This is a genomic window from Streptomyces sp. NPDC104307 (assembly GCF_055584045.1).
This window is the reverse complement of record NZ_JBVJMU010000001.1, coordinates 927,800-1,158,485: the sequence shown is the minus strand read 5'-3', so window position 1 is coordinate 1,158,485 and position 230,686 is coordinate 927,800. Positions and strand designations below refer to the sequence as shown.

The following is a 230,686-nucleotide window of genomic DNA, read 5'->3' as shown; positions in this document are numbered from 1 at the left end:
ACAGCAACCAGCTCTGGACGCAGAACCCGGCCAAGCAGCTCCGCGTGTTTCCCGGCAAGTGCCTGGACGTCGACGGCGCGTCGACCGAGGACGGGACGGTGGTCCAGATCTGGGACTGCAACAACACCGGCGCCCAGCAGTGGACCGTGAAGGACGACGGCTCTGTGGTCAACCCGGCCTCCGCCAAGTGCCTGGAGGCTCGTGACCACGGGACCGCGTCCGGTACGGCACTCGTGATCCGTGGCTGCGACGGCGGAGCCCAGCAGAAGTGGGCACGCGGCGCCGCGACCGGAGCGCTGAAGGGCCAGGAGTCCGGGCGCTGCCTGGACGTACCCAACAACGAGACGGGCAACGGAACCCGGCCGGCACTGTGGGACTGCAACGGCGGCGCCAACCAGACCTGGGCCTCCACGGTTTCCAACCAGCTCAGGGTCTATCCCACCGAGTGCCTGGACGTCCGCGACGGGGCGAGCGCCGACGGAAGCGCCGTCGTCATCACGGACTGCACCAACGCGACGAGTCAGAGGTGGCGTGTCATGTCCAGCGGTTCGATCGTCAACGTGGCGTCCGGCACGTGCCTGGACGCGTACGACCGCGGCACGACGAACGGCACTCAGGTGATCATCTGGCCGTGCAGCGGAGCCGCCAACCAGAAGTGGAACCGCGGCTGACCTGTCCTATTGCCCCAGGAACAGGAACAGGAGTCCGTATCAACGGAGCGTCCAACGCCGCCACAACGGGGAGGGGGACCTGACGGTCAACGGCGAACTGATCGAGAAGGCCTCGGATGCCTTGATCGACATCAGGGAACACACCTCCGACATCACATTCGCCACCTCCTGACGAGCTCGTGCCAGGAAGCGGTGGGAGCGCACCACCGCCCACGAACTTGTCATCGCCCAGCCCACACTCTCGCGGGACAATCCTCAGGAGCCGTACATGTCCAACGAACGGCATGGTTTCAGACGACGCTTCGCGGCTTCGGTCGCATCCTTCACGCTGACCGTCGGCGGCCTGGCCGGCGCGGCCGCGGTGACCTCGGGAGTCACCGTCGGCGTGCAGGCCGCCACCGTGGCGGCCGCGCCGCAGGCCGCCGCGGTCGAGAACGGCCTCGCCCGGACCCCGCAGATGGGGTTCAACAACTGGAACACCACCGGCTGCGGATCGCAGTTCAACGAGGCGATGGTCAAGGGCATCGCTGACCTCTTCGTCTCCAAGGGCCTCAAGGCCGCCGGTTACACCTACGTCAACCTCGACGACTGCTGGGCGCTGCCCTCGCGGAACGCCGCCGGCAACCTGGTCGCCGACCCGGCGCGCTTCCCGAACGGCATCAAGGCCGTCGCGGACTACGTCCACTCCAAGGGCCTGAAGTTCGGCCTCTACTCCAGCGCGGGCACCAAGACCTGTGCGGACAACGGTTTCCCCGGCGGCCTCGGGCACGAGAAGCAGGACGCCGACCAGTGGGCCTCCTGGGGCGTGGACTACCTGAAGTACGACAACTGCAACAACACCGGCGCCGACGCCAAGACCCGGTACAAGACGATGGGTGACGCGCTGAAGGCCACCGGCCGTCCGATCCTCTACAGCATCTGCGAGTGGGGCTCCAACTCACCCTGGAACTGGGCACCGGACATCGGCAACTCCTGGCGCACCACCGGAGACATCAACGACACCTGGTCCAAGATGATCGAGATAGCCCACAAGAACCAGCCACGGGCGCAGTACGCCAAGCCCGGTGCCTGGAACGACCCGGACATGCTGGAGGTCGGCAACGGGGGCATGACCGACACGGAATACCGCACCCACTTCAGCCTCTGGTCACAGATGGCCGCGCCCCTGCTCATCGGGAGCGACATCCGCACCGCGAGCCCGGAGACGTTCACCATCCTGGAGAACACCGACGTCATCGCCGTCGACCAGGACCCGCTGGGCAAGCAGGGCTCCGTCGTCTCCTCCTCCGCCGGACACGTCGTGATGTCCAAGCAACTGGCCAACGGGGACCGGTCGGTCACGCTCACCAACGAGAACGGCTCCGCCGCCACGGTCAGCACCACGGCCGCCGCGGCCGGGCTGCCGGCAGCGTCCTCGTACAGACTCGCGAACCTGTGGACCAAGGCGGTGTCGTCCACGAGCGGCACGATCAGCGCGTCGGTGCCCGCGCACGGCACGGTCATGTACCGGGTCTCGGCCGGCACCGGCAGCAGCACCGGAACGACGCACCCCCTGATCAGCGCCTCGTCCAAGCGCTGCCTGGACGCGGAGGGCGCTGAGACGGCGCCGGGCACCAAGATCGAGATCTGGGACTGCAACGGGCGCCCCAACCAGGCCGTGACGCTCACCGCCGCCGGTGAGCTGCGGCTCTACAACGGCTCGCAGTGCCTTGACGCCTACGAGAAGGGGACCACCAGGGGCACGCCGGTGCAGCTGTGGACGTGCAACGGCGGAGCCAACCAGCAGTGGAAACTCAACGCGAACGGAACCATCACCGGCACGCAGTCGGGCCTGTGCCTCGATGTCACGGGTGGCGACAAGCCTGCGGGGAACGTCAACGGCGCCGCGCTGGAACTGTGGTCCTGCAACGGCGGGGCGAACCAGCAGTGGAGCCTGGGCTGATCTCCTCCGACCCGGCCTGAAACGGCCCCGGCCCGCGCGCGTTCAACGCGCGCGGGCCGGGGCACTGCCGTGTGGTCCGCCGGGACCATGCTTGAAGCCGCCCTCCGCAGCGGAGGGCGGCGAACAGTGTGGCCGGGCTCGTGATCACTTCAGCAGCGGCACCCGGACGGCAGGAACGCCATGGGCCGGCCTGCGTGGTTCAGTTCAGCTGAGCTTCCAGATCTGGTTGGTCCCGCCCGTGGCGGCCCACTGCTGGAGCGCCGCGCCGGGTGCGGTGGACTCCTTGGCCACGTCGGCCACCCAGCCGCTGCCGAGATTGACCAGCACGTAGGAGGTGTTGGTGGACGAGGTGTAGGAGCCCGCGGCCTGCAGGGCCCACTGCTGGTTGGTTCCGTCGTCACAGGTCCACACATCGAGGCGGGCGCCCTGTGCCGTGGACTTGCCGGGGACCTCCAGGCACTTGCCGCTGTCGGCACCGACCAGGGTGTAGACGTTTCCGCGCACTCTGTGCAGCGCCCATTGCTGGTTGGTGCCCCCCGTGGCGGGCCATTGGACGACCGCTGCTCCGTCGGCCGTGGCGGCGCCGCTCACGTCCATCAGGTGTCCGCTTGCGGCACTGGTGAGGCGGCGGGTCCCGGCGGGCGGACTGGACGTGCCCGTCCAGGTGCCGGCCCCGAGGTCGAGCGTCCAGGAGTTCTGCCAGCTGACGGTCACCGTGGTCCCGCTGATGGTCAGGGGCAACCACACGAGCGGGGAGGAGCCGAGATCGTCGGTGTTCCAGCGGTCGCCCGCGTAGATGAAGGTGGTGGCCGAAGTACCTTGCACCGGGATGATGTTGGCGGTCTGGGAGTCGTACGTCCTGGTGCCCGGGGGTGCGAAGGTGCGGAACGCGGTCCAGGGGCCGGAAAGCGAAGTGGCGGTCGCGTAGACGTTGTCGTTGGTCCTCCAGCCCGTCAGGTTGGAGGCGAGCAGGTAGTAGCGGCCGCCCGTCCTGACCATCGCGGGGGACTCGTAGTCGGGGAAGGTCCGGACCGTCTTCGTGACGGTGAGGTAGTCGCTGGAGAGCTTTTCGATGCGCAGGCCGTGCTCGGGGTCCCTGCGCATGAGGTACCCGGATCCGTCGGTGTCCTGGAAGACGCCGATGTCCTTGCTCTGGGCACCCAGCGGTCGGGAGCTTCCCCGGTAGTCGTAGGTGCCGCACGGGGTCTTTCCGGTGGCCACACCGACCTTCGCCTCGCCGTAGGACGGGCTGTCTATGTGCAGGTACATCACGTACGTGGCCGTGGAGGCGTTGTAGAGGACCTTGGGGCGCTCCACGACACGGCCGGGTCCGAGGTCGCCGCTGGACTGTCGGCTCAGTGCGGCCCCCTGGTAGGACCAGTGCGAAAGATCGGTGGACCGGTAGCAGTCGATGGACTGGAAGCTCGTGTCCGCCGAACTCTCGCCGGTCTTGTTCTCGCCGAAGGCATACCAGGCGGAGCCGGCCTTGACGATGCCGAGGCCGTGCATCTGGAGGGCGCGGCCGGAGGTGTCGGTCCAGGACTTTCCAGGTGTGAACGTACTGGCCGGGTCAGCGTGTGCGGATGGCACCGCCACGAGCACGAAAGCCAGGGCGGCGAGGAGCGAGAGGACGCCCGAGGACAGGCGCCGAACGGATATCAGGGTGCGTGCGAGCATGCCGTACCTCTGGGAATCGGGGTGTGATGTCACGTGAGGGGATGACGATGGTTCAAGCGGTGCGCTCCGGGGCCGGCCCGTCAGGGCAAGGCCCGTCCGCGTCCCGCGCGGTAGCCGTCAGGACCGCCGGCCCTGACGGCTACCGCGCGGGCGACTGCGCACCCTCCGGTACGCAGTCGTTACAGCACGGTCAGACTGTCGACGTTGGCGCCCTGGGACCCGTTGAGGACCGCGCGGACGGTGATGCCATCGCCCTTCGGGAGGTCCGCGGTGACGGAGGCCGTCGCCCAGTTGTCCCAGCCGCCGGTGGGCGGCATGGCCAAGGTGCCGGCCCTCTTGCCGTTGACATCGATGGACAGGGGGCGGTCATTGCCGCTCCCATTGGCGTAGCGGACGAGGAGCCGCTTCGTGCCGGCCGCTGCCGCGGTGACCGTCCACGCGATGGTGGAGCCGTCCGCGGACGTTCCGGTGAAGTCGGCGTAGCCGGTCCCGGTGTAGCCGGGGTGGCTGGTGTCGATGGAGAAGCTGCTGTCGAGGCGGGCGTTCTCGGCCTGGTAGACCGTGCCGCCGCCGACAGCGGGGTAGGAGCCACCGCTGGGCTCAACGGTGGCGGCGTTGCCGCCGTCCTGGACGACAGGTATGTCCGCCGTGACGATGCTGAGGATCTTCGCCTTCGCGTCCCATACGCTTCCCGCGCCCTTGTCGCTGAGGACAGCCGCGGCCTCGCTGGAGAAGGCGGGCAGTGTGGCACCGCCGTTGACCCGCATCCCGACGGGCGCCTCCAGGCCGTGAACGCGGATGACGTAGCGCCGCTTGTCCGGCGCCCCCTCGTACGTCCCCTTCGGGTGAGCGACGACGAGGCGCTTGGAGGCGTTGGCGTAGGTGAGGCGAGTGACGCTCGTCTTCTTGCCGGTCCGGTACGCCTCGGTCACCCCGTCGTCCTCGACGACCTCGAAGGCGCCGTCGGCGCCCGCGTAGACATCCATCTCAAGCTGCCGCTTGGTGAGGTAGGCGGTGCTCTGCGCGTAGGGGTACTTGGGCAGAATGGCACCCGCCTTGACGAACAGCGGTGTCTCTCCGGTGCGGGTGGTGTAGGGGAGGTCCGCGCTGTCGGATCCGGTGTGCTTGATGTCCGCCCAGAAGTTGTACCAGGTGGTTCCGGCCGGCAGCCAGATCTGCTGGATGCTTCCACCGTCGGAGGTGACAGGGGCGACGAGGAGCGAGGGACCCCACATGTACTGCAGGTCGTGGGTGTAGGCCTGCGGCCGGTCCTGGTAGTCGATCACCATGGCCCTGGCCATGGGCATGCCGGTGGCGTTGGCCTGATGGGCGAGTGTGTAGATGTACGGCATCAGGCTGTACCGCAGCTGACCGTACTTCGCGAAGTCCGCCCGCGCCTGGGTGCTCTGATCCAGCGGCCAGCGTGACGCCAGCTTGCCGCGGTCCTTGGTCGAGGCAGTGCCGTGCGGGCGCCAGATCGGGGAAAGGCTGGACCAGCCGGCGGGCCAGTTTCGGTAGAACGCGTCAGAGATCAGGCTGCCGTTGCCGAAGCCTCCGCCGTCGATGTTCGCGAAGGGGAAGCCGCCGAGACCGGCTGTCTGCATGCCCCGGATCTGGTTCCGCATCTCGTCGTAGGTCGAGCTGATGTCACCCGTCCAGTAGTGCCCGTAGCGCTGCTGGCCCGCGGTGGCACCACGACTCCAGGTCCAGGGGCGTTTGGCGGCCCCGACGTGGCCGGTCCTGTCGGGGTCCCAGCCCTCCTTGCCGACCGCCTTGTGCACGTCCAGGAAGTAGGCGTTGCGCCCTTCCGCCCAGCGGCGGCCATCGGCCGTCTTCGCCGTGTACGGGATCGCTCCGAGGTCGTCGACCTCATCGATCCACAAGGCGTCCCCCGGATACTTGAGCGCCGGGTTGAGCGCCTTGTCCCAGAAGACCTTCCACACCCAGGCGCGGGTGTCGGGGTTGCTCCAGTCGGGGACGGCGTTGTTCTCCTTCACGTCCTTGAGGTCAGCCGTCGCGAAGCTGTATCCGGGCGGTGGGCCGCCCTTCCATCCCGCCATCTCATTGGTGTTGTTCCGGTTGTAGTCCAGGGTCACGGTGACGCCGTTCTCGGCGGCCCACTTCTGGTAGCCGGCGGGGTCCGGCCAGCGGTCGTGGCTGAACTCGAACCACGAACCGGACCAGGAGCCCGAGCCCTCACGCCAGCGGTTGTCGTTGACCTGGTGGTCGAAGGGGAAGCCGGCGGCGCGGTGCTGGGTGATCTTCTCCCGCCACCAGTTCTGGTCGCTCACGTCGGCGAAGTTCTTGTCGGAGAGCTGAAGCCCGAACACGGATCGCTGAGGCAGCCGCGGGCGGCCGGTGAGCTGCGTGTAGCGGTCGAGGAGCTGGGCGAACCGCGGGCCGTTGATGAGGAAGTAGTCCAGTTGGGGGCTCACACTGCCGGCGTCGTGCCCGTCGGCGAAGAACCCGTAACCGCTCGACCCGCCGAAGTGGAAGGTCGTGTCGAACGTGGTGTTGAAGAAGACGCCGTATCCGTGGTCGGACAGGTAGAACGGCACGATGGCCGGTGCCTGGTTGTCGGGGTTCTTGGCCGACGCGTCCGCGTAGTTGTGGGAGACCGTGTCACCCGTGCGGTCGAGCCGGGGTGTGCGGCCGAGCATGCCGTGTCCGGCCTTGAGGAAGCGCTCACCGGAGGACGGCGGGACGAACGCCTCGGTGGCGATGGTGCTGTTCGCCCCGCTCCAGGAAATGCCGCGCGTGGCATCCTCCTTGACCAGCAGGGCTCCGGTGGCCAGCGAGTAGAACTCCAGCCGCAACGGCTTCTTGTGCAGGACGATGCGCAGTCCGTCGGCTGCGCCGGTGCGGAGTTCGAGGGTGTCGTTGGTGACGGTGAGCTTCAGGCTGCCGCCCAGAGAGCTGTGGCTCTCCGGCTGCACCATCTCGTAGCGGGTGTCGGAGAAGAACTCCTCCTTGGCGCGGGCGGCGCTCACCCTGACCATCTGGTCCCCGTAGGCCGTGAGCCGGAGCCGCTGTCCGGTCGCACTGGTGACGGTGACACGACGGCTGCCCTCGGTGGTGTGTCCGGCATAGTCGGAGAGCTGCTCTCCTTCGCCGGCTGCCGCGAGGGCCCGGTGGGGCAGGGAGGTGACGGCGCCTGCGGCGAGCGCGCCGGCAGCCGTTGCGAGCAGGGTCCGGCGCTTGATCTGGTCACGCTTCATCGCGTCTCCAATACGTGTATCGGCCATCGGCTTTGCGGCTTTGCGGCTTTGCGTACGCAGGGCCCGCGAGCGGGGCGTAGGTCCTCCGGGCCGGTGATGCGGTCGCGGGAAGCGGTTCTGGCGCGTGGGCCGTTGCCGAGGTACGCAGCCGTGCCGGTGAGGGGAGGAGCCCAGGCCGACGCGGTTCGAGGGCCCGCGTCGCGAAGTCGTTCGATCGCTGGTGAGGGTCGGAGGGTGTCGATGCCGGCGCCGGTGGTCGGTCAGCTCGCGGCGTGCGGCAACTGCTGTTGCGGAGAAGGTGTTTCACGGCGCGCCTTCACGAGGGTGGGGATGCGCTCCCGGGCATTGCGCACCTTCACGCAATGCAGGGGGCGGGCCGCCCGCATGATCTGTTCATGTACTTGAACATCGAACTGCAATGTGAATGGCTACAGGTGGTGACGGTAGGTCCAGAGTCATCCGAGGGTCAACCCCGCTGCATGCGAAAGGGTCCTCGATGACGCGGGGTGGAGATGGGCGCCTCCGTGTCCCGATGTGCCGTATATCCCCTTCGTGGCCGACCCTCATTGGCCCTCTGGCCTGCGAGTTGTCGGCAGGGGCTGGGTGTGTCGAACTGTTTCTTTATCTTGAGTCTTGACTCAAAAAACAACATCGCAGCACACTGATGGTGGTCCCTTCGATGTTGAGCCTTCCTGCTGCCTGCGATCGGGTGGCGTCACCGGCCCATCGGTGACGGACGATCGAGGTCATTGCACTCGCTCGGAGGAGTTCGCGGACCCCGTCCCGGTCAGGGCTCGCTCCTCCAGGTCCTGGTACCGGGCCCGGGTCATCGATCCGGACGCCGCTACTCGGCTCGCGGCCCACCCCATGAGGAAGCCCACCGGTACGGACACGAGGCCGGTTGCCTCCAACGGGAACCAAGCGAAGTCGGCCCCGGGCAGGATGGAGGTGGGCGAACGCGAGACGGCCGGACGTCGTGCGCCAGAGAGGCCGCGGACGAGAGGGTCAGCGCGGCCACCACGGTGAGGCTGGTCAGGAAGAACATGGAAACGGTGAGGGCAAGGGTCATGCCGCCTGCGGAGCCGTCGGCGGCCAGTTGTATGGCCAGAAGCGGAAGTGTCGCAAGACCCTTGGGATCGGCTGCGCGGATGGCATCGGCCCCGACGACCGCCGTCGCACCGAAGCCCAGGAGGACGGCCAGCCCACAGAAGAGGGCGACTGGTCCGATCGCGAATTCACCGTACGGCGCGCGGACTCACCCCGATCGGTGGCGTTGAGGCGCATCAGCGTGTGGGGCCGCGGGGCCGGGGCTGTTGAGCGCTGCCGCGTCGAGCGGCCGGTTCACGTTCCAGCCGAATGCGTTGGTTGATGACGTCCCCGAGGGGCAGGGTGCTGCCTCCGTCAGGCGCATGAGCGGTCATGTTGTCGTCGGGTCAACCCACGTACGGCCGGGGTCGACGTCGGCCCCATCATTGGGAGCGGCGGCAATAGTGTCAACACTTTTCGCCATGGCTGGCGCTAGTTTTCGGTTCTGGCTGCGCTCCGTCCTGAGCGGACGAGTGCGGCGTGCTGCCTGTCGGGGACGGTTCATGGTAAATCCGGCAAGCGTTGGGGCGGGAAGGGTGCTGCGGCCTCGTCGAGCAGGAGTGCGTCAACATCAGCGGAAGAAAATGTTGACACTCCATGAAGGCCCTCTTACGGTGTGCATCACCGCCGCTACTTCCGCCATCCCCTACGGCCCGGCGATGGCGACACGGGGCGGCATCGAGTCACTCCCCGGCTCATGGCCGCTGCCGCGAACCTCTCGGTGCCGGCCTGGTCCACTTCGGCCGACCGCCTTGGGTGCTGGGGAGTGCGGCGGCACACGTCGACGTCCCGGTCGGCAGCGGGACTTTGCGGACACGACCTAAGGCGACAGCTGTCGCATCGGTGCGAGGAGCGCGGTCTGCGCTGGGCTCGGTCGGACAAGTCACGTGCATTTGCCGGTAGTTCCACCGAGCTGGATGCCCGCAGGGCCTGGCGCCCGTGGGGGAGCTGCCGCAAGGGAATCAAGGAGGATTCCGCATGACCACCATGGACAAACCCGCAAGGCCCATCAGGACAGGCGAAGGCCCTTCCGGCGCCGCCAGTGAGTCGACCGGGTGGCGGACGGCCATTGCGTCCACGCTCGGCCTCACCGTTGGCCCCAGCGTTCTCACCGTCATGTCGTTCGGGGCGTTCATCGCCCCGCTCCACCGGGAGTTCGGCTGGGGCGTTTCCGACATCGGCCTGGCTGCTTCTCTCCTCGGCGTCACCGTCATGATCATCTCGCCTCTGCAGGGCTATCTGGTCGACCGGTTCGGCGGCCGCCGCCTGATCCTGTGGAGCTCACCGGTCTTTGGTCTCTCGCTGATGTCGATGTACTTCCTGCCCGACGACCTGTCCGTGTTCTACCTGGCCTGGGCCCTCATTCCTGTCTGCGGACTGGGTCTGTGGCCGGTGTCCTATCTCCGGCTCACAGCGGGGTGGTTCGAGCGCAAGCTCGGGTTCGCGCTGGGAATCGCCAACTCCGGCATCGGGGTCGGCACGGTTCTCGTCCCTGTTCTCACAGCGTGGCTGATCGGGGCGTTCGGCTGGCGGGCCGCCTTCGTCGGACTGGGGGGCGTCGCGCTCCTCGCCTTCCCGGTCGCGTTCTTCTTCATCACAGAACCGAGCCCACGCAGGACCGATGTCCAGACAGGCGGTGACACCCTGAAGATCTCCGCGAGAAGGAGGCCGTTCTGGCTCATCCTGGGCGCTTTCCTCCTGCTCGGGCTGGTCGGCTCCTCCATAACGGTCTATCAGATCCCCCTGCTGCTCGACGCCGGCGTCCCGGAAGGCATCGCCAACCTGGTGCCGGTCGCGCTCGGGCTTGCGCTCATCGTGGCCAGAGTCGCCACCGGCTGGCTCCTGGACCGCTTCAGTGCATCCGTGGTCATGTCCTTCAACCTTGCCGGCGGCCTGGTCTCGGTGCTGTTGTTCGCGGCGGGCCCCAACGTAGTGACCGGACTCATCGCTGCGGCCCTGGCCGGTCTGTTGATCGGCTCGGAGTTCGATGTCCTCAGCTACCTCGTTCCCCGGCATTTCGGACGAATGGCCTACGGCAAGATCTACGGGATCGCGTTCTCGGCCTTCCAGGTCGGTGGGGCGATCGCATCGTCCGCTGTGAGCGCGAGCCGGGACAGCTATGGCTCCTACACCCCGGCCATGTTCACGCTGGCCGTCGTGTGCGTGATCTGCGCCGGCTTCTTCATGTGCCTCGGCCCGTACAGGTACGACACGGTCCACAGGTGAGCCGGGTCGGAGGGCGGAAGGCCGGTAGAACCCGTGCCTCGGTGCGGGAGGACCGTCGCTGAGCTCGGGCTGTTCCGTAGCCGGTGGTGAGGCGGTTTCCCGTCGGGCGTGTCGGCGGGCCCCTGCCGGTCCGTGTGCTGGATCAGGTCGGGCCGCTTCCGCCGGAGGGTGGGGTACGTGAGAAATTGTGAGATGTGGGAGCGTGGGACATGTGAGTGACACGGAGACGCAGACGGTGAAGTACCAGGTTGACGGGCCAGAAGACGCGCCGGTCCTGGTGATCGGCCCCTCCCTCGGTACCACCTGGCACATGTGGGACCGGCAGATGGCCGAGCTCACCCAGCACTGGAGAGTCTTCCGCTTCGACCTCCCGGGCCACGGCGGCGCGCCCGCCCACCCCGCGGCCTCCGTCGGTGAGCTCGCCGGCCGGCTGCTCGCCACCCTCGACGGCCTCGGCGTCCAGCGCTTCGGATACGCGGGCTGCTCCATCGCCGGCGCGATCGGGGCCGAGCTCGCGCTGCGCCACCCGCACCGGGTCGCATCGCTGGCCCTGGTGGCCGCCTCCGCGCGGTTCGGCAGCGCCGACGAGTTCCGGCAGCGCGGGGTGATCGTCCGCACCAACGGGCTGGAGCCGATGGCCCGCGCGGCCCCGGAGCGGTGGTTCACCTCGGGGTTCGCCGCCGCGCAGCCGGCCATCGTCGAGTGGGCCGTCCAGATGGTCCGGACCACCGACCCCGGGTGCTACATAGCCGCCTGCGAGGCCCTCGCCGCCTTCGACATCCGCGGGGAGCTGGGCCGGATCGGTGTCCCCACGCTCGTCCTGGTCGGGGCCGAGGACCAGGTCACCGGGCCCGGCGACGCCCGCACCCTGGTCGCGGGGATACCCGACGCCCGGCTGGCCCTGGTCCCCGGCGCCTCGCACCTGGCCCCGGTCGAGCAGCCCGGAGCCGTCACCGATCTCCTGCTCACCCACTTCTCCACCGCCTGGCAGGACACCCAGGCGGCGATCCCCGCGCCCTCCTTCGCCCCCCGGCTCTCCGCCCCCGTACTGCCCGTCGCGGAGATCACCGCGGCCACCGCGCGGCCCGCGGACCCCTCGCAGGGGCGCACCGATCCGTACCCGCAGGGCATGCGGATCCGCCGCGAGGTGCTCGGTGACGCCCATGTGGACGGGGTCACGGCCGCCTCCGACGGCTTCACGGACGACTTCCAGGAGCTCGTCACCCGATACGCCTGGGGCGAGGTGTGGGGCCGGGAGGGGCTGGACCGGCGTACGCGCAGCACCGTCACGCTCACCGCGCTGGTCGCCTCCGGGCACCTGGAGAGCCTGGCCGCACACGTCAGCGCGGCCCTGCGCAACGGCCTCACCCCGGTCGAGATCCGGGAGGTCCTGCTGCAGACGGCCGTCTACTGCGGCATTCCGGCCGCGAGTGCCGCCTTCACGATCGCGCAGTCGGTGATTCAGGCAGAGACGACACCGCCCGCGTAGCAGGATGGGGCACATGAACGCTGTGAATCCCGAGCCGTTCGCGCTCACGCTGACCAAGAAGTCCCACTCCTGCATCCGCCTGGAGAAGGCCGGGCGCACGCTCGTCATCGACCCGGGCGGCTTCTCCGAGCAGGACGCCGCGATCGGCGCGGAGGCGGTCCTGGTCACGCACGAGCACCCCGACCACTTCAACGAGGAGCGGCTGCGGGCCGGTCTGGAGGCCAACCCGGCCGCCGAGATCTGGACCCTGCGCAGCGTGGCCGGGCAGCTGAGCGCGGCGTTCCCCGGGCGCGTCCACACCGTCGGGCACGGTGACACCTTCACCGCCGCCGGTTTCGACGTCCAGGTGCACGGCGAACTCCACGCGGTGATCCACCCGGACATCCCGCGGATCACCAACATCGGCTTCCTGGTCGACGGCTCGCTCTTCCACCCCGGTGACGCGCTCACGGTGCCCGACCGGCCGGTCGACACGCTGATGCTTCCCGTGATGGCACCGTGGAACAAGATCTCCGAGGTCATCGACTACGTCCGCGAGGTGAAGCCGCGCCGCGCCATCGACATCCACGACGCGCTGCTCACCGACCTCGCCCGCCCGATCTACGACTCCCAGATCGGCGGCCTCGGCGGTACTGACCACGGCCGGCTGGCACCGGGGGACTCGACGGAGGTGTGAGGGGCGGCGCCCCGGCGGCGGCCACGCGTATCGATGTCAGTGGGAGCCGCTAGGTTTGCGTACATGCGCATCGCCACCTGGAACGTCAATTCGATCACCGCCCGCCTGCCCCGGCTGCTCGCCTGGCTGGAGAGCACCGGCACGGACGTGCTGTGCGTCCAGGAGACCAAGTGCACCGCGGAGCAGTTCCCCGCGGAGGCGCTCCGCGAGCTCGGCTACGAATCCGCGGTCAACGCCACTGGCCGGTGGAACGGGGTGGCGATCGTCTCCCGGGCCGGACTGTCCGACGTCGTGACGGGGCTGCCCGACGGCCCCGCGTACGACGGCGTGCAAGAGCCCCGCGCGATCAGCGCGACCTGCGGACCGCTGCGCCTCTGGTCGGTGTACGTCCCCAACGGCCGCGAGGTCGAGCACGAGCACTACGCGTACAAGCTGCGCTGGTTCGAGGCACTGCGGACGGCGGTCGCCGCGGACGCCGCCGGAGCGCTGCCGTTCGCGGTGATCGGTGACTTCAACGTCGCCCCGGCCGACGAGGACGTCTGGGACCCGGCCCTCTTCGAAGGCGCCACCCACGTCACGCCCGCCGAGCGGGCCGCCCTCGCGGCGCTGCGCGAGGAGGGCCTCTCCGATGTCGTGCCGCGTCCCCTGAAGTACGACCGCCCCTACACCTTCTGGGACTACCGCGAGCTGCGCTTCCCGAAGAACAAGGGCATGCGGATCGACCTCGTCTACGGCAACGCCCCGTTCACCGCCGCTGTCAAGGACAGCTACGTGGACCGCGAGGAGCGCAAGGGCAAGGGGGCGTCCGACCACGCGCCGGTGGTTGTCGACCTCGACCTCTGAGCGGTGTGCGGGCTCAGCCGTCCGTCATGGGCGCCTGAGCCCGCACAGTCCCCATCGCGCGCCGATCAGCCGGGGCCCGGCGCCCCGCCCGGTACGGCTGCCGCCTCCGGCACCGGGCGGCAGGCCCATGCGGCTCCGGCGGTACCGAGCGCCAGGGCCATCAGCAGCGCGCTCACCCAGAGCGGCGCCCGGAAGCCGTACCCCGCACCGATCGCGAGCCCGCCGATCCAGGGGCCGAGCGCGCCGCCCACATTGAACGCCGCGGTGGCGAAGGACCCGGCCAGCGTCGGCGCACCGGGCGCCAGCCGGAACACGTGCGAGATCAGCGCGGTGCCGGTGCCGAACGCCAGCATCCCCTGGACGAGAACGAGGACCACCACCGTCGCGGGGCTGCCCGCCGTACACGCGAACAGGGCCCAGCCGAGGGCCAGCGCCACCAGGCCGGCCGCGGTCAGCGCGACGGGCCGGGAGTCGATGACCCGGCCGCAGACGGTGACCCCGATGAACGAGCCGGCCCCGAACAGGGCGAGCAGGACCGGCACCCACGCGGAGCCGAACCCGGTGACCCGCGTGACGATCGGTTCGAGGTACGAGAACGCGCAGAAGGTCGCGCCCTGGACGAGCGCGCTCGTCAGCAGCGTCAGCCGCAGCCCGCGCCCGGACAGGCTGCGCAATTCGGTGCGGGCGCTCGGCAGGGCGGACGGGGGCCGGCCCGCCGGAATCGCCGCCGCGATCACGGCGATCGCCGGCAGCGAGACGAGGGCGACGGCCCAGAACGCCGCCCGCCACCCCCACTGCCCGCCCAGCCACGCCCCGGCCGGCACCCCCGCTACACAGGCGACGGTGACGCCCCCGACCACCACGGAGGTGGCGCGGGCGCGGGCCTTGGGCCCGGCCAGGGCGACCGCGGTCACCAGGGCGACCGCCCAGAATCCGGCGTTCGCCAGCGCGCCGACGACCCGCGTCGCGAGCAGCAGACCGTAGCTGGAGGTGACCGCGCCGATGACATGGACGGCCGCGAAGACGCCGAGGAAGAACAACAGGGCGCGGCGGCGCGGCCAGTTACGCCCCAGCAGCGCCATCAGCGGCGCCCCGATCACGAGTCCGACGGCAAAGGCCGAGGTCAGGAGGGCTGCGGCGGGGATGGAGACGTGAAGCTCGGCGGAGATGCCCGAAAGCAGGCCGGACAGCATGAACTCGGAAGTGCCCTGCGCGAAGACGGCGAGCCCGAGCGCGTATACGGAAAATGGCATGAAGGAACCCCATGGACGGCTGATGGACAGAACCGGTCGGGGATGCGGGCCGCACCCGCTCGAATCGACGAGCGGCGACACGGCGGAACGGTCACTGCGATCGTGCCCATGACCCGGCACGCCGGCGGAGCCGTGAAACCGGGGGATCAGCGCCCCGGTGCGTAGGGCCTGTCGTCAGGCCGGGAAGCAACCCGCAACCGCATGGGTCCGGAATGGCAGCCGTATGCGGCCGGCGAAGACCCTCAGGTCCTGCCGGTCCGGAAGCCACCGTGGACCGGTGGCCGGCGTCTGTCGGACTCGGGGCTGCACATGAGGCGAACGTACCAGTGCGCGGCGGGCCGTCACCACCGCTTTCACCGGGCCGGACGCGGGACCGCCGAACGTGTCTGTGCGTGGCCGGGTGAAATCGCGGGGTACGTCAGGTGTTCAGCGCTCGAACGGCGGGCCGCGCGTCCTGTGGTGCGGACCCGGGCCGGGATGCGACCCTGAGCGGTATGAACATCCCTTTCTTGGACAACTGGCGTAAGCGTCACGACGGTACGCCGGAGACGGGGCTCGCCGCCGCTGTCGACGCCGATCCGGAAGGCGTGGCCCAGCTGCTCGCCGAATGTGACCTGCTCCGCGTCCGGGCGGGGGAGCGCGGGCTCGAACTCGACGACAGCCCGGTCTCGTTGGCGGCGCTGGATCAGCTTCCGCCGCGCTGGCGCGACGACCCGGAGGAGCTGCCCTGGCTGGGCAACGACGCGGGGCTCTACCTGGGCACGGTACTGGTGCGCAACGTTCCCGGCGCGCACTGGCACATCTGGCCGAGTGGTCAGCCCGTGGTGCGGCTCGCGTCCGGGCGTGAGATCGATGTGGTCGAGGCCGGTCTGGGCTGGGCGATGTCCGGCAGTCCTGAGCTGTCTCAGATCTACTCGGAGTCGGCCGAGGGCTGAGGGTCCCGGCGTCCGGACCGGGACGCTTCCCGAGACGTTCCGCGGCCCGGCTAGATAAAACGCCTTATGCCCCATTTACGCGTGTCGGGTGTGAAGTCCCTTGCCGGGATGGATAGTTTGCGCTGACCTCGACCAAGCGACAAGTGGGTAGGGCAGCGTATGGCCGTCGATCCGTTGATCGAGCTGCGTGACGTCAATAAGTTCTACGGAAAGTTGCACGTACTGCAGGACATCAATCTCACCGTCGGCCGCGGAGAGGTGGTGGTGGTCATCGGCCCCTCTGGCTCCGGCAAGTCAACGCTCTGCCGGACGATCAACCGGCTCGAAACGATCGAGTCGGGCCACATCACGCTCGACGGCAGACCCCTTCCAGAGGAAGGCAGGGGACTCGCCGAGCTGAGGGCCGAAGTCGGCATGGTCTTCCAGTCGTTCAACCTGTTCGCGCACAAGACCGTACTGGCGAACGTCTCGCTCGCCCAGCTCAAGGTCCGCAAGCGGAAGAAGGACGAGGCCGATCAGCGCTCCCGGGAACTCCTGGACCGGGTGGGGCTCGCCTCGCAGGCCGACAAGTTCCCGGCCCAGCTCTCCGGCGGCCAGCAGCAGCGGGTGGCCATCGCCCGCGCCCTCGCCATGGACCCCAAGGCGCTCCTCTTCGACGAGCCCACCTCGGCGCTCGACCCGGAGATGATCAACGAGGTGCTGGAAGTGATGCAGCAGCTCGCCCGGGAGGGCATGACGATGGTCGTCGTCACGCACGAGATGGGCTTCGCCCGGTCCGCCGCCAACCGGGTCGTCTTCATGTCCGACGGCCGCATCGTCGAGGACCGCGTCCCGGAGGACTTCTTCAACGCACCGGAGAGCGACCGCGCCAAGGACTTCCTGTCCAAGATCCTCAAGCACTGACGGGAGGCCCTGTGTTGCGTACGAGAAAACTACTGGCCGTCTGTGCCGTCCTGCTGCCGGCCCTCCTCGCCGCCGGCTGCGGCAAGGACGGCAGCCCGCCGGTGAAAGGGCCGAAGGCCGGGGCGCTGCCCGTGTACCGGGTCGACACCGGCTTCCGGCTGCCGGACTCCAGGACCTGGACGCAGGCGAAGAAGCGCGGCTACCTCCGGGTGGGCGCCAAGGAGGACCAGCCCTACCTGGGCGAGAAGGACCCCGCCACCGGCGTCTACTCCGGCTTCGACATCGAGATCGCCCGGATGATGTCGGCCTCGCTCGGCTTCGACCCGAAGACGATCCGGTTCAAGACGATCGCCTCCGCCAACCGCGAGACGGCACTGCAGAACGGGCAGATCGACTACTACGTCGGCACCTACACGATCAACGACATGCGCAAGAAGCTCGTCGGATTCGCCGGCCCCTACTACATGGCAGGACAGGGGCTGCTGGTCCGCACGGACGAGAACGACATCCACGGCCCGCAGGACCTGGCGGGCAAGACGGTCTGCTCCGCGGCGGGCTCGACCCCGTACCAGCGGATCGCCGCCGACTACCCGAAGGCCGACCTGGTCTCGTACGACACGTACTCCATCTGCGTCGACAACCTGCTGACCTACCAGGTCGACGTCGTCACCACCGACGACGCGATCCTGCTCGGCTTCGCCGCCAAGGCGCCCGACGAGATGAAGGTCGTCGGAAAGCCCTTCTCCGAGGAGCCGTACGGCATCGGCGTGCCGCGCAACGACAACGCCCTGCGGGCCGCGCTGAACGACGCGCTGGAGACCAACGAGAAGAACGGCAACTGGAAGAAGGCCTACGAGGCCACGCTCGGTCTCTCCGGGGCGCCCGCACCGAAGCCGCCGCCCATCGACCGCTACCCGGCGACCTGAGAGGACGACCAGAACCATGGACGTACTCACCGAGAACTTCTCGCTCTACGGCAAGGGCTTCCTCGGCACCCTCGAACTCACCGTCTACGCCTCGATCCTCGCGATGGTCCTCGGCTTCGTGATGGCCTCCTGCCGGGTGGCACCCGTCGGCTCGCTCCGGGTGATCGGAACGGTCTGGGTCGCCGTGCTCCGCAACACGCCGCTCACCCTGCTCTTCTTCGCCGTACTGCTCGGCCTGCCACGCTTCGGCCTGGTACTGCCGTTCAAGGTCTTCGCGGTCATCGCACTCGGCTGCTACACCTCCGCCTTCATCTGCGAGGTGCTGCGCTCCGGCATCAACACCGTGCCCACCGGCCAGGGCGAGGCCGCGCGCAGCCTCGGCATGACGTTCGGGCAGACCCTCGGCAACGTGGTGCTCCCGCAGGCGTTCCGCTCGGTCATTCCGCCGGTCGGCTCGACGCTCATCGCACTGGCCAAGAACTCCGCGATCGCCGGGGCGTTCAGCGTCACCGAACTGCTCGGCACCTACAAGACCCTCAACGAGCTGGGGTACAGCATCATCTGGACCTTCGTCTGGATCGCCGTCGGCTACCTGATCATCACGCTGTCCATCAGCGCGGTCTTCAACGTGATGGAGAAGCGCTGGGGAGTCGCCCGATGACCAGTCACTCCGCGCCCTCCGCTACCGTGCTCTACGACATCCCCGGACCGCTGACCCGCAGACGGCACCTCGTCTACGGAGTCGTCTCGACGGTCCTGATCCTCGCCCTCGTCGGCTGGGTCATCTACCTGCTCTTCGACACCGACCAGTTCACCAGCGCCAAATGGACACCCTTCGAGTACAAGGGCATCCAGGAACTGCTGCTGCACGGCCTCGGCAACACCCTCAAGGCGTTCGCGTACGCCGCGGTGCTCTCCCTGGCCCTCGGGGCCGTCCTGGCCGTCGGGCGGCTCTCCGACCACCGGCCGGTGCGCTGGGTGGCCACCGTCCTCGTCGAGTTCTTCCGTGCCATGCCCGTACTGGTGATGATCTTCTTCATCTTCGTCGCGCTGAAGGTACAGCCGCTGCCCGCGCTGGTCGCCGGGCTGACCCTGTACAACGGCTCGGTACTCGCCGAGGTGTTCCGCTCCGGCATCAACTCGGTGGAACGCGGCCAGCACGAGGCGGCGTTCGCGCTGGGCATGCGCAAGACGCAGGTCACGACCTTCGTGCTGGCCCCGCAGGCGGTGCGCGCGATGCTGCCCACCATCATCAGCCAGCTGGTGGTCGCGCTGAAGGACACCTCGCTCGGCTATCTGATCACTTACGAGGAATTCCTGCATGCCGGGAAGCTCATCGCCTCCAACCTCGACTACGATCTTCCCTTCATCCCCGTGGTGATGGTGATCTCGCCGATCTACATCGGGATGTGCATGCTGCTCTCCTGGTTCGCGACCTGGGTGGCGAAGCGGCAGCGGCGCAATCCGAGGACGGAGGCGGTGGATGTCGCACCCGCCCAACCAGGAACGCTCCAGCCGGGAGCGCGGTAGCCGGGAACTGCCGTGAGGCGGTGCCCGGGAGCGGTGCCCGCCCGGTAGCAGCCGGTGATCACTTCTCGTGCAACGGCACGGACCGCATGACGGTCCGGACCGGCGAGGGGAAGGTCAGCTGTGAGCCGGCCGGGCTGTGCTCGGTGCGCAACGGGCCGACGGTGTCGGCCATCGGGGCGCGTCGGTGACCGGCCGGGTCGCCGTGGGAGCCGGAGAACCACTCCGGGCCCACGGGGAACGGCCGGCCCGGCGTCCGCCGCGACCCTCCCGGCGGCCTGCGGCACCTCGGCGCGCACCGCCGCGAGGACGCCCGCCCGCGTCCGGTATCGTCCCCCCTTCGATCCCGACGACCACCCCCTCGCCCCGCCGCGCCGCGGGCCGGCACCGGCGAGCAGGTCGTGGAGACCCTCGGAGAGTGGGAGACATCGGTGCGCGGAGCAGACGGCAACACCACCCCGTCCCGGACGGACCGGGCCCGCCCGGCGCGCCGGTGACGGCCGCGGACGCGACCACCGGGGCCGCCACCCAGGAGCACGAGCAGCCGGGATCCCGCTCGGTGCTGCGCAGCGGCGCCCTCATGGCCGCCGGCTCCGTCGTCTCGCGGGCCACCGGATTCATACGCTCGGCGGTCGTCGTCGCCGCGCTCGGCACCGGACTGCGGGCCGACGGCTACACGGTCGCCAACACCCTGCCCAACATCCTGTACATGCTGCTGATCGGCGGCGCCCTGAACGCCGTCTTCGTCCCCGAACTCGTCCGCGTCGCCAGGGAACACACCGACGGCGGGGCCGCCTACACCGACCGGCTCCTCACCCTCTGCACCGCCGGACTCCTCGCCCTCACCGCACTCGCCGTCGTCGGCGCCCCGCTGATCATCTCCCTGTACGCGCCCACCTACGACGGCGACCAGGCCGAACTCACCATTGCCCTGGCCCGGTACTGCCTGCCCCAGATCCTCTTCTACGGGCTCTTCACCCTCCTGGGACAGGTGCTCAACGCCCGCAACAGGTTCGGGGCGATGATGTGGACCCCGGTCCTCAACAACGTCGTGATCATCGCCGTGTTCGGGCTCTACCTCTGGACCGCGGCCGACTCGGACGGCAGCCTCACCTCCGCGCAGGCCCAACTGCTCGGCTGGGGGACCACGGCCGGGATCGCCGTACAGACCCTGGCCCTCGTACCCGCCCTGCGCGCCGCGAAGTTCCGCTGGCGGCCGAGGTTCGACTGGCGCGGCAGCGGTCTCACCCGGCCGCTGCGCGCGGCCGGCTGGCTCGTCATGCTGGTGCTGACCAACCAGGCCGCCTACTGGGTGGTGACCCGGCTCTCCACCGCTACCGGCCAGCACGCCGTCGACCAGGGCGTGGCCGGCGGCGCGGGGTACACCGCGTACAGCTACGCCTTCCAGCTGTGGGTGGTGCCGCAGGGCATCGTGACCGTCAGCCTCGTCACGGCGCTGATGCCGAGGATGAGCCGGGCGGCGGCCGAGGGCGATCTGGCCGGGGTGCGGCGGGACGTCTCGTACGCGCTGCGGACCTCGGCCGCCGTGGTGATTCCGGCCGCCGCCGCGCTGCTCGCGCTCGCGCCGTGGGTGATGGGGGCGGTGTTCGGCTACGGGCAGACGGGCCCGGCCGACATCACCGTGATGGCGGGCATGATGGCGGCCTTCGCACCGGGGCTCATCGCCTACTCCGGGCAGTACGTGCTCTCCCGCGGCTTCTACGCGATGAGCGACACCCGCACCCCGTTCCTCCTGAACCTGGTTATCGCGGCGCTCAACGCCGGCCTCGCGGTCGCCGCCTACCTGCTGCTCCCCGCGCGCTGGGCGGTCACCGGGATGGCCGGGGCGTACTCCGTCGCGCTGTTCGCCGGTTTCGCCGTCACGGCGTACGTACTGCACCGCAGGGTCTCCGGGAGCGGCGCGGAGCGGCCCTCGCTGTCGCGCTCGCCCGGAGTGCGGGCGCATGCGCGGCTGGTGGCCGCCTGCGTGCCGGGGGGGCTGCTGGCGTACGCGGCGGCCCGCGCCGTGGACACGGCAGGGTCGGGGCTCGGGGACTTCGGCGCGGCGGGCACCGGGATGGCGGTCCTCCTCCTGGTGGTGGCGCTGCTGGCGCGTCCGCTGCGGCTGACCGAGGTCAGCACCGCGCTGGCAGCCGTCCGGGGACGGCTGCGCCGGGGCTGAGCCCCGCCACCGGGCCCGTCCGCGCGGGCGCGGCCAGGTGCAGGGCCGGGACTACGGGCTACTCCAGGCGGTTGAAGCGGTGACCGGCCCACAGCAGAGCTCCCGCACCGCAGACGAGGAGCAGGACGGCTTCGAGCAGGAGAGAGGGTTGCCGGCCGGCCCAGTCGATTCCGCCGACGGCCGCCCGGCCCGGTGCCCGCAGGGCGATGCAGCGGCGCAGCAGGTCCACTCCGTAGGCCAGCGGGTTGGCGGCGGCCAGGGTGTGGGCCCAGGAGGGCAGGGACTGGAGTGGGAAGAATCCGCCGGAGAGGAACAGGAGCGGCGTCATCACCACGCCGAGCAGCGTGTGGAACGTCTCGGCCCTGCGGAGGCTCACCGCCAGGGCCAGGGCGAACGAGGTGATGGCGAACGAGATCAGGATCATCCCGCTGAGCAGCAGCACCAACAGGAGCGGGTCGTAGGGCAGGCCGACCAGACCGGCCAGCCCGAGCAGTACGGCGCCCTGGACCGTGGCGACCAGCGTCCCGCCGGCACAGTTGCCCAGGAGCAGCGTCGAGCGGCGGACCGGGGCCATCAGGAGTTCGCGGAGGTAGCCGCTCTGGCGGTCCATGATCAGACGGATGCCGACCATGATGGCCGGTGTCTGCACCGTCATCATCAGCATGCCGGGGAAGAGGTAGGTCTGGTAGCCGACGCCCAGGGACGTGGTGGGGATGAGGGTGTTCAGCCCGCCTCCGAGGACCAGGAGGTACAGCACCGGGTGGAGCAGCATCAGCGCGACGTGGGCGCGCTGGCCGGTCAGGCGGAGCAGATCGCGGTAGACCAGGCCGTGGACCGCGCGGAGTTCGTGCCGAGGGCGGCTCACCCGTTCGCTGCCCGGGGCGCTCGTGGAGGGGCGCAGTGGGAGCGTGGTCATTGGCCGCCGCCGGACTCTGCCGCCGCTTCGGACGGGCCGGCGGCGGATGACTGGCCGGGGCGCGTGGTGTGGATGCTGCGGCCGGTGTGGTGGAAGAAGACGTCGTCGAGCGTGGGCGGGGTCGCCGACGCGGCGTGTACGGCGATGCCGTGGCCTGCCAACTCCGCGCACAGGCGGGGAATCCAGGAGCTGCCCTTGGGGACCCGGAGGCAGACGCCGTTCGCGTCCACCGTGACGGAGTGTCCCGGCGGCGCGCTCCGGCGGACGATCCGGTGTGCCGTGGCGTCCTCGCTGGTGCGCAGCACGACCCGGTCGTCCCCGATCGCGACCTTCAGAGCGAGCGGAGAGCCCTGCGCCACCAGCTCGCCGTGGTCGATGATGGCGATGCGGTCGCAGTTCTCCGCCTCTTCGAGGTAGTGCGTGGTGACGAAGAGCGTGCTGCCGTGCTGTTCGCGCAGGGCGAGCAGATGCTCCCAGATCCGCGCACGGGCGTGCGGGTCGAGGCCGGTGGTCGGCTCGTCCAGGAACAGCACGGCGGGTGCGTGCAGCAGCTGACGGGCGATCTCCAGTCGGCGCCGCATACCGCCGGACAAGGTGCTCACGGGGGAGCGGAGCCGGTCGGTCAGCCCGGCCGTCGCGAGTACCTCCGCGGCGCGGCGGCGCGCTACGTCCCGTCTCAGTCCGTAGAGGCGTGCGTGGATGCGCAGGTTCTGCTCGGCCGTCAGGTCGGGGTCCAGAGCGCTGTGCTGGAACAGCATGCCGACCTGGCGCCGCAGTTGGTGGGCCTGGGTGCGCACATCGGCTCCGGCGACGGTGGCGTCACCGGCGGTGGGACGGGTCAGGGCGCACAGCATGGCGATCGTGGTGGACTTCCCGGCGCCGTTGGGGCCGAGAAAGGCGAAGGTCTCCCCTTCCTCCACGTCCAGGTCCAGTTCGCGCACGGCGTGGGTGGTGGTGCCGTCCGGGCCGGGGTAGCTCTTGGCCAGACCCCGCGTCCTGATCGCGTACACGGGCCCGGGACCCGGTACGGGAACGGGGCGGGTGACTTCCGGACCGGTGCGGGTGGTTGTCATCAGGGCTGCTCGGGAGAGATCGTCATCACCGGCGTGAAGCTGCATGTGGTCCGGTCCTCCTCTTGGGATTTTCGTCTCGACCCCCGCGAACCCGGCATGATCCAGACGCTGATCCGGCCGGCGGCTGTCCCGGGACAGCCGCCGGCCGGGTGGTGCTACCACGCCTAGGCGCAGCTGATGCCGATACACACCGTGTTCAGCACGGTCAGCAGACCGACGCACTCACACGTCCCGGAGAACGACGCTCCGTCGACGCCGACCGGGTCCGTCTCGGGAAGGGCGTGGAGGTGCGCCAGCAGTTCGAGGTCCTGGATGTCCATGGGATTCTCCTTCTTCTCTGAGGGGTGGGCGGCAGGGTTCCTGCCGCTCAGTCCGGCAACTGGACCATCCAGTGCCGGAGGTCTGTGTGGTGGATCCGCAGGAGGAAGGCCAGGGTCCCGGCGGACCCGTCGCTCCAGCTGGTCGAGACGTCCCCGTACTCGTTGGGGAAGACCATGTGCCCCTGGCGGCGGGCTCCCTCCGCGGCGATGAGGCGGGCCAGCTCCTCGGCCTGCGCGCGGTAGTCGGGGTCGCCCGTGGCGAGGGCCATGTCGAGCAGGAAGTCACCGTTGCCCGCCAGCCCGTGGCACTGGCTGAGAGGCGCGCGGGAGGCGCGTTCCATCACGGACCGCGCGCCGCGCCGGGCGAGGTCACCGAACCTCTGGTCCCCGGTGACCTGCCACAGGCGGACGAGGAAGGTACCGATGCCCGCCGCTCCGTGGCACCAGTACGGTGCCGTGGGCACGTCCTCGGCCTGGGCGGGCCACTGGGCCGCCCGGCCGACAAGGACGGCGTTGGCCGCCAGCTGCTCGCCGACCTCCACGGCCAGGTCCAGGTGCTCGGGGCGCCGCGAGACGAGTGCGGCGGAGAGCAGGAAGCAGCCGATGCCGGCCGAGCCGTGGGCGAAGCCCAGATATCGCTTGCCGCCCTCTCCGGAGAGGGCCTCCGCAGGGATCGCCCAGCTCACCCCGGACGGCTCGCGCCGTGCCGCGCGGACCAGCCGGTCGGCCGCGTCGACGGCCAGTTCGGCGAAGCGCGGGTCCCCGCTGCGGTGCCAGAAGTGGAGGGCGGCCATGCCGCTGCCCGCGGTGCCGTGGGTGATGTCGTGGTGGAGTGTCGATTCCTGCGGAGCCAGCGCCAGTGCCAGCGCGTGGTCTACGAGTGCCCGGTCGTCAATGGCACGCCCCGCGTCGTACAGCGCCCAGGCGGTGCCGCGGCCGCCGAAGTGCAGGCCGGGGCGGGTGGAGCGGGTGTCGGTGCGGTCCGCGATCCAGTGGCCCGCGGTGGCGAGCAGCGCGGGGACGCGGGGGTCCTTGACGTGTTCGCAGTACCGGGTCAGGACGGCCAGGACACCGGCCGCGCCCTGCTGAACGGTGCAGGGGTCGGTCTCTCCGGCCTTGGTGGAGACCGGCCAGAGCCGCCGGTCGTCCACCGGGGTCATCGAGTCCACCAGGTGGTCCACGATCCCGGTCACCGTGTCCTGCGGGGAGCCCGTCCAGGTGGTGGGCGCGGTACGGATCGTGCGGGCCGCCGCGTGGGGCCCGGGGAGGGCCGGGGCGCCGGCCTGCTGGAGCGCCTCACGTGCCAGGGCGGGATCCCAGCGTTCGGCGGGCACGTCCCGCATCAGGCCGAGAACCATGTCCACCAGCACGTCGGGCAGTTGGAGGGATTCGGCGCAGGCGGTCAGCCATCCGGCGAGTCGTTCCTGGTCGGACCTGGCGGCAGGCTCCTCGGGCAGCAGGTTCGGGACCTTCCCGGCCAGGACGAAGCAGATGGTGGCGCCGAGGCTGTAGTAGTCGGCCGTCGTGGCGACGGGCGCGTCGGCCAGACGTTCGGGGGCGCTGAAGCCGGGGGTCCCGACCCGGGTGGGCAGCGCGGAGCCGTCCGCGACGACGGCGAGTTCGAGGTCGATCAGGCGCAACTCGCCGTCGGGCCGGACCATGACGTTGCCCGGGGTGAAGTCCCGCAGGACGCAGCCGTGGGCGTGCGCCGCTTCGACCAGGTCCACCAGCCGTGCCACCTGGGCCAGGGCGTCGACGCGGTAGCGCTCGCTCCCGGCATCACGGAAGTGCTCGGCGACCCAGACCCGCAGGGGGACGCCCGGGACTTCGCTCTGGGCCAGGAACAGATGGCGGCCGTGCTCGAAGAGCGCCAGGGACTCCGGTGCCAGCCCGGTGCCGGAGAGCTTCTCCAGCGCGCGGGCCTCGGCGCGCAGCCAGTCGCGGACGTCGCGGCCGGAGGCGTCGGCCTCCACGTGCGGCCGGGTCTCCTTGATCACCACGGGGGATCCGGTGGTGACATCGGTTCCCCGGTAGACGCCGCCCTTGTTGGTCTGCCGGATCGCCTCACGTACCGCGAAACGGCCGCCGAGCAGCACCGGTTCGCCCGCCGCTTCCGCCGTGCGCGGCGGTTCGGGCACCGAGGCGGGGAACGGGCAGGCCGCCCAGGAGGGCGGAGCGTAATGGCCGGTGCGCTCGTCCTCCACGGGGTTCCCGTCGGGGTCCTCGATGCACCAGACCAGCAGCCCCGCCTCCGACAGCCGCTGCCGGCCGGCGAAGGCGCCGTACCGGTAGTGCACCAGGCTGTCCGCGGCGTACGGCCGGTCCGACAGGATGCGCGGCCCGGTCAGCCCGGCCGTGACCCGGTGCAACTCCTGGGCGAGCCGGGTCGCGTCACCGTCGGAGCGCGGGTAGACGGTGATGAACTTTCCCGAGCTTCCGCGCGGCGTGGAACGGGAGTTGAGCGCACTCACCTGGTCGAGCGACCGGGCGAACTTGAACGCCGACTCGTCGCGCAACAGCACGTCCAGGGACTTCGCGAGGACGGCGGGCGCGGAGGCCACCGTCGCCGACACGTGGAGCTTCCAGCCCTGGGCGCGTCGGCTCCCCGACCACGGCACGACACGGCACCACATCTCGTCCGTATCGGCCGTCCAGCGTGCCATCGTGTCCGTCGCGTGCAGCGCTTCGCGGAGAAGGCTTGTCAGCCCGACCTCAGTTGCGTGGCTCGTCATCACTCTCCCTCTCGACGGTGGGAACCGCTGACTGGAATGTGCCCACGTCACATGAGCTGCAACTCGCTGGCCTGCGGATTCACTTGACCGAGCGAGCGCGCGGTGTGCGTTTCGACGGGAGGGCGCCGCTCGGCGCGGAACAGCGCACTGACTCCAGCGCCGAGTGCGACACGAGTGCGCGGTACGGCACCAGCGGGGAGGCCGCCCGCGCCACCCGCGCCGGCACGCGGTCGCCGGGCGGACCGAGGGCGGCCATGGTGTGGCGATGGCGGGGTGATGAGGCCGACGACAGGACCTAGCACGCCCGGCGCCTGCCGCGTACGCCGTCAGTCACGGGCGGGCATGTCGGCGGGCATTCGGCCTCAAGTTCGAGGCGGTCCTGACGGGGCGGCCGGGGCGGCGCTACCCTGCGCGGACGATCCTGCACTGGAGGTGCGCATGCGACGTTCCGTCGCGCGGAATGTGTCGTTGTTAGGTGTTCTGGCCGCGGTGGTGTCGGTCGGGGCGGCCGCCCCGACCTCATCCGCGCCACCGGTCGCGCCGACGGCCAAGTCCCCCGTCGCGGTCGGGTACGGGGGAGCGGTCTCCAGCGTCGACGCCGACGCGACCGCCGCCGGTATCGAGGTGCTCCGCAAGGGCGGCAACGCGGTGGACGCGGCGGTGGCGACCGCGGCGGCGCTCGGGGTGACCGAGCCCTACTCGGCGGGTCTTGGCGGTGGCGGCTACTTCGTCCGCTACGACGCCAGGACCCGGACCGTGCAGACCATCGACGGCCGGGAGACCGCACCGCGCAGCGCGGACTCCTCGCTGTTCCTGGAGAACGGGAAGCCGCTCGCCTTCGACGACGCCGTCACCAGTGGACTCGGCGTCGGCACGCCCGGCACCCCGGCCACCTGGGAGACCGCACTCGACACCTGGGGCAGCAAGTCGCTCCGGCAGGTGCTGAAGCCGGCCGAGCGCCTCGCCCGGGACGGCTTCGTCGTGGACAGCACGTTCCGGTCCCAGACGGAGGGCAATCAGGCCAGGTTCGCGGACTTCCCGGCAACCCGGAAGCTCTTCCTGCCGGGTGGTCGACTGCCGGTCGTCGGATCGGTGTTCAAGAACCCCGACCTGGCCCGCACCTATGACGAGGTCGGCCGCAAGGGGCTCGACGAGATCTACCGGGGCAAGCTGGCCGACGACGTCGTGCGGACGGTACGCAATCCGCCCGTCGACCCCAGCTCGTCCCGGGTGGTGCGGCCGGGCGATCTGACCACCAAGGACCTGCGCTCCTACCGGGCGCTGCGCCAGGCCCCGACGAAGACCGGCTACCGGGGGCTCGACGTGTACGGCATGGCGCCGTCCTCCTCCGGTGGTACGACGGTGGGCGAGGCGCTGAACATCCTTGAGCCGACCGACCTCTCGAAGGCCAGCGAGACGCAGTACCTGCACCGCTACATCGAGGCGAGCCGGATCGCGTTCGCCGACCGGGGCCGCTGGGTCGGCGACCCGAAGTTCGAGGACGTCCCGACGAAGGAGCTGCTCAGCCAGCGGTTCGCCGACTCGCGGGAGTGCCTGATCAAGGACGACGCGGTGCTGACCAGCCCGCTCGCGCCGGGTGACCCCCGCCATCCGGCCGACTGCGCCACGGGCGGTAAGGCCGCGCCGACGACGTACGAGGGGGAGAACACCACTCACCTGACGACCGCCGACAAGTGGGGCAACGTCGTCGCGTACACCCTGACGATCGAGCAGACCGGCGGCAGCGGCATGACGGTGCCGGGGCGCGGGTTCCTGCTCAACAACGAGCTGACGGACTTCTCGTTCGCGCCCGCAGACCTGGCCGTCCACGACCCGAACCTGCCGGGTCCGGGCAAGCGGCCCCGGTCGTCGATCTCCCCGACCATCGTGCTCAAGCACGGACAGCCCGTACTGGCCCTGGGCTCGCCGGGCGGCGCCACGATCATCACGACCGTGCTGCAGTCGCTGATCGGCAAGGTCGACCGGGGGCTTCCGCTGGTGGACGCCATCGCGGCGCCCCGCGCCAGTCAGCGCAACGCCGCGAAGACGGAGCTCGAACCGGGGCTGTGGAACAGTCCGGTGCGGGCGCGGCTCGAAGCGCTCGGGCACGTCTTCACGCCGAATCCGGAGATCGGGGCGGCGACGGGTGTGCAGCGGCTGCCGGACGGGCGGTGGCTCGCGGCTGCGGAGACGGAGCGCCGGGGCGGCGGTTCCGCGATGGTGGTGAGGCCCGCCGGGCGGCGATGACGGGCCGTCAATAACCATACGCAGGGGGCCGGCCGACCGCGGGAGAGCCGCGGCGGCCGGCCTCGGGGGTCTTGACGCGAACATGACCGGAGGAGCATCTTGGCATCTCGGTAAGGAAACTTTCCTAACAGAAGGGCACCCCCACCATGCGTATGCAAGCGCTTGCCCTCGCCGCAGCCTCCGGCGCCGCACTCCTCGCGGCCGGATCGCTGACACCGGCCGCCTCCGGCGGCTCCCTCACCCCCTCCGCCGCACCCGCGGCAGCGCGACAGGCGCACCCGGGCACGGTGCGCCTGTCGCCCGTCGCCCAAACCGCCCGGCTGTCCCACGACGGCCCTTCCGGCTCCACCGCGGACGGCTCCACCGCGGACGGCGCCTCTCCGGCCGGGGAGAAGCCGTCCGCCGGTATCAAGGAGGGCTCCGTCAGCGCGGCCGATCTGCTGGCCAAGGTCTCGTCCTGTTCGCAGATCTCGAACGGCAAGTACCGCACGGACGAGGAGACTTCGGCCACGGTGCCGGTCTGCGGCGCGAACGGCGCGGTGTTCTGGAAGGCCGATATGGACATCGACTGCGACGGGCAGGTGACCACGGCCTGTAATGAGGACACCGACCCCTGGTTCCAGGACGACACCGCGTTCCACACCTCCGGTGACAAGCCGCTGAGCGCAGAGAAGCTGCCGTACGTCGTCGTGCCGAGCAGCAGTTCCATCTGGAACTACAGCAGTGCCGGGATCAAGGGCGGTGGCGTCGTCGCCGTCATCTACGACGGCAAGGTGGAGTACGCCGTCGTCGGTGACACCGGCCCCGACAAGATCATCGGTGAGGCTTCTTACGCCACGGCGAAGGCCCTCGGAATCGACCCCGATCCGGAGACCGGCGGCGCCGAGTCCGGTGTCACGTACATCCTGTTCAAGAACTCGAAGGCGTCACCGATCGAGAGCCATGACGCCGCCGTGAGTGCCGGGGACGCGCTCGCGAAGGAGTTCCTGCAGAACAACTAGAGCACCGTCCGGCGGCCCTCCCTCGGTGGCCGTCACGGCGCGGTCAGGATCCTGGGGCCGTCGTCCGTGATCGCCACCGTGTGCTCGGCGTGGGCGGCCCTGCTGCCGTCGGACGTGTGCAGCGTCCAGCCGTCCGGGTCGGTGCGGAAGGTGTCCAGGCCGCCGCCGAGCAGCATCGGTTCGATGGCCAGCACCATGCCGTGCCGCAACGGCATCCCGCGGCCCGGTCGTCCCTCGTTGGGGACGCCCGGGTCCTCGTGTATGGACCGGCCCACGCCGTGACCGCCGAACCCCTCCAGGATGCCGTAGCCGGCCGTGCGGCAGACCTGGCCGATCGCGTGCGAGATGTCCCCGATCCGGTTGCCGACGACGGCCGCCGCGATGCCCGTGTTCAGAGCCGCGAACGCCGTCTCGATCAGCCGGGTGTCCGCGGGCCGGGCGCGGCCGACGGTGAAGCTGATCGCCGAGTCCCCGACCCAGCCGTCGAGCGTCGCGCCCGCGTCGACGCTCAGCAGGTCGCCGTCGCGCAGCCGCAGGTCCGTCGGGATTCCGTGCACGACCGCGTCGTTGACGGATGTGCAGATCACGCCGGGGAACGGGACCGGGGCGAAGTCCGGCCGGTAGTTCAGGAAGGGGGATCCGGCGCCCGCCCCGCGCAGGACGTCGCGGGCCACCTCGTCGAGTTCACGCAGCGAGACGCCGGGTGCCGCCGCGTCCCGGGCGGCTGCGAGCACCTGCGCCACGACCCGGCCGGCCTCACGCATGGCTTCGATGGACGTGTCTGTCTTGAGTTGCACCATGCCAATTACTATACCGGTTCGGGCGGTATTAGAATGACGGCATGGTACGAACACCCCTGACCCCGGAAGAGCACCTGCGCGGCGAGCGGCTCGGCCGTCTGATCCGCGAGGCGCGCGGCCGCCGCAGCATGGTCGACATCGCCCGCAGCGCCGGAATCTCGGCCGAGACGCTCCGGAAGATCGAGACCGGCCGCGCCCCCACCCCCGCCTTCTTCACCGTCGCGGCGCTGGCCGGTGTGCTCGGCCTCTCGATGGACGAACTGCTCCTGCGCTGCGCGCCGGAACCGGCCGCCGTTCCGCTGGCAAGCTAGGCCGTGTCAAATAGCGCCGCAAGCCAGGCGGTATGTGTCAGACACGGCCTAGTGCCGCAGGGGTGTTGGGGATTGGCTGCCGTGCGGCGGACCGGGGCGCGGGGTGCGTAAGGTTGCGCCATGAGTCTCCAGGATTTCGCGCGCAGTGAGTACGTCAGCCTCACCACGTACCGGAAGGACGGGACGCCCGTCGCCACCCCGGTCTGGGCGGCCGCGGCCGGGGGCGAACTGCTCATCTGGACCAAGGCCGATTCATGGAAGGTCAAGCGGCTGCGCAAAGACCCCCGCGTCCTCGTCACCGTCTGTGACGTCCGCGGCCGGATCGCGGAGGGTGCCCCGAGCGCGGAGGGGACCGGCCGGCTGGTCGACGCCAAGGACATGAGCGCAGTGCGCAAGGCCATCGGCCGCAAGTACACCTGGAAGTACTGGCTGCTCGACTACCCGGCGCTGGTCTTCCGGCTCGGCAAGCGGCCGCACACCGGGATCGCCATCACCTTCTGAAAGCCGTACGCGTACGGCGCACGCGGCTGAGGCCGCGCAGCGCCCGCACCGGTACCGAAAAGCGCGCGTAGCCGTCCCGTAACACGCCTGCGGTCGAATGCCTGCGGACTGGAAGGTTCCAGCCGACGGCGGTCGAAGGTGGAAATGACAGTGCATCAACATGCGGTGTCCCTGGGCGAGTTCGCGCACTACCTGCGGTACCTGACACGGTTGCTCGATCCCGCCCGGGGCTGGTACGGCGTCTTCAGCGAACGCGATCCGGAAGGGATGCGGGCCTGTCTGGAGGGCGCGGAGATCCCGCCCTGGGATGTGGTGGATTCGCTCCTGGTGGATCTCGCGACGGTACGCGGCGACGTGTTCGCCGGACGGGAGTCGGTCCGGGCCGCCGAGCTCCACGCCACCTCGGCCGCCGCCCACGACCGGCGCCCCGGCGGGCGGCAGCAGCTCGTGGAGCGACTGGAGCTGATGCTGCGGGAGCAGGCACATGCCGCCCAACGGCTGCGTACGGTCCACGAGGGCGGGGCGGCGGGCGCCCTGGACGCCCAGGCGGCCGCCTGGGCCCGCGACGACCACGAACGCGCCTCGGCCCGCTGCGCGGAGCTGCGCCGGCGCCTGGTCGCGGTACGGGACGCCGCCCCCGAGACCTTGCCGCTGCCGTCCGCCCTGGCCCCCGCTGCGCCCGCGCCCGCCGCGGCCCCCGAGCCGCCCGCCCCGGCTCCGGATCCCGCGTCCGGCCCTGCTGCCGTCCGCGCCCCGGCTCCGGATGCCGCTGCCGCCCCCGCCGCGCCCGTGCGCAGAAGGCTCCGCGGGGCCCGGTTCGCCGGTCTGGACGCGGACGAGGAGAACCCCGCGTCCGTGGTGCCCGTCCTGCCCGTGCCGCCGGTCGCGGCCGCCGTGCCGCGCGGCGCCCGGTTCGGCGGGGCGCCCGGCGTGGAGACGGGCCCCGCAGCGGCCCCCGTGGACCCCGAGGCGGTGAAGGCCGCCCGGAACACCGTCGCGGCGCTGCTCCGGCTGCGGACGGAGGGCCGCAGCGGGGAGGCGCACGGGGTGCTCTGCGAGGCGGCGGGCCGGCCCGCAGAGCGGTTGCCGGTGCTCGCGGCCGAGCTCCAGCGGGCGGGGCTCGACGCGGACTGGGCCACTCTGCTGTGGGAGGTCTCCTCGCTGCCTCCGGCCGCACTCGCGGCAGCGGCCGCCGCGCTGTCCGAGGCGGGGCGGCCGGAGGACTGCGACCGGCTGCTGCGCCAGGGCGTGGCGCGTCCCGCCGCCGAGATCGCCGACGCCGTGACCGCCCTCGACCGGGCCGGCCGGGGCCCCCAGGCGCAGGCGCTGCTCGGCGCCTTCGTCCGGGTCCGGACACCGCAGGACGCGGCCAGGGTCGCAGAGAGTGATCCGCGCCGCCTCGTACCGCAGCTGCTGGCGGCGGCCCGGGGGGTGTCACAGGCGCGGGAGCGGGACGTGGTCCACGCGCTGAGGGTCGCGGGCATCGGTTAGGGGCCGTGCGGCTCCTAGGGCCTCTCGTTTGGATCAGGCCGGGCTCGCGGGGTCTGGTGCGCGCATCTGCGGCGTTGTCGTCAATCACCAACGCTCCTTCCCCAAGCTCTCAACTTCGTTCGAGCAGGGGAGACCCCATTTGCCTCAATCCTCCGCCTTGCAGCTGCACGCACCAGACCCCGCTCCCTCATCCGGCCTGATCCAAACGAGAGGCCCTAGGCCACCCGGCCGATCCCCGCGCGCTCCCCGGGCTGGACCGCACGGGTGCGAAACATGATCGACTCCGCTGGTTCACGGCGATGGTCTTGCCCCGCTGTGTGACGGGGCTTACGTTCTCCTCCTACGCACGTGTCTACGGGCGTAGAAACTGCCAAGAGGCTCTCTGACGCCGCGTCGAAGGAGCAGCTCATGTCCCACGTCGTACGCGCCGCACTCGTCCAGGCGACCTGGACCGGCGACACCGAATCCATGATCGCCAAGCATGAGGAACATGCCCGCGAGGCAGCCCGCCAGGGGGCGAAGATCATCGGGTTCCAGGAGGTGTTCAACGCCCCCTACTTCTGCCAGGTGCAGGAACCCGAGCACTACCGCTGGGCCGAGGCCGTGCCCGAGGGGCCGACCGTGCGGCGGATGCGGGAACTGGCCCGGGAGACCGGCATGGTGATCGTGGTCCCGGTCTTCGAGGTCGAGCAGTCCGGTTTCTACTACAACACCGCCGCCGTGATCGACGCCGACGGCTCGTATCTCGGCAAGTACCGCAAGCACCACATCCCGCAGGTCAAGGGGTTCTGGGAGAAGTACTACTTCAAGCCCGGCAACGTCGGCTGGCCGGTCTTCGACACGGCGGTCGGCAAGGTCGGCGTCTACATCTGCTACGACCGGCACTTCCCCGAGGGGTGGCGCCAACTCGGGCTCAACGGAGCCCAGTTGGTGTACAACCCGTCCGCGACCTCACGGGGACTGTCCGGCTATCTCTGGCAGCTGGAACAGCCCGCGTCCGCCGTCGCCAACGAGTACTTCGTCGCCGCGATCAACCGCGTCGGCCAGGAGGAGTACGGCGACAACGACTTCTACGGCACCAGCTACTTCGTCGACCCCCGGGGCCAGTTCGTCGGCGATGTGGCCAGCGACAAGGAAGAGGAACTGCTCGTCCGTGACCTCGACTTCGGCCTGATCGACGAGGTCCGCCAGCAGTGGGCGTTCTACCGGGACCGCCGCCCCGACGCGTACGAGGGACTGGTCGAGCCGTGAGCAGCCTGCACCACCGCCATCTCGCCGTCAGCCCGGACTGGCTGGCCCTCTACTACCGGCATCCGCTGGAGATCACCCACGGCGAGGGCCGCCACGTCTGGGACGCGGACGGCAACCGGTACCTCGACTTCTTCGGCGGCATCCTCACCACCATGACCGCCCACGCGCTGCCCGAGGTCACCAAGGCGGTCACCGAGCAGGCCGGGCGGATCATCCACTCCTCCACGCTCTACCTGAACCGGCCGATGGTCGAGCTCGCCGAGCGCGTGGTCAGCCTCTCCGGCATCCCGGACGCCCGGGTCTTCTTCACCACCTCGGGCACCGAGGCCAATGACACGGCGCTGCTGCTCGCCACCGCGTACCGCAGGTCCAACCAGATCCTCGCGATGCGCAACAGCTACCACGGCCGGTCCTTCTCAGCCGTCTCCATCACCGGCAACCACGCCTGGTCGCCCACGGCCCTGTCCCCGCTCCAGACGCTGTACGTGCACGGGGGTGTCCGCAGCCGCGGACCCTACGCGCACCTGAGCGACGAGGAGTTCATCGCGGCCTGTGTGGCGGACCTGGAGGACCTGCTCGGCCACACCAGGGACGCCGCCGCACTGATCGCGGAGCCCATCCAGGGCGTGGGCGGCTTCACCTCACCGCCCGACGGCCTGTACGCGGCGTTCCGCGAAGTCCTCGACCGGCACGGCATTCTGTGGATCTCCGACGAGGTACAGACCGGCTGGGGGCGGACCGGGGAGCACTTCTGGGGCTGGCAGGCCCACGCGGAGAACGGTCCGCCGGACATCGTCACGTTCGCCAAGGGCATCGGCAACGGCATGTCGATCGGAGGCGTCATCGCCCGCGCCGACGTCATGAACTGCCTGGACGCCAACTCGATCTCGACGTTCGGCGGTTCGCCGGTCACCATGGCGGCCGGTCTCGCCAACCTCTCGTACCTCCTCGAACACGACCTCCAGGGCAACGCCCGCCGGGTCGGCGGACTGCTCACCGAGCGGCTGCGGGCCATCGCGGCCGGTTCCGAGTCGGTACGGGAGGTACGCGGGCGGGGGTTGATGATCGGCATCGAGCTGGTGAAGCCCGGCACGGATGAGGCGAACCCGGAAGCGGCCTCTGCCGTTCTGGAGGCGGCCCGCGAGGGCGGGCTGCTCATCGGCAAGGGCGGCGGCCACAACACCAGTGTGCTGCGTATCGCCCCGCCCCTCTCGCTCTCCATCCCGGAGGCGGAGGAGGGTGCGGCGATCCTCGCCGACGCGCTGCGGGCAGCGGAGTGACCTGGTGAGGGGGCGCCGGCGGTCCGGCGCCTTGCGGGGCCCCTCTTCGGACCGCCGGCTACCGCCCGACGCGGTCGAACTCCACGGAGCCTCCGTAGTTCTCGTCGTCGGTGCCCCATACGGCCTGACTGCCCGGCCCGAAGGCGATGGCCTCGATCTTCCGGTTGTCCCGCTTGGTGAAGAGGGCGAACGGGACGAGGTCGTTCTTGGGCTTCAGACGCAGCACCGCGTCATGGGCCACGTTCACGGTGAGCCGGCCGGCTTCGTAGACGGCGGAGGCGAACGGCCCGTCGTCCACCTGGGGATCAGAGACCGAAGAGACCATGACGGTGCCGTCGGAGAGGACCTTCAGGTCGCTGGCGTGCCGGACCTCGTCCTCGTTCGGGAACGGTACGGCGAACTCCTGCCGGGCCGTGACGGTGCCGAATTCCGGACCGTGCGCGCCGACGCGCACCGAGGCGGCTCTCACTACGGCCGGGCGGGGGCCGCTGCCCCGCGTCGCCCATACGGCGAAGGTCCGGCCCGACCGGTCGCGGTACAGCGCGAAGCCCTCGTAGCTGTCCCCGTCGTGCTGGCCCGGCAGCGCGACGGGGCCGCCCAGGACCACGGCCCGGCCGTCCGCCACGACGATGTGGTACGCCTCGCCCCTGCCGGCCACGGCGATGTAGTGACCGGGGCGGCCGGGCACCGCGTCGAGCGCCTCCAGGCCGGCGGGGAGCACGCCGAACCAGGGGAGTTCGCGGACGGCCGGTGCGTGGCCGGGCCGCAGACGCAGCGTCGCCACCCGGCTCTCGCGGTCCCCCTGGTTGTCCCGTACGACAACCGCGTCGGCCAGGCCCTGGGCCACCGGCGCGCCCTCGACGAGCGCCATGCCGCTCACTCCGCCCAGGGTGCCGGAGCCGACCCGCTGCCAGCCGTCGGACGGGCCGGGAGCCGTGGCGGCCGGGGGAGCGGCGGCAAGGAAGGCGCACAGAGCGGTGGCGGAGGCGATGACGGCGTGTCTGATCATGGAGCGAAGCTAGGCGACCGTCTCCCGGATCCGGGACGAACTGCCGCCCGCCGCCCGGTGGGTTCCCCCGCACGGACTCGCTGCACTCGCCCGTCCGGTGCCGGGCGCGGGGTGCCGCGCTGGGCCGGTGGAGTGCCGGACGGATGAAACGGAAACGTCTTCAGCGGTTGACCGCAGCGGTATTGCCACAGTGGGCAACCCACTTCTACGTTCTTCACCACGCACGGGTCTACGTGCGTAGACCCGTTCCGCCACAGTGAGGAGGGGTACATGAGCCGCACCGTCATCCACGGCGGCCTCGTCGTCACCGCATCCGACGAGATCCACGCCGATGTACTCGTCGAGGGCGGCCGCGTCGCCGCCCTCGCCGCGCACGGCACCGACGCCGCAGCGAGCTGGACCGCAGAGCGGACCATCGACGCCACCGGAAAATACGTCATCCCGGGCGGTGTCGACGCGCACACCCACATGGAGATGCCGTTCGGCGGCACCTACGCCGCGGACACCTTCGAGACCGGGACCCGGGCGGCGGCCTGGGGCGGCACCACCACCATCGTCGACTTCGCCATCCAGTCCGTGGGGCGCTCCCTGCGCGAGGGGCTCGACGCCTGGTACGCGAAGGCGGACGGCAACTGCGCCATCGACTACGCGTTCCACATGATCCTCGCGGACGTGAACGCCTCCTCGCTCAAGGAGATGGACCTGCTGGTGGCGGAGGGCGTCACCTCCTTCAAGCTGTTCATGGCCTACCCCGGCGTCTTCTACAGCGACGACGGCCAGATCCTGCGCGCCATGCAGCGGGCCGAGTCCAACGGCGGCCTGATCATGATGCACGCGGAGAACGGCATCGCCATCGATGTCCTGGTCGAGCAGGCGCTGGCCGAGGGCCGCACCGATCCGCGCTACCACGGAGACGTACGCAAGGTGGCGCTGGAGGCGGAGGCGACCCACCGCGCCATCCAGCTCGCCCGCGTAGCCGGGGCCCCGCTGTACATCGTGCACGTCTCCGCCGACGAGGCCGTAGCCGAGGTCGCGGCCGCCCGGCACAAGGGACTGCCCGCCTTCGGCGAGACCTGCCCGCAGTACCTCTTCCTCTCCACCGACAACCTCGCGGAGCCGGACTTCGAGGGCGCCAAGTACGTCTGCTCCACACCGCTGCGGCCCAGGGAGCACCAGGAGGCGCTCTGGCGGGGCCTGCGGAACAACGAGCTCCAGGTCGTCTCCACCGACCACTGCCCCTTCTGCTTCTCCGGGCAGAAGGAGATGGGCCGCGGCGACTTCTCGAAGATCCCCAACGGCATGCCGGGCGTCGAGAACCGGATGGACCTCCTGCACCAGGCGGTCGTCGACGGCCACATCTCGCGCCGCCGCTGGATCGAGATCGCCTGCGCCTCACCGGCCCGGATGTTCGGCCTCTACCCCAAGAAGGGCACCATCGCGCCCGGGGCCGACGCCGACATCGTCATCTACGACCCGGCCGCGGAGCAGACCATCTCCGCCGAGACCCACCACATGAACGTCGACTACTCGGCGTACGAGGGCAAGCGGCTCACCGGCCAGGTGGAGACCGTGCTCTCGCGCGGTGAGGTCGTCATCGACCGCCGCACCTTCACCGGCCGCGCCGGTCACGGCATGTACACCCCGCGCGCCACCTGTCAGTACCTCAACTAGGAGCATCCGGCATGGACTTCGGACTCGTCCTGCAGACCGACCCGCCCGCCTCTGCCGTCGTCGGCCTGATGCGCCGCGCCGAGCGCAACGGCTTCCGCTACGGCTGGACGTTCGACTCCGCGGTGCTCTGGCAGGAGCCCTTCGTCATCTACAGCCGCATCCTCGAACACACCGACCGGCTCGTGGTCGGGCCCATGGTCACCAACCCCTCCACCCGGACCTGGGAGGTCACCGCCTCCACGTTCGCCACCCTCAACGACATGTACGGCAACCGGACGGTCTGCGGCATCGGCCGCGGCGACTCCGCGATGCGGGTGGCGGGCCGCAGCCCCAACACGCTGGCCAGGCTGGGCGAGGCGATGGACGCCATCCGCGACCTCGCGGAGGGACGCGAGGCCGTGGTCGACGGGCAGCCGATCCAGATCCCCTGGATCAAGGACGGCCGGCTGCCCGTCTGGATGGCCGCCTACGGGCCCAAGGCGCTCGCACTGGCCGGGCAGAAGGCCGACGGCTTCATCCTCCAGCTCGCGGACCCCTTCCTCACCGAATGGATGATCAAGGCGGTCCGGGACGCGGCCGCGGAGGCGGGCCGTGACCCCGATTCCGTCACCATCTGCGTCGCCGCACCCGCCTACGTGGGCGACGATCTCGACCACGCCCGCGAGCAGTGCCGCTGGTTCGGCGGGATGGTCGGCAACCACGTGGCCGACCTGGTCAGCCGGTACGGCGAACACTCCGGTCTCGTCCCGGAGGCGCTGACCGCGTACATCGCGGAACGCGCGGGCTACGACTACAGCCACCACGGCCGCGCCGGAAACCCCGACACGACCTTCGTACCGGACGAGATCGTCGACCGGTTCTGCCTGCTGGGACCGCCGGCCGCGCACATCGAGAAGCTCCGGGCCCTGCGTGACCTGGGCGTCGACCAGTTCGCCCTCTACAACATGCACGATGCCCGCGAGGCCACCATCGACGCCTACGGCGCCGAGATCATCCCCGCCCTGTCCGGCTGACCGCTTCAACGGCTCCGGCCGGGCGAGCCGGTTTGGAACCTGTGCGGCGGGTACGCGCCGTGGACCCCACGAAAGGACCACGCCGTGCCCGTACAGCGGAAGAACATCTTCATACTCGGCCTGGACGAGGCGAATCTGCCGACCCTGGAATCCGTCCCCGAATCCGAGACGTACCGGTTCCATCCTCTGCTGAGCATCAGTGAGCTGCAGGAGGGCGAGGTCTCGGTGGCCGATCTGATGAGCCGTGCCCGCGAGATCCTGGACGCGCACGAGGGCAGCATCGACGCGATCGTCGGCTACTGGGACTTCCCCGTGAGCACGCTCGTGCCGATGCTCGGCAGCGAGTACGGCACGCGCACCACGAGCCTTGAGTCCGTCGTCAAGTGTGAGCACAAGTACTGGAGCCGGCTGGAACAGCAGAAGGTGATCGACGAGTACCCGAAGTTCGGAATGGTGGATCTGGACAGCGCGGATCCTCAGCCGCCCGAAGGCGTGGGCTTCCCCATGTGGCTCAAGCCCGCCCTCGCGTACTCGTCGGAACTGGCTTACGGAGTCTCGGACATGGCGGAGTTCCGTACCGCCGTGAACAAGATCCGTGAGGGCATCGACCGGGTCGGAAGGCCGTTCAACGAGGTGCTGGAACTCCTGGAACTTCCGCCGGAGATGGCGGGAGTGGGCGGCCAGGTCTGTCTGGCCGAGGAAGCGATGACCGGCATCCAGGTGGCGGTCGAGGGATATGTGAACGACGGGGAGGTGACCGTCTACGGGGTACTCGACTCGATCAACTACTCCGGCTCCTCCTGCTTCCTGCGTCACCAGTACCCGAGCGCTCTGCCGCCGTCGGTGATCCGGAAACTGCACGAGGTGAGCGAGCGGACGATGCGTCAGATAGGCATGGACTCCGCCACTTTCAGCATCGAGTACTTCTATGACCCCAAGACCGGTGACATCAGCCTGCTGGAGATCAATCCCCGGCACTCCCAGTCGCACGCGGAGTTGTTCGACTACGTCGACGGCGCCCCCAACCATCACCGGATGATCAGCCTCGCACTCGGGAAAGACCCCGCCCTTCCCGGCGGGCAGGGCCCGTACGGCGTGGCCGCCAAGTGGTACTACAGGTGGTTCGGGGAGGGGACGGTGCACCAGGTGCCCACCCCTGACGAGCTCGCGGCGATCGAGCGGGAGATACCCGGGGTCCGGATCGATGTCGTGCCCGCGGAGGGGCAGAAGCTCTCCTCCGTGTCCCAGCAGGACAGCTACAGCTACGAGATCGCCCACATCTTCACCGGGGCGGACGACGAGGAGGGCCTGCGGCGCAAGTTCGACCAGTGCGTCGCCGCTCTGGGCCTCGCGTTCGACGACACCGCCCCGGGCGGCCGTGACCAGAAGACGTCGTGAAGAGGCCCCGGAGAGGAAAGGAGCACACCATCGGTATGCGATACGTCGACCGGCTTCCCCATGAGGTCGGGCGAGAGGACCACGTCACCATCAGGATGTCGGACGGGATCCGGCTGTCAGCGAGGATCTGGCGCCCGGCCGGCTCCGACCGGGAGCCGGCACCGGCGATCCTGGAGGCCATTCCGTACCGGAAGAACGATCTGACCTCCACGCGCGACGCGATCCACCACCCCTACATCGCCGGGCACGGCTACGCCTGCGTACGCGTTGACCTGCGCGGCACGGGCGAGTCAGAGGGTGTCCTGCTGGACGAGTACCTGGAACGAGAGCAGCGCGACATCGAAGAAGTGCTCGCCTGGCTCGCCGAGCGGCCCTGGTGCGACGGAACCACGGGAATGATGGGTATCTCCTGGGGCGCGTTCGCCGCGCTCCAGGTCGCCGCCCGGCAGCCGCCGAGTCTGGGCGCCATCGTCATCGCGTCCTTCACGGACGACAGGTACGCGGACGACATGCACTACGTCGGCGGCGCCATGCTGTCCGACAACCTGGCCGAGGCCGGGACGATGTTCGCCTACGCCACCTGTCCTCCCGATCCGGCCGTGGTCGGCGAGCGCTGGCGGGACATGTGGCACGAACGGCTGGCGTCCGCCCACCCCTGGGTTCTCGAATGGCTGCGCCACCAGCACCGCGACGAGTACTGGCGCCACGCCTCGCTCAACGAGAACTATCAGCACCTGCGTTGCCCCGTGCTGGCCTCCAGCGGCTGGGCGGACGGGTACTCCAATGCCGTCACCCGGCTGCTGAGCCGTGTCCAGGTGCCCCGCAAGGGCCTGATCGGGCCCTGGTCGCACAAGATGCCGCACCTCGGTGAGCCGGGACCGGCCATCGGCTATCTGCAGGAGGTGGTCCGATGGTGGGACCACTGGCTCAAGGGCGTCGACAACGGCGTGATGGACGGACCCATGATCCGCGCCTGGATGCAGGAGAGCGTGCCGCCGTCCACCTCCTACGAGGAGCGGCCGGGCCGCTGGGTGGGGGAGCCGAGCTGGCCCTCTCCGCACATCCAGGAGGTGTCGCATCCCCTGCGCGACCGCACCATCGTGCGCGCCGACGAGGAACCCGCGTCATCGGAGGAAGGCGAATCAGCGGGCCGGGTCCACACGGTGCAGTCGCCGCTCTCGGTCGGGCAGTTCGCGGGGAAGTGGGCCTCGTACAACGCTCCACCGGATCTGCCCTACGACCAGCGCGAGGAGGACGGCGGCTCACTCGTCTTCGACACCGAGCCGCTGACCGAGCGGGTGGAGATCCTCGGCGCGCCCGCCGTGGAACTCCTGGTGTCCTCGCCCAAGGAGACGGCACAGATCACCGTCCGGCTCTCCGACGTGGCGGCCGACGGCCGGGCGACCAGGGTGACCTACGGGGTGCTCAACCTCGCGCACCGGGCGGGCGACAGCCCGGAACCGCTGGAACCGGGCCGGGCGTACCGCGTGCGCATTCCCCTCAACGGGGTCGCCCAGGTCTTCCCGGCCGGTCATCGCATCCGGCTCTCGCTCTCCACCTCGTACTGGCCGCTGGTCTGGCCGGCGCCCGAACCCGCCCTCCTGAGCGTCCACGAGAACGGCAGCTCCCTCACCCTGCCGATCCGGCCCACCAGCGCCCCGGACGATGAGACCCCGCAGCCCTTCGGCGAGCCCGAGGGCTGCGCACCCGCGGACGTGACGCAGCTGACCGAGCCCGAACAGGCCTGGACCGTGTCGAGGAATCTGGTCGACTACCACTCCTCGCTCGACATCATCAAGGACCGCGGACTTCAGCGGTACGAGGAGAACGGGATCGAGGTCGGGCTGCGGGCCGTCGAGCGGTACACCTCCGTCGCGGACGACTTCGGTTCGGTGAGCGGCGAGTCCGCCTGGACGATGCGGTTCAGGCGGCCCGCCTGGGACATCCGGGTGGAGACGCGCACTGTCCTGACGTCGGACGAGAACGCGTTTCACGTCGATGCCACACTGGACGGCTACGAGGGAGGCCGCAGGGTCTTCTCCCGCACCTGGAACGAGAGTGTTCCGAGGGAGAACGTCTGAGCCCGCGACACGGATGAACGGGGCGACGGCCAGTCACCCGGTCCGGCTCCGTGGCGCGTTGTCGCCCAGCCGGTCGAGGTGGGCGATCACCGGAGGCGCCGAGGCGCCATGGAGCAGGACCGACACCAGAATGGTGAAGACCACCACCGACCACATCTCGTTCTCGTACGCGCCGAAGCCGCCCCTGCCGCAGGCGTAGGCGAGATAGAAGAGGGATCCGATGCCGCGGATCCCGAAGAACGCGGTGACCAGACGCTCCTTCCGGCCGCCCCGCCCGCCGAATTGTGCGAACCACCCCGACACCGGTCGTATCAGCAGATGGAGGAGCAGGCCCACGACGGCGCCCCGCCAGGTGAGGTGGCTCAGCGCGCCCGTGGCCACGAAGGCGCCCACTCCGAAGAGCAGGACGGCCATCAGCAGCCTTTCGATCTGGTCGGTGAACTCGTGCAGGACCTTGTGATAGCCGTGGCCGTGCTCGAACCTGCGCAGGGTGCAGGCAGTCACGAACACGGCGAGAAAGCCGTAACCGTGCAGGGACTCGGTGATGCCGTAGGAGGCGAACGTCGCTCCCAGCGCCACGAAGCCCCCGCCGTTCTCGGAGAGCCGGAAGGATCGCGTGTCGGAGCGGAAGACCATCCGCCCGAGCAGCAGGCCGGCGCCCACGCCGACCGCCAGGCCCACGCCGATCCTGAGGAGTACGTCGCTCAGGACCCAGTGCGGGATCCAGCCCGTGGACCCGCCCTCGCCTGCTGCCGCCAGCGCGACGGCGGCCAGAACGAAGGGGAAGGCGAGCCCGTCATTGAGACCGGCCTCGCTCGTCAGCGCGAAGCGCACCTCGTCCTCGTCGTACTCGGCGTCCGTCGGTTCGCCGACCCTCACCTCGGAGGCGAGTACCGGGTCAGTCGGTGCCAGCACGGCCGCCAGCAGAAGTGCGACGGACAGCGGCCAGTCGAGCAGCCACCAGGCGGCGAGGGCGGTGGCACCGATCGTCAGGGGCATGGCCAGTCCGAGCAGCCGCCAGGTGGTGGACCACTGCCGCCACCCGAAGGGGCGGTTGATGGCCAGTCCCGCGCCCATCAGAGAAGTGATGACGCACAGCTCGGTGAGATGCTCCACCCAGATCCGGTCCGTGACGGGGTCCACCGAGGGAAGAGGCAGCGGAAGCAAGTACGTGGCCGTACCCGCTGCGAGGAACACCATCGGAACGGAGACCGGCAGGCGGAAGAGCAGTCTGGGCAGCACCGCGGCGAGCAGGACGCCGATGCCGAGACACGCGTAGACCGCACCGGTGGTGGTTATCACGTCCGGCCGCTCCTTTCGGTTGTCGCGGAACCTCCCTACGCCCGCCGCGTGCGCACGTCGGACTCAATAGTCTCCCGAACAGGCGTGCGTGGAACCGATGGAATTCATTCCGTCGGAACGGCAGTCTCGCGGATATGGGGGTGATGCTCGCGGACATGGGAGTGATAAAAGAAAAGGCGCCCTGATCCCCTTGTCCCGGCCGCAGGGCGGGGATTGAAGCGGAGGGAAAAGGAACGCCATCGACATCGGCGTGTGGAGTACGGGATTTCCGCTCCCGCACAAGCAGGGGCCGGCCAGAAACTGCTGGCCGGCCCCGGCTTGTGGGTGGTGCCGCGATGTCAGGAGCGGCGGTGGCTCGTGTAGTAGCCGCCGACCTGCTCGTGGTATCCGGCGTCACCGACGTGCTTTTCCTTGTCGAACTCGGGGGAGTCCTTGATCTGGTCCTTCGTCAGGTCGACGAAGATCTTGCGCTCGGCCTGGTCGACGGTACGTACCGTACCGGCCGGCAGCAAGACGTGCTTGCCGAAGATCCAGACACCCGTGTCAACCACGAGGTACGAGGAGTTGACGTCGTCCGAGTGCTTGTCGACCTTGCCGATGCTTCCGTCGGTGGCCTCGACCTTGTATCCGATGAGGTCAGTGCCCGCCGTGTGGCCCGCAGTCGGCTGGTAGCCCCAGATGCTGTCACTCATGCATTGCTCCCTCATTGAGATTCTTCCCGCTCCACCGACGAAACAGTGGAGTCGGTCGGCGTCTCCGCGATATGTGCGGTGACGCGCTCTCAGAACTTCGGGTGCCCTGCATCCTGGAGCCCACACTTCTTGGATTTGAAAAGTCGAATCTCCGCGAGGTCCGCGGCGCACGGAATGCCCCGCAGTGTATGGCGGTACTTACGGCTTCACGCCGTCCCCGTTGAGCGGCCCAGCAGGGCGTTGATGTCGAAGGTGTCGTCCGGCGCCGGGGTGGAGGTGGGCACCGGCTTGTCGAAGTCGGAGAAGTTCACGGTCGCGTCCGCCCCGTCGCCCTGGAGGGTGAGCCGCAGCGGGTACGGCTTTCCGGTGGCCGTCACGTACAGGACCAGCGTCTCGTCGTCCCGGATCCTGGTCAGCGGTACGACCGTTGTCGTGCCGAGCGTGGTCTTCGCACCCTTGTTGAGCGTGCCCGCCTCGTTGTCCGCGTTGTCGCTGACCAGCTTCTGGAAGGTGTCCAGATCGCAGGTCTTCGTCAGCGGGAGCAGCCGGGAGTCGGTGGCGGAGGCCCTCATGTAGCGGCCGTTCAGGATCGCGGCGAAGGCCTGGCCGCCGTCCGGGACCTGGTTCTTCCAGAAGTCCGCGTCGGGCTTGACCCAGACGTCGTTGCCGCGCTTGACGATCTGTACCGAGCCCTGGCTGTTGCCGAGGTCCACCGAGCCGTCGCAGTTGCCGCTCCGGTCCAGGGTGAGGTCCAGGGACGCCGGCGTACTGCCCCCGCCGAGGTCCCCTCGGGTGCTCAGGTGCATGGAGTGCGCGTCGAGCAGGGCGTCGCGGGCGCGGTCCGCGATCTGCTGGGCGGTGAGGGTGTCGATGTCGTCCGCGTGTGCCACGCCGCCGCCGACGAGGCCGCCACCGGTGACGGAGAGCACGATCGCCGCGGTCCATGCGGCCGGACGTGTGCCGAGGTGTGGACCGGTCACGTCGCCTCCTCGAAGGGTCATGGCGGGGGTGCGCGGGCTCGGGCCCGCAGGTCCGGGTCTTCTGAGCGTACGCCGGGGCAGGGACGGCCGCCCGACGGAGGAACCGGCACCCGGACGCGTACCCGGCGTGACGTCCCGAGGCGATTCCGGTTATGCGGGTGAGGCGCGTCCGCGAGGGCGGCCCGTCCGTCACGACCGAGAGGGAACCATGAGGAAGACCATGCGGAATCTGCCCCTGACCATGCTGCGGAGCACCGCCGTCGCGGGCCTGACCGCGGCGCTCGCGGCCTCCACCGGACTGGCCGCGACGGCGGCGGCCCCGGCGGCGACGCCCCCGGGGCTGTCCTGCGAGACGGGCAAGCACGCCATCGACGACTACACCGGATACGCGCTGTGCCGGAACAACGGCGGCGCGACGCAGACCTTCTGGGTGCACCTGGTCTGCGGCTGGTCCCCGGACGTGGACGGCGAACACGTCACGCTCAACCCGGGCCAGTCCGGTCAGTCGACCGCGCACTGCGCCGGGCTCGGCACCGGAATCGGTGAGATCACGGTGCAGCCGTAGTCGGCGGAGGCCGTGGGGGTGTGGGGTCGGCGCGGGCCGGCTCCACGCCCCGGTCCGGCCGCCGCACCGCGGCTCCCGCAAGCCGTACCCGACACTCCCCGCCGAGCAGTTGAGCGCACCGCCACGACTCGTTACCCTCCAATAGCGACCGGGCGGACAGGTGCGCGCACCTGATGGCACGAGGGAGGCGGGCAGCACATGTCCTCAGCGGAGCCCATCGAGACGGACGCGGCGGTCCCGGCCGGGCTGTCGAGCAGCGCACGGGCCCTGGCGGACGGGCGGACCACCGCCACGCGGCTGGTCTCCGAAGCCCTCGCCCGGATCGAGGCGAGCCAGGGCACCCTCAACGCCTTCCGGCACCTGCGGGCAGCGGCCGCACTCGCCGAGGCGGCCGAGGCCGACCGCCGGCTGGCGGCCGGGGAACGGCTGCCGCTCCTCGGAGTGCCCGTCGCCGTCAAGGACGACACCGATGTCGCCGGGATGCCCACCTACTTCGGCTGCGCCGGGGAACTGCCCGCCGCCACCGCCGACAGCGAGGCCGTACGCCGGCTGCGCGCCGCCGGGGCCGTGATCGTCGGGAAGACCAACTCCTGCGAACTGGGCCAGTGGCCGTTCACCGAGGGACCGGCCTTCGGCGCCACCCGCAACCCCTGGAACACCGACCACACCCCCGGCGGCTCCTCCGGCGGATCCGCGGCCGCCGTCGCCGCCGGTCTCGTGCCCGCCGCGCTCGGCTCCGACGGCGCCGGGTCCGTCCGCATCCCGGCCGCCTGGACCCACCTCGTCGGCATCAAACCGCAGCGCGGCCGGATCTCCGTCCACCCGCACAGCGACGCCTTCCAGGGCCTCACCGTCAACGGGCCGCTCGCCAGGACCGTCGCGGACGCCGCGCTTCTGCTGGACGCCGTCGCGGGGGCGCACCCCGACGACCCGCACCGCCCGCCGCCCGTCGAGGCCCGCGCCGCCGCCCGCCGCGAACCGGGCCGGCTGCGCATCGCCGTCGCCTGGCGGCCGCCGCTCACCCTGACCAGGACCGCGCCCCACCCGGAGGTACGGCGCGCCGTCGCCGCCCTCGCGGAGGCCCTGGCCGCGCTCGGCCACCACGTCGAGGAGGCCCGCCCCCGCTACGGGCTGATCGGCCTCGGCTTCGTGCCCCGCGCCACCGCGGGGATCGCGGAACTCGCCGCACGGCACCCCGACCCCGCGCTCCTGGACGCGCGCACCCGCAGCGCCCTGCGCACCGGCACCCGGCTCGGTGGCCGGGTGGTACGGGCGGCCAGGGAGCGCGAACTGCGCCAGCACCGGCGGATCGGCGCGCTGTTCCACCCCGCGCGCGGGCGGGCCGGATCGGGATTCGACGTGCTGCTCACCCCGACCACCGCCCTCCCGCCGCCCCGCATCGGCAGCTTCGACGGACTGAGCGCCTGGCGCACCGACGTCGCGATCACGGAGGCCTGCCCGTACGCCTGGCCCTGGAACGTGCTGGGCTGGCCGGGGATCAACGTCCCCGCAGGCTTCACCTCCGACGGTCTCCCGGTCGGCGCCCAGCTGCTCGGCCCCTCCCGCAGCGAGGAGCGGCTGATCTCGCTGGCCGCCCAGCTGGAGGCCGACCGCCGCTGGTACGAACACCGCCCGCCGGCCCTGCCCCGGCTGCCCTGACCGGCCTCGGCCGTACCCCGGCTGTCCTGACCGGTGCCTCCGCCGCTCGGCGCGAACCGGGGCGCGGGCCGTCCCCGGCCTGACCGGAACGACAGTCCCTACGGCACCCGGGCGGTCCACTCGGCCGTGCCGAACTTGGTGCGGACGAGCTCCTCGGCCCGTTCCTGCTCGTCCCGGCTCACCTTGCCGGTGGTGAGCCCGTGGCGGGTGCGGAACGACTCGATCATGTTGTTGATGACGACGCCGCGGGGAAGACCGGTCTGCCGACGTAGGGGGTCGACGCGCTTCTTGGCGCTTTTGGTGCCCTTGTCGGACATCTTCTCGCGGCCGATCCGCAGGACGTCGAGCATCTTGTCGGCGTCGATGTCGTAGGACATCGTCACGTGGTGCAGCACCGCGCCCGGTCCGCCGTCGTGGCCCACGACGCGCTTCTGCGCCGCCCCGGCGATCTTCCCGACCTCGGTCGCGATGTCGTTCAGCGGCTGGTACCAGGCCTTGATGCCCATGTCGCCGAGGGCTTCCAGCACCCAGTCGTCGAGGTAGGCGTAGCTGTCGGCGAAGGAGAGCCCGGAGACGAGGGCGTCGGGGACGGAGAGGGAGTAGGTGATGGTGTTGCCCGGCTCCACGAACATCGCCCCGCCGCCCGAGACCCGGCGTACGACGCTCACCCCGTGCCGGGCGGCGGCCTCGGCGTCGACCTCGTTGCGCAGCGACTGGAAGCTGCCGATGATCACGGCGGGCGAGTCCCACTCCCAGACCCGGAGCGTCGGCGGACGCCGCCCGGCCGCGACCTCCGCGGTGATGACCTCGTCGAGGGCCATGTGCAGGGCGGGGGACTGCGGCTGCTCGTGGATGAGCTGCCAGTCGTAGTCGCTCCACTCGGTGGCGTGGGCCAGTGCCCGGCGTACGGCGACGGCGATGCCCTCGGAGGTGAGGCCGAACATCACGGTCGAGGCGGGGAGCGCCGCGTCGATCCGGGCGGTGAGGTCCGCGGTGCCGGTGTTGGCCGGGGCCCCCTCCAGCGCCGTGTCGATGGCGAGGATCGCCTCGTCCGGTTCCAGGAAGAAGTCCCCGGCGACGCGTACGTCGCGCAGGGCGCCGCCCTCGACGTCCAGGTCCACCACGACGAGCTTGCCGCCGGGGACCTTGTACTCACCGTGCACGGCTTCCGTCCCTTCCCGTGCGCGGCAGGGGATAGACGCGCACATACCTCTCATCGCACTCTAAGGCCTGCTCGTGACGAGTGGCTGCGGAGCCTCGGAGCGACGGTTCGGTCCGCAGTATCAGCTCCGGCACAGCCTGATAGCCTGCGATCTTCGCCGGTCACCCGGACGGAGTCCCCCGGCGGGTCGCCATGTCACACCATCAGCAGCTGATGACAGCCCTCGATGCACTGGATCGTGCCTTCGCCTTCGAAGAGCCGTTTCCCGTCGGAGGCTGCACGTACTGCTACGGCGAGGAGGGGCTCGCCGAACTCTCCAAGCCTCTGCACCTCATACCTGACGACATGGTGTCCGCGGCCGCCGGAGAAGTGCCCAGCCACTGGGACGACTTTCCACGCCTCTACCGCCGTCTCGTCCCGCGCATCATCCGCCCTCTTGTCGCCGGTCGGTTCCACGTCTCCGAGGAGCTGATCGCCACCCGCCTGGTCGAGGCGGGCTGGAGCACCTGGGACGCGCCCCTGGCCGACGCTCTTCGCGACGTCTGGACCGCATGGTGGCGGGCCACATTGCACACCCACCCCAGCCCGGTGTCGATCAGGGACACCCTCGGCCTGATCACCGTCGCCACCGGCAGCCTACGCCCCTGGCTGGACACCTGGACCGTCACCCGGACCCCGGCCGCCGACACGCACTTGGCGGACCTGATGGACGACGTGCTGTGCGAGTACGAGATCACCGACCTGAGCCTGGGGTTCTACAGCGAGTACCACGCCACCGCGGAGCTGGTGGAATGGCTCCTCACCGATGTGCGCGACCGTGTCACCGACTCCCGTCTCGACGACCCGGACTTCATTCACCACCTCCAGCAGCTGATCAGCGCTCCAACTGACGTCCCGACCGACGTGATTCACAACGACGACTTCTGAGCTCTTGGGGTTGGTGTCGGCCGGTCGGTGAGTGTGAGTCCGGTGACGGCGAGGTTCCGGCTCGTCCCGGATCCTTGGCCGGGTGTCTCCGCAGGCGGGTCGCGGTATCACCGCGAGGGTCCCTAGAGCAGGGCGCCGCCGGACACTTCGAGGCGCTGGGCGGTGACCCATCGCAGGTCCTCGGAGGCGAGCGCGGCGATGGCGTCGCCGATCTCCTGCGGTTCGCCGACGCGGCCGAGCGCGGTCTGCGCGCTCAGGCCCTCGCGCATCCGGGCGTCGTCGCGCATGGCGCCGCCGTTGAAGTCGGTGGCGGTCGGCCCGGGCGCGATGGCGTTGACGCGGATCTTGCGCGCCCCCAACTCCACGGCCAACGTCCGGCTGAGGACCTCGACCGCCGCCTTGGAGGCCGAGTAGACCGAGGTGCCCGCACTGGTGTGGCGGCTGAGGGAGGAGGAGACGTTGATGATCCGCCCTCCGTCGGCCAGCACGGGCGCAAGTGCCTGGATGAGGAAGAACGTACCGCGCACGTTGGTGTCCATCACCGCGTCGAAGTCGTCGACCGTGACCGCTTCCAGCGGTCCGAACACCCCGATCCCGGCATTGTTGACCAGGACGTCCAGCCGGGTTGCCCCCCAGCGTTCCAGCTGCGCGGCCAGTCGGGAGACGAAGGCGGGAAAGGAGGCCACGTCGCTGATGTCCAGCCGCAGCGCGGCAGCCGTGGCGCCGGTTTCCTGAACGCTCCTGACCGTCTCCTCGGCCTCCCGCACGTCGCCGCGGTAGGTCACGATGACGCGCAGCCCGTGCCGGGCCAGCGCCTGGGCCGTGGCCCGGCCCAGCCCGCGATTGCCGCCGGTAACCAATGCGATCCTGCCTGACTCCATGAGTGCTTCTCCATGCGGGAACGAAGGACGCCGGAGGGGAGTGCTCCCGCCGACCGGAGGCGAGTCGTACGACTCGCCTCCCTTTCCACGTAAACACCCGCACGGTGGCGAGTCAAGTGACTCGCCTCGTGATGGGTCATACTGGGCCCATGACCGCAGGACTCTCCGCGCACCATCAACGACTCGCTCAGCGCAAGCGCGAGGCGATCACCGCAGCGGCCACGAAGCTGTTCCTGGAGCGGGGCTACGACGGGACCTCGCTGGCGAAGATCGCGCAGGAAGCGGCCGTCTCGAAGTCCACGCTGTTCAAGCAGTTCCCCACCAAGGCGGCGCTCTTCGAGGCCATCGTCACCGAGTACTGGAAGGGCGGGCCGGACCCGGCGGCGCCCGCGACGCAGCCCGGGGACCTGCGCGCCGGCCTGGGCACGATCGGCCGCCAGTACGCCGAACTGATCGGCCGGCCCGCGATGGCGGCCCTCTTCCGCATCGTCATCGCCGAACTGCCGCGCTTCCCGGAACTGGGGCGGGCTCAGTTCGAGCTGGGCAAGCTGCCCTACTTCATCTCCGTCCAGCACTACCTGGAGGCCCAGCACGCCGCGGGCACCGCAGTGGTACCCGACGCGGAGAGCGCCACCAACCAGTTCCTCGGCATGATCGCCAACTACGTCCTGTGGCCACGGATGCTGCTCGCCGACTGGAGCCCCGCACCTGCCGACGTCGACCACACGGTCGACGAGGCGGTCACGACGATGCTCGCCCGCTACGGCCACGGCGCCAACGACTCGTAGCGCTCCTGAGGGCTCCTGGCCCCCGCCGCGGGACACCGTGGCGCGGGCCAGGAGCGTGGGTCAGTCATGGCTCAGCTGGAGCACGGGGTCTCGGCGCACGCCATGCGATCCGGCGTCTGTCCGAGGGGCTCAGCTGGTGAAGTACTCGGGTCGGTCGAGGTCCTCCAGCAGTCCCGGTCCCACGGGCGTCCAGCCGAGCAGTTCCCGGGTCGCGGTGCTTGACGCCGGTCCGTCTCCTTCCGCGTAGGCCGTGTACAGGCCGAAGTGGCGGCGGGCCCTGAGCGGCGACATGCTGACCGTCGGCACCCCGAGGCGGCGGCCGATGACTTCGGCGATCGACCGGTAGGGCACGCCTTCTTCCGTGACGGCGTGGTAGCGGCCGGCCCGGACGCCGCGCTCGACGGCGAGCCGGAACACGCGAGCGGCATCCGTGTGGTGGACGGCCGGCAGCCGGTTCTCACCCTGGCCGACATAGCCCGATGTGCCGTGTTTGCGGGCGAGTTCGATGAAGCGCGGGAGCGTGAACCGGTCACCGTCGCCGTGCACGCACGGCATCCGCACGATCGACGCGTTCACGCCCGACTCCGCCAGGCCCATGACCGTGCGCTCGACATTGCGTCCGACGGGGCCGGCGTGGGGGGAAGCGGGGTCATTCTCGGTGAAGACCGGTCCGGACGCGATGACCGGGGCGAATCCGCCGGCCGCGACCAGGGGGCGGTCCGTGCCGGCGAATGCCTCTGCGACGGCCTGTAGGGCGCTGCGCTCGATTCGGCTGTTCCGGGGGAACCTGGCGATGCTCTTGTTGTCGAACGCGGTATGGATCACCGCGTCACTGCGGGCGGCTCCGTCGCGCACGCGCTCGGTCTCTTCCAGGCTGCCCGGGTGTGCCGTCGCACCTGCCGCCCGAAGTGTCGCGGCGGAAGCCTCCGAGCGGGCCAGGGCCAGGACTTCATGGCCCGAGTCGATCAGTTCGCGCACGACCGCCGAGCCGATGAAGCCGGTGCCGCCGGTGACGAAGACGCGCATCAGGCTGCCCCGCCAACGGGTCGACGCGGCCCCATGTAGTCCTTGAGCCGGGTCACGAGGCCGTCGCGCCGCTCGATGATCCACAGGTAGCGGATGTCGAAGGGATCGCCGGTGGCGGCATCAAAATGATGTCCCTCGGCCTCGATCACCACTTCCTCGCCCAGTTCGCGCACGGTGATGTCGTCCAGGGCGCCGAACTGCACGCTGCCGTCCATCGCGGCCATGTAGGCGCGGATCCGGGACTTCCCTTCGAGCCGGCGGACGTCACCGGCTGCGGCGAACGGGAACTCGTGCACAGCGTCATCGGCGTACATCTCCATCCAGGCGTCGACATCGCCGTCGGCGAGGCCGATCGCGGCCTCGGCCAGCCAGACGGGGAATTCCGCTTCGTCGTCCACGACGCACTCCTCTAGAATTACGGACCATGAGTCCCCAAAAGCCTACCACCGTTACGGACTCCCAGTCCGAAAAGGTTCGGCGGGGGCGTCCCGCAGTCCCCCGTGATCGCATCCTGGGCGCCGCCGACGAGCTCCTGACCGCTTCCGCGACCCCCGGCGCGGTCACGATGGACGACATCGCGGCGGCGGCGGGGGTCGGCAAGGGCACGCTCTTCCGGGCTTTCGGAAGCCGGGACGGATTGCTGGACGCCCTGTTCGCGGCGCGCCTGGAACCATGGCGCGAGGAGCTCCACCGGGCCGGATCCCCGGTGGGACCCGATGTACCGGCGGCAGACCGGGTCGTGTCGATCCTGGAGCAGCTGCTGAACTTCAAGCTGGAGAACCCTGGCCTGCTCGCGGCGCGCGAGATGAACGGCACGAGCCTGCTGGCGGCCCCGCACTACGTGTGGGTTCACGGCGTGTTGCGCGACCTGCTGGAGCAGGCGGGCGTCCGCGCGCAGACGGCCCAGTACACGGCTCACCTGCTCCTCGGAGGACTGAACGTCGAACTCATCGCCACGCTCAAGGCCTCCGGATGCTCCGAGGCCGACATCAGGCACGCGATCGTGAGCACCGCGCGCCGCGTTCTCGGAATGCCGACGAACACCTGAGCGGGCGCGGCGTGCCCCTCGGCCGTCGGCGCGCGGCGGTGCGCCGGGGCACGCGGAAGCCCCGGCCGGTCCCGGTAGCGGGCCGACCGGGGCTCTCCGGTGCTCAGGGGCGGCTGGTGAGGTATCCGCCCATGGAGGTGAAGTACTCGGTCGCGGGCAGCTCCTGGCCGTCCTCCGTGCGCACCCGGGTGATGGCGAGACCGTGGTTGAGGCCCGTGCGCGCGTCGGCGCCGGCGACGATCACGACCCCTTCGCCCTCGCGGTAGAAGACGCGGCCGGGCGTGCCGCCGTACCGGCCCTCCGACACGACGGCGGACACCACTTCGAGCCGCTTGCCCCGGTGGAAGGTGAAGGCGTTCGGGTACGGCGACGTCTGGGCGCGGACCAGCCGGTCCAGCACCTCGGCGGGCCAGTCCCAGTTGATGCGGATGTCCTCCTCCGCGCGCTTGTGGAAGAACGTCGCCTGCGAGCGGTCCTGCCGGGTGAACTCCGTCTCCCCGGAGGCGATCCGGTCCAGCGCGCCGACGGTGACCGGGGCGATCAGGTCGACGGTCTTGTGGAACAGGTCCACGGAGGTGTCGCCGGGCTCGACCTTCACCGCGCGCTGGTCCACGATGTCGCCGGCGTCGAGCACCTCGTCCATCATGTGGGCGGTCACGCCGACTTCGGTCTCACCGTTGATGAGCGCCCAGATCAGCGGCGAGAACCCGGCGTACTTCGGCAGCAGCGAGTCGTGGACGTTGAGCGTGCCGTGCGGCGGCAGGCCGTAGATGCGCGGCGGGATCCAGGTGCGCCAGTTGTTGGCGACGATGATGTCGGGAGCGGCCTCCTGGAGCAGCCGGAACAGCTCCTCGTCGTCGGGCCGGTTGCGGATGATCACCGGGACGCCGTGCTCCTCGGCCAGGTCCGCTACGGAATCGCTCCAGATCTTCTCGTACGCGTGCTCGCTCTTGGGATGCGTCACGACTGTCACCACGTCGTGCTCGGACTCCAGGAGGGCTCGCAGGGTGCGGTGGCCCCAGGTCTGGTATCCGAACATGGCGACCCGCATGGGTTCCTCCTCAGGTGAGCGACTGATCGACGCCAAGTAAAGCAAGCCTTACCTAATGACGCAACGGGCCCTGTTTTATGGTGCGTTAGGTAGGGCACTTGGTGATTAGTCCGGTTTTGTCTGGTCGACAGAGTCGTTGAAGTCAGGTTAGCTTTACCTAAGTTCTGCTGGCCGCCGCTTTCGGTGTGCCCGCGTCCCGTACTTTTCGTCCACGCCTGACAGGCGGCTGTCCCGCACGATGGGAGTGACATGTCACAGGTTGATCCTGGCGACGCACCTCTGATCCACGACCTCATAGGAATCGGCTTCGGGCCGTCCAATGTGGCCCTGGCGATCGCGCTCAGCGAGCACAACGCGCGAGTGGGCAGGCAGGAGGCGGTCACGGCACACTTCTTCGAGCGCCAGCCCGCCTTCGGCTGGCACCGCGGCATGCTGATCGACGACGCGACGATGCAGGTGTCGTTCCTCAAGGATCTCGTGACGCTGCGGGACCCGTCCAGCGAATACACCTTCCTGCGCTACCTGCAGAGCAGGGGCCGGCTGATCGACTTCGTCAACGGCAAGAACCTCTTCCCGCTCCGCGTGGAGTTCCACGACTACTTCGAGTGGGCGGCCGCGAAGGTCGACGACATGGTCAGCTACGGCCACGACGTGATCTCCGTGGAACCCGTGCTGCGTGACGGAGTGGTGGAGTACGTCGATGTGACGTCCCGCTCCGGCACCGAGACGGTCGTCCACCGCGCCCGCAACCTCGTCGTCGGCACCGGGCTGCGCCCGCTGATGCCGGAGGGCGTCGAGCGCACCGACCGGGTCTGGCACAACTCCGACCTGCTGGCCAAGGTCGACGCGCTGGAGGGCACGGAGCCCGCCCGGTTCGTCGTGGTCGGCGCCGGGCAGAGCGCCGCGGAGAACGTCGCCTACCTCCACCGCCGCTTCCCGCGCGCCGAGGTCTGCGCGGTCTTCTCCCGCTACGGCTACAGCCCGGCCGACGACAGCAGCTTCGCCAACCGGATCTTCGACCCGGAGGCGGTCGACGAGTACTTCACCGCCCCGGACGACATCAAGCGCAAGCTGATGGGCTACCACGGCAACACCAACTACTCCGTGGTGGACATCGACCTGATCGACGACCTGTACCGCCAGGCGTACCAGGAGAAGGTGCTCGGCACCGAGCGGCTGCGCTTCATCAACATCTCCCGGCTGACCGGCGTGGAGGAGGACGGGGACAAGGTCCGCGCCACCGTCACCTCCCTGGTCACCGGCGAGGAGAGCGCGCTGGAGGCGGATGTCGTGGTCCTCGCCACCGGCTACAGCCCCGTCGAGCCCCTGAGCCTCCTCGGTGACGTCGCACGGCACTGCCACCGCGACGAGGAGGGCCGGGTCCGGGTCGAGCGCGACTACCGGATCGCGACGGACGACGAACTGCGCTGCGGCATCTACCTCCAGGGCGGTACCGAGCACACCCACGGCATCACCTCCTCGCTGCTGTCCAACACCGCGATCAGGGTCGGCGAGATCCTCGACTCCATCGTCGAGCGTGGCCTCAAGGACGCCTCGGACGGACCTCGCCCGCTCGCCGGAGACCTTGCCGCGCCCTGACCCACCCCCGTTCCCGGTCCGCCATCGGTCCGCCCCCCACATCTCGCCCCGCCCGCCGCTCGTACGGCAGTACGCGGCGTGCCCGGCACGCACAGTGAAACCCCTTGAAAGGAACATCCGTGTCCACTGGTACACGCCCCGTTCTGACGCGGTTCGTCAGATTCGCACCCCGAGTGGCAGTCGCGGCCGTCGCCGCCGTCGCTCTGGCCGCCTGTGGGGGCGGCGACGACAAGGCATCGTCCAGCACCTCGGCAGAGGCGGGCGCGAAGTCCGGTGCCTTCCCGGTGACGGTCCAGCACAAGTACGGCAGCACGACGATCGAGTCGGAGCCCAAGCGGATCGTCACCCTGGGCCTCTCGGACCAGGACGCGGTCCTCGCGCTCGGCATCAAGCCCGTCGGCTCCGTGGACTGGTTCAAGGAGAAGCCGTACGGCAAGTGGCCCTGGACCAAGGCCAAGTGGGGCTCGGACACGCCGGACATCGTCGGTGAGCGCGACGAGTACAACATGGAGAAGATCGCCGCGCTCAAGCCGGACCTGGTCATCGCCCAGTACTCGGGGATGAAGAAGGAGCAGTACGACACGCTCTCCAAGTTCACCAAGGTCGTCGCCCAGCCCAAGGACCTGCCCGACTACGGCGCCTCCTGGCAGGTGATGACCCGGCAGATCGGCGCGTCACTCGGCAAGAAGGCGCAGGCGGAGAAGCTGATCACCGGCATCGACGCCGACTTCAAGAAGGTCCGCGACGAGCACCCCGAGTTCGCCACCAAGACCCTCGCCGTGGCCGACAGCTTCGAGGCGGGCAAGTACTCCGCGTTCACGAAGACCGACCCCAAGTCGATCTTCTTCTCCGAGCTGGGCTTCAAGTTGAAGCCGGAGATCGACAAGCTGGCCAAGCCGGGCTGGAACGCCGCCGAACTCAGCTCGGAGAAGCTGAACGTGCTCGACGTCGACCGCCTGGTCTGGGTGACCTCCAGCACCGACGCCAACGACCGGATCAAGGCCGAGCCGCTCTACAAGAACCTCAAGGTGAGCAAGGACAAGCGCGATCTGTTCGTGCCCTACCAGGACCCGGACATCGGCGCCGCGTTCTCCTTCAACACGGTCCTCTCGATCCCTTACGCGATCGACCAGATCGTGCCGCTGCTGACCGCCGTCAAGTAGCGCACCGCCCCACCTCAGCAAGACCTAGGGCGTGTCCGCAAAGTCTCGCCTGCCCGGCGGCGCCTGGCACGCACTCTCGCCGCACCGGGCGAAGACCCGAGTACGTCCAGTACGAGGGCCTGCGCCCGGCACGCCGAGAGCACGCACCAGACGCCGCCGGGCCCGCCCTCCGGGCGGACGACGTGACTTTGCGGACACGCCCTAGCAGGGGTGCCCGTCCGATGATGTGCCGGCCCGGCACGCCCTCGGACGGGACGTCCTCTCCTTGCCGTACATCATCAGGGAAAGGCCATTTCGTACGATGTTTGACGCCGAGTCGGACCGCACATCCGCTACCGGGATCCCGATGACCGGCGGGCAGGCCGGGATCTGGCCGGCCCAGCAGATCGAGCCGGACAGCTCCGCCTACAACATCGTCTTCGCCCTCGACCTGCGCGGCTCCACCGATCTCGGCCGGCTCGCCGCCGCCGTTCGGCAGGCCGTCACGGAAGCCGGCTGCCTGCACGTCGAGTTCACCCCCGGTGACGGCGACGGCGGCCCGCGCCAGAGCGCCGCCACCGTCCCCTTCGAGGTGCCCGTCGTCGACCTGCGCGAGGCCCCGGACCCCGAGGCGGCCGCCGCCGACTGGGCCACGGCCGAACGCGAACGGACCGCCCCCCTGGACCGGGCGCCGCTCTTCGCCCAGGCACTGCTGCGGCTCGCGGACGATCATGTCCGCTGGTACCAGCGCTACCACCACATCGTGCTCGACGGCATGGGCGTGACCCTGATCACCCGCCGGGCCGGTGAGCTCTACACCCTGGGCACGCGCGCCCCCGCCCGCCCCGGCCTGTCCCTCGCCCGGCTGGTGGACGCCGACCGGGAGTACCGAGTCTCCGCGGCGGCCGAGGCGGACCGCGCCTGGTGGCAGGAGCGTCTGGCCGGCCGGGCAGAACCTGTACGGCTCGTCGAGCGCGGTCACTCCCTGACGGCCCGGCGGCTGCGGCGCACCATCGAACTCACCCCGCAGGAGGCCGCGCGGCTGCACGCCGCCGCCGCGAACGCGGGTGTCCGGCCCTCCCGGCTGCTGGTCGCGGCCGTCGCCGCGTATCTGCACCGGGCCACCGGCGAACAGGACCTGGTCCTCGGACTGCCGGTCGCCGCTCGCCAGGACCCCGTGTCCGCCGTCGTCCCGGGCATGGTCTCCAACATCGTCCCGCTGCGGCTGACCGTCCGCCCCGGCACCACGGGCGCGGACCTCGTCGCGGACGTGCGCCGGGGGATCTCGGAGGCGGCCGCGCACGGACGCCACCGCGCGGAGCACCTGGCCAGGGACCTCGGACTGGTAGACGGCGTCCGGGAACTCGTCGGCCCGACCGTCAACATCCTGCCCAGGGGCGAGGAGTCCGGCTTCGACGGGCTGCGGACCGAGCTCCGCCCCGAGTGGCTCGGCCCGGTCAGCGACCTGGCGTTCGCCTTCTCCGAGAGCCGCGACGGCCACGCCGTCACCGTCCACCTCGACGCCGACGCGGACCTCTGCGACGCGGAGACCCTCCGCGACCACGAACGCCGCTTCCGCGCCGTGCTCGGCGCCCTCATCGACCACCCGGAGCGGCCCGTGGGCCGGATCGAGCTGACCTCCGGCGCCGAACGCGAGCGACTGATCGGTGAGTTGGCCGTCTCCCCGCGCGAAGTGGCCGAACTCTCCTGGCCCGCCGCCTTCGAAGCACAGGTACGCCGCACACCGGAGGCCGTCGCGCTCGTCTGCGAGGACCGCGAGCTCGACTACGCCGGACTGAACGCCGCCGCCAACCGGCTGGCCCGGCTGCTGGCCGCCCGAGGCGTGGGCGCCGGCTACGTCGTCGCCGTGGCCCTCCCGCGCTCCCCGGAACTCGTGGTGGCGCTGCTCGGCGTGATGAAGGCCGGTGCCGCCTACCTGCCGCTGGACGCCGACCACCCCCGGGACCGGACCGCGTACATGCTGTCCGACGCGGGGGCCACCACCGTGCTCACCGTCCGGGAACTCGCTCCCCACCTCCCGGAGTCGGACGCGGACCACCTGCTGCTCGACGAGCCGGAGACCGCCGCCGCCCTCGCCGCCCAGGACAGCGCGGACCCGGGCACCCCGGTCGTCCTGGACCAGGCCGCCTACGTGATCTACACCTCCGGCTCCACCGGCCGCCCCAAGGGCGTGGTCGTCACCCACGACGGCGTCGGCAGCCTCATCGCCACCGCCACGGACCGGATCGGTGTCACCTCGGAAAGCCGCGTCGTGCAGTTCGCCTCCGTCGGCTTCGACGTGACGGTCTGGGACCTGATCATGTCGCTGTGCGCCGGCGGCCGGATCATCGTCGTCCCCGCCGAGAGGCGGGTCGCCGGGCCCGCCCTCACCGACTACATCGCCCGCCACCGCGCCACCCACATGATCCTGCCCCCGTCGCTCGTCTCCGCGCTGCCGCCGGAGTGCGAACTGCCCGAGGGCGCCGTCCTCGTCGTCGGCACCGAAGCGGTCCCGAGCGAGCTGATCGCCCGCTGGTCCGGGCGGCTCCAGGTCGTCGTCGCCTACGGACTGACCGAGGCCAGCGTCAACTCCACGCTCTGGCTCGCCCGTTCCGGCCGGCCGGGTCCCACGCCCATCGGCCGGCCCGACCCCAACACCCGCACCTACGTACTGGACGCCGCGCTGCGGCCGGTGCCGGTGGGGGTTGAGGGCGAGTTGTACGTCGCCGGGCGCGGCCTCGCCCGCGGCTACCTCGGCCGCTCGGCCCTGACCTCGGAACGCTTCGTCGCCGACCCGTACGGGGACCCCGGCACCCGGATGTACCGCACCGGCGACCGGGTCCGCTGGGGCGCCGACGGCAACCTGGAGTTCCTGGGCCGGGCCGACGGACAGATCAAGATCCGCGGCCACCGGATCGAACCGGGCGAGATCGAGAGCGCCTTCATGGCCGCCCCCGGGATCGCCCAGTCCGCCGTCCTGGTCCGCGACGACCACCGGGGCGTCAAGCGCCTCGTCGCCTATCTCGTCGGGGACGGTGACGACGGCGCCGCCACCGAGACGGCCGTCACCGCCGCACGCGCCCAGGTGGCCGGCGCCCTGCCGGACCACATGGTGCCGACCGCCGTCGTCGTCCTGGACGGGCCCCTCCCGCTCACGCCCAACGGCAAGCTCGACACCCGCGCCCTGCCCGAGCCCCGGTGGACGGAGGTCAGCGGGACCGACGCGCCCACCGGACCGGCCGAGACCGCGCTCGCCGCACTCTTCGCGGAACTGCTCGACCTGCCCGCCGTGGGCGTCCGGAGCAGCTTCTTCGAGCTGGGCGGCGACAGCATCGTCGCCATCCAGCTGGTCAACCGCGCCCGCGACGCCGGACTCGCGATCACCCCGCGCGAGGTCTTCCGGCTCCGCACCGTCGAGGCCCTGGCCCGCGCCGCCGGGACGACGCCCGCCCCGCCGGCACCCGCACACGGGCTGGACGAGGACGCGCTGCCCGTCTCCCCGCTCCAGGAGGGCTTCTTCTTCCACGCCGCGTACGACGCGGGCACCGCCGACCTCTACCTCGTCCAGGAACTCCTGGAACTCGACGGACTCGTCGACCCGGACCGGCTGCGCGGGGCGCTCCAACTGCTGCTGGAACGGCACCCGTTGCTGCGCGCCTCGTTCCGCCAGCTCCCCGGAGGAGAGGTCGTCCAGCGCCTCGCGGAGCACGTCACCCTGCCCTGGCAGCAGGCCGACACCGCGGAGACCACCCTCGACGACGTGCTCCGGGCCGACCGCGCCCAGCCCTTCGACCTCGCCCGGCCACCGCTGCTGCGCGCCACCCTCGTACGGGACGGCCACCGGCACCGGCTGCTGCTCACCCTGCACCACATCGTCGCGGACGGCTGGTCCGTCTCCGTACTGCTGCGCGAACTCACCGCCGCCTACCGGGGCGAGGAACTCCCCGCACCGGCCGCACCCCACCCGTACCTGGCGTGGCTGGCCACCCGGGACCGGGACGGCGCGCGGGAGGCGTGGCGGCAGGCGCTCGCCGGGCTGGAGGGGCCGACCCGGCTCTCCGCGCTCGGCGCGGCGGCGGACGGCGAGCGGGCCCCGGCCAGTCCGGAACAGGTGGACACCCGGCTGCCCGAGGAGCTGACCAACGGCCTCACCGCGTACGCGCGCACCCACGGACTCACCCTCAGCACCGTCATGCACGGCGCGTGGGCCCTGCTGCTCGGCGCGCTCACCGGCAGCGACGACCTCGTCTTCGGCACCACCGTGTCCGGCCGGACCACCGAGGTCCCCGGCCTGGACTCCGCGGTGGGCCTGTTCATCAACACCGTCCCCGCCCGGGTGGTGCTGCGGCCGGAGGAGTCGCTCACCGCGCTGCTGCGCCGCGTCCAGGACGAGCACTCGGCGCTCCTGGACCACCAGCACCTCGGCCTGGCCGACATCCAGCGGATCGCGGGCGGCGGCGAACTCTTCGACACCCTGGTGGTGTTCGAGAACCACCCGGCCCCGCAGCCGTCCGCAGGCCACGGCCCGGACGCACTGCGCATCACCGGCAACGACGTCACCGACGCCGTGCACTACCCCCTCGCGCTCGTCGTCGAGCCCGGTGACGGCGGACTGCTGCTGCGCTTCAAGCACGACGCGGCCCGCTTCGACCAGGTGACCGTTGCCGTCCTCGCCAACCGGTTCACCGCACTGCTGCGCACCCTGGTGGCCGAGCCCGGCCGTACCGTCGCCAGGACCGGACTGCTGTCCGAGCGCGAACACGCGCACCTCGCGGAGCTGAACGACACCGCCAGGCCCGTCCCCGGGGCCACGCTCGCCTCGCTGTTCGCCGCGCAGGCGGCCCGTACGCCAGACGCCCCGGCCGTGGTCTTCGAGGACAGCACGCTGACCTACGCCGAACTCGACCGGCGCGCGGAGGCGCTGGCCCGGCGGCTGCGGTCGCGCGGGGCAGGCCCTGAGCAGTACGTCGCGGTGGCCGTACCTCGCTCCGCCGAACTGATGGTCGCGCTGCTGGGCGTCCTGAAGACCGGCGCCGCCTATCTGCCGGTCGACCTCGACTACCCGGCGGAGCGGGTCGCCTTCGTGCTCGGTGACTCCGGCACTCGTACGGTCGTGACCACGGCGGAGGCGGCCGGACGGCTGCCCGCCGTACCGGGCACCGACGTACTGCTCATGGACGGGACCGACGTACTGCTCATGGACGGGAAGGACGAGGACCGGAACGCGGCCGCCCCCGTGCGGCACGCCGGTCCCGACCACCCGGCCTACCTGATCTACACCTCCGGCTCCACCGGCCGCCCCAAGGGCGTCACCGTCACGCACCGCGCCGTCGTCAACCGGCTCGGGTGGATGCAGGGGGAGTACGGGCTCGGCGCGGACGACCGGGTCCTCCAGAAGACCCCGGCCGCCTTCGACGTCTCCGTGTGGGAGTTCTTCTGGCCGCTGGTGGAGGGCGCGACCGTCGTCCTCGCCCGCCCCGGCGGCCACCGCGACCCCGGCTACCTGGCCGGGCTGATCCGGGCACGGCGGATCACCACGCTGCACTTCGTCCCGTCCATGCTGGCCGCGTTCACCCAGGCCCTGGAGTCCGACACGGACCACCCGGACTGGGCGGCGAGCCTGCGGCGGGTGTTCTGCAGCGGCGAGGCCCTCACCGGCGCCCAGGCCGCCAACTGGTCCGAGCTGACCGCGCGTTCCGGGCGGGCCCCGGCGCCGCTGCACAACCTCTACGGGCCCACGGAGGCGGCCGTGGACGTGACCTCCTTCGCCTACGTTCCGGACGGCGACGGCGACGGCGACTCCGGGCCCGCCGTGCCCATCGGCCGCCCGGTCTGGAACACCCGGCTGCACGTACTGGACCCGTTCCTGCGCCAGGTCCCCGACGGGGTGGCGGGGGAGCTCTATCTCGCCGGGGTGCAGCTGGCCCGTGGCTACCACGACCGGCCTGGCACGACCGCCGAGCGCTTCGTGGCCGACCCCTTTGGCGGACCGGGCGAGCGCATGTACCGCACGGGTGACCTGGTGCGGCGGTGCGCCGACGGCGCCGTCGAGTACCTCGGCCGCACCGACCGGCAGGTCAAGATCAGGGGCAACCGCATCGAACTCGGGGAGATCGAGGCCGCCTTGGCAGCCCTGCCGGGGGTCGCCCGGGGAGCGGTGATCGTCCGTGACGGCGCGCTGGCCGGGTACGCCGTGCCCGTACCCGGCACGGTCCTGGACACCGACGCCCTGCGCGCGGCGCTGGCAGAGGCGCTGCCCGCGCCCATGGTGCCGGGCACCGTCCTGGCCCTGGACACCCTGCCGCTGACGCCCAGCGGCAAGCTCGACCAGAACGCCCTGCCGTCCGCCGCGCCCGCCCCCCTGACCGGCGGCCGGGCCCCGCGCGACGAGCGCGAGAGCGCCCTGTGCGAGATCTTCGCGGAGGTGCTCGGCGTACCCGGGACCGGCGTGGACGACGACTTCTTCGTCCTCGGCGGCGACAGCCTCAGCTCGATCGCCGTCGCCACCCGGGCCCGCGCGCGGGGACTGGTGATCGGCCCCCGCGACGTGTTCGAGTGCCGGACCCCGGCCGCCCTGGCCGCCGCCGCGCGAACGGCGGCACCCGGCCCCGCCACCCCGGCCGAAGCCTCCGCCGCCGAACCGCCGGCCCCCGCCGACGCCGTGACCGTGACCGCCGCGGAGGCCGGACCGGCAGCCGCCGCCCTCCAGGCCGTGCTGGCCCTCCAGGAGCAGTCCGGCGCCGACGTGGACCCCGCCCTGCGCGCCCTGCTCGCCCAGCTGACCTCCGCCGCGAGCCCCGAGCCTGATCCTGATCCCGAACCGGAGCCGGAGCAGCCCGCGCCGCTCGGCGGACTGGTGCTCTCGGCGGAGGAGACCGACCGCGTCGCCGCCACCGCAGGGCTCCCGGTCGACGACATCTGGCCGCTCTCCCCGCTCCAGGAGGGCATGTACTTCCACGCCACCTACGACGCGGGCGAGGCGCTCGACGTCTACCTCTCCCAGGAGACCCTGGACTTCGACCACCGCGTCGACGCGGACCGGCTGCGCGCCGCCTGCCGGACGCTGCTGGCCCGCAACACCGGGCTGCGGGCCGGATTCACCGCCGACGGACTGCCCCGGCCCGTCCAGTTCATCGTGGACGGCGCCGAGATCCCGCTCATCGAGGAGGACCTCTCCGGGCTGCCCGCCGCGCAGCAGCACAGCCGCACCCGGGAGCTGCTGGCCGCCGACCGGCGACAGCGCTTCGACCTGTCCGCGCCCTCGCTCTGCCGGCTGCTGCTCATCCGGCTCGGGGACGGCCGGGACCGGCTCGTGATCACCCACCACCTCATCCTGTGGGACGGCTGGTCCGCGTGGCTGTTCCTGGAGGAGCTGTTCACGCTGTACGAGCGGGCCGGCGACGCCACCGGGCTTCCGGTCCCCGGCTCGTACCGCGACTACCTCGGCTGGCTGGACGAGCAGGACACCGGGGCCGCGCTCACCGCCTGGCGCAGGGCGCTCTCCGGATTCGACGAGCCGACCCTGCTCGCCCCCTCCGGGCGCGACACCGGCCCGGTCATCCCGGCCGACCACGACACCGTGCTCAGCCAGGAGACCAGCGAACTGCTGCGGGCCACGGCACGCCGCCACGGGCTCACCCTGAACACCTTCCTGAACGCGGCCTGGGCCCTGGTGCTCTCCGCGATGACCGGGCGGGCCGACGTCGCCTTCGGCACCGCCGTCGCCGGACGGCCCGCCGACGTCCCGGGCGCGGCCGGAATCATCGGGATGTTCCTCAACACCATCCCCGCCCGCGTCGCGTTCACCCCGCAGGAGCCGCTCCTCGCCCTGCTGCGCAGGATGCAGTCCGAGCGCGCGGCCGTCATGCCGTACGAGTACGTCGGACTCGGCGCTCTCCAGCAGGAGACCGGCCACCGCCGGCTCTTCGACACCCTGTTCGTGCTGCGCTCGGCCGACGGCGAGGACCGCGCGGCCGAACTGCGCGGGCGGCACGGCATCACCGCCATGTCCAACGTGGACGGCACGCACTTCCCGCTCACCCTGATCGTCACCCCGGGAAGCCGGCTGCGGATCACCCTGGCGGCCAGGCCGGACCTGTTCGACGCCGAGGCCGCGACCACCATCCTCGACCGGTTCGCCGCGGTGCTCGGCCGGCTCACCGAGGCTCTCGACGGAGACGACCGGGCCCGTACCGCGGGCGTCGACCTGCTCCTGCCCGCGGAACGGGCCGCCACGGCCGCCGCACAGCGCACCGGCCGCGAGCCCGTGCCCGACGAGACCGTTGCCGATCTGCTCGCCGCCCAGGTCGCCCGCACCCCGGACGCCGTGGCACTCGTCTTCGGCGAGCAGACCCTGACGTACGCCGAACTGGACGCCCGCGTCAACCGGCTCGCCCGGCTGCTGCTGGCCGGGGGAGCCGGTCCGGAGAAGGTCGTGGCGCTCGCGCTGCCGCGCTCCATCGAGATGGTGGCTGCCCTCTTCGCCGTACTGCGTACCGGCGCCGCCTACCTGCCGCTCGACCTGGACCATCCTGCGGACCGGCTGCGCCTGATGGCCCGCGACTGCGGACCGCTGTGCCTGGTGTCCACCACCGCCGTCGCCCCCTCCCTGCGCGACGCGGACGGCCCCGTCGCTCCCGAACTCCTGCTGGACGACGCGGCCGTGGCCGCCGAACTGGCCGCGCTGCCGGGCGAAGAGATCACCGACGCGGAACGTCCCGCGTTCGCGCACGGGGTGCCGGGCCGCCTCGACCACCCCGCGTACGTCATCTACACCTCGGGCTCGACCGGCCGCCCCAAGGGCGTCGTCACCCCGTACCGGGGGCTGACGAACATGCAGTACAACCACCAGAAGGAGATCTTCGACCCGGCCATCGCCTCTGCGGGCGGACGGCGGCTGCGCATCGCGCACACCGTGTCCTTCGCCTTCGACATGTCCTGGGAGGAACTGCTCTGGCTCGTCGAGGGCCATGAGGTGCACGTCTGCGACGAGGAGTTGCGCCGCGACGCGGAGGCGCTGGTCGCGTACTGCGACAGCCACCGCATCGACGTGGTCAACGTGACGCCCACCTACGCCCAGCTCCTCATCGAGGAGGGCCTCCTGGACCAGGACGAGGCCGCCGGCAAGCACCGTCCCGCACTGGTCCTCCTCGGCGGTGAGGCCGTCCCCGACACGGTCTGGACCCGGCTGCGCCGCACCGAGGGCACCTACGGCTACAACCTCTACGGGCCGACCGAGTACACGATCAACACACTCGGCGCCTCCACCACCGACAGCGCGACCTCCACGGTCGGGGTACCGATCCGGGGCACTCGCGCCCACGTCCTCGATTCGATGCTGCGCCCCGTCCCGCCCGGCAGCCCCGGCGAGCTGTACATCGCCGGTACCGGCCTGGCCCGGGGCTACCACGACCGGACCGCGCTGACGGCCGAACGGTTCGTCGCCGACCCGTTCGGTGAACCGGGCGAGCGCATGTACCGGACCGGAGACCTGGTACGCCAACGCCCCGACGGCCTCATCGACTTCCTCGGCCGCACCGACGACCAGGTGAAGATCCGCGGCTACCGCATCGAACTGGGCGAGATCTCCACGGCCCTGTCCACGCACCCCCAGGTAGCGCACGCGGCGGTCGTTGTCTCCGAGCGGGCGGGCACCAAGCGCCTGGTCGGCTACGTCGTGCCGGAGGAGGGAGCCGGGACCGGCGAGTCGCTGACCCGGCCGCTGCGCGACCACCTGAAGACCCGGCTGCCGGACTACATGGTCCCCGCCGCGCTCGTCACCCTCGACGCGCTGCCCCTGACCGTCAACGGCAAGCTGGACGTCAGGGCGCTGCCCGCCCCCGACCTCGCCGTCGCGGGCACCGGACGCGCCCCCCGCGACCCGCGCGAGGAGACGCTCTGCGCCCTGTTCGCGGAGGTGCTCGGACTGCCCGTGGGCAGCGTCGACATCGACAGCGACTTCTTCGACCTGGGCGGGCACTCCCTGCTGGCCACCCGGCTGGTCAGCCGGGCCCGTACCGCGCTCGACGCCGAACTGGCGATCCGGGACCTCTTCGAGGCACCGACCGTCGCGGAACTGGTGGCCCGCGCCGCCCGCACCGACGGGGCAGCCCGTCCGGCCCTGGTCGCGGGCGAGCGGCCCGAGCGGCTTCCGCTGTCCCACGCCCAGCAGCGGCTGTGGGTCATCCAGCAGATCGAGTGCACCTCGGCCGCGTACAACTTCTCGCTGGCCATGCGGCTGCGCGGCCCGCTCGACCCCGATGCCTGGCGCACCGCGCTCGCGGATGTGACCGGCCGTCACGAAGCCCTGCGCACCGTCTTCTCCACGGCCTCCGACGGCCAGGTGTTCCAGCGGGTACTGCCCGCAGAAGAGGCGCACCCGGTGGTGGAGTACCGCCGGGCCACAGAGGACGAGGTGCCCGGCATCATCGACACGGTCGTCAACCGGCCGTTCGACCTCGCCGCCGAACTCCTGTTGCGCGCCACCGTCGTGGAGCTGTCGCCCGAGGACCACGTGGTCGTGCTGCTGCTGCACCACATCACCACCGACGAATGGTCCGACCGGCCGTTCCTGCGCGACCTCGCCACCGCCTACGCGGCGCGCCTCGAAGGCCGGGCACCCGACTGGGAGCCGCTGCCCGTCCAGTACGCCGACTACGCCCTGTGGCAGGACCGGCTGCTGGGCGACCCCGCCGACGGAACCAGCCTGGCCGCCCGCCAGCTGGACCACTGGCGCACGGCCCTGGCCGGCGCCCCGGAAGAGCTCGAACTGCCCACCGACCGGGCCAGGCCCGCCCGCCCGGCGTTCTCCGGCGCCGAACTCGACATCGCCTTCGACGCCCCGGTGCACGCCGGACTGAAGCGGCTCGCCCGGGAGACCGGCGCCAGCATGTTCATGGTGGTGCACGCGGCCGTCGCCGCGCTGCTCCACCGGATGGGCGCCGGAACGGACATCCCGCTCGGCTCGCCCATCGCGGGGCGCGGCGACGAGGCACTGGACGAACTGGTCGGCTTCTTCGTCAACACCCTGGTGCTGCGCACGGACCTCGGCGGCGACCCCAGCTTCACCGAACTCCTCGCCCGGGTCCGCGACACCGACCTGGCGGCTTTCTCCCACGCCGATGTGCCCTTCGAGTCGGTCGTGGAGGCCCTCAACCCGACCCGCTCGCTCTCCCGCAACCCGCTCTTCCAGGTGATGGTCGGCTATCACGCCCGAACCGGTGATGAGCTCGAACTGCCCGGCCTGAGCGTGGAGTTCGTTCCCTTCCGAATTCGCTCCGCAAAATTCGACCTGGTGTTCAGCTTCACCGAGCACACCGCGCCGGACGGCAGCCCCGGTTCGCTCGGCTGCCGGCTGGAGTTCGCCACCGAACTCTTCGACCTGGAGACCGCGGAGGCGATCGGTGAGCGGCTGCGCACCCTGGTCGCCGCGCTCGTCGCCGCGCCCGGACAGCCGCTGTCCCGGGCCGAGATCCTCTCCGGCCAGGAGCGGCGGACCGTACTGGAGGGCTTCAACGACACCGACCGGGAGGTCGAGGAGGAGTCCCTGCCCGCCCTGTTCGCCCGCAGGCTCACCGAACGGCCCGACGCCGTTGCCGTGGTGGACCGGGACCGCTCGGTGACGTACGCCCAGCTCGACGACCGGGCCCGCCGCATCGCCGGTCTGCTCGCCGCGCACGGGGCGGGTGCCGAGAGCGTGGTCGGGGTGGCCGTGCCCCGGTCCGTGGACATGATCGCCACCGTGCTCGCCGCGATGAAGCTGGGCGCGGCCTTCCTGCCGCTCGACCTGATCCACCCGGGGGACCGGCTCTCCTACATGATCGAGGACTCGGGGGCGGCCCTGGTCGTCGGCACCGAGACCGTCGCGGGGAAGATCCCCGAGGTGGCGGGCGTCCCGGTGGTCCTGCTGGACGCCCCCGACACCGTGGCGGCGCTGGAGGGGCCGTCCCCGGCCGCAGAACCCGGCGGGCCCGCAGGGCTTGACCAGGCCGCGTATGTCATCTACACCTCCGGTTCGACTGGCCGCCCCAAGGGCGTGATCGTGCCCCACGAGGGCATCTCGTCCCTGGTGGCCACCGCCGTCGACCGGATGAGCCTGCGCCGCGACAGCCGGGTGCTCCAGTTCGCCTCCACCGGCTTCGACGTCTTCGTCTTCGAGCTCGCCATGGCGCTGTGCCACGGCGGCAGCCTCGTACTCATCACCGATGAGGCACGGGTCGCGGGACCGGCCCTGACCGACTTCCTCGCGGACCGGCGGATCACCCACATGATCCTCCCGCCGTCCCTGGTCTCCGCGCTCCCGCCCGGCTGCGAACTGCCCGAGGGGTCGACCGTGCTGGTCGGCACCGAGACGGTGCCGCCGGACCTGTTCGACCGCTTCGGCGCCACCGCGGACCTGATCTGCGCCTACGGGCTCACCGAGGCGACGGTCAACTCGACGCTGTGGCGTGCCCGCGAGCACGGCGGCAGCCCGGCAGGCCGGGTGCCCATCGGCCGGCCCGACCCCAACACCCGCGCCTACGTGCTCGACGAGCGGCTGCGGCCCGTACCGGTGGGTGTGGTGGGCGAGCTGTACGTGGCCGGGCGCGGGCTGGCCCGCGGCTACCTCGGCAAGGAGGCACTGACCTCCGAGCGGTTCGTCGCGGACCCCTTCGGGGCGCCCGGCAGCCGGATGTACCGCACCGGCGACCGCGCCCGACGACGCCGCGACGGCAACCTCGACTTCCTCGGCCGGGCCGACACCCAGGTGAAGGTGCGGGGCTTCCGGATCGAGCTGGGCGAGATCGAGGCGGCACTCGCCGCACACCCCGGCGTCGCCCAGGCCGCGGTCGTCCCCGAGCGGGACGGCGACATCGTCCGGCTGATCGCCTACGCGGTGCCCGAGTCCGGCGAACCCGACCCGAGGGAGCTGCGCGCCCACATGGCAGGGCTGCTCCCCGAGTACATGGTCCCGGCCCTGGTCGTACCGCTGGACGGGCCGCTGCCGCTCACGCCCAACGGCAAGCTCGACCGCGCCGCGCTGCCCGCGCCCGACTGGTCCGCGATGACGGGCGACGCCCGCCCGGCCACCCCGGTCCAGAGCAGGGTCGCCGCCCTGTTCTGCGAGATCCTCAAGCTGGACGACGTCGGCGTGCACGACAGCTTCTTCGCGCTCGGCGGCCACTCCATGGCCTCGATGCGGCTGCTCGGCCGGATCCGCGCCGAGTTCGGCGTCGAACTCAGCATCAGGGACGTCTTCGACGCGCTCACCGTCGCCGGTATCGCCGGGGCGCTGGAGGGCGCGGGTACGTCCTCCGAGAGCGCGGCCCCGGTCCTGCCCGCGCTGCGCCCGGCCGGGCAACGGGCCGGGGAACTGCGGGCGGCGCCCGTCCAGGACTGGCAGTGGCAGGCCTCCCGCGACGCGCGGGGCGTCGACCACGCGCTGACCCTGCGCTCCACGGGCGGGCTCGACGCCGAGGTGCTGGCCGCCGCCCTCGCGGACGTGGTGGCCCGGCACGAGCCGCTGCGCACCGCGTTCACCGAACGCGACGGTGTGCTGTACCAGCGGCCCGCCCCGGCCCCCGTACTGACCGAGGAACGGTGCGCGGAGCTGGACACCCGGCTGGCCGAACTCGCGGCCCAGGCACCCGATCCGGCCACGGAAGCGCCGCTCAGGGCGCATCTGCTCACCGCACCGGACGGCGGCCAGGCACTGCTGCTGACCATGCACTACCTCGCCGTCGACGAATGGTCGGTGGTCCCGCTCTTCCGCGACCTGGTCACCGCCCACACGGCGCGCGCCCAGGGCCACGCACCCGGCTGGGAGCCGCTGCCGGTCGGCTACGCCGACTACGCCCACTGGGCCCATGAGACCCTCGGCGACCTCGCGGACCCGGACAGCCGGGGCGGGCAGCAGCTCGCCTACTGGCGCCGGACGCTCGACGGACTCCCGGACCGGATCGCCCTGCCGGCCGACGGCCCGCAGCGGACCGGCCCTGACACCTCCGTGCGGCCCGGATCCCACGTCGGGTTCGCCCTGGACGAGGAACTGCACGCCGCCGTGGACCGGCTCGCGCAGTCAACCGGCACCAGCATGTTCATGGTGCTTCACTCGGCGCTCGCCGCGCTGCTCACCGGGCACGGCGCGGGCACCGACCTGCCGATCGGCACCATGGTCGCGGGACGCACCGACGAGCAGCTCAGCGATCTGGTCGGCTGCTTCTTCAACACCGTGGTGCTGCGCACCGGCACGGCGGGCGACCCCAGCTTCACGGAACTGCTGACCCGGGTCCGGGAGACGACGCTGAGCGCCCTCGACCGGCAGGACGTCCCGTTCGACGCCGTCGTCCGGGCCGCCGGACTCCCGCCCCAGGGGCCGCAGGTCATGGTGATCCACCACGAACAGGCCGACGCGGAACTGCTGGAGGGCGGCATCGGCACGCTCTCGGCCGTACCGACCGGCGTCACCCGGGCAGACCTGACCCTCAGTTTCTACGAGCCGCACGGCGAAGGACCGGTGCACTGCGCGCTGATCCACGCCACCGGCCTGCTGGGCACCGCAAAGGCCCGGCAACTGTCCGCCGCGTACCTGGAGCTGCTGCGCCGCGCGACAGCCCATCCGGAACAGCCGCTTTCCGAGCTGTTCACCGCACCGTCCAAGAGGAGTGACAACGCATGACGACCAACCCGTTCGAGGACCCGCAGGGCACCTTCCTGGTCCTGGTCAACGACGAGAACCAGCACTCGCTGTGGCCCGCCTTCGCCGAGGTCCCGGCCGGCTGGCGCACCGCCTTCGGCCCGGACACCCGCGAGGCCTGCCTCGCCCACGTGGAGGCGAACTGGACGGACCTGCGACCGGCGAGCCTCGTCGCCCTCCAGGGCTGACCCCCGTACACAAGCGGCCGCCCCCGGTGAGAACTCCTCACCGGGGGCGGCCGCTTGTGTACGGGGGTCAGCGCGTGCTCACCGCACGTCCACCGGCTCCCGGCGGCTGTCGGACCACGCCTCCCACAGCGCCGCGTACCGGCCGCCCGCCGCGACGAGTTCGTCATGGCTGCCGGTCTCCACGACCCGGCCCTCGTCGAGGACGACGACCCGGTCGGCGGTCGCCGCCTGGGGGAGCCGGTGCGCGACGACCAGACCCGTACGCCCCTCCAGCGCCCGCGACGCCGCCTCCTCCAGGACCCGCGCGCCCGCGCTGCCCGCGTCGGCGGTCGCCTCGTCGAGGATGGCGACCGGCGGGTCCGCCAGCACCAGCCGGGCCAGCGCGAGATGCTGCGCCTGGGTCACCGTCAGCCGGTGACCGCCCTCGCCCACCACCGTGTCCAGGCCGTCCGGCAGCGCCTGCGCCCACTCCAGGGCGCCGACCCGGTCAAGCGCCGCGCGCACCTCCTCCTCCGTGGCCCCGGGGCGGGCCAGCCGCAGGTCCTCGGCCAGCGGGCCCGCGAACACGTGCACCTCCTGGCTGATCAGCATCACCGCACGGCGCACCCCGGCGGCACCCAGCTCGGCCGCGTCGACCCCGCCCAGCGAGATGGTCCCGCCGTCCGGCTGATGGACGCCCGCGATGACCTTGGCCAGCGTCGTCTTGCCCGCGCCACTGGCGCCCACCAGCGCCACCCGCTCCCCGCTGCGCACCTCCAGATCGACCTTCCGCAGCACGGGCGCCCCGGCGCCGTAGGCGTAGCTGACCGCGCTCACCCCGACCGAACCGTCCGCCGGAGCGCTTCCACCAGGAGCGGTCTGCTCGGCCGGCAGCTTGGACAGCCCGACCAGCCGGGCGAAGCTGGCACCCGCCGACTGCGCGTCGTCGATGAGGAACAGCGTCGCGTTGACCGGGTTGAAGAGGCTGTGGAAGTAGAGCGCGGCGGCCGTGGCCGTACCGATGCTCACCGAACCGCTGTCCACCAGCACGAAGCCCGCGCCGAGCACGGCGGCCAGGCCGATGTACTCGGCCAGGTTCAGCCGGGAGAAGAACCCCGTCACGATGTGGATGCCGCCCAGCGCGAGATCCCGCGCGGACGCGGACCGCTGCTCCAGCAGCCCGGTGTGCGCACGGTTCAGCCGGAAGGCCCGTACGGTGCGCACCCCGCCGACGCTGTCGAGCAGCTGGTGCTGGAGCGCACCGGTCGCGACGCGGTGCTCGGCGTACACCGGAGCCGCCCTGCGCAGGTACCAGCGCACAGAGAGCACCTGCACCGGCATCGCCAGCAGCGCGGCCACCAGGAACCGCCAGTCCAGCACGGCGAGTCCGACGAACGTCAGCACGATGGTCAGCGCGGAGCGGGTGAACTCGGGCAGCGCCTGGCGCACCGACTTCGCGATCATGGAGACATCGCTGGTGACCCGGGAGACCAGGTCCCCGGAACCGGCCGCCTCGACGCGCTCCAGCGGCAGCCGCAGCGCTCGCTCGATGAACTGCTCGCGCACGGCGGCGAGTACGGTCTCGCCGAGCCGGGCCACCAGCGTGGAGCCGACCGCCGCCGCCGCACCGCGCACCAAGGCCACCACGATGAGCAGCACCAGCGGCACCGTCAGCGCCCGCGAACCCCGCCGCTCCACCACCAGGTCCACGATGTGGCCGAGCAGGGGAGCGGTCAGCAGCCCGATCGCGGTTCCGGCGACCAGTACCGTGACGGCGGCCGAGGTCAGCCGCCGGTGGCCGCGCAGCATCGTGCGCAGCGCCGCCAGGCTCTCCGCACCGCTCGCGGTCGGCAGCAGCGTGCGGTCCGCGCCGGGTGTGCTCATGACCGTTTCCCCCTCATTCCGCGTGTGCGTCTCCGTGTCCTGCGCCCGGTCCTCGTACGTGGACGTCATGCGAGCACCGCCGCCCGGTACCGCTCGTCACCGGCGACGAGTTCGGTGTGGTGGCCGGTCGCGCCGACGGTGCCCCCGTCGAGGACGACGACCCGGTCCGTGACCGCGAGGAGGGCCGGGCTGGTGGTGATCAGTACGGTGGTGCGCCCGTCGCGGACCTCCCGCAGCCGGGCGGCGATCCGGGACTCGGTGACGGTGTCCACGGCAGTGGTCGGGTCGTGCAGCACCAGTACCGGGCTGTCGGCGGCCAGCGCCCTGGCGAGTGCGACGCGCTGCCGCTGGCCGCCGGAGAGCGAGCGGCCGCGTTCGGCGAGCACGGTGTCGCCGCCCTCCGGCAGCAGCCGGGCGACCTCGTCCGCAGCGGAGGCGGCGAGGGCCCCGTCGACCGGGGCCGCGTCGTCGCGGGCTCCCGCCCGTACGTTCTCCAGCAGGCTGGTCTCGAACAGGTCGGCGTCGTGGTGGGCGACCAGGACGGCGCGGCGCAGTGCGTCCGGGGCGAGTTCGGTCAGCGGCACGCCGTCGAGCTCGATCAGCCCGTCGGCCGGGTCCCGCTCCCTGGCCAGGCAGAGCAGCAGATCGGCCGCGGCGGCCGGATCGCTTGTGACCACTCCGAGCAGCTCGCCGGGCCGGATATCCAGATCGATCCCGCGCAGCGAGCCGAGCCGGACCCCGCTCAGGCGCAGCTGCCCCGCCACGTCGTCGGACACCTCGGACGCGCCGCCCTCGACGGCCGAGGGCGCCTCCAGCACCTCGGCGATCCGGCGGGCGGAGGCGCGGCCCTGGGCGAACTCGGCGTTGACGTAGGTGAGCAGCTGGAACGGGCCGAGGAGGAACTGCGCCAGGCCCACCGCCGCCACCAGGTCACCGATGCTGATGCTGCCGCGCATGGCGAGGTAAGCGCCCACGATGCCGATGACCGCGATGAACACACCCGTGAGGGAGAGGACGGCCCCCTCGTGACCGGCCCGGCTGCGGGCCGCCCGCAGCGCCGCGGCGAGCGAGTCCTGACTGGTGGTGCGGTAGCGGGCGACGGCGGCCGACTCGGCGCCCATGCCCTTGAGGACCCGGAGTCCGGCGACCAGGTCGGCGGCGACGCCGGAGGCGTGCGCGGCCCGTTCCTGCTCGGTCTCGCTGCGGCGTTCGAGCGGCCGGCTGATGCGGTGTCCCAGCCACAGCAGCGGGGGGATGCCCAGCAGGACGAGGAGTCCGAGCGGGACGGAGATCCTGAGCAGGGCCACCGCGCTGATCACCAGCGCGGAGGTCGCCGCGACCCCGTACGCCAGGACCGGCGCCACCGAACCCACCCGGCGGGCGTCATTGGTGGCGATGCTGGTGAGCGCACCGGGCAGCCGGTTCGCGTCGGCGCCTCCGCGCGGGTCGAGCACCCGGGCGCCGAGCTCCATCCGGAGCCGGTGCGCGGCGCGTTCCCCCGCGCCTTCGGCGAGCCGGGCGCTGGTCCGGTAGCAGTTCGACAGCACCAGGAACAGCCCCGCGAGCACCAGGAGCCAGCGCAGCAGCGACGAGGAGGAGCCGGTGGCCACCGCCGTGTCGATGGCCGCGCCGATGACGACGGGCACCAGGGCCTCACACCCCTGGTGCACCGTGCCGAGCAGCGAGGCGGTGACGACGCGCCGCCGCTGCCCCCTGATCGCCCTGCGGAGGACGTGCCCCCCGGTCGGTCCTCCAGTTGGCATGCGGGCCTCCGCGAAGAGTCTGGGAATGTGAGTAAGGCTAAAAGTTAGGTAAGGCTACTCTAAATGGGTGGCCGGGGTGGTAAGCCGTCCGCAATGTCCCCGGTCACAGCGGCGCGGGCCATTTCGCCTGCGGGGGGCGCGCGTTGACCATCCGGCGCCGTTCGGTTAGCCTCACCTAAGTTCCATCCGGGTCCTGCGTCACCTTCCGGCGCCCTATCGCTCGCGGTGTACCCGAACCGCCGTCAGGGGGAGTTGTCGTTGTCGGTCGAAACCCGGACGGCTCCCGAGGACCGGGCCGTCGCACCCGAAGCCGCGCCACCCGCCCGGACCGCGAACACGCTGCGGGCCCTGGGGCTGATCGCGGCGCTGGCCGCGCTCGTTCTGGTCGGACTGCTCAGCGTGTGGGTGGGCACCCGGGGCATCCCGTTCACCGCCACCTGGAGCGCGCTCTGGCACCCGGACGGCTCCGAGACCTCGATCATCATCCATGACTACCGCATCCCCAGAACGCTCCTCGGGCTGCTCGTGGGCATGGCGCTCGGCCTGTCCGGCGCCCTGATGCAGGCCCTCACCCGCAACCCGCTCGCCGACCCGGGCATCCTCGGCATCAGCCTGGGCGCCTCCGCAGGGGTCGTCGTGGCCATCGCCTTCCTCGGAGTGGGCTCGGTCCTCGGCTACGTGTGGTTCGCCTTCATCGGCGCGGCCGTCGCCTCCGTCGCCGTGTACCTCCTGGGCTCGTCGGGCCGCACGCTGGCCACACCGGACCGGCTCGTCGTGGCCGGGGCGGCGATGACCGCGGTGCTGTACGCCTTCAACTCGGCGGTGCTGCTGCTCAATCCCCGCGCCTTCGACCAGTACCGCTTCTGGACGGTGGGTTCGCTGTCCGGCCGGTACTACGACGTCATCTGGGTCATCCTCCCGTTCATCGCGGTGGGCCTCCTGATCGCCCTCGGCCTCGCACCCTCGCTCAACGCCCTCGCGATGGGCGACCAGCTCGGCCGCGCCCTCGGCCTGAACGTCGGCCGCACCCGGGTGCTGGGCGCCGTCGCCGTCATGCTGCTGTGCGGCGCCGCCACCGCCGCCGCCGGACCGATCGGCTTCGTCGGCCTCGCGGTGCCGCACGTCGCCCGGTTCGTCGTCGGCCCCGACCAGCGCTGGGTACTGACGTACTCGATGCTGCTCGCCCCGGTCCTGCTGATCGGCGCGGACGTCCTCGGACGGGTGCTCGGCTCGCCGGGCGAGGTCCAGGTGGGGATCATCACCGCGTTCCTCGGGGCCCCGCTGTTCATCGCCCTGTGCCGCCGTCGAAAGCTGGTCATGCTGTGAGCCCCGTACGGGAGAAGAGCCCCGCCGGGGCCGGTACGGAGACCGAGCTGCCGAGGGTCGTCAGCGGACTGGTCCTGCGCACCCGGCCCGGCGGACTGTCCGTACGGGTCCAGGGGCGCGTCCTGGTGGTGACGGCCGTGATGCTCGTCGCGCTCGTCGCGGTCGCGCTCGTCACCCTCACCACCGGTGACTTCGAACTCTCCGTCGGCGAGGTCCTGCGGGCCGTACTGGGCCACGGCTCCGGCGGCGCCGACTTCATCGTCAACACCCTGCGCATGCCGCGCCTGCTGACCGCGATGTGCGTGGGGGCGGCCCTCGCCGTCAGCGGGGCCATCCTGCAGAGCCTGACCGGCAACTCCCTCGGCAGCCCGGACATCATCGGCTTCACCAACGGCTCGGCCGTCGGGGCGCTCCTCGTCATCATCGTGCTGCACGGCAGCATGACCCAGATCGCGGTGGGCGCGCTGATCGGCGGCCTCGCCACCGCCGCCGTCATGTACCTCCTCATGCTGGGCAGGGGACTTCAGGGCTTCCGGCTGGTCGTCGTCGGCATCGGGGTCAGCGCACTGCTGCTCGCCGTCAACTCGTACCTGATCACCCGGGCGACCTGGCAGGAGGCCCTGGAGGCGCAGGCCTGGCTGATCGGCAGCCTGACCAACCGGGGCTGGCAGCAGGCCAACACCATCGGCATCGCCGTCCTCGTCCTGCTGCCGCCCGCGTTCTTCCTCGCCCGCCGGCTCTCCATGGTGGAGATGGGCGACGTCACCGCCATGGCGCTCGGCGTCGACGTGGCCCGTACCCGGGCGCTGCTGCTCGTGATCAGCGTCGCGCTCGCCGCCTTCGCCACGGCGGTCACCGGGCCCATCTGGTTCATCGCGCTGGCGGCGCCCCAGCTCGCCCGGCGGCTGACCCGGGCCTCGGGCCCCGCACTGGTCCCCGCCGCACTCATGGGCGCCCTGCTGCTCGCCGCCAGCGACCTGCTGGCGCAACGCCTGTTCGCCCCCTCACTGCTCCCGGTGGGCACGGCGACGGGGACCATCGGCGGGCTGTACCTCATCTGGCTGCTGATCACCGAGTCGCGAAAGAGCCGCGCATGACCCGAAAGACGACAGGCACGACGGGTACGTCACCCACGACGGGTACGTCACGCGCGACCGGCCCGACCCGTACGTCCGATTCGACCGGCCCGGACGCGGACTCCGCGACGGCGGAGGGGACTCACATGAACGGGACGCACCCGGCGCCCACCGCGCGACTGCGGGCCGAGGACCTGACACTCTCCTACGAGCAGCGGACCGTGGTCAGTTCGCTCGGCGTCGAGATTCCCGACCGTTCCTTCACCGTGATCATCGGGCCGAACGCCTGCGGCAAGTCCACGCTCCTGAAGGCGCTCGCCCGGATGCTCAAACCCCGCTCCGGGCAGGTCTATCTGGACGGCGCGGGCATCGCCACCTACCGCTCGCGCGAGGTCGCCCGGCGGCTGGGCCTGCTCCCGCAGTCCTCGACCGCGCCCGGCGGCATCACCGTGGGGGACCTGGTGGCGCGGGGCCGCTACCCGCACCAGGGAATGCTGAAGCAGTGGTCCGCCGACGACGAGACGGCCGTGCTGGACGCCATGCGGCAGACCGGCGTGCTGGATCTCGCCGACCGCCCGGTCGACGACCTCTCCGGTGGTCAGCGGCAGCGGGTCTGGCTTTCCATGGTGCTGGCTCAGCAGACCTCGATCCTGCTCCTGGACGAACCCACCACCTTCCTCGACATCGCCCACCAGGTCGAGGTGCTCGACCTCTGCGCCGACCTGCACGCCCGCAAGGGGCACACCGTCGTGGCGGTGCTGCACGACCTCAACCAGGCCTGCCGTTACGCCACCCACCTCATCGTCATGCGGCCCGGCGGCACGATCGCGGCCGAGGGCGATCCGGCCACCGTGATGACCGCCGAACTGGTCGAGGACGTGTTCGGGCTGCCCTGCCGGATCATCTCCGACCCGGAGACCGGCACGCCCCTGATGGTGCCGGCCGCGCCCCGACGGTACGTGCCCGAGGACTCTCCGGTCGGCGCGGAGGCCGACGGCCCCGTGATGGCCGAGACCGGCGGGCGGGCGCGCTGAGCGTTCCCGCGCTGGAGCAACACCGACCCTGGAGTGCCGACTTGGTCATTGAGGTTAGGTAAGGCTAACCTAACTCGTGATGGTTCACCGGGGCATGCGGCGATCCGGCCGCTCCTCGCGCACGGTGGAACCCGAGGAAGGAACGCCTTGATCACGGCCACACCGCGCCCCCCAGTCGCGTCGACGCACACCCTGGACACCGCCCTCCCCGACACGCTCCGGGTACGCCGGGCGCACTCCGGGGACGCCGCCGCCCTCGTCGCGCTCTCCGAGCCGTTCGTCGGCTCGGGAGCGCTGCGCCGCCGGCCCTTCGACGTCTACGCGGCCCGAGCGGCCGACTTCCTGGTGGCGGAGGACCCCGGCGGCGCCCTGCACGGCTGCCTCGCGCTGCGGGTCCACCCGGACGCGGACCCCGGCACGACGGCCGAGGGTGCGGGCGCGGGCGTCCTCTACAACTTCTGTGTGGCCCGCCAGCGGCAGGGCAGCGGCCTCGGTGCGCGGCTGCTGGGTGCGGCGCTCGCCGGGGCGCGGGCCCAGCAGCTGGCGGCCCTGTTCACCGCGACGACCGGCAGCGGGCGGCTCTTCCTGCGCCACGGATTCGCGCCGGTCCCGCCGGGGCTCGCCCCGCGCGCCTGGGCGCGCACGCTGGACCCACGACGGGGTGCGCGCGTTCTGGCCCGCGCGCTGTGACGACGGTGGCGTGCTCCGGACTCCGGGGCACGCCACCGCTCATGTCCCATGCGTGACGCCTCAGGCCTCAGGCGTTATGGCTCACGCGTCCGGGAGGATCGTCGTCCCGGGGCTCCGCTCGTCAAGTACGCCGCGCAGCACGGCATGCGGGACCCGTCCGTCCAGCACCTGTGCCCGCCCCACCCCGGCCCGGACCGCCCGCAGACAGCCCTCCATCTTCGGGAGCATCCCGCTCGCCAGTCCTGGAAGCAGACCGGCCAGCTCGGCAGCCGTCAGGCGCTCGATGACCTCCGTGCTGCGCGGCCAGTCCCCGTACAGCCCCTCGACATCGGTCAGCATCACCAGCCGCTCGGCGCCGAGGGCGACCGCCAGGGCCGACGCCGCGAGATCGGCGTTGACGTTGTAGACCTCCCCCTCCGTGCCGCGCGCGAGGGGTGACACCACCGGGATGCGGCCCAGCTCCAGCAGTGAGCGCACGGTGTCCGGGGCCACGTTCACGATGTCACCGACCAGGCCGATGTCCACCGGCATCCCGTTCACCCGGCCGGACCGGCGCACGGCCGTCATGGTGTGGGCGTCCTCGCCGGACAGCCCCACGGCGAACGGGCCGTGCGCGTTGATCGCGCCGACCAGTTCCCGCTGGACCCGACCCGTCAGCACCATCCGCACCACGTCGAGGGTCTCCTCCGTGGTCACCCGCAGACCCGCCTCGAAGCGGACCTCCAGGCCGAGGCGGTCGAGCATCGCGCTGATCTGCGGACCCCCGCCGTGGACCACCACCGGGAGCAGGCCCGAGTGCCACAGCTCCACGACATCGCGCGCGAACATCTCCTGGAGTGATCCGTCCACCATGGCGTTGCCGCCGAACTTGACCACCACCACCCGGCCCCGGGTCTCCGTGGACAGGGCCGGGCCGGATCGGGACTCCGGCTGTATCCGTCTCCGGTGCTTCGGTGACTGCTCATGGACGCCGGCTCCGGCCGACGCGACCCGTACGGTCATCTTCTTCCGTCTCTCCTGAGGTGGGGCGCCGTCACGCCTCGTGGCGGACCCGGCCGAGCAGCAGATCGCGCAGCAGGCCGTCCGTCGTGCGGACCACCGCGCTGCGAGCCGCCCAGCGCAGCGCCATCGCGTGCTCCTCGGCGGTGAAGTCGGCCACGGCGTCGGCGACGACAAAAGGCTGAATGTCGTTCATGAAGGCGTCCGCGGCGGTCAGCAGCACTCCCAGGTGGGCGTGCACACCGCACACGATCAGCTGGTCGCGCCCCGTCGAGCGCAGCAGCCGGCCGAGATGGCTGTGCAGAAAGGCGTTGGGGCGCACATTGGGCAGCACGTGCTCGCCCGGCCGGGGCGCCAGGGCTTCGATGATCGAGGAGTCGCCGGGCCCGTCGCCGACGCCGGGACCCCAGACGTCCGCGACGAGCCCCCGTCTGCCCGGTGACTGGGCGGCGGGTTCGGCGCTGAAGACGACCGGTATGCCGAGCGTTCCGGCGAGTTCCCGCAACGCGGTGATGTTCTCGACCAGTTGGACGACCGGGGAGCGCCCCGTCGGGAACGCCTGGACGAAGTGGTTCTGCATGTCGTGGACGAGCAGTGCGGCCCGGTCGGGGTCAATGGTCCAGGAGGGCCAGGAGCGGGGGAGGGCCGTACCGTCGGGCATGTCGTAGGACTCGATGACTGGCAGGCCCATGACCGGCCCCTCCCCTGATGATCCGGCGATCCGGCCGTGGCGCGAGGATGCACTGTGACTTAGTGAAGCCTAACCTAAGTTTCTTGTGGTGGAAGGTGTCAGGGGTGGGAGTGGTGCTGCTGGTGCGCGCAGCCCCGGGGTGCGGTGAGGAGGCGTCGGATCTGCTCGCCGGCATCAGTGGCATCGCGAGCGAGCGCCGGGAAGAGCAACTGGAGGTCGAAGTGGCCGGATTCGTACTCGCAGCGCAGGGTGATGCCGTGCCGGTCGAGTGCGAGGGGGAGTGCGCGGATCATGCCGCGCGGCAGCCGGGATCCCGCGAGCCCGAGCAGATCGTTCATCAACTCCTGGTGCGAGTCGGCCAGATGGGTCAGCATTTCGGCCTCCTCGACGGCCAGCGGGTCGGGCTCTGCGAGCGCGATCTCGTCCAGTCCGACATCCGTCGCGCCCGCCGGGGTCCGCAGCGAGACCCGCGCCGAATCCAGCCGGAACGCCCCGTCCGCCTCCGGTGCCAGCCAGCCGGACACCGTCACCCTGGCGCGGACCCGGTCGCGCAACGGGGTCGGGGCGATGTCCGTGAACTGGAGGAGGGCGGCGAGGCTGCCCATGGGGGCGTCGGCGGCCTCCCGCGCCAAGGGGCTGTCGGGGCGGGGGTGGACGGTGACCTGTCCGGCGGCGCTGACCGAGTGGAGCCCGATCAGGTCGTAGGCCTGCGCGGTCGTGGTGAGGGAGAGCGAGGTCGCGCGGGACAGTACGGTGCGGACCTGCTCCGCGTCGGTCGGCCCGGCCAGGACGGTGTCTGCGTCGGCGTCGGTGTTCAAGGGGACTCCCTGCGAAACGGATGCGAGTTAGGTAAGCCTAACCTTATTTCTCCGATGGTGGGTGGTGTTCCGTCGGACTCGCGGTTCTGCGGCCGTTCGTGTCACGGTTCACCGGATGGAGGGATGATCGGGCGAACCGTTCCCGGGGGGACTTCGATGAGCATCACCCTGCGGGTGGACGCGACGCCGTCCACCCCCGCACTCCTGCTGCGCCCCTGGAGCGAGGCGGACATCGGGCCCCTCATCGAGGCGTTCCGGGATCCCGCGCTGCGCCGTGGAGCGGGCGGCCCCATGGAGAGCGCCGAGGACGTACGGGCCTGGCTGGAGCTCCAGCGGAGCGGCTGGATCACCGGCGAGCGGCTGGGCTTCGCCGTACAGGAGGAGCGATCGGGCCCCGGTGCGGGCGCGTTGGCGGGCGGTGTGGCCGTCGATGCGTTGGCGGGCAGCGTGGTCATCAAGCGGGGCGATTCGGGCCAGGAGTCCGCAGAGGTCGGTTTTTGGACGGCGGCACCCGCCCGGGGTCGCGGGGTCGCTCCCCGCGCCCTGGAGGCGGTCACCCGCTGGGCCTTCGAGAGCTTCGCGGCCGACGGCCTGGAGCGCGTCAACCTGCTGCACCAGGTGGGCAATTCGGCATCGTGCCGAGTCGCGGAGAAGGCCCGGTTCGGGTTCTGCCGGGTCGTCCCGGCGCTGCCGCCCTCCTTCCCGTTGCCCGGTCACCTGCATGTGCGGAGGGCCGGTGACCCGGACTGATCCCGGGCGCGCGATGCGCGGGTCGCTTCGATTCCGGCGTCATGAGGCCGACGCTCGCGGCCATGGACAGGGCTTGCAGTCTTTGACTCTTGTTCACACGGCACCTTTCTCCGGATCGCCGTGAGTGACGGCATGGACACCTGAGGCATGTCCGTCCAAGCCGGACGGGGTGGGCGTGCGAACGTGCACTGGTACAGACCAGGGTCTTGACAGTCCATTGGTTCACTTCTTAAATCACGTAGTGATTTAAGCCCCGTGCACAGCAGTCCCACAGTGCCCCCACATCGACTCCACAGCACGTGCCTGCCATGCCCCACCCGCACCCCGGTTTCCGCCCCACCCCTTGAACGGCACCCCGCCCCGGTCGGCGCAGCTTCGGCATGCCCCAACGCGCCCCGCGTCTGTCATGTCATATGCATGACATAACAGGCTCTCTTCCCCTCATGCACCGGAAGGGAGAGTCATGGACTCCCCCCGCTTGTCGCGGCGCTTGCTGCGTTCCGCACTCTCGGCCCTGACCCTTGCGCTGGTCACGACCGCCCTCGTGGGCGGTGGCGCTCACGAGCGGTCACCCGCCCTCTCGGACGCAGCGGCCTCGGCCGCCATGACGTTCGACGAGGAGTTCGACGGCTCCGCCGGCTCTGCGGTCAACGGCTCCCGATGGCAGATCGAGACCGGCGACAACGTCAACAACCACGAGCGGCAGTACTACACCGCCGGGAACCGCAACGCCGCGCTGGACGGCCAGGGCCACCTGGTGATCACCGCGCGCAAGGAGAACCCGTCCAACTACCAGTGCTGGTACGGCACGTGTCAGTACACCTCGGCGCGGCTGAACACCTCGGGCAAGTTCACCCAGGCCTACGGTCATGTCGAGGCCCGGATGAAGATCCCGCGCGGCCAGGGCATGTGGCCCGCCTTCTGGATGCTCGGTGACGACATCGGGCAGGTCGGCTGGCCCAACTCCGGCGAGATCGACATCATGGAGAACGTCGGCTTCGAACCCGGCACCGTCCACGGCACCCTGCACGGACCCGGCTACTCCGGCTCCGCCGGCATCGGCGCCGGATACACCCTCCCGGGTGGCCAGGCCTTCGCCGACGCCTTCCACACCTTCGCCATCGACTGGGCCCCCAACTCGATCACCTGGTCCGTCGACGGCAACGTGTACCAGCACCGCACCCCCGCCGACACCAACGGCAACACCTGGGCCTTCAACAAGCCCTTCTTCCTCATCCTCAACCTCGCCGTCGGCGGCTACTGGCCGGGCGACCCCGACGGCAACACCGCCTTCCCGCAGCAACTCGTCGTCGACCACGTCCGCGTCACCACCAGCGACACCCAGCCCCCGGCCGGCTCCGGCACCATCACCGGCCTCGCCGGTAAGTGCGTCGACGTGGCCGCGGCGAGCAACGCCAACGGCACCCCCGTACAGCTCTACGACTGCAACGGCTCCGCCGCCCAGAAGTGGACCGTCGGCGCGGACGGCACGATCAGGGCCCTGGGCAAGTGTCTTGACGTCGCATCAGGCGGCACGGCGAACGGGACCCTGGTCCAGCTGTGGGACTGCAACGGCTCCGCCGCCCAGCGCTGGGCCGTCAGCGGTGCGCGCGACATCGTGAGTCCGCAGGCGGACAAGTGCCTGGACGTCACGGGGAACAGTTCGGCCAATGGTGCCCGGCTCCAGATCTGGACCTGCACCGGAGCAAGTAACCAGAAGTGGACGGTGAACAGCTGATGCGCCGAGACCTGCTGCGCGGGCACGCCCCCGCCGTACGGAGCGCGCTGGGAGTCGTGGCCGCCGCCACACTCCTCGCCGGGCTGACCGGCTCGCCCGCCCTGGGCGCGGCCCAGGCCACCGGACAGATCACCGGGGTGGGCGGGAAGTGCGTCGACGTCGCCGCCGGAGCCACCGCCAACGGCACCCCCGTACAGCTCTACGACTGCAACGGCTCCGCCGCCCAGCAGTGGAGCCTGGGCAGTGACGGCACGGTCAAGGCACTGGGCAAGTGTCTTGACGTCGCGTCAGGCGGTACGGCGAACGGGTCCGTCGTCCAGTTGTGGGACTGCAACGGCTCCGCCGCCCAGCGCTGGAGCGTGAGCGGTGCGCGCGACCTCGTCAATCCGCAGGCGGACAGGTGCCTGGACGCCACGGGGAACAGCTCGGCCAACGGCACCCGGCTCCAGATCTGGACCTGCACCGGAGCCGCCAACCAGAAGTGGACCGCGCCGGCCGTCGGGGGAGGCGGCACGGACCCGGGAACGCCCGGTTCGATGGCGGTCGCCCCGTACCTCTACAACGGCTGGGGCAGCCCGCCCAGTCCGACCACCGTCATGAACGCCACCGGCGTCAAGTGGTTCACCCTCGCCTTCGTCCTCAGCAACGGCTACTGCAACCCGCAGTGGGACGGCGGGAGGCCGCTGACCGGCGGGGTCGACCAGCAGACGGTGAACACCGTCCGGGCGGCGGGCGGCGACGTCATCCCGTCCTTCGGCGGCTGGAGCGGCAACAAGCTGGAGAGCTCCTGCTCCAGCGCCGGTGAGCTGGCGGCCGCGTACCAGAAGGTGATCAACGCCTACGGGCTCAAGGCCATCGACATCGACATCGAGGCCGACGCGTACGCCAGCGCCACGGTCCAGCAGCGCACGGTCGACGCGCTGAAGACCGTCAAGGCCAACAACCCCGGCATCAAGGTGTACGTCACCTTCGGCACCGGCCAGAGCGGGCCCGACGACAGCATGATCCGCAAGGCGTCGGCCTCCGGGCTGACCGTCGACAGCTGGACGATCATGCCGTTCGACTTCGGCGGGGCGGGCAAGAACATGGGCAACCTCACCGTCAGCGCCGCCGAAGGGCTGAAGAACGTGGTCAAGAACGCCTACGGGTACACGGACGACCAGGCGTACCGGCACACCGGGATCTCCTCGATGAACGGCATCACCGACGACAACGAGACGGTGACGGTCGCGGACTTCCGCACCATCCTGGCCTACGCCCAGCAGCGCCATCTGGCCCGGCTCACCTTCTGGTCCGTCAACCGGGACCGGCCGTGCACCGGAGGCGGCGCCGACACCTGCTCGGGCGTCTCCCAGCAGCCCTGGGACTTCACGAAGGTGTTCGCCCAGTACGCGGGCTGACCGTCCGGTGTACCGGGTGACCGCCCGGTACACCGGCTGACCGCCCCTGCCCGACGCGTCGTCCACCCGCACAGGAGACAACCGTGCTCAGATCTGTCCGAAGGCCCACCGGGGACGGCCCGGCCGGCCCCTCGCCCACCCGTCGACGGCGGGCGCTGACCTCGGTGCTGGTGGCCGGCGCGCTGGCCGGCTCCGTCCTGGCCGCCACCCCCGCCCCGGCCGCCGTCCGGGCCGCCCCCGCACCGGCCGCCGCCGCGCTCCCGACCGGCTGGGCCACCGTCGTCAACAGCGGCAGCGGCAAGTGCCTGGACGCCCGCGCCGCCGCGACCGTCAACGGCACCGCCGTCCAGCAGTACACCTGCAACAGCTCCACCGCCCAGCAGTGGAGCCTCACCGCGACCAGCGGCGGTTATGTGCGCATCAACAACCGCAACGACGCCAGCCAGGCGGTGGACGTCACCGACGTGTCCACCGCCGACAACGCCGCCGTCCAGCTGTGGACGTACAGCAACGGCGCCAACCAGCAGTGGCAGCCGGTCGACGAGGGCGGCGGCGCCTACCACTTCGTCAACCGCAACAGCGGCAAGTGCCTTGACGTGCCCGCCGCCTCGACGGCCGACAGCGTCCAGCTCGTCCAGTACACCTGCAACAACTCCGCCGCCCAGCGCTTCCAGGTCACCCCGGTGAGCACCGCGCCGGGCGATGTGGACCTGGGCCCCAACGTGGTGGTCTTCGACCCGTCGATGCCCTCCGCGACCATCCAGAGCCGGCTCGACTCGATCTTCCGGCAGCAGGAGACCAACCAGTTCGGCAACCAGCGCTACGCGGTGATGTTCAAGCCGGGTACGTACAGCAACGACGTCAACGTGGGCTTCTACACCCAGGTCCTCGGCCTCGGGCAGTCGCCCGACTCGGTGACGATCAACGGCGCCGTCCATGCGGAGGCGGACTGGTTCCCGCCGAACAACGCCACCCAGAACTTCTGGCGCGGCGCCGAGAACCTCTCGGTGAACCCGACCGGCGGCACCGACCGCTGGGCCGTCTCGCAGGCCGCCCCGTACCGGCGGATGCACGTGCGCGGCAATCTGGCCCTGGACGACGGCGGCTGGGCCAGCGGCGGCTTCATGGCCGACACCAAGATCGACGGCCAGGTGCGGTCCGGTACGCAACAGCAGTGGATCACCCGCAACTCCACGCTCGGCAGCTGGACCGGCTCCAACTGGAACATGGTCTTCGTCGGCAGCCAGGGCGTCCCGGCCACCAGTTTCCCCAACCCGCCCTACACCACGGTGAACCAGGCCCCTGTGGTCCGCGAGAAGCCCTTCCTGTACGTGGACGGCAACGGCGCCTACCAGGTGTTCGTACCGGCCGTCCGTAACAACGCCTCCGGCACCACCTGGGCGGGCGGCAGCGCGGCGGGCACCTCGATCGGCATGGACAAGTTCTTCGTCGTGAAGGCGGGAGCCACCGCCGCGCAGATCAACGCCGCGCTGGCCGAGGGCAAGAACCTGCTGGTCACCCCGGGCGTCTACCACCTCGACCAGACCCTGAAGGTGACCAGGCCGGACACCGTCGTACTGGGGCTCGGCCTCGCCACGTTCATCCCCGACAACGGGGTCACCGCGATGACGGTGGCCGACGTCGACGGGGTCAAGGTCGCGGGCATCCTCTTCGACGCGGGTACGACGAATTCCCAGACCCTGATGGAGGTCGGCCCGGCCGGCTCGTCCGCCTCGCACGCGGCGAATCCGACCTCGCTGCACGACGTCTTCTTCCGGGTCGGCGGCGCCGCCGTGGGCCGGGCGACCACCAGCCTGGTGGTCAACAGCGACCACGTCATCGGCGACCACATGTGGATCTGGCGCGGCGACCACGGCAGCGGCATCGGCTGGAACAGCAACAAGGCCGACACCGGACTCGTCGTCAACGGCGACGACGTGACCATGTACGGGCTCTTCGTCGAGCATTACCAGAAGCACCAGACGATCTGGAACGGCAACGGCGGGCGCACGTACTTCTACCAGAACGAGATGCCCTACGACGTGCCCGACCAGGCGTCCTGGATGAACGGCTCCACCCAGGGCTACGCCGCCTACAAGGTCGCGGACTCCGTCACCAGCCACCAGGCGTACGGGCTCGGCAGCTACTGCTTCTTCAGCTCGAACCCGGGCGTGACGGCAGAGCACGCCTTCGAGGTGCCGAACAACCCGAACGTCCGGTTCCAGAGCATGGTGACCGTCTCGCTCGGCGGCACCGGGACCATCCGGCACGTCATCAACGGGCGGGGCGGCCCTTCCAACTCATCCTCCAACGTGGCGAACCTCGTCAGCCAGCCCTGACCCGCCCCCGCCCCGGAAGGGACGATCCGAATGAACACCCACACCGCCAGGCCGAAGGCCCGCCTCCGCGGCTCCATCGGCCGACTTCTCCTGAGGCTCCTCCTGCTGCCGGCGCTCCTGCTCGGACTCACCGCCGCCCCCGCGCACTCGCAGGCGAAGGCCCCCGCATTCAAGGTGATCGCCTTCTACAACGGCACCTGGGACGCGGCGCACATCAGCTTCGTCCAGGAGGCCAACCGCTGGTTCCCCACCACGGCGGCGGCCAACAACTTCTCGTACACCTCCACCAACGACTGGTCCCGGCTGAACAACATCACCCGGGACCAGTACCAGGTCGTCCTGTTCCTCGACGATGCCCCGCAGACCGCGTCCCAGCGCTCCGGATTCGAGCGGTACATGCGCTCCGGCGGTGCCTGGATGGGCTTCCACGTCTCCGCGTTCACCACGGAGGCGCAGAAGTGGCCCTGGTACTACAACCAGTTCCTGGGCAGCGGCAACTTCAGGTCGAACACCTGGGGCCCGACCACCTCCGTGCTCCGCACAGAGGACCGGAGCCACCCGTCCACCACCCGACTGCCCGCCACCTTCACCTCCTCGGTGAGCGAGTGGTACTCCTGGTCCAACAACCTGCGGAACAACCCGGACATCAAGGTCCTCGCCTCCGTCGACCCGGTCAGCTTCCCGCTGGGCACGGACCCCAACCAGTCCTGGTACAGCGGGGATTACCCGATCCTGTGGACCAACACCGGCTACCGGATGCTGTACGCCAACTTCGGCCACAACGCCATGGACTACGGGTCGAACACGACTCTGTCCTCGACCTTCGCGAGCGAGACCCAGAACCGGTTCGTCGTGGACGGGCTGAAGTGGCTGGGCGGCGCGTCCGCCACCGGAGGCGCCCGGCGCTGACGACCGAGCCCGCCCCGGCCCGCCCTCAGGCGTCCAGGGTGGTCCGGACCCAGTCACGCGTGAGCCGGGTGAACTCCTGCGCCGCGGAGCTGCGATACGCGGCTTCGCGGCGCAGCAGCGTGACCGTGCGCGAGGGGAGGGCCGGGGCGAGGGGGACGGGGCTGAGGTGGGGGTGGTCGCGGGTGAGCGCGTCGGGCAGGACCGTGGCCAGCGGGGTGCGCCGGACGATCTCGGTGAGGGCGCTGATGGAGTTGGCCTGCACCGCGACCGACGGGGTCGTGCGGTGCCGGGTGAAGTAGGCGTCGATGTGGCCGCGGGTCGCGAAGTCGCCGCTGAGCAGGGCGAGCGGCTGTCCGGTGAGGCTCGTCACGGGCAGCGCGCGAGTGCTCCCGGCGCGGGGGTGGCGGGGGCCGACGACGAGACTCAGGGTCTCGGTGAACAGGTCGGTGGCGCTGATGCCGGGCAGATGCGGACCGTGGAAGGCGATGCCGAGATCGAGTTCGTCGGCCAGCAGCGCCGACTCGATGCGGTCCTGGGGCAGCTCCCTGACATCCAGCGTGATTCCCGGATGGTGGGTGTGCAGCAGCTCGGCCAGCGGCCCGATGAGGTACGCCGTGAAGGTCGGCGTCATCGCCAGCCGCAGGGCACCCCGGGAAAGGTCCCGCACATCGAGCACGGCGCGTTCTGCGGCGGCGAGGTCCTGGAGGGCGCGGCGGGCGTAGTGCGCGTACGACTCGCCCGCGTCGGTCAGCCGGACCGCGCGGCCGGTGCGGTCGAGCAGCTGGACGCCGACCGTCCGCTCCAGCTGCTTGACCTGCTGGGACAGGGTCGGCTGGGAGATGTGCAGCTCCTCGGCCGCCCGGGTGAAGTTGGCGTGTTCCGCGACGGCGAGCAGATAGCGGAGATGACGTAGTTCCGGGGCCATACCTCCCACCATAGATCACATCTATAAGAGGTATGGATATTGCGTCTTGGACACTATAGATACAGCTCATGCATGGTGGATCTCGTCAGCCCGACGGGCCGACAGCCACCGAAGGGAGTCACCGTGCATGACCTCGCAGCAGGCGTCGCGCGTTTCCGCCGGGATGTCTTCCCGGCCAAGGCGGAGCTCTTCGCCCACCTGGCGGGCACGCACACGCCGACGACACTGTTCATCAGCTGCTCCGACGCCCGCGTGGTGCCCGAGCTGATCACCGGCAGCGAGCCGGGTGAGCTGTTCGTGATCCGGACCGCCGGCAACCTCGTCCCGGCCTACACCCCCGGCGCGGACGGAGTGGCGGCGAGCATCGAGTACGCGGTGGCCGTCCTGGGCGTCACGGACATCGTCGTGTGCGGCCACTCCGCCTGCGGCGCCATGACGGCCCTGGCCGAGGGCCACGACCTGAGCGCCCTGCCGACGGTGGCCGGCTGGCTGCGCCACGCGGACGCCTCCGTGGCCCGCACCGCCGATACCGGGGTCGACGCCCTGATCCGGGGCAACGTCCTCGCCCAGCTCGCGGGCCTGGCCACCCACCCCTCGGTGGCCAGGGCGCTGGCGGCGCGGAAGGTGACGCTGCACGGCTGGGTCTACGACATCCGCTCCGGGGCGGTCACCCGGCTGGACCCGTCCGGCACCCCGGCCCCGGCCGCGATGTCCTGACCTCCGGACGACGCCGGATCACCATGTCCCCCGTACACGCTGTGCAGGGACGCCCCCCGACACGCCCCGACCCGCCACTCCGCCCCCGGAGCGGCACCCCACGAAAGGACTCCACCACCATGGTGCACGCCCAGCTCGACAACACCGCCCGCCAGCAGCTCGCCGTCACGGCCGTCGAGGCCAAGACGCGCAAGGACCTGTCCTGGCAGCAGATCGCGGACGCGGCAGGTTTCTCCGTCGCCTTCGTCACCGCCGCCGTCCTCGGCCAGCACGCGCTGCCCAAGGCCTCCGCCGAAGCGGTCGCTGAGCTCCTCGGCCTGGACGAGGAAGCGGTGCTGCTGCTCCAGACCATCCCGACCCGCGGCTCCATCCCGGGCGGCATCCCCACCGACCCGACCATCTACCGCTTCTACGAGATGCTCCAGGTCTACGGCACCACCCTGAAGGCCCTGGTCCACGAGCAGTTCGGGGACGGCATCATCTCGGCGATCAACTTCAAGCTGGACGTGAAGAAGGTCGCCGACCCCGAGGGCGGCGAGCGCGCCGTCATCACCCTGGACGGCAAGTACCTGCCGACCAAGCCCTTCTGATCCGCCCCGACATCTCCGTTCCCCCACACACGCACCACCCGGAGGACCCCATGGACTTCGCACAGCGCACCATCGACATCGCCCGCCGGAACGTCGAAGAGGGCGGCCGCCCCTTCGCCACCGTCATCGTCAAGGACGGCGAGATCCTGGCCGAGAGCCCGAACCGGGTCGCCCAGACCAACGACCCGACCGCACACGCGGAGATCCTCGCCATCCGCGAGGCCTGCACGAAGCTCGGCACCGAGCACCTGACCGGCACCACCATCTACGTACTCGCCCACCCCTGCCCGATGTGCCTGGGCTCCCTGTACTACTGCTCGCCGGACGAGGTCGTCTTCCTCACCACCCGTGACGCCTACGAGCCGTACTACGTGGACGACCGCAAGTACTTCGAACTCGACTCCTTCTACGGTGAGTTCGCCAAGGACTGGGACGAGCGCCGACTGCCGATGACACACGCGCCCCACGAAGGTGCGACCGACGTCTACCGGCTCTGGCAGGAGGGCAACGGCGGCGACCGCAGGGTGCCGGGCGCCCCCACCGCCTGACCGCCCCGACAGCACACCGATGGACGCGTGCGGTGCGGCCCGTTTCGGGGAAGGCGAAGGTCATGACGACATCGCTCGGCGCATTTGTCCTCGGCACTCCGGACCCGCCCGCCCTGGCCGACTTCTACCGGGCCCTGCTGGGCTGGGAGGAGGTCGATCGGAGTGCGGAGTGGGTCCGGCTGCGGTCCCTCGAACAGGAGCGGCCGGGCCTGAGCTTCCAGCTGGAGGCCGACCACACCGCTCCCGTATGGCCGCCACGACCGGGCACCCAGCAGATGCAGGCACACCTGGACGTCCAGGTGGACAACCTGGAGGTGGAGACCGGACGGGCCTGCGCCCTGGGCGCCACGCTGGAGGAACACCAGCCGGAGGACGGCGTGCGGGTCCTCCGCGACCCCCACGGCCACCTCTTCTGCCTCTTCCTGCCGGGAGCGTGAGCGGTGTTCACTACCCGACCGCGCAAAGCCGTCCGCAGGACATCTTGGCCTGGCCACGCGCCGGGCGGTTGGACTTTCCCGTACGACCTGTTGGAGGTTCACCGCGAAGCCGTACGAAATCCTTCCCCGCGCCACCCGGCTTGATTAGCTTCCCGGCTGTACGACAGAACTCGGGAGGCTCAACTTGACCACGGACATTTCACGGCGACGGCTCTTCGCGCTCGGCGGCGGCGCGCTCGGCGCTGCGGCGGCGGGGTCGCTGCTGCCGCCTTCGCTGCAGGCCGCGATAGCCGCGCAGCCGGCACCTTCGGCGGGGCCCGGTGGCCGTGAGGGGCTCGGAGCCATCAAACACGTGGTGATCCTGATGCAGGAGAACCGTTCCTTCGACCACTACTTCGGGACGCTCCGGGGGGTGCGCGGCTTCGGCGACCGCAACGCCGTCGAGCTGCCCTCGGGCAAGCCGGTCTTCGAGCAGCCCGCACCGCTGGGTGGCACCTCCGTTCTGCCGTTCCCGGTCCGCGGCGCCGCCGAGACGCAGAAGAAGGACCTCCAGTACATCGGTGCGCTCGACCACTCCTGGAGCGGCGGCGGCAAGGCGTGGGCCGGCGGGTGGATGAACGGCTGGGTATCCGCGAAGACGGCCGCCACCATGGCGTACTACGACCGCCGTGACCTCCCGCTGCACTACGAGCTGGCCGACACCTTCACGGTCTGCGACGCCTACCACTCCTCCATCCACTCCTCGACCAGCCCCAACCGCAACCACCTGTGGAGCGGGAAGACGGGCAACGAGCCGAACGGCAAGCGGGCCGTCGGCAACGACGCCTACGACGAGGGCACCCACCCCGGGTACGACTGGGGCACCTACGCGGAGCGGCTGGAGAAGGCCGGGCACAGCTGGCGCACGTACACCGAGTGGGAGAACTTCACCGACAACCAGATCGAGTTCTTCGCCACCTTCAAGGCCGTCGCCCGCAAGGCGTTGGCGAAGACCGGCGGGCACACGTACATGGAGTCGTTCTACTCCGCCGTGCGGGACGCGGACGCAGCTGGGCGGGAGCAGCTGTTCGGCCTGCTGGAGGAGGGTGTCGCCACCCTGGACAAGGCCGAACGCCGCCTGTTCGAGCGGGCGTTGCGCCGGGTGGAGACCGGAACGCTGGCCGACGAGTTCGCCAAGGACGTCGCGGCGGGCACGCTGCCGGAGGTCTCCTACCTGGTGCCCTCCGCCGTCGACTCGGAGCACCCGAGCGTCTCCTCGCCGGTCCACAGCGCGACGATCGTCTACAAGGTCCTGGACGCGCTGGGCAAGCACCCCGACGTGTGGCGGCACACCGCCGTCATCATCAACTACGACGAGAACGACGGGTTCTTCGACCACGTGCCGCCGCCGGTCGCCTCGCCCGAGGTGACCGAGGAGCAGTGGGAGGGCAAGCCCACCGGTCTCGGCATGCGGGTGCCGATGCTCGTCGTGTCGCCATGGACCATCGGCGGCTACGTCTGCTCCGAGGTCTTCGACCACACCTCCGTGATCCGCTTCCTGGAGCGCTGGACCGGGGTGAAGGAACCGAACATCAGCGGCTGGCGGCGCACGGTCACCGGCGACCTGACCTCCGCCTTCGACTTCTCGCGGGGGCGTCGTCGACCTGAGGTGGAGCAGCCGGGCGCCATTCCGCCGTTCAGCGGCCGCTGGTCGCCGGTCCCGCCGCTCGTGCAGCACATGCCCGTGCAGGAGCCGGGTACGCGTCCGGCCCGTGCCCTGCCCTACCAGCCGGACGCGCAGGCGAAGGTGGTGGATGGCGCGGTACGGGTCGCCCTCAGCAACACGGGGCGCTCGTCGGCGCACTTCGCGCTGTATCCGTACGCGGGCGAGTTCCCCGCACCGCAGCACCGCGACGTGAAGGGCACGACGCAGTGGACTGTGCCCGTCACCGGCCCTGCGTACCGGTTCACGGTGACCGGGCCGAACGGCTTCCGCCGCGAGTTCGCCGGGGCGGCGAAGGACGGTGCCCCGGCCGAGGTCGCGTCGCGGGTCGACGCCCGTGAACGCGACCTGCATCTCACGCTGCGCAACACGGGGCGGACGGCGCTCACCTTCACGGTGCGGCCGCGGGGATACGTCGACGAGGCGGACCTGCGCGACTGGACCAGGACCGTCAAGGTCAAACCGGGGCGCAGCCGCACGGTGGTGCACTCGGCGGCCGACGCGCACGGCTGGTACGACCTGGACGTCACCGTCGAGGGGGACGGCGCCTTCCGGCGCCGGCTGATGGGACACATCGAGAACGGCCGGGCGAGCGTCTCGGGCTGACCCGGGGCCGGACGCTGTGGCACCCCTCGCCACCGGCGGCCCGCCGTTCCGGCGTCGGGCCGGCGAGCCGGTCGAGGAACAGCCCACGGGTACCCTCGCTACCTGCGAGGGGACCGTCCTGCGCACGTATACAGCGAGGTGAGAGTCCGTATGTTCACCACCCGGCCCACCCTCCAGGGCGCCTTCGGCATGGTGTCCTCCACCCACTGGCTCGCCTCGCAGTCGGCCATGGCCGTCCTGGAGGACGGCGGCAACGCCTATGACGCCGCCGTCGCCGCCGGGTTCGTCCTGCACGTCGTCGAACCGCATCTCAACGGACCGGCGGGCGAGGTGCCGATGATCCTGGCGCCCGCCGACGGCGAGGTGCAGGTGCTGTGTGGGCAGGGCCCGGCCCCCGCCGGGGCCACCATCGCCCACTACCGCTCGCTCGGGCTCGGGCTGGTCCCCGGTACCGGGCCGCTCGCCGCCGCGGTGCCGGGCGCCTTCGACGCCTGGATGGTGCTGCTGCGCGACCACGGCACCAGGACCGTCGCGGAGGTGCTGCGGTACGCGATCGGTTACGCGGAGGACGGCCACCCGCCCGTGGAGCGGGTCGGCCGGACGGTCGAGACCGTCCGCGAGCTGTTCGAGACCGAGTGGCCGTCCTCCGCAGCCGTGTACCTGCCCGGCGGCGCCTCCCCGAGGCCGGGCGAGCTCTTCCGCAACCCCGCCCTCGCCGCGACCTGGCGCCGGCTGATATCCGAGGCGGAGGAGACCGGCGGCGAGGACCGGGCCGCGCAGATCGAGGCCGCCCGCACCGTCTGGCGCGAGGGCTTCATAGCCGACGCCCTGGTCCGGCAGGCCGCCGTCCCCACCATGGACACCAGCGGCGAGCGCCACACCGGCACCCTCACCGCCGCCGACCTGGCCGACTGGTCCGCGTCCTACGAGGCACCCGCCACGTACGACTGGAACGGCTGGACGCTCGCCAAGGCCGGCGGCTGGAGCCAGGGCCCCGCCTTCCTCCAGCAACTCGCCCTGCTCCCCGCCGAACTGCCCCGTTACGGCTCCGAGGAGTACGTGCACCTGCTCATCGAGGGCTGCAAGCTCGCCATGGCCGACCGCGAGGCCTGGTACGGCGACGCCGCCGAGGTCCCGCTCGACACCCTGCTCTCCGAGCCGTACAACACCGCCCGCCGCGCCCTGATCACCGACGAAGCCTCCCGCGCGCTGCGGCCCGGCAGCCCCGACGGGCGCGTCCCCGTCCTGAGCGAGCACGCCCGCGCCGTGGCCGACGGCTTCGACGTGACGGGTCTCCCCGCCGCCGGTGCCGGAGAGCCGACGGTCGCGAAGGAGGGCGCCGGGGAGCCCACGGAGACCGTGGACCGCACCGGCGAACCGCCCGTCGCCCCGGACGGCGCCACCCGTGGCGACACCTGCCACGTGGACATCGTCGACCGCTGGGGCAACATGGTCTCGGCCACGCCCAGCGGCGGCTGGCTCCAGTCCAACCCGGTCGTCCCCGAGCTCGGCTTCCCGCTCGGCACCCGCCTCCAGATGGCCTGGCTGGAAGAGGGGCTGCCCAACTCCCTCACCCCGGGGCGGCGCCCCCGTACCACGCTGACCCCGTCCCTTGCCCTGCGCGACGGCGTTCCCGTCATGGCCTTCGGCACCCCGGGCGGTGACCAGCAGGACCAGTGGCAGCTGCACTTCTTCCTCGCCGTCGCGCTGCGCGCCGAGGTCCGCGGCGGTCTCGACCTCCAGGGCGCCATCGACGCCCCGAACTGGCACAACGACAGCTTCCCCGGCTCGTTCTTCCCGCGCGGGATGCTTCCGGGCAGCGTCACCGTCGAGGCGGGCATGGACCCGGAGGTGGTGGCCGGGCTGCGGCGGCGCGGCCATGACGTCACGGTGGGCGACGCGTGGTCCGAGGGCCGGATGTGCGCGGTCGCCCGCGACCCGCGCACCGGGATACTGTCCGCGGCCGCGAACCCGCGCGGAATGCAGGGGTACGCGGTCGGACGCTGACCGGCCACTTTCCCGTCATGACCGGGTCGTCGGTGCTCCGGCCGCCCGTGCTTAGCTGGGGGCATGATCGATGACTTCCTGGCCGGAGACCTGACCGAGGTCGAGGCGGCGGTCCGCGCAGCGGCCGCCGCCGAAATCGTGCCGCGCTTCCGGCAGCTCGCCGCGCACGAGATAGTCGAGAAGAACGGCCCGCACGACCTGGTGACCACCGCGGACCGGCGGGCGGAGGAACACCTCACCGCCTCCCTGAGCCGGCTCCTGCCCGGCTCCGTGGTCGTAGGCGAGGAGGCGGTCCACGCCGATCCCGAGGTGTACGGGGCGCTGAGCGGCGAGGCACCCGTCTGGATCGTCGACCCGGTCGACGGCACCCGGCAGTTCGTCCGGGGCGAAGCCGGGTTCTGCACCCTGGTCGCCCTCGCACACCACGGCGAGGTCCTGGCCTCCTGGACGTACGCCGCCGCGCTGGACGAGATGGCCGTGGCCGTACGGGGCCGGGGGGCCACGCTCAACGGCGTGCCCCTGAAGGCCGGTTCGCCCGTGCCCGGCGCTGCCCTGCGGGTCGCGATGTCGCACCCCGACTACACCACGGACGCCCAGAAGCGCGCCCTGCTGGGCCTGCGCACCGAGGGCATCGACGCCCGCCCCTGCGGCTCTGCCGGCCTCGAATACCTCGCCGTCGCCCGCGGCGCCCTGGAGGCGACCGCCTTCAACTGGGAGTTCGCCTGGGACCACGCGGCCGGGCTCCTCCTGGTCACGGAGGCGGGCGGCGTCCAGGCCACGCTGTCCGGTGCGCCGTTCCGGATCGCCGGGGGCAACGACCTGCCCTTCACGGCCGCCCGCGACCGGGCGACGGCCGACACGGTCCTGACCGCGCTCCGCGCCGGGGCCTGACGGGGCGGGGCGCTCAGCCGCCCAGCAGCTCGCGGGTCAGCGCGGCGAGGCGCTCGCGGGCGCGCGGATCGTAGGCCTGCTTGTGAGCGGCCGTGTCGGTGAAGCGGTCGAAGTAGCGGCCGGTGACCTCGGCCAGCGCCGGATCGGTGATCAGCCGGACCGTGGGGCGTACGCCTTCCTCGACGGAGACCTCCGGGGTCAGGCCGTACTCCCGGACGCCTCGGGTGTCCATCAAATGGGCCGGGTGCAGGGCGTTGAACGTGACCCCGGCGCCGGGGCTCCGCGAGGCGGCCAGGTCGAACGTGGACATGATCATCGCGAGCTTGCTCCGGCAGTACGCCTCCAGCCCTGATAGCCCTGCTCCATCATGACGTCGTCGAAGTCGACGGCCGACTGCCCCACCGACGCCACCTGGACCACCCGCGCCGGGGCCGACGCGGTCAGCAGCGGCAGCAGCTCGTCGATCAGCAGACAAGGCGCCAGATAGTTCACCGCGAACCGCAGTTCATGCCCCTGCGCGCTCACCTCGCGGAGCAGCGGGGAGGCGCCCCCACCGGCCACCGCGTTGTTGACCAGTACGTCGAGCCGGGGTTCGGCCGCCCGCACGGCCTCGGCCATCGCCCTGACCTGGTTCAGGTCGGACAGGTCAGCGAGGTAGGTGCGGACACCGCCGCGACCGGCCGAGAGCGCGCGCACCTCGTCGGCCGCCCTGTCGAGCCGTGCCCGGTCCCGTCCGTGCAGGAGCAGCGTCGCGCCCCGGGCGGCCAGATCGCGGGCGAGGTGGAGGCCGAGTCCCTGGGTCGCACCGGTAATGAGAACGGTCTTGTCGAAGACCGAGGGTGTACCGCTGTGTGCGGATTGAGTATCCATAGGTTGAGTTATATCAAGACCTTGATTTAGATTCCATGCTTGATGTGTGTCCATGTTCTGTCGGATGCTCGTGGCTGTACGCTCGCGGGCATGGGAATGACTGCCGGCGACCGCCTCGGCGCGGACATCAAGCGTGCGGAGCAAGCGCTCATGGCAGCCAAGAGCGCCGCGTTGAAGGGCGCCGACCTCACCGTCGCCCAGTACGCGGCGCTGTTCGCCCTGGCTGATCACCCCGGAATGTCGGGCGCCGCGCTGGCCCGGGTCTGCCTGGTCACCCCGCAGGCCATGGCCGCGGTGCTCAAGCACCTGGAGGAGCGCGGGCTGATCGCCAGGTCGGCCCACCCGTGGCACCAGAAGATGCTGGAGACCCGGCTGACGGAGGCCGGCACCGAGACGCTGCGGCTGGCCGATGAGCAGGCGGTACGGATCGAACGCCGGATCGCGGACGAGTTCACCCCACAGGAGCGCGACGCCCTGCGGAGCCTGCTGGCCCGCTGCGTCACGGCCATCCAGCGGGACTGAGCGTTCCCCGGGACCATGCCCACGCGTCGGCTGCGGTTCAGCCTCCGGCCAGGTCCTCGCCGGTCGTATCCGCCAGCACCGCCCGTACGTCGGCCACGACCCCTGCCGCCGTCTCCACCGCCGCGGCGTCCAGACCGCACAGCGCCTCGCCAACCCGGTCCGCGAAGTCCGCGGGCGTGTCCGGCAGGGCGGCGGCCGCCGCCAGCGCGCCCTTCTCGTTGAGGCACCAGGTGCGATGGTGGGCGTGCAGCGACTGGGCGAGGATGCCGAACGCCCGGGAGAGGCAGAGCGACACGTGCAGCCGGTCACCGGAAGGGGCCGACTTGCGGGCCGACGCCACGGAGAACTCCGCCTCCCAGGCCGCGTCGGTGAGGGCCTTGCGCAGCGGCTCCGGATACGTGTCCAGCTCGGCCTTGAGCCCCGTCAACTCCTGCTCCGGATCGGCCAGTACGTGCCCCAGCGCCACCTCGCCCGGATAGGCGGGGGACCAGAAGCCAAGCGGGTGGCCGGGCTGGACGCCGACCTCGTAGCGCCCCTGGCGGCAGTCGGCCCAGACCGCCTCCACCCGGTCCAGATCGCGCAGGATCCAGTCCACCGGCGTGCCGTCCACCCGCAGCCAGGCCCCGCCGTCGACCCAGGGACCCCAGCCGCCAGGACCGGCCACCTCGACCGGTGAGCCCTGTACCTCACGCGCCAGCGCGCTCAGCGCGGCCAGGTCCGGGACGCCCCGGTAGTAGAGGCCCAGGTCCCAGTCGGAGTCCGGGCGGTGGGTGCCCCGGGCCCGGCTGCCGCCCAGGACGACGGCGTGGATGCCGGATACGGCGACGAGCTGTTCCGCCATGGCGTCGATCGCCCGCCGCATCCCGGCGTCCTCCGGGGCCGCTGCGGAGGTGGCGGGCGGGCCGGGGAGCGCGTCCGGGCGGGGGCCGGAGTGCGGCGGCCGCGCGGGGTTCGGTGTGGTCATCGAGCGGGAACCCTACCCGCGCCCGGACCGCCCGCGCCTGTGAATATCCTGGGGCTCCGACCGTCGGCTGACAAAGGAGTCCGAAGGTGCCGTCGATGCTTGACGCAGTCGTCGTGGGGGCCGGCCCCAACGGGCTGACCGCCGCGGCCGAACTGGCCCGCCGTGGCTATGCCGTGGAGGTCTTCGAAGCCGGGCGGACCGTCGGCGGCGGAGCCCGTACGGAGGAGCTCACGCTCCCCGGCTTCCGGCACGACCCCTGCTCGGCGGTCCACCCGCTGGGCATCGGTTCGCCCGCCTTCGACGCGATGCCGCTCGCCCGGCACGGCCTGGAGTGGATCCAGCCCCGGCTGGCCCTGGCCCACCCGTTCCCGGACGGCTCCGCCGCCGTGCTGGCCGGCTCTGTGGGGGAGAGCGCCATGTCGCTCGGGCCGCGTGACGCGGGGGCGTACCGCAGGCTCGTCGCACCGTTCCTCGGCCACTGGGACAGCCTCGCCCAGGACTTCCTGCGCACCCCGTGGGACGGGCTGCCGCGCGACCCGTACCGCTGGGTGCGCTTCGGTCTCGACGCCATCCAGCCCGCCACGCTGATGTCCCGCCGCTTCAGCGGTGAGAAGGCGCGCGGCCTCTTCGCCGGGCTCGCCGCCCATGCCATAGCCCCCACCAGCGGGATCGCGACCGGCGGAATCGCCCTGCTCTTCGCGCTGGCCGCGCACGAGAAGGGCTGGCCGGTGCCGCGCGGCGGCTCCCAGTCGATCTCCGACGCACTCGCCTCCTTCCTGCGGGAGCAGAGCGGCGTCATCCACACCGGTACGGAGGTCAAGCGGCTGGACGAGCTCCCGCCCGCCCGCGCCTACATCTTCGACACCTCACCGACCGCGCTGGCCCGGATCGCCGGACTGGGCAACGCCTACAGCGGCTACCGCTACGGCGCCTCCTGCTTCAAGATCGACTACGCGCTGTCCGGCCCCGTCCCCTGGACCGCAGAGGAGGCCCGCCGGGCGGGCACGGTGCACATCGGGCCCACGGCCGGCGAGATCGATTCCGCCCTGCGCGCGGCGGTCACCGGCCGCGACCCGAGCGTGCCGTTCCTGATCACCGCCCAGCCCAGCCTGGTCGACCCGTCCCGCGCCCCCGAGGGCAAGCAGGTGTTCTGGGTCTACGGGCACGTACCGGCAGGCTGGCAGGGCGACGCCACCGAGGTCATCGAACGCCAGTTGGAGCGCTTCGCCCCCGGCTTCCGCGATCTGGTGCTCGCCCGCTGCGTGGCGGGGCCGCCCGGGATCGCCGCGCGCAACGCGAACTACGTGGACGGGGACATCGCCTGCGGCGCCTTCGCCGGACTCCAGACCGTGATCCGCCCCAAGCTCGCCCGGGTGCCGTACGCGACGGCGCATCCGGCGGTCTTCATCTGCTCCTCCGCGACCCCGCCCGGACCCGGTGTGCACGGCATGTCCGGGCACCACGCGGCGAAGGCGGTGTGGCGGCGGCTGCGGTCCCGCCCCTGACGCACCGTCCCTCCTCCATCTCACAGCACCGGGCCCGCTGCTGTGCGGCGAGCGTTACCGCCCGTGATCCGCCCGGGTCACACCGGTGTAATGGGCCATTCGTACCGTCGGGACCACGATCCGATCCACGGGAAGGTCCCCCGGTGCCCCCAGAGAGCTCGTCGGCCGCCGTCACTCAGGTACGGACGGTCTGCTCGTACTGCGGGGTGGGCTGCGGCATGGTGCTCGACATCGGCTCGGGGCCCGACGGCCGCCGCAAGGTCCTCAAGGCGTCCGGCGACAAGGCCCACCCCGCCAACCGCGGCCGGCTGTGCACCAAGGGCGCGACCACCGCCGACATGCTCGCCGCCCCCGGACGGCTGACCACCGCGCTGATCCGGCCCGAGCGCGGCGCCGAGCCCGTACCGGCGGGCGTGGACGAGGCGATCACAGAGACGGCCCGGCGGCTGCGCGCGGTCATCGACGAACACGGACCCGACGCCGTCGCCTTCTACGTGTCCGGGCAGCTGAGCCTGGAGGCCCAGTACCTCGCCAACAAACTCGCCAAGGGCTTCGTCCGCACCAACCGCATCGAGTCCAACTCCCGGCTGTGCATGGCCAGTGCGGGCAGCGGCTACAAGCTCTCCCTCGGCGCCGACGGCCCGCCCGGCTCGTACCAGGACTTCGAGCACGCCGACGTCTTCCTCGTCATCGGCTCCAACATGGCCGACTGCCACCCGATCCTCTTCCTGCGCATGATGGAACGGGTGAAGGCGGGCGCCCGGCTGATCGTCGTCGACCCGCGCCGCACCGCCACCGCCGACAAGGCGGGCCTCTTCCTCCGGATCAGACCCGGCACCGACCTCGCCCTCCTGAACGGACTGCTGCACCTCCTCCACGAGAACGGGCACACGGACACCGCGTTCATCGCGGAGCGCACCGAGGGCTGGGAGGCGATGCCGGAGTTCCTGGCGGACTACTACCCCGCCGCCGTCGCGGAGATCACCGGAATCCCGGAGGCCGACATCCGGCGGGCGGCCGAGTGGATCGGCGGCGCGGGGGAGTGGATGAGCTGCTGGACGATGGGGCTGAACCAGTCCACGCACGGCACCTGGAACACCAACGCGCTGATCAACCTGCATCTGGCCACCGGAGCGATCTGTCGTCCCGGCAGCGGACCGTTCTCGCTCACCGGCCAGCCCAATGCCATGGGCGGCCGCGAGATGGGCTACATGGGACCAGGTCTGCCGGGGCAGCGGTCGGTGCTGGTGGACGAGGACCGCGCCTTCACCGACGCGCTCTGGGGACTGGAACCCGGCACCGTCCGCGAGGACGGCTCCGGCGAGGGCACCGTCGACATGTTCCGGCGGATGGCGGCGGGCGAGGTCAAGGCCTGCTGGATCATCTGCACCAACCCCGTCGCCTCCGTCGCCAACCGCCGGACCGTCATCGAGGCCCTGGAGACTGCCGAACTCGTCATCACCCAGGACGTGTTCGCGGACACGGAGACCAACGCCTACGCCGATGTGGTGCTGCCCGGCGCGATGTGGAGCGAGAGCGAGGGCGTACTGGTCAACAGCGAGCGCAACCTCACCCTCGCCCGCCCGGCTGTGGACCCGCCCGGTGAGGCGCTGGCCGACTGGCGGATCATCGCGCGGATCGCCTGCGAGCTGGGATACGCCGATGCCTTCGGCTACGACAGCGCCGAGGAGGTCTTCGAGGAGATCAAGCGCGCCGCGAACCCGCGCACCGGCTACGACCTGCGCGGCGTGAGCTACGAGCGGCTGCGCACCACGCCCGTGCAGTGGCCCGCCCCCTCGGCCGACGGCCCCGACCGCAACCCGGTCCGCTACCTCGGACCGGACGGCGGCCCGGTGTTCCCGACCGCGAGCGGGCGCGCCGTCTTCTTCGCCCGTCCGCACGTCCCGGCCGCCGAGATGCCGGACGACGACTACCCGTATCTGCTCAACACCGGCCGCCTGCAACACCAGTGGCACACCCTCACCAAGACCGGGAAGGTCGCCAAGCTCAACCGGCTCGACCCGGCCCCGTTCGTGGAACTCCACCCGGAGGACGCGCGACGCCTCGGGATCGTCGCGGGGGACTCCGTCGAGGTCGCGTCCCGGCGCGGCCGGGCCGTGCTCCCGGCCGTCGTCACGGACCGGGTGCGGCCGGGCTGCTGCTTCGCGCCCTTCCACTGGAACGACCTGTTCGGTGAGTACCGCTGCGTCAACGCGGTGACCAGCGACGCGGTCGACCCGGTCTCCTTCCAGCCGGAGTTCAAGATGTGTGCGGTGACGCTCGCGAAGGTCGCCCCCGTGCCCGGTGTCTCCCCGGTGCAGGGCGCCGCCCCCGGCACCGATCCCGGGGTGCCGCTGCCGGTCGTCGCGGGGCCAGGAGCGGGTGCCGGTGTGGGTGCCGGTGCCGGGGCTGTGTTCGGGCTGGAGGACGCACCGCCGCCGGTCCTCGCGGAGCACGAACGCCAGTACCTGGTCGGCTTCCTCGCCGGTCTGCCCTCTGGCACGCCCGGCGTCCCGGTGCTGCCGGCCGGTGCGCCGTTCACCGGGGAGCACGCGCGATGGGTGAACGGTGTGCTCGCCGGGATGTACTCGCGCGCTCCGCAGGCCACGGACGAACCCGCCGCAGCGGACCCCTCCGGCAGCCGCGAGGTGGTCGTGCTGTGGGCGTCGCAGACCGGCAACGCGGAGGAGTTCGCCACGGCCGCCGCCGACCGGCTCACCGCCACCGGACACCGGGCCCGGCTCGTCGGCATGGCCGACGCGGACCCGCGCACCCTCCCGCCCGCCGCCGACCTCCTGCTGATCACCAGCACCTTCGGCGACGGCGACGCCCCCGACAACGGCTCCGGGTTCTGGGAGGCCCTGACCGCCGCCGACACCCCGCCCCTGGACGGCACGCGGTACGCGGTGCTGGCCCTCGGGGACTCCTCGTACGACGACTTCTGCGGCCACGGCCGGCGACTGGACCAGCGCCTCGACGAACTGGGCGCGGTCCGGCTGGCCCCGCGCACCGACTGCGAGCCCGACTACGAGCCCTCCGCCCGGAGCTGGCTGGACCAGGTGCTCACCGGCCTCACCGCACCACCGGCACCCGCCTCCCCGCTGCCCACCTCCCCGCCACTCGCCTTCCCGCCGCCGACCGCCGTGGCGGCAGGCCCCGCACGGGCGGCCGCGCCCGGCGCAAGGCCGGTGCCCGTCGCGGCCCGGCTCGTCGGAAACCGGCTCCTCAGCCTCCCCGGCGCGGGCAAGGAGGTCCGCCGGTTCACCTTCGACACGCGCGGCGCAGACGGCCCCCTCAGCTACGAGGCCGGTGACGCCCTCGCCGTGCACCCCGTCAACAGCACCGAGCTGGTGGCCGAATGGCTCGCTGTCACCGGTCTCGACGCCGACGCCCCCGTAGAGGTCGCGGGCTCCGGCGGGGCCCGGCTGGCCGACGCACTGCGCCACCGGCTGGACATCACCGCCCTCACCCCCGCCCTGCTCGGGTTCATCACCGAACGAACCGGCGACCGGGCCCTGAAGAAGATGCTGCGCCCCGACAACAAGGGCGAACTCGCCCGCTGGTCCTGGGGCCGCCAGGCGGTGGACGTACTGGCCGAGTACCCGGTCCGCGCCGCACCGCAGGAGTGGGCCGGCATCCTCAGGCGGCTCCAGCCCCGCCTGTACTCGATCTCGTCCAGCCCGCTCACAGAGCCCCACCTGGTGTCCCTGACCGTCTCCGTGGTCCGGTACGAGAACCCGCAGGGCCGCCCCCGCACCGGGGTGTGCTCGGCCTTCCTCGCGGACGCGGCTCCCGACGCCCCGGTGTCGGTCACCGTGCGGCGGGCCCCGCACTTCCGGCCCCCGGCGGGCCCTGACACGCCGCTGGTGATGGTCGGCCCGGGGACCGGCGTCGCCCCGTTCATCGGCTTCCTGGAGGAACGCCGGGCCCGCCGCCACCGGGGGCCCAACTGGCTCTTCTTCGGAGAACAGCACCGGGCCACCGACTTCACCTACGAGCAGGAGCTGACGGACTACCTCGCCGACGGCACCCTCACCCGACTGGACACGGCCTTCTCGCGTGATCAGCGCGCCAAGGTCTACGTCCAGGACCGGATGCGTGAACACGGCGCCCGGCTCTGGTCCTGGCTCCGGGACGGCGCCCACTTCCACGTCTGCGGCGACGCCGCGCGCATGGCCAAGGACGTCGAGGCGGCCCTGCGTGACATCGCCGTCGCGCACGGCGGCCTCGACGAAGAGGCGGCGGCCCTGTACGTGAAGCAGCTCGCCACCGACAAGCGGTACGTCCGGGACGTCTACTGAAGCGGCCCCGCAGGCCCTCCCTCAGGCGGCCCGCGCCGGTCCGGCCCCCTCGACATCGAAGGTCAGCTCGTCCTCGTAACACCACCACCAGGTCTCGCCCGGCTCGTAGGAGCGGATGAGCGGGTGTCCGGTGGCGGAGTGGTGGGCGGTGGCGTGCTTGTTGCGGGAGGAGTCGCAGCAGCCGACGTGGCCGCAGGTCGGGCACACGCGCAGATGCACCCAGGTGTCACCCATCGCGACACACTCCGTGCAGGAGTCAGCACTGTCCGGGGCGACCCGCCGCACCTGGTCCAGGTGGGAGCAGAGCGGCGGCGCCGCCTGTGCGTCCGTCATCGTCGGCCTCCTTCTCGTCGCTCCCCGCAGCGGCCCCGTTCCATTCTCGTGCGAAGTGCGGAACGGGGCGAGGGGAGAGTGCGAAGCGAGGCGGGCTGGGCGGATCGCGGCAGTGCAGGCAGCTCAAGGCTGATGTCGGATTTCCGCCAGCCCTGCCCGGCCGGGTGCCCCATGCTTGAACCATGCACACCGACACCGAGCGCTGCGTGCGGGCCGTCCGCTCCAAGGACTCCCGCTTCGACGGCTGGTTCTTCACGGCGGTCCTGACCACCAGGATCTACTGTCGGCCGAGCTGTCCCGTCGTGCCGCCCAAGGTCGAGAACATGACCTTCTACCCGAGCTCCGCCGCCTGCCAGCAGGCCGGATTCCGGGCCTGCAAGCGGTGCAGGCCCGACACCAGCCCGGGATCGCCCGAGTGGAACGCCCGTGCCGACTCCGTCGCCCGTGCGATGCGGCTCATCCGGGACGGGGTCGTCGACCGGGAAGGGGTGACCGGCCTCGCCACCAGGCTCGGCTACTCGGCCCGCCAGATCGAGCGGCAGCTGTTCGCGGAACTGGGAGCGGGGCCGCTGGCCCTGGCCAGGGCGCAGCGCGCGCAGACCGCGCGGGTGCTCATCGAGACCACCGGGCTGCCCATGGCCGAGGTGGCGTTCGCGGCCGGGTTCTCCTCGATCCGTACCTTCAACGACACCGTCCGTGAGGTCTTCGCCCTCGCCCCGGGCGAACTGCGCGGCCGGGCCGCCCGGTCGGCGAAACCCCCTGCCACCCCCGGCGTGATAGCGCTGCGGCTGCCCTACCGCGCCCCGCTCAACCCCAGCAACCTCTTCGGACACCTCGCCGCGACCGCTGTCCCCGGCGTGGAGGAGTGGTGCGACGGCGCCTACCGCCGGACCCTCGACCTGCCGTACGGACACGGCATCGTCGCCCTCACCCCGCACCCCGACCACATCGCCTGCCGGCTCTCGCTGACCGACCCGCGCGATCTCACCCGGGCCATCAGCCGCTGCCGCTGGCTGCTGGACCTCGACGCCGACCCGGTCGCCGTCGACGAACAGCTGCGCACCGATCCGCTGCTCGCCCCGCTGGTCGACGAGGCGCCGGGACGGCGGGTGCCGAGAACCGTGGACGGCGCGGAGTTCGCCGTACGGGCCGTCCTCGGCCAGCAGGTGTCGACCGCCGCGGCCCGGACCCACGCGGCCCGGCTGGTCACCGCCCACGGCACACCCGTCGACGACCAGGAAGGCGGTCTCACCCACCTCTTCCCGGCCCCCGGGGCGCTGGCCGGGCTCGACCCCGAGCAACTGGCCCTGCCGCGCAGCCGCCGCCGGACGCTCACCACACTCATCGGAGCCCTGGCGGACGGTTCGCTGCGGCTCGGCACCGACACCGACTGGGAGAAGGCGCGGGCCGAACTGGGCACGCTGCCCGGCTTCGGGCCGTGGACGGTCGAGGTCATCGCCATGCGGGCGCTCGGTGACCCGGACGCCTTCCTGCCGACGGACCTCGGCATCCGGCGGGCAGCGCAGCGGCTCGGCCTCCCGTCCACACCGGCCGCGCTCACCGCCCGCGCGGCGGGCTGGCGCCCCTGGCGGGCGTACGCGGTCCAGTACCTGTGGACCGTCGACGACCATCCCATCAACCACCTTCCGGCACAGGGAAGTTCATCGTGACCTCAGCACGCACCACCACTGTCGCGGCGGCCCGGCGGTACACCGTGACCGACAGCCCCTACGGCCCGCTGACCCTCGTCGCCACCGACGGGGTCCTCGCCGGCCTCTACATGACCGGTCAGCGCCACCGTCCGCCGGAGGAGACCTTCGGCACACCCGATCCCGGCCTCTTCGACGAGACGATCCAGCAGCTGGACGCCTACTTCGCCGGTGAGCTGCGGGAGTTCGACCTCCCGCTGGACCTCGACGGCACCCCCTTCCAGCGCACCGTCTGGGCCGAGCTCCAGCGCATTCCCTACGGCGAGACGCGTTCGTACGGGGAACTGGCCGAGATCCTCGGCAAGCCCGGGGCCTCGCGGGCGGTCGGGCTGGCCAACGGCAAGAACCCGGTCGGCATCATCGTGCCCTGCCACCGGGTGATCGGAGCGTCGGGGAGCCTCACCGGCTACGGCGGCGGACTCGACCGCAAACAGCGGCTGCTGGCCTTCGAGAACGGTACGGAGGACACCACCCCGGCGCTCTTCTGAAACCGGTGTCTGAAACCGGTGTGGGGCTCCGCGCACGCGCGGAGCCCCACACCGGTAGCCGTCCCGCCTCGGCCGGGTCAGCCGGTGAAGATCTCGATGACCGTCCAGATCGCCAGCCCCAGCATGCACAGGCCGCCGATCCGCTGGACCGTCTTGAGGGGCACGCGCTTGGCGATGAACCGCCCGGCGAGCAGCGCCAGCGCCGATACGGACATCAGGGCCGCCGCGGACCCGATCGCGGTGGACCAGGCGCCGTTGCTCGCGGCCAGGTTGGCCGTCGTGATCTGGGTCAGGTCGCCCCACTCGCTGATGAACACCGCCATGAACGCGGTCGAGTACACCGGCCAGAAACCGGTCACGGTCTTCGGGGCGTCCTCGTCATCGTCGTCGCCCCCGCCGGCCCGCAGCAGCATGAACGCCCCGAACGCGAACAGCGACGCCGAGACGAGCTTGACGATCCAGTCGGGCAGCAGCCCGAGCAGACCACCCGCACCGACCGCGATGGCGACATGGACGATGAACGCGGACGACGTACCGAACCAGACGTAGAGCGGGCGCATGCGGGTGCCCATGGCCAGCGACGCGAACATCGTCTTGTCGGGGAGCTCCGCGAGGAAGATCAGCCCGAAAGCGGTGAGGATCGCCAGGGGGTCGAGATGCATTCCGGGTGGCTTTCTGTAAGAGCCGGGCCCCGGATCTTCCGCGAAGTGCCGTTCGGGCTTTTCGGAGGACCACTCGGCCCGGCATGACGGCACCACCCGCGGGGTGCGGGTGTGTCATACCTGACCGAAGGTCTCGCCCGTCCGTGACCTTCCACGGACCCGGCCACCGGGAACCCGGAGGTTCCAGTGTGTCGACGACCGGTTTGCGGGGCTACTCCCCTTCGCAGCCATCAACACTACCCCAACCGGCAGCGGGGGAGATCACCCGTTCGAGCCGGCGGGCAGCCCGTCCTCCAGCTCCGCCGCGCCCGCGCCCGAATCCAGCACCTCCAGCGCCGCCCGCACCCGCAGCCCGAGCCCGGCGGGCAGATAGCTGCCGAGCTCCGCCCGGTCGACCAGCTTCCACGACAGCAGCTCGTCCTCCTGCACGCGCACCGCCTTCAGCTGCTCCTCGTCGAGCACGCCGCCGTCGTAGACGTAGGCGACGATCGGCGGCCGTGCGGTGCCGCGCGCCCAGTCGACCGCGAGCAGCCGGCCCGGCTCCAGATCGAGGCCGATCTCCTCGGCCGACTCGCGCCGGGCCGCCTGCCGGGGGGTCTCACCGTCGGCCGACTCGATCGTGCCGCCCGGCAGGGTCCAGCCGTCCCGGTAGTTCGGCTCGACGAGCAGCAGTCGGCCCTCCGCGTCCCGGAAGAGGCAGGCGGCGCCCGCGAGCACCTTGGGGAGTCCGTCGATATACGTGGTGTAGTCATCGGTGGTCACACGAGCAGCCTAGATTCTTTTGGGCGCAGGTCCAGGGCACGGACACCCATGGGCAGGGAGCTGGTGATCCGGATAGGGTCGGGGCGGCGCGACTGCCTGTTCGAAAGCAAAGGGAATCAAGGTGACGGACGGAGCAGTGATGAAGGCCGCACGCGTGCTCGTCGCGGCGGACAAGTTCAAGGGCTCGCTCACGGCTGTACAGGTCGCGGAGCGGGTGACGGCCGGGCTGCGGAGTATCGCTCCCGAGGTGGCCGTGGAGACCCTGCCCGTGGCGGACGGCGGCGACGGCACGGTGGCCGCCGCGGTGGCCGCCGGGTTCGAGCGCCGCGAGGCGCGGGTGACCGGGCCGCTGGGTGACCCCGTGACGGCGGCGTACGCCCTGCGCGACACCACGGCGGTGGTGGAGATGGCCGAGGCCTCTGGCCTCCAGCACCTTCCCGAGGGGGTGTTCGCCCCGCTCACCGCGACCACGTACGGCTCCGGTGAACTGCTGCTCGCCGCGCTCGGAGCGGGCGCGCGGACCATCGTGTTCGGGGTCGGCGGCAGTGCGACCACGGACGGCGGCGCGGGCATGCTGGCCGCGCTCGGCGCCCGGTTCCTGGACGCGGACGGCAAGCCCGTCGGTCCGGGCGGCGGCGGCCTCGCCGACCTCGCCTCCGCCGACCTCTCCGGGCTCGACCCGCGGCTCACCGGAGTCGACCTGATCCTCGCGAGCGACGTCGACAACCCGCTGACCGGGCCCAAGGGCGCCCCCGAGGTGTACGGGCGCCAGAAGGGCGCGACCGAGGAGGACATCGCGGTCCTCGACGCGGCGCTCGCCCACTACGCGTCCGTGCTGGGCCCTGACCACGCCCGACTGCCCGGCGCGGGTGCGGCCGGTGGTATCGGGTACGGGGCGCTGGTCGCCCTCGGCGCGCGGTTCCGGCCCGGGATCGAGGTGATGCTCGACGTTCTCGGCTTCGCCCCCGCGCTGGCCCGCGCCACGCTGGTCATCACGGGCGAGGGCTCGCTCGACGAGCAGACCCTGCACGGCAAGGCCCCGGCGGGGGTCGCCGCGGCGGCCCGCGCGGCGGGTATCGAGGTCGTCGCGGTCTGCGGCCGCCTCGCGCTGCCCCCGGAGGCGCTCGGACGGGCCGGGATCCGGCGCGCGTACGCGCTCACCGAGCTGGAGCCGGATCCGGCGGTGTGCATGGCGGAGGCGGGGCCGCTGCTGGAGCGGGCGGCGGAGTCCATCGCCCGCGACTTCCTGCGCTGACCTGCCCGCGGCACCCTCGCAACGGCGGGGCCGGGCGCCGGACGGACGTCTCACACGTCCGTCCGGCGCCCGGCCTGTTACGGCTCAGCTGGTGGTGTAGGCCTCCAGTTCGGAGAGCTGCGCCGCCGGCCACCCGGTGTTGCCGGTGAACGTCAGCCGCAGATACCGGGCCGACGTGCCGGGCAGGGTGACGGTCGCCTTGTTGCCGCTCGACGGGTTGAAGGTGTAACCCGCAGAGCCCTTGAGTGAGTTGAACGTGTTGTTGTCGGTGCTGCCCGACACGCTCAGGGTCTGCGTACGGGTGGCCCAGGCCGCTGCCGGCGGCAGCTTCAGGACCAGCCGCTTGACCGCCTTGGCCGCGCCCAGATCGACCGTGATGGTCTGCGGGAAGGCGTTGTTGGTGCTCTCCCAGTAGCTGTTCGCGTCGCCGTCCACGGCCCTGGACGCGCTGTACACGTCCGCGTGGCCGGACTCGGTGACGTTACGGCCCTGGGCGAGGTTGCCCGTGTCGGTGGGCGGATCGGTGGGGTCGGTCGGGTCGGTCGGCGGGTCCGTGGGGTCCGTCGGGCCGGTGCCGCCCTGCGGGACACCGCCGTTGGTCCACACCGGGGCCGGCCAGTTGCCGGTGCAGGCAGGCGGGTCGGAGTACCAGCCGGAGTTGCCTGCGCCCCGGGTGATCTGGAAGCCGCTGCCGACGCAGTTGTGGATCGGGTTGGACTGCGCGATGTGTGTGGCCACGACGTTGTCGAAGGTTGCCGTGCCGGGGGACTGGATCTGCAGCGCGTAGGTACCGGCGCCGTCGATCTTGATGTTCTTGAAGTGCACTCCGTTGGTCGCGCCCTCGATGAAGTGGATCGCGGCGTAGGAGCTGTCCAGGATCTCCGTGTCGGTGATGTTGATGGTGGCGTTGATCGGCTCGTTGAGACCGCTGAACCAGACGGCTCCGACGCCGAACTGCCAGTTGAAGTCGTTGTTGCCGGTCCGGATCAGGGTGTTGCGGGCCGCTGTGGTGGTGCCCGAGACAGCGGTGCCCGAACCGGAGTTGACACCTGGGTAGCGGTTGGCGATGTGCAGACCGCCGCCGTTGGAGATGGTGTCCGACATGACGTTGTCGGAGATCGTGATGTCCTTGCCGCCGTACGTCACGATGTTGTTGGCGAGGATCGGCAGGATCACCGTGTTGAACGTGAACTTGTTCTTCACGTTCGGGATGTTCTCCGCCCACATCGCCAGTCCGTCGTCACCGGTGTTGCGGACGAAGGTGTTGGTGACGGTCGAGTTGGTGACTCCGTAGTGGAAGTTCACGCCGTCGGCGGTCTGGTCCAGGATGCGGCTGTTCTTGATGGTGAAGTTGTCCATCGGGCCGTCCATCCAGGCGCCGCACTTGGTGTGCTGCATCCAGATGTTGTCGACGGTCGAGTTCGACAGGGCCCCGCCGATGGCGTTGACCTGATCGTCGTCCACCCGCTCCTGGATGTCACCGATGATGGCGAAGTCCTTGAGCGTGACGTTGCTGCTGCCGCCGTCCCTGGCGTACTTCCCGTAGACGCCGACGGCCTTGCTCCGGTTGGAGGGGTCGCGCCCCGTCAGCACGGAGTACCAGGGACCGGCGCCGCGCAGCGTCACCTTGTCCACGACGATGTGGTCGCGGACCTGGAAGGTGCCCTGCGGGATGTAGACCTCCTTGCCCTGCGCCTTCCCCGCGTCCACCGCCGACTGGATCTTGGCGGTCGAGTCCGCCGCCCCGGTCGGGTCGGCGCCGAAGTCGGAGACGACGTCGAGCGCGCCGGAGGGCTTGCCGGTCGGCGCGGCCACCTGCTCGAAGTCCGCCAGGTCGATGGTGAAGGACGGCGAGGCGGAGGTGGAGGAGACCTGCAGCCGGACCTTCGTCCCGGCGGCGAGGGTCGAGCCGAACATCGTCCGGGCCTCGTCGTAGAAGTGGTGCGGGTTGGTATCGCCCGGGTTGTTGTTGAAGGGGTAACCGCCGTAGTACCAGCCGTACTTGGAGGTGACGGGTACCGACTTGGGCGATCCGCCGTTCACCAGCACGTTGATCGAGGCGTCCCGGCCCGATCCGTTGGCACTGTCCGGCAGCGAGTAGCGGAAGGACATCGCGTTGGCGGGTGCGGTGAGCGTGAACTCCACGTACTCACCGACCGCGTCCAGCGTCACCGCCTGCCGGCCGGAAGCCTCTGAGGGCAGCGTGCCGTACAGCCGGTTCGGGCCGATCAGCGTGCCGTTGGTGGCCGCGTACTCGGCTTCCTGCTCCTTGAACGGAACGGTCGCACCACGACCGGGGACCGCGACGGGGGAGGGGGCGGGGACCCCCGCCGCCTGGGCGGCCGGAGCGCTGGACAGGACCACGGCGGCAGCGGTGCCGACCGCGGCGAGTGCCAGCGAGAGAGAGGCGGATATGGAGCGTCTGAGCAACTGGCGTCTGGGAGTCGGGGTCACGTATCAGTCGTCCTTGCGGCTCGGGGGGCTCTTCGGACGCCCCACAGGCTAGGAGTGATGTCGCAAGGAAGTCCATGCTGGTGCGCAAAATTCTGCTTGAGCTACTTAATTTTGTGACTCAAACCTGTGAATAGGGTGTGACATGCGGTACTTGGTCACCTGCGGTGCGAGGCCCTCTCAGGCTCGGGTGCTGGGGTGCGCAGGTGGCTCGGGGGTCGCGGCTATGTGCAAAAGATTTGCATCCATGCGTAAAAAGCGGCAGGTGTGGCTCACGGTGGACCGGGACCTTCCGGCAGCGCAATCACCCGAACGAGGGACCGCGATGTTCCCCGGGCGTGACTAGCATCTGAGGGCAGGACGCTCATGGGCGTACAGCCGGGCGGGGGAGTCGGTTCATGCGGGTACCGGAGTCCGTGGTGTACGGATTGGTGCTGGGCCTTGTGGTCCTGTCACCGCTCATCGGCTTCGGCCGGGCCAAGTGGCTCGCGGTGCTGAGCCTGTTGAACATCGGGGAGTACCGGGTGCTCGTGGCGAGTGACCCGTTCACGCTGGTCGTGGCGGTCACCGCACTGTTCGGAGCGCTGCTGCTGCTCGCGGAGATGACCGCGCCGAGGCGGCTGTCGGGGACCCTGTGGATGGTCGGCGGGCTGCTGGTCGCGCTGGCCGCGGCGCGGCAGTCGGAGACCGCCGCGCTGATCGTGCACGCGAGACCCTGGGTGGCGTTCTCGACGCTGGTGGCGGCGGCCGTACTGGCGCTCCGCGCGCGGCGGGCCAGGCTGATCGCACACGATCCGTCCGAGGGCCTGCGGGGCATGTGATGGGGCAGTCCCCGTCCACCCCGCTCCAGATCGCCGTGCTGGTGCTGTTCGTCCTGCCGGGCGTCACCTACCAGTTCCTGCGGGAGCGCTGGCGGGGCCCGGTCCCCGGCGAACGCGACCTGGGAGAGCGGGTGCTGCGCGCCGTGGCGGCGTCCGTCGTACTCGACACCCTGTATCTGGTCGCGGCCGGACCCCGGTTGGTGCGCTTCGCCCGGCACACCGGAGCGGGCACCGGGGAGGCCGTCGCCCAGCAGCCCCGGACGGCCGGGCTACTGGCCCTGGCGCTCTTCGTCGTCGTGCCGGCGGTGGCCGCGGGTGGCGTCACCCGGTGGCAGCGGCGGCGGCGGCCCGCGCGCTACCGCTCGACGCCCACCGCCTGGGACCATCTGTTCCGCCGGTCCGGCCCCTGCTACGTCCGCATGCGGCTGCGGGACGGCGCCTGGGTGGGCGGCTGGTACGGGGGCCGCTCCTACGCCACCTCGTATCCGCAGGCCCCGGAGATCTATCTGGAGACTGCGTGGCTGATGAAGCCGGACGGCAGCTTCGTCCGGCCCGTCCGGGACAGCGCCGGGATCCACATCAGAGCGGCGGACACCGATGTGCTGGAACTCCTGGCCCCGCCGTCCGCCGCACCCCCCGAGCCCCCTGCGGCGGCCCTCCCGGCCGCCCGCGTCACCGAGGAGCCAGGATGACAGCACCCCGGGCCGAAGAGCCCGAACCGACCGCGTTCGAGAAGAGGTTACGGCTCAAGGGTGGCGGGGACTTCCGGGGGCACACGCCGGTCCTCTCCGTCCCGGAACCGACCCGGGGCCCCTCGGACCGTGCGGGGGTCTCCTTCCCGGCGCGGGACGCCGACGCGACCGTGCGGCCGTCGGAGCCCCCCGGGGCCCAGCAACCCCCGGAACCGGCCGACCCGGCCGGTGCGCCGCCGGCCGGTTCCTGAGCCGCCGGCCGGTGCCCTTCAGCAGCCGACGTGCAGATAACTCGCCCAGAACTGAGGCAGGTTGGGGCACAGCTCACGGACCGCCAGGGTGGCGCGCCGCACCGCGGCCGCGGCGTCGACCGGCGCGCCGCTCCGTACCGCCTGCGCCAGCTCCGCGTAGACGTTCTCGGCGAACACCGAGCTGACCTCGTCCTCCACCCGCCACAGAGTCGCGATGACCTGCCGATAGCCCGCCAGTTGGAAGGCCGAGGCGAGGTGGATGGCCTCATCGGCATGGCGGGGCGCGGTGCGGGCGGTGTCGCACGAGGACAGATAGGCGAGCTCCGGGCTGCCCAGCTCCAGCCGTGACACGTCCTCGACGCTCAGCAGCCGCCGCTGGTGATCGTGCAGGAGCAGTCCGCTGCGTGAGGGGACGTCGGGATCGGTTGCCGTGTGGCAGGCGAAGTGCGCCCAGGGGTGGTGCGGGAGGGCGCTCAGGACCCGCTCCCGGGTCGCGTCCGCGTCGGTGAGGCGGACGGTCCCCGGGAACAGCCCCCGCACCATCCGCGCCTCCGCCTCGGCCCCGGTGAGCGGCCCCGCTCCGGGAGTGCTGGACATGGTGACCGCGAGGGGCACCGGCCGTCGGCCCGGAACGGCCCCGGCGGTCGGGGCGGTCCGGGCGGTGGCCAGGGAACGCATCGTGGGTGTGTAGGACGAGATCACCCGGTCGAGCAGTGAGCGGGTACCGCCGCGGTGCCCCGCCGCGTGGACGGGCAGCAGCGCGAGCGAGCCGGTGGGCACCCACCACACACGCGGCAGCCCCGGACCGCGATGTGCCGCGTGCAGATCCTTCAGGGCGTTCAGCACCGGCTCGGCCAGGGCGTCCCACAGCCAGCCGAGCACCTCGTACACCGCCGCCGCCCGTTCCGCCTCGCCACCGTCCCCGGCGGCCAGGGCGGTGTCCAGCGCGCGCTGCCGGTGCTCGGCCTCGTCCGGGGTGACCCGCAGCGGAACGGAGCGGATCCCGTCGGGGGCGATGATGACCGCGTCGGAGCGGAACCGGCTCACGTTGAGATACACGACGGCGCCCTCGGCCGCACCGGCGAGCAGGCGCTGCGGGGAGGGCGGCCCCGCGAAGTCCGCGAGCCCGTCGAGCGCACGGATCTCGCCCAGCAGCTCATCCCAGCGCTCGCCCTCCGCACGCCGCCGGGACCGCGAGTCCGCCGCATCGCCGGAGGGCCGCCCGGCGCGCCCTTCCATGAGCGACGCCCGCAGCTCCTCGAACTCCCGGGCCAGCGAGGGCTCCCGGGCCCGCAGCTCACCGATGTCGGAGCGCAGATCCAGCTCCCGCGACAGCAGCACCCCGCGCCCCAGCTCCAGCATCGCCACCGCCCGCTCGGGCGCACCCTCGAAGAGGGCACACGCGGCGGCGTCCGCCGCGATTCCGCTGTACCGGCCGAGCCGGTCCTCCTGGTCCGCCCTGCGCAGCTCGCGGCCGGCCAGCCGGGGGAGCAGATCGATGACGGTCTCGAACGCCGTCACCGCGTCCCGGTAGCGGGCTCCGGAGGCCGCGATATCGCTCCAGAGCAGTCCGGCCCGCATCCGTGTCGGAACGTCGGCCCTCGGGTGGGTCGCCGCGGCCCGTGCCGCGTCGAGGGCGAGCTCCAGCCTTCCGGTGCGGTCGTCACCGGTCGTGGAACCCGTGCCGCCACTGGCCGTTGGACCCGTCCTGCCGGCTGCCCCGCCCGGTGCGCGGGCCGTCTCGTACTGGCCTCGGTCGCGGAGGGCCAGCGCCGCGACGACCTGGTAGACCGCTCTTTCCGGGGCATCCGTCGGCGCCGTGCTCAGAGCGCGCTCGCTCAGGCTGACCGCCTCGTCCAGATCGTCGGTGGCCGGCTCCCGCTCCGCGCCCGCCCGCACTCCGTGCCGGGTGCGCAGCGCCAGGCCGAGGTTGCTCAGGCATGTTCCGTACAGCGCCTCGCCCGGCGCGATCGTCTCCAGCGCCTCCCGCCCCGTCCGCACGGCCCGGTCGATGTCCACGAGGCTCCCGGTGCGCTTCCCGCGCTGCACCAGCAGGTAGCAGAGGGTGGCCCGGTCCGCCGCGCGCCGGTAGCCGCGTCCGTCGGACCAGTCCACCGCGGCCGACACCTGGGCGACGGCCTGTTCCAGGACGTCCATGTCGTCGGTGCGCAGGAACTCGCTGTGCAGGGCGGCGCCGAACTGGCCGCACGTACCGGGGAAGTGCGGACTGCGGGACGGGACGAGCCGTACGGCCTCGCGCCCGGTGGTCACGGCCCGCGCCAGATCGTCCGCCGCGCCGAGGTGGTCGTAGCGCAGCCGTAACGCGGTGCTGAGCTGGCAGAGCAGCCGGCCCCTGGCCTGGCCGGCGCCTCTGGCCCGGCTCGCCCGTTCACCGGCTTCGATGGCCTCGTCGAGGTCCTGGAGCCGTCCGAGCCGCTCGTACCGCATCCGGGCCGCCCGGATGAGGCCGGTGACGTGGACGAGGTGGTTGGCGTGTCCCACGCTCTGCCGGGCGGCGGTGCGGAAGTCGTCCACGGCCGAGTCCAGGACCGCCAGATCGTCGGATACGGCGTAGCTCCGCAGCTGGTCCTCGCCGGCGGCCGCGTGCTCGTTCGCCGCCAACGGGTTGTTGTCCGGGTTGGCACGCTGCTCCGCGCTGGTCAGCTGGTGGCGTGCGAGGCCCGCGAAACCGGCCACCATCGCGGAGACGTAGGTCGACGGCCCGTACCAGGCGGGAGTGGAGCCGGGGAAGAGCCAGATCCCTTTCTCCACCAGCTGCGAGACGACGAAACCGAGGATGCCCCAGGGGGTGCGGCCGCCCGCTCTGCCGATGAGCCGGTCACCGGCACAGCAGAAGAACAGCATCGTCAACGTGGCGAGTACACCGATCGCCAGTGGCCAGTCCGACATCCGCTGAACTCCCCCTCTTTCCCGTCCCGCCGGGTCACGACGGTGCTTCCGCGCTGGCACCGTACCGCTCGGCGCGGCGGGAAATCGGTGGAGTTTCCGTATGGGGGACGGCCGCAATGCGGGGTGATATTCGGCCACGCGTTCGCAATCGGAATCAGGGGTTTCGCATCGGAGATTGAATGTGAAAGTTCTTTCGGTCCATTCGCTTTATTCGCTTCATTCGTTCCAATCGGAACCTTTCGTCCCGGCCGGGTATCTGACCAGCAGTACGGCCCGTGCCCCGATCAGAGGAGCTGTTCCGAATGGTTCGTCGTGTACGTGTATTGCTGGTGACCGCCTTGCTGGCGGTGACGGCTTCGGTGATGTCGTCACCCTCCGCCTCCGCCGTGATCGGCGGATCGAAGAGCGCTTACGGTCCGTGGGCGGTGCGCATGTTCGTCGACGGCGCCCCGGCATGCACCGGTACGGCGATCGCCCGCCGGTGGATCATCACTGCCTCGCACTGCTTCTTCGAGCAGGGGCAGCCCGTCGCGGACAAGCGGATCTCGTTCCGGGTCGGCAGCCTCGACGTGCGCAAGGGCACCACGCTGCGTCCGGTGCCGCGCGGCCGGGTGGGAAGCGCGCGGGCCGACATGATGCTCGTCCAGGTCCCGCCGATGAAGATCCGCACCGCTCGGCTCGCCACGGCCGGTGTGCACCCCGGCCGGCTCGTGCGCCAGTACGGCTGGGGCGCCACCTGCACCGGGGACGAGAACAGCTGCCAGTCCCCGGTGCTCAAGCAGTCGGTGCTGCGGGTCCTGCGCCCGGCCGACCCGCGATGCGAGGGCTACACCGCGCCGGGCGGGTCGGACTTCTGCATGGCGAGGGTGTCCGGGATCCCCGCGGGCGGCGACTCCGGCGGCCCGGTGATGAGCATCGGCCCGCGCGGCACCGAGACCCTCCTCGGCGTCTTCGACGGCTCCGACCGGGAGCGGACGGCGGGGGCGGGGGAGATCTCCCGGCAGCTCGACTGGATCCACTCGGTCATCGGGGGATAGCCCCGGGCACGCACGAGGGCCCGGATGCTGGGGAGCATCCGGGCCCTCGTGCGTGACGTGCGTGAGCCGTTACGGCAGCTGCGCCGCCCGTGCCTCGCGCCGGTTGTCGCGGAACGTGTTCACCCGGCGGGCGGTCGCGAAGAGCGGGATGACCGCACCCAGGACCACCTGGAGCGCACAGCCGGTCTGGAGCAGCAGCTGACCACCGGGGGCGTCGAACGCCCAAGCGGCCAGCAGGCCCATCGCGGCCACGATCCAGCCGAGCATCGCCACCGCGAGGACACCTCGCGGCTTGGGGTACTCGACCCGGCTGACCATCAGCCACGCCACTCCGACGATCGCGAGCAGCGTCGGCACGAAGGGCAGCTCCAGGAGCACGATCGAGATGACCGTGAGCGCTCCGAAGGGGCTCGGCATGCCCTGGAACATGCCGTCCTTCAAGGTCACGCAGGAGAATCTGGCAAGCCTGAGCACCACCGCCAGCAGCACGACGATCGCCGCCAGTGCCGAGACCCGCTGGTGTGCGTCGTCCGCGACCATGCCGTACACGAGGACGAAGTACGCCGGGGCGAGCCCGAAGCTGACGAGGTCCGAGAGGTTGTCCAGCTCGGCACCCATCGGCGAGGAGCGCAGCTTGCGGGCCACGAGTCCGTCGAACAGGTCGAAGATCGCGGCCATGAGCATCAGGATCACGGCGGTGGCCGCGGAGTGCCGCGCCATGCCGCTCTCGTCGCTGCCGGTGAGGTGCGGGATGAGGATGCCCGTGGTGGTGAAGTACACCGCCATGAAACCGCACGTGGCGTTACCGAGAGTGAGGGTGTCCGCTATCGACAGCCGCATTGAGAGCGGCATGTCCTCGGTGTCGTCCTCGGCTTCCGCCTCGGGTACCCAGCCGGCCTGTGTCTCAGGATCAATCACGGTCAATTCGAGTCACCCCCGCGGTGGTGGCCTGGCCGACCTCGACCGCGACATCGATACCTTCCGGAAGGTAGATGTCGACCCGGGAGCCGAACCGGATCAGGCCAATCCGCTCGCCCTGATCCACCTTCGTACCCTGCGGGACGTACGGGACGATGCGGCGGGCGACGGCACCCGCGATCTGCACCATCTCGATGTCGCCGAGCTCGGTGTCGAAGTGCCAGACTACCCGCTCGTTGTTCTCGCTCTCCTTGTTGAACGCCGGAATGAAGCCGCCGGGGATGTGCTCGACCGAGGTCACCGTGCCGGCCAGTGGCGCGCGGTTGACGTGGACGTTGAGCGGGCTCATGAAGATCGCGACGCGGGTGCGTCCGTCCTTCCACGGCATGATGCTCTGCACCACGCCGTCGGCCGGTGAGATGACGCGGCCCTGGGTGATCTCGCGCTCGGGGTCGCGGAAGAACCACAGCATGCCCGCCGCGAGCGCGGTGGTGGGCACGGCCACGGCCGCCCAGCGCCCGGACCTGCGGGCCCGGGACAGGCTGAGTGCGGCGGTGGCGACGGTCGGGAGGAGCCACGGCGAAGCTCCGCGTGCAAGGCGGACCCCGCCGCGTGGTGCGGAGGTATGGCTGTCGGGCATGGATGACCTTCGTAGCGGATGATGCCGCGCTGGCAACGGGGGACGGCGGCTTTTCCGGCGATGTTATCGGTTGCGGACCGCAACTGGGCAAGCCAGCAGCCGAGTCGGACGTCTGGAAGGCACCGCATGAGGATGACAGGGTGTGATCTTCTTCGCGGCTAAATCGCCGCGAATGGGGCAATCAACCCTGGAACCGGTACTCCTCAAGGAGTCGGCGCCCGATGATCATTTTCTGGATCTCGGCGGTACCTTCACCGATCAGCAGCATCGGGGCCTCTCGGTAGAGGCGCTCGATCTCGTACTCCTTGGAGAAGCCGTAACCGCCATGGATCCGGAAGGCGTCCTCGACGACTTCCTTGCAGTACTCGGAGGCGAGGTACTTCGCCATCCCTGCCTCCAGGTCGTTTCGTTCCCCGGAGTCCTTTTTGCGCGCTGCATTTACCATCATCGCATGCGCGGCCTCGACCTTGGTGGCCATTTCGGCCAGCTTGAACTGGATCGCCTGGTGCTGGGCGATCGGTTTTCCGAAGGTGTGGCGCTGCTGTGCGTAGGAAACGCCCAGCTCGAATGCACGCTGTGCGACGCCACAGCCACGTGCGGCGACATTTACCCGGCCCACCTCCACTCCGTCCATCATTTGGTAAAACCCTCGGCCGGTGGTGCCGCCGAGTACACGATTGGCTGGAATGTGTAGCCCGTCCATGATGAGTTCGGTCGTGTCGACGCCCTTGTAACCCATCTTGTCGATCTTCCCGGGGATGGTGAGGCCGGGCCGGACCTCGCCGAATCCGGGCTCCTTCTCCACCAGGAACGTGGTCATCGACTTGTGCGGCGGGGTGCCCTCGGGGTGGCCTTCGTCACTCCGGCACAGCACGGCGACGAGCGTGGACGTGCCGCCGTTCGTCAGCCACATCTTCTGGCCGTTGAGTACGTACCCGTCGCCGTCCCTGACGCCCTTCGATGTGATCGCCGCGACATCGGAGCCCAGGGCCGGCTCGGACATCGAGAACGCGCCGCGCACCTCGCCCAGTGCCATCCGGGGCAGGAAGGTGTCCTTCTGCTCCTGGGTGCCGTGCTGCTTGAGCATGTACGCCACGATGAAGTGCGTGTTGATGATCCCGGACACACTCATCCAGCCGCGGGCGATCTCCTCCACGCACAGCGCGTACGTGAGGAGGGACTCACCCAGCCCGCCGTACTCCTCGGGGATCATCAGTCCGAAGAGCCCGAGTTCCTTGAGGCCCTCGACGATTTCGGCCGGGTACTCGTCGCGGTGCTCCAGCTGGGTGGCGACGGGAATGATCTCTTTGTCGACGAAATCACGGACCGTGGAAAGGATCTCCCGCTGCACATCGGTGAGGCCGGCGGTCTGGGCGAGTCGGGCCATGGCTACTTCTCCACGTTCTTCTGCGAAGGCTGCTTCGGCTCCGGGCGGCCGGGCTGTTCCCCGCCCCGCTCCTTGATGTACGTCTCCGTGGGGACCATCACCTTGCGGCGGAACACACAGATAAGCGTCCCGTCCTGCTTGTAGCCCCTGGTCTCCACGTAAACGATTCCGCGGTCGGTCTTGGACTTCGACGGAGTCTTGTCGAGAACCGTCGTCTCGCCGTAGACCGTGTCGCCGTGGAAGGTCGGCGCGACATGCTTCAGCGATTCGACCTCCAGGTTGGCGATCGCCTTTCCGGAGACGTCCGGCACCGACATGCCGAGCAGCAACGAGTAGATGTAGTTGCCGACGACAACGTTCTTACCGAAATCGGTGGTGCTCTCCGCGTAGTTGCTGTCCATGTGCAGCGGGTGGTGATTCATGGTCAGCAGGCAGAAGAGGTGGTCGTCGTATTCGGTGACGGTCTTTCCGGGCCAGTGCTTGTAGACCGCACCGATCTCGAATTCCTCATATGTGCGCCCGAACTGCATATCAGGCCTCCGGAGCTTCGAACTTGGAGGTGCGCTCCATGCCGGCCGCGCGGCCCTTGCCGGCGATGACCAGGGCCATCTTGCGGCTGGCCTCGTCGATCATCTCGTCGCCGAGCATCGCCGAACCCTTCTTGCCGCCCTCTTCCGAGGTGCACCAGTCGTAGGCGTCCAGGATCAGCTCGGCGTGGTCGTAGTCCTCCTGCGAGGGCGAGAACACCTCGTTCGCCGCGTCGACCTGACCGGGGTGCAGCACCCACTTGCCGTCGAAGCCGAGCGCCGCCGCACGGCCCGCGACCTCGCGGTACGCGTCCACGTCCCGGATCTGGAGGAACGGGCCGTCGATCGCCTGGAGATCGTGCGTGCGGGCCGCCATCAGAATGCGCATCAGGATGTAGTGGTACGCGTCCGCGCCGTACCCGGGCGGCTGCTGGCCGACGACCAGGGTCTTCATGTTGATCGACGCCATGAAGTCGGCCGGGCCGAAGATCAGGGTCTCCAGTCGGGGCGAGGCGGCGGCGATGTCGTCGATGTTCACCAGGCCCTTGGCGTTCTCGATCTGCGCCTCGATGCCGATCCTCCCGACCTCGAAGCCCATCGTCTTCTCGATCTGGGTGAGCAGCAGGTCCAGGGCGACGACCTGCTGGGCGTCCTGCACCTTCGGCAGCATGATGCAGTCGAGGTTGGGGCCCGCGCCCTCGACGACGGTGATGACGTCGCGGTACGTCCAGTGCGTCGTCCAGTCGTTGACCCGGACGACCCGGGTCTTGCCCGTCCAGTCGCCGTTGTTGAGCGCGTCGACGATGTGGTGCCGGGCGCCCTCCTTGGCGAGCGGTGCGCAGGCGTCCTCCAGGTCCAGGAAGACCTGGTCGGCGGGGAGGCCCTGGGCCTTCTCCAGGAACCGCGGGTTCGAGCCGGGCACAGCCAGACACGAGCGGCGCGGACGCAGTCGGTTCACGGGCGTGGTCATGCGAGGACCTCCAGAGGGTCGAGCTTGTTCGCTTTCCGGATCTCGTCGACGATACGGCCGATGATCTCCGTGATGCCGAAGTCCTTCGGGGTGAATACGGCGGCCACACCGGCCTTGATCAGGGCCGCGGCGTCGGCGGGCGGGATGATCCCGCCCGCGATGACCGGGATGTCGCCGGCGCCGGTGCGGCGGAGCCGGGTCAGTACGTCGGGCACCAGCTCGGCGTGCGAGCCGGACAGGATCGACAGGCCGACGCAGTGCACGTCCTCGGCGACGGCGGCCGAGACGATCTGTTCGGGCGTCAGGCGGATGCCCTGGTAGACGACCTCGAATCCGGCGTCCCGGGCGCGTACCGCGATCTGCTCGGCGCCGTTGGAGTGCCCGTCCAGGCCGGGCTTGCCGACCAGCAGCCGCAGCCGGCCCACGCCGAGCTCCGTGGCGGTCCTGGCGACCTTCTCGCGTACCAGGGCCAGCGGGGTGCCCTCCTCCGCGGTCACCGCGACCGGGGCGGACGACACTCCGGTCGGGGCGCGGAACTCACCGAAGACATCGCGCAGCGCCCAGGACCACTCGCCCGTGGTGACGCCCGCGCGGGCGCACTCGACGGTGGCCTCCATCATGTTCTCGGTGCCCGCGGCGGCCTTCTTCAGAGCGGCCAGCGCCTCGGTGGCGCGGGCCTCGTCGCGGTTGTCGCGCCACTCGTGGAGCGCGGCGACGACCTTGGCCTCGTTGGCCGGGTCGACCGTCATGATCGCGGCGTCGAGGTCGGCGGTGAGCGGATTGGGCTCGGTGCCCTGGTGGATGTTGACGCCGACGATCTTCTCGTCGCCGCCCTCGATCCGGGCCCGCCGGGCGGCGTGCGAGGAGACCAGCTCGGACTTGAGGTAGCCCGACTCGACGGCCGCCATGGCGCCGCCCATCGCCTGGATGCGGTCGATCTCCGCGAGGGATTCGGTGACCAGCTCGTCCACCTTGGCCTCGATGACGTGGGACCCGGCGAAGATGTCCTCGTACTCCAGCAGATCGCTCTCGTGGGCGAGTACCTGCTGGATGCGGAGCGACCACTGCTGGTCCCAGGGGCGCGGCAGCCCCAACGCCTCGTTCCAGGCGGGCAGCTGCACCGCGCGGGCGCGGGCGTCCTTGGAGAGGGTGACGGCCAGCATCTCCAGCACGATGCGCTGGACGTTGTTCTCCGGCTGGGCCTCGGTCAGGCCCAGCGAGTTGACCTGGACGCCGTAGCGGAAGCGGCGCTGCTTGGCATCGGTGATGCCGTAGCGCTCCTGGGTGATCCGGTCCCAGATGCGGCCGAAGGCGCGCATCTTGCACATCTCCTCGATGAACCGGACGCCCGCGTTCACGAAGAAGGAGATCCGGGCGACGACGGCGCCGAACTTCTCCTGCGGTACCTGCCCGGAGTCGCGCACGGCGTCGAGGACCGCGATGGCCGTCGACATGGCGTACGCGATCTCCTGGACCGGGGTGGCCCCGGCCTCCTGGAGGTGGTAGCTGCAGATGTTGATCGGGTTCCACTTGGGGATGCGGCTGACCGTGTACGTGATCATGTCGGTGGTCAGCCGCAGGGAGGGGCCCGGCGGGAAGACGTGCGTCCCGCGCGAGAGGTACTCCTTGACGATGTCGTTCTGCGTGGTGCCCTGGAGCTTGTCCGCGTCGGCGCCCTGCTCCTCCGCGACCACCTGGTAGAGCGCCAGCAGCCACATCGCGGTGGCGTTGATCGTCATGGAGGTGTTCATCTGCTCCAGCGGGATGTCCTGGAACAGCCGGCGCATGTCACCGAGGTGCGACACGGGCACACCGACCCTGCCGACCTCGCCGCGGGCCAGGATGTGGTCGGGGTCGTACCCCGTCTGGGTCGGCAGGTCGAAGGCGACCGACAGACCCGTCTGGCCCTTGGCGAGGTTGCGCCGGTAGAGCTCGTTGGACGCCTCGGCGGTCGAATGACCGGCGTACGTCCGCATGAGCCAGGGGCGGTCCTTCTGACGTTCGGTCATGGCCGGACCTCAGACGTTCCGGAAGCGGTTGATGGCGTCGAGGTGCTTCTCGCGCATCTCGTGGTCGCGCACGCCCAGTCCCTCGCGCGGCGCCAGCGCCAGGACGCCGACCTTGCCCTGGTGGGCGTTGCGGTGCACATCGTGGGCGGCCTGGCCGGTCTCCTCCAGGGAGTAGACCTTGGAAAGCGTCGGGTGGATCTTCCCCTTGGCGATCAGCCGGTTGGCCTCCCACGCCTCGCGGTAGTTGGCGAAGTGGGAGCCGATGATGCGCTTGAGCGACATCCACAGGTAGCGGTTGTCGTACTCGTGGGTGTAGCCGGAGGTCGAGGCGCAGGTGACGATCGTGCCGCCCTTGCGGGTCACGTACACGCTCGCGCCGAAGGTCTCGCGGCCCGGGTGCTCGAAGACGATGTCGACGTCCTCGCCGCCGGTCAGTTCGCGGATGCGCTTGCCGAACCGCTTCCACTCGCGCGGGTCCTGGTTGTGCTCGTCCTTCCAGAACTTGTAGCCCTCGGCGTTGCGGTCGATGATCGCCTCTGCGCCCATCTTCCGGCAGATCTCGGCCTTCTGGTCGCTGGAGACGACGCAGATCGGGTTGGCGCCGCCGGCCAGTGCGAACTGCGTGGCGTACGAGCCGAGTCCGCCGCTCGCGCCCCAGATCAGCACGTTGTCGCCCTGCTTCATGCCCGCGCCGTTGCGCGAGACGAGCTGGCGGTACGCGGTGGAGTTGACCAGTCCGGGAGACGCGGCCTCCTCCCAGCTGAGGTGGTCCGGCTTCGGCATCAGCTGGTTCGACTTCACCAGGGCGACCTCGGCCAGCCCGCCGAAGTTGGTCTCGAAGCCCCAGATGCGCTGCTCGGGGTCGAGCATCGTGTCGTTGTGGCCGTCGGAGGACTCCAGCTCCACCGAGAGGCAGTGCGCGACGACCTCGTCACCGGGCTTCCAGGCGTTGACGCCGGGGCCGGTGCGCAGGACGACACCCGCCAGGTCCGAGCCGATGACGTGGTACGGCAGGTCGTGGCGCTTGCTGAGGTCGCTGAGCTTTCCGTACCGCTCCAGGAAGCCGAAGGTCGAGACGGGCTCGAAGATCGACGTCCACACGGAGTTGTAGTTGACCGAGCTGGCCATGACCGCCACCAGCGCCTCGCCCGGACCCAGCTCGGGCACCGGCACGTCCTCGATGTGGAGGGACTTGCGGGGGTCCTTGTCGCGGCTGTCGACGCCGGCGAACATCTCGGCCTCGTCCTTGTGCACGGTCACCGCGCGGTACGACTCGGGGACGGTCAGCGCCGCGAAGTCCGCGGCGGTGACCGCGGCGGAGCCGCTCTTCGAGTCGGTCTGCGATTGGATCGCGTCCAGGATTTCCTTCACGGTGTGCCTCCGATGGTGCTGCGTTTGAGGGAACGCTTGAGGGTCCTGCGAAGCAGGGGGAGCGGTACTGCGTGGAGGTGTGCCGTCGGTTCGGCTGGTGGTGCTTCGGCTGTTTGCTCTGTGGAGCAGAAGGGTTCGCCTGTGACGCAGGCGTCCGGGCACGCAGGCACCTGGCTTGCGGGGACAGCCGGCGTACGTGAGGTCTCAGCACGCCGGCCGCCCGGACGACTTCAACGTATGGCACTCCGTGACAGCTGACAAGGCACTGGGTGCCAGCAATTTCCCTCAATTGTCGTCCGGGTGCCACGCATGAGCAACACGAGGGGCGTTTTGGTGCGTTGTGCCCCGTCGTGGGAGGTCAGGAGGCGGGGCGGTAGATGTACGGGGTCGTCGTGGTCAGGGCCGTGAACCCGAGGCGCTGGAGGATCGGGCGGCTGTCCTCGGTCGCGTCGACCTGGAGGTACCGGAAGCCCCGCTCGGCTGCGATCCGGGCCCGGAAGGCGATCAGCGCCCGGTAGACGCCCCGGCCGCGCCACGCCTCCACCGTGCCGCCGCCCCACAGCCCCGCGAAGCCGGTGCCGGGGTACAGCTCCATCCGGGCCGAGCTGACCGGCTCCTCGCCCGCCATGGCCAGCACTCCGACGAAGTGGTCCGGGTCCTCCTTCAGCCGGGCCAGCACCTGCTGCCGCAGCCGGGCCCAGTCCGTGCCGAACGCCTGCTCGTGGGCGCGGGCCATCAGCTCGACATCGGCCTCGTCACGTACGGTGCGCAGCCGGACGCCGTCGGGGAGTACGACCTCCGTGGGCAGGTCCGCGACCGGCACGACCAGCAGCGTCTCCGGCTCCTCCGCCTCGAAACCGGCCGCCAGCAGCCGGTCCCCCAGATCGGCCGGGCGGTCGTGGCCGTACAGCTTCCACTCGAACTCCTCGTACCCGCGCTCCACGCAGTGGGTCACCTGGGAGGCGATCGCCGCGTCGGCCCGCGCGGCGTCCAGGTCCGGGGACGACCACACGACCGCGTTCCAGTCGTGGGGCGCGCCGGTCTGGCGTACGACGTCACCGGTGCGCTCGACGCGGACGCCGGGGCCGTCGGGGCGGGCGAGCTCGCGCATCTCCCGGTCGAAGACGGCCAGCAGTTCTTCACGGTGTGCGGTTGTCTGATCGCTCATCCGCACACCACAGCACCGGGCCGGTTCACCGGCAACCGGATTTGCGGCCGTTGGATCGGGCCGGGCGGGGCAGACGGCAGACATGAATGATCTTGGAAGATGCATATCGGAGCGGCGCGCATGACGGTACCGGTGCGGGTGCGGGACTCCGGCGGCCCCCGGAAGGCTTTCAACTTGCGCACGACCGCCGGCGGATTCGGGGCCGTGGCCCTGCTGATCTGCGGTGGAGGACTGGCGGTGCGCATCGCCTGGGAGGGGATGCTCAGGCATCCGGCCGCCGTCGTGCCGGCCGCCGCGCTCGCCTCGGCGGGCGTACTGCTCCTGTACCTCCGCCGGACGCGTCGCCGCCCGCGCGGCGGCCCCGGCCCGCTCTCCGAGGCCGTACAGGAGCTCTTCGAGCCGCCCCTGGAGCCCTGGAGCTCCCCGAGCCCGGAATTCCGGCCTCTGCATGACGACGACGGGATGGGGCGCACGGCCGTCCTGCCCGGACCAGAACCGGAACCACTCCCGGAACCGGTGCTGGTGGAACAGGAGTGGGAGCCGACCCGGCCCGAGGAGGAGGCGCAGGGCCACGAGGCTCTGGACGCCGACGGGTTCGAGGACGCGATCGCCGCGCTCTGCGAGCGGGACGGCTGCTCCGACGTGCAGGTCGTCGGCGGAGCGGGCGACCTGGGGGCCGATGTGATCGCGACCGCCCCCGACGGACGGCGACTCGTCGTCCAGTGCAAGTACTACGGGCCGGACAACAAGGTCGGCTCGCAGGACCTCCAGCGATTCGGCGGAACCTGCTACGCCGTCCACGAGGCCGAGATCGCCGTCTGCGTCACCACCAGCGCCTACACCACTCCGGCCCTGGAGTACGCGGAGCAGTGCGCGATCCTCTGTGTGGACGGCGAGGCGCTCATGGCCTGGAACGACGGAACCGCACCGCCGCCGTGGATCTGAGGGCCGCCGGGAGCCGTGCGCCCCGCTCAGCGCTCCTTCAGCGCCTGCTGGATCGTGCGCATCACTTCGTCCAGCGGCGCGTCCGTGCGCGCCACCGCGACCAGCACCTCTCCCTCGGCGCTCACCGAGGCGGCGGGCGGCTTCGCCGGCTCGGTGCCCGCCGTGCGGCCCGCGCCGATCCCGGTGCCGAAGGTGTCGCGGACGATGGCGAACGCGTGGTCCAGCTGCGCCTCCACATCGCCCTGGCCGTCCACCCGCAGCCACCGGCGCAGCACGTGGTTGTGCGCGGTGACCACGGCGGACGCCGCGACCTCCGCCAGCAGCGGGTCGTCGTTGCCGACATGGTGGTCGCGCTCGTCGAAGTGGCCCAGCAGATAACGCGTGAACAGCCGCTCGTAGCGGGCCACCGAGGCGATCTCGGCCTCCCGCAGGGTGGGCACCTCACGGGTCAGCTTGTAGCGGGCCACCGAGACCGCGGGCTTCGCCGCGTACATCCTCATGACTTCCTTGATGCCCCGGCAGACCGTGTCGAGCGGGTGCTCGTGCGCGGGAGCGGCGTTGAGGACCGCCTCCGCGCGTACGAGAGTGTCGTCGTGGTCCGGGAAGATGGCCTCTTCCTTGGAGCGGAAGTGCCGGAAGAAGGTGCGCCTGGCGACGCCCGCGGCGCCCGCGATCTCGTCGACCGTCGTCGCCTCGTACCCCTTCGTGGCGAAGAGCTCCATCGCCGCGGCGGCCAGTTCACGGCGCATTTTGAGCCGTTGGGCGGCGGCACGCGTGCCCGCGGCACTTTCCGGGGCGTCGGGCGCGGCGGACACACGGGGGGACCTGGCGGGCTGGGGCATGGTGTGAACGTACTGCATCGGTGCGGGGGAGCGCGCCTGCGGGGGCGGGCCCCCCGCAGGACCGAGCAGCCCGCCCCAGCCGCCGCCCTCGTCAGCGACGGGCATATTCGCGGAAGCCGCGCCCCGTCTTGCGGCCGAGGCAGCCGGCGGCCACCAGATGCTCCAGCAGCGGCGCCGGGGCGAGCCCCGGGTCGCGGAACTCGCTGTGCAGCACCTTCTCGATGGCGAGCGAGACGTCGAGGCCCACGACGTCAAGGAGTTCGAACGGGCCCATCGGATAGCCGCCGCCCAGCTTCATCGCGGCGTCGATGTCGTCCAGCGTCGCGTAGTGCTCCTCGACCATCTTGATCGCGTTGTTCAGGTACGGGAACAGCAGCGCGTTCACGATGAACCCGGCCCGGTCCCCGCAGTCCACCGGGTGCTTGCGCACCTTCACGCAGACCTCGCGGACCGTGGCGTGCACGTCGTCGGCCGTCAGCACCGTGCGGACGACCTCGACGAGCTTCATCGCGGGAGCCGGGTTGAAGAAGTGCATCCCGATGACGTCCTGGGGCCGCGAGGTGGCCCGCGCGACAGAGACCACCGGCAGCGAGGACGTGGTGGTGGCGAGGACCGCGCCCGGCCTGCACACCTTGTCCAGGATGGCGAACAGCTGCTGCTTCACCAACAGGTCCTCCGCCACCGCCTCGACGGCGAGATCGACCTCCGCGAAGGCGTCCAGCGACCCGGCAGCGGTGATCCGGGCCAGTGTCCCGTCCCGTTCCCCGGCCGTCAGCCGCCCCTTGGCGACCGACCGCTCCAGGGACTTCGCGACCCTGCCCTTCGCGGTCTCCGCCTTCTCCTGGCCGCGTGCGGCGAGCACCACGTCGTAACCGGCCTTCGCGAAGACCTCCGCGATCCCGGAGGCCATCGTCCCGGAGCCGGCGACGCCCACCGAGCGCACGGTCCGCCCGGCGCCCGTGCCGCTCTCCTGCGACGGCGTCAGCGCGTCCGGGACGACGTCCTGGCTGCCCGGCTCCGCGTACGTGTAGAAGCCGCGGCCCGACTTGCGGCCGGTCAGCCCGGCCTCGCTGAGCTGGCCGAGGACCGGCGCGGGGGCGTGCAGCCGGTCGTGCGAGGCGCTGTACATCGCCTCCAGGACGGTACGGGCCGTGTCGACGCCGATCAGGTCCAGCAGGGCGAGCGGGCCCATCGGCAGCCCGCAGCCCAGCTTCATCGCCGCGTCGATGTCCTCGCGTGAGGCGTAGTTCGCCTCGTACATCGCCGCGGCCTGGTTGAGGTAGCCGAACAGCAGCCCGTCGGCCACGAACCCCGGCCGGTCACCGACCGCGACCGGCTCCTTGCCCAACTGCCGGGCGAGCGCGGTGACGGCCTCCACGGCCGGCGGCGCGGTCAGCACCGACGAGACCACCTCGACCAGCTTCATCGCGGGCGCCGGGTTGAAGAAGTGCAGGCCGAGCACGCGCTCCGGGTGCTGCGACTCCGCTGCGAGCCGGGTCACGGACAGCGCGTTGGTGCCCGTCGCGAGGATCGCGGTGGGCGGGACGACCGCGTCGAGCTCCCGGAACACCTGCTGCTTGAGCTCGTACGACTCGGGCACGACCTCGATGACCAGCTCCGCCTCCGCGGCGGCCTGGACGTCGGAGAAGGTACGGAACCGGGCGAGGACGTCGCGCCGCTCCTCCTCGGTGATCCGCTCGCGCCGCACGGCCCGTGCGGTGGAGGCCTCCAGGGCGGCGACGGCCTGGCGGGCCGCCACGTCACTGATGTCGATACCGATGACCTCGCGGCCCGAGCGGGCGAGGACCTCTGCGATGCCGGTGCCCATCGTGCCGAGGCCGACGACGGCAATGGTGCTGAACGGGGTGTCCATCACGGGACTCCAGGGATGAGTGACGACTGAGGGACGCACGGCGCGCGCGGCCGATGAGAGGGGCCGATGGCCCGGACCGCCGCACGGCGTGCGGGAGTTGCCTGTCGTGGTGCTCACGTCCGGGTGCGAAGGGCACGCCCGGACCGGGAAGTGGCGGCGGACTCTGTCCCGGAGTCACGCCTCGCAAAGCTGCCGAACCGACATCCACTCCGGGTGGCTGCGTCACCAGGCCACCGGAGCCGGCGGGGGGAGTGTCCCGCTCACATGAGGTTAACCGGCGAGTAACGAGCGCGCCAGCCCTGGATTGTTGTGGGCCCCCTCACATTCGATCCACCCCTCGGCACGCTGTGTGCTCACCGATAAGCTGACCGTCATGGACGAGGAGCTGCGGTCGCTGACGCACCGGCTGGCCGAAGAGGCGGGAGCGGCCGGCGAGGCGGCCGCCTGCCACCGGCTGATCGCCACCGAGGACGACGAGGAGCTGGCGCAGGTCCTCATCGAGCGCGAACGCCCGCTGTGGGCCCGCGAGATCGCGGCGTTCCGGCTGGGCTGCGGCGGCGACCGCCGGGCCTTCGAGACCCTGGTGCTGCTGCTCAACCACCGCGACCCGGAGCGCTGCGCGGGCGCCGCGCACGCGCTGGCCCGCCTCGGCGACCCGCGCACCCCGCGCGCCGCCGCCGCGCTCGCCACCAACTCCCTGCGCACCGCCTACGCGTTGTACCCGGTCCGGCTGCTCGGTGAGCTGCGTGCCCCGGAGTCCGTACCGGCCCTGATGGCCACTCTGCGCGGACTCCTCGGGCCGGACGAGCCGTACTGGCGGGTGGCGCTCGCCTGCATCGAGGAGCTGGGCCTGCTCGGTGACGTACGGGCCCGCCCGCTGCTGGAGGCGGCCCTGCCGCACCCCCGGCTGGGCGACGCGGCGGGAGAGGCTCTCGGCAGGCTGCCGGCGCTCTGAGGGGAGTGCGCCCGCGGCACGCGCCCTGAGGGAGTGCGCCCGCGCCTCAGCGCGCGCCGAGCGGGCGTACGTAACGCACCTCGGGCACTGGCACGCCGTCCACCTCGAAGGATTCCTCGGCGCCGTCCGGCCGGAAGCCCGCGCGTGTGTAGAAGCGGCGGGCCGGTGCGTTCTCCCTGAGTACCCAGAGCGAGAGATCCGGATACCCGGCCGAGGCGGCGCGCGCCAGCACCTCGGACATCAGGGCCCGGCCCAGCCCCGTCCCCGTCAGCTCCGGCAGTACGTAGATCGCGTACAGCTCACGGCGCGCGAGCCGCGCGCCGTTCTCGCGGTACGGTCCGTACGCTGCCCAGCCGACGACGCCGAGGTCCGCCCGCTCGGCCACCACGTTGACCACCCCGTTGGCCTCGGTGAAGAAACCGCGGCGCCGCTCCGCGTCCTCGGTGACGCTCATCGTGTCCAGATGCGCCTGCGGCATCAGCCCGGCGTACGCGCTCCGCCAGCCGCGCACCCGGACCGTCGCCACGGCCTCGCAGTCGTCGATGGTCATGTCCCGAATCAGCGGTTCGGGGGCGTGCGCCGGAGCGGGGTGAGTAGTCATCCGCCCACCCTCTCGCGCACGCCCCCGATCGGGAACGCGGTTTCGGCCCGTCAGCCCCGGAAGCCGAGCATCGCGTGCAGCGCGCTGCCCCGGGCTCCGGTGCCCGCGCGGGGTGTCGCCTTCGCCGTCTTGCCGGTCGCGGGCTTCGGGTCCGGCGACTTGGCGCAGACCGCGTCCACGTCGCCGCCCTTGCCGCGTGGCACGGTGCCCTTGGCGAGGTAATCCGCCAGGTACGTGTCCAGGCAGTCGTTGCCGCTCAGGGTGACGCCGTGGTTGCCGCCGCCCTGCTCGACGACCAGGCTGGAGCCGCGGAGCTTGCGGTGCAGGGTGACCCCGCCCTCGTACGGTGTGGCCGCGTCGTCCGTGGCCTGGAAGAGCAGCGCGGGCGGCAGGGCGTGGTTGGAGACCCGGACCGGGTTCAGCGGCTCCACCGGCCAGTCGGCGCACGGCGCGTTGTACCAGGTGTTGCTCCAGGCCATGAAGGGCGCCTTGCCGTGCACGCGCCAGGCGTCGCCGCGCCAGACGTTCCAGCCGCGCGGCCACTGGGCGTCACGGCACTGCACGGCGGTGTAGACCGAGTACCCGTTGTCGCCCTCCGCGTCGACCGCGCCGAACCGCTCGTACGCCTTGACCAGCGTCTTCTCGTCCTTGTGGTGCACGTAACCGGCGAACGCCTCGGCCAGCGCGGGCCAGTAGCCGTTGTAGTAGCCGCCCGGCAGGAACGTGTCATCCAGCTCGCTCGCGCCGACCTTTTTGCCCGCGGGATGCTTCTTGACGGCGTTCCGCATCCGGTACCAGACGGCCTCGACCTTCGCGGGGTCGCTGCCCAGCCCGTACGTGCTGTCGTACTTCGCCACCCAGGCCATGAACGCCTTGTGCCGGGTGTCGAACGCGTAGTCCTGGCTGATGTTGGCGTCGTACCAGACGCCTTCCGGGTCGACGTTCGAGTCGAGCACCAGACGCCGCACGCGGTCCGGGAAGAGCTTGGCGTACACCGAACCCAGATAGGTGCCGTAGGAGTACCCGAGGTAGTTGAGCTTGGCCGCCCCGGCCGCCCGGCGGATCACGTCGAGGTCCTTGGCCGCGCTGACCGTGTCCATGTACGGCAGCAGGTCCGGGTACTTCTCGCCGCAGGCGGCCGCGAAGGACCGGGCACGGTCCCGGTTGACCCGCTCGCCCCCGAGGGAGTTCGGCACCGAGTCCGGCCGCACCGGATCGGAGTACTTCGGCACGCAGTCCAGGGCCGGCCGGCTCTTGCCCACGCCGCGCGGGTCGAAGCCGATCACGTCGTACTGGGCGGCCACCGCCTTCGGCAGCGAGGCGGCGACGAAGCCGGCCATCGACAGTCCGCTGCCGCCGGGGCCGCCGGGGTTGACCAGCAGCGGGCCCTGGAAGGTCTTCGAGGTGTGCGGCACCCGGGTCAGGGCGAGGGTGACCTTCCGGCCCGACGGGTGGTCATGGTCGAGCGGGGCACTCACCGACGCGCACTGGAGCGTCGGGGACGCCTTGGTGGCGCAGTCGGCCCACTTGAGCGCCGCGACGCGCTGCGCGCCCGTGTCCGCAGTCGCCGGGGACGGGGCGACGGTCACCAGACCGGCGACCGTCGCCCCGACGGCGAACAGAATTCCCGAACGTTTCGTCATATGGCCTCCCGTGATGGGGGAACACGGCTGCGCGTGGCGGCAGCCCCCGCGGGATGCTCCCCGTATTCGGGACCGGAAGGACCTGTTGTGGTGAGAGATGACCCGTTTGCCCGCGGGACCCCGGCGCGCCGCGGCCGTCGCGGACGCGACGCACGGTCAGAGCAGGGTCAGCTGGGTGGGCTCTGAGCCGTCCAGCGGGGGCTGTGGTTCGTCCCGCGCGGGGAGCGCGCGGGAGGCGCCCCGGCGCGAGGGCCCGATTCCGTACTCGGTCGCCAGCTCGTGCACATGACGCGTGATCCGGCGCTGATACCAGGTGGGCGCGTACGCCCCGTCCGCGTACAGGCGCTCGTAACGGCCCACCAGCCGCGGGTGGTGCCGGCCGAGCCACTCCATGAACCACTCCCGGGCGCCGGGGCGCAGATGCAGGACGAGCGGGGTCACCGAGGTCGCACCGGCTGCGGCGATCGCGCGGACGGTCGCCCGCAGCTGCTCCGGCCGGTCCCCGAGGAACGGGATGACGGGCGCCATCAGTACCCCGCAGCCGATGCCGTGCCCGCTGAGGGCGCGTACGACGTCGAGGCGGCGCTCGGGAGAGGGGGTGCCGGGCTCCACGGTGCGCCACAGCTCGGGGTCGACGAAGCCGACGGAGACCGAGACGCCCACCTCTGTGACCTCTGCGGCCTGCCGCAGCAGTTCCAGGTCGCGCAGGATCAGGGTGCCCTTGGTCAGGATCGAGAAGGGGTTCGCGTGGTCGCGCAGCGCCGCGAGGATGCCGGGCATCAGCCGGTAGCGGCCCTCGGCCCGCTGGTAGCAGTCGACATTGGTCCCCATCGCTATGTGCGCGCCGTGCCAGCGCGGGGAGGCGAGTTCGCGGCGGACCAGCTCCGGAGCGTTGACCTTGACGACGATCTGGGAGTCGAAGCCGAGCCCGGTGTCGAGGTCCAGATAGCTGTGGGTCTTGCGGGCGAAGCAGTAGACGCAGGCGTGCGAACAGCCGCGGTAGGGGTTCACGGTCCACTCGAAGGGCATCCGGGACGCACCGGGCACCCGGTTCAGCACCGAGCGGGCCCGGACCTCGTGGAAGGTGATGCCCCGGAACTCCGGAGTGTCGAAGGTGCGCGTCCTCACCGCGTCCGCGGCGAAGAGCGCGGCCTCCCCGCTCTTGGTGGTCTTGGCGGGGTTATCTGCCAGATTGTCCCAGCGCATGGACGCCTCCTAGGTAGTACTGACCAGAGAATAGAACACTTGTTCCCTTGATCGTTTCCTCCCCTTCGTCCCCGACCGGATTTTGAGCCGGGTGCCGGAGGTGGTTGGCTCAGCACACCCCGAACAACCGAGTGCTGGAGGAACAGCCATGGCGCAGGTCGAGGCCACGACAGAGCGGATCATCGCGGCGGACCCGGAAGCGGTGTTCGACGCGCTGGCCGACTACAAGGACGTCCGCGGCAAGGTGCTGCCCGGTCAGTTCAGCGAGTACGAGGTGCGTGAGGGCGGCGACGGCGAGGGCACCCTCGTCCACTGGAAGCTCCAGGCCACCAGCAAGCGGGTGCGCGACTGTCTGCTGGAGGTCAGCGAGCCGGCGGACGGGCAGCTCGTGGAGAAGGACCGCAACTCCTCGATGATCACGACCTGGACCGTCACCCCGTCCGGCGAGGGCAGGTCCAGGGCCGTCGTCTCGACCGTGTGGGACGGCGCCGGCGGTATCGGCGGATTCTTCGAGCGGACCTTCGCGCCCAAGGGGCTCGGCCGCATCTACGACGAGCTGCTGCGGAATCTCGCCACCGAGGTGGAGAAGTAACCCCCGGTCCCGCTTTCCCGCCTCACCGGTTCGGGTGGTCTTTCCATCCGCCCGGTTGTGCGCCGTAGTGGCTCTCACCGGGGGCTAAGCCCTCCGAGTGCGCCGTCAGCGCCCCCCGCCGCGTTTGCCCTCCCTTGTATCGCGATGCGAGAAATGGGCGGCGCAGATGCGACGAGGGGAGCGGCACGTGGTGGGTGGGATCACGCTGGTGAAGGACGAGCCCGACGGTCCGGGCGACACCGCGACGGTGCGGACGTCCGAACCGCCCCCGTCGCCGCCCGCTCCACCCGCTCCGCCCGCTCCTCCCGCGAAGGCACCGGCCGCGGCCCCCGGCTTCGAGACGGACCCGCGCCGCATCCGGCTCATCTTCATCGGGCTGATGCTCACGCTGCTGCTCGCGGCGCTCGACCAGATGATCGTCGCCACCGCGCTCCCGAAGATCGTCGGTGAGCTGCACGGCCTGGAGAAGATGTCCTGGGCGGTCACCGCCTATCTGCTCGCCTCCACCATCGGGCTCCCGGTCTACGGAAAGCTCGGCGACCTCTTCGGGCGCAAGGGCGTCTTCCAGTTCGCGATCGTCGTGTTCGTCATCGGCTCCGCGCTGGCCGGCTGGTCGCGCACCATGGACGAACTGATCGCCTTCCGCGCCCTCCAGGGCGTCGGCGGCGGCGGGCTGATGATCGGCGTCCAGGCGATCATCGCCGACGTCGTGCCGCCCCGGGAGCGCGGCCGGTTCATGGGGCTCATCGGCGCGGCCTTCGGACTCGCCTCCGTGGCGGGCCCGTTGCTCGGCGGCTTCTTCACCGATCACGCCTCCTGGCGCTGGTGCTTCTACATCAACATCCCGTTCGGCCTGGTCACCTTCGCCGTCATCACCGTCGTGCTGAAGCTGCCGAAGCCGGCCGTCCGGCCCCGGCTGGACATCCTCGGCGCCGTGCTGCTGGCCGCCGCCTCCACCTGCGTGGTGCTGGTGACCAGCTGGGGCGGTACGGAGTACGCCTGGGGCTCCGGCACCATCCTGGGACTGGCCGCCGGAGCCGCCGTAACGACCCTGCTCTTCATCGTCGTGGAGCACCGCGCGCCCGAACCGATCATTCCGCTGCGGCTGTTCCGCGACTCGATCTTCAACATCAGCGCACTCGTCGGCGCGGTGGTCGGGGTCGCCCTGTTCGGCGCGGCCAGCTATCTGCCGACCTTCCTGCAGATGGTCGACGGGGCCACCGCCACCGAGTCCGGCCTGCTGATGCTTCCGATGATGGGCGGCATCGTCGCCGCTTCGGTCATCTCCGGCCAGCTGATCTCCCGTACCGGCAAATACCGTGTCTACCCGATCGCCGGCAGCGCGCTGGCGGCGATCGGCATGTGGCTGCTGTCCCGGCTCGAAACGGACACCCCGCGGCTGGAGTACAGCATCTCGCAGGCGGTGCTCGGTCTCGGCATCGGACTGATCATGCCGGTGCTGGTGCTCGCCGTGCAGAACTCCGTACGCCCCGCCGACCTCGGCACCGCCACCAGTGCCAACAACTACTTCCGGCAGATCGGCGGCAGTGTCGGCGCGGCCGTGTTCGGCACGCTCTTCGCCGGGCGCCTCGCCGACGCGCTTGAGGTGCGCCTGCCGGCCGGGGCCGGTCTGCCCGACCCCGAGTCGATCACCCCGCAGCTGGTCCACGCCATGGAGCCGGCGCTGCGCGACAGCTATATCCAGGCGTACGCCGACGCGATGCCCCGGATCTTCCTCTACCTGGTGCCGGTCCTCGTGCTCGGCCTGTTCTTCGCCTTCTTCCTCAAGGAGAAACCGCTGGTGTCCCACCACAGCCCAGAAACCGCAGCCGAGCCCGCGACGATCCCCACCGCCCGCGTCGACCCCGGCCCCCAGCCCGCCGGGCACCTCGCGGGGGTGCCCGTCAGCGGCAGCGTCCAGCACCCCGACGGCACCAAGGTCCCGCGCGCCGCCCTCACCCTCATCGACGTCCAGGGGCAGCAGGTCGGCAGGGGTGCCAGCGGTGAGGGGGGCCGGTACGCGCTGAGCGTCCCCGGCGCCGGTTCGTACGTCCTCATCGCCGCCGCCGGGGGCCACCAGCCGCAGGCGGTCAGCGTCACCGTGGGCGAGCGGCCGGTGGAGCTCGACGTGGTGCTCGGCGGGGCCGGCCGACTGGCCGGGACCGTCCTGACGGCGGACGGCGTTCCGGTGCGGGACGCCGCCGTCACCCTCACCGACGTACGCGGCGAGGTCGTCTCCTCCACCCGCAGCGGCCGCGAGGGCGGCTACGTGATCTCGGAACTGGTGGCGGGGGAGTACACCCTCGCGGCCAGCGCGCCCGCGTTCCGGCCCGCCGCGCTGCCGGTCAGTGTGCAGGCGGCCCGGGAGACCCGGCAGGACATCGAACTGGCCGGCGGCGCCGTGCTGCGCGGCGTCGTACGCGCCGGCGGCGGGCGGCTCGTCGAGGACGCCCGGGTCACGCTGCTGGACGCGGCCGGCAACGTGGTCGACACCGTGACCACCGGTCCCGACGGAGCCTTCCGGTTCGTCGACCTGTCCACCGGCGAGTACACCGTGATCGCCGCCGGCTACCCGCCGGTGGCCACCGTCCTCCAGGTCGCGGGCGGCGGGCGCACCGAACGGGACCTCCAGCTGGGCCACGAGGACTGACCCGTGCGGCAGCCGCGGCGAGAGTAGGGCTGTCCCGCTAGGAACCGCGGGACAGCCCTCAGTGCGCCCCCCGAGTGCGCGGGGCGCACCACCTTCGCGGGTGATTCCGTCGATGACCGGCGGGCGCCGGTCACGGCCCCGTACGGTGGAGCCACGTACCGCAGAACCTTGCGGTGGGGAAGGAGCCTTCCACCCATGGAACTCGGTGTGCCGGAGCACAGGGCACCACAACCGCGAGATGCCGCGGCGGGCCGTGTGCCGCTCGCCGTGGTCGTCGTCGACGCGGACGGACTGGTGTCGCACTGGTCGTCCGGTGCCAGAAGGCTCTTCGGCGTTGCCCGGGAGGGCGCGGTCGGCTGCCCGGCCGCTGAACTGCTGCCGGTCGCGGGGGCGTTGCAGGACCGCGGCGAACCGACGCAGGACGCGATGTACGCCGAGTTCGGTCCGGAGCTGGACAGCACCCTCAGCGGCGCCGCCGCGTATCCGACAGCGGGCCGGGCCCGGGTGGACCAGCCGGACCGAGGCCGGATCGAGGTCCTGTGGTGGGCCTATCCGCTCGTCGGGCCCGGCCCGGAACGGCTGCTCGTGCTCGCCGCGGACTCCGCGCAGGTACGCCGCGGCGAGGCGGGAGAGGGGCGGTTCGCCGAGACGGTCGCACCCGGATTCGCCCTGCACACCGACTTCCCCGGCTACCGGGAACTGTCCGGGCGGCTGCCCGAGATCCTGCCCAGCATGAGCGTCCAGGAGGCCACCCGGATCGTCTCCCAGGTACTCGAACTCGGCTATCCCGTACTGGATTTCAGCCGTCACGACCGGATCCCGGTGACCCCCGACTGGGGAGTGCCGCAGCGCGCCGGACACCCGGGCTCAGCGGCGTCGCCGCGCATCGACGACGGGCAGCTCGCGCCCCGTGCGGTGCCCCGCCCCGAGCTGGACCTCGAATACGCGGCGGTCCGTGAGCGGCTGGAGTTCCTCAACGAGGTCAGCGGCCGAATCGGTTCCTCCCTCGACCTGGAACGCACCATCCGCGAGGTGACCAGCGCCGCGGTGCCCCGCTTCACCGACTTCGCGGGTACGCATCTGCGCGCCGCCGTCCTCGCCGGTGAGGGCTTCCCGGACGGGCCGCCCGACGTCACGACCGTCTGGCACCGGGTCTGGGTCGAGCACAACGACGAACCCGGCCGCTGGGACGACACCGTGCCGGTGGGCGAGTCCATCGCCTTCCCGGAGCACACCCCGTTCTTCCAGTGCATGGTCACGGGTGAGCCGGTCATCATCCCTTATGTCAGCGAGGAGTTGAGCAACCGGATCTCCGGCGAGTTCGAGAAGCGGGACCTGCGTCCGCTGATCACCCACCGGTCCCTGCTCATCGTGCCGCTCAAGGCCCGCGACGTGGTGCTCGGCTTCATGGTCCTGATGCGGCGCCCGGGGCGGGAGCCCTTCGACGACATGGACCGCACCACCGGGGCCGAACTCGCCGCCAGGGCCGGGCTCGTCCTCGACAACGCCCGCATGTACACCTACCAGGAGAACGTCGCCGAGACCCTCCAGGACAGCATGCTGCCCCAGGTCGAGCCACGCATGGCCGGCTGCGACATCGCCACCCGCTACCTGCCCGGCGCCCGGCTCGGCAGGGTCGGCGGCGACTGGTTCGACTCGGTGAAGCTGCCCGGCTCCCGGACTGCGCTCGTCGTGGGCGATGTGATGGGGCACGGCCTCAACTCGGCGGCGATGATGGGCCAGTTACGTACCGCAGTGCTGACCATGGCGACCATGGAGATGGAGCCCGCGCAGCTGCTGCGCAATCTGGACGACCTGGCCCAGCGGCTCGGCGAGCAGTACCTGGCCACCTGTCTCTACGCGGTGTACGACCCGATCCGCTCCGAACTCCAGATCGCCAACGCCGGGCACATCCCGCCCGTGCTGGTCCACGCGGAGGACGGCCGGGCCGAGCTGCTCGATCTGCCGACCGGCGCCCCCATCGGGGTCGGCGGGGTGGCCTTCGCGACGGCGACCGTGCGGGTCCTGCCGGGCGACCGCCTGGTGCTCTGCACCGACGGGCTGGTCGAGGTGCGCGGCCAGGACATCGGCGCCGGACTCGCCGCGCTCTGCGCCTCCGCCGCGCATCCCGCCGCGTCCATGGACGACGCCTGCGACACGATCATCCGGGCACTCAACCCCCGCGACGGCCGCAAGGACGATGTCGCCCTGCTGATGGCCCGGCTCAACGGCATCCCGGAGGACGACGTCGCGGAATGGCAACTCGCCCTGGACCCGCGCGAGGTGGCGCGCGCCCGCCGGATGGTCCGGGGCAAGCTGATCGACTGGGAGCTGCCCGACGCCGTGGAGTCGGCCGAGCTGATGGTCAGCGAGCTCGTCACCAATGCCGTGAAGCACGGACGCACCCACCACATCGGGCTCCGGCTGGTGCGTACCGGCGCCCTGCTCTGCGAGGTCAGCGACGACGAGCCCGCCCCCGCCGCACTTCTCGACGCCACCGCGGAGGACGAGTTCGGCCGCGGCCTCGTCCTGGTGAGCGGTCTCGCCCGGGAGTGGGGCAGCAGTACGACGGCGCGCGGCAAGACCGTCTGGTTCGAGCTGGCGCTCTCCCGGCTGCCCGGCCGCCGGCGGAACGGCGGTAACCGCAGGTAGGGGAGAGGCCGCCACCGGCTGCCGATTACGTGCGCGCACTTGCCCCGATCCGCTGTGGGCGGTAGTCCCTTGTTGTGCAAGGTGCCTCGGCGTGACCGGACTTGGGAGTGCGCATGAATGATCCACAGCGGTACCGCGAGGCGTGGGAAGGCTACTGGGAAGCGACCTCGGACGCGCCCGGCGAGGCGATCTGGGACTCCGACCCCTCACTGAGCGCCGTACCGCACAGCGAACTGCTCCTGCCGTACGCCGATGCCTCGCTGCCCGTCGTCGACCTCGGCTGCGGCAACGGCACCCAGACCCGCTACCTCGCCACCCGGTTCGCCCACGCCATCGGAGTGGACCTCTCGCACGCCGCGATCGGCCATGCCCGCCGGGCGGACACCGAGGGCGTCGCGGAGTTCGCCCAGCTCGACCTGACCGACGGCGACGCGGTCCGCGCCCTGCACGAGCGGATCGGGGACGCCAACGTCTATATGCGGGCGGTGATCCACCAGAGCGAGCCCGAGGCCAGGCCCGCGGTGGCCGCGGCCGTGGCGATGCTGCTCGGCGCACGCGGCCGGGCCTTCGTGGCGGAGCTGACCCCGGCCTCCAAGGACGTGCTCCGGCTGGCGGCACAGGGTCCGGACGGTCCGCCCAAGAAGCTGCGCCGGGTCTACGACCACGGGCTCAAACCGGCGGACGCCGCGGAGGAGGAGGTGCCGGACCTCCTGCGGGCGGCCGGGCTGACCACGCTCGACAGCGGTGACACGGCCCTGCCGCAGACCGAGCAGCTGCCCGACGGGACCCGGATCGACCTGCCGGCCAGGTGGTTCGTGCTGGCCGTCGGCTGAACTGGGCCCACGAGCGAGCGCGCCGAGGCTCCCGGCTGAACGGGGCCCGCTTCCGGCCCACCGAGGCCTCAGCGCGCGTCCTGCCCCCGCACCAGGGTCATGAGCGCCCGCGCCCCGGGGCTCATGACCCGCGCTTCCGGAAGCACCACGACGCTCTCGTAGTACGGCTGGACGGGCCCGTCCAGCCGTACCGTCGTCAGGCCCCGCGCCTCGGGCTTGCGGGTGAAGTGGTGCGGCACCACCGCGATGCCGAGCCCTTCCCGCACCAGCTCCAGCAGGCTGTGCACGTCGTTCACCTCAAGCGCCACGGTGCGGCGGACCCGCGCGGCCGCGAACGCCTCGTCGGCCGCACGGCGCGGGCCCCAGTCCGGATGGAAGTCGATGAACGGCTCGCCCGGCAGCTCGTCCCACCCGGCCCGGTCCTTCCCGGCCAGCCGGTGGCCGGGCGCGCACAGCAGGACCATCGGCTCCCGGGCCAGCGGAACCAGCTCGCCGCGCCACTCCACGGAGCTGACCGTGGCGGCGAAGGCGATGTCGAGCCGCCCGCCGGCCACCCCGTCCACCAGGCTCGTCGTCCCCTCCTGGCGGAGCCGGATCTCCATGTGCGGATGCTCACGGTGGAAGGCGGCCAGCAGCCGGGGCAGGCTCACCCCGGCCACGCACTGCTCGACCCCCACCGACAGGGTCCCGCGCAGCAGCCCCCGTACGGCGTCCACGGCGTCCTTCGCCGCCCGCGCGCCGGCCAGGGTGCGCTCGGCCTCCACCAGCAGGGCGCGCCCGGCCTCGGTCAGCCGCACGCTGCGGGTGGTCCGGCTGAACAGCGGGGTTCGCAGCTCCTGCTCCAGCGACCGGACGGAGGCGGAGAGCCCGGACTGCGATACGGCGAGGCGCTCGGCGGCCCGGGTGAAGTGCTGTTCCTCTGCGACCGCGACGAAATGTTCCAGCTGGCGCAACTCCATGATTGAGAAATATAGACGCTGAATCCAAGCGGAATCTCCTGTTGGACTGCTGGATCGTTCTGCGCGAGCCTGGAGCCCGCACGGCGTACCCCGTCGTGGACCGGAACGATCTCTCCCGTGGAGCCCCGCATGTACATCCCCTCCGCAGACCGCTACCAGGACATGCCCTACCGGCGCACCGGGCGCAGCGGTCTGAAGCTGCCGGCCCTCTCGCTCGGCCTGTGGCACAACTTCGGCGGGGACCGGACTCCGGAGACCCAGGGGCAGATCCTCCGCCGGGCCTTCGACCTCGGCATCACCCACTTCGACCTGGCGAACAACTACGGCCCGCCGCCCGGCTCCGCAGAGACCGCGATGGGCCGCGCGCTGGCCACCGACTTCGCCCGGCACCGGGACGAGATCATCGTCTCCACCAAGGCGGGCTACCTGATGTGGGACGGCCCGTACGGGGAGTGGGGCTCGCGCAAGAACCTGCTCTCCTCGCTGGACCAGAGCCTCGGCCGGCTCGGGCTCGACTACGTCGACATCTTCTACTCCCACCGCCCCGACCCCGAGACCCCGCTCGAAGAGACGATGGGCGCTCTCCACTCGGCGGTCCAGCAGGGCAAGGCGCTCTACGTGGGCGTCTCCAACTACTCCGCGGAGCAGACCCGGGAGGCCGCCCGGATCCTGAAGGACCTCGGCACCCCGCTGCTCATCCACCAGCCGCGCTACTCGATGCTGGACCGCTGGGCCGAGGACGGCCTGCTCACCGCCCTCGACGAGCTGGGCGCCGGTTCCATCGCGTACTCGCCGCTGGAGCAGGGCATCCTCTCCGACCGCTACCTCCGCGGCATCCCGGAGGGCTCACGGGCGGCGGGCAGCAGCCCGTTCCTGTCGGCCGACTCCGTCACGCCTGAGCTGGTCGGCCGCCTCCGCGAGCTCAATGAACTGGCCTCCGAGCGCGGCCAGTCGCTGGCCCAGCTGGCGCTGGCCTGGGTGCTGCGCGGCGGCCGGGTCACCTCCGCCGTGGTCGGCGCGAGCAGCGTCGCCCAACTGGAGAACAGCGTCCAGGCGGTCCGCAACCTGGAGTTCAGCGACAAGGAACTCAAGCGGATCGAGAAGCTGCTGAAGGGCGCGAAGCGCCGCTGAGGCCGCCGGGCGGGAGTCAGGCGGAGACGCGGGCCGGGAATCAGGCGGAGTCGCGGGCCGGGAGTCCGGCTCAGACTTCGTCAGGCCGCAGCAGGAGGGCGAGCAGGCCGGGGAAGCGGGCCTCGAACTCTTCGCGGCGCAGCCGGTTCACCCGCTTCGCCCCCAGGTCGCGCTGCTCCACCAGGCCCGCGCCGCGCAGGACCGAGAAGTGGTGGCTGAGCGCGGCCTTGCCGACCGGTACGTCGAAACTTCCGCAGGTCCGGGTCCAGTCCTCCGACCCGGCCAGGTCGCGGACCAGTTGGAGGCGTACCGGGTCGGCGAGTGCGGACAGGGCGCCGAGCAGGGGCACCTGGCCGGGATCCGTGTGGGCCGGCGCGGCGCGGTGGCTCTTGCTCGAAGGCTGGTCGGGCATGTCCCGCTCCTGTCGTCCGTGTTCCCTTGCCAAGTGTTCGATGAGCATCTTACACTCCGAGTGTTCGATTTTCGTTGAACAACATGTCCAGGGGGCGGTCTGCCATGCGTGTGGTCGAGTTCAAGGAATACGGCGTACCCGAGGTGCTGACGGTCGTCGAGACGGTGACTGCCGTGCCCGGTCCCGGCGAGGTCACCATCGACATCGCCTACGCGGGCGTCAACTTCGCGGATGTCAAGGCCCGCGCCGAGGGGTACCGGGTGGCCGCGCTGCCCTTCGTCCCGGGTCTGGAGGTCTCGGGCCGGATACGGGCCGTGGGCGAGGGGGTGGAGGGCCTGCGGCCCGGCCAGGAGGTCGCCGCGTTCCTCGACGGCGGCGGCTACGCGGAGGTGGTGAAGGCCCCGGCCGCCACCGTCTTCCCGCTCCCGGAGGGGGTGGACCTGCGCACCGGGGCCACCCTGCCCACCGTGCTGCCGACCGCGCACGCCCTGCTGCACGAGATCGGGCGGCTGCGGGCCGGGGAAACCGTGCTCGTGCAGGGTGCGGCGGGCGGGGTCGGCACGGTGGCCGGACAGCTGGCCCGCGCGGCGGGAGCCGGCACGGTGTACGGCGTGGTGTCCTCGGCCGCGAAGGCCGCGTACGCCCTCGCGCACGGCTACGACGAGGTGTTCATCGGCGACACGTTCCCGGCGGAGGCCCGCCGGGCCACCGGGGGCCGGGGCGTCGACCTGGTGCTCGACCCGGTCGGCGGGGACACCCTGCGGCGCGGCCTCGACAGCCTGGCCGTCTTCGGCCGCCTGGTCTCCTTCGGCAACGCGGGCGGCGGGGAGCCCTGGCGGGTCGGGCAGCCCGAGCTCTACCCGGCGAGCCGGTCGGTCGCGGGCTTCTCGATCCTGGAGCTGGCCGCGTCCGACCCCGCCACCCTGCGCACGCTCGCGGAGCGGGCCTTCCGCACGGTGACCGACGGCCACGTGGACCTTCCGGTGACGGCCGAGTTCGCCCTGTCCGAGGCGGCCGAAGCGCACCGGCTGATGGAGGGCCGCACCTCCACAGGCAAGCTGCTCCTGCGCATCGCCGGCTGAACGCGGCCCGGTCCGGGGGCGCGCGTCGCCGTCGTGCGGGGGCGCGCCCACGCAGGGCCGCGCATGTGAGGATCACCGTCATGACATGGACGGCGCCCCGCCTCACCCGTACGACCGCCGACGGCCTCCAGCTGAACGCGCCCGGCACCGCGGACGAGCGGACCATGCTGGCCGGCTGGCTCCAGTGGCACCGCGAGACGCTCCTGGTCAAATGCGCCGGACTCGGCCGGGAGGAGTTGGCGCGCACCACCGCCGGACCGTCCGGACTCACCCTGCTCGGGCTGGTGCGGCATATGGCCGAGATCGAACGGTGGTGGTTCCGGCGGAGCTTCGCCGGCCAGCCGCTCGGTGAGGTGTTCACCGGGCCGGACGACGGTGACGAAGGCCTCCAGGGTGTGGACCCGGCCCACGCGGAGCACGACTACGCGGCCTATCTGGCCGAGGTCGAGGCGGCCGGGGCGGCGGTCGCGGGCCGGGGCCTCGACGAGACCTTCGTGACGGCGCGCGGCGGCAGGACGTGCAGTCTGCGCTGGGTGTACCTGGCCATGATCCAGGAATATGCCCGGCACAACGGCCACGCGGATCTGCTGCGCGAGCGGACCGACGGCCGGACCGGTGACTACCCGCGGGGCTGAGCCGCGCGGCGACCTTCAGTGGAATGGACCAATGGAGGTCCCAACAGCCCTGGCCTGGGCGTTCCCCGGCGCGTACCGTGTGGCCGCATGAAGATCCTCGTGAGTGCCGACATGGAAGGCGCCACCGGCGTGACCTGGCCGGCCGATGTGCTGCCCGGCACGCCGCAGTGGGAGCGGTGCCGGTCCCTGTTCACCTCCGACGTCAACGCCGCGGCCCTCGGGTTCTACGACGGGGGCGCCGACGAGGTGCTCGTCAACGAGGCCCACTGGAGCATGCGCAACCTGCTCCTGGAGCGGCTCGACGACCGGGTCCAGATGCTCACCGGCAAGCACAAGTCGCTCAGCATGGTGGAGGGCATCCAGCACGGGGACGTCGACGCGGTCGCCTTCGTCGGCTACCACACGGGCGCCGGTACGGAAGGGGTGCTGGCCCACACCTATCTGGCCAACTCCATCACCGGGGTCTGGCTGAACGGGGCCAGGGCCAGTGAGGGGCTGCTCAACGCGCACGTCGCCGCCGAGTACGGGGTCCCCGTCGTTCTGGTCACCGGGGACGACCTGACCTGTGTCGACGCGGAGGGCTACGCGCCCGACGCCCGTACGGTCGCGGTCAAGGACTACGTCTCGCGCTACGCGGCGGTCTGCCGCACCCCCGCCCGTACCGCCGCCGACATCCGTGCGGCGGCCAAGGAGGCGGCCGCGCTGGCGGGCCGGTACACGCCTGTCGACGGTGGACCGTTCACCGTGGAGCTGGAGTTCGACGCCGAGCACCTGGCGGCGGCGGCCACCGTCGTACCGGGCGTGGCGGTCTCCGGCGAGAGGCGTGTCGTCTACACGAGCGAGACGATGTACGAAGGTATCCGCACGTTCAAGGCGGTGACGACCATCGTGTCGTCCGCCGTGGAGGAACAGTATGGCTGAGGTGACCAACCCCAGGAGCGGCGTCGACGCACTCGCGCTCGACGAATCGGTGACGTTCACCTCCGAACTGATCCGCATCGACACCACCAACCGGGGCGGCGGCGACTGCCGGGAGCGCCCGGCGGCCGAGTACGTGGCCGAGCGGCTGGCCGCCGCCGGACTCGAACCGACGCTCCTGGAGCGCACCCCCGGGCGCACCAACGTGGTCGCCAGGATCGCCGGCACGGACCCGTCCGCCGACGCGCTGCTGGTCCACGGGCACCTGGACGTGGTGCCCGCGGAGGCGGCCGACTGGTCCGTGCACCCCTTCTCCGGTGAGGTCCGCGACGGTGTCGTCTGGGGCCGGGGCGCCATCGACATGAAGAACATGGACGCGATGGTCCTCGCCGTCGTCCGGTTCTGGGCCAGGGCGGGCATCCGGCCCCGCCGCGACATCGTGATCGCGTACACCGCCGACGAGGAGGCCAGCGCCGACGACGGCTCGGGCTTCCTGGCCGACCAGCACCCCGGACTCTTCGAGGGCTGTACGGAGGGCATCAGCGAATCCGGCGCCTTCACCTTCCACGCCGGACCGAACATGCCGCTCTACCCCATCGCGGCGGGCGAGCGCGGCACCGGATGGCTCAAGCTGACCGCGCACGGCAAGGCGGGGCACGGCTCCAAGGTCAACAAGGCCAACGCGGTCAGCGCGCTGGCCGCCGCTGTCGCCCGGATAGGCGCCCACGAATGGCCGGTGCGCCTCACCCCGACGGTCCGCGCCGCGCTCACCGAGATCGCCGCACTGCACGGCATCCACCCCGATCTCGACGCCCCCGGCTTCGACGTGGACGAACTCCTCGGCAAGATCGGACCGGCCGCCGCCCTCATCGAGCCGACCGTCCGCAACAGCGCCAACCCGACGATGCTGGACGCCGGATACAAGGTCAACGTCATCCCGGGCCACGCCACCGCGTTCATCGACGGCCGGATGGTGCCCGGCGGCGAGGACGAGTTCCGCACCACCATGGACCGGCTGACCGGCCCCTCGGTCGACTGGGAGTTCCACCACCGCGAAGTCGCCCTCCAGGCTCCGGTCGACTCGCCCACGTACGCCAAACTCCGGTCCGCCGTCGAGCGGTTCGACCCGGACGGCCATGTGGTGCCGTACTCGATGTCGGGCGGCACCGACGCCAAGCAGTTCTCCCGGCTCGGCATCACCGGCTACGGCTTCTCCCCGCTGAAGCTGCCCGTCGGCTTCGACTACCAGGCCCTCTTCCACGGCGTGGACGAACGTGTCCCCGTCGAGGCGCTGCACTTCGGCGTCCGGGTCCTGGACCACTATCTCCGCACCGCCTGAACCACTCGGGGGAATTCGAACATGGCAACCACGCAGGCCTACGGAAGCTGGCCGTCCCCGATCGACGCCGCGCTGGCCGCCTCGCGGGACGGCCGGCCGGAGTACGTCGACGCGGTCGGCGACGAACTGTGGTGGACGGAACCGCGCCCGGCCCAGGCCGGCCGCCGCGCCCTGGTGCGACGGGCGGCCGACGGCACCACCACGGAGCTGCCCGCCCCCTGGAACGTCCGCAGCCGGGTTATCGAGTACGGCGGACGGCCCTGGGCGGGTACGGAACGCGCCGAGGGCGGCCCGCTGATCGTCTTCGTCCACTTCGACGACCAGCGGCTGTACGCCTGGGAGCCGGACGGGCCCCGCGAACCCTGGCCGCTCACCCCGCTCTCGCCGCTCGGCGGCGGACTGCGCTGGGTCGATCCGCGACTGCACCCGGACCGGGGCGCCTCCGGCGAGGTCTGGTGCGTCCTGGAGGAGTTCACCGGCGAGGGACCGGCCGAACTGCGCAGGCTGATCGCCGCCGTACCGCTGGACGGATCGGCGGCCGGTGACCGCTCCTCGGTACGCGAACTCTCCGACGACCGGCACCGGTTCGTCACCGGGCCCGAACTCTCGCCCGACGGGCGGCAGGCGGCCTGGATCGCCTGGGACCACCCCAGGATGCCGTGGGACGGCACCGAGGTGATCGTCGCGGACATCGGTGACGACGGAACGTTCCATGCCCCGCGAACCCTGCTGGGCGGTCCGGAGGAATCCGTACCGCAGATCCAGTGGGCCGACGACGGACGGCTGCTCTTCGCCAGTGACCGCAGCGGCTGGTGGAACCTGTACCGCGCGGAGCCGGACGGCAGCGCGGTCGAACTCTGTCCCAGGCAGGAGGAGTTCGCCGGACCGCTGTGGAAGATCGGGCTCAGCTGGTTCCGGCCGCTGGCGAACGGGCTGATCGCCACCGTGCACGGCACGGGTGCCACCACGCTCTCCATACTCGACCCGGAGACCGGGACGCTCGTCGGCATCGCCGGGCCCTGGACCGAATGGGCCGGGACGCTCGCCGTACAGGGCAGCCGGGTCATCGGCATCGCCGCGAGCCCGCACAGCGCGTACGAGATCGTGGAGCTGGACACAGTGACCGGGCACACCCGGATCATCGCGGCAGAGCACCAGGACGCCGTCGACCCCGCGTACTACCCCGAGCCCGCCGAGCGCACCTTCGCCGGTCCCGGCGGCCGGGAGATCCACGCCCACATCTACCCGCCGCACAGCCCCGACCGGACCGGACCGGCCGGCGAACTGCCCCCGTACGTCGTATGGGCGCACGGCGGCCCCACCGGGCACGCCGCCCTCGTCCTCGACCTGGAGATCGCCTACTTCACCTCGCGCGGCATCGGGGTGGCCGAGGTCAACTACGGCGGCTCGACCGGTTACGGACGGGAGTACCGCAACCGGCTGCGCGAACAGTGGGGCGTCGTCGACGTGGAGGACTGCGCGGCCGTGGCCGGTGCGCTCGCCGCAGAGGGCACCGCGGACCCGGACCGGCTCGCCGTCCGAGGCGGCAGCGCCGGCGGCTGGACCACAGCCGCCTCGCTGACCGGAACCGACGTCTACGCCTGCGGCACGATCATCTACCCCATCCTCGACCTGACCGGCTGGGGCAGCGGCGAGACCCACGACTTCGAGTCGCAGTACCTGGAATCGCTGGTGGGCCCGCTGGCCGAGGTCCCCGAGCGCTACCGCGAACGGTCCCCGAGCACCCGCACCGACCGGCTCACCACACCGTTCCTGCTGCTCCAGGGCGAGGACGACCCGATCTGCCCGCCCGTGCAGTGCGAGCGCTTCCTGGCCGCCGTACAGGGACGCGGCATCCCGCACGCCTACCTCACCTACCCGGGCGAGGGCCACGGCTTCCGCCGCGCAGAGACCATGATCAGCGCACTGGAGGCCGAACTCTCCCTCTACGCCCAGACCTTCGGAATCGAGCGGCCCGACGTGCCGCGGCTGGAGCTGAAGAAGTGAGCCTCGCGCCACTGGTCCGCCCGGCCCGGCTGCACGCGGGTGCCAGGGTCGCCGTCGTCTCGACGAGCGGACCGCTGCCCGTCGACCGTCTGGAGCCGGGTCTCGACATCCTCCGCGGCTGGGGCCTCGACCCGGTGCCGATGCCCCATGTCCTGTCGGTCCACCCGGAGTTGGACTATCTCGGCGGCACCGACGAGGAGCGTGCCCGGGATCTCCAGGACGCCTGGTGCGACCCTTCGGTCGACGCGGTGATCTGTAGCCGGGGCGGGTACGGGGCGCACCGCATGGTCGAATTGCTCGACTGGGCGGCGATCCGGGCCGCCGGGCCCAAGGTGTTCGTCGGCTACAGCGACGTCACCGTGCTCCACGAGGCGTTCGCGCTGCGGACGGGCCTCGCCACGCTGTACGGGCCGATGGCGGGCTCGGAGACCTTCCTCAAGGACCCGGCCACCCAGGAGTCCCTGCGGGCCACCCTGTTCGAGCCCGAGACGGTGCGGACGCTCGGGCTCGACGGGGCGAGGGCGCTGGTGCCCGGCCGGGCCCGGGGGATCACCTACGGCGGCTGCCTGAGCCTGCTCGCCGCCGACCTGGGCACCCCGCAGGCCAGGCGGTCCGCCGACGGCGGGCTGCTGGTCATCGAGGACATCGCCGAGCCCCCGTACTGCATCGACCGCATCCTCACCCAGCTGCTGCGGGCCGGGGCGCTCGACGGCGTAGCCGGAGTGGCCTGCGGTTCCTGGGCGGGCTGCAGGCCGTACGAGAAGGTGCGGGCGGTGCTCGCCGACCGGCTCGGCGGCCTCGGTGTCCCCGTCGTCGAAGAGCTGGGCTTCGGCCACGGCCCCACCGGGCTGACAATCCCGCTCGGCGTTCCCGCTGTGCTGGACGCGCCTGCGGACGGTGGCCCGGCCACCCTCACGGTCGAGGCCGCGGCGCTGGTCTGAGCAGGAGGAACCGGCCCGCCCGCCCGCGCCGCCGTCACCCGGACGGGCGTACAGAACGGCCCCCCGGCACCCGTACGGGGCCATCCTGAGGCCGGGTGCAGTGGTGCACCCGGACGACGGAAGGGGCCGGTTCATGAGCCCGAAGGATGTGTCGAGCGGTGGCAAGGGCAGTTCGGGCGCGTTCACACCGGCCCGCATCCTGGTCCTCGTCATCGCGGTCCTGTCGGTGGTGTTCATCGCCGAGAACACCGAGGACGTGAAGGTCCGCCTCATCATCCCGCTCGTGACGATGCCGCTGTATGTGGCGCTGATCGTGATGTTCGTGGCCGGGATGGCCTGCGGCGCCTACTTCTTCCGCAGGCGGCCCAAGTAGCACAGGCGCCCCGCACGCGACATACGCTGGGCCGATGTCCGACACCAGCTACCTGGCCGAGGGGCCGCGCACCGCGATCCGCCCCTTCACCCCCGCGGATGCCGACGAGTTCACCGCACGCGCCCGCGAGAGCCACGAACTCCACCGGCCCTGGCTGTTCCCGCCGACCGATCCGGACACCTACGCCGCGTACGCGGGCGTGCTCATCGGGGACCCGTCGAAGGCGGGATTCCTGGTGTGCGAGCGGCATGCCGCCGGGGAAGAGGGCAGGGAAGGCGGCATCGCGGGTTTCATCAACGTCAACAACATCGTCACCGGCGGCTTCCGCTGCGGCGCGCTCGGATACGGCGTCTTCGCCCACGCGGCCGGGCGCGGACTGATGTCCGAGGGGCTCGGCCTGGTGCTCCGGTACGCCTTGGGACCTCTCGGACTGCACCGCCTCGAAGCCAACATCCAGCCTGGCAACAAGGCCTCGATCGCGCTGGTGCGCCGGGCCGGATTCCGGCTGGAGGGCTTCTCGCCGGACTTCCTGTTCATCGACGGGGCCTGGCGCGATCACGAGCGCTGGGCGATCACCGCGGAGATGCGCTGACCCGGCCTGCGCCCAGACCTCAGCCCGTCCCGGTGACTAACTGCGCGTCCAGCGCCGCGAACAGCCAGTCGTGCGCGGACCCCGGGGTCGGATCCGGTGTGGAGCCCGGCGGGGTGAGCACCTCGGACACCAGCTCCCAGTAGCGGTCGATCCGGGGATCGGCCGCCAGCTGCCCGGCCAGCACCCGGCGGAAGGCGAGGGTGTCCCGGCTGCCGTACGCGCTCGCGTACGCGTCCACGAAACTGTCCAGCTCCGGGCCCGGAGACGGCCGCAGGCCCCGCCGCATCCGGGCCCCGGCCAGCTCGTACGCCTCGGCCAGCCCGGCGTACAGCACAGCCGGCCGGCCGGCCCGCTCGCCCCGGTGTGCCGCCGGCTGAGGCCGCTCGGTGCCGGCGCACGGGCGGGTCACGAAGGCGTACAGCCGGGCGAAAGCGAGAACCTGGGCGGGCTCCGGGTCTTCGGGCGGCTGAGGCACCACAGCCTCCAGGAACGCGGCGGTCGCCCCGGCCGGCATCCGGGGCGGCAGCCAGCCCCGCCAGAAGCGGGCCAGCGGCGCGGTGTCCGGAGGCGCGGACACCGCCCCGATCAGGCGCAGCCGGTCCGCCCGCTCACCCGGCCCGCACTCCTGCACCAGCCGCAGCCCGGCCTCCCGCCAGCGCAGCGCCCGGAGCTGGGAGCCGAGTTCGCGCAACTGCCCCGCGACGGCGTCCTCCAGCACGCTGCCCGCCCCGGTCTCCTCCTCGTCGAGAACCCGGTGCACCTCGCGCACCGGAAGCCCCAGGGCACGCAGCGAGCGGACCAGCCGCAGCCGGCCGAGCGCCTCCGGACCGTACCGGCGGTGCCCGCCTGCGCTGCGGCAGGCCTCCGGCAGCAGACCGCTGTCCGAGTAGAAACGGACGGTCTTGACGGTGACGCCCGCACGCTCGGCGAGTTCACCGATGCCGTACAGGCCGTCGTGGGACGGGAACACTTGAACCTCCCTCTGGGGGAGCTTCTAACGTACCGGCGGGCGCTGCCGCAGAGTCGTGGCGGCGTCGCGGACGAGGAGCGCTGAGGAGAGACCGATGACCGCATTCATCCTGGTACCGGGCATGTTCACCGATCCACACGTGTGGCGGGAGACCGCCGCGCGGCTGACCGCGGAGGGGGACGAGGTGCACACGGTGACCCTCAGCGGAACCGGTGGCCCCCGCCCCGCTCCGGCGGACACCATCGACCTGGAGACCCACATCGCGGACGTGCTCGCGGTGATCGACTCGGTCGGCGCCGCGCCCGGCCGGCAGATCGTGCTGGTCGGCCACGACTACGGCATCCACCCGGTGCTGGGCGCCGCCGACCGCAGGGCCGAGCACGTCGGCCGGATCGTCTACCTGGACTCCGGGCTGCCCCAGGACGGCGTTCCCGCCCTGGCCGCCGTGCCGGACCCGGCCCTGCGCACGGAGCTGGCCGAGCGCGCCGGTACCGAGGACGGGGCCCACGGAGAGCTGCCCGCCCCGGCCCGCGACGGTTGGCGGCGCTGGGGCAGCACCGAGGGCGTTCCCGACGCGGCACTGGACCGGCTCACCGCGTCCGCCGCCCCGCAACCGCTGCGCACCCTGCTCCAGCCGCTGCGGCTGACCGGTGCGGCGGCCTCGCTGCCCGTCACCGGGGTGCTGTGCAACGCGGGCGGCTCCAGCATCGAAATGGTCCAGCGGGGCGTCGACTTCGGCGAACCCACCCTCCAGGTCTTCACCGGTCCCCAGGTGACGTTCTTCGAACTCCCCACCGGCCACTGGCCGATGCTGTCCCTCCCGGCCGAGCTCGCGGAGGTCCTGCGGCGGGCGGCCGCAGGCGAGGGGCACCGCTTGGTGGCCCCCGACGCCGCGCAGCCGCCCGCGCACCTGCGGCCGTTCCTGCTCGACGTACCGGACATCCCGCGTGAGCGGACCGGCCACACCGACCTGTACCTGCCCGCCGCCGAAGGCCCGCGCCCGGCTGTGGTGTTCGTGCACGGCGGACCGGTGCCCGCCGAGGGGCGGCCGACCCCGAGGGACTGGCCGGGCCTGATCGGGTACGCCCGCCTCGCGGCCGGGCAGGGTGTCGTGGGCGTGACCCTCGATCACCGCCTGCACGACGTCGCCGACTACCCGCTCGCCGCCGAGGACATCGCCGCCACCCTTGAGCTGGTCCGGGCCGATCCCCGGGTGGACGGGCAGCGGATTGCCCTGTGGTTCTTCTCTGGCGGCGGCCTGCTCATGGCGGACTGGCTGCGACAGCCCCCGTCCTGGCTGCGCTGTCTGGCGGCCAGCTACCCGGTACTGGCACCGCTGCCCGTGCTGGGCCCGGTCGACGACCGCTTCCGCCCGGCGGAGGCGGTGGAGAAGGCCGGCGCACTGCCTCTCGTGATCACCCGCGTGGGCCGCGAGAGGCCGGAGATCGCCGCCACGGTGGAGGAGTTCCTCACCGCGTCCCGGGCCTGCGGGGCGGCGGTGGAGGTGATCGACGTGCCCAACGCCCACCACGCCTTCGGGACCATCGACCTGACCCAGGAGTCCCGCGACGCGGTGCATCACGGGATGCGCACGGTGCTGGCCCACCTGGCGGTGTGAGGGAGGACGCCCTGCCGGGTCGCCTCCCGGCTACGTCGCTTCCCGCGGATCCCGGCGGGGTGGCACAGCCGGCAGGCGGGCCAGTACCGCGCCCCGGAACAGCACCTCGCGCAGCTGCGCGGGGGTCAGGGTGCGGGTGGACATGTTGCGTTGGCTGGGGTGGTAGCCGCCGACCAGGTGCAGTGTGCGTTGTCCGACGCTGCTGGTGAGGGTTGTCTCGGCGCCGTGACCGAAGGCGGGACGGGGGCGGGGCAGCTGCCAGCCGGCGTCGGCCAGCACCGGGAGCAGTGTCTGCCAGGCGAATCCGCCGAGCACCACGACGGCGCGCAGCGCCGGGCTCAGCAGCGCCAGCTCCCGGGCGAGCCAGGGGCGGCAGGTGTCGCGCTCTGCGGTGGTGGGCCGGTTGCCGGGCGGTGCGCAGTGCACCGGCATCGTGACGCGCACTCCGTGCAGCCGCAGTCCGTCCCCGCGGTGCGTCGCGGTCGGTCGGGAGGCGAGCCCGACGTCGTACAGGGCGGCGAACAGAGCGTCCCCCGAGGCGTCGCCGGTGAAGATCCGTCCCGTGCGGTTGCCACCGTGTGCGGCGGGCGCCAGGCCGACGAGTGCCAGCAGGGCGTCCGGGGGACCGAAGCCCGGTACCGGTCGTGCCCAGTACTCCTGGTCCACGAACGCCGGACGCTTGACCCGGGCGGTCTCCTCCCGCCAGGCCACCAGCCGTGGGCAGGCCCGGCAGGTGGTCAGTGCCGCGTCCAGCTCGGCTACGGAACGGGCCTCTGGAGCCGCCGCGGCCGGGAAACCGGCGGCCTCCGGCGCGGGGGGAGTGGTGTCAGGCATGCGGGCTCATACGACAGCGAGCGCGGCATCGATCTCCTGGAGGAAGGGTTCCAGGTCTCCGGGGTTGCGGGAGGTGATGAGCGTCCAGCCGTTCGTGTCATCGGTGACCACCGGTTCGTCGGCCCAGGTGCCGCCCGCGTTACGGATGTCCGTCGCCAGCGAGGGGTACGACGTGAGCCGCTTGCCCGCGACGGCATCCGCCTCGACCAGGGCCCACGGCCCGTGGCAGATCGCCGCGATCGGGCGCCCGGCCACCTTGAAGGCGCGGACGAGTTCCACTGCCGGGCCCTGGCGCAGCTTGTCCGCGTTCAGAGTCCCACCCGGAATGAGCAGCAGGTCGTACGCGGCGGCGTCGGCCGCGTCCAGCGTCAAATCGGGCCGCACGGTCTTTCCCGGGTCCTTGTCACCGACCAGCGTCTGGATGTCGTCGCTGGACAGGGCCGCGATGTCCACGTGGGCGCCCCAGCCGCGCAGATGTTCGACAGGCACCACGAGTTCGTCCTGCTCGACGCCGTAGTTCGTCACGACGGCCAGTACCTTGCGCTTGCTTCCGTCATTCGCGGTCATCGTCGCCACCTCTTTCCCAGGGAGCTGATCAACGGCCGACGGCCTTGAGCAGCTGCTCCTTGTTCATCTTCGAACGGCCTTCGACGTTCTTCCTCTTGGCGTCCTCGTACAGCTGGTCCCTGGTGCGTCCCTGGGCGCCGCTGTGGGAGCGCTGTCCGCCACGCTGGGAGGCGGACTTCGGGTCACGCGTCGACGACTTGCTCGCCGTCTCCGCCTCGCTCGAGCGGGCGCGCTCCTTGTTCACGGTGCGGGCCGCGATCTCCTTCGCCCGCTTCTCGGACGTACCGCGCTTCTCGGCGCTCTCCTTCACGTGCTCGTACTGACGCTCGCGCTTCGGGCTGGATCCTGCTGGCATGGGACCCTCCTCGTTTCGCTGTGTCTCTTCTTCCGACTCGGAATCGGGTTTCCCCCAGTCCACTTCCGAAACGTCGTCTCCGCGACGCGAGCGCGACCACCCGAGGTGTCCACCCGGTGAGGGCGGCCTAGGTTGAGAAGAGTGACCGACCAGCGTCCGGGAGGAGATGACCGGTTGTGAACAACCGTAAGACCATGGAGGCGCTGCTCACCGAGCACGGCCGGACGTTCGCCGACGAGGCGGGCATCCGGCTGCGTGACACTCCGCAGCCGCTGTACCAGCTGCTGGTGCTCAGCCACCTCCTGAGCGCCAGGATCAGAGGCTCCGTCGCGGTGGCCGCCGCACAGGCCCTCTTCGCGCACGACATGCGATCGCCCCGCCACATGCTCGAATCGACCTGGCAGCAACGGGTGGACGCGCTCGGGGAGGGCGGCTACCGCCGCTACGACGAGAAGACCGCTACCCAGCTGGCCGACGGCGCCGAGCTGCTGCTCCAAGAGTACGGCGGTGACCTGCGGCGCCTTCGCCGGTCGGCCGACGGTGATCTCGACGCCCTGCGGAGCGGGCTTCGCCGGACACCGGGCATGGGACCGGCCGGCGCGGACATCTTCCTGCGCGAGGCCCAGGCGGTGTGGCCCGAGACGGCGCCGTACCTCGACAAGAAGGCCCTGCAGGGTGCGGAGAAGCTGGGGCTGCCGACCTCACCGGAGAAGCTGGCCGGACTGGCGGAACAGGCCCGCCCGTCCGGCCCCCACGGGCCCGCGGTCCTCGCGGCGGCGCTGGTACGCGCGGCCTTGGACAAGGGCGTCGTCGCGGACCTTCGGGCGCGCGCATAAGCCGCACCGCCCCCACCGGGCCGCCCTCCAGCGGCCCGGCGCCGCGACAGCTTCGCGATCAGGCCTTCGCCTGCATGTTCCGCCGTGCGGGATTGCCCTGCTGCGCGGCCTTCGGGTCCTTCTCGTCCGCCTTGGCGCGCACACCCTGCTCGATGCGCTCACCGATCGACTTGTCGATGTTCGACCAGTACTGGAAGGCCCGTCGCAGAACAGGCTCGGTGACCCCGTTGAGCAGATGGCCGACGACGTTGTCCACCAGCCGGTCGCGGGCCGCGTCGTCCAGGACCTCGCGCACCAGGGTGCCGGGCTGGCCCCAGTCGTCGTCCTCTGCGTGGTCCACGTAGGCCGCCCGGGTGATCTCCCCGTCGGCGTACCAGCTCGGCGGGGAGCCGTACCGTGCGGTGTCGGCGGCGGGCCCGCCCTTGGAGTTCGGGGCGTACACGGGGTCGCTGGTCTTGCGGTACGCCATCGCCCCGTCCTTCGAGTACGTGTTCACCGGGACGACAGGCGCGTTGACGGGCAGCTGCTGGTAGTTGGCCCCGATGCGGTAGCGGTGCGCGTCCGCGTACGAGAAGAGCCGCGCGAGCAGCATCCGGTCGGGGCTCGGACCGATGCCGGGGACCAGGTTGTTCGGCTGGAAGGCCGCCTGCTCGATCTCGGCGTGGTTGTCGGTGGGGTTGCGGTCCAGCGTCATCCGGCCGACCTCGATCAGCGGGTAGTCGCTGTGCGGCCACACCTTGGTCAGGTCGAACGGGTTGAAGCGGTACCCGGCGGCGTCCTCGTACGGCATCACCTGCACGTGCAGCGTCCAGCTCGGGTACTCACCGTCACGGATGTGTTCGAAGAGATCACGCGTGTGGTAGTCCGTGTCCGCCGAGGCCATCTGGTCACCCTCGTCCTGGGTGAAGCACTCGATGCCCTGGTCGGTCTTGAAGTGGTACTTCACCCAGAAGCGCTCGCCCTGCGCGTTGATCCACATGTAGGTGTGCGAGGTGTAGCCGTTCATGTGCCGCCAGCTACGCGGGATGCCCCGGTCGCCCATCAGCCATGCGACCTGGTGGGCCGACTCGGGCGAGAGGGTCCAGAAGTCCCACTGCATGTCGTGGTCGCGCAGGTTGTTGTCCGCGCGGCGCTTCTGGGACCGGATGAAGTGCTGGAACTTCATCGGATCCTTGATGAAGAACACGGGGGTGTCGTTGCCCACCATGTCGTAGTTGCCCTCGCTGGTGTAGAACTTCACCGCGAAGCCGCGCGGGTCCCGCCAGGTGTCCGGGCTGCCGCGCTCGCCGGCGACGGTCGAGAACCGGGCCACGAGATCCGTCCTGGTGCCGGGCTGGAAGACCGCGGCCTTGGTGTAGGCGCTGACGTCGTTGGTCACCTCGAAGTGCCCGAAGGCACCGCTTCCCTTGGCGTGGGGCTGACGCTCGGGGATCCGCTCCCGGTTGAACTGCGCCATCTGCTCGATCAGGTAGGCGTCCTGCAACAGGACCGGTCCGCCGGGGCCGACGGTGAGCGAGTGTTCGTCACTCTCCACCGGAGCGCCGGAATCCGTGGTGGTCGCCTCGCGTGAGGTGTCGGTCATCGGGCTGTCCTCCTGCTGCGTTGTCAGGTGCGCGACGTTGGTCGGATCACGCATGCGATGGGCGTCTCGCGAGTACGCGCCTAGCCCTGACTGGATGGTGCCAAACATTGACAGACCGCGCTCTTCGGCGGCAGGCGCCCGCATCTGCGCGGAGTCGCCCGGTGCGGGTGAGGCGTTCCGGGGGCGAAAGCAGGCCCCGGAACGCCACCCGCGTCCGGACCGGACCTGCTCCGGATGCGAGGCGGGTACAAAAGGGTGAAGGATGGTCTGACAGGGCTCCCCTGTGCCGCGCTCTCGGCCCGGGGTGACGCTCCGGCCGACGGGGGCATGTCACCCGCGGGTCTCCGCGGATGTGCGACGCGAGCAGGGAAGTGGGTTCCGATGCCGGACAGAACACGTGCCGAGGTCCACGAGGAGCCGCAGGAGGAGCGTGGGGCCATGGGGTCCCGCGACACGGGCTCGGACAAGCCCTCCGGCGGACCGGTCGACAGGCCCGCCGGTACGTCGGACGCGAAGGCCGACACCTCCGTCAAGCCTGACAAGTCCTCCCACCCGGACGCCCCCGACCTGCAGTCCGGCGGCGGCTGAGACCTTCCCGGCCAAAGGCTTCGGGGAGACCGCAACATCACACGGAGACCCTGTCAGGGAGGAGTGACTGTGACCTCAGTACCGACCATCACCCTCAACAACGCGGTGCGGATCCCCCAGCTGGGCTTCGGCACGTTCCAGATCCCGCCCGACGAGACCCGGGAGGCGACGCTGGCCGCGCTGGAGACCGGCTACCGGCACATCGACACGGCGGAGATGTACGGCAACGAGAAGGAGGTCGGCCAGGCGGTCCTGGACTCCGGCCTGGACCGTGCCGACGTCTTCGTCACCAGCAAGCTCAACAACGACGCCCACGGGCACGACGACGCCCTCCGGGCGTTCGACCGCACCATGGAGGAGATCGGTCTCGACTACCTCGACCTCTTTCTCATCCACTGGCCGCTGCCCGGCAAGGGCGACTTCGTGGAGACCTGGAAGGCCCTTGAGGAGATCTACCGCTCCGGCCGGACCAAGGCGATCGGGGTCTCCAACTTCCAGAACCACCACCTGCGCCGACTGCTGGAGAACAGCGAGGTGGTGCCCGTGGTCAACCAGATCGAGGCGCACCCCTACCTCACGCAGGACGAGGTCAGGGCGTTCGGCGCGGAGCACGAGATCGCCACGGAGGCCTGGTCGCCCATCGCGCAGGGCAAGGTGCTGGACGACCCGGCCATCAACCGCATCGCGGACCGGGTGGGCAGGACGCCTGCCCAGGTGACCCTGCGCTGGCACATCCAGCGAGGGGACATCATCTTCCCCAAGTCGGTGACGCGGAAGCGCGTCGAGGAGAACTTCGCCCTCTTCGACTTCGATCTCAGCGAGGGCGACATCGGCGAGATCTCCGCGCTGAACCGTAACGAGCGGACCGGGCCCGACCCGGACCGTTTCACCGGCTGACGTCGGATTTCTCGTCCGCATCAGCGGGAGGCATGCGTCACCCGCTGCCTCCCGGACCGGCGGACATCCGCCGCCGCTGACAGTGAACAAAGCGACCGGTGCGTTGGTCACCACGGCGATGACGGGCCGCTGCTGAACCGGGTGCGGTGCGGGTCGGATCGCCCCACGGCGTGCTCACACGGGCCTGCGCCCCTTGTAGTTGATCTTCATGGTGTCCATGTCCGTCGCTGTGGAGCGCAGTTCGCCATGCCCGTACCCGCGCCCGCGCAGCTCCGTCTCCGCGCGGTCCTCGGCGATCGCGCACGCCATCTCCGTACCGTCCTCGGCGTCCGACGCCACCACGTAGCGGAAGCTGAAGTGCTTGAGGACGCGGTCGTAGGTGAGCGAACCCTCCTCGCTGAACGACATGGACGCCAGGCCGTGCTGCTCCACCTCGGCCAGCATCCGCTCCCGCGCCGCCTCCGTCAGTCCGTCCCAGGTGCCGCGCACGATCACTCGGTAGGTGTGCTGGGTGCTCATCGTGATCCACCGTCTCCGTAACGTCCCGCGAACCGCTTGAGCGGCAAGCCTATGGCCAGGAGGATGGCGCGCACGCGGAATATTGTTCCGGTGCTCGACGTGCGTGGAGACCTGGTGGTCGCGCCTTTTGCCGAAGAAGGACGGCCGATCCCCTGGTCCGGGCGGCCCGCAGCGTGTTCCATGGTCATCGGGGGGCGCCCGGACCTGCGGCGGCCCGCGCGAGGGAGCGAGGTTGCCTTGGCCACCACCGTACGACGTGACGTACTGACCCTGCCCGCAGCGGCGGTGGGACCGGAGAATCCGCTGCCCGCGTTGCGGCCCCTCGACGAGACGCATGTCGTCGACGACCGCGACCGGGCCGGTCTGCCCCGTGACATGGCCCGCCAGATCGGCCACGAGCCGCTGGCCACCGTCCTGCCCGTGGCCGTCCTCGACGGGTACGGGCGCGAGCGCACGCCCACGGACCTCGATGTGATCGTGATCGAGAACGACCGGCTCCGGGCCACCGTGCTGCCCGGATTCGGCGGCCGTATCCACTCCCTCTTCCACAAGCCCACCGGCCGGGATCTCGTCTACACCAACCCCGTCCTCCAGCCCGCCGACTTCGCGCTCAACGGCGCCTGGTTCTCCGGCGGCATCGAGTGGAACATCGGCGCGACCGGCCACACCACCCTGTCCTGCGCCCCCGTGCACGCCGCCCGGGTCACCGCTCCCGACGGCGGTGAGATGGTCCGGCTCTGGGAGTGGGAGAGGCTGCGCGACCTGCCGTTCCAGGTGGACCTGTGGCTGCCCGACGGCTCCGACTTCCTGCACGTCGGCGTCCGGATACGCAATCCGCACGAGCACCCCGCACCGGTCTACTGGTGGTCCAACATCGCGGTACCGGAGGGCGAGCGCACCCGCGTGGTGGCCCCGACCGACCGGGCCTGGCACTTCGGCTACGAACGCACGCTGAACCTGGTCCCGGTCCCCGAGAGCGGCTCGGTCGACCGTACGTACCCGCTGCGCGGCGACTTCCCCGCCGACTACTTCTACGAGGTGCCCGACGGCGCCCGCCGCTGGATCGCCTCCCTCGACGAGAACGGCCAGGGGCTCGTCCAGACCTCCACCGATCTGCTGCGCGGCCGCAAGCTGTTCCTCTGGGGCAGCGGGCCCGGCGGCCGCCGCTGGCAGGAGTGGCTCACCGAACCCGGCACCGTCGGCTACGCGGAGATCCAGGCCGGGCTGGCCCGCACCCAGCTGGAACACGTGCCACTGGAGCCCGGCGCCGAGTTCAGCTGGCTGGAGTCGTACGGGCCCCTGTCGGCGGACCCCGCCGCCGTGCACGGCGAGGACTGGACCGCCGCCCGCGCGGAGACCGAGCAACGGCTCGCCGCCGCCCTGCCGCGTGCCGAAGTGGACGCCGCGTACGAGGCCTGGCGCCGCTGCGCCGACACCGAGCCCGGCGAGGTCCTCGCCACCGGGTCCGGCTGGGGCGCCCTCGAAGTCCGGCGCGCCGGGTACAAGCTGCCGGGCACCCCCTTCGCCGAGTCCACGCTGGGTGAACAGCAGTCACCCTGGCTGGAGTTGTTGGAGCAGGGGACCTTCCCGGAACCGCGCGGGGCGACGCCGCCCGGCCCCTCGCTGGTCTCCCCGCACTGGCGCGACATGCTGGAGACGGCCGCCGCGGAACCGCTCACCGAATATCACCTGGGCATCGCCCAGTGGCACGCCGGCGACCGCGCCCAGGCGGTCCGCAGCTGGGAACGCGGACTGGCCCTGACCCCGTCCCGCTGGCCACTGCTGCGCTGCCTCGCCGTCGCCGCCCAGGAGAGCCACCAGTGGGAGCGGGCGGCCGACCACTACACGGAGGCGTTCGACGATCTGTGCGCCCGGCGCGGCGATGACAGCGACACCTGGGCGGCCGCCACCGCCGCCCTCGGCCGGGAGGCGATCGAGGCGCTGCTGACGGCGGGCCGACCGGAGCCGGCCCGCACCGTCTGGAACGGGCTGCTCCCGGCGATCCGCAGCCGTGGCCGCTTCCGTCTGCTGGAGGCGCGGCTGCTGCTCGCGGAGGGCGAACGCGACGCCGCCCGCGCGCTGTTCGACGAGGGCTTCGAGGTCGCCGATCTCCGTGAGGGCGCGGAGATCCTGGACGAGGTGTGGGCCGAGCTGACGGACGAACCGCTGCCGGACCGGTACAACTACCGGATGCGCCCGCGCGCCTGACGGAAGGCCAGGCGCGTCAGGGGGTGCCGGCGGACAGGTTCCGGTCGACGTACTCGAACACCGAACCGTCCGGGTGTACGGCGATCAGGTTGCGGCCGACAGGGGTGTGGACCGGGCCCGCGATGACGCGGGCGCCCACCCGGGTCAGCGAGGTGTTGGCCTCGTCCACGTCCTTGACCGCGATCGTCGCCGTCACCTTGCGCAGGATCTCCAGCTCGGACTCGGGGCCGCTCATCAGCAGGAAGCAGCTGATGGCGGCCACCGAGACCCCGCCGCGATCGAAGCGCAGCGCCGAACTGCCCGTGAGGTTCTCGTAGAAGGCCACCGCGGCCTCCAGGTCGTCGACGCAGATCCGCAGCGTGGTTCCCAGGATTTCCATGCGGAACAGGGTAGTTGGCCGGTCAGCGGTGTGTGATCGGTTCGGTGGCGCTCATGCGCGGCAGAGCACCTCGCCGTGCGGGACCATGAACCAGCCGTCGTCCTGGGCACCCCAGGTGCGCCACGCCTCGGCGATCTCGGTCAGCTGTCCGGGCGTCGCGTGCCCGCCCTCGACCGCCAGCTTCGCGTAGACCGAGCCGACGGTACGGTCCGCCCACAGCCCGCTCCACCAGTCCCGGCTCTCCGGGGTGCCGAAACACCAGGCAGCGGCCGTCGGGATGATGTCGGTGAAGCCGGCCTGCCGGGCCCAGGAGAGCAGTCGGCGCCCCGCGTCCGGCTCTCCGCCATTGCCGCGGGCCACCCGGCCGTACAGGTCCTGCCAGGCGTCCATGGCGGGCACCTCTGGGAACCACGTCATCGCCGCGTAGTCGCTGTCACGTGCCGCGACCACGCCACCGGGGCGGCAGACCCGGCGCATCTCGCGCAGTGCCTGCACCGGGTCCCCGACGTGCTGGAGCACCTGGTGGGCGTGGACCACGTCGAAGGTGTCGTCGGGGAAGTCCAGGGCGTGCACGTCGGCGGTGCTGAACTCCAGGTTGTCCAGACCGCGTTCCGCCGCGACCTCGGCCGCCTGGTCCAGGATCTCGCGGCTGGTGTCGACGGCGGTGACCCGGCCGGGGGAGACCAGTGCGGCGATGTCCGCGGTGATGGTGCCGGGACCACAGCCCACGTCCAGCACGGCCATACCGGGGCGCAGTTCACCGAGGAGGTACCCCGCGGAATTGGCCGCCGTGCGCCAGCGGTGCGAGCGCAGTACCGACTCGTGGTGGCCGTGGGTGTAGACGGCGGTCTCCTTCGACATGGCCGTGCGTCCTCTCTCGAAGTGCGACATGCGAAACGCGAGACGTGAACCGCGCGAAACGTGAGCCGCGAAGTGCTGATCGGTACGGCTACGGTACGCCCGTACGCCGAATAATGAGATGGCTATCTTGCGATGTGAGACATCCTGGTCCAGGTCCGGAACGCGCGAAGGGGCGGCCGACTCGGCGTCGGCCGCCCCTCGTTCGCCCGTCACCGGGCCGGTCTCACATCCGTCGACGGGTCACAGCTGCATCGGGCAGTACACCGTCAGCGCCTCCGGCAGCTTGTCGATCATCAGCTCGCGTCCACTGTGCGCCACTTCGCCGTCGAACGCGTACGGTGTACCCGGCTTCAGCCCGGCGACCCGGACCCGGTGGCGTCGGACGGCGGCATGCATGGGGGAGCGGGTCAGCGGCCCCGCGACGGCCGCCGCGAGCAGCCGGAGCCCCGGGGTCCGTCCGCCGTGCACCACCCGTACGTCCAGCAGCCCGTCCGCGAGGTTGTGCCGTCGGCCGGGTGCCGGGCCCACCCGCTGGAACAGGCCGTTGCCGACGAACAGCAGCCACAACGGGCGCCGCCGCCCCTGGAGTTCGGCCTCCAGCGGACGCCGGCCGCGCAGCACCTGCAACGCGGCGAGCACGCCGGCCGGCCAGCCGCCGATCCGGGGGGACCAGTGCTCGCGGGTCCGCACCAGCTCGGGATAGACGCCCATGCTGAAGGCGTTGAGGAAGTAGCCGTGGGCGCCGCCGGGCCCGTCGGGGCCCGGCCGGAAGCGGCCCAGGTCCACCCGGACCGCGTTGCCCGCGGCGATCGCGGCACAGGCGTCGGCCACGGTCTCGATGCCCAGGTCGTACGCGAAGTGGTTCAGTGTCCCGCCGGGGAAGACCGCGAGCGGCAGACCGTGGACGGAAGCCACCGCCGCCGCCCGGTTGACCGTGCCGTCGCCGCCGCAGACACCCAGCGCCAGGCCCTTGCCCGCAGCCTTCTCCAGCTCGGCCGAGACCTCCTGGGGAGGACACTCGACGACCTCCGCGTTCGGCAGCGCGTCCCGGACCAGCGCGGCCGTGGCGGTGGCCGTCCCCGAGGCCTCGTTCACCACGACGACCAGGTTCTGGCCGTCGGGCAGCGCGGGCGCGTGGGCGGGCGGCCTGCCCGGTGCGGGGAGCTGCCCCCGGGTCGGTACGACACCGCGCAGGGCGAACGCCGCCCCTATGCCGAGCGCCGCACCGGCCAGCACATCGCTCGGATAGTGGACGCCGGTGTAGACGCGGGAGGCCGCCACGGAGAGCGCGACCGGCGCGATGACCGCTCCCCAGCCCTTCGACTCCAGGGCCACCCCGGTGGCGAAGGCGGCGGCGGACGCGGCGTGCCCGGACGGGAACGACGTGGTGACCGGCTGGCGCTTGAGCTGTCGTATCACCGGGACGGCGTCCAGTATCGGCCGCTCCCTGCGGACCGCCCCCTTGCCGACCGTGTTGATCGCGGCCGAGGCCACGGCCAGCGAGGCGATCCCGCGAAAGGCGGCCCGCCGGGCACGGGCACTGCCGCCGAACGCGGCCATGCCCACCGCGGCACCCGCCCACAGCAGCCCGTGATTGGCGCTGCGGCTGAGCCGGGGCAGCACAGGTCCGGCGGCCGGCCAGTTCCGTCGGGCCAGGCCCTGGAACACGGCGAGATCGCCTCGGTGCAGCAGGTTCCGCAGCCCGGCGGGGCTCGGCAGATGTGAAGGGTTGCTCGGTGACGACATGGGACAGCGAATACCCTGCCGGGCCGCTCCGAATCAAGGGGCACGCCCGGACGGCACGGTCCCGCCCACCCGCCGGACGGCTCCGGCCGCCCGCCATTCGATGACATAAGCGGAGAATTGCCGCGAAATCGCGCACGGTCCGGTGTCTCCGGTGTCGGATGTCACTCCGTCATTGCCCGGACACGCCCTAGCCTGTGTTCGCGATACCGGTAACTGACCGGAATGCCGAACGCGAGAAGGCGGTGCACGACCATGGGGCGACTTGTCCCGGCGGTGACCAGGGCGCTGGACGTGCTCGAACTGTTCCTCGACGGCGACGGTACGCTCTCGGCGCCCGAGGTCACCCGCAAGCTCCAGCTGCCCCGCACCACCGTCCACGAACTGCTCACCACGCTGGCCGCCCGCTCCTACCTGGTCACGGCCCCGGACCAGCCCGGCCGCTACCGCCTCGGCGTCCGCACCTACCAGCTCGGCAGCCGGTACGCCGAGCAGCTCGACCTCGCCGCCGAGGGACTACAGGTGGCCCAGCGGGTGGCCGAGACCTGCGGGGAGACCGTCCACGTGGCGATCCTGGAGGAGACCGACGTCATCTGCGTCGCCAAGGTGGACTCCACCCACGCGGTCCGGATGGTCTCGGCCGCCGGCCGCAAGCTGCCCGCCCACTGCACGTCCGCCGGCAAGATGCTGCTCGCGTCCCTGCCCGGCCGGGAGCTCGACGACCGCCTCGAAGGCCTCGAACTGACCGGCATGACCCCGGACAGCATCACCGACGAGGCGGAGCTGCGTACCGCGCTCGACGCCGTCCGGGAGCGGGGCATCGCGGTGGAGCACCGCGAGTCCGACCCCGATGTGAGCTGTGTGGCCGCACCCGTACGGGACCGGAGCGGCTCGGTCGTCGCGGCGCTCTCCATCTCCGTCCCGATGATCCGCTGGAGCGACGAGCGCGAACAGGAGCTGGCCTCCCTCGCCGCCGAGGGGGCCGAGGCGCTCTCCGGCCGGCTCGGACACCACGGGGGGCGGATATGAGCCGGCCGCGCGCCGAAGTCGCCGTCCGCGAGCACGCCGCACTCGGTGAGGGCCCGAGCTGGGACCCGGCCACCGGTCGGCTGATCTGGGTCGACATCCTCGCCGCCCGGATCCACACCTAAGAACCGGCCACCGGCCGCCGTACGGTCATGGCCACCGAACAGCACGTCGCCGCGCCGGACCCGCTCGCGGGCCGTGTCCGGGACGTCACGGCGGTTACGGTTCCCGGCCCACCGGGCGGCCCGCGCCATTCCCTCGTATAAAGGGGCTCACACGGCCCGCTCGACGGGCGGCTGACCGAGCGGCGGCGAAGGAGGCCCGGATGGGCCGGGAACGGACCGGGCGTCAGGGGCGCGGGCGGACCGGGCGCGGCGTACCGGGGGTCCGGGAGGACCGCGGCCCCGTGCGGTACGGACCACCCGCGCCCGGCCCCGGGCTGCCGGTCCTGCCCGAACTGGCCGAGGTGCTGGCGGCGGCGGCCGGCAGCGGCGCGCCGGAGCCGGCCGGGGGCTCGGCGGCGCTGCGCGAGGCGGCCTGCGCCTACTGGCACCGGCGCGGACTGCGTGGCGGCCCCGAGCACGTCGCGGCCGCACCGGGCACCTCCTCGCTGCTGCTCGCCCTGATCGCCGCGCACGGCGGCGACGTGCTGATGCCGCGCCCCTGCCCCGCCGCCTGGATCCCGCAGGCCCGGCTGCTGGGCCGGCCCGCCTACCACGTGCCGACCCCCGCCGAGTGCGGCGGCGTGCCCGACCCGTACGCACTGCTGGAGACCGTGCGCAGGGTGCGGGCCGAGGGCGGCAGGCCCCGGCTGCTGCTGATCTCCGTCGTCGACGACCCCACCGCCACGGTCGCGCCGCCGGAACTCGTCCGCGAGGCCTGCGAGGCCGCCGTCGCGGAGGGGCTGCACATCGTCAGCGACGAGACCTGGCGCGACACCCTGCACCGGCCGCGCGACACGGTGCTGCTGAGCCCGGCCGAGATGTGCCCGGACGACGTGACGGTGATCTCCGACCTGGCCGGTGCGCTGACCCCGTCCGCCTGGCCGGTCGCGGTCGCCCGGTTCCCGGACACCGGCCGGGCGGCGGTCCGCCACGCCCGGACACTCGACATCCTCACCGCGCTGGGCGCCTTCGTCGCCGGTCCGGTCGCGGCCGCCGCCGCACACGCGCTGCGCGAACCGGACGCCGTCACGGAGCGGGTCCGCCGGGCGGCGGTCATGCAGGCGCAGGTCGCCGCCGCCGCCCACCGGGCGGTCCTCGCCTCCGGCGCGCTGGCCCGGCCCCCGCAGGCCGGCCGCCACCTGTACGCGGACCTCGGCCCGCTCAGGTCCCGGCTCGCCGCCCGAGGCGTCACGGACTCGCTGGAGCTGGAGGAGTACCTGACGGAGCGGCTCGGCGCACCGGCCCCCGGCGGCCACCGGTTCGGCGACGAGCTGGGGGCCCTGCGGGTGCGGCTGGGCACCGGGACGCTGCTCGGGTCGACCCCGGAGCAGCAGCTGGAAGCCCTGGCCGCCGCCCGGCCGCTGGAACTGCCGCACGTCGCGGCGGCCCTCGGCGTCTTCGCATCGGCCCTCGACGAGCTGCGCTGAGGCCACCGACACGTTCTGCCCGTCAGCTGCCGAACCGCACCCGCAGCCGGCGCCACAGCGCGGGCGCCCCGCTGATCAGCAGCGTCAGACCCACCGCGGCCACCACCCCCTGCCACGGCTCGGGGAACAGCGAGCCGCCCAGAATGCCGATCAGCTGGTACGTGGCGGCCCAGGCCAGACAGGCCGGCACATCCCCGTGGGCGAACCGCCGCATCGGCATCCGGCCCAGCAGGCACGCCAGCATCACCGGAATCCGCCCGGCCGGCACCAGCCGGGACAGCACCAGCACCATCGCGCCGTGCTCGTCGAGCTTCTGCTGCGCCTGCGCGAGCCGCTCCGGAGCGGCCCGTTCGCTGATCACCCGCAGCCACTTGGAACCGTTCTTCGAGCGCACCCCGCGCTGACCCAGCCAGTACAGGCAGATGTCCCCGAGGAACGCGGCGCCGGAGGCCACCGCGAAGACGTACAGGAGCGCGAACGGCGACGACTGGTGGAACGCCACCACCGCCGCCGAGCTCACCAGCGCACCCGTCGGCACCACCGGCACCAGCGCGCCCAGCGCCACCAGCAGGAACAGCGACGGATAGCCGACCGCCTGCTGCGTCGACTCCGTGGGGAGCCGGCTCACGACCTCAAGGATCACCCGCCGGCCTCCGGCCGGACGTGTTCGCCGTGCTCCAGCCGGTGCACCGCCACCCCGGGTGCCAGCAGCGCCGCCTGCCGGACGAACTCGTCACCCGGCGAATGGAACTCGTGCGGCCGGATCCCGTCCATCCCGATCGGCCAGTACGTGCCGTAGTGCACCGGCACGGCCGAGCGCGGCGACAGCCGGGCCAGCGCCTCGGCGGCCCGCCCGGCGTCGAGATGGCTGTGGCCCAGGTAGGGCCCCCAGCCGCCGACCGGCAGCAGCGCCACGTCCACCGGGCCGACCTCCTCGGCCATGTCGTCGAACAGACCGGTGTCCCCGGCGAAGTAGGTGCGCGCCGCGCCCTGGACGACGTAACCGAGCGCGGGGGAGCGGTGCGGGCCCACCGGCAGCCGCCGCCCGTCGTGCAGGGCCGGAACCGCGCGGATCAGTACCGGACCGACCCGTACCTCGTCGCCGGGCACGACCTCGGTGATCCGCAGCCCGCGCATCCTGCGCAGCAGCCGCAGCCCCGGAACCGCCCGGACCGCACCCAGCGGCACGATCAGCCGGCCGCCCGGAGCGATGCGGGCCAGCGACGGCAGATGCAGATGATCGGAGTGCAGATGCGAGATCAGGACGACATCGGCGACGGCGGCCGCCGGACCGGGCAGCTCTCCGCGCCGGCGGCGCAGATGCGCGATGCGCCGTACGAAGAGGGGGTCGGTCAGCACCCGGACCCCGGAGTCCTCGATCGTGCAGGTGGCATGACCCCACCAGGTGACTTCCACCGGCACGCGCCGCCTCCTGTTCCCCGGTCCTGCCGTCGAGCCTACGGGTAACGGCTCCGCCCGGTCCGTGAGCCCCGGTACTCCGCTCCCGTGCGCCCCCTGCCCGTCCCGCCACGCGCCTTCTTGCAGGGGAACCCCAGGCGTAGGGTCGCAGGACGCCTAGCACGGGGAGAACGGCCATGGGGGACGTACGGGTGGCGGCCATCGCCAGTCTCACGCCGCTGGAGGAGCTCGACAGCGACCCGTTCCTCGTGGACACCCGCGGCCAGCACGAGATGTGCGCCCGCTGGGCGGCCGACAAGGGTTACGTCGTCACCCGGCAGCTGCGCCTGTACGGACTGCGCCCCGACCACCAGGCACTCTGGGCCGACGTCGAGGACGGTGAGATCGAACTCTTCGTCGCACCCAACGACCGGGTGCTCGCGCGGGCCGTCGCCTCGGTCCCGAGGTTCACCGAGGAGTGCGAGCGGCGCGGCGTGCGCCTGGAGATCGCCGGTCTTGACGAGCCGCTCTACAGCTCCCGGACCAAAGCCGGCGTGCACCGCAGGCTCTCCATGCCGACCGCCGGATACGACGGCTCCTGAGCCGCCCGGCCGGGATCGCCGGACCGGCGGGCCGTCCCGCTGTGAAAAGCTGGACCGGGGCCCGGAAGAGCGGGACCCGGACGTGAGGTGGCAGCGGCGTGGGTGACGGGCGATGGCGGACAGCCGGAAGCGCCCTGGTGCGAGTGATTGTGGTGTGGGCCGTCTCGACGCTCACGATGCTGGTGCTCGCGGGGATTCTGCCGGACTTCCAGCTCCAGTCGGACGACGGCGACACCATCACCAAGACCGCGTTCACCGCGGCGTGGGGCGCGGGCGCGTTCGGTCTGCTCTCCGCACTGGTCTGGCCGGTGCTGGTACGGGCCCTGCTCATCGTGCCGGCCCTGGTCCTCGGCATGCTGGTCTTCTTCCTCAACGGCTCACTGCTGCTGATAGCGCTGCGGCTCATACCGGACGGGCGCGGCGCGGCCGACCCGCAGATGGCGGTCGTCGTCGCGGCCGTGATGTCCGCGGTCGCCTCCGCGACGTCCACCGCCCTCGCCGTCCGTGACGACAACGCCTACCGCCGCCGTCTCTCCCGCCTCGCGGACCGGCGGCGCCGCCGCAGCGGCAACGGGGTCGGCGCGGACGGGGGGCCGCCCGGCACGGTCTTCATCCAGCTCGACGGAGTCGGTCACGACGTCCTCGCGCGGGCCGCCGCCGACGGCCTGATGCCGACCGTCGCGCACTGGCTGGCCGACGGGACGGGCCACCGGCTCACCCCGTGGCGCACCGACTGGTCCAGCCAGACCGGTGCCAGCCAGCTCGGCATCCTGCACGGCACCAACTTCGACGTCCCGGCCTTCCGCTGGTACGAGAAGGAGACCGGCGACGTCATGGTCTCCAGCAGACCGGCCAGCGCCCTCGAAATGCAGCGCAGGGCCGTCATCCGCACCCGCGACGGCGGACTGCTCACCCTCGACGGGGCCGGCCGGGGCAACCTCTTCAGCGGCGGCGCCGACCAGCTCGCCCTCGTCCTGTCGATGGCCGCCAGACGCGGCAAGGGCCGCCGCTCGCGGGCCGGGTACTTCGCCTACTTCGCGGACCCGGCCAACGCCGTCCGTACCGCGCTCTCCTTCGTCGCCGAGGTCGGCAGGGAGATCGGCCAGTCGACCCGGGCCCGCCTCCGTAAGGAGACCCCCCGGATCAAGCGCGGCGGGCTCTACCCCTTCATCCGGGCCTTCGCGACCGTCGTCGAACGCGATGTGGTGGTCGCCGCCGTCATGGGCGACATGTTCGCCGGCCGGACCGCGGTCTACGCCGACCTGGTCGCCTACGACGAGGTCGCCCACCACTCCGGGCCGTGCAGCAGGGACGCCGAGAAGGTCCTCGCCCGGCTGGACCGCTCGCTCGAACTGATCGTCAAGGTCACGGAACACACCCCGCGCACGTACCGGATCGTGCTCCTGTCCGACCACGGCCAGAGCCCGGGGGAGACCTTCGCGGGGGTGTACGGGCTGACGCTGAAGGACCTGGTGCGGGCGGGCAGCGGACTGCCGGTACCCCGCCGGGCGCAGCGCACCCGGAGCGGTTCAGAGGCCCGTGACGCGGTACGGATCGCGCTGCGCAGGCCGGTCGACGGGGACCGGCAGGAGAACCGGGCCGACCCCTCGGACCCGGTCGTCCTCGCCTCCGGAAACCTCGGCCTGATCTCCTTCCCCGACCTGCCCGGACGCGCCTCCATGGAGGAGCTCGACCGCCGCCACCCCGCGCTGCTCAGCACGCTCGCCAACCACCCCGGCATCGGCTTCCTGCTGGTGCGCAGTGAGGCCCACGGCTCCGTGGTGCTGGCGCGCGGCGGCATCCGGACCCCGGTGGCGGAGCTGCGGGACGGGGACGGGCCGCTGGCCCCCTTCGGCCCGGGAGCGGCGGCCGCGGTCCGGCGCACCGACACCTTCCCGCACGTCGCGGACGTGATGGTCAACTCGATGTACGACCCGGAAACGGGCACCGTGCACGCCTTCGAGGAGCAGATCGGTTCGCACGGGGGCCTGGGCGGCGAACAGTCCCGGCCCTTCCTGCTCTGGCCGCGCGGGATGACGGACCCGCTCGACGCGGCGGCCGCGGAGGGCGAGGAGCGGCCGGCCGAGCTGGTCGGCGCGGAGACCGTGCACCGGGTCCTGCGACGCTGGCTGAGCGAGGTCTCGGGGCCGCAGGTGCCGGTGGGACGGCGGCACCTGGCCGGTGACGCCGACGCGGGTACCGGCGCGCGGGGCTGACCGCCCACGGCGTCAGGCGGAGCGGCGCCGCACCAGGGTCGGATGGAAGATCGCCGACGGCACCGGCTCACCGGGGCTGCCGATCTGCTTCAGCAGCAGCCGGGCCATCTCGGCGGACATCTCCTCCACCGGCTGCCGGACCGTCGTCAGCGGGGGATCGCAAGCCGTGGCCGCACTGCTGTCATCGAACCCGACGAGGGCGATGTCGTCGGGGATCTCCTTGCCGGCCCGCAGCAGCACCGGAAGCGCGCCCAGCGCCATCAGGTCCGACGCGATGAACACCGCGTCCAGGTCCGCACGGTCCTCAAGCAGCCGCTTCATCGCGGCGGCGCCGCCCGTATGCGTGAAATCGCCCTCCACGGCTGTCACGTCCCGGATGCCGTGCGCCGAGAGCGCGTCCAGGAAACCCGTCAGCCGTGCCTGACCGGCCGGCATGTCCTGCGGGCCCGACACCGTACCGATCCGGCGGCGGCCCAGCGAGACCAGGTGTTCGGCGGCCAGCTGCGCCCCCGCACGCTGGTCGGCCTCGACGTAGGTGAGCGGGGTCGGCCGGCGCGGCTCACCCGCGAGCACGGCGGGCAGCCGGGTGTCGTGCAGCAGCCCCGGCAGCGGGTCGTCCGCGTGCGAGGAGATGAGGACCACCCCGTCGACGTGGCCGTGGCGCAGGTAGGACAGCAGCTGGTCGCGGGAGGACTGGTCGTCGGCCAGCATCAGCACCAGCTGGATACCGGCCGGGCGCAGGACTTCGAGCAGCCCGCTGACCACCCGCCCGAAGTACGGATCGGAGAACATCCGGCCTATGAAGGGCTCGGAGACCGGGCGCCGTTCGCGTTCCGAGACGACGAGCGCGACCGAGTCGGTGCGCCGGGTGACCAGCGAGCGGGCGGCACGGTTGGGCACGTATCCGGTGGCGTCCACGGCCTCCTCGACCATCCGGCGCAGCGCCGGGTCCACGGTCGTCGCGCCGTTGATCACCCGGGAGACGGTGGCCCGTGACACCCCCGCCACAGCGGCCACGTCCTCCAGGGTGGCGGGGCGCGCGGGCAGCGGTGCGTCGGCAGTCATGCAGCTCTTTATACCGGGCGGTTCGGCCGGTCAGGAAACGGGTACGGAGCCGTGCGGCGGCATGGCGGCGGGCGTCAGCCGGTGCCCCCGGAGGGGCCAGGAAGCTGATCGAGTTCGGCGAGTTCCGCCTTGCGCGCGGAGACCAGGGCAGTGGCCAGCCGCTTGGCATCGGGCCTGGTCCCGGACTCCGTCTCGGAGCGCGACACCTGGGCGGACTGGCGCAGATGGTCGCGGATCAGCGCGGTGACGAGGCGGTCGAACGCCCGGCCCTCGACGGCTCTGGCCTGTTCGAGATCGCCTTCCGTCACCATCCCCGGCATGTCGTGCCCCTCGTGCACATTGGTGTCGGGCAGCCCCATCCGGGCCAGCAGCGGGCGCAGCCGGGCGAGTTCGCCGTTCTGCGCGGCGCGGAGCCCGGCCGCCCAGCCGCGCACCCGAGGATCGGCGGCGCGCTGCCCGGCGAGCGAGAGCAGGGCCACCGCCTGCTCGTTCATCGGGGTCATCAGCTGGGCCCAGGCGGCGTCCGTCGGATCGGCCGGGGTGCCGCCCCCGGTGGCGGCGGAAGCGGCGGCGGACGGTGCGGCGGAGACCGAGGGGACCGGCGCGGCCGGGTGCTTCGCGTCGGCCGGGGCCGCGCATCCGGCCAGGAGGCATCCGGCCAGGAGGGGGAGCAGGGAACGCGCTGCGGTGCTGCGGGCCGCCTTCATGGCGAGGTCCTCGGGGGAAGGGCCCGCCCGGGGCGCGGTGCCCCGGACGGGCGTCGGACGGACGGTGGCGGCTCAGCCCGCGACCGGCGGCCGCTGGGTGGTGGGGTGACGGACGGTCAGGGGGTGCCGTCGGCCCCGCACTTCACGATGGCGTTGATGCAGTCGCGGACGCGCTGGGCCATCTCGGCCTCGGGCCACACGTTGAAGAAGTCACCGTGCATCGTGTAGCCGGGACCGGACGCCAGCCGGAACCGGGCCGGGTCGCCGCTGACCGGGTAGCGGAGCACCTGGCGCAGCTTGGGAACCGGAACGGGGTGGGTCGAGGGGCATTCGCCGTTGACCGGATACGCCATGTGGCTCTTGTGGTCGGCGGAGTCGAGGTCCTTGCCGTTCCAGCACTGCGGGAAGTCCAGGTACGACTCCAGCATCCCGTCCGCCGGGCAGTTCACGAAGTCGTGCGAGGGGTTGACCTCCCCGTGGTGGAGACACGACCAGCGCGAGATCGTGTTGTCGTCGGGACCGGTCGCCTTCGCGTTCCCCGCGACGATGCGCAGCCCGCGCGGGAAGGGCTGGATCCGCTGGATGACGTCGTCGCGGACGCCTTCGCCCAGGTAGTAGAACGTGGTGCCGGTGGGTTCGACCTCCTTGTCGCCGTCGTACAGGGTCGGCACCCAGTACGACGACAGGTCCGTGTCGGGGGAGCAACTGCTCCTGGCCTTCTCCAGCGAGGCGAGATCGGAGTTGCCGTTCGTCGAGTCGTTGCCGAAGAAGCTGTGCATGTGCGAGGCGCCGGGCAGACCCGGGAAGACGATCGGGTCGTCGGGCGCCCGGTGGGTGTAGGGGCATTCAGCGAGGAACTCGGCCACCCGGACGACGTCCGCGGCCCTGGCGGCCGGAGCGGCGTTCGTGCCCGCGTCCGGACCGGCGGACGCGTTGCCGGTGGCGGACTGGAGGAAGGAGACGGCGAGCACGGCGGCGACGAGCCCCGCGACGCGGTACCGCCGGCGCGGCAGGGCCGCGCGGGGGCCGTGGCCGGCGGTGGGCCGATGACGGGCGAATCTGCGACGGAAGAAGAGCACGGCACTCCTGTTCGGAGGAAGTGGGGGTTCCTTGTTCGTGCGAGAGAGCGCTCTCTCAAGGGAACGTAAAATGATGCTCTGGACATGTCAATAGAGTGAACAAAACCTCAACTAGCTGCTGTTTGAAGCTTGTTGAGGATCCGTTTATTGGGAGAGCGCTCTCTCAACATCGTCCCGGATTGGGATCGGGGTTCGGATTCGGATTCGGCTTCGACGGAAGCCGGCGGGCGGCGGGCCGAGGGGGGCGCGGAGGCCTCGCCGGGACTCCGTCGCCGGGGCGTTGTCAGTGGTGGGCGGCAGTATGGAGGGCATGACGAACTCAGCTGTTGTGCTCGCCGATACCGCCGCATACGCCGTCGCGGTCGAAGAGGCGTCGCAGGCCGCCGCCGCGTACTACGCCACGGGCGAGAGCACGCTCGACGACGACGCGTACGACCGGCTGGCGCGCGGGATCGCCGCCTACGAGCAGGCCCATCCGCAGGAGGTGCTCGCCGACTCGCCGACCGGCAAGGTGGCGGGCGGCGCGGCCGTCGGGGACGTACCGCACACCGTTCCGATGCTCTCCCTGGACAACGTCTTCTCGGCCGAGCAGTTCGTCACCTGGACCGCGTCGCTGGAGCGCCGGATAGGCAGGCCGGTCACCGCCTGGAGCGTCGAGCCGAAGCTCGACGGGCTGGCGGTCGCCGCCCGTTACCGCGAGGGCCGGCTGGAGCGGCTGGTCACCCGTGGCGACGGCACGGCCGGTGAGGACGTCTCGCATGCGATCGGCACCGTCGCCGGTCTTCCCGAGCAGCTGGGCGAGCCGGTCACGATCGAGATGCGCGGCGAGATCCTGATGACGGCCGAGCAGTTCGAACAGGCCAACGCGATCCGTACCGAACACGGCGCCGCCCCCTTCGCCAACGCGCGCAACGGCGCGGCGGGCACCCTGCGTGCCAAGGACCGCCCCTACACCGTGGAGATGACGTTCTTCGCGTACGGCGCCCTGCCGCTCCCCGAATCCGGCGAGCTGACCGGCACCCTGGCCGAGCTGCCCCACAGTGAGGTCCTGGGATATGCCGCGCGGCTCGGCGTACACACCGCGGCGGACACAGAGGTGGCTCCGCGCACCGTCACCGCCGTCGAGGACGTCCAGCTGCGGGTCGAGGAGATCGCCGCGCTGCGCGCCTCGTTGCCCTTCGGGATCGACGGCATCGTGATCAAGGCCGACCTCGCGGCGGACCAGCGCGACGCCGGCTCCGGCACCCGCGCACCGCGCTGGGCGATCGCGTACAAGCTGCCGGCCGTCGAGAAGGTCACCCGGCTCCTCGGCGTCGAGTGGAACGTGGGCCGGACCGGCATCATCGCGCCGCGTGCGGTGCTGGAGCCGGTCGAGATCGACGGATCGACCGTCAGCTACGCCACCTTGCACAACCCGGCCGACATCACCCGTCGTGATCTGCGCCTGGGCGACCATGTGATGGTCTACAAGGCGGGCGACATCATTCCCCGGATCGAGGCCCCCGTCGCCCATCTGCGGACCGGCGATGAGCAGCCGGTCGAGTTCCCGGAGGCCTGCCCGCAGTGCGGCTCCGAGATCGATACGAGCGAGCAGCGCTGGCGCTGCGTCCGCGGCCGGAACTGCCGCCTCGTCGCCTCCATCTCGTACGCGGCCGGGCGCGACCAGCTCGATATCGAGGGGCTCGGCGCCACTCGGGTCGTCCAGCTCGTCGATGCCGGACTGGTCGCCGACTTCGCGGATCTGTTCGCACTGGAGCGTGAGCAGCTGCTCGGCCTGGAGCGGATGGGCGAGACCAGTACGGACAACCTGCTGGCCGCGATCGACGCGGCGCGTACCCAGCCGCTCTCGCGGGTGTTCTGCGCCCTGGGCGTACGTGGCACCGGACGCTCCATGTCGCGCCGGATCGCCCGGTACTTCGCGGACATGGACCGCATCAGAGCCGCCGACGCCGAGACGCTCCAGCTCGTCGACGGAATCGGCAAGGAGAAGGCCGGGGGAGTCGTCGCGGAGCTGGTCGAGCTCGCACCGTTGATCGAGAAGCTCGTCGCCGCCGGGGTGAACATGACAGAGCCGGGCGCGACCCCGCCCCCTGAGCCGGGCCAGGAGACCGAGGCGGACGCGGAGGGCGCGGACGGCAAGGGCGCCGACGGCAACAGCGCGGACGGCGCCGATGCGGAGGGGCGGCCGCTCGGCGGGATGACCGTCGTGGTCACCGGGTCCATGACGGGCGCCCTGGAGAAGCTCTCGCGCAACGAGATGAACGAGCTCATCGAGCGGGCGGGCGGGAAGGCCTCCTCCAGTGTCTCCAAGCGCACCACGCTGCTGGTGGCCGGTGAGAAGGCCGGGTCCAAGCGCACCAAGGCGGAGGATCTGGGTGTCCGGATCGCCGCGCCCGAGGAGTTCGCCGAACTGATCGGCGCGTTCCTGCCGTCCGAGGCGTGAGGGGATCAGGGGGTCAGGGAGGATCAGTCCTTGGATTTTGCGAAAGAGTGGCTTTCTTTGCCTTCCTATTGCATAGTGAGGGTTCGGTCATGCCTCGCTATCAGCGGGTCAATGGGTGTGTGAACGGCTGCGGGAGCAGGCCGGGGGTGAGGGGCGATGCGTTCTCTGCGCGACGGACAGCGGCACGCCCGCTCCGTTCACCGGCAGCACCGGGGAGTGACCCGGGGGCTCGCGCTCGACCTCGGCAGCTCCCGTACCCGTGCCTGGCTTCCCGGACAGGGCGTGGTGTCCGACACCGGAAACGGTCCCGGCGGTGAGTACGGCCGGGGCGGCCCGGTCCGGCGCGGACGCATCGTCGACGCCGAGTCCTGCGGCCGGATGCTCGGCCGTGTCGCGGACGCGGCTCTGGGCGCCGACCGCAGCGACACCGTGATCGTCCTCAGCCACCCCGTACTCGCGGGCCCCGAACACCGCGCCGCCGCGCGGGAGATCCTCGGCGCGCTCGGCCCGTCGAGCGTCATCGTCCTGGACAGCGCCAGGGCCGCCGCCGCGTGCGCCGGGCCGCAGGACGGCGGCCCGCTGCTCGTCGTCGACATCGGTGCCGAACTGACAGAGGCGACGCTCCTGGTGGGCGGGCTGGTCCGCGACGCGCGGCTGGCCGAGACCGGGCTCAGCGATCTGGAACCGGGCGACCCGCCCACCGTTCCGGTCCGGGCCGTGCTGGACATGGTCATGGCGATGTGGCGGCAGGACCGCCATGGCGCGGTGCTCGGCGCCCTGCGCAGGGGCCCGCTGCTCGCCGGCGGCGGTGCGCTGCGGCCCGACGTCACCAACCGGATCGCGGTCCGCCTCGGCGTCCCGGTCCGGCTCCCGGACGATCCGGCGACCACCGTCGTGCGCGGGGCCGGGCTGTTCCTCAGCTCCGTGCTCCGCCACGCCACCGTCGCACCGGCCCTGCCCGGCCGAGCCGGGTGACCCCCCTCCCGGGGGCGCCCCGGGGCGACGCGCGGCCACGGGACCGGCCGGACACCCCGGCGCACCTCCGGCGCGCGGCTCCGCTGCGCCAGTACCTCGCCGCGCTGCTCCTCGCCGTCCTCACCATCACGGCCACTGTCGCGGGCGGTGCGTTCGCCGCCGGAGCAGGGCCGTCCGCCCGGACCACGGCCGGACCGGCGTCCCCCGTCGGCCACCCGGCCGGAACCCGGCAGGCCGGCAAGGGCCCGCTCAGGTCCAGTACCACCGCCACCCCCCGTGCCATCCCCGGCCCCGGTCCCGGCCTCCGTACGCGCGCCGTCTTCGAGGGGCTGCGGCCGGCACCGGTGACCGCGCCCCAGCCCTGGGCCGCCGCCGAACACCCCCGTACCCCTCAGCACCTCCCGCCGCCGGGCCCCGGAGCCCCGCTCCCGCGCCCGCCCGGCCTGCCGCTGCCGCTCCCCGTCCCCGCATCCGCCCTGGCCGCACCCCCGGCCGCCGCCGACCGCTTCCGCGCCGCGCTCCCGGGTGTGCGCGGGCCTCCGGGCCCGGCCGTTCACCGGCCGTGGGACCTGTCACCGGTCCCGTTCCGCACCCCTGCCGCGGCGCCCTGATCCAAGGCGAGAGCCCGAGGGCCCCGGCGCCCCTCGGAGGAAACCCATGACTCGCGCCACCACGGTGCGGGCGGTTCTGGCTGCGGCCGTCCTGCTCGTCGCCGTGCTCATCACGCTGACCATGTCCCCCAGACTCGGCCTCGATCTCCAGGGCGGCACCAGAATGGTGCTCCAGGCCAAGGACTCCGGCACCGCGAAGGCGGACCGGGGGAGCACGGACCGCACCCTGGAGGTACTGCGCAAGCGCATCGACTCACTCGGCGTCGCGGAACCGACCCTGACCCGCTCCGGCGAGGACCGGATCATCGTCGAACTCCCGGACGTCCAGGACCCCCGCAAGGCCGCCGAGGTCATCGGCAGAACCGCCCAGCTGACCTTCCACGCCGTCCAGGGACCCGGCACACCCGACGGCTCCGGTGCCGAGGAAGGGACAACGCTCCCCGACGAGCAGGGCCGCCGCCTCGCCCTGGGGCCCGCCGCGCTGTCCGGCGCGGGCGTCAAGGACGCCTCCGCCTCCTTCGACGCCCAGCAGGGCGCCGGCTGGTCCGTCTCGCTGGACTTCCACAAGGACGCCGGCCGGGACTGGACCCGGCTCACCGGGGAGGCCGCCTGCCACCCGGTCCAGGACGAGCGGCGCCGGGTCGCCATCGTCCTGGACAAGCAGGTCATCTCCTCGCCACAGGTCTCTCCGACCGTCGGCTGCGGCACGGGCCTGCCCTCCGGCTCCACCCAGATCACCGGCTCCTTCAGCGCCGAAGAGGCCCGCGAACTCGCCCTGCTGATCCAGGGCGGCGCCCTGCCGGTGCCCGTAGAGATCGTCGAGCAGCGGACCGTGGGCCCGACGCTCGGCGCCGCCGCCATCGACGCCAGCGCACGCGCCGCCCTCATAGGCGCCGCCGCGACGGCCCTGTTCGTCACCGTCGTCTACCGGCTCTTCGGCGCACTCGCCGCCGTCGCGCTCGGCGCCTACGGAGTGATCTCGTACGCGGCGCTCGTCGCGCTCGGCGTCACGCTCACCCTGCCCGGACTCGCCGGATTCGTCCTGGCCATCGGCATGGCGGTCGACGCCAACGTGCTGGTCTTCGAACGGGCCAGGGAGGAACACGCCCAGCGTCCGGGCCGCTCCCTGCGCACCTCGCTGACCGCCGGTTTCCGGCACGCCTGGAGCGCCGTCGCGGACTCCAACGTGACGACACTGATCGCGGCGGGCCTGCTCTTCTTCCTCGGCTCGGGACCGGTCAAGGGCTTCGGCGTCACCCTCGGCATCGGCGTCCTCGCGTCGATGTTCTCCGCACTGGTCATCGCCCGCGCCCTCACCGAGATCGCCGCGGGCTCCACGTTCGTCGGTACCTACCGGGGCGTCAACGGCATCGCGAGCCCCGGCCGGGTCCGGACCTGGCTGAAGCGCCGCGATCCGCAGCTGATGCGGTTCCCGCGGCGCTGGCTGCTCGTCTCCGCGGTGCTGGTCGCCGTGGCGGTGACCGGCATCCTGGTGCGCGGGGTCAGCCTCGGCGTCGAGTTCACCGGAGGCCGCCTCGTCGAGTACGCGACCAGCCGTCCGGTCGACGTCGAGACGGCCCGTTCCGCACTGGCCGGGGCGGGCTTCGGCGACGCGGAGGTCACCACGGCGGGCGCGGGCGACATCTCGGTACGGACCGGCGAGCTGGACAACGCGGGCGAACACGCGCTGCGCGCCGCGCTGGCCGAGGAGGGCGGCGCGACCACCAAGGTCAGGGACGAACTCATCGGCCCCAGCCTGGGCGACGAGCTGCGGCGCAACGCGCTGATCGCACTGGCCATCGCCGTACTCGTCCAGCTCGGCTATCTGGCCGTCCGGTTCCGCTGGACGTTCGCGGTGGCCTCGGTCGGCGCGCTCGTACACGACGTGATCGTTCTGGTCGGCGCCTTCGCCTGGCTGGGACGCACCGTGGACGGCATCTTCCTGGCGGCGCTCCTCACCGTCATCGGCTACTCCGTCAACGACTCGGTGGTGGTCTTCGACCGGGTGCGGGAGCTGTGGGCCAGGGCCCGCCGGGAGCCGCTCGGGGCCGTGGCGAACCGGGCCGTTCTGCAGACGGTCCCCAGAACCGTGAACACCGGGATGGGCGCCCTGTTCATCCTCGTCGCGCTGGCCGTCCTGGGCGGTGACTCGCTCGCGGACTTCGCCCTCGCCCTGCTGATCGGCATCGTCGTCGGCACGTACTCCTCGGTCATGACCGCGGTGCCGGCCGCGCTGCTCCTGGAACGCGGCAGCAAGGCGCCGCCGCCCGTCCGGAAGGGCGCCCCGCGCGGCCGGCCCGGAGCCGGGAGACGGGACCCGCTCGACAACGGGGCGCGCGTGTAGCCGGCACCCGCCCCGCCTCGCCCCCGCCCCGCCTTGCCTCGCCCCGTGCCGCCGGACCGGCGCGGGGGCGAGGCGCGTCGGTCGTGGCATTCGTACCGGACGCAACGGCACAATCCTGATCGACCACCCCGTGATCGTCGTGATCGGAGCGTGCCCGTGCCCGTCGTGCTGCGTGAGGCATGGACCACCCTCGTACCGGACATGAACGACCGGCACGGACCGCTGCCGCCGCTGATGCTCGCCCTCACCGTCGTCACCGGGCTGGTCGACGCCGTCAGTTACCTGCAACTGGGCCGGGTCTTCGTCGCGAACATGACCGGCAACGTGGTCTTCTCCGGATTCGCGTTCGCCGGCGCTCCCGGCTTCTCGCTGGCCGCCTCGCTCGTCGCGCTCGCCGCCTTCGCGGCCGGGGCGCTGACCGGCGGGCTGCTCGTCCACCACTCCCACGCCCACCGCGGCCGCATGCTGCTGCACGCACTGTGCGTCGAGACCGTGTGCGTACTGGCCGCCCTGGTCGTCACGCTGATCTCCGGCAGCCCGTACGACGGCGGCGTGCGGTTCGCCCTCATCGTGCTGCTCGCGCTCGGCCTCGGCGCGCAGAACGCCGTCTCGCGGTCGCTCGCCGTACCCGACCTCACCACCACCGTCCTGACGCTGACCATCACCGGCATCGCCTCCGACGGGCGGCTCGCCGGGGGCGGTGGCAGCAGGGCCGGCCGCCGGATCCTCTCGGCCGCCGCCATGCTGGCCGGCGCCCTGGTCGGAGCCGTGGCCGTGCTGCACGGGCATCCGGTGCTGCCGCTGGTGCTGGCCGTGGCGATCCTCGCGGTGGTGTGCCTGGCCGCGAGCGTCCTGGCGCGGGACGACGGACCGTGGACCCGGCCCGTCGTCAAGAAATGACCCGTCAGGACGTCTACTGACGCCGCGCGCGTCACCCCGTCGGGATGTGCCCTGACGCCGCACACATCACCGTCAGGACGCGAGCGACCGCAGATACGCCGCGGTGCCGGGGTCGGCGGGCAGGAACGTCTCGATGGCCAGCTCCGCGACCGTCACGTCCATCGGTGTGTTGAACGTGGCGATGGACGCGACGAACGAGAGCAGCCGGCCGTCCTGCTCGATCACCAGCGGCAGCGCGAACGGCACCGACGACGAGGGCCCGTCCCACTCCTCGCCACCCGGCCCCGGCTCCACCGGATAGCCCGCGACCTCCTCGTACAGCTCACGCAGCTCCGCCGAACGGACCAGGGCGATCTGACGCTCCATCTGCGCCAGCAGATCGGCCCGCCACTCGCGCAGATTACGGATCCTGGGAGCCAGGCCCTCCGGGTGCAGGGTGAGCCGCATCGCGTTCAGCGGCGGGACGAGCAGGTGCTCCGCGACCCCGGCCGTCATCCGGGCGATCCCCTGATTGGCCGCCACCACGTTGTACATGCCGTCCACGACGAGCGCCGGATACGGGTCGTACCCCTGGAGCAGCCGGTCCATCCCCTCGCGCAGCGCGCCCATCGCCGGGTCGTCGAGCGCGGTCTCCGTATAGCGAGGGGCGTAACCGGCGACCACCAGCAGGGCGTTGCGCTCCCGCATGGGGACGCCCAGGTGCTCCGCCAGCCGCAGGACCATCTCCTCGCTGGGGCGGGCGCGGCCCGTCTCGATGAAGGAGATGTGCCGGGCGGAGGAGTCGGCCCGCAGCGCGAGCTCCAGCTGGCTGATCCGGCTCCGCTCCCGCCAGCTGCGCAGCAGCGGCCCTACCCCCGTGTCAAGCGCGACAGTTGTCATGCCGAGACCGTAACGTCACCGGCACCGACCACGAGCGAGGGAGCCCCCGTATGCCCGCCGAACCGCTGCCCCGGAACGAGATCGAGAACCGGCTGCGCGAACTGCCCGGCTGGACGCTGGAGGGGGACCGGATCACCCGCACCTACCGGCTCCCCTCGCACTTCGCCGCCGCCGGGCTCACCGTCCATGTCGCCCAGATCCAGGACGAGCTGAACCACCACTCCGACCTGACGCTCGGGTACGACTCCGTCACGCTCTCGGTGAACTCCCATGACGCGGGCGGGAAGGTCACCGAGAAGGACCTGTCCCTCGCCGCCAGGGTGGCGGCCGTCGCTCCGGGCCACGGCGCACGGTAGCCGAGCCCTGCGGCCCGTCAGGTCACCGCGCCGAACCGGGGATGCGCGGCCAGCCAGCGCGCGCAGCTCTCGCTGCGCTCCACCGCCTCCGCGTACGCCGCGCGGGTGTGTCCGCCCACCGAGGCAGCCGCCGCGGCGGCCGCCGCCGAGCGCGGATGCCAGCCCAGCAGATGGCGCCAGCTCAGCGGTGAACCGGTGATCGGACGGGTCACCACGCCGGGCGTCGGCGGGAACGTCGCCCGGCACAGCCCGACGGCGCGCCCCACCCGCACCAGATGGACCACGGACACGGTGTCCGTCTCGTACACCGACACCGGGCTGAAGCCCGCCCGCGCGCACGCCGCCACGAAGCAGTCCGCGAAACAGCCGTCGCCCGGCACATCGGCCCAGCACTCGTCCGCCAGCGCGGAGAGCTCCAGCTCGGGCGCCCCGGCCAGCGGATGGTTCTCCGGCAGCATCACGAAGACCGGATCGACCCCGACGACCTGCCACGTCAGCCGGTCCGCGACCGGCGGCGGGCTCTCACCACAGGCGCCGATGAGCGCGAAGTCGAGTCGGCCATCGACCAGTTGGCCGGCGATCTCGGCCACCGACCAACTGGTGTACGTGGACACCGGCGCGGCCGGGTGCGCCGTCGCCAGCCGGTCCACGAGCCCGCCGAGCAGCGGGCCGTGCGTGCCGCCCAGCCGGAAGCGCTCCATGGTCCCTGGCGCGTTGGCGAACCGCACGGCCTCCGCCTGGAGTTCGCTGACGGCGGGCAGCACCACCCGGGCCCGTTCGAGCACCAGCTCACCCAGCGGTGTCGGCCGCGCACCCGTGTGGTCCCGGTCGAACAGCGGGCCCCCGAGCGCCTTCTCGATCCGGCGCAGCTGTGCGCTCAGTGCGGGCTGCGCGAGACCGAGTGCGGCGGCGGCCTTGGTGAGACTTCCGGTGTCGGCGATGGCACGGACGGTACGCAGATGGCGCAACTCAAGCTCCATAACGGCAAGTTATGGCCCAGGTGGGCTGCTGGCAATCGTGCCGGGAGGCGGTGCGGGTTCCCTCCGCCGGACCTTGGCTAATCTGCACGGGTGACCACCGATCTGACCCTGCTGCCGCGTGTCGCCTATCGCGGGCAGGAGATCACCGCGCCCCGGCTCCGAGGTCTGCTCGCGCTGCTCGCGGGCGACCTGCGCACCGGCTGCAGCACCGAGCGGCTCGTGGCGGGGCTGTGGCCGGACGAGCCGCCGCAGCGCCCCGCGAAGGCGGTGCAGGTCCTGGTGTCCAGGGCGCGGGCGCGGCTGGACACCGGTGTCCTGGTGGCCACGCCGAACGGGTACCGGCTCGCGCTCGACGAGGACCGCGTCGACAGCTCCGCCCTGCTGCTGCGCGCCGGTGCGAGCGCGGACCGGGCCAGGGCCGGCGACCACGCGGGATCGCTGGCCGAGGCCGAGGCCGGGCTCGGGCTCTGGGAGGGCGCGGGCGACGGGGCCGGCGGCGCGGCCGACCCGGTGGCGGCGTTGCGCACCGAGCGCGCCCCCGTCCGCCGCACCCTCGTACGCGCGCGGGCCCTCGCGCTCGCCCGTCTCGGGCGGCACGCGGAGGCGGCCGGGCCGTTGGCTGAGGCCGCCTCCGACCGGCCGCGCGACGAGGAGGTGCTGGCCGAACTGCTGCGCGGCGAGGCGGCGACGGCGGGCCCGTCCGCCGCGCTGACGCGGTATGAGGCGTACCGCCGCGAACTGCGCGACGGGCTCGGCACCGATCCGGGCGCGGGCCTCCGGGCCCTCCAGCGCGAGCTGCTGCGCGGCGAACCGCCCGTCATCAGACACGGCGTGCCGCACGAGCCGAACCCGCTCCTGGGCCGGCACGAGGACATCGCGGCGGTGGAGCGGCTGCTGCGCGCATCGCGCGCCGTCACCGTCGTCGGCCCCGGCGGCCTCGGCAAGACCCGGCTCGCGCACGCCGTCAGCCGGCGGGCCGGGCAGCGCGTGGTGTACTTCGTGCCGCTCGCCGGTGTCACCGCGGACGAGGACGTGGCGGCGGAGGTGGCCTCGGCGCTCGGCGTGGGCGAGGGACGGCCCGGCGCCCTGACCGGCCACGTTCCGGCCGACCCGGTGGCCGGGATCCTCGGCGTGCTCGGCCCCGGGACCGCGCTGCTCGTCCTGGACAACTGCGAGCAGGTCGTCCGGGGCGCCGCAGGCCTCGTACAGGACCTGGTCGCGTCCTCGAAGGACCTGCGGGTGCTCGCCACCGGACGCGCCCCGCTGGGCCTGACGTCGGAGGCGGTGTACCCGCTGCCGGAGCTCGGTCTCGACACCTCCGTCGAGCTGTTCACCCAGCGGGCCCGTGCGGCCCGCCCCGGCGTGCGGCTGCCGCCGGACGCGGTGGCCGGGCTCTGCCGCCACCTCGACGGGCTGCCGCTGGCCGTGGAGCTGGCGGCGGCCCGGGTACGGGTGCTCTCGGTGCCGGAGATCGCCCGCCGCCTCGGTGACCGGTTCGCGCTGCTGCGCGGCGGGGTACGGGGCGTGCCGGAGCGCCACCGCACGCTGCACGCGGTCGTGGAGTGGAGCTGGAACCTGCTCACCCGGGACGCCAGGGCCGCCCTGCGCACCCTGTCCGTCTTCCCGGGCGGCTTCTCGGGCGATGCGGCGGAGCAGGTCATCGGCGAGGACGCGCTGCTCCTCATCGAGCAACTGGCCGGCCAGTCGCTGATCACCGTCACGGACACCCCGGCCGGTGTGCGGTTCCGGATGCTGGAGACCGTACGGGAGTTCAGCGCGGCCCGGCGGGCGGAGGCCGGCGAGGACGAGGAGGCGGCCGGCCGGTTCCTCACCTGGGCACGGGACTTCGGGGTCGCGCACCACGAGGCGCTCGTCGGCCCGGACCGGTCGGCCGCCTGGGAACGGACCAAGGCCGAGCAGGACAACCTCGTGTCAGCTCTGCGGCAGGCTCTGGACCGCACCAACGGCCCCTCCACCGCCGCGCTCACCGCCGTGCTGGCCGCCCTGTGGTTCACCGATTCCAACCTCCCCCGACTCACCGCCCTCGCGGCGGACACCGGCCCGCCGCTCTCGCACTACCGGCCGGGGCCCGACTACGTCGAAGTCGCGCGCGCCGCGGCTGTGTTGTGCGCGGCGATCCTGCTGATGGGCCAGGGTCCGCGCGCCGTGCGCCAGCTCGTCACCCTCCGGAGACTGCCGCCGGCCCCGCCGGACACCCTGCTGCGGGCCGCCGCGACCGTACTGAGCGCGGTCCCCGGGATAGTGCCTCCCGGCTACGACGTGCTGCGCGAGCTCTGCGGGAGCGGGCAGCCGCTCGTCGCCGGCGTGGCCGAGTGCGTCGCCACCTACGTCTGGGAGTACGAGCACGAGATCGACCGGGCGCTCGCCTCTGCGCGCCGGATGATCGCCGCGCTGGCGCCGGTCGACAACCCGGCCATGCGGGTCATGAGCCTGTCCCGGGTGAGCGAGCTGTGTCTGAGGACGGGCCGGGGCGACGTCGCCTACGGCTATCTGAGGACCGCGCTGGAGGTACTGCCCCGGCTCGGCGACGAGCACGACTACATCGGCATCCGCAGCGGCCTGGCGCTGGCCTGCCTGCAGCGCGGCGACCCCGACGAGGCCGAGCACTGGCTGCGGGAGGCGGAGGGCGACGGCACGCCGCAGCAGGACGCCTTCTACAGCCCAGAGCTCGGCGTGCGCGCCGAGATCGCGCTCGCCCGAGGGCTGACGGAGGCCGGGCTCGGGCTGTGGCGCGACGCCGTGGACCTGCTGCCAGGGGCCGGCTCGACGCACGGCGGCGACCCGTGGGCCGACCCGTGGGCGCTGGAGATCCAGGCGGTGGCGGTGACGGCTCACGCACAGGCCGGCTGCCTTCGGCTCGTCGAGGACGTGGCGGACCGGCTGCGACGGTTCCTGCGGGCGCCGGGCGCCGGCCCGTGCGGACCGACCATGGAGCTTCCCGTGGCCGGAACGGTGCTGCACTCGCTCGGTTCGGCGGGGCTCGCGTCCGGCGACGCCTCGGCCGTACGCATGATCGCGCTGGCCGAACGGCTCGGTGCGCTGCGGGAGTTCCAGCCGACGATGTCGCGGGACCGCGCCCGGCTGTCGGCGGAGGACGCCGACGGGGCGGCGTACGCCGACGCCGTGGCGCGGTACGCCGTCCTGGGGCGGGACGGGCTCCGGGAGGCGGTCCGGGCGCTCGCGGCCGCACCCGCGAGCGCCCCCGGCGCCGCCGAAGACCGAGTCCGGGGAGCCTACTTCGGATCGCGGCCGAACAACGACGTCGACCACCAGTAGCCGAGCACGGCCAGGGCCGCGCACCAGATGACGGCGAGCCATCCGTTGTGACCGATCTCGCTGCCCAGCAGCAGTCCGCGCAGGGTCTCGATGGCAGGGGTGAACGGCTGGTACTCGGCGATCGGCCGGAACCAGCCCGGCATCGCGTCGACCGGGACGAACGCGCTCGAAACGAGGGGAAGGATGACCATCGGCAGCGCGTTGTTGCTCGCCGCCTCTGCGTTCGGGCTGGCCATTCCCATCCCGACCGCGATCCAGGTGAACGCCGTGGCGACCAGCACGAGCAGTCCGAACGCCGCCAGCCACTCGATGGCCGTGGCGTCCGTGGAGCGGAAGCCGATCGCCACGGCGACGGCGCCGACCAGGACCACGCTGATGACCGACTGCAGCACGCTGCCGACGACGTGCCCGATGAGCACCGACCCTCGGTGGATCGCCATCGTGCGGAAGCGGGCGATGATCCCCTCCGTCATGTCCATGGATACGGACACGGCGGTACCCGCCGGCGTGGAGCCGATGGTCATCAGCAGGATGCCCGGGACGAGATAGGCGATGTAGGCGGAGCGGTCGGCGTCGCCGCCGCCGATGCCCGCGCTCATCACGTCGCCGAAGACGTAGACGAAGAGCAGCAGCAGGACGATCGGCATGAGCAGCAGGTTCAGGGTGAGGGACGGGTAGCGCCGGGCGTGCAGCAGGTTGCGTCGCAGCATGGTGCCCGAGTCGCGTGCGGCGAGGGAGAGCGCGCTCATCGGACGGCCCCCTTGGGCTGCTGGTCCGGTACGGCGGGGCCGCCGGGCTGCTGGTCCGGTGCGGTGGTGCCGCCGGTCAGGGCGAAGAACACGTCGTCGAGGTCGGGGGTGTGCACGGTCAGCTCGTCGGCCTCGACGCCGGTGGAGTCCAGCCGGTCCAGCACGGACCGCAGTTCGCGCTGGCTGCCGTCGCTGGGGAGCCGCAGCGACAGCGCCCCGTCGTCCCGGGTGCCCTCGCGAAGGGCGACGGCGGCGGTCCGGTACGCGGACGGGTCGGTGAACCGCAGCCGCACGTGCCCGCCGGGGACGAGGCGCTTCAGTTCCTCGGCGCTGCCCTCGGCGGCGATCCTTCCGTCGCTCAGTACCGCGATGCGGTCCGCGAGTTCGTCGGCCTCGTCCAGGTACTGGGTGGTGAGGAAGACGGTGACGCCCTCGGAGACCAGTCGCCGGACGATGCCCCACATGTTGTGGCGGCTGCGCGGGTCGAGGCCGGTGGTCGGCTCGTCGAGGAAGATGATCCGGGGGTTCCCGACCAGCGTCATGGCGATGTCGAGACGGCGCTTCATGCCGCCGGAGTAGGTGGCGGCGGGCTTTTGCGCCGCCTCCGTCAGGTCGAGGCGCTCCAGCAGTCCGGCGGCGGTGGCGCGGCCCTCGCGGCGGGAGAGGTGGTGCAGATCGGCCATGAGGAGCATGTTCTCCTCGCCGGTGATCAGGCCGTCGACGGCGGAGAACTGCCCGGTGACGCCGATCGCCGCCCGCACGGCCTGCGGGTCTGCGGCCAGGTCGTGGCCGCCGACCCTGATCACACCGGAGCCGGGGCCGGGCCGGACGAGCGTGGAGAGGATCTTTACGGCGGTGGTCTTGCCCGCGCCGTTCGGGCCGAGCAGCGAGAAGACCGTGCCGGCCGGCACCGCCAGATCGATGGCGTCGAGGACCGTCCTGTCCCCGTAGGCCTTGCGCAGCCCCCTGGCCTCGATGGCGAGGGAGCGAGTGGTCGTTGTGGTCATGCCGCAGAGACTGGGGCACGGCGCCTTCAGCGCGGTTTCACCATGGTTTCAACCCCCTGCGACCGGGCCGCTGCGGGCCGGGCCGTCAGAACGTCGACAGGTGGGACAGGAACAGGACGGCTGTGGACAGCGCGAGCATCCCCAGGCAGTTCAGCCAGAACTCCTGCTTGAGGAACCGTGCCCGGTAGTGGGCGTAGGCGGCGCACAGGAAGTAGGCGATCACCGCGACGTTGGTCGTCACGGCGACACCCTCGTACCGCAGTCCGGCGACGAGCCCGACCGCCGCCAGGAGCTTGACGACCACCAGCACCCACCACCAGTCGCGGGGGAAGCGCACTCCTTCCAGGCACTGCTGGATGAACACCGGGGGACGCACGGACATGGCCGCGTCGGAGAGGAGCACCAGGGCGAGCAGAGCGGTCGGCCACCAGGGGTCGGGAGTGCTGATCATTGTCGGGTTCCTTCGCGGTCGACGACGAAATGGATGACTTCCTGGAACTGGTTGATCGCGCCCCGCTGGTCGAGAGCGCCGTTGCCGACGGTCATGAGGATGCCCAGGTAGGCGAAGTAGAGGGTGCGCGCGCCGGCGCCCGCCCCGGTCGCGGTCAGCGGTGTACGGGCCAGGAGGGATTCGAGCTCGGTGAGCAGGGCCGAGGCGAGGGCCTGGAAGACCTCGGATTCGTGAGCGCCCCGGACGATGACCGAGGCGTACTCCCGGGACAGTTCGAGGTCGAGTGCGAAGTAGCTGATGAAGGGTTCGACGAGATCCAGGACCGCTCCGGCCGCCACGGCGGGGGACAGCGGTGCCACCCCGCCCCGCTCGTGCTCGGCCTCCCGGCCGTGGTGCACGGCGGCGATCCAGGTGTCGAAGATGGCGACGAGCAGCGCGTCCTTGTCCCCGACCGACATGACGGTGCCGGTGCTCACTCCGGCGTCGGTGGCGATCTGGCGGATGGTGCTGGAGCCGAACCCCTGCTCGCGGAAGAGCCGTTCGGCCGATGACAACACCTTGAGCCGGGTCGCCTCCCGTTGCGCCGCGCGTGACTGAACGCGTTCACTGAACATGTTCGGGATGATAGGGATGGAGCGTCGCGTGCGCAAGGACCGCCGCAGGCCGATCCCGGTGGCGGCAGCCCTGTCCCATAAGGCCGTTGGGGTGTCCTGGAGTCACTCCAACGCAGGGCGGCAACGACGAGGCGGCCGCAGGCGCGGCCGGGGGTATCACCCCCGGCCCACCTCCTACGCGTCCCAGGCGCCGCCCCGCGCGGCCTCCGCGGCGAAGGCGTCGAACGACGTCGCGTCGCGCTCCAGGGCGTGCTTGACGCCCTCCGTGACCGTGGCGTTGTGCCCGTCCAGCAGCGTCGCGAACAGCTCCGCGAGGAAGCCCGCTTCTGCCTCCGGCACACCGAACTCCGTCAGCATCGCCGCGTACTGAGGGCCCGTCACCGCTAGGTAGCGCACCGCGCGGCCGGTCGCCCGGGTGATCTCCGCGGCCGCCTCCGCGAAGGTCAGCAGCCGGGGACCGGTCAGTTCGTGCACCTGCCCCGCACCGTCCTCCCCGCACAGCGCCGCGACCGCCACGTCGGCGAGGTCCCCGGCGTCCACGAACGGCTCGGCGGTGGAGCCGGCCGGGAACACCAGCTCGCCGCCCAGCACCCCGTCGAGCAGCGCGCCCTCGCTGAAATTCTGCGCGAAGAACGCCGAGCGCACCACGGTGAGTTCGGCATCCCCGGCCGCCGCCCGCAACGCCTCCTCCGCGACCACCGCCTGCGGCTCGCCCCGCCCCGACAGCAGGACGAGCCGCCGCACCCCGCAGCCCCGCGCGATCCGCCCGAAGGCCGTCATCGCCTCCGGGGCGCCGGGGGCCGCCAGATCGGGGTAGTACGCGATGTACGCCGCGTCCGCACCCCGCAGCGCCGCCTCCCAGCCCGACTCGTCCGCCCAGTCGAACACCACCTCGCCCCCGCGCGATCCGGACCGCACCGGCACCCCGCGCGCCGTGAGCCGCTCCACCACCCGGCGGCCCGTCTTGCCCGTCCCGCTCGTCACCAGCACCGGGCCGGCCGTACGCGATTCCTGCCGCTGCTTCGCCATGTCGTCTGTCATGACTCAAGGTTCGCCGCGCGGCTCCGCCCCCTCCATCCCTCAGCCGCTCAGCTCCCTTCGTGAACGTCTACGCTGCTGCCCATGGACGCACTTGCCGGGCTTCTGGACGGGCCGCGGGCCAGAGGGGCCTTCCTGCTGCGGATGGTGATGGAACCGCCGTGGTCCGTACGGATCGAGGACCGGGCTCCGCTCTGCCTGATGTCGATGACCGAGGGCGAGGCCTGGATCGTGCCCGCCGACGGCACCGAACCCGTGCTGCTGCGCCCCGGCGACCTGGCCATCGCGCGCGGTCCCGAGCCGTACACCGTCGCGGACCGGCCCGGCACCCGGCCGCAGACCCGGATCGGTCCGGGCGGCATCTGCACCACCCTGCGCGGCGAACCGCTGGCCCAGTCCATGCACTTGGGTGTACGCACCTGGGGCAACGCCCCGGACGGCGAGGCGTCCATGCTCGTCGGCACCTACCTGCTGGACGGTGAGATCAGCAGACGCCTCCTGGACGCCCTGCCGGCTCTGATCCTCCTTCCCGGCGACGGCCGCGGCAGCCCGCTGCTGACGCTGCTCGACAGCGAGATCGCCAGGGACGAGCCGGGGCAGAGCGTGGTGCTGGACCGGCTGCTCGACCTGCTGCTGATCGACGCCCTGCGCACCTGGTTCTCCCGGCCCGGAGCAGCGGCCCCCGCCTGGTACAGGGCCATGGGCGACCCCGTCGTCGGTCAGGCGTTGCGGCTGCTCCAGAACGAGCCGGCCCACCCCTGGACGGTCGCCGCGCTGGCGGACCGGTCCGGAGTCTCCCGGGCCGGGCTCGCCCGCCGCTTCACCGAGCTGGTGGGGGAGCCGCCGATGGCGTACCTGACGGGCTGGCGCCTCGCCGTCGCGGCGGATCTGCTGCGGGAGACGGACGCGACGGTCGAGGCGGTGGCCCGGAAGGTCGGCTACAGCCAGGCGTTCGCCTTCAGCACCGCGTTCAAGCGGGTGCGCGGGGTCGGCCCGCAGGACTACCGGAACGGACGGGGCTTGCCGGAACGGCAAGAGGATTTGCCCATGGCCTGATGTGTGGTGAGGCTGTCCCCATGAGCAACGACACCGGTCACGGTCACCACCAGGACAGCAGCCACGGCCACCGGCACGAGAGCGGCCATGCCCACCATGACGGCTCCGATCTCGACTGGGACGCCATCGGTCCGCTGCTGGAGAAGAACGCCGAACTCAGCACCGGCCAGTACACGGAGGCCGCCCGCTGGATCGCCGGTCTGCCCGGCGCTCCGGAGGTCCGCCGGGTCCTGGACATCGGCAGCGGGCCGGGCGTCGTCGCCTGCCTGCTCGCCGAGGTGTTCCCGGAGGCCGAGGTCGTCGCCGTGGACGGCACCCCGGCCCTGCTGGAGCGCACCCGCGACCGCGCGAAGCGGCTCGGGCTCGGTGACCGCGTCACCACCCTGCACGCGGAGCTGCCCGACGAACTGGACCGCGCCGGAGAGGCGGACCTCATCTGGGCGGGCAACGCGCTGCACCACATGGGCGACCAGCGCGCCGCACTCGCCGGATTCGCCGGACTGCTGCGCCCCGGCGGCACCGTCGCACTCGTCGAGGGCGGGCTGCAGCCCCGCCATCTCCCGCGCGACATCGGCTTCGGCCGGCCCGGTCTGGAGGAGCGGCTCGACGTGATCCAGGCCGAGAGCTTCGAGCAGATGCGGGCGGACCTGCCCGGCACCAAGCGGGAGACCGAGAACTGGGCCGCCCTCTTCACCGCCGTGGGCCTCGACCCGCAGGGCACCCGGAGCTTCCTGCTCGACCTGCCCGCGCCCCTCAGCGAGGCGGCTCGGAACCACGTCATCGACAACTTCACCCGCCGCCGCGAGAGCCTGGGCGAGCGGCTCGACGCCGAGGACAACGCGGTGCTCGACCGGCTGACCGACCCCGAGGACCCGGCCGGACTGCACCGGCGCACCGACACCTTCCTGCTGCTGGCCCGGACGTTCCACCTCGGCCGCAAGGCCTGAGCGCGACAGCGGAAATCCGCCGTCCGGCCACTGGCCGGACGGCGGATTTCCGGGTTCGGTCAGCGGTGAAACGTCACCGCTGACCTTCCGGCTCAGGCGCCGAGGTTGAACTCACCCGGGTGCGAGCCGAGCCGCTTCCCCTCGTCCAGCGCCGCGAACGCGGCCAGGTCGTCCTCGTCCAGCTCGAAGCCGAACACGTCGATGTTCTCCGCGATCCGCGAGGGGGTCACGGACTTCGGGATCACCACATGGCCGGTCTGGAGGTGCCAGCGGAGCACGGCCTGAGCGGGCGTGCGGCCGTGCTTCTGCGCGACCGCGACCACCGTCGGGACCTCCAGGAGGCCCTTGCCGGAACCCAGCGGCGACCAGGCCTCGGTCAGGATGCCGTGCTTGGTGTGCAGCGCGCGGGACTCGGCCTGCTGAAGCTGCGGGTGCAGCTCGATCTGGTTGAGCGCGGGTACGACGGAGGTCTCGCCGAGCAGCCGCTCCAGGTGCTCGGGGAGGAAGTTCGACACGCCGATGGCCTTCGCGCGGCCGTCCGCGTAGATCTCCTCGAACGCCCGGTACGTGTCCAGGTACGCGTCCTTGGCGGGAACCGGCCAGTGGATCAGGTACAGGTCGACGTAGTCGAGACCGAGCTTGTCCAGCGAGGCGTCGAACGCGCGCAGCGTCGAGTCGTAGCCCTGCTCGCTGTTCCACAGCTTGGTGGTCACGAAGAGCTCGTCGCGGGCGACACCGGAGGCGGCGATGGCCTTGCCGGTGCCCCCCTCGTTCCGGTAGATCGCGGCGGTGTCGATGCTGCGGTACCCGGACTCGATGGCTGTGGTGACCGCCTTCGCGGCCTCGTCGTCCGGCACCTGCCAGACTCCGAAACCGAGCTGGGGCATCTCGACGCCGTTGTTGAGGGTGAGGGAGGGGACCTGGCTCACGAGCGGTCGATCCTTACGTTGGGAGGTGGGACTCGAAGCTTCAACGATCAAGACGGCCCGCACATTCCCGTCTGCGGACCCGTTCTTTCCGGTTCAGCGGTACGGCCTCTCCCCGCCCCGTGGTACGGCCCCTTCCCACCCAGCGGTACGAACCCTTCCCGGCTCAGCGGTACAGCGCGTCCACCTCGGCCGCGTAGGCCGTCTCGATCGCCTTGCGCTTGAGCTTCAGCGACGGGGTCAGCAGCCCGTGCTCCTCGGTGAACTGATGGGCCAGAATCCGGAATGTCCGGATCGACTCGGCCTGCGACACCGCCGTGTTCGCGGCCACCACGGACCGCCGGACTTCCATCTCCAGATCCGGGTCCCGCACCAGTTCGCCCGGTGACAGCCGCTGCCTGCCCTGCATGGCGAGCCAGTGCTCCACCGCCTCCTGGTCCACGGTGACCAGGGCCGCGATGTACGGCCGGTCGTTGCCGACCACGATGCACTGCGCCACCAGCGGATGCGCCCGCACCCGCTCCTCCAGACCGGCCGGCGAGACGCTCTTGCCGCCGGACGTCACCAGGATCTCCTTCTTGCGCCCGGTGATCGTCAGATAGCCGTCCTCGTCCAGCCCACCCAGATCCCCGGTGGCCAGCCAGCCGTCGTTCAGCACCGCGTCGGTGGACTTCGGGTCGCCCAGGTACCCGGAGAACACATTGCGGCCGTACACCCAGATCTCGCCGTCGGCCGCGATGTGCACCGTGGTGCCGGGGATCGGCTGTCCGACCGTGCCGTACCGGGTGCGCTCCGGCGGATTGGCGGTGGCCGCCGCGGTCGTCTCGGTCAGCCCGTAGCCCTCGTACACCGTGACACCGGCGCCCGCGAAGAACAGCCCGAGCTGCCGCTCCATCCCCGAACCGCCGGACATGGCGTGCCGGATCCGGCCGCCCATCGCCTCGCGCACCTTCTTGTACACGACCTTGTCGAAGAACTGGTGCTGCATCCGCAGCCCGGCGGACGGTCCGGGACCCGTCCCGAACGCCCGCGCCTCCATCGCCTCCGCGTACTTCACCGCGATGTCCACGGCCTTGTCGAAGGGGCCGAGCCTGCCCTCCGTCTCGGCCTTGCGGCGGGCCCCGTTGAAGACCTTCTCGAAGATGTACGGCACCGCCAGGATGAACGTGGGGCGGAACGTCACCAGGTCCGGCATCAGCGCCTTCGCCGACAGCTCCGGCTGGTGGCCCAGCTTCACCCGGCCCCGGATCGCCGTGACCTCCACCATCCGCCCGAAGACGTGCGCCAGCGGCAGGAAGAGCAGGGTCGCGGCCTCGTCGCCCGGCCGGGAGTGGAAGACCGACTCCCAGCGCGACGCCATCGTCTCCGTCTCGAACATGAAGTTGGCGTGCGTGATCACACAGCCCTTGGGCCGGCCCGTCGTGCCCGACGTGTAGATGACGGTCGCGACCGAGTCGGGCGTGACGGCGCGCCGGTGCCGGTGCACCACCTCGTCCTCGACATGGGCGCCCGCGGCGACCAGCTCGGACACCGCGTCGGTGTCCAGCTGCCACAGCCGCTTCAACTGGGGCAGCTGGTCGATGACCGAGGCGACCGTCATCGCGTGGTCCTCGTGCTCGACCATCACCGCCGAGACCTCGGCGTCGTGGAGCATCCACAGGACCTGCTCGGCCGAGGACGTCGGATAGACCGGAACGGACTGCGCGCCGACCGCCCACAGAGCGAAGTCGAACAGCGTCCACTCGTAGCGGGTGCGCGACATGAGGGCGACCCGGTCCCCGAACCGCACGCCGTGGGCGATCAGCCCCTTGGCCAGGGCGAGCACCTCGTCGCGGAACGTGCCGGAGGTGACATCGAGCCACTTCCCGGACGCGTCCTTGCGGCCGAGGGCGATCCGGTGCGGATCCTCCTCGGCGTAGTCGAAAACCACATCAGCGAGCCCGCCCACGTGGGGCGAGGCCGCCATGGGTGGGACAGTGAACTCGCGCAATGACCTGCTCCTTGTGGCGCTCCGCACAGCGCCGTGACGCTACCCCACCGGACGCCGCCGCGGGAGAGCCCGCCACGGCCGGTGAAACATGGCGTCTGCACTGGTCAGGGGCTGAAATCCGGCCAGATGGGCAAGGCTCGGGCGCGCTTCCGACCAAGGAGTAAGTGGCTCGCGCGGGAATCTCCACCGAATCTGTACGCCGCGATCACTGCCGTTCCGTGCGGATACGGGGGTTTGGTCCGCCGTTGCCGGGCCTGACCGGGTTGGGCCGCCCCGGCCTCGGACCGAGGCGTCCCGTTGATTGTCCCCCTCAGGACCGCCCCGCAACCCCCGGCGGACGGATCAGCCGGTCGCCGCCCGCCAGGATCGCCGCCGCGAGCGCGTCCGCCGCCTGCTGCGCACCGTCCCGGCGGCGGCCGTGCAGCAGGACGAAATCCACCTCGCCCAGATCCGGCAGCCCCGCCCTGGCCGGCAGCGGGACCAGTCCGGGCGGGATCAGACCCCGGCTGTGCGCCATCACGCCGAGCCCCGCGTGGGCAGCGGCGATCAGCCCGTTGAGGCTGCCGCTGGTGCACGCCACCCGCCAGGAACGGCCCTGGCCCTCCAGCACCTCAAGGGCGCGGGCCCGGGTGATGGCCGGCGGCGGAAAGAGGACCAGCGGCACCGGCCGGTCCGGGTCGATCCGTAGCTCCGGTGCGCCGATCCACGTCAGCGCGTCCTGCCGGATCAGCTCCCCGTGCGTGTCACCGGACCGCCGCTTGGCCAGCACCAGATCGAGCCGGCCCGCCGCCAGCTGCTGGTGCAGCGTCCCCGACAGCTCCACGGTGAGCTCCAGCTCGACCTCGGGATGGTCGCGGCGGAACGCCTGGAGGATCTCCGGCAGCCGGGTCAGCACGAAGTCCTCCGAGGCCCCGAACCGCAGCCGGCCGCGCAGCCGGGTTCCGGTGAAGAACGCGGACGCCCGCTCGTGGGCGTCCAGGATCGTCCGGGCGAAACCAAGCATCGCCTCACCGTCCACGGTGAGGTCGACCCGGTGCGTGTCACGGGTGAACAGCTGTCGTCCGGCCGCCTCCTCCAGCCGCCGCACGTGCTGGCTCACCGTGGACTGCCGCACCCCGAGCCTGCGGGCGGCCCGGGTGAAGCTCAGCGTCTGGGCGACCGCGAGAAAGGTTCGCAACTGCGCGGGCTCGTACATGCGCGCCACGTTATCGCGAAACGTGATCACAGTCAGAGCGGTATACGGGATTCCCGATTTCGGTGCTCAGCGGCACGATGGCTACGGGACAGCCCCTGGGGCAAGACCCCTGAACGAGAGAACACGTGGAGCACATGAGCCGCCGCAAGCCGCAGCTGCCGTCCTGGCTGCCGATCGACCCGTACATCCTGGCGCTGATCGGCACCGTCGTACTCGCGGCGCTGCTGCCGGCCTCGGGCGCGGCCGCCGATGTCGCGGGCGGGGCCTCCACCGGGGCGGTCGCCTTCCTCTTCTTCCTCTACGGGGCGCGGCTCTCCACCGCCGAGGCGCTCGACGGCGTCCGGCACTGGCGGCTCCACCTCACGGTCCTGGCCTGCACGTTCGTCGCGTTCCCGCTGCTGGGGCTGGCGAGCAGGGGGCTGGTCCCGTATGTGCTGACGCCCCAGCTCCAGAGCGGCTTCCTCTTCCTCTGCCTGGTCCCCTCGACCATTCAGTCGTCGATCGCCTTCACCTCGATCGCCCGGGGCAACGTGCCCGCCGCGATCTGCGCGGGCTCCTTCTCCTCGATCGCCGGAATCTTCCTCACCCCGCTGCTCGCGGCCGCGCTGCTCGGCAGCAGCGGGGGCGGATTCTCCGGGGACGCGCTGCTCAAGATCGGCGTTCAGTTGCTGCTGCCGTTCGTCGCGGGACAGCTGCTGCGCCGCTGGATCGGCGGCTTCATCGCCCGGCACAAGAAGATCCTCGGCCTGGTCGACCGGGGCTCGATCCTGCTCGTCGTCTACACCGCGTTCAGCGAGGGCATGGTCGCCGGCATCTGGCACCAGGTCACCCCGGCCAGGCTCGGAGCACTGCTCGCCGCGGAGGCGGTGCTGCTCGCGCTGATGCTCACGCTCAGCTGGTACGGGGCCAAGCGGCTCGGCTTCGGCCGGGAGGACCGCATCGCCATCCAGTTCGCCGGCTCGAAGAAGAGCCTGGCCTCCGGTCTGCCCATGGCCAGCGTCCTGTTCGGCGCGCAGGCGAGCCTGGCCGTGCTGCCGCTGATGCTCTTCCACCAGATGCAGCTGATGGTGTGCGCGGTGCTCGCGAAGCGGCGCGCCCGGGACGTGGAGGACGCGGTTGCGGACGGCGAGGCGCTGGCGACGGCGCCCGTCACCGTGAGCTGACGACGCGGGGGTGCCCCACGGCCGGGGCGCCTCGCGGCGGGGGAGGCCTCAGCCCCTCCCGGCCCCCGTCTCAGCCCCGCCCGGCCTCCGCCTCCAGGGCGATGCGGTGCTCACCCGCGTACACGTTCATGGAAGGCCCCCGCAGGAAGCCGACCAGGGTCAGTCCGGTCTCCGCCGCCAGGTCGACTGCGAGGGAGGACGGCGCGGAGACGGCCGCCAGCATCGGGATGCCGGCCATCACCGCCTTCTGCGCCAGCTCGAACGAGGCCCGGCCCGAGACCAGCAGGATCGTCCGGGACAGCGGCAGCCGTTGGTCCGTGAGGGCCCGCCCGACCAGCTTGTCGACCGCGTTGTGCCGGCCCACGTCCTCCCGGAGGTCCATCAGCTCGCCCGTCTCGGAGAACAGCGCCGCCGCGTGCAGGCCCCCGGTCCGGTCGAACACCTGCTGCGAGGCGCGCAGCCGGTCGGGGAGCGCGGACAGCAGCGAGGGCTCCACCCGGAGCGGGGGAGCGTCGGCGACCGGGTGCCGGGTCGTGGTGCGGACCGCGTCCAGACTGGCCTTCCCGCACAGCCCGCAGGACGACGTCGTGTAGACGTTGCGCTCCAGCGTGATGTCCGGGACCACGACACCGGGCGCGAGCCGCACGTCCACCACGTTGTACGTGTTGACCCCGTCGGCGGTCGCCCCGGCGCAGTACACGATCGACTGCACCTCGTGGCCCTCACCGATCACGCCCTCGCTCACCAGGAAGCCCGCCGCCAGCGCGAAGTCGTCGCCAGGGGTGCGCATCGTGATGGCGAGCGGCTTGCCGTTCAGCCGGATCTCCAGTGGCTCCTCCGCGACGAGCGTGTCGGGGCGGGCGGACACGACCCCGTCCCGGATGCGGATGGTGCGGCGGCGCTCGGTGACCCGTCCCATGACCGTCAGACCCGATTTCTGTACGTGGTGGAAGCCGAAGCGGCACTTGGCGCAAAGGTCGTCCAGGGGCCGGAAATATTGTCTACAGTATGCGGTCCGCCTGGGCGGGGCTGTTGTCAAGCCTCCAATCGTTGAGCGGTAATCCTGTGGGATTACGTGCCTCTGTACCGGTCAGTAGCGACCAAGACTGGATGGTTCCTGCCATATGTAGCGAGGGGAACCTGAATATGACCGGCTCACGTGTCGTGGCGCTCGGCCACTATCAGCCCGCCAAGGTGCTCACCAACCATGACCTCGCGGCCATGGTCGACACCAGTGACGAGTGGATCACCAGCCGCGTCGGCATCAAGACCCGTCACCTCGGCGGCCCCGAAGAGCCGGTGGACGAGCTGGCCGCGCACGCCGCGGCCAAGGCGCTCGCCGCTGCCGGGCTCCAGCCCTCGGCCATCGATCTGGTTCTCGTCGCCACCTCCACCGCGATCGACCGGTCACCGAGCATGTCGGCCAGGGTCGCCGCCCGCCTCGGTATGACGTCGCCCGCGGTGATGGACATCAACGTGGTCTGTTCCGGTTTCACCCACGCTCTCGCCACCGCCGACCACGCCGTACGCGCCGGGGCGGCCACCCGCGCGCTGGTGATCGGCGCCGACAAGATGGGCGACATCGTCGACTGGACCGACCGCTCCAGCTGCGTGCTGATGGGGGACGGCGCCGGGGCCGCGGTCGTGGTCGCGGACTCCGGCCCGGCCGCGCGGCCGGGGATCGGGCCGGTGCTGTGGGGTTCCGTTCCCGGTATGGGGGACGCGGTACGGATCGAGGGGACGCCGCCGCGCTTCGCCCAGGAGGGCCAGTCGGTCTACCGCTGGGCGACCACCCAGCTGCCGCCCATCGCGCGCAAGGTGTGCGAGAGGGCCGGGCTCACCCCGGAGGACCTCGCCGCGGTGGTGCTGCACCAGGCCAACCTGCGGATCATCGAACCCGTCGCCAGGAAGATCGGCGCGGTCAACGCCGTCATCGCCAGGGACGTGGTGGATTCCGGCAACACGTCCGCCGCCTCGATCCCGATGGCCCTGTCCAAGCTGGTGGAACGGGGCGAGATCGCCACCGGGGCCCCGGCGCTGCTCTTCGGCTTCGGCGGGAACCTCAGTTACGCGGGCCAGGTGATCCGCTGTCCCTGAGGGGTAGCGGTGCTCGGCAGGCCGTGGAGGGCGGGCGATCGCTCGTTGCCCGTTGCTCCCGTCAGACGTACCACCAGCGTGAAGAGGCTGGCCCCGCGCTCTTCACGGCGTCGAACGACGGGCCGGGAACCGGTGTTCACCACGGCAGCCCTCACGCCTCCGGGCGGCGGCCGGGCCATGCGAGGTCGTCCACGGAGAGAAACCGCTCGCCCGCCACGGTCGCGGGGGTCACCCCGGTGAACGTCCTGACATCGCGATGCAGATGGGACTGGTCGGCGTAGCCGGCATCGGCCGCGACGCGGGACGGGCTCACACCCGCTACCAGGCGGTGAGCCGCATGGTCGAAGCGGACCAGTTTCACCGCGGGCTTGGGCGGGAGGCCGAGCTGCGACCGGAACCGCGACCACAGGCGCTTCCGGCTCCATCCGACCTCGGCCGCGAGCGCGTCGACCCGGGCCAGGCCACGGCTGCCGGTGATCCGGTGCCAGGCCCAGGCCACCTCCGGATCCACCGACGGCCCTTCCTCGTACCGATGGGCGAGCAGCGCGTCCGTCATCTCGAAACGGTCCTGCCACGACGGGACTTCGCCCAGTTGCTCGCGGATCCGGGACGCCTCCCGGCCCCACAGATCGCCCAGGGACACGACCGCGCCGTCGAGCTCGGCGGGGGAAGTGCCCAGAACCGCACGTGCGATCACCGGGGACAGGCGCACCTGTACGCACTCGACGTTCTCTCCCCAGGCCCGGACCGCGCCGCCGGCCCCCAGCCCCGGCCCGGCCACGAGGCTTCCCCGCTGCCGCTGTCCGGCGGCACAGCCCACTACGGGGGAGCCGGCGCCGAACTCCAGGAGCAGCGTCACGGCCGGATGCGGGATCATCCGGAGCGGGCCCAGGTCACGGGCGCGGAACCCGGCCATGGTGAGGCCGGCCACCCTGCTGGGACGCTGCGGGCTCGCGACGTCCCACACAGCCGTACCGTGCGTGAAGGTCCGCATCTTCGTATGCTACGTGAGCGGGCCGAGAGGGAACATTCGTCCAAGCCGCAGGCGGGTACCTGCGGCAACAGTGGGAGCATGACTGCTTCTGACGGCGGACCGTACGTGAACGGCCGCACCGGGACCACCGAGAGTTCGACCCTGTCGCTGGACGACGGCGACATTCATGTGTGCCAGGACGGCCCTCGCGACGCCCCCGCACTCCTGCTCATCCACGGCTCTGCGTCCTCGACCCGCTCCTGGGACCAGCTGGTTCCGCTGCTGGCCGGATCTCACCGCGTCATCCGGATCGACCTGCTCGGGCACGGCCGGTCGGCCAAACCCGCCGACCGCAGCTACGCGCTTTCGGACCAGGCGCGCCGGGCAGGCACGGTGCTGGACCGGCTCGGCGTCGAACACGCCGTGGTCGTCGGTCATTCCAGTGGCGGCGTGGTCGCCACCGCCCTCGCCGAAGAGCGGCCCGATCTGGTGACCGCGCTCGCGCTCGTCAACACCGGACCCGGCCTGAACGCCTTCATCGCACCGCAGTCCGATCCGGTCGGACTCTCGCAGTGGCCGCCGACCGACGAGCAGATCCGCGCCTTCGCGAGCACCGGTTTCAGCCGCGCGGGCTACCGGGTCCCACCGGAACTCCTGGACGAGGTGCGCTGTATGACCCTTCATACGCTCACGGCGACGATGGAGGCCACCCGCCGCTTCCTGGAACAGCAGGCGCTGCCGGAGCGACTGACGGCTGTCGGCAAACCGCTGCTGGTGATCTTCGGTGAGGACGACCGCAGATGGCGGTCATCGTCCGCCGCCGACTACCGCGCCGTTCCGGGGGCGGCGGTCGAGCTGCTGCCCGGTCTCGGACACTCACCCATCCTTGAGGATCCGCCGCGTACCGCCACCCCCCTGCTCGCCTTCACCACGCTTCACGCCGTCAGGGCGGACTGAAGTGAACGGGAGCGGCTCCCTGCGGATTCTCGTCTCCGGCGCAGGCATCGCCGGTCCGGTTCTGGCCCACTGGCTCACCAGGCACGGCTTCTCGGTCACCGTAGTCGAGCGCGCGCCGACACCGCGCAGGACCGGAGGCCACGCGGTCGACCTGTTCCGGCCCGCGGTGGACATCTCGGAGAAGATGGGCGTGCTCCCGCGTGTGGAGGAGCGGACCACCGGCACCCACCGGATGACGGTCCACCGGGAGGGCGCACGGCGTCCCGTCCGGGTGGACCTCTCGAAGATCTACGGTGCCACCTCCGACCGGCACGTCGAGATCATGCGCGACGAACTGAGCGAGATCTACTACGACACCACGCGTGATGACGTCGAGTACGTCTTCGGCGACTCGATCACCGAGATCTCGCCCGACGGCGAGGTGCGGTTCGAGAACGCCGCGCCGCGCCGTTTCGACCTCGTCGTCGGCGCGGACGGGCTGCACTCCCGGGTACGCCGCCTCGCCTTCGGTGACGAGGCCCGTTTCAGCGCTTTCACCGGGGTCTGCTTCGGGGTGCTCGCCCTGCCGAACGCCGCCGGGCTCGACGGCGAGCTCCTCATGCACGTCGGTGTCGGCCGTACTGCCGGCATGTACGGCGCGCGGCATCTCGCCGACGCGCGGGTGCTGTTCCTGTTCCGCAGCGAGGGTGAGCCCGGCCACCACCACGACGTGCCCGGTCAGAAGGGGCTGCTGCGCAGCGCGTTCGCGGGCATGCACCCCGACGTCGACCGCTGGCTGGACGAGATCGACCGCACTCCGGCGTTCTACTTCGACTCGGTTACGCAGCTGCGCATGGCGACCTGGTCGCGGGGGAGGGTGACGCTCGTCGGCGACGCGGGCTACTGTCCCGGTCCGGCCGTCGGCGGCAGTACCAGCCTGGCCGTCGTCGGAGCGTATGTCCTCGCCGGGGAACTGGCGCGGGCGGGCGGTGACCACGAGCGCGCCTTCCCCGCCTATGAGCGCGCGATGGCGGAGCACGTACGGGGCAGTCACGCGGCCGCGCTCGGCGCGGCGAAGACCCTGGTGCCCGCCTCGCGCCTCGGCGTGCAGGGGCTGGCCCAGGGCGCCCGCCTGGTCTCGGCCCTGCCCTCGGGGGCCGGTCGCGCCCTCCTGCGCCTCACCACCAGGAGCGCGCGCCTGTACAACTCCATGACCGTCGACGACTACCGGCCGTCGTCCACCACGGTCTCACGGGGCGGGGCCGGTCTCGCGGGCGACTCCTGAGGCGCGCTCGGGCCGGAGGAACCCGGGGTGGAGCAGGGCGACCGGAGCCCTGCTCCACCCCCCTTTGTCCTCAGTGAGGAGAAAGTTGTGGTGGATTCCTGCGCAACTTCTTCCCACTCCGGGCAAGCGCTGCTACGTTCCCCTCCAAAGCCCGACGGACAGGCCGATGTGGCGGGGAGGGGCGCGTGAGACGTATGACGGCACGACCCGCGAATGCGCATCAGGCGCGACTGCTTCGGCTGTTGCGCGACGGCGGGCCCAACTCACGGGCACAGCTGGGGGATCAGGTCGATCTCTCCCGCTCCAAGCTCGCCGTCGAGGTGGACAGACTGCTGGAGACCGGCCTTGTGGTGGCCGACGGACTCGCCGCATCCCGCGGCGGGCGTCGCTCGCACAACATCCGGCTCGCCCCGGCGCTGCGCTTCCTCGGCGTCGACATCGGCGCCACCTCGGTCGATGTGGCGGTCACCAACGCGGAGCTGGAGGTCCTGGGCCACCTCAACCACCCCATGGACGTACGCGAAGGCCCCGTCGCCATCTTCGAGCAGGTGCTGTCCCTGGCGGCCAAGCTCCGTGCCTCCGGGCTCGCCGAGGGGTTCGACGGCGCGGGCATCGGCGTACCGGGTCCGGTCCGTTTCCCCGAGGGGATTCCGGTCGCACCGCCGATCATGCCCGGCTGGGACGGCTTCCCGGTCCGCGAGGCGCTCAGCCAGGAGCTGGGCTGCCCCGTGATGGTCGACAACGACGTGAACCTGATGGCGATGGGGGAGCAGCACGCGGGCGTCGCGCGCTCCGTGGGCGACTTCCTCTGCGTCAAGATCGGTACCGGTATCGGCTGCGGCATCGTCGTCGGCGGAGAGGTCCACCGCGGTACGACGGGCAGTGCGGGCGACATCGGCCACATCCAGGTCGAACCGGACGGGCGCCCCTGCGCCTGTGGCAACCGGGGCTGCCTGGAAGCACACTTCAGCGGCGCCGCACTGGCCCGCGACGCCGAGGACGCCGCCCGTGCCGGGCAGTCCCCGGAGCTCGCGGCCCGGCTGTCGGCGTCCGGGAAACTCACCGCCGTCGACGTTGCCGCCGCCGCGGCCGCCGGCGACGCCACCTCGCTCGACCTGATCCGCGAAGGCGGAAACCGGGTCGGGCAGGTCATCGCGGGACTCGTCAGCTTCTTCAACCCCGGTCTGGTGGTGATCGGCGGCGGGGTGACCGGACTGGGCCACACGCTGCTGGCCAGCGTCCGGACCCAGGTCTACCGGCAGTCACTGCCGCTGGCCACCGGCAACCTTCCCATCGTGCTGGGCGAGCTGGGACCCGCCGCCGGAGTGATCGGCGCGGCCAGGCTCATCAGCGACCACCTCTTCTCACCGGCCTGACCCAGCACCACCGGCCCCACCCAGCACCACCGGCCTCACCCCGCATCACCGGCCTGACCCAGCACCACCGGGCCGCAGCACGTGCAAGAGCCGCGCACCACCCGCTTGATCGCTCTCCCGCCTGATCACTCTCCCGTCCGATCCGCTTCCCGCCGGACCGATTCTCGGCCGGCCGGCAAGAAAGGCACCGCCCCCGCGCCAGCGGCCGGGGTCCGGGTGAACCCCGGGACCGTACTTCGCCCTGCCCGCTCACCGGCACCCGCCGAGGGGATTTGTCATGGCTCCAGAACCACCCCTGCTCACCATGTCCGGCATCACCAAGACCTTCCCCGGCGTGCGCGCCCTGGACGGCGTCGACCTGGAGGTCCAGGCCGGCGAGGTCCACTGTCTGCTCGGCCAGAACGGGGCGGGCAAATCCACCCTCATCAAGGTGCTCGCCGGGGCCCACCAGCCCGACGACGGCGAGATCACCTGGCACGGCTCACCGGCCGTGCTCAAGACACCCATCGCTGCCATGCGTCTCGGGATCGCGACCATCTACCAGGAACTCGACCTGGTGGAGGGGCTGTCGGTAGCCGAGAACGTGTTCCTCGGCCACGAGCCGACCACCGCGGGCTTCGTCGTCCGCACCCGTGACGGCCGGACCGCGGCCGGCGCACTGCTGAAGCGACTCGGCCACCCGGAGATCGACCCGGCCCGCCCGGTCGGTGAACTCTCCGCGGCCCAGCAGCAGATCGTTTCGATGGCCCGTGCGCTCTCCCACGACGTACGGCTCATCGTGATGGACGAACCGTCCGCGGCGCTCGACCCGGACGAGGTCGCCAACCTCTTCCGGATCGTCGCCTCGCTGACCGCCGACGGGGTCGCCGTCGTCTACATCTCCCACCGGCTGGAGGAGATCCGCAGGATCGGTGACCGGGTGACCGTGATCAAGGACGGCCGGACCGTCGCCGTCGGCCTCCCTGCCGAGTCCACCCCCACGCGCGACATCGTTGCCATGATGACCGGCCGCAATGTCGAGTACGTCTTCCCGCCGAGGCCGGAAGAGGCCCCCGCGAGCACCGGCACGGAGCCGGTGCTCAAGGTCGAAGGCCTCACCAGGAAGGGCGAGTTCGCACCCGTCGACCTGGAACTCAGGCCCGGCGAGATCGTCGGCCTGGCCGGACTCGTCGGCTCCGGGCGCTCCGAGATCCTGGAGACCATCTACGGGGCCCGCCGCGCCACCGCCGGACGGGTCACCGTCGCCGGCAAGCCGCTGCGGCCCGGCAGTGTCCGCGCCGCCGTCGCGGCCGGCATCGGCCTCGCCCCGGAGGAACGCAAGGCGCAGGCCCTGCTGATGCTCGAATCCGTCACCCGTAATGTCTCCGTCTCCACCATGTCCCGCTTCTCCAGGGGCGGTTGGCTCGACCGGGGCGCGGAGTACAAGGCGGCCCGCGCCGCCACCCGGGAGCTCTCGCTGCGCCCCGACAACCCGGACACCCCCGTCCGCACGCTCTCCGGTGGTAACCAGCAGAAGGCGGTCCTGGCCCGCTGGCTGCTGCGCGGCTGCCGGGTGCTGCTGCTGGACGAACCGACCCGCGGAGTGGACGTCGGCGCCCGCGCCGAGCTCTACGCCGTGATCCGCAGGCTGGCCGACGAAGGCCTCGCCGTACTGCTCGTCTCCAGCGAAGTGCCCGAAGTACTGGGCCTCGCCGACCGGGTGCTGGTGCTCCGTGAGGGTCAGGTCGTGCATACGGCGGACGCCACGGAGCTCGATGAGCACCGCGTACTCGACCTCGTGATGGAAGGGAGCCCGACGTCATGACGCAGCCCGTCTCCTCGGCACAGCAGACCGGGCCGGACAAGGGCGCCGCGCCCGCGTCCGTCCCCGCGTCCCCGCAGAAGGACAGGTCCCCCCGAGCCCTCGGGCTCCGCCTGGACCTGCGCAGTCTCTCGCTGCTCGGCGTCCTCGCCGCACTGGTGGTGGTCGGCGCCATCACCGAGCCCGACGCCTTCCTGGACACCGGAAACCTCCAGCTGATCCTGACCCAGGCATCCGTCATCGGTGTCGTCACCGTCGGGGTGACCTTCGTCATCACCAGCGGCGGCATCGATCTGTCCGTCGGCGCCATGGTCGCCCTCGCCTCGGTCTGGGCCACCACACTCGCCACCCAGGAGTACGGCTTCGTCGGCATCCTGTTCACCGCGATGCTCGTCGGCCTCGGTGCCGGACTGGTCAACGGGGTGCTCATCGCGTACGGCCGGCTGGTGCCGTTCATCGCGACCCTGGCGATGCTCGCCTCCGCCCGGGGCATGGCCCTCCTGATCACCGACGGCAAGACCCAGATCGTCACGGTCAAGTCCGTCCTGGACCTGGGCCTGCCCGGCTCCTACGTCCTCGGCATCCCGCCGCTGGTCATGATGTTCGCCGTGGTCACCGTCATCGGCTGGCTGCTGCTGAACCGCACGACGTTCGGCCGCCGCACGGTCGCCGTCGGCGGCAACGCGGAAGCGGCCCGGCTGGCGGGCATCGACGTACGGCGCCAGCGCCTCTACCTCTACCTGCTGTCCGGGCTCTGCTGCGGCATCGCCGCCTTCATGCTGATCATCCTGTCCGGCTCGGGACAGAACACCAACGGCAACCTGTACGAGCTCGACGCCATCGCCGCCGCGATCATCGGCGGCACCCTGCTCACCGGCGGCCGGGGAACCATCGTCGGCTCCGTGCTGGGCGTCCTCGTCTTCACCACGATCACCAACATCTTCGCGCTCAACAACCTGCAGAGCGACGTCCAGCAGATCGCCAAGGGCGCGATCATCGTCGCCGCCGTTCTGGTCCAGGGTCGCGCCTCGGTCAACCGAGATAGCTGACGGTCCACCAAATTGCGTACCACTTACACCTGTTCCGCATGCCCACGCACCGGATGAAGGGTTTGACAGCCATGCCAGAAACCAGTCGCAGAGGACTGCTCTTCGGTACCGCAGCAGTCTCCGCGGGCGCCTTCCTGACCGCCTGCACCAGCAACGACCCCAAGGAGAAGGACACTGCGGCGCAGAGCAACGCGCCCGCCGCGGACGACAAGCCGGGCAAGGCCCTCACCATCGGCTTCGCGGGACCGCAGGCCGACCACGGCTGGCTGAACGCCATCAACGAGAACGCCAAGTCGCGGGCGGAGAAGTACTCCGAGGTGACCCTGGAGACCACCGAGGGCTCCAACGACACCGCCGCCCAGATCGGCCAGGTCAAGACCCTCATCAACAAGAAGGTCGACGTCCTCATCATCCTCCCGGCCGACGGCAAGGCGCTCACCCAGGTCGGCCTGGAGGCCATGCGGGCGGGCATCCCCGTGATCAACCTGGACCGCGTCTTCGCCTCCCCGCAGGCGTACCGCTGCTACGTCGGCGGAGACAGCTACGGCATGGGTCTCAACGCCGGTACGTACATCGGCGAACAGCTCAAGGACAAGCCGAACGCCAAGGTCGTCGAGCTGGCCGGCATCGACGGCCTGGAGCTCACCAAGCAGCGCAGCCAGGGCTTCGCCGACGCGCTGAAGAACTACTCCAACATCAAGCTGGTGGCCCGTCAGGCAGCCGACTTCACCGTCGAGTCCGGCCAGGCGAAGATGTCCCAGCTCCTCCAGGCGCAGAAGAAGATCGACGCGCTGTGGAACCACGACGACGACCAGGGCGTGGGCGCGCTGCGCGCCATCCAGCAGGCCGGCCGGGACGAGTTCCTGATGGTCGGCGGAGCCGGGGCCAAGTCCGCGATGGACGCCATCAAGGCCGACAACAGCGTGCTCAAGGCCACCGTCCTCTACCCGCCGAGCATGGCGGCGTCGGCCGTCGACCTGGCCCGCGCCCTCGGCCAGAGCAAGGGGCTCGCCGGCCTCTCCGAGGTGGAGATCCCGACCAACCTCACGCTCTTCTCCGCGGTGGTCACCAAGGAGAACGTCGATCAGTACCTGCCGACGGGCTTCAACTGAGCCCGGTCGGGCCGAGGCCCCGCGGGAGGGTACTGACCCTCCCGCCGCACCCACCGAACCACCGATGAGGAGGAAGCCCGGATGGCCCGTAGGGAAGAGACGGAGCAGGAGGCGGCGGCGCCGCCGACGTACCGACCGATGGCGAGCGCACCCACGCTCGGGGTCGGCATGGTCGGATACGCGTTCATGGGCGCCGCCCACTCGCAGGGATGGCGCACCGCCGGCCATGTCTTCGAGCTGCCGATGCGGCCGGCTCTCGCCGCTATCTGCGGACGCGACCGCAGGGCGGTCGAGGCCGCTGCGGACCGGCACGGCTGGGCGGCGGCGGAGACCGACTGGCGGGCCCTGATCGCCCGGGACGATGTGCAGCTCGTCGACATCTGCACCCCGGGCGACAGCCATGCGGAGATCGCCATCGCGGCGCTGGAGGCGGGCAAGCACGTGCTGTGCGAGAAGCCGCTCGCCAACACGGTCGCGGAGGCGGAGGCCATGACCGAGGCGGCGGCGCGCGCCGCCGCCCGGGGCCAGGTGGCGGTGGTCGGCTTCAACTACCGCAAGGTGCCCGCCATCACCTACGCCCGGAAGCTGATCGAGCAGGGGCGGCTCGGCCCCCTTCGGCACGTGCGCGCCACCTACCTCCAGGACTGGCTGGTCGACCCCGCCTCCCCGCTCACCTGGCGGCTGGAGCGGGAACACGCGGGCTCCGGCGCGCTCGGTGACCTCGGGGCGCACATCGTGGACCTCGCCCAGTTCCTCGCGGGGGAGCTGCTGGTCGGGGTCTCCGCGGTCACCGAGACCTTCGTACGCGAACGGCCGCTGCAGTCGGGCCCGTCGAACGGACTGGCCGGGGTGGCGGACAACGGGGCGCGGGGAGCGGTCACCGTGGACGACGCGGCTCTCTTCACCGGCCGGCTCGCCTCCGGCGCCGTCGCCTCCTTCGAGGCGACGCGGATGGCGGCCGGCCGGAAGAACGCGCTGCGGCTGGAGATCAACGGGGAGCTGGGCTCGCTCGCCTTCGACCTGGAACGGCTCAACGAGCTGTCCTTCCACGACCACACGGAGCCCGCCACCACGGCCGGTTTCCGGCGCATCCTGGTCACCGAGCCCGAGCATCCCTACCTGGAGGCCTGGTGGCCGCCGGGGCACGCCCTCGGGTACGAGCACACGTTCATCCACCAGGCCCGTGACGTGGTGCGGACGATCGCGGACAAGACCGCGCCCACCCCGTCGTTCGCGGACGGACTCCAGGTGCAGCGGGTGCTGGCGGCGGTGGAGGAGAGCGCCGCGAAGAACTCCGTGCACACCCCCGTCCACTCGACCGCACAGCTCTAGGAGGTCCTGCGCATGCCCCGTCCCTTCACTCTCTTCACCGGTCAGTGGGCCGATCTGCCGCTGGAGGACGTCTGCCGGTACGCTCGCGACTTCGGTTACGACGGGCTCGAACTCGCCTGCTGGGGTGACCACTTCGAGGTCGACAAGGCCCTCGCGGACCCCGGGTACCTGGACGGGCGTCACCAGTTGCTCGACAAGTACGGGCTGAAGTGCTGGGCGGTCTCCAACCACCTGGTGGGCCAGGCCGTCTGCGACAACCCGATCGACGAACGCCACCAGGGCATCCTGCCCGCCCGGATCTGGGGCGACGGGGAGCCCGAAGGGGTGCGCCGCCGGGCCGCGGAGGAGATCAAGAACACCGCGCGGGCGGCCGCCGCCTTCGGGGTGGACACGGTCATCGGGTTCACCGGTTCGTCGATCTGGCACCTGGTGGCGATGTTCCCGCCGGTCCCGCCGCACATGATCGAGCGCGGCTACGAGGACTTCGCCGAGCGCTGGAACCCGATCCTCGACGTGTTCGACGCGGAGGGGGTGCGGTTCGCCCACGAGGTGCACCCGAGCGAGATCGCGTACGACTACTGGACGACGCACCGCGCGCTGGAGGCCGTCGGTCACCGGCCGGCCTTCGGGCTGAACTTCGACCCCAGCCACTTCGTCTGGCAGGACCTGGACCCGGTCGGCTTCCTCTACGACTTCCGGGACCGGATCTACCACGTGGACTGCAAGGAGGCGCGCAAGCGGCTGGACGGCCGCAACGGCCGGCTCGGCTCCCATCTGCCGTGGGGCGACCCGCGGCGCGGCTGGGACTTCGTCTCGGCGGGGCACGGCGACGTGCCGTGGGAGGACGTGTTCCGGATGCTGCGGTCCATCGAGTACGACGGGCCGGTCTCCGTGGAGTGGGAGGACGCCGGCATGGACCGGCTGACGGGCGCGCCGGAAGCGCTTGCCTCGCTCAAGCGGTTCGACTTCGACCCGCCGAGTACGTCGTTCGACGCGGCGTTCGGCGACAACGACTGACCGTTCGAACGGGGGCTCCGCCCCCGGACCCCCGCTCCTCAATCGCCGGAGGGGCTTGAGGGGTACCGGCCCGGCAGCAGGCCATGAACGCCGCCGGGCCGGTACCCCCTGCCCAGAACCCCCTTTGTCCTGACCAAGGAAAAAGTTCAACAAGACCCCTGCACAAGGGCTTTCCAGCCAGGACGAACAGGTCTACCGTCCAGAACGTGTACACGACATGACTCTCGTCACCGGAGCCGCACAGGCCCCGACTGACCTGCGCGGCAGTCCCCGCGCGGAACGGCACGGCAGCACCCGCACCCGCCCGTACAACCGGCACTCTCCGGAGGACACTCGTGCACAGAACCCGAAGCCGGACCAGGTCCAGGCTCCGCGTCCGTAAATCCCTCGCCCTCTTCACCGGCGCCCTGCTCGCCGCCGCCACCCTGAGCCTGGGCGCCGGCACCGCCGTCGCCCATGAGGAACCCGCCCCGGCCCCGGCCGCCGAGGACTTCCAGCAGGTCACCCTCGCCAAGGGGGTCGCCGAGACCGGCGAGCCCATGACACTGGCGGTGCTCCCGGACCGCAGCGTCCTGCACACCGCTCGCGGCGGTGAGCTGTGGCTCACCGACAACGGCGGCGACACCACCCTCGCCGGCACCATCCCCGTCTACTCGCACGACGAGGAAGGCCTCCAGGGCGTCGGCGTCGACCCGGACTTCGCGAAGAACCGGGCGATCTACCTCTACTACGCGCCCCCGCTGGACACTCCGGCAGGCGACGCCCCCGAGAACGGCACCGCCGCCGACTTCGCCAAGTTCGACGGGGTCAACCGGCTCTCGCGCTTCGTCCTCAAGGAGGACGGCACGCTGGACATGTCCAGCGAGAAGAAGGTCCTCGACATCCCGACCTCGCGCGGCATGTGCTGCCACGTCGGCGGCGACATCGACTTCGACGCTCAGGGCAACCTGTACATGTCGACCGGCGACGACTCCAACCCGTTCGCCTCCGACGGCTACGCCCCGATCGACGAGCGGCCGGACCGCAACCCCGCGTTCGACGCCCGCCGCTCCGCCGGGAACACCAACGACCTGCGCGGAAAGATCATCCGCATCAAGGTCGCGGAGGACGGCTCCTACACCGTCCCGGACGGGAACCTCTTCGCGCCGGGCACGGACAAGACCCGTCCCGAGATCTACGCGATGGGCTTCCGCAACCCCTTCCGCTTCACCGTCGACAAGACCACCGGCATCCTGTACGTCGGTGACTACGGTCCCGACGCCGGTGCGGCCGACCCGAAGCGCGGACCCGCCGGACAGGTCGAGTTCGCCCGCGTCACCAAGCCGGGCAACTTCGGCTGGCCGTACTGCACGGGCGACAACGACCCGTTCATCGACTACGACTTCGCGACGAAGACCTCCGGTGAGGCCTTCGACTGCGCCGCCCCCAAGAACACCTCCCGGTACAACACCGGTCTGGTCGACCTGCCGCCGGCCCAGCCCGCCTGGATCCCGTACGACAACGGGTCCGTGCCCGAGTTCGGCACCGGCTCGGAGTCCCCGATGGGCGGGCCCGTCTACCACTACGACGCCGACCTCGACTCGCCCGTGAAGTTCCCCGAGGAGTACGACGGAGACTTCTTCGCCGGCGAGTTCGGCCGGCAGTGGATCAAGCGCATCGAGCAGGACGCCGACGGCAAGGTGGAGTCCATCAACGACGTGCCGTGGTCCGGCACCCAGATCATGGACATGGCCTTCGGGCCCGACGGCGCGCTGTACGTCCTGGACTACGGCACCGGCTACTTCGGCGGCGACGAGAACTCCGCTCTCTACCGCATCGAGAACGCCACCGGCGGACGCTCACCGATCGCGAAGGCGTCCGCGAACAAGACCTCGGGCACCGCACCGCTCAAGGTCGTCTTCTCCTCCGCCGGCACCGCCGACGGCGACGGAGACGCGCTCACCTACAGCTGGGACTTCGGTGACGGCGGCACATCGACCGCCGCCAACCCCACCTACACGTACAAGAAGAACGGCACCTACACCGCCACCGTCACCGCCACGGACCCGACCGGCCGCACCGGAACGGCCAACGTCCATGTGACGGTCGGCAACACGGCTCCCGTCGTGAAGCTGGAACTCCCGGGTGACGGACAGCTGTTCAGCTTCGGTGACGAGGTCCCGTTCAAGGTGACCGTCACCGATCCCGAGGACGGCACGATCGACTGCTCCAAGGTCGAGGTCCGCTTCATCCTCGGCCACGACGCCCACGGCCACCCGATCACCTCCGCGCACGGCTGCGAAGGCACCATCAAGACCGAGATGGACGGCGGGCACGACCCCAACGCCAACATCTTCGGAGTCATCGACGCCTCCTACACGGACGGCGGAGGCGGCGGCCAGGCGGCCCTGTCCGGTCACGACCAGTCCGAGCTGCAGCCGCGCCACCGCCAGGCCGAGCACTACAGCGACTCCTCCGGCGTCGTACCGCAGAACAAGGCGGAAGCGCACGGCGGCAAGACCGTCGGCGAGATCCAGAACGGCGACTGGATCTCCTTCAAGCCCTACATGCTCGGTGACTCCACCAAGCTCACCGCCCGGATCTCCTCCGGTGGTGCGGGCGGCTTCCTCGAAGTCCGCACCGGCTCGGCCGACGGGAAGATCCTCGGCTCCGCACCCGTACCGGTGACCGGCGGCTGGGAGACCTTCCAGGACATCGACGTGCCCCTGCGCGGCGTCCCGAAGAAGTCGACCGAACTCTTCCTGGTCTTCAAGGGAGGCGACGGCGCGCTCTACGACCTCGATGACTTCGAGCTCTCCAACACCGCGCCCGACAAGACGGCCAAGCGGGTCCTGGTCTTCTCCAAGACCGCCGGCTTCCGCCACGACGCGATCCCCGAGGGCATCGCCGCACTGAAGGAACTCGGCAAGGACACCAACATCACGGTCGACGCGACCGAGGAGGCGGGTCAGTTCACCACCTCCAACCTGGCCCGCTATGACGCCGTGGTCTTCATGTCGACCACGGGTGACGTCCTCAACGCAGACCAGCAGAAGGCGTTCGAGAACTTCGTGACCACCGGCGGCGGTTACGTCGGCGTGCACGCCGCAGCCGACACCGAGTACGACTGGCCGTTCTACGGCGGACTCGTCGGCGCGTACTTCGACAGCCACCCCGCCATCCAGCCCGTCACCGTCCGGGTCGAGGACCACAAGAACCCGGCGACCGCCCACCTGGCCGAAGCCTGGGACCGCACCGACGAGCTGTACAACTACCGCAGCAACCCGCGCGGCAAGGTCAAGGTCCTCGCCACCCTGGACGAGACGACCTACACCGGCGGCAACATGAAGGGCGACCACCCGATCACCTGGTGCCAGAGCTACCAGGGCGGCCGCTCCTTCTACACCGGCCTTGGCCACACCAAGGAGTCGTACGCGGACCCGGACTTCCGCAAGGTCCTCTCCGGCGGGCTGCGTTACGCGGCCGGCCAGGTGAAGGCCGACTGCAAGCCCGACACCGGCTACCGCTCGATCTTCAACGGCAGCACGCTCGAAGGCTGGAAGCAGGCGGGCCCCGGCAAGTTCAACGTCGTCGACGGCGAGCTGCGCTCCGAGGGCGGCATGGGCCTGCTCACCTACCAGGCCAAGGAGCTGAAGTCGTACTCGTTGAAGCTCGACTGGAAGCTGGCGGGCGATGACAACTCCGGTGTCTTCGTCGGCTTCCCGGAGTCCGACGACCCGTGGTCCGCGGTGGACAACGGTTACGAGGTCCAGATCGACGCCACGGACGCCCCCGACCGCACCACCGGGGCCGTCTACACCTTCAAGTCGGCCAACATCAAGGCCCGCGACCAGGTCCTGAGGCCGCCCGGCCAGTGGAACAGCTACGAGATCAAGGTCCAGGGTGAACGGCTCCAGATCTTCCTCAACGGAGTGAAGATCAACGACTTCACCAACACCGACCCGGCCCGAAGCCTCAAGGACGGCTACATCGGCCTCCAGAACCACGGGGCCGACGACCAGGCGTCCTTCCGCAACATCCAGCTGAAGGAACTGCCCTCCGCATAGGGACACGTCCGGACGGCGGGCGGGCCTCACACCCGCCCGCCGTCCGAACCCCCGGGCCCCGCCGTACGCGGCCGGCCCGCCCCGCAGCCCTTCCCCTCAGGCACAGCGCCACCAGATCCGCACCGCCAGGACCCCCAGCCAGGGAGGCAGCCCGTGTCAGCACCCGCCGTTCGTACCGGAGTCTGGTTCATCGGAGCACGCGGCTCCGTCGCCACCACCGCCACGGCGGGGTGCGCGGCGCTCGCGGCAGGCCTCCACCCCGCCGCCGGCATGGTCACCGAGACCGCGCCGTTCGCCGGGAGCGGACTGCCACCCGTGGGCTCGCTCGTCTTCGGCGGGCACGACACCCTGGACTGCCCGCTCCCCAAACGGGCCGAAGTACTCGCCGCCGGGGGAGTACTGCCACACGGCCTCCCCTCCGCCGTGGAATCCGAACTCGCCGCGGCCGACACGGAGATCCGCCCCGGCGGACCGCTCCCCGGCGACACCCGGACGGACGACGAACTCGTCACCGCGTTCGCCGCCGACCTCACAGACTTCACCCGCCGCAACGGCCTGGCCAGGACCGTCGTCATCAACGTCGCCTCCACCGAGCCGGCCCCCGAGCCCGGCGCAACCCGGCTGCCCGCCAGCTCCCTGTACGCGGCGGCGGCCCTGCGCGCCGGCTGTCCGTACGTCAACTTCACCCCCTCCACCGGGCTGCGCACCCCCGCCCTCCAGGCCGCCGTCGCGGCGTGCGGACTTCCTCACGCGGGCCGCGACGGCAAGACCGGCCAGACCCTGCTGCGCTCCGTGCTCGCCCCGATGTTCGTGCAGCGGGCCCTGCCGGTACGGGCCTGGTCCGGCACCAACCTGCTCGGCGGCGGCGACGGGGCGGCACTGGCCGACCCGGCGGCGGCCGCCGCGAAGAACGCCGGCAAGGAACGCGTCCTGGCCGACACGCTCGGCGCCGCCCCCGAGGGCGAGGTCCACATCGACGACGTACCGGCGCTCGGGGACTGGAAGACGGCCTGGGACCACATCGCGTTCGACGGGTTCCTCGGCGCCCGCATGGTGCTCCAGACCACCTGGCAGGGCTGCGACTCCGCACTGGCCGCGCCCCTGGTCCTCGACCTGGCACGGCTGCTGGCCCGCGCCCACGAGGTGGGCCTCAGCGGCCCGCGCCCCGAACTCGGCTTCTACTTCAAGGACCCGGACGGCGGGCCCGCCGCCCTGTCCGCCCAGTACACGGCGCTGCTCTCCTTCGCGGAGCGGCTGCGGGGCGAGAAGTGACGGCACGCGCCTGGGCGGAGCTGCTCAGGGTCTCCGCGCTCTTCACCGTGCCGGGCGACGCGCTCGCGGGCGCGGCGGCGGTCGGACGCCGCCCCAACCGCTCCACCGCACTCGCCGTCGGCGCCTCGCTCTGCCTGTACGAGGCGGGCATGGCCCTCAACGACTGGGCCGACCGCGAAGAGGACGCCGTGGACCGCCCGCACCGACCGATCCCCTCCGGCCGGATCACGCCCCGCGCGGCGCTCACCGCGGCCGGTGCGCTGACCGCGGCGGGCCTGGCCCTCGCCGCGCGGGCGGGCCGCCCGGCCCTGACGGTGGCCACCGGCCTCGCGGCCACGGTCTGGGCGTACGACCTGCGGCTGAAGCACACCCCGGCGGGCCCGGCGGCGATGGCGGCGGCCCGCGGCCTGGACCTGCTCCTGGGCGCGACGGCGACCGCGACGGCGCCTGCGAGGGCAACCGCGACCGCCCCTGCCAAGGCAACCGCGAGGGCTACCGCGACGGCCCCCGCGACCCCGCCCCGCTCCGCCGTCCCCGCCGCGCTTCCCGCCGCCGCCCTGCTCACGGCGCACACCTACGCGGTCACCGCCGTCTCGCGCCACGAGGCACAGGGCGGCTCCACCACGGCGCCCCTCGCCGCCCTCACGGCGGTCGCCGCGCTCGGCGGTGCGGTGGTACGGGACCGGCCGGGGGAGAGGAAGCGCACGGGCGAGGGGAAGCGCGCGGCCGCCTCCGCCCGGCTGCTGGTCACCGCGCTCACCGGCGCCTACCTCCGCACCGCGGGCCGCCCGCTCGCGCACGCCGCGCTGAACCCCTCGCCACCGCTCACCCAGCGCGCCGTCGGCGGCGGCATCCGGGCGATGATCCCGCTCCAGGCCGCCCTCGCCGCCCGCGCCGGAGCCTCCGGCACCGCGCTCGCCGTCATGGGCCTCGTCCCGCTCGCCCGCAGCCTCGCCCGGAAGGTGAGCCTTACATGACGATCCGCCTCGGCTACGGCACCAACGGACTCACCGACCTCCGCCTGGGCGACGCCCTCGGCCTCCTCTCGGACCTCGGCTACGACGGGGTCGGCCTCACCCTCGACCACATGCACCTCGACCCCGTCGGCCCGGACCTCCTCGTCCGCACCCGCCGGGTCGCGGCACAACTCCAGGAGCTGGGGCTCGGCGTCACCGTGGAGACCGGGGCCCGCTACGTCCTTGACCCGCGCCGCAAACACGGCCCCTCCCTGCTCGACCCGGACCCCGACGCCAGGGCGGCCAGGACCGGGCTGCTCGTGCGGGCCGTCGACGTCGCCGCCGAACTGGGCGCCCACGCCGTGCACTGCTTCAGCGGGGTCATGCCGCCGGGCACCGATGCCGGCACCGGCTGGGACCGGCTGACCGGCGCCCTCGCCCCGGTCATCGAGGCGGCCGGACGAGCGGGGGTACCGCTGGCCATCGAGCCCGAACCCGGGCACCTCCTCAGCCACCTCTCCGACTTCCACCACCTGCGCGCCCTGTGCGGAGAGCCGGAACCACTGGGCCTCACCCTCGACATCGGCCACTGCCAGTGCCTGGAGACCGAGGCGCCCGTCGACTGCGTACGCGAGGCGGCCCCCTGGCTGCGGCACGTCCAGATCGAGGACATGTGCCGGGGCGTCCACGAACACCTCCCCTTCGGTGACGGCGAGATCGACTTCCCGCCCGTGCTCGCCGCCCTCGACGCCCTGGGCGACAGCGGATACCAGGGGCTCACCGTCGTCGAACTGCCCCGCCACTCCCACGCGGGACCCGAACTCGCCCAGTCCTCCATCGAGTTCCTGCGCAAGCACGGACCGTCGGCCCACAGCGCGCGGAAGGGAGCCACACCGTGCCGATGACCTCGCCCGACGCCCCGCTGCTGAGCCGCGGGGAACTCGACGCGCAACTCGGGGGCGGCGCCCGCGCCTGGCTCGACGAAGCCCTCGCGGAGGCCGCCCACGCCGCCGCCCACCCGGAAGCCGAACCCGCCGCCAACACGTACGCCGTCCCCCCGTGGGAACTGCGCTTCGCCGCCGCCGGCCGGCACTGCGGACTCGAACGCGCCGACTCCGTACGCTCCCTGCTGCTCACCGAGTCCCGCGCCGGACTCGACGCGGTGACCCGGCTCTACGAACAGGGCACCGCCGCCGAACGGCGCGCCGTGCTGCTCACCCTGCCCGCACTGGACCTCGGCGCCACCGCCGTGGCCCTCGTCGAGGACGCCCTGCGCGCCAACGACACCACACTGATCGCCGCCGCCGTCGGCCCGTACGCCGGCGAGCACCTCGATCCGCACAACTGGCGCCACGCCGTCCTCAAATGCCTCTTCACGGGCGTCCCCGTCGACGCCGTCGACCAGCTGGCCCGGCGCTCCCGCGGCGACGCGGAACTCGCCCGGATGCTCGGCGACTACGCGGCCGAACGCATCGCGGCCGGCCGCCCCGTCCCCGCCGACCTGCACCGCGTACTCGCCCTCACCGCCCCCGGCCCCGAAGCCACCGGTCCCGAAGCCCCCGGTCCCGCCGCCCCCACGGCCTCAACGGCCCCATCGGAGGAGTCCTGATGCGCATCTTCGACCCCCACATCCACATGACGTCCCGCACCACGGACGACTATCAGGCGATGTACGACGCCGGGGTCCGGGCGCTCGTCGAACCCTCCTTCTGGCTCGGCCAGCCCCGCACCTCGCCGAGCAGCTTCTTCGACTACTTCGACGCGCTGCTCGGCTGGGAGCCGTTCCGTGCCGCCCAGTACGGCATCGCCCACCACTGCACGCTCGCCCTCAACCCCAAAGAGGCCAACGACCCCCGCTGCACCCCCGTCCTGGACGCCCTGCCGCGCTACCTCGTCAAGGACTCCGTCGTCGCCGTCGGCGAGATCGGCTACGACTCCATGACCCCGGCGGAGGACCACGCGCTGGCCGCGCAGCTCCAGCTCGCCGCGGACCACGGACTGCCCGCACTCGTCCACACCCCGCACCGCGACAAGCTCGCCGGTCTGCGCCGCACCATCGACGTCGTCCGCGAATCGAACCTCGCCCCGGAACTGGTGGTGCTCGACCACCTCAACGAGACGACGGTGAAGGACGCCCTGGACAGCGGCTGCTGGGCCGGCTTCTCCATCTACCCCGACACCAAGATGGACGAGGACCGCATGATCGCCGTCCTCAAGCTGCACGGCACCGAGAGGGTCCTCGTCAACTCCGCCGCCGACTGGGGCAAGAGCGATCCCCTGAAGACCCGCGGCGTGGCCGACGCGATGCTGGCCGCCGGCTTCACCGAGGACGACGTCGACCAGGTGCTGTGGCGCAACCCCGTCGCCTTCTACGGCCAGAGCGGCCGCCTCCACCTGGAGACCACCACCCCCGAACCGCTCCACGAGGGCAACTCCATCCTCCGCGGCGGGGAGTGAGGCCATGCGCTTCCGCCACCCCGACGGCTCCGTCGTCCACCTCGCATACTGCACCAACGTCCACCCGGCCGAGAACCTCGAAGGTGTCCGCGCCCAACTGCGCGACCACTGCGAACCGGTACGCAAACGGCTCGGCCGCGACCGCCTCGGCATCGGCCTCTGGCTCGCCAGGGACGCCGCCCGCACCCTGATCAACGACCCCGCGCAACTGCGCTCCCTGCGCGCCGAACTCGACCACAGAGGACTCGAAGTCGTCACGCTCAACGGCTTCCCGTACGAGGGATTCGGGGCCGAAGAGGTCAAGTACCGCGTGTACAAGCCGGACTGGACGGACCCCGAACGGCTCGCCCACACCACCGACCTCGCCCGGCTCCTCGCCACGCTCCTCCCCGACGACGTCACCGAGGGCACCATCTCCACCCTGCCCCTCGCCTGGCGCACCCCGTACACCGGCGACCCGGAGGCGGCCGGCACCGCACTGGCCGCGCTCACCACACTCGGGGAACGCCTCGACGCGCTGGCCGAACTCACCGGGAAGTCCATCCGGATCGGCCTCGAACCCGAACCCGGCTGCACCGTCGAGACCACCGCCGACGCCATCGCACCCCTCACCGCCATCGGTCACCCGCGCATCGGCATCTGCGTCGACACCTGCCACCTCGCCACGTCCTTCGAGGATCCGGACATCGCACTCGACGCGCTCGCCGCCGCGGGCATCCCCGCCGTCAAGGCACAGCTCTCCGCCGCCCTGCACGCCGAGCACCCCCACCTCCCCGAGGTACGCACCGCGCTCGCCGCCTTCGCCGAACCCCGCTTCCTCCACCAGACCCGGGTCGCCACCGCCGCCGGCCTGCGCGGCACCGACGACCTCGACGAGGCGGTCAGCGGCGAGGCCCTGCCCGACAGCGCCCCCTGGCGCGCCCACTTCCACGTCCCCCTGCACGCGCCGCCCGCACCACCGCTCACCTCCACCCTCCCCGTGCTCCGGTCCACGCTGACCCGGCTGGTCGGCGGGGCACGGCCGCTCACCCGGCACCTGGAGGTGGAGACGTACACCTGGCAGGCGCTCCCGGCGGAGCTGCGCCCCAGGACCCGTGCCCAGCTCGCGGACGGCATCGCCGCCGAACTCACCCTCGCCCGCGACCTCCTGGTCGACCTCGGCCTCAAGGAGCTGCCATGACCACCGCAGGGACGACCGGCTCACCCACCCCCCTCCTGGTCCTGGACGTCGTCGGGCTCACCCCCCGCCTCCTCGCACACATGCCGAACCTCAAGGCCCTCGGCGGGACCGGCACCCACGCCCCGCTCGGCACCGTGCTCCCCGCCGTGACGTGCGCCGCCCAGTCCACCTTCCTCACCGGCACCACCCCCGCCGAGCACGGCATCGTCGCCAACGGCTGGTACTTCCGCGAGCTCGGTGACGTCCTGCTGTGGCGACAGCACAACGGGCTCGTCGCGGGCGACAAGCTCTGGGACGCGGCCCGCCGCGCCCACCCCGGCTACACCGTCGCCAACATCTGCTGGTGGTACGCGATGGGCGCCGACACCGACTACACCGTCACCCCGAGGCCCGTCTACTACGCCGACGGCCGCAAGGAGCCCGACTGCTACACCCGGCCGCCGGCCCTCCACGACGAACTCACCGAGAAACTCGGCACCTTCCCCCTCTTCCACTTCTGGGGACCCGGCGCCGACCTCGTCTCCTCGCAGTGGATCATCGACGCCACCCGGCACATCATCGACACCCGCCACCCCGACCTCGCCCTCTGCTACCTCCCGCACCTCGACTACGACCTCCAGCGCTACGGCCCCGACGACCCGCGCGCCTTCAAGGCCGCGGCAGAGCTCGACCGGGCCGTCGCCCCGCTCCTGGAGGATGCCCGCCGCGAGGGCCGCACCGTCGTCGCCCTCTCCGAGTACGGCATCACCCGGGTGGACCGGCCCGTCGACATCAACCGCGCCCTGCGCCGCGCGGGACTCCTGGAGGTCCACACCCAGGACGGCATGGAGTACCTGGACCCGATGACCTCGCGGGCCTTCGCCGTCGCCGACCACCAGATCGCGCACATCTACGTACGCCGTCCGGAGGACCTCGAAGCGACCCGCGAAGCGCTCGCGGACCTCCCCGGCATCGAGCAACTCCTCGACGACGAGGGCAAGAAGGCCAACGGCCTCGACCATCCGCGCTCCGGCGAACTGGTCGCCGTCGCGGACCCGGACGCCTGGTTCACGTACTACTACTGGCTCGACGACGCCCGCGCCCCCGACTTCGCCCAGCTCGTCGAGATCCACCGCAAACCCGGCTACGACCCCGTCGAACTCTTCCTGGACCCCCAGGACCCGTACGTCCGGGTCAAGGCGGCCACGGCCGTAGCCCGCAAGAAGCTCGGCATGCGCTACCGGATGGCGGTCGTCCCCCTGGACCCGTCACCCATCCGGGGCAGCCACGGCCGCCTCCCCCTGAGCGACGAAGAAGGGCCGCTCATCCTCTGCTCCACCCCCCACGCTTTCAGCGGCCCGGTCCGGGCCACCGAAGTGAAGTCCCTGCTCCTCACGCTTGCCGGCCTCGCATGAGATCGGTCCGTGCACAGCAGCCCTGTGCGCTTCTTCGAGAAAGAGAGAGACCGTGACCGAGTACAACGACGAAACCGGAACCGACAGCGCCCTGCGCCGCACCCTCGGTGTCGACCGCCGCCGCTTCCTCTCCACCTGTACCGCCGCCGCGGCGACGGCGATCGCCGCGCCCGTACTCGGCGCATCGCCGGCCTTCGCCCACTCCTCCCACCAGGGCCACGGCCATGGCCACGGTCATGACCACGGCCACGGCAACGACCACGGCCACGGCCGGGATCTGGTTCCGCCGTCGAAGCGGGGAATCATCCTGTACACCGTGCGCGACGCCACGGCCCGGGACCCGCTCAGCACCAGCCTCCCCTCGGGCTTCCGCGCGGTCTTCAAGGAGCTGGCCCGCTACGGCTACAAGCAGGTCGAGTTCGCCGGGTACGGCCAGCACGCCAACGCCCCCGGCGGCAGCAACCTCGAAACGGTGGAGGGCGCGAAGCTGTTGCGCTCCTGGCTGGACGAGTACGGTCTGCGCGCCCAGGGCAACCACGGCTTCATCCCGGGGTCCTGGCCACTGACCCAGAGCGACCAGGACGAGTTCAAGCGGCACCTGGAGATAACGAACATCCTCGGCATGGACCACATGGGCACCGGTGGCGACCCCACCGGCAGCGACTACCGCGCCGACTGGGACGTGGCCGCGGACAAGTGGAACGCACTGGGGAAGATCGCTCATCGCGCGGGCATCAAGCTGTACACCCACAACCACGACGCGGCCTACGGCTTCCTGCTCGACAGCGGTCCGCTGGACGACCAGGGGCGGCCCACCCGCAGCTCAGGCGTCCGCAAGCTCGAATACTTCCTCAAGGTCACCGACCCGAAGACCGTATGGCTGGAGATGGACATCTTCTGGGCGCATGTCGCCCAGTACAAGTTCCACACCTACACCACGCGTGACGGATCGCAGCGGGAGAACATCTTCGACCCCGCCGCACTGGTCAGCCGCTACAACAAGCGCTACCCGCTCTTCCACGCGAAGGACGGTGTGGTCAGCACGACCAACGGCGACGGCTACGAGATGGTCCCCTTCGGCACCGGCGTCATCGACTACCGGACGTTCTTCCGCCGCGTGGGGGAGACGAACTACCGCAACCCGATGATCGAGCAGGACACCGCACCGAGCGACACGGACCTCGCGCAGTCCCTGAAGCAGGCGCGGATCAGCTACCAGGGGATGGCAGCGCTGCGCAAGTAGCACCACCCGCGGGGTCCGCCCCGCGGCGCCTCGTACACCGGGCCTCCCCGCACACCGCGCGGGGAGGCCCGAGTACGTGACGGGAAAGGTGCCCTGCCCACGGAGCCACCGGACTCTGCCCTTTGGGACGTAGCCCCGGACGTGTTCCGGAAATAGGCTGATCGGGCCGCGCCAACGGGCTGTTTCCGCGTACTGGCCTGTGAGAAGGGGTGCCCATGGGACACAGGAGGGACAAGGACCGGACCGGTCGCGCCGAGACGGAGCGCCCCTCGGTTCATCCATCGGCGCAGCGGGGCGACCAGCGCCTGCCCGGGCTGATGGCCTTGCAGAGGGGCATAGGCAACAGAGCCGTGGTGGAGACGCTCCGGCGCTCCGGGCACGCGGAGGCGCAGGAGCGGGACGGCGACGGGGAGACCTCGGAGGCGCTGCCGTCGGCGGTGCAGCGATCCACCGTCCACAAGGTGCTGAACTCCGGTGGGCGGCCGCTGGACGATTCGACCCGCACCAGCATGGAGGCCCGGCTGGGCGCCGACCTCTCCGACGTCCGCGTGCACGACGACAGCGCGGCCAGGGCTTCCGCCACCGAGCTGGGAGCACGTGCCTACACCTCCGGCAGCCATGTGGTGATCGGTGCCGGAGGCGCTGACCGGCTGACCCTGGCCCATGAGCTGACCCATGTCCTCCAGCAGCGCAGCGGGCCTGTCGCGGGCACCGACAACGGTGCGGGCCTGAACGTCTCCGACCCGTCCGACCGGTTCGAGCGGGAAGCCGAGAGCAACGCACGGCGCGTCATGGCCGGGCCGGCCCCCGACCTGGCCACCGAGGGCGGGGAGACCGCCGGCCACCCGCATCCCGCGCACGCCGTGCAGCGGCTGCCGGCCGGCGCGGGCGACCGTACGACGGCCTCGCCGGCGGTCCAGCGTGTGGCGGCCGAGGGACTGACACTCGGGGCCAACACCAGCGGGGTCTCGCGGGCCTCCGATCCGGCGTTCGAAGCGGAAGCGGAGGCGTTCGAGCGCAAGCTCGCGGCCAAGGCGTCCTCGCACGCGGCCGCCAACGGGGCCCTGGCAGACATGGCGGCGAAGGCCAAGGCGTACATCCGGAGCGGAGTGGGTGGCGCGTGGGACCATGCCGACCAGCGGCTGGCCGAGGTCTTCAAGACCGTCGGTCAGGAAGGTGTCGATAAGTCAGGCTTCGTCGGCACAGCGGTCTCCGACGTGATGGCCGTCTTCGACGAGGGAACCCTCAGCGAGCGCTACACCCACATCGTGCGCTTCTTCACCGAGGTGCTGGCAAGGGATCTCGCCGGCACCGAGAAGCGGGAGGAAATCGACGAACAGATGAGGCAGGCCCAGCTGAACGTGCCCCTGCTCCAGGATCGTCGCCGGGCGATAGAGAAGGCCGTGCAGAAGGACAAGGAGGACAGGGAGGCCAAGGAGCAGGCCGGGGAGAAGACCGAGGCCGATCCGAAGATGAACTTCACCCGCCAAATCGCACCGGTTCCGAAGGGATCGGCGGTGGAACACCAGGGGGACGCGCGAGTCCGGCGGGACGCGGTGATGAAGGAAATCGACCCGGACGCGGATATCAAGGACATCGGGCTCGGCGGCCACACGGTCGCGCAGACGGGTCTGGAGTTCAGCGACCGGCAGAACGCGATGCACACGAAGGACGACCCGGCGTGGGACAAGGAGCAGGACGCTCTGAAGTGGGCGGCCGGTGCGAGGGTCTGGATGATCAAGGAGGAGAACAGCTGGGTGGAGGCGCAGCGCAAGCTGAGCCTGCCGCTCGGCGGCGGGCCGTCGGGCACGACGAACACGATGATGAGCGCCGCCAAGTCGCTCGGCGCGGACAACTACGGTGCCAGGCTCGCTTCCATCGGGTTCCTCATCGGGGCCAGCCACCACACCCTGGTCGAGATCATGGCCGCGGCCGAGCCGTTCGGCTGCGCGTACGATCCGACGCAGGGGATCTACCGGAACATCAGCCCTCTCACCGAGGAGGAGCTGCGATCCTGCGGCAGGGACGGCAAGTTCCCCGGTGAGACGGCGTCCGCCGGGACAGGGAGCGTGGCATGACGAAGTGGTGCAGTCCCTTCCCCGAGCTCGTGGGCGCGCGCTTCTGGCTGCCGACGGAGCCGTTCGAGTTCGGCTGGGCCGCGCTCGTGGGCTGTAACGCCCTTCGCTGCACAAGCTGCGGTGATCCGGTGCACTCGGAAGTGCTGCCGGACGGCGAGCACCGGCGTTATGCCTGCGGGTGCCACCGGCGGGACACCGTCTGGAGCCACCGGATCGGGGCCGAATCCGATGATCTGTACCCGGCGTTCACGCAGTGGGTGTGCGGCGGGCACCCCGACTTCGACCTCCCGGCCGTACTGGACGGGGTGGAGCTGGGGAACGCCACCGATTGGGACGCGCTGGTTGTCGAGGCGGTCCTGCGTCCGCCGTTCGAGCCGCCCGGCGTGGAGTTGTACGCCCGCTGGATCACCCGGCTCCACCGCCTTCTCGGCGCCGAACGGACGCTGCTGAGCCGGGCGGTCGCCGGCCTGCTGGACGCCGAGGACCCGCGCCTGGTGCGGGCGGCCTACGACTTCTTCGCCACCGAGAGGAAGGCCGTCGGAGCCGAACGCGTGACGGCATCGGTGGCCGGGCGCCGGGAGTGGCTGAGTGCGACGCCGGACCCGCGCCGGCCCTCGTCGTCGCTGCTGCACGGCGCGGCCCTCCTGCTGCACCAGCGGCTGCTGGTCGTCGACGGGACCGGCGCTCCCGTCGACGGTCCGGCTCTCGGTCTGGCCGAGGAACTCGCGCTCGCCGGTCTGGGGCCGGGCGACAGTCCCCTGACGTTCCGCGACTACGACCCGGACTGGCTCTGGGCCAAGGGCGGTGCGCTGATCCGCGCGAACGACAAGTGGGTCGACACGCTCGTCTACACCTCGGCGTGGGCCCCTGCCGCGCTCAGGGGAAAGCTCCTTGCGGAGATGGCCGAGGTCGCCCCGGCGGCGGTCCGCGCGGCTGTCGTGCAGCACTTCGCGCAGCCTGAGCGCGACACGCTGCTGTCGGTCATCGAACGGTAGCCCGGCCCGGCCCGGCCCGGCCCGTCCCGTTCCCGTGTCCCGTGTCCCGTTCCCGGGCCGCAGCGTACGGGCCTGGCTCACCCGATCCCCTGCCGGTCGGGAAGCAGCGCGAACTCCCGCTCGGCCGCGCCCCGTACCGTCCGCTCCACCGACTGAGTCAGCAGCGCCCGGTGCCGGAGCAGCGGCTGCCGCCGGCCGGGCGGTGCCAGCAGCAGGAGATCATCGATCCCGGCCAGCAGCCGCCGGGTGACCTGCGGACTGTCCGCCGCGCACCGCCGGACCTCCTCGAACCCGAGATCCACCAGATCCGCCCACCCCGGTACGTCCTGCACCAGCCGCACGACCCCCTCGCGGTCCCGGTGGTGGACGGCGCCGAGGGGCAGGTCCACGACGGCCGCGAGGAACTGCACGATCCGGTCCAGGCACTGCACGGCGGTGGTCGGATCGTTCACCGACGTGGACAGGGCCCGCAGCGCGATGTCCGACAACTGGCGCGGCCCGAACGCCAGGTCCTGGTGGAGCGTGCGCTCGACCCCGACGGACACCGTGTACCGCAGCGCACGCCGGGGCGGCGCGGCCCCGCCGTGCACCGCCAGCACCGGCGTCCCCGGTACGACGAAGTCCCCGAGCCGGGGGATCAGCCGCAGCACGACGTCCTGGTGCCGCGCG

General features: G+C 71.5%; 181 protein-coding genes and 3 pseudogenes (2 of these 184 cut by a window edge). 112 read left to right on the top strand and 72 right to left on the bottom strand.

Annotated elements, in window-relative coordinates:
• A protein-coding gene (locus tag ACZ601_RS04755; protein ID WP_469532928.1) for a ricin-type beta-trefoil lectin domain protein crosses the window boundary here: on the top strand, nucleotides 1–671 show its final stretch. It extends 1,999 nt beyond the left edge of the window; only the last 671 of its 2,670 coding nucleotides appear in the window; its start codon lies beyond the left edge, outside the window; its stop codon occupies nucleotides 669–671.
• A gap of 268 nt (nucleotides 672–939) precedes the next feature.
• Nucleotides 940–2,613: a glycoside hydrolase family 27 protein gene (locus tag ACZ601_RS04750; protein WP_469532925.1), complete on the top strand. Its 1,674-nt coding sequence runs from the start codon at nucleotides 940–942 to the stop codon at nucleotides 2,611–2,613.
• A 204-nt stretch (nucleotides 2,614–2,817) separates the two neighbouring features.
• Here the strand turns inward: ACZ601_RS04750 and ACZ601_RS04745 are convergent, their stop codons facing one another.
• Nucleotides 2,818–4,290, bottom strand: a complete 1,473-nt coding sequence (locus tag ACZ601_RS04745) for an RICIN domain-containing protein (protein WP_469532922.1) — start codon at nucleotides 4,288–4,290, stop codon at nucleotides 2,818–2,820.
• A gap of 179 nt (nucleotides 4,291–4,469) precedes the next feature.
• Nucleotides 4,470–7,508, bottom strand: a complete 3,039-nt coding sequence (locus tag ACZ601_RS04740; RefSeq protein ID WP_469532919.1) for a TIM-barrel domain-containing protein — start codon at nucleotides 7,506–7,508, stop codon at nucleotides 4,470–4,472.
• A 2,025-nt stretch (nucleotides 7,509–9,533) separates the two neighbouring features.
• On the opposite strand from ACZ601_RS04740, the gene ACZ601_RS04735 reads away from it, so the two are divergent.
• The 4 genes from ACZ601_RS04735 (at nucleotide 9,534) to ACZ601_RS04720 (ending at nucleotide 13,828) form a co-directional block, all read left to right on the top strand.
• A complete protein-coding gene (locus ACZ601_RS04735) occupies nucleotides 9,534–10,820 on the top strand; it encodes an MFS transporter (RefSeq protein ID WP_469532917.1) in 1,287 nt (428 codons plus the stop codon).
• 202 nt (nucleotides 10,821–11,022) lie between these two features.
• Complete coding sequence (gene pcaDC / locus ACZ601_RS04730; RefSeq protein WP_469532914.1) at nucleotides 11,023–12,309, top strand: bifunctional 3-oxoadipate enol-lactonase/4-carboxymuconolactone decarboxylase PcaDC; 1,287 nt, start codon at nucleotides 11,023–11,025, stop codon at nucleotides 12,307–12,309.
• 22 nt (nucleotides 12,310–12,331) lie between these two features.
• On the top strand, nucleotides 12,332–12,985 hold the full coding sequence (locus ACZ601_RS04725; protein WP_469533866.1) for an MBL fold metallo-hydrolase: 654 nt from the start codon (nucleotides 12,332–12,334) through the stop codon (nucleotides 12,983–12,985).
• 63 nt (nucleotides 12,986–13,048) lie between these two features.
• Nucleotides 13,049–13,828 carry an exodeoxyribonuclease III gene (locus tag ACZ601_RS04720; RefSeq protein ID WP_440579381.1) on the top strand — a complete coding sequence of 260 codons (780 nt, stop codon included), beginning with the start codon at nucleotides 13,049–13,051 and terminating at the stop codon, nucleotides 13,826–13,828.
• 65 nt (nucleotides 13,829–13,893) lie between these two features.
• Here ACZ601_RS04720 and ACZ601_RS04715 read toward each other — a convergent pair whose 3' ends face one another.
• Entirely contained in the window at nucleotides 13,894–15,081 is a 1,188-nt protein-coding gene (locus ACZ601_RS04715) for a Cmx/CmrA family chloramphenicol efflux MFS transporter (RefSeq protein ID WP_469532911.1), read from the bottom strand.
• 494 nt (nucleotides 15,082–15,575) lie between these two features.
• On the opposite strand from ACZ601_RS04715, the gene ACZ601_RS04710 reads away from it, so the two are divergent.
• The 6 genes from ACZ601_RS04710 to murJ all read left to right on the top strand — a co-directional run bounded on the left by ACZ601_RS04710 (nucleotide 15,576) and on the right by murJ (nucleotide 21,554).
• A complete protein-coding gene (locus ACZ601_RS04710; protein WP_469532910.1) occupies nucleotides 15,576–16,016 on the top strand; it encodes a DUF6278 family protein in 441 nt (146 codons plus the stop codon).
• Nucleotides 16,017–16,175: 159 nt separating this feature from the next.
• A complete protein-coding gene (locus ACZ601_RS04705; RefSeq protein ID WP_469532907.1) occupies nucleotides 16,176–16,919 on the top strand; it encodes an amino acid ABC transporter ATP-binding protein in 744 nt (247 codons plus the stop codon).
• 14 nt (nucleotides 16,920–16,933) lie between these two features.
• Nucleotides 16,934–17,845 carry a glutamate ABC transporter substrate-binding protein gene (locus tag ACZ601_RS04700; protein ID WP_469533864.1) on the top strand — a complete coding sequence of 304 codons (912 nt, stop codon included), beginning with the start codon at nucleotides 16,934–16,936 and terminating at the stop codon, nucleotides 17,843–17,845.
• Between the two features lie 16 nt (nucleotides 17,846–17,861).
• Nucleotides 17,862–18,506: an amino acid ABC transporter permease gene (locus ACZ601_RS04695; RefSeq protein ID WP_469532904.1), complete on the top strand. Its 645-nt coding sequence runs from the start codon at nucleotides 17,862–17,864 to the stop codon at nucleotides 18,504–18,506.
• Nucleotides 18,503–19,375, top strand: coding sequence for an amino acid ABC transporter permease (locus ACZ601_RS04690; protein WP_469532902.1), 873 nt, complete (start codon nucleotides 18,503–18,505; stop codon nucleotides 19,373–19,375). The genes ACZ601_RS04695 and ACZ601_RS04690 overlap by 4 nt, the downstream gene beginning before the upstream one ends.
• Nucleotides 19,376–19,865: 490 nt before the next feature.
• Nucleotides 19,866–21,554: a murein biosynthesis integral membrane protein MurJ gene (gene murJ / locus ACZ601_RS04685; protein WP_469533861.1), complete on the top strand. Its 1,689-nt coding sequence runs from the start codon at nucleotides 19,866–19,868 to the stop codon at nucleotides 21,552–21,554.
• 58 nt (nucleotides 21,555–21,612) lie between these two features.
• Here murJ and ACZ601_RS04680 read toward each other — a convergent pair whose 3' ends face one another.
• The 4 genes from ACZ601_RS04680 to lanL all read right to left on the bottom strand — a co-directional run bounded on the left by ACZ601_RS04680 (nucleotide 21,613) and on the right by lanL (nucleotide 26,595).
• Entirely contained in the window at nucleotides 21,613–22,470 is an 858-nt protein-coding gene (locus ACZ601_RS04680; RefSeq protein ID WP_469532900.1) for an ABC transporter permease, read from the bottom strand.
• Nucleotides 22,467–23,588 carry an ABC transporter ATP-binding protein gene (locus tag ACZ601_RS04675; RefSeq protein WP_469532898.1) on the bottom strand — a complete coding sequence of 374 codons (1,122 nt, stop codon included), beginning with the start codon at nucleotides 23,586–23,588 and terminating at the stop codon, nucleotides 22,467–22,469. The genes ACZ601_RS04680 and ACZ601_RS04675 overlap by 4 nt, the downstream gene beginning before the upstream one ends.
• A 119-nt stretch (nucleotides 23,589–23,707) precedes the next feature.
• Nucleotides 23,708–23,863 (bottom strand): VenA family class IV lanthipeptide, encoded by a 156-nt coding sequence (locus tag ACZ601_RS04670; protein ID WP_199884376.1) that lies wholly within the window; start codon nucleotides 23,861–23,863, stop codon nucleotides 23,708–23,710.
• A 47-nt stretch (nucleotides 23,864–23,910) separates the two neighbouring features.
• On the bottom strand, nucleotides 23,911–26,595 hold the full coding sequence (gene lanL, locus ACZ601_RS04665) for a class IV lanthionine synthetase LanL (protein WP_469532893.1): 2,685 nt from the start codon (nucleotides 26,593–26,595) through the stop codon (nucleotides 23,911–23,913).
• 438 nt (nucleotides 26,596–27,033) lie between these two features.
• Between lanL and ggt the strand changes: the two genes are divergently transcribed.
• Entirely contained in the window at nucleotides 27,034–28,842 is a 1,809-nt protein-coding gene (gene ggt, locus ACZ601_RS04660; protein ID WP_469532891.1) for a gamma-glutamyltransferase, read from the top strand.
• A 146-nt stretch (nucleotides 28,843–28,988) separates the two neighbouring features.
• Entirely contained in the window at nucleotides 28,989–29,843 is an 855-nt protein-coding gene (locus ACZ601_RS04655) for a glycoside hydrolase family 75 protein (protein WP_469532889.1), read from the top strand.
• Between the two features lie 32 nt (nucleotides 29,844–29,875).
• Here the strand turns inward: ACZ601_RS04655 and map are convergent, their stop codons facing one another.
• Nucleotides 29,876–30,643 carry a type I methionyl aminopeptidase gene (gene map, locus ACZ601_RS04650; RefSeq protein ID WP_469532886.1) on the bottom strand — a complete coding sequence of 256 codons (768 nt, stop codon included), beginning with the start codon at nucleotides 30,641–30,643 and terminating at the stop codon, nucleotides 29,876–29,878.
• 41 nt (nucleotides 30,644–30,684) lie between these two features.
• Between map and ACZ601_RS04645 the strand changes: the two genes are divergently transcribed.
• The 5 genes from ACZ601_RS04645 to ACZ601_RS04625 all read left to right on the top strand — a co-directional run bounded on the left by ACZ601_RS04645 (nucleotide 30,685) and on the right by ACZ601_RS04625 (nucleotide 35,477).
• Nucleotides 30,685–30,954 carry a helix-turn-helix domain-containing protein gene (locus tag ACZ601_RS04645; RefSeq protein WP_440578542.1) on the top strand — a complete coding sequence of 90 codons (270 nt, stop codon included), beginning with the start codon at nucleotides 30,685–30,687 and terminating at the stop codon, nucleotides 30,952–30,954.
• 120 nt (nucleotides 30,955–31,074) lie between these two features.
• Nucleotides 31,075–31,455: a PPOX class F420-dependent oxidoreductase gene (locus tag ACZ601_RS04640; RefSeq protein ID WP_440578543.1), complete on the top strand. Its 381-nt coding sequence runs from the start codon at nucleotides 31,075–31,077 to the stop codon at nucleotides 31,453–31,455.
• A gap of 144 nt (nucleotides 31,456–31,599) precedes the next feature.
• Nucleotides 31,600–32,946 (top strand): hypothetical protein, encoded by a 1,347-nt coding sequence (locus tag ACZ601_RS04635; RefSeq protein WP_469532882.1) that lies wholly within the window; start codon nucleotides 31,600–31,602, stop codon nucleotides 32,944–32,946.
• 408 nt (nucleotides 32,947–33,354) lie between these two features.
• Nucleotides 33,355–34,197, top strand: a complete 843-nt coding sequence (locus ACZ601_RS04630) for a nitrilase-related carbon-nitrogen hydrolase (protein WP_311302254.1) — start codon at nucleotides 33,355–33,357, stop codon at nucleotides 34,195–34,197.
• Entirely contained in the window at nucleotides 34,194–35,477 is a 1,284-nt protein-coding gene (locus ACZ601_RS04625) for an aspartate aminotransferase family protein (protein ID WP_469532879.1), read from the top strand. Before ACZ601_RS04630 ends, ACZ601_RS04625 begins: the two co-directional genes overlap by 4 nt.
• A gap of 58 nt (nucleotides 35,478–35,535) precedes the next feature.
• Here ACZ601_RS04625 and ACZ601_RS04620 read toward each other — a convergent pair whose 3' ends face one another.
• Complete coding sequence (locus tag ACZ601_RS04620; RefSeq protein ID WP_469532877.1) at nucleotides 35,536–36,486, bottom strand: hypothetical protein; 951 nt, start codon at nucleotides 36,484–36,486, stop codon at nucleotides 35,536–35,538.
• A 270-nt stretch (nucleotides 36,487–36,756) separates the two neighbouring features.
• Here ACZ601_RS04620 and hydA point away from each other — a divergent pair, with 270 nt between their 5' ends.
• From hydA to ACZ601_RS04600, 4 genes are all read left to right on the top strand, one after another.
• Entirely contained in the window at nucleotides 36,757–38,157 is a 1,401-nt protein-coding gene (hydA, locus tag ACZ601_RS04615) for a dihydropyrimidinase (protein ID WP_469532874.1), read from the top strand.
• Nucleotides 38,158–38,168: 11 nt separating this feature from the next.
• Nucleotides 38,169–39,170: a TIGR03842 family LLM class F420-dependent oxidoreductase gene (locus ACZ601_RS04610; RefSeq protein ID WP_440576164.1), complete on the top strand. Its 1,002-nt coding sequence runs from the start codon at nucleotides 38,169–38,171 to the stop codon at nucleotides 39,168–39,170.
• An 84-nt stretch (nucleotides 39,171–39,254) separates the two neighbouring features.
• Complete coding sequence (locus tag ACZ601_RS04605; protein ID WP_469532871.1) at nucleotides 39,255–40,568, top strand: ATP-grasp domain-containing protein; 1,314 nt, start codon at nucleotides 39,255–39,257, stop codon at nucleotides 40,566–40,568.
• 35 nt (nucleotides 40,569–40,603) lie between these two features.
• Nucleotides 40,604–42,649, top strand: coding sequence for a CocE/NonD family hydrolase (locus tag ACZ601_RS04600; protein ID WP_469532869.1), 2,046 nt, complete (start codon nucleotides 40,604–40,606; stop codon nucleotides 42,647–42,649).
• A 33-nt stretch (nucleotides 42,650–42,682) separates the two neighbouring features.
• On the opposite strand, the gene ACZ601_RS04595 is transcribed toward ACZ601_RS04600, so the two are convergent.
• The 3 genes from ACZ601_RS04595 to ACZ601_RS04585 form a co-directional block, all read right to left on the bottom strand.
• Nucleotides 42,683–43,948: a cation:proton antiporter gene (locus ACZ601_RS04595; protein WP_440576175.1), complete on the bottom strand. Its 1,266-nt coding sequence runs from the start codon at nucleotides 43,946–43,948 to the stop codon at nucleotides 42,683–42,685.
• Between the two features lie 341 nt (nucleotides 43,949–44,289).
• Nucleotides 44,290–44,643: a PRC-barrel domain-containing protein gene (locus tag ACZ601_RS04590; RefSeq protein WP_469532866.1), complete on the bottom strand. Its 354-nt coding sequence runs from the start codon at nucleotides 44,641–44,643 to the stop codon at nucleotides 44,290–44,292.
• A 206-nt stretch (nucleotides 44,644–44,849) separates the two neighbouring features.
• Entirely contained in the window at nucleotides 44,850–45,623 is a 774-nt protein-coding gene (locus tag ACZ601_RS04585; protein WP_469532863.1) for a hypothetical protein, read from the bottom strand.
• 220 nt (nucleotides 45,624–45,843) lie between these two features.
• Here ACZ601_RS04585 and ACZ601_RS04580 point away from each other — a divergent pair, with 220 nt between their 5' ends.
• Together ACZ601_RS04580 and ACZ601_RS04575 are read left to right on the top strand one after the other, a co-directional pair.
• On the top strand, nucleotides 45,844–46,188 hold the full coding sequence (locus ACZ601_RS04580) for a hypothetical protein (RefSeq protein WP_469532861.1): 345 nt from the start codon (nucleotides 45,844–45,846) through the stop codon (nucleotides 46,186–46,188).
• A gap of 198 nt (nucleotides 46,189–46,386) precedes the next feature.
• Nucleotides 46,387–47,847 (top strand): amidase, encoded by a 1,461-nt coding sequence (locus ACZ601_RS04575; RefSeq protein ID WP_469532858.1) that lies wholly within the window; start codon nucleotides 46,387–46,389, stop codon nucleotides 47,845–47,847.
• 98 nt (nucleotides 47,848–47,945) lie between these two features.
• Here the strand turns inward: ACZ601_RS04575 and ACZ601_RS04570 are convergent, their stop codons facing one another.
• Nucleotides 47,946–49,010: a lipoate--protein ligase family protein gene (locus ACZ601_RS04570; protein ID WP_469532855.1), complete on the bottom strand. Its 1,065-nt coding sequence runs from the start codon at nucleotides 49,008–49,010 to the stop codon at nucleotides 47,946–47,948.
• Nucleotides 49,011–49,201: 191 nt separating this feature from the next.
• On the opposite strand from ACZ601_RS04570, the gene ACZ601_RS04565 reads away from it, so the two are divergent.
• Nucleotides 49,202–49,936, top strand: coding sequence for a hypothetical protein (locus ACZ601_RS04565; RefSeq protein ID WP_469532852.1), 735 nt, complete (start codon nucleotides 49,202–49,204; stop codon nucleotides 49,934–49,936).
• Between the two features lie 122 nt (nucleotides 49,937–50,058).
• Here the strand turns inward: ACZ601_RS04565 and ACZ601_RS04560 are convergent, their stop codons facing one another.
• The gene (locus tag ACZ601_RS04560) at nucleotides 50,059–50,817 is read right to left on the bottom strand and encodes an SDR family NAD(P)-dependent oxidoreductase (RefSeq protein ID WP_469532849.1); all 759 of its coding nucleotides are present in this window, start codon (nucleotides 50,815–50,817) and stop codon (nucleotides 50,059–50,061) included.
• Nucleotides 50,818–50,966: 149 nt separating this feature from the next.
• On the opposite strand from ACZ601_RS04560, the gene ACZ601_RS04555 reads away from it, so the two are divergent.
• Complete coding sequence (locus tag ACZ601_RS04555) at nucleotides 50,967–51,605, top strand: TetR/AcrR family transcriptional regulator (protein WP_469532847.1); 639 nt, start codon at nucleotides 50,967–50,969, stop codon at nucleotides 51,603–51,605.
• Between the two features lie 129 nt (nucleotides 51,606–51,734).
• Here ACZ601_RS04555 and ACZ601_RS04550 read toward each other — a convergent pair whose 3' ends face one another.
• Both ACZ601_RS04550 and ACZ601_RS04545 read right to left on the bottom strand, forming a co-directional pair.
• Nucleotides 51,735–52,631 carry an SDR family oxidoreductase gene (locus tag ACZ601_RS04550; protein WP_469532844.1) on the bottom strand — a complete coding sequence of 299 codons (897 nt, stop codon included), beginning with the start codon at nucleotides 52,629–52,631 and terminating at the stop codon, nucleotides 51,735–51,737.
• A complete protein-coding gene (locus tag ACZ601_RS04545) occupies nucleotides 52,631–53,029 on the bottom strand; it encodes a nuclear transport factor 2 family protein (RefSeq protein WP_469532842.1) in 399 nt (132 codons plus the stop codon). The genes ACZ601_RS04550 and ACZ601_RS04545 overlap by 1 nt, the downstream gene beginning before the upstream one ends.
• Nucleotides 53,030–53,055: 26 nt before the next feature.
• Between ACZ601_RS04545 and ACZ601_RS04540 the strand changes: the two genes are divergently transcribed.
• Nucleotides 53,056–53,679: a TetR/AcrR family transcriptional regulator gene (locus ACZ601_RS04540; RefSeq protein WP_469532840.1), complete on the top strand. Its 624-nt coding sequence runs from the start codon at nucleotides 53,056–53,058 to the stop codon at nucleotides 53,677–53,679.
• A gap of 103 nt (nucleotides 53,680–53,782) precedes the next feature.
• Here the strand turns inward: ACZ601_RS04540 and ACZ601_RS04535 are convergent, their stop codons facing one another.
• The gene (locus tag ACZ601_RS04535; protein ID WP_469532838.1) at nucleotides 53,783–54,730 is read right to left on the bottom strand and encodes a methionyl-tRNA formyltransferase; all 948 of its coding nucleotides are present in this window, start codon (nucleotides 54,728–54,730) and stop codon (nucleotides 53,783–53,785) included.
• 249 nt (nucleotides 54,731–54,979) lie between these two features.
• On the opposite strand from ACZ601_RS04535, the gene ACZ601_RS04530 reads away from it, so the two are divergent.
• From ACZ601_RS04530 to ACZ601_RS04515, 4 genes are all read left to right on the top strand, one after another.
• On the top strand, nucleotides 54,980–56,329 hold the full coding sequence (locus ACZ601_RS04530) for a lysine N(6)-hydroxylase/L-ornithine N(5)-oxygenase family protein (RefSeq protein WP_469532836.1): 1,350 nt from the start codon (nucleotides 54,980–54,982) through the stop codon (nucleotides 56,327–56,329).
• Nucleotides 56,330–56,448: 119 nt separating this feature from the next.
• Entirely contained in the window at nucleotides 56,449–57,492 is a 1,044-nt protein-coding gene (locus ACZ601_RS04525; protein ID WP_469532833.1) for an iron-siderophore ABC transporter substrate-binding protein, read from the top strand.
• Nucleotides 57,493–57,793: 301 nt separating this feature from the next.
• A complete protein-coding gene (locus tag ACZ601_RS04520; RefSeq protein ID WP_469532830.1) occupies nucleotides 57,794–72,127 on the top strand; it encodes an amino acid adenylation domain-containing protein in 14,334 nt (4,777 codons plus the stop codon).
• The gene (locus ACZ601_RS04515) at nucleotides 72,124–72,333 is read left to right on the top strand and encodes an MbtH family protein (protein WP_440576606.1); all 210 of its coding nucleotides are present in this window, start codon (nucleotides 72,124–72,126) and stop codon (nucleotides 72,331–72,333) included. Before ACZ601_RS04520 ends, ACZ601_RS04515 begins: the two co-directional genes overlap by 4 nt.
• A gap of 78 nt (nucleotides 72,334–72,411) precedes the next feature.
• On the opposite strand, the gene ACZ601_RS04510 is transcribed toward ACZ601_RS04515, so the two are convergent.
• Both ACZ601_RS04510 and ACZ601_RS04505 read right to left on the bottom strand, forming a co-directional pair.
• Nucleotides 72,412–74,196: an ABC transporter ATP-binding protein gene (locus ACZ601_RS04510; protein ID WP_469532827.1), complete on the bottom strand. Its 1,785-nt coding sequence runs from the start codon at nucleotides 74,194–74,196 to the stop codon at nucleotides 72,412–72,414.
• A 65-nt stretch (nucleotides 74,197–74,261) separates the two neighbouring features.
• Nucleotides 74,262–75,959 (bottom strand): ABC transporter ATP-binding protein, encoded by a 1,698-nt coding sequence (locus ACZ601_RS04505; RefSeq protein WP_469532825.1) that lies wholly within the window; start codon nucleotides 75,957–75,959, stop codon nucleotides 74,262–74,264.
• A gap of 252 nt (nucleotides 75,960–76,211) precedes the next feature.
• On the opposite strand from ACZ601_RS04505, the gene ACZ601_RS04500 reads away from it, so the two are divergent.
• The 4 genes from ACZ601_RS04500 (at nucleotide 76,212) to ACZ601_RS04485 (ending at nucleotide 80,085) form a co-directional block, all read left to right on the top strand.
• Nucleotides 76,212–77,285: a FecCD family ABC transporter permease gene (locus ACZ601_RS04500; RefSeq protein WP_440576612.1), complete on the top strand. Its 1,074-nt coding sequence runs from the start codon at nucleotides 76,212–76,214 to the stop codon at nucleotides 77,283–77,285.
• Nucleotides 77,282–78,382: a FecCD family ABC transporter permease gene (locus ACZ601_RS04495; protein WP_440576609.1), complete on the top strand. Its 1,101-nt coding sequence runs from the start codon at nucleotides 77,282–77,284 to the stop codon at nucleotides 78,380–78,382. Before ACZ601_RS04500 ends, ACZ601_RS04495 begins: the two co-directional genes overlap by 4 nt.
• 125 nt (nucleotides 78,383–78,507) lie before the next feature.
• Entirely contained in the window at nucleotides 78,508–79,395 is an 888-nt protein-coding gene (locus tag ACZ601_RS04490) for an ABC transporter ATP-binding protein (RefSeq protein WP_469533857.1), read from the top strand.
• A 147-nt stretch (nucleotides 79,396–79,542) separates the two neighbouring features.
• Nucleotides 79,543–80,085: a GNAT family N-acetyltransferase gene (locus ACZ601_RS04485; protein ID WP_469532821.1), complete on the top strand. Its 543-nt coding sequence runs from the start codon at nucleotides 79,543–79,545 to the stop codon at nucleotides 80,083–80,085.
• Between the two features lie 81 nt (nucleotides 80,086–80,166).
• Here ACZ601_RS04485 and argB read toward each other — a convergent pair whose 3' ends face one another.
• From argB to ACZ601_RS04470, 3 genes are all read right to left on the bottom strand, one after another.
• Nucleotides 80,167–81,087 (bottom strand): acetylglutamate kinase, encoded by a 921-nt coding sequence (gene argB, locus ACZ601_RS04480; protein WP_469532819.1) that lies wholly within the window; start codon nucleotides 81,085–81,087, stop codon nucleotides 80,167–80,169.
• A 31-nt stretch (nucleotides 81,088–81,118) separates the two neighbouring features.
• A complete protein-coding gene (locus ACZ601_RS04475; RefSeq protein WP_469532816.1) occupies nucleotides 81,119–81,775 on the bottom strand; it encodes an isochorismatase family protein in 657 nt (218 codons plus the stop codon).
• A 98-nt stretch (nucleotides 81,776–81,873) separates the two neighbouring features.
• The gene (locus ACZ601_RS04470) at nucleotides 81,874–82,593 is read right to left on the bottom strand and encodes a DUF2470 domain-containing protein (RefSeq protein WP_440579165.1); all 720 of its coding nucleotides are present in this window, start codon (nucleotides 82,591–82,593) and stop codon (nucleotides 81,874–81,876) included.
• 156 nt (nucleotides 82,594–82,749) lie between these two features.
• Here ACZ601_RS04470 and ACZ601_RS04465 point away from each other — a divergent pair, with 156 nt between their 5' ends.
• From ACZ601_RS04465 to ACZ601_RS04445, 5 genes are all read left to right on the top strand, one after another.
• On the top strand, nucleotides 82,750–83,343 hold the full coding sequence (locus ACZ601_RS04465; protein ID WP_469532813.1) for a GNAT family N-acetyltransferase: 594 nt from the start codon (nucleotides 82,750–82,752) through the stop codon (nucleotides 83,341–83,343).
• 463 nt (nucleotides 83,344–83,806) lie between these two features.
• A complete protein-coding gene (locus ACZ601_RS04460; RefSeq protein WP_469532811.1) occupies nucleotides 83,807–85,081 on the top strand; it encodes a lectin in 1,275 nt (424 codons plus the stop codon).
• Nucleotides 85,081–86,481, top strand: coding sequence for a ricin-type beta-trefoil lectin domain protein (locus ACZ601_RS04455; protein WP_469533852.1), 1,401 nt, complete (start codon nucleotides 85,081–85,083; stop codon nucleotides 86,479–86,481). Before ACZ601_RS04460 ends, ACZ601_RS04455 begins: the two co-directional genes overlap by 1 nt.
• A gap of 155 nt (nucleotides 86,482–86,636) precedes the next feature.
• Entirely contained in the window at nucleotides 86,637–88,820 is a 2,184-nt protein-coding gene (locus ACZ601_RS04450) for an RICIN domain-containing protein (RefSeq protein ID WP_469533849.1), read from the top strand.
• 30 nt (nucleotides 88,821–88,850) lie between these two features.
• On the top strand, nucleotides 88,851–89,729 hold the full coding sequence (locus ACZ601_RS04445; RefSeq protein ID WP_469532808.1) for a ThuA domain-containing protein: 879 nt from the start codon (nucleotides 88,851–88,853) through the stop codon (nucleotides 89,727–89,729).
• Nucleotides 89,730–89,754: 25 nt separating this feature from the next.
• Here ACZ601_RS04445 and cynR read toward each other — a convergent pair whose 3' ends face one another.
• Nucleotides 89,755–90,654, bottom strand: a complete 900-nt coding sequence (cynR, locus tag ACZ601_RS04440) for a transcriptional regulator CynR (protein WP_469532806.1) — start codon at nucleotides 90,652–90,654, stop codon at nucleotides 89,755–89,757.
• Nucleotides 90,655–90,777: 123 nt separating this feature from the next.
• Between cynR and ACZ601_RS04435 the strand changes: the two genes are divergently transcribed.
• From ACZ601_RS04435 to ACZ601_RS04405, 7 genes are all read left to right on the top strand, one after another.
• Entirely contained in the window at nucleotides 90,778–91,371 is a 594-nt protein-coding gene (locus ACZ601_RS04435) for a carbonic anhydrase (protein WP_469532803.1), read from the top strand.
• 119 nt (nucleotides 91,372–91,490) lie between these two features.
• The gene (gene cynS, locus ACZ601_RS04430) at nucleotides 91,491–91,961 is read left to right on the top strand and encodes a cyanase (protein WP_469532799.1); all 471 of its coding nucleotides are present in this window, start codon (nucleotides 91,491–91,493) and stop codon (nucleotides 91,959–91,961) included.
• 50 nt (nucleotides 91,962–92,011) lie between these two features.
• The gene (locus ACZ601_RS04425; RefSeq protein ID WP_469532797.1) at nucleotides 92,012–92,509 is read left to right on the top strand and encodes a nucleoside deaminase; all 498 of its coding nucleotides are present in this window, start codon (nucleotides 92,012–92,014) and stop codon (nucleotides 92,507–92,509) included.
• A gap of 62 nt (nucleotides 92,510–92,571) precedes the next feature.
• Complete coding sequence (locus tag ACZ601_RS04420; protein WP_469532795.1) at nucleotides 92,572–92,946, top strand: VOC family protein; 375 nt, start codon at nucleotides 92,572–92,574, stop codon at nucleotides 92,944–92,946.
• 184 nt (nucleotides 92,947–93,130) lie between these two features.
• On the top strand, nucleotides 93,131–95,254 hold the full coding sequence (locus ACZ601_RS04415) for a phosphocholine-specific phospholipase C (protein WP_469532792.1): 2,124 nt from the start codon (nucleotides 93,131–93,133) through the stop codon (nucleotides 95,252–95,254).
• A 150-nt stretch (nucleotides 95,255–95,404) separates the two neighbouring features.
• The gene (locus ACZ601_RS04410) at nucleotides 95,405–97,261 is read left to right on the top strand and encodes a gamma-glutamyltransferase family protein (RefSeq protein ID WP_469532788.1); all 1,857 of its coding nucleotides are present in this window, start codon (nucleotides 95,405–95,407) and stop codon (nucleotides 97,259–97,261) included.
• Nucleotides 97,262–97,324: 63 nt separating this feature from the next.
• Nucleotides 97,325–98,152 carry an inositol monophosphatase family protein gene (locus tag ACZ601_RS04405; RefSeq protein WP_469532767.1) on the top strand — a complete coding sequence of 276 codons (828 nt, stop codon included), beginning with the start codon at nucleotides 97,325–97,327 and terminating at the stop codon, nucleotides 98,150–98,152.
• A gap of 13 nt (nucleotides 98,153–98,165) precedes the next feature.
• Here the strand turns inward: ACZ601_RS04405 and ACZ601_RS04400 are convergent.
• Nucleotides 98,166–99,022 (bottom strand): annotated as a pseudogene (locus ACZ601_RS04400) (SDR family NAD(P)-dependent oxidoreductase).
• 90 nt (nucleotides 99,023–99,112) lie between these two features.
• Between ACZ601_RS04400 and ACZ601_RS04395 the strand changes: the two are divergent.
• A complete protein-coding gene (locus ACZ601_RS04395; protein WP_469532764.1) occupies nucleotides 99,113–99,544 on the top strand; it encodes a MarR family winged helix-turn-helix transcriptional regulator in 432 nt (143 codons plus the stop codon).
• Nucleotides 99,545–99,581: 37 nt separating this feature from the next.
• Here ACZ601_RS04395 and ACZ601_RS04390 read toward each other — a convergent pair whose 3' ends face one another.
• Nucleotides 99,582–100,385 carry a nucleotidyltransferase domain-containing protein gene (locus ACZ601_RS04390; RefSeq protein ID WP_469533845.1) on the bottom strand — a complete coding sequence of 268 codons (804 nt, stop codon included), beginning with the start codon at nucleotides 100,383–100,385 and terminating at the stop codon, nucleotides 99,582–99,584.
• Between the two features lie 209 nt (nucleotides 100,386–100,594).
• Between ACZ601_RS04390 and ACZ601_RS04385 the strand changes: the two genes are divergently transcribed.
• The gene (locus tag ACZ601_RS04385; protein WP_469532763.1) at nucleotides 100,595–102,013 is read left to right on the top strand and encodes a phytoene desaturase family protein; all 1,419 of its coding nucleotides are present in this window, start codon (nucleotides 100,595–100,597) and stop codon (nucleotides 102,011–102,013) included.
• A gap of 218 nt (nucleotides 102,014–102,231) precedes the next feature.
• Nucleotides 102,232–106,314: a molybdopterin-dependent oxidoreductase gene (locus ACZ601_RS04380; protein ID WP_469533842.1), complete on the top strand. Its 4,083-nt coding sequence runs from the start codon at nucleotides 102,232–102,234 to the stop codon at nucleotides 106,312–106,314.
• 21 nt (nucleotides 106,315–106,335) lie between these two features.
• On the opposite strand, the gene ACZ601_RS04375 is transcribed toward ACZ601_RS04380, so the two are convergent.
• Complete coding sequence (locus ACZ601_RS04375) at nucleotides 106,336–106,647, bottom strand: UBP-type zinc finger domain-containing protein (RefSeq protein ID WP_401929854.1); 312 nt, start codon at nucleotides 106,645–106,647, stop codon at nucleotides 106,336–106,338.
• 182 nt (nucleotides 106,648–106,829) lie between these two features.
• Here ACZ601_RS04375 and ACZ601_RS04370 point away from each other — a divergent pair, with 182 nt between their 5' ends.
• A complete protein-coding gene (locus tag ACZ601_RS04370) occupies nucleotides 106,830–108,317 on the top strand; it encodes an AlkA N-terminal domain-containing protein (RefSeq protein WP_469532760.1) in 1,488 nt (495 codons plus the stop codon).
• Nucleotides 108,314–108,844: a methylated-DNA--[protein]-cysteine S-methyltransferase gene (locus ACZ601_RS04365; protein WP_469532756.1), complete on the top strand. Its 531-nt coding sequence runs from the start codon at nucleotides 108,314–108,316 to the stop codon at nucleotides 108,842–108,844. The genes ACZ601_RS04370 and ACZ601_RS04365 overlap by 4 nt, the downstream gene beginning before the upstream one ends.
• Before the next feature lie 77 nt (nucleotides 108,845–108,921).
• On the opposite strand, the gene ACZ601_RS04360 is transcribed toward ACZ601_RS04365, so the two are convergent.
• On the bottom strand, nucleotides 108,922–109,506 hold the full coding sequence (locus ACZ601_RS04360; RefSeq protein WP_363020762.1) for a TMEM165/GDT1 family protein: 585 nt from the start codon (nucleotides 109,504–109,506) through the stop codon (nucleotides 108,922–108,924).
• 261 nt (nucleotides 109,507–109,767) lie between these two features.
• Nucleotides 109,768–110,268, bottom strand: coding sequence for an NUDIX domain-containing protein (locus ACZ601_RS04355; RefSeq protein WP_469532754.1), 501 nt, complete (start codon nucleotides 110,266–110,268; stop codon nucleotides 109,768–109,770).
• Nucleotides 110,269–110,407: 139 nt separating this feature from the next.
• Between ACZ601_RS04355 and ACZ601_RS04350 the strand changes: the two genes are divergently transcribed.
• Nucleotides 110,408–111,523, top strand: coding sequence for a glycerate kinase (locus ACZ601_RS04350; RefSeq protein ID WP_469533837.1), 1,116 nt, complete (start codon nucleotides 110,408–110,410; stop codon nucleotides 111,521–111,523).
• A gap of 84 nt (nucleotides 111,524–111,607) precedes the next feature.
• On the opposite strand, the gene ACZ601_RS04345 is transcribed toward ACZ601_RS04350, so the two are convergent.
• Complete coding sequence (locus ACZ601_RS04345; protein WP_469532751.1) at nucleotides 111,608–113,977, bottom strand: discoidin domain-containing protein; 2,370 nt, start codon at nucleotides 113,975–113,977, stop codon at nucleotides 111,608–111,610.
• 395 nt (nucleotides 113,978–114,372) lie between these two features.
• On the opposite strand from ACZ601_RS04345, the gene ACZ601_RS04340 reads away from it, so the two are divergent.
• Nucleotides 114,373–114,795, top strand: coding sequence for a hypothetical protein (locus tag ACZ601_RS04340; protein ID WP_469532749.1), 423 nt, complete (start codon nucleotides 114,373–114,375; stop codon nucleotides 114,793–114,795).
• Nucleotides 114,795–115,487 (top strand): DUF6338 family protein, encoded by a 693-nt coding sequence (locus ACZ601_RS04335; RefSeq protein ID WP_469532747.1) that lies wholly within the window; start codon nucleotides 114,795–114,797, stop codon nucleotides 115,485–115,487. The genes ACZ601_RS04340 and ACZ601_RS04335 overlap by 1 nt, the downstream gene beginning before the upstream one ends.
• 269 nt (nucleotides 115,488–115,756) lie before the next feature.
• On the opposite strand, the gene ACZ601_RS04330 is transcribed toward ACZ601_RS04335, so the two are convergent.
• Nucleotides 115,757–118,648, bottom strand: coding sequence for a CHAT domain-containing protein (locus ACZ601_RS04330; protein WP_469532745.1), 2,892 nt, complete (start codon nucleotides 118,646–118,648; stop codon nucleotides 115,757–115,759).
• A 302-nt stretch (nucleotides 118,649–118,950) separates the two neighbouring features.
• Here ACZ601_RS04330 and ACZ601_RS04325 point away from each other — a divergent pair, with 302 nt between their 5' ends.
• Nucleotides 118,951–119,685 (top strand): S1 family peptidase, encoded by a 735-nt coding sequence (locus tag ACZ601_RS04325; RefSeq protein ID WP_440576198.1) that lies wholly within the window; start codon nucleotides 118,951–118,953, stop codon nucleotides 119,683–119,685.
• Between the two features lie 69 nt (nucleotides 119,686–119,754).
• Here ACZ601_RS04325 and pssA read toward each other — a convergent pair whose 3' ends face one another.
• From pssA to ACZ601_RS04285, 8 genes are all read right to left on the bottom strand, one after another.
• Complete coding sequence (pssA, locus tag ACZ601_RS04320) at nucleotides 119,755–120,609, bottom strand: CDP-diacylglycerol--serine O-phosphatidyltransferase (RefSeq protein ID WP_199884337.1); 855 nt, start codon at nucleotides 120,607–120,609, stop codon at nucleotides 119,755–119,757.
• Entirely contained in the window at nucleotides 120,596–121,243 is a 648-nt protein-coding gene (locus tag ACZ601_RS04315; protein WP_440576199.1) for a phosphatidylserine decarboxylase, read from the bottom strand. The genes pssA and ACZ601_RS04315 overlap by 14 nt, the downstream gene beginning before the upstream one ends.
• A gap of 181 nt (nucleotides 121,244–121,424) precedes the next feature.
• On the bottom strand, nucleotides 121,425–122,630 hold the full coding sequence (locus ACZ601_RS04310; protein ID WP_393608050.1) for an acyl-CoA dehydrogenase family protein: 1,206 nt from the start codon (nucleotides 122,628–122,630) through the stop codon (nucleotides 121,425–121,427).
• Nucleotides 122,631–122,632: 2 nt separating this feature from the next.
• Nucleotides 122,633–123,160, bottom strand: a complete 528-nt coding sequence (locus ACZ601_RS04305; RefSeq protein WP_469532738.1) for a MaoC family dehydratase — start codon at nucleotides 123,158–123,160, stop codon at nucleotides 122,633–122,635.
• A gap of 1 nt (nucleotide 123,161) precedes the next feature.
• Entirely contained in the window at nucleotides 123,162–124,127 is a 966-nt protein-coding gene (locus ACZ601_RS04300) for an HpcH/HpaI aldolase/citrate lyase family protein (protein WP_469532735.1), read from the bottom strand.
• Nucleotides 124,124–126,136, bottom strand: a complete 2,013-nt coding sequence (locus ACZ601_RS04295) for a protein meaA (protein ID WP_469532732.1) — start codon at nucleotides 126,134–126,136, stop codon at nucleotides 124,124–124,126. The genes ACZ601_RS04300 and ACZ601_RS04295 overlap by 4 nt, the downstream gene beginning before the upstream one ends.
• Nucleotides 126,137–126,145: 9 nt before the next feature.
• On the bottom strand, nucleotides 126,146–127,507 hold the full coding sequence (gene ccrA / locus ACZ601_RS04290) for a crotonyl-CoA carboxylase/reductase (protein WP_440576203.1): 1,362 nt from the start codon (nucleotides 127,505–127,507) through the stop codon (nucleotides 126,146–126,148).
• Nucleotides 127,508–127,865: 358 nt separating this feature from the next.
• The gene (locus tag ACZ601_RS04285) at nucleotides 127,866–128,675 is read right to left on the bottom strand and encodes a GNAT family N-acetyltransferase (RefSeq protein ID WP_469532728.1); all 810 of its coding nucleotides are present in this window, start codon (nucleotides 128,673–128,675) and stop codon (nucleotides 127,866–127,868) included.
• 174 nt (nucleotides 128,676–128,849) lie between these two features.
• Here ACZ601_RS04285 and ACZ601_RS04280 point away from each other — a divergent pair, with 174 nt between their 5' ends.
• A complete protein-coding gene (locus ACZ601_RS04280; RefSeq protein WP_469532727.1) occupies nucleotides 128,850–129,620 on the top strand; it encodes a restriction endonuclease in 771 nt (256 codons plus the stop codon).
• A 26-nt stretch (nucleotides 129,621–129,646) separates the two neighbouring features.
• On the opposite strand, the gene ACZ601_RS04275 is transcribed toward ACZ601_RS04280, so the two are convergent.
• The gene (locus ACZ601_RS04275; protein ID WP_469532724.1) at nucleotides 129,647–130,462 is read right to left on the bottom strand and encodes a TetR family transcriptional regulator; all 816 of its coding nucleotides are present in this window, start codon (nucleotides 130,460–130,462) and stop codon (nucleotides 129,647–129,649) included.
• 91 nt (nucleotides 130,463–130,553) lie between these two features.
• The gene (locus ACZ601_RS04270) at nucleotides 130,554–132,335 is read right to left on the bottom strand and encodes a 3-hydroxyacyl-CoA dehydrogenase family protein (protein WP_469532721.1); all 1,782 of its coding nucleotides are present in this window, start codon (nucleotides 132,333–132,335) and stop codon (nucleotides 130,554–130,556) included.
• A 373-nt stretch (nucleotides 132,336–132,708) separates the two neighbouring features.
• Between ACZ601_RS04270 and ACZ601_RS04265 the strand changes: the two genes are divergently transcribed.
• Nucleotides 132,709–133,290, top strand: coding sequence for a HEAT repeat domain-containing protein (locus ACZ601_RS04265; protein WP_469532718.1), 582 nt, complete (start codon nucleotides 132,709–132,711; stop codon nucleotides 133,288–133,290).
• A gap of 46 nt (nucleotides 133,291–133,336) precedes the next feature.
• Here the strand turns inward: ACZ601_RS04265 and ACZ601_RS04260 are convergent, their stop codons facing one another.
• The 3 genes from ACZ601_RS04260 to ACZ601_RS04250 form a co-directional block, all read right to left on the bottom strand.
• Complete coding sequence (locus ACZ601_RS04260) at nucleotides 133,337–133,891, bottom strand: GNAT family N-acetyltransferase (protein WP_469532715.1); 555 nt, start codon at nucleotides 133,889–133,891, stop codon at nucleotides 133,337–133,339.
• Nucleotides 133,892–133,941: 50 nt separating this feature from the next.
• Entirely contained in the window at nucleotides 133,942–135,534 is a 1,593-nt protein-coding gene (locus ACZ601_RS04255; protein ID WP_469532712.1) for an alpha/beta hydrolase, read from the bottom strand.
• Nucleotides 135,535–135,690: 156 nt separating this feature from the next.
• Nucleotides 135,691–136,740, bottom strand: coding sequence for an Rv2578c family radical SAM protein (locus ACZ601_RS04250; RefSeq protein ID WP_469532709.1), 1,050 nt, complete (start codon nucleotides 136,738–136,740; stop codon nucleotides 135,691–135,693).
• Nucleotides 136,741–136,888: 148 nt separating this feature from the next.
• On the opposite strand from ACZ601_RS04250, the gene ACZ601_RS04245 reads away from it, so the two are divergent.
• The 4 genes from ACZ601_RS04245 (at nucleotide 136,889) to ACZ601_RS04230 (ending at nucleotide 143,467) form a co-directional block, all read left to right on the top strand.
• Complete coding sequence (locus ACZ601_RS04245; protein WP_440576598.1) at nucleotides 136,889–137,332, top strand: SRPBCC family protein; 444 nt, start codon at nucleotides 136,889–136,891, stop codon at nucleotides 137,330–137,332.
• 187 nt (nucleotides 137,333–137,519) lie between these two features.
• The gene (locus tag ACZ601_RS04240) at nucleotides 137,520–139,982 is read left to right on the top strand and encodes an MFS transporter (RefSeq protein WP_469532705.1); all 2,463 of its coding nucleotides are present in this window, start codon (nucleotides 137,520–137,522) and stop codon (nucleotides 139,980–139,982) included.
• A gap of 195 nt (nucleotides 139,983–140,177) precedes the next feature.
• The gene (locus ACZ601_RS04235; RefSeq protein ID WP_469532702.1) at nucleotides 140,178–142,634 is read left to right on the top strand and encodes an ATP-binding SpoIIE family protein phosphatase; all 2,457 of its coding nucleotides are present in this window, start codon (nucleotides 140,178–140,180) and stop codon (nucleotides 142,632–142,634) included.
• 113 nt (nucleotides 142,635–142,747) lie between these two features.
• Complete coding sequence (locus ACZ601_RS04230) at nucleotides 142,748–143,467, top strand: class I SAM-dependent methyltransferase (protein WP_469532697.1); 720 nt, start codon at nucleotides 142,748–142,750, stop codon at nucleotides 143,465–143,467.
• 68 nt (nucleotides 143,468–143,535) lie between these two features.
• Here the strand turns inward: ACZ601_RS04230 and ACZ601_RS04225 are convergent, their stop codons facing one another.
• Nucleotides 143,536–144,426, bottom strand: a complete 891-nt coding sequence (locus tag ACZ601_RS04225; RefSeq protein ID WP_469532694.1) for a LysR family transcriptional regulator — start codon at nucleotides 144,424–144,426, stop codon at nucleotides 143,536–143,538.
• Between the two features lie 129 nt (nucleotides 144,427–144,555).
• Between ACZ601_RS04225 and ACZ601_RS04220 the strand changes: the two genes are divergently transcribed.
• On the top strand, nucleotides 144,556–145,557 hold the full coding sequence (locus ACZ601_RS04220) for an aldo/keto reductase (RefSeq protein WP_440576605.1): 1,002 nt from the start codon (nucleotides 144,556–144,558) through the stop codon (nucleotides 145,555–145,557).
• Between the two features lie 70 nt (nucleotides 145,558–145,627).
• Here ACZ601_RS04220 and ACZ601_RS04215 read toward each other — a convergent pair whose 3' ends face one another.
• Nucleotides 145,628–145,969 (bottom strand): ArsR/SmtB family transcription factor, encoded by a 342-nt coding sequence (locus tag ACZ601_RS04215; protein WP_469532689.1) that lies wholly within the window; start codon nucleotides 145,967–145,969, stop codon nucleotides 145,628–145,630.
• 104 nt (nucleotides 145,970–146,073) lie between these two features.
• On the opposite strand from ACZ601_RS04215, the gene ACZ601_RS04210 reads away from it, so the two are divergent.
• The 8 genes from ACZ601_RS04210 to ACZ601_RS04175 all read left to right on the top strand — a co-directional run bounded on the left by ACZ601_RS04210 (nucleotide 146,074) and on the right by ACZ601_RS04175 (nucleotide 153,856).
• Complete coding sequence (locus tag ACZ601_RS04210) at nucleotides 146,074–147,051, top strand: quinone oxidoreductase family protein (protein WP_469532687.1); 978 nt, start codon at nucleotides 146,074–146,076, stop codon at nucleotides 147,049–147,051.
• Nucleotides 147,052–147,131: 80 nt separating this feature from the next.
• On the top strand, nucleotides 147,132–147,686 hold the full coding sequence (locus ACZ601_RS04205) for a DinB family protein (protein ID WP_469532684.1): 555 nt from the start codon (nucleotides 147,132–147,134) through the stop codon (nucleotides 147,684–147,686).
• Nucleotides 147,687–147,773: 87 nt separating this feature from the next.
• On the top strand, nucleotides 147,774–148,607 hold the full coding sequence (locus tag ACZ601_RS04200) for a M55 family metallopeptidase (RefSeq protein ID WP_440577327.1): 834 nt from the start codon (nucleotides 147,774–147,776) through the stop codon (nucleotides 148,605–148,607).
• On the top strand, nucleotides 148,600–149,943 hold the full coding sequence (locus ACZ601_RS04195; protein WP_469532680.1) for a M20/M25/M40 family metallo-hydrolase: 1,344 nt from the start codon (nucleotides 148,600–148,602) through the stop codon (nucleotides 149,941–149,943). Before ACZ601_RS04200 ends, ACZ601_RS04195 begins: the two co-directional genes overlap by 8 nt.
• 21 nt (nucleotides 149,944–149,964) lie before the next feature.
• Entirely contained in the window at nucleotides 149,965–151,950 is a 1,986-nt protein-coding gene (locus ACZ601_RS04190; protein WP_469532677.1) for a prolyl oligopeptidase family serine peptidase, read from the top strand.
• Complete coding sequence (locus ACZ601_RS04185; protein ID WP_469532675.1) at nucleotides 151,947–152,891, top strand: S66 peptidase family protein; 945 nt, start codon at nucleotides 151,947–151,949, stop codon at nucleotides 152,889–152,891. Before ACZ601_RS04190 ends, ACZ601_RS04185 begins: the two co-directional genes overlap by 4 nt.
• Before the next feature lie 133 nt (nucleotides 152,892–153,024).
• Nucleotides 153,025–153,264 (top strand): LapA family protein, encoded by a 240-nt coding sequence (locus tag ACZ601_RS04180; protein WP_440577331.1) that lies wholly within the window; start codon nucleotides 153,025–153,027, stop codon nucleotides 153,262–153,264.
• Nucleotides 153,265–153,298: 34 nt separating this feature from the next.
• The gene (locus tag ACZ601_RS04175; RefSeq protein ID WP_469532670.1) at nucleotides 153,299–153,856 is read left to right on the top strand and encodes a GNAT family N-acetyltransferase; all 558 of its coding nucleotides are present in this window, start codon (nucleotides 153,299–153,301) and stop codon (nucleotides 153,854–153,856) included.
• Between the two features lie 19 nt (nucleotides 153,857–153,875).
• Here ACZ601_RS04175 and ACZ601_RS04170 read toward each other — a convergent pair whose 3' ends face one another.
• The gene (locus ACZ601_RS04170; RefSeq protein ID WP_469532666.1) at nucleotides 153,876–154,826 is read right to left on the bottom strand and encodes a MerR family transcriptional regulator; all 951 of its coding nucleotides are present in this window, start codon (nucleotides 154,824–154,826) and stop codon (nucleotides 153,876–153,878) included.
• A 94-nt stretch (nucleotides 154,827–154,920) separates the two neighbouring features.
• Here ACZ601_RS04170 and ACZ601_RS04165 point away from each other — a divergent pair, with 94 nt between their 5' ends.
• Nucleotides 154,921–156,444 (top strand): alpha/beta hydrolase, encoded by a 1,524-nt coding sequence (locus tag ACZ601_RS04165; protein WP_469532663.1) that lies wholly within the window; start codon nucleotides 154,921–154,923, stop codon nucleotides 156,442–156,444.
• Nucleotides 156,445–156,474: 30 nt separating this feature from the next.
• Here ACZ601_RS04165 and ACZ601_RS04160 read toward each other — a convergent pair whose 3' ends face one another.
• From ACZ601_RS04160 to ACZ601_RS04150, 3 genes are read right to left on the bottom strand one after another with little or no spacing between them, the layout of a single operon-like run.
• On the bottom strand, nucleotides 156,475–157,278 hold the full coding sequence (locus tag ACZ601_RS04160) for a uracil-DNA glycosylase (RefSeq protein WP_469532660.1): 804 nt from the start codon (nucleotides 157,276–157,278) through the stop codon (nucleotides 156,475–156,477).
• A 6-nt stretch (nucleotides 157,279–157,284) separates the two neighbouring features.
• Complete coding sequence (locus ACZ601_RS04155) at nucleotides 157,285–157,845, bottom strand: DJ-1/PfpI/YhbO family deglycase/protease (RefSeq protein ID WP_469532656.1); 561 nt, start codon at nucleotides 157,843–157,845, stop codon at nucleotides 157,285–157,287.
• 28 nt (nucleotides 157,846–157,873) lie between these two features.
• On the bottom strand, nucleotides 157,874–158,200 hold the full coding sequence (locus tag ACZ601_RS04150) for a plasmid stabilization protein (RefSeq protein ID WP_469532651.1): 327 nt from the start codon (nucleotides 158,198–158,200) through the stop codon (nucleotides 157,874–157,876).
• Nucleotides 158,201–158,394: 194 nt separating this feature from the next.
• Here ACZ601_RS04150 and ACZ601_RS04145 point away from each other — a divergent pair, with 194 nt between their 5' ends.
• Nucleotides 158,395–159,036, top strand: coding sequence for an endonuclease (locus ACZ601_RS04145; RefSeq protein WP_469533833.1), 642 nt, complete (start codon nucleotides 158,395–158,397; stop codon nucleotides 159,034–159,036).
• 58 nt (nucleotides 159,037–159,094) lie between these two features.
• On the opposite strand, the gene ACZ601_RS04140 is transcribed toward ACZ601_RS04145, so the two are convergent.
• On the bottom strand, nucleotides 159,095–160,618 hold the full coding sequence (locus ACZ601_RS04140) for a catalase (protein ID WP_469533830.1): 1,524 nt from the start codon (nucleotides 160,616–160,618) through the stop codon (nucleotides 159,095–159,097).
• A 381-nt stretch (nucleotides 160,619–160,999) separates the two neighbouring features.
• Between ACZ601_RS04140 and ACZ601_RS04135 the strand changes: the two genes are divergently transcribed.
• Both ACZ601_RS04135 and ACZ601_RS04130 read left to right on the top strand, forming a co-directional pair.
• Nucleotides 161,000–161,206 carry a hypothetical protein gene (locus ACZ601_RS04135; protein WP_440575285.1) on the top strand — a complete coding sequence of 69 codons (207 nt, stop codon included), beginning with the start codon at nucleotides 161,000–161,002 and terminating at the stop codon, nucleotides 161,204–161,206.
• A gap of 69 nt (nucleotides 161,207–161,275) precedes the next feature.
• Nucleotides 161,276–162,103 carry an aldo/keto reductase gene (locus tag ACZ601_RS04130; protein WP_469532647.1) on the top strand — a complete coding sequence of 276 codons (828 nt, stop codon included), beginning with the start codon at nucleotides 161,276–161,278 and terminating at the stop codon, nucleotides 162,101–162,103.
• A gap of 174 nt (nucleotides 162,104–162,277) precedes the next feature.
• On the opposite strand, the gene ACZ601_RS04125 is transcribed toward ACZ601_RS04130, so the two are convergent.
• The gene (locus ACZ601_RS04125) at nucleotides 162,278–162,622 is read right to left on the bottom strand and encodes a DUF6204 family protein (RefSeq protein WP_469532644.1); all 345 of its coding nucleotides are present in this window, start codon (nucleotides 162,620–162,622) and stop codon (nucleotides 162,278–162,280) included.
• 237 nt (nucleotides 162,623–162,859) lie between these two features.
• Between ACZ601_RS04125 and ACZ601_RS04120 the strand changes: the two genes are divergently transcribed.
• Complete coding sequence (locus tag ACZ601_RS04120) at nucleotides 162,860–164,830, top strand: DUF5107 domain-containing protein (protein ID WP_469532641.1); 1,971 nt, start codon at nucleotides 162,860–162,862, stop codon at nucleotides 164,828–164,830.
• 16 nt (nucleotides 164,831–164,846) lie between these two features.
• Here the strand turns inward: ACZ601_RS04120 and ACZ601_RS04115 are convergent, their stop codons facing one another.
• The 3 genes from ACZ601_RS04115 to ACZ601_RS04105 form a co-directional block, all read right to left on the bottom strand.
• Complete coding sequence (locus ACZ601_RS04115; protein WP_469532638.1) at nucleotides 164,847–165,209, bottom strand: VOC family protein; 363 nt, start codon at nucleotides 165,207–165,209, stop codon at nucleotides 164,847–164,849.
• Nucleotides 165,210–165,260: 51 nt separating this feature from the next.
• Nucleotides 165,261–166,070 carry a methyltransferase domain-containing protein gene (locus tag ACZ601_RS04110; protein ID WP_469532636.1) on the bottom strand — a complete coding sequence of 270 codons (810 nt, stop codon included), beginning with the start codon at nucleotides 166,068–166,070 and terminating at the stop codon, nucleotides 165,261–165,263.
• A 240-nt stretch (nucleotides 166,071–166,310) separates the two neighbouring features.
• Nucleotides 166,311–167,816 (bottom strand): phosphatase PAP2 family protein, encoded by a 1,506-nt coding sequence (locus tag ACZ601_RS04105; RefSeq protein ID WP_469532635.1) that lies wholly within the window; start codon nucleotides 167,814–167,816, stop codon nucleotides 166,311–166,313.
• Between the two features lie 252 nt (nucleotides 167,817–168,068).
• On the opposite strand from ACZ601_RS04105, the gene ACZ601_RS04100 reads away from it, so the two are divergent.
• The 3 genes and pseudogenes from ACZ601_RS04100 (at nucleotide 168,069) to ACZ601_RS04090 (ending at nucleotide 170,430) form a co-directional block, all read left to right on the top strand.
• Nucleotides 168,069–168,842 (top strand): IclR family transcriptional regulator, encoded by a 774-nt coding sequence (locus ACZ601_RS04100; RefSeq protein ID WP_440575292.1) that lies wholly within the window; start codon nucleotides 168,069–168,071, stop codon nucleotides 168,840–168,842.
• A pseudogene (locus ACZ601_RS04095) lies at nucleotides 168,839–169,036 on the top strand (SMP-30/gluconolactonase/LRE family protein); the annotation flags it as partial. The gene ACZ601_RS04100 and the pseudogene ACZ601_RS04095, both read left to right, overlap by 4 nt.
• Nucleotides 169,037–169,164: 128 nt before the next feature.
• On the top strand, nucleotides 169,165–170,430 hold the full coding sequence (locus ACZ601_RS04090) for an aminotransferase class I/II-fold pyridoxal phosphate-dependent enzyme (protein WP_469532630.1): 1,266 nt from the start codon (nucleotides 169,165–169,167) through the stop codon (nucleotides 170,428–170,430).
• A 22-nt stretch (nucleotides 170,431–170,452) separates the two neighbouring features.
• On the opposite strand, the gene ACZ601_RS04085 is transcribed toward ACZ601_RS04090, so the two are convergent.
• Entirely contained in the window at nucleotides 170,453–171,073 is a 621-nt protein-coding gene (locus ACZ601_RS04085; RefSeq protein ID WP_440575294.1) for a DedA family protein, read from the bottom strand.
• Nucleotides 171,070–171,852 (bottom strand): MBL fold metallo-hydrolase, encoded by a 783-nt coding sequence (locus tag ACZ601_RS04080; protein ID WP_469532628.1) that lies wholly within the window; start codon nucleotides 171,850–171,852, stop codon nucleotides 171,070–171,072. Before ACZ601_RS04080 ends, ACZ601_RS04085 begins: the two co-directional genes overlap by 4 nt.
• Before the next feature lie 173 nt (nucleotides 171,853–172,025).
• On the opposite strand from ACZ601_RS04080, the gene ACZ601_RS04075 reads away from it, so the two are divergent.
• Entirely contained in the window at nucleotides 172,026–172,430 is a 405-nt protein-coding gene (locus ACZ601_RS04075) for a recombinase family protein (RefSeq protein WP_440575296.1), read from the top strand.
• Between the two features lie 98 nt (nucleotides 172,431–172,528).
• A complete protein-coding gene (locus ACZ601_RS04070; protein WP_469532625.1) occupies nucleotides 172,529–174,646 on the top strand; it encodes a phage holin family protein in 2,118 nt (705 codons plus the stop codon).
• Nucleotides 174,647–174,658: 12 nt separating this feature from the next.
• Here the strand turns inward: ACZ601_RS04070 and ACZ601_RS04065 are convergent, their stop codons facing one another.
• The 3 genes from ACZ601_RS04065 to ACZ601_RS04055 form a co-directional block, all read right to left on the bottom strand.
• Nucleotides 174,659–175,711, bottom strand: a complete 1,053-nt coding sequence (locus ACZ601_RS04065; RefSeq protein ID WP_469532622.1) for a LacI family DNA-binding transcriptional regulator — start codon at nucleotides 175,709–175,711, stop codon at nucleotides 174,659–174,661.
• A gap of 74 nt (nucleotides 175,712–175,785) precedes the next feature.
• The gene (locus tag ACZ601_RS04060; RefSeq protein WP_469532620.1) at nucleotides 175,786–176,418 is read right to left on the bottom strand and encodes a DUF305 domain-containing protein; all 633 of its coding nucleotides are present in this window, start codon (nucleotides 176,416–176,418) and stop codon (nucleotides 175,786–175,788) included.
• Between the two features lie 116 nt (nucleotides 176,419–176,534).
• Nucleotides 176,535–177,497 (bottom strand): DUF1996 domain-containing protein, encoded by a 963-nt coding sequence (locus tag ACZ601_RS04055; RefSeq protein WP_469532618.1) that lies wholly within the window; start codon nucleotides 177,495–177,497, stop codon nucleotides 176,535–176,537.
• Nucleotides 177,498–177,798: 301 nt separating this feature from the next.
• On the opposite strand from ACZ601_RS04055, the gene ligA reads away from it, so the two are divergent.
• From ligA to ACZ601_RS04030, 5 genes are all read left to right on the top strand, one after another.
• Complete coding sequence (ligA, locus tag ACZ601_RS04050; protein WP_469532616.1) at nucleotides 177,799–179,940, top strand: NAD-dependent DNA ligase LigA; 2,142 nt, start codon at nucleotides 177,799–177,801, stop codon at nucleotides 179,938–179,940.
• Between the two features lie 156 nt (nucleotides 179,941–180,096).
• Nucleotides 180,097–180,915: a type IV pilus biogenesis protein PilM gene (locus tag ACZ601_RS04045; protein ID WP_469532614.1), complete on the top strand. Its 819-nt coding sequence runs from the start codon at nucleotides 180,097–180,099 to the stop codon at nucleotides 180,913–180,915.
• Nucleotides 180,912–181,526: a hypothetical protein gene (locus ACZ601_RS04040; RefSeq protein ID WP_469532613.1), complete on the top strand. Its 615-nt coding sequence runs from the start codon at nucleotides 180,912–180,914 to the stop codon at nucleotides 181,524–181,526. The genes ACZ601_RS04045 and ACZ601_RS04040 overlap by 4 nt, the downstream gene beginning before the upstream one ends.
• 46 nt (nucleotides 181,527–181,572) lie before the next feature.
• A complete protein-coding gene (gene secD / locus ACZ601_RS04035) occupies nucleotides 181,573–183,870 on the top strand; it encodes a protein translocase subunit SecD (protein WP_469532611.1) in 2,298 nt (765 codons plus the stop codon).
• A 156-nt stretch (nucleotides 183,871–184,026) separates the two neighbouring features.
• Nucleotides 184,027–184,770 carry a YoaK family protein gene (locus tag ACZ601_RS04030; protein ID WP_469533828.1) on the top strand — a complete coding sequence of 248 codons (744 nt, stop codon included), beginning with the start codon at nucleotides 184,027–184,029 and terminating at the stop codon, nucleotides 184,768–184,770.
• Between the two features lie 72 nt (nucleotides 184,771–184,842).
• Here ACZ601_RS04030 and ACZ601_RS04025 read toward each other — a convergent pair whose 3' ends face one another.
• Nucleotides 184,843–185,649: a helix-turn-helix domain-containing protein gene (locus tag ACZ601_RS04025; RefSeq protein ID WP_469532609.1), complete on the bottom strand. Its 807-nt coding sequence runs from the start codon at nucleotides 185,647–185,649 to the stop codon at nucleotides 184,843–184,845.
• Nucleotides 185,650–185,699: 50 nt separating this feature from the next.
• Here ACZ601_RS04025 and ACZ601_RS04020 point away from each other — a divergent pair, with 50 nt between their 5' ends.
• Complete coding sequence (locus ACZ601_RS04020; RefSeq protein ID WP_440577159.1) at nucleotides 185,700–186,005, top strand: 4a-hydroxytetrahydrobiopterin dehydratase; 306 nt, start codon at nucleotides 185,700–185,702, stop codon at nucleotides 186,003–186,005.
• A gap of 17 nt (nucleotides 186,006–186,022) precedes the next feature.
• Here the strand turns inward: ACZ601_RS04020 and ACZ601_RS04015 are convergent, their stop codons facing one another.
• Entirely contained in the window at nucleotides 186,023–186,985 is a 963-nt protein-coding gene (locus tag ACZ601_RS04015; protein WP_469532607.1) for a LysR family transcriptional regulator, read from the bottom strand.
• Between the two features lie 90 nt (nucleotides 186,986–187,075).
• On the opposite strand from ACZ601_RS04015, the gene ACZ601_RS04010 reads away from it, so the two are divergent.
• The gene (locus ACZ601_RS04010; protein WP_469532605.1) at nucleotides 187,076–190,282 is read left to right on the top strand and encodes an ATP-binding protein; all 3,207 of its coding nucleotides are present in this window, start codon (nucleotides 187,076–187,078) and stop codon (nucleotides 190,280–190,282) included.
• On the opposite strand, the gene ACZ601_RS04005 is transcribed toward ACZ601_RS04010, so the two are convergent.
• The 5 genes from ACZ601_RS04005 to ACZ601_RS03985 all read right to left on the bottom strand — a co-directional run bounded on the left by ACZ601_RS04005 (nucleotide 190,240) and on the right by ACZ601_RS03985 (nucleotide 194,144).
• Nucleotides 190,240–191,031, bottom strand: a complete 792-nt coding sequence (locus ACZ601_RS04005) for an ABC transporter permease (RefSeq protein WP_469532603.1) — start codon at nucleotides 191,029–191,031, stop codon at nucleotides 190,240–190,242. The genes ACZ601_RS04010 and ACZ601_RS04005 overlap by 43 nt on opposite strands.
• Entirely contained in the window at nucleotides 191,028–192,038 is a 1,011-nt protein-coding gene (locus ACZ601_RS04000; RefSeq protein ID WP_469532601.1) for an ATP-binding cassette domain-containing protein, read from the bottom strand. The genes ACZ601_RS04005 and ACZ601_RS04000 overlap by 4 nt, the downstream gene beginning before the upstream one ends.
• 85 nt (nucleotides 192,039–192,123) lie before the next feature.
• A complete protein-coding gene (locus ACZ601_RS03995; RefSeq protein WP_469532599.1) occupies nucleotides 192,124–192,489 on the bottom strand; it encodes a DoxX family protein in 366 nt (121 codons plus the stop codon).
• Entirely contained in the window at nucleotides 192,486–193,103 is a 618-nt protein-coding gene (locus ACZ601_RS03990) for a TetR/AcrR family transcriptional regulator (RefSeq protein ID WP_469532598.1), read from the bottom strand. Before ACZ601_RS03990 ends, ACZ601_RS03995 begins: the two co-directional genes overlap by 4 nt.
• 174 nt (nucleotides 193,104–193,277) lie before the next feature.
• On the bottom strand, nucleotides 193,278–194,144 hold the full coding sequence (locus ACZ601_RS03985) for a Rossmann-fold NAD(P)-binding domain-containing protein (protein ID WP_469532596.1): 867 nt from the start codon (nucleotides 194,142–194,144) through the stop codon (nucleotides 193,278–193,280).
• An 81-nt stretch (nucleotides 194,145–194,225) separates the two neighbouring features.
• On the opposite strand from ACZ601_RS03985, the gene ACZ601_RS03980 reads away from it, so the two are divergent.
• Entirely contained in the window at nucleotides 194,226–195,197 is a 972-nt protein-coding gene (locus ACZ601_RS03980) for an AraC family transcriptional regulator (RefSeq protein WP_469532595.1), read from the top strand.
• Nucleotides 195,198–195,217: 20 nt separating this feature from the next.
• A complete protein-coding gene (locus ACZ601_RS03975) occupies nucleotides 195,218–196,144 on the top strand; it encodes a class I SAM-dependent methyltransferase (protein ID WP_469532594.1) in 927 nt (308 codons plus the stop codon).
• A 92-nt stretch (nucleotides 196,145–196,236) separates the two neighbouring features.
• On the opposite strand, the gene ACZ601_RS03970 is transcribed toward ACZ601_RS03975, so the two are convergent.
• The 3 genes from ACZ601_RS03970 to ACZ601_RS03960 form a co-directional block, all read right to left on the bottom strand.
• Nucleotides 196,237–197,073, bottom strand: coding sequence for an aldo/keto reductase (locus ACZ601_RS03970; protein WP_469532592.1), 837 nt, complete (start codon nucleotides 197,071–197,073; stop codon nucleotides 196,237–196,239).
• 163 nt (nucleotides 197,074–197,236) lie between these two features.
• Nucleotides 197,237–199,036: an AMP-dependent synthetase/ligase gene (locus tag ACZ601_RS03965; RefSeq protein ID WP_469532590.1), complete on the bottom strand. Its 1,800-nt coding sequence runs from the start codon at nucleotides 199,034–199,036 to the stop codon at nucleotides 197,237–197,239.
• A gap of 334 nt (nucleotides 199,037–199,370) precedes the next feature.
• Nucleotides 199,371–200,255 carry a LysR family transcriptional regulator gene (locus tag ACZ601_RS03960; RefSeq protein ID WP_469532588.1) on the bottom strand — a complete coding sequence of 295 codons (885 nt, stop codon included), beginning with the start codon at nucleotides 200,253–200,255 and terminating at the stop codon, nucleotides 199,371–199,373.
• A gap of 134 nt (nucleotides 200,256–200,389) precedes the next feature.
• On the opposite strand from ACZ601_RS03960, the gene ACZ601_RS03955 reads away from it, so the two are divergent.
• Entirely contained in the window at nucleotides 200,390–201,418 is a 1,029-nt protein-coding gene (locus ACZ601_RS03955; RefSeq protein ID WP_469532587.1) for a bile acid:sodium symporter family protein, read from the top strand.
• 70 nt (nucleotides 201,419–201,488) lie between these two features.
• Here ACZ601_RS03955 and fdhD read toward each other — a convergent pair whose 3' ends face one another.
• The gene (fdhD, locus tag ACZ601_RS03950; RefSeq protein WP_469532585.1) at nucleotides 201,489–202,337 is read right to left on the bottom strand and encodes a formate dehydrogenase accessory sulfurtransferase FdhD; all 849 of its coding nucleotides are present in this window, start codon (nucleotides 202,335–202,337) and stop codon (nucleotides 201,489–201,491) included.
• A gap of 227 nt (nucleotides 202,338–202,564) precedes the next feature.
• Between fdhD and ACZ601_RS03945 the strand changes: the two genes are divergently transcribed.
• The gene (locus ACZ601_RS03945) at nucleotides 202,565–203,515 is read left to right on the top strand and encodes a beta-ketoacyl-ACP synthase III (protein WP_440577634.1); all 951 of its coding nucleotides are present in this window, start codon (nucleotides 202,565–202,567) and stop codon (nucleotides 203,513–203,515) included.
• A gap of 151 nt (nucleotides 203,516–203,666) precedes the next feature.
• Here the strand turns inward: ACZ601_RS03945 and ACZ601_RS03940 are convergent, their stop codons facing one another.
• A complete protein-coding gene (locus ACZ601_RS03940; RefSeq protein ID WP_469532583.1) occupies nucleotides 203,667–204,509 on the bottom strand; it encodes a helix-turn-helix domain-containing protein in 843 nt (280 codons plus the stop codon).
• A gap of 78 nt (nucleotides 204,510–204,587) precedes the next feature.
• On the opposite strand from ACZ601_RS03940, the gene ACZ601_RS03935 reads away from it, so the two are divergent.
• The 19 genes from ACZ601_RS03935 to ACZ601_RS03845 all read left to right on the top strand — a co-directional run bounded on the left by ACZ601_RS03935 (nucleotide 204,588) and on the right by ACZ601_RS03845 (nucleotide 230,017).
• Nucleotides 204,588–205,445, top strand: coding sequence for an alpha/beta fold hydrolase (locus ACZ601_RS03935; RefSeq protein WP_469532582.1), 858 nt, complete (start codon nucleotides 204,588–204,590; stop codon nucleotides 205,443–205,445).
• 1 nt (nucleotide 205,446) lies between these two features.
• The gene (locus tag ACZ601_RS03930; protein ID WP_469532581.1) at nucleotides 205,447–206,709 is read left to right on the top strand and encodes an FAD-dependent monooxygenase; all 1,263 of its coding nucleotides are present in this window, start codon (nucleotides 205,447–205,449) and stop codon (nucleotides 206,707–206,709) included.
• A gap of 194 nt (nucleotides 206,710–206,903) precedes the next feature.
• Nucleotides 206,904–208,085, top strand: coding sequence for an ROK family transcriptional regulator (locus tag ACZ601_RS03925; RefSeq protein WP_440577630.1), 1,182 nt, complete (start codon nucleotides 206,904–206,906; stop codon nucleotides 208,083–208,085).
• Nucleotides 208,086–208,362: 277 nt separating this feature from the next.
• Nucleotides 208,363–209,889 (top strand): sugar ABC transporter ATP-binding protein, encoded by a 1,527-nt coding sequence (locus tag ACZ601_RS03920; RefSeq protein WP_469532579.1) that lies wholly within the window; start codon nucleotides 208,363–208,365, stop codon nucleotides 209,887–209,889.
• On the top strand, nucleotides 209,886–210,935 hold the full coding sequence (locus ACZ601_RS03915; RefSeq protein WP_440577628.1) for an ABC transporter permease: 1,050 nt from the start codon (nucleotides 209,886–209,888) through the stop codon (nucleotides 210,933–210,935). Before ACZ601_RS03920 ends, ACZ601_RS03915 begins: the two co-directional genes overlap by 4 nt.
• Before the next feature lie 71 nt (nucleotides 210,936–211,006).
• On the top strand, nucleotides 211,007–212,047 hold the full coding sequence (locus tag ACZ601_RS03910) for a substrate-binding domain-containing protein (RefSeq protein ID WP_073734278.1): 1,041 nt from the start codon (nucleotides 211,007–211,009) through the stop codon (nucleotides 212,045–212,047).
• Nucleotides 212,048–212,128: 81 nt separating this feature from the next.
• Complete coding sequence (locus tag ACZ601_RS03905; RefSeq protein WP_469532577.1) at nucleotides 212,129–213,379, top strand: Gfo/Idh/MocA family protein; 1,251 nt, start codon at nucleotides 212,129–212,131, stop codon at nucleotides 213,377–213,379.
• A gap of 12 nt (nucleotides 213,380–213,391) precedes the next feature.
• On the top strand, nucleotides 213,392–214,396 hold the full coding sequence (locus ACZ601_RS03900; protein ID WP_469532575.1) for a sugar phosphate isomerase/epimerase family protein: 1,005 nt from the start codon (nucleotides 213,392–213,394) through the stop codon (nucleotides 214,394–214,396).
• Nucleotides 214,397–214,731: 335 nt separating this feature from the next.
• Nucleotides 214,732–218,442, top strand: coding sequence for a ThuA domain-containing protein (locus ACZ601_RS03895; protein ID WP_469532574.1), 3,711 nt, complete (start codon nucleotides 214,732–214,734; stop codon nucleotides 218,440–218,442).
• Between the two features lie 153 nt (nucleotides 218,443–218,595).
• On the top strand, nucleotides 218,596–219,714 hold the full coding sequence (locus ACZ601_RS03890; protein WP_469532572.1) for an inositol-3-phosphate synthase: 1,119 nt from the start codon (nucleotides 218,596–218,598) through the stop codon (nucleotides 219,712–219,714).
• Entirely contained in the window at nucleotides 219,711–220,691 is a 981-nt protein-coding gene (locus tag ACZ601_RS03885; protein ID WP_469532571.1) for an SCO3242 family prenyltransferase, read from the top strand. Before ACZ601_RS03890 ends, ACZ601_RS03885 begins: the two co-directional genes overlap by 4 nt.
• Nucleotides 220,688–221,575: a sugar phosphate isomerase/epimerase family protein gene (locus tag ACZ601_RS03880; protein ID WP_469532569.1), complete on the top strand. Its 888-nt coding sequence runs from the start codon at nucleotides 220,688–220,690 to the stop codon at nucleotides 221,573–221,575. Before ACZ601_RS03885 ends, ACZ601_RS03880 begins: the two co-directional genes overlap by 4 nt.
• Nucleotides 221,572–222,279 (top strand): EboA domain-containing protein, encoded by a 708-nt coding sequence (locus ACZ601_RS03875; RefSeq protein ID WP_469533825.1) that lies wholly within the window; start codon nucleotides 221,572–221,574, stop codon nucleotides 222,277–222,279. The genes ACZ601_RS03880 and ACZ601_RS03875 overlap by 4 nt, the downstream gene beginning before the upstream one ends.
• Entirely contained in the window at nucleotides 222,279–223,127 is an 849-nt protein-coding gene (locus tag ACZ601_RS03870; RefSeq protein ID WP_440576129.1) for a TatD family hydrolase, read from the top strand. Before ACZ601_RS03875 ends, ACZ601_RS03870 begins: the two co-directional genes overlap by 1 nt.
• Nucleotides 223,128–223,131: 4 nt before the next feature.
• Nucleotides 223,132–224,307: a metabolite traffic protein EboE gene (gene eboE, locus ACZ601_RS03865; RefSeq protein ID WP_469532567.1), complete on the top strand. Its 1,176-nt coding sequence runs from the start codon at nucleotides 223,132–223,134 to the stop codon at nucleotides 224,305–224,307.
• On the top strand, nucleotides 224,304–225,701 hold the full coding sequence (locus ACZ601_RS03860; protein ID WP_469532566.1) for a nucleotide pyrophosphatase/phosphodiesterase family protein: 1,398 nt from the start codon (nucleotides 224,304–224,306) through the stop codon (nucleotides 225,699–225,701). The genes eboE and ACZ601_RS03860 overlap by 4 nt, the downstream gene beginning before the upstream one ends.
• 52 nt (nucleotides 225,702–225,753) lie before the next feature.
• Nucleotides 225,754–226,944 carry a sugar phosphate isomerase/epimerase family protein gene (locus tag ACZ601_RS03855; RefSeq protein ID WP_469532564.1) on the top strand — a complete coding sequence of 397 codons (1,191 nt, stop codon included), beginning with the start codon at nucleotides 225,754–225,756 and terminating at the stop codon, nucleotides 226,942–226,944.
• A gap of 215 nt (nucleotides 226,945–227,159) precedes the next feature.
• Nucleotides 227,160–229,022, top strand: coding sequence for an eCIS core domain-containing protein (locus ACZ601_RS03850; protein ID WP_469532562.1), 1,863 nt, complete (start codon nucleotides 227,160–227,162; stop codon nucleotides 229,020–229,022).
• Complete coding sequence (locus ACZ601_RS03845; RefSeq protein WP_469532560.1) at nucleotides 229,019–230,017, top strand: hypothetical protein; 999 nt, start codon at nucleotides 229,019–229,021, stop codon at nucleotides 230,015–230,017. Before ACZ601_RS03850 ends, ACZ601_RS03845 begins: the two co-directional genes overlap by 4 nt.
• Nucleotides 230,018–230,094: 77 nt before the next feature.
• Here ACZ601_RS03845 and ACZ601_RS03840 read toward each other — a convergent pair.
• Nucleotides 230,095–230,686 (bottom strand): annotated as a pseudogene (locus ACZ601_RS03840) (DUF2254 domain-containing protein) (it continues 709 nt past the right edge of the window).

Coding starts and splice junctions, on each gene's coding strand:
- ACZ601_RS04750 (WP_469532925.1), top strand. CDS start 940: ATGTCCAACGAACGGCATGGTTTCAGACGACGCTTCGCGGCTTCGGTC.
- ACZ601_RS04745 (WP_469532922.1), bottom strand. CDS start 4,290: ATGCTCGCACGCACCCTGATATCCGTTCGGCGCCTGTCCTCGGGCGTC.
- ACZ601_RS04740 (WP_469532919.1), bottom strand. CDS start 7,508: ATGAAGCGTGACCAGATCAAGCGCCGGACCCTGCTCGCAACGGCTGCC.
- ACZ601_RS04720 (WP_440579381.1), top strand. CDS start 13,049: ATGCGCATCGCCACCTGGAACGTCAATTCGATCACCGCCCGCCTGCCC.
- ACZ601_RS04715 (WP_469532911.1), bottom strand. CDS start 15,081: ATGCCATTTTCCGTATACGCGCTCGGGCTCGCCGTCTTCGCGCAGGGC.
- ACZ601_RS04710 (WP_469532910.1), top strand. CDS start 15,576: ATGAACATCCCTTTCTTGGACAACTGGCGTAAGCGTCACGACGGTACG.
- ACZ601_RS04705 (WP_469532907.1), top strand. CDS start 16,176: ATGGCCGTCGATCCGTTGATCGAGCTGCGTGACGTCAATAAGTTCTAC.
- ACZ601_RS04695 (WP_469532904.1), top strand. CDS start 17,862: ATGGACGTACTCACCGAGAACTTCTCGCTCTACGGCAAGGGCTTCCTC.
- ACZ601_RS04690 (WP_469532902.1), top strand. CDS start 18,503: ATGACCAGTCACTCCGCGCCCTCCGCTACCGTGCTCTACGACATCCCC.
- ACZ601_RS04680 (WP_469532900.1), bottom strand. CDS start 22,470: ATGACCACGCTCCCACTGCGCCCCTCCACGAGCGCCCCGGGCAGCGAA.
- ACZ601_RS04675 (WP_469532898.1), bottom strand. CDS start 23,588: ATGCAGCTTCACGCCGGTGATGACGATCTCTCCCGAGCAGCCCTGATG.
- ACZ601_RS04670 (WP_199884376.1), bottom strand. CDS start 23,863: ATGGACATCCAGGACCTCGAACTGCTGGCGCACCTCCACGCCCTTCCC.
- lanL (WP_469532893.1), bottom strand. CDS start 26,595: ATGACGAGCCACGCAACTGAGGTCGGGCTGACAAGCCTTCTCCGCGAA.
- ggt (WP_469532891.1), top strand. CDS start 27,034: ATGCGACGTTCCGTCGCGCGGAATGTGTCGTTGTTAGGTGTTCTGGCC.
- ACZ601_RS04655 (WP_469532889.1), top strand. CDS start 28,989: ATGCGTATGCAAGCGCTTGCCCTCGCCGCAGCCTCCGGCGCCGCACTC.
- map (WP_469532886.1), bottom strand. CDS start 30,643: ATGGTGCAACTCAAGACAGACACGTCCATCGAAGCCATGCGTGAGGCC.
- ACZ601_RS04645 (WP_440578542.1), top strand. CDS start 30,685: ATGGTACGAACACCCCTGACCCCGGAAGAGCACCTGCGCGGCGAGCGG.
- ACZ601_RS04640 (WP_440578543.1), top strand. CDS start 31,075: ATGAGTCTCCAGGATTTCGCGCGCAGTGAGTACGTCAGCCTCACCACG.
- ACZ601_RS04635 (WP_469532882.1), top strand. CDS start 31,600: ATGACAGTGCATCAACATGCGGTGTCCCTGGGCGAGTTCGCGCACTAC.
- ACZ601_RS04630 (WP_311302254.1), top strand. CDS start 33,355: ATGTCCCACGTCGTACGCGCCGCACTCGTCCAGGCGACCTGGACCGGC.
- ACZ601_RS04620 (WP_469532877.1), bottom strand. CDS start 36,486: ATGATCAGACACGCCGTCATCGCCTCCGCCACCGCTCTGTGCGCCTTC.
- hydA (WP_469532874.1), top strand. CDS start 36,757: ATGAGCCGCACCGTCATCCACGGCGGCCTCGTCGTCACCGCATCCGAC.
- ACZ601_RS04610 (WP_440576164.1), top strand. CDS start 38,169: ATGGACTTCGGACTCGTCCTGCAGACCGACCCGCCCGCCTCTGCCGTC.
- ACZ601_RS04600 (WP_469532869.1), top strand. CDS start 40,604: ATGCGATACGTCGACCGGCTTCCCCATGAGGTCGGGCGAGAGGACCAC.
- ACZ601_RS04590 (WP_469532866.1), bottom strand. CDS start 44,643: ATGAGTGACAGCATCTGGGGCTACCAGCCGACTGCGGGCCACACGGCG.
- ACZ601_RS04580 (WP_469532861.1), top strand. CDS start 45,844: ATGCGGAATCTGCCCCTGACCATGCTGCGGAGCACCGCCGTCGCGGGC.
- ACZ601_RS04575 (WP_469532858.1), top strand. CDS start 46,387: ATGTCCTCAGCGGAGCCCATCGAGACGGACGCGGCGGTCCCGGCCGGG.
- ACZ601_RS04565 (WP_469532852.1), top strand. CDS start 49,202: ATGTCACACCATCAGCAGCTGATGACAGCCCTCGATGCACTGGATCGT.
- ACZ601_RS04560 (WP_469532849.1), bottom strand. CDS start 50,817: ATGGAGTCAGGCAGGATCGCATTGGTTACCGGCGGCAATCGCGGGCTG.
- ACZ601_RS04555 (WP_469532847.1), top strand. CDS start 50,967: ATGACCGCAGGACTCTCCGCGCACCATCAACGACTCGCTCAGCGCAAG.
- ACZ601_RS04550 (WP_469532844.1), bottom strand. CDS start 52,631: ATGCGCGTCTTCGTCACCGGCGGCACCGGCTTCATCGGCTCGGCGGTC.
- ACZ601_RS04540 (WP_469532840.1), top strand. CDS start 53,056: ATGAGTCCCCAAAAGCCTACCACCGTTACGGACTCCCAGTCCGAAAAG.
- ACZ601_RS04535 (WP_469532838.1), bottom strand. CDS start 54,730: ATGCGGGTCGCCATGTTCGGATACCAGACCTGGGGCCACCGCACCCTG.
- ACZ601_RS04530 (WP_469532836.1), top strand. CDS start 54,980: ATGTCACAGGTTGATCCTGGCGACGCACCTCTGATCCACGACCTCATA.
- ACZ601_RS04520 (WP_469532830.1), top strand. CDS start 57,794: ATGTTTGACGCCGAGTCGGACCGCACATCCGCTACCGGGATCCCGATG.
- ACZ601_RS04515 (WP_440576606.1), top strand. CDS start 72,124: ATGACGACCAACCCGTTCGAGGACCCGCAGGGCACCTTCCTGGTCCTG.
- ACZ601_RS04510 (WP_469532827.1), bottom strand. CDS start 74,196: ATGAGCACACCCGGCGCGGACCGCACGCTGCTGCCGACCGCGAGCGGT.
- ACZ601_RS04505 (WP_469532825.1), bottom strand. CDS start 75,959: ATGCCAACTGGAGGACCGACCGGGGGGCACGTCCTCCGCAGGGCGATC.
- ACZ601_RS04490 (WP_469533857.1), top strand. CDS start 78,508: ATGAACGGGACGCACCCGGCGCCCACCGCGCGACTGCGGGCCGAGGAC.
- argB (WP_469532819.1), bottom strand. CDS start 81,087: ATGACCGTACGGGTCGCGTCGGCCGGAGCCGGCGTCCATGAGCAGTCA.
- ACZ601_RS04475 (WP_469532816.1), bottom strand. CDS start 81,775: ATGGGCCTGCCAGTCATCGAGTCCTACGACATGCCCGACGGTACGGCC.
- ACZ601_RS04465 (WP_469532813.1), top strand. CDS start 82,750: ATGAGCATCACCCTGCGGGTGGACGCGACGCCGTCCACCCCCGCACTC.
- ACZ601_RS04460 (WP_469532811.1), top strand. CDS start 83,807: ATGGACTCCCCCCGCTTGTCGCGGCGCTTGCTGCGTTCCGCACTCTCG.
- ACZ601_RS04455 (WP_469533852.1), top strand. CDS start 85,081: ATGCGCCGAGACCTGCTGCGCGGGCACGCCCCCGCCGTACGGAGCGCG.
- ACZ601_RS04445 (WP_469532808.1), top strand. CDS start 88,851: ATGAACACCCACACCGCCAGGCCGAAGGCCCGCCTCCGCGGCTCCATC.
- cynR (WP_469532806.1), bottom strand. CDS start 90,654: ATGGCCCCGGAACTACGTCATCTCCGCTATCTGCTCGCCGTCGCGGAA.
- cynS (WP_469532799.1), top strand. CDS start 91,491: ATGGTGCACGCCCAGCTCGACAACACCGCCCGCCAGCAGCTCGCCGTC.
- ACZ601_RS04425 (WP_469532797.1), top strand. CDS start 92,012: ATGGACTTCGCACAGCGCACCATCGACATCGCCCGCCGGAACGTCGAA.
- ACZ601_RS04420 (WP_469532795.1), top strand. CDS start 92,572: ATGACGACATCGCTCGGCGCATTTGTCCTCGGCACTCCGGACCCGCCC.
- ACZ601_RS04410 (WP_469532788.1), top strand. CDS start 95,405: ATGTTCACCACCCGGCCCACCCTCCAGGGCGCCTTCGGCATGGTGTCC.
- ACZ601_RS04405 (WP_469532767.1), top strand. CDS start 97,325: ATGATCGATGACTTCCTGGCCGGAGACCTGACCGAGGTCGAGGCGGCG.
- ACZ601_RS04395 (WP_469532764.1), top strand. CDS start 99,113: ATGGGAATGACTGCCGGCGACCGCCTCGGCGCGGACATCAAGCGTGCG.
- ACZ601_RS04390 (WP_469533845.1), bottom strand. CDS start 100,385: ATGGCGGAACAGCTCGTCGCCGTATCCGGCATCCACGCCGTCGTCCTG.
- ACZ601_RS04380 (WP_469533842.1), top strand. CDS start 102,232: ATGGTGCTCGACATCGGCTCGGGGCCCGACGGCCGCCGCAAGGTCCTC.
- ACZ601_RS04375 (WP_401929854.1), bottom strand. CDS start 106,647: ATGACGGACGCACAGGCGGCGCCGCCGCTCTGCTCCCACCTGGACCAG.
- ACZ601_RS04370 (WP_469532760.1), top strand. CDS start 106,830: ATGCACACCGACACCGAGCGCTGCGTGCGGGCCGTCCGCTCCAAGGAC.
- ACZ601_RS04360 (WP_363020762.1), bottom strand. CDS start 109,506: ATGCATCTCGACCCCCTGGCGATCCTCACCGCTTTCGGGCTGATCTTC.
- ACZ601_RS04350 (WP_469533837.1), top strand. CDS start 110,408: ATGAAGGCCGCACGCGTGCTCGTCGCGGCGGACAAGTTCAAGGGCTCG.
- ACZ601_RS04340 (WP_469532749.1), top strand. CDS start 114,373: ATGCGGGTACCGGAGTCCGTGGTGTACGGATTGGTGCTGGGCCTTGTG.
- ACZ601_RS04335 (WP_469532747.1), top strand. CDS start 114,795: ATGGGGCAGTCCCCGTCCACCCCGCTCCAGATCGCCGTGCTGGTGCTG.
- ACZ601_RS04330 (WP_469532745.1), bottom strand. CDS start 118,648: ATGTCGGACTGGCCACTGGCGATCGGTGTACTCGCCACGTTGACGATG.
- ACZ601_RS04325 (WP_440576198.1), top strand. CDS start 118,951: ATGGTTCGTCGTGTACGTGTATTGCTGGTGACCGCCTTGCTGGCGGTG.
- ACZ601_RS04315 (WP_440576199.1), bottom strand. CDS start 121,243: ATGCCCGACAGCCATACCTCCGCACCACGCGGCGGGGTCCGCCTTGCA.
- ACZ601_RS04310 (WP_393608050.1), bottom strand. CDS start 122,630: ATGGCCCGACTCGCCCAGACCGCCGGCCTCACCGATGTGCAGCGGGAG.
- ACZ601_RS04305 (WP_469532738.1), bottom strand. CDS start 123,160: ATGCAGTTCGGGCGCACATATGAGGAATTCGAGATCGGTGCGGTCTAC.
- ACZ601_RS04300 (WP_469532735.1), bottom strand. CDS start 124,127: ATGACCACGCCCGTGAACCGACTGCGTCCGCGCCGCTCGTGTCTGGCT.
- ACZ601_RS04295 (WP_469532732.1), bottom strand. CDS start 126,136: ATGACCGAACGTCAGAAGGACCGCCCCTGGCTCATGCGGACGTACGCC.
- ACZ601_RS04285 (WP_469532728.1), bottom strand. CDS start 128,675: ATGAGCGATCAGACAACCGCACACCGTGAAGAACTGCTGGCCGTCTTC.
- ACZ601_RS04275 (WP_469532724.1), bottom strand. CDS start 130,462: ATGCCCCAGCCCGCCAGGTCCCCCCGTGTGTCCGCCGCGCCCGACGCC.
- ACZ601_RS04270 (WP_469532721.1), bottom strand. CDS start 132,335: ATGGACACCCCGTTCAGCACCATTGCCGTCGTCGGCCTCGGCACGATG.
- ACZ601_RS04265 (WP_469532718.1), top strand. CDS start 132,709: ATGGACGAGGAGCTGCGGTCGCTGACGCACCGGCTGGCCGAAGAGGCG.
- ACZ601_RS04260 (WP_469532715.1), bottom strand. CDS start 133,891: ATGACTACTCACCCCGCTCCGGCGCACGCCCCCGAACCGCTGATTCGG.
- ACZ601_RS04255 (WP_469532712.1), bottom strand. CDS start 135,534: ATGACGAAACGTTCGGGAATTCTGTTCGCCGTCGGGGCGACGGTCGCC.
- ACZ601_RS04250 (WP_469532709.1), bottom strand. CDS start 136,740: ATGCGCTGGGACAATCTGGCAGATAACCCCGCCAAGACCACCAAGAGC.
- ACZ601_RS04245 (WP_440576598.1), top strand. CDS start 136,889: ATGGCGCAGGTCGAGGCCACGACAGAGCGGATCATCGCGGCGGACCCG.
- ACZ601_RS04235 (WP_469532702.1), top strand. CDS start 140,178: ATGGAACTCGGTGTGCCGGAGCACAGGGCACCACAACCGCGAGATGCC.
- ACZ601_RS04230 (WP_469532697.1), top strand. CDS start 142,748: ATGAATGATCCACAGCGGTACCGCGAGGCGTGGGAAGGCTACTGGGAA.
- ACZ601_RS04225 (WP_469532694.1), bottom strand. CDS start 144,426: ATGGAGTTGCGCCAGCTGGAACATTTCGTCGCGGTCGCAGAGGAACAG.
- ACZ601_RS04220 (WP_440576605.1), top strand. CDS start 144,556: ATGTACATCCCCTCCGCAGACCGCTACCAGGACATGCCCTACCGGCGC.
- ACZ601_RS04215 (WP_469532689.1), bottom strand. CDS start 145,969: ATGCCCGACCAGCCTTCGAGCAAGAGCCACCGCGCCGCGCCGGCCCAC.
- ACZ601_RS04210 (WP_469532687.1), top strand. CDS start 146,074: ATGCGTGTGGTCGAGTTCAAGGAATACGGCGTACCCGAGGTGCTGACG.
- ACZ601_RS04205 (WP_469532684.1), top strand. CDS start 147,132: ATGACATGGACGGCGCCCCGCCTCACCCGTACGACCGCCGACGGCCTC.
- ACZ601_RS04200 (WP_440577327.1), top strand. CDS start 147,774: ATGAAGATCCTCGTGAGTGCCGACATGGAAGGCGCCACCGGCGTGACC.
- ACZ601_RS04195 (WP_469532680.1), top strand. CDS start 148,600: ATGGCTGAGGTGACCAACCCCAGGAGCGGCGTCGACGCACTCGCGCTC.
- ACZ601_RS04190 (WP_469532677.1), top strand. CDS start 149,965: ATGGCAACCACGCAGGCCTACGGAAGCTGGCCGTCCCCGATCGACGCC.
- ACZ601_RS04180 (WP_440577331.1), top strand. CDS start 153,025: ATGAGCCCGAAGGATGTGTCGAGCGGTGGCAAGGGCAGTTCGGGCGCG.
- ACZ601_RS04175 (WP_469532670.1), top strand. CDS start 153,299: ATGTCCGACACCAGCTACCTGGCCGAGGGGCCGCGCACCGCGATCCGC.
- ACZ601_RS04165 (WP_469532663.1), top strand. CDS start 154,921: ATGACCGCATTCATCCTGGTACCGGGCATGTTCACCGATCCACACGTG.
- ACZ601_RS04160 (WP_469532660.1), bottom strand. CDS start 157,278: ATGCCTGACACCACTCCCCCCGCGCCGGAGGCCGCCGGTTTCCCGGCC.
- ACZ601_RS04155 (WP_469532656.1), bottom strand. CDS start 157,845: ATGACCGCGAATGACGGAAGCAAGCGCAAGGTACTGGCCGTCGTGACG.
- ACZ601_RS04150 (WP_469532651.1), bottom strand. CDS start 158,200: ATGCCAGCAGGATCCAGCCCGAAGCGCGAGCGTCAGTACGAGCACGTG.
- ACZ601_RS04145 (WP_469533833.1), top strand. CDS start 158,395: ATGGAGGCGCTGCTCACCGAGCACGGCCGGACGTTCGCCGACGAGGCG.
- ACZ601_RS04140 (WP_469533830.1), bottom strand. CDS start 160,618: ATGACCGACACCTCACGCGAGGCGACCACCACGGATTCCGGCGCTCCG.
- ACZ601_RS04135 (WP_440575285.1), top strand. CDS start 161,000: ATGCCGGACAGAACACGTGCCGAGGTCCACGAGGAGCCGCAGGAGGAG.
- ACZ601_RS04125 (WP_469532644.1), bottom strand. CDS start 162,622: ATGAGCACCCAGCACACCTACCGAGTGATCGTGCGCGGCACCTGGGAC.
- ACZ601_RS04115 (WP_469532638.1), bottom strand. CDS start 165,209: ATGGAAATCCTGGGAACCACGCTGCGGATCTGCGTCGACGACCTGGAG.
- ACZ601_RS04110 (WP_469532636.1), bottom strand. CDS start 166,070: ATGTCGAAGGAGACCGCCGTCTACACCCACGGCCACCACGAGTCGGTA.
- ACZ601_RS04105 (WP_469532635.1), bottom strand. CDS start 167,816: ATGTCGTCACCGAGCAACCCTTCACATCTGCCGAGCCCCGCCGGGCTG.
- ACZ601_RS04100 (WP_440575292.1), top strand. CDS start 168,069: ATGGGGCGACTTGTCCCGGCGGTGACCAGGGCGCTGGACGTGCTCGAA.
- ACZ601_RS04090 (WP_469532630.1), top strand. CDS start 169,165: ATGGGCCGGGAACGGACCGGGCGTCAGGGGCGCGGGCGGACCGGGCGC.
- ACZ601_RS04075 (WP_440575296.1), top strand. CDS start 172,026: ATGGGGGACGTACGGGTGGCGGCCATCGCCAGTCTCACGCCGCTGGAG.
- ACZ601_RS04065 (WP_469532622.1), bottom strand. CDS start 175,711: ATGACTGCCGACGCACCGCTGCCCGCGCGCCCCGCCACCCTGGAGGAC.
- ACZ601_RS04060 (WP_469532620.1), bottom strand. CDS start 176,418: ATGAAGGCGGCCCGCAGCACCGCAGCGCGTTCCCTGCTCCCCCTCCTG.
- ligA (WP_469532616.1), top strand. CDS start 177,799: ATGGAGGGCATGACGAACTCAGCTGTTGTGCTCGCCGATACCGCCGCA.
- ACZ601_RS04045 (WP_469532614.1), top strand. CDS start 180,097: ATGCGTTCTCTGCGCGACGGACAGCGGCACGCCCGCTCCGTTCACCGG.
- secD (WP_469532611.1), top strand. CDS start 181,573: ATGACTCGCGCCACCACGGTGCGGGCGGTTCTGGCTGCGGCCGTCCTG.
- ACZ601_RS04025 (WP_469532609.1), bottom strand. CDS start 185,649: ATGACAACTGTCGCGCTTGACACGGGGGTAGGGCCGCTGCTGCGCAGC.
- ACZ601_RS04020 (WP_440577159.1), top strand. CDS start 185,700: ATGCCCGCCGAACCGCTGCCCCGGAACGAGATCGAGAACCGGCTGCGC.
- ACZ601_RS04015 (WP_469532607.1), bottom strand. CDS start 186,985: ATGGAGCTTGAGTTGCGCCATCTGCGTACCGTCCGTGCCATCGCCGAC.
- ACZ601_RS04005 (WP_469532603.1), bottom strand. CDS start 191,031: ATGAGCGCGCTCTCCCTCGCCGCACGCGACTCGGGCACCATGCTGCGA.
- ACZ601_RS04000 (WP_469532601.1), bottom strand. CDS start 192,038: ATGACCACAACGACCACTCGCTCCCTCGCCATCGAGGCCAGGGGGCTG.
- ACZ601_RS03995 (WP_469532599.1), bottom strand. CDS start 192,489: ATGATCAGCACTCCCGACCCCTGGTGGCCGACCGCTCTGCTCGCCCTG.
- ACZ601_RS03990 (WP_469532598.1), bottom strand. CDS start 193,103: ATGTTCAGTGAACGCGTTCAGTCACGCGCGGCGCAACGGGAGGCGACC.
- ACZ601_RS03985 (WP_469532596.1), bottom strand. CDS start 194,144: ATGACAGACGACATGGCGAAGCAGCGGCAGGAATCGCGTACGGCCGGC.
- ACZ601_RS03980 (WP_469532595.1), top strand. CDS start 194,226: ATGGACGCACTTGCCGGGCTTCTGGACGGGCCGCGGGCCAGAGGGGCC.
- ACZ601_RS03975 (WP_469532594.1), top strand. CDS start 195,218: ATGAGCAACGACACCGGTCACGGTCACCACCAGGACAGCAGCCACGGC.
- ACZ601_RS03965 (WP_469532590.1), bottom strand. CDS start 199,036: ATGGCGGCCTCGCCCCACGTGGGCGGGCTCGCTGATGTGGTTTTCGAC.
- ACZ601_RS03960 (WP_469532588.1), bottom strand. CDS start 200,255: ATGTACGAGCCCGCGCAGTTGCGAACCTTTCTCGCGGTCGCCCAGACG.
- ACZ601_RS03955 (WP_469532587.1), top strand. CDS start 200,390: ATGAGCCGCCGCAAGCCGCAGCTGCCGTCCTGGCTGCCGATCGACCCG.
- fdhD (WP_469532585.1), bottom strand. CDS start 202,337: ATGGGACGGGTCACCGAGCGCCGCCGCACCATCCGCATCCGGGACGGG.
- ACZ601_RS03945 (WP_440577634.1), top strand. CDS start 202,565: ATGACCGGCTCACGTGTCGTGGCGCTCGGCCACTATCAGCCCGCCAAG.
- ACZ601_RS03940 (WP_469532583.1), bottom strand. CDS start 204,509: ATGCGGACCTTCACGCACGGTACGGCTGTGTGGGACGTCGCGAGCCCG.
- ACZ601_RS03935 (WP_469532582.1), top strand. CDS start 204,588: ATGACTGCTTCTGACGGCGGACCGTACGTGAACGGCCGCACCGGGACC.
- ACZ601_RS03925 (WP_440577630.1), top strand. CDS start 206,904: ATGACGGCACGACCCGCGAATGCGCATCAGGCGCGACTGCTTCGGCTG.
- ACZ601_RS03920 (WP_469532579.1), top strand. CDS start 208,363: ATGGCTCCAGAACCACCCCTGCTCACCATGTCCGGCATCACCAAGACC.
- ACZ601_RS03915 (WP_440577628.1), top strand. CDS start 209,886: ATGACGCAGCCCGTCTCCTCGGCACAGCAGACCGGGCCGGACAAGGGC.
- ACZ601_RS03910 (WP_073734278.1), top strand. CDS start 211,007: ATGCCAGAAACCAGTCGCAGAGGACTGCTCTTCGGTACCGCAGCAGTC.
- ACZ601_RS03905 (WP_469532577.1), top strand. CDS start 212,129: ATGGCCCGTAGGGAAGAGACGGAGCAGGAGGCGGCGGCGCCGCCGACG.
- ACZ601_RS03900 (WP_469532575.1), top strand. CDS start 213,392: ATGCCCCGTCCCTTCACTCTCTTCACCGGTCAGTGGGCCGATCTGCCG.
- ACZ601_RS03880 (WP_469532569.1), top strand. CDS start 220,688: ATGACGATCCGCCTCGGCTACGGCACCAACGGACTCACCGACCTCCGC.
- ACZ601_RS03875 (WP_469533825.1), top strand. CDS start 221,572: ATGACCTCGCCCGACGCCCCGCTGCTGAGCCGCGGGGAACTCGACGCG.
- ACZ601_RS03870 (WP_440576129.1), top strand. CDS start 222,279: ATGCGCATCTTCGACCCCCACATCCACATGACGTCCCGCACCACGGAC.
- eboE (WP_469532567.1), top strand. CDS start 223,132: ATGCGCTTCCGCCACCCCGACGGCTCCGTCGTCCACCTCGCATACTGC.
- ACZ601_RS03860 (WP_469532566.1), top strand. CDS start 224,304: ATGACCACCGCAGGGACGACCGGCTCACCCACCCCCCTCCTGGTCCTG.
- ACZ601_RS03850 (WP_469532562.1), top strand. CDS start 227,160: ATGGGACACAGGAGGGACAAGGACCGGACCGGTCGCGCCGAGACGGAG.
- ACZ601_RS03845 (WP_469532560.1), top strand. CDS start 229,019: ATGACGAAGTGGTGCAGTCCCTTCCCCGAGCTCGTGGGCGCGCGCTTC.